We start from the raw sequence: 230,686 nt of genomic DNA, 5'->3' as shown, positions 1-230,686 counted from the left end.
GATAGTTCAGCTAGAGCACAAGAAGATAAATCAGGATTTGAAGCTCAAAGAATTAGAGCTGAAACTGGTATCGGAGCTGACGGAGCTGTTGATCACTAAAACTTTTACTAAAGAGATTTCTCTCTTTAGTAAATATTATAAAATTTAACTTAAAAAATATAATTAAATTTAATAATTAAAATATTATTTTTCTGTTACTATTCTACAATTTATCCACAATTTACAACCATTTTTGTCAACTAAATATCTCGATTACTTTAATAAACTAGTATAATTATTCATCTTTTGTTAACTATTTATATAGTTTCAAAAAATCAAAAAGAGGTCGGAGAATGAACGAAAAATTAGTTGATAGGATTGAATCAAATCCTAAGTATCAAGAGTTGGTTTCAAAAAGAAATAGCTTTTCATTGAAACTTGGAATTTTCATTTTAGTTATGTTTTATACATACATAACTGTTATTGCTTTTAACAAAGAGCTATTTTCTGCAAAAGTTGCTGAAGGTTACATAACAACAATTGGTTTTCCTATTGCATTAGCTATTTTGGTTATTAGTTTTATTACAACTTTGATTTACGTAAGAAGAGCAAATACAGAGTTTGAAGATTTAACTAACCAAATAAAAAGAGATGTAAAGGATCTATTATAATGTTAAGAATTTTTGCACTATTATCTATTTTTGCACTTTGGGCATTTGCTGCTGGAGATGCAACTTTTGAAGGGAAAAGAGATTTAAATATTCCTGCAATTATAATGTTTTTTGTATTTATTGCTGGTACTTTAGGTATTACTTTTTGGGCAGCTAGAAAAACAAAATCTGCAAATGATTTCTATACAGCTGGTGGAGGAATTACTGGATTCCAAAATGGTTTAGCAATTGCTGGAGATTATATGTCTGCTGCTGCTTTCTTAGGGGTTTCTGGTTTAATTTATATGAATGGTTATGACGGTGTTATCTATGCTGTTTCATTTTTAGTTGGTTGGCCTGTAATTCTATTCTTTATGGCTGAAAAATTAAGAAACTTAGGTAAATTTACTTTTGCTGATATTGCTGCATATAGACTTGGACAAAAAGAAATAAGAACTTTAGCTGCATTTGGTTCAATTTCTGTTGTTGTTTTATATCTAATTGCTCAAATGGTTGGAGCTGGTAAATTAATCCAAATTCTTTTTGGAATGGAGTATGAATACGCTGTATTCTTGGTTGGAGCATTAATGATTATTTACGTAACATTTGGAGGGATGCTTGCAACTACTTGGGTACAAATTATAAAAGCTGTATTGCTACTTTCTGGGGTTTCTTTTATGGCTATAATGGTTTTATGGCACTTTAACTTCAACTTTGAAACATTAGCTACTCAAGCTGTTGAACACCATAAAAAAGGTGAAGAAATATTAAAACCAGGTGGATTCTTATCTGATCCAATATCTGCAATTTCTTTAGGTATGGCTTTAATGCTAGGAACAGCTGGATTACCTCACGTTTTAATGAGATTCTTTACAGTTGGAAATGCAAAAGAAGCTAGAAAATCTGTTGTTTATGCGACTGGATTTGTAGCATATTTTTGGGTTATTATTACTATTGTTGGTTTTGGAGCAATTGCTTTCTTAAATACAGATAATGGTGCACAATACTTTACTAATGGTCTTGCTTATTTACAAGGTGGAGCTCTATTTGGTGGAAGTAATATGGCATCAGTTCATTTATCACATATGCTAGGGGGAAATGCTTTCTTAGGATTTATCTCTGCTGTTGCATTTGCTACTATTTTAGCAGTTGTATCAGGATTAACTCTTGCTGGAGCTTCTGCAATATCTCATGATATATATGCAAATGTTATTAATCCAAATGCAACTGATGAGAAAGTTGTTAAAATATCAAAAATTACTGTTGTTATAACAGGAGTTATTGGTGTTGTTTTAGGAATTGCTTTCGAATCTCAAAATATCGCATACATGGTTGGATTAGCATTTGGTATTGCAGCATCTGCAAACTTCCCAATTTTATTTTTATCAATCTATTGGTCAAATCTTACAACTAGAGGTGCATTTATAGGTGGTTTCTTAGGATTAATTACTGCTGTTGCACTTGTAATTTTGGGGCCAAATGTTTGGGTACAAATTTTAGGAAATAAAGAAGCTATTTTCCCTTATGCTCACCCTGCTCTATTCTCAGTAGCAGTTGCATTTATTGGAATTTGGTTCTTTAGTATTACTGATAATTCTCAAAGAGCAAAAGAAGATAAAGCTAAATTTAGAGCTCAAAATATTAGAGCTAATACAGGAATTGGTTCTGCAGGAGCAGTTTCACACTAAAAATAAAGGACTTTTGTCCTTTGTTTTTTAATCTTTTTAGGAGAAAATATGAGCTTACAAGAACAGAAAAAATTTATCTCTTCAATTCATCCTTTTGAAAATCTTACCCTAAATGAACTAGATGATATTGCCGAAGCTTTTGATGTTGTCTATTTTAAAGAAGGTACTACTGTTCAATCAAGTCAAAGTGAGCCTAAATTTTTATATTTTATTCTAAAAGGATTAATTCAAGAAAAACAAGAAGATGAAGTTTTAGCAGTTTATTCAAAAAATGAAATTTTTGATTCAGCTTCACTTATTAAAAACTTCTCAAAAAATAGTTTTGTTACAGCGCAGGAGAGTATTTGTTATACTTTACCAAGAGAACTGTTCATGTCTATACTAAGCCAAAATCAACAACTTGAAAATTACTTCTTCCAATCTATTTCTGAAAAATTAAACAATAATATTCTTCATGAAAAAAATAAAGATATGGCAAATATTATGATTGCAAAAGTAAAAGATGCAAAAGTTCATAAAGCCGTAATAGTAAATAGTAAAACTTCAATTTATGAAGCTGCAAGAGTTATAAAACAAGAAAAAATACCTACTCTTCTTTTAAAAGATGATGAAGGTGAAATGTACATAGTTACTGACTCTGATTTTAGACAAAAAGTAATCTTAAATAGAATGAGTTTTGATGAAGAAGTTGTAAAAATAGCTTCTAAAGGTTTAGTATATATAAATGAAGATGATTTTTTATTCAATGCTCAACTTCAAATGGCAAAATATGGGTTAAAAAGAGTTGTAGTAAAAAATGATGAAGGAACTATTGTAGGGATATTAGATCAAATATCTTTATCATCATTTTTTGCAACAAACACTTTTGCTGTATCAAACCAAATCGTAAAAGCAGAAACATTAGAAGAGTTAAAAGAAGCTTCAATATCATTTATAAAAATTATAAAATCTCTAAATGCAAAAGGAGTGAAAATTGAATTTATATCAAAATTAATAAATCAATTAAACAAAAAACTTCTTGACAAACTTTATAGATTAATGGCTCCCGAAGAACTACTTGATAAATCATGCTTAATAGTTATGGGAAGTGAAGGAAGAGCTGAACAAATTTTACGTACAGATCAAGACAATGCTTTAATAATATCTGATGATTGTACAATTAGTGATGAAAAATTAAAAGAATTTACACTTAATTTTACTGAGACTTTAGTTGACTTTGGATTTCCTAGATGTGAAGGGAATATAATGGTTTCAAACCCTTATTGGTGTAGAAAACAGAGTGATTTTAAAGATTTAATCTATAAATGGATAAATGAGCCAAGTGGTGATCACTTTATGAATATTGCAATATTTTATGATGCTTTATGTGTTTCAGGTGATATAAATATGATAAAAGAGTTAAAAACATATTTATTTAAAATCTCTTCAAATTCTCAAAGTTTCTATTCTAATTTTGCAAAAATTATAAATAGCTTTGATGTTCCACTAGGATTTTTTGACGGCTTTGTATTTAATAGTAAAGATGAAAATCACAAAGATGAAATAGACATAAAAAGAGGTGGAATTTTTATCTTAGTACAAGGAATTAGAGCTCTAAGTCTACAAAATAGAATCTATAATACAAATACAATAAAAAGAATCAATGCTTTATATGAATTAGGACTATTTGAAAAAGAGACAGCAAAAGAACTTGTTATGGCATTTAATTTTTTAACTAGTTTAAAATTAAAATCAAATCTTGAGAAATTAGATTTGAATCAAAAAATAGACAACTACATAAATCCAAATAAATTAAATACTATGGAAAAAGATTTATTAAAAGACTCTTTTAAAATTGTAAATAGACTTAAAAAACATTTAGAATTCCATTTTAAGCTTAACTATGTTTAGAAGTATTAAAAACTATTTTAATAAAAAAAATTTAAAAGATGAAAAATATTCTTTTTTATTTGATGAACCAATAAAAAATGAATATATATGTTTTGATTGCGAAACAACAGGATTAGATCCTGAAATTGATGATATAGTATCTATTGGCGCTGTATTGATTAAAGACAACACAATTATTTCAAGTAAAAGATTTATAAGATATGTAAAACCAAAATCTTGTAATCTTAGTGAAAAATCAATCAAAGTTCATCATATTAGAGAGTGTGATTTAGAAGATGCTTTTGAAATTGAAGAGGTTATTCTTGAATTTCTAAATTTTATAGGAAATAGAACTTTAGTTGGATATTTTTTAGATTTCGATTTAAAAATGGTAAATAAATATATAAAACCTCAAATAGGAATTACTCTACCAAATAAAACTATCGAAGTTTCAGAACTTTACCATGATTTTAAAATAGAGTTAATTCCCCAAGGTTTTATAGACTTGAGGTTTAATACAATTTTGCAAGAGTTGGAATTACCGTCTTTTAGTACTCATGATGCTTTCAATGATGCACTAATGACGGCAATGATTTTTATAAAATTGAAAAATATAGTTAAATAAAGGGAGATAAATTATTATGTTAGTTTTTGTTTTAAATGCTGGATCATCCTCATTAAAATACCAGTTAATTGATGCTAAGACTAGTGAAGTAAAAGCTAGTGGAATCGTAGAAAGAATTGGTATTGATGGTGTTTTAAAGCATGAAATCGGTAATAATAGAAAATTAACTTTTGAAGCACATATTCAAACACATAAAGAAGCTATCGAATTAATTTTACAAACACTAACTCATGATGATACAAAGATAATTGATTCAATAGATGAGATTGATGCTATTGGACATAGAGTTGCTCATGGTGGAGAATATTTTAAAAATTCTGTTGTTGTAGATGATGAAGTTATTAAAAAAATTGAAGAGTTAATTCCACTTGCTCCATTACATAATCCTGCAAATATTCTAGGAATGAAAATATGTAGAGAACTGATACCAAATACTCCAAATGTAGCTGTTTTTGATACTGCATTTCATCAAACTATGCCAGAAGTTCATTTCTTATTTCCTGTTCCACACGAAGATTATACAGAGCATCACTTAAGAAAATATGGTTTTCATGGAACAAGCCACTACTATGTTTCAAATGAAGCTATTAAGTTATTAGAGAATAAAAAAGATTTAAGAATAATAGTTTGTCATTTAGGAAATGGTTCTTCAGTTTGTGCTGTAAGAGATGGAAAATCGTTAAATACAACAATGGGATTAACTCCTCTTGGTGGATTAATGATGGGAACAAGAAGTGGAGATATTGACCCAGGAATTATTCCATATTTAATGGAAAAGAAAAATATTGACACTCATCAAATTATCGATTACTTAAATAAAAAATCTGGAATTCTAGGTGTATCTGGTATAAGTTCTGATTTAAGAGATATTATAAGTGCTGCAAAAGATGGTGATCAAAGAGCACAAGTTACAATTGATATGATGTGCAATAGAGTTAAAAAATACATCTGCTCTTATGCTGGATTACTAGGTGGTGTTGATGCTCTTTGTTTCACAGCAGGAATCGGTGAAAATTCAGATTTAATTAGAGAAAAAGTTTGTTATAATTTAGAATTTATGGGAATAGAAATAGATAAAGATAAAAATAGTTCAAAAGAATCAAAAGTAAAAGAGATTAGTAAAGACTCATCAAAAACTAAAATATTTGTTATACCTACAAATGAAGAATTAGTTATAGCGCAAGACACATATAAACTTGTAGGTTAATTTTATCTATTTATTCACTTGAGTAAATCTTTAAGTTTTAATTTGATATTATTATAAAAAATTAATTATATTTTTTAATATTAAATTAAGCTAAAGGATTTAAATGTTAGTTTTCGTTTTAAATGCTGGTTCATCTTCACTTAAATATCAATTAATAGACACAAAATCAAAAGATTTAAAAGCTAGTGGTTTAGTTGAAAGAATTGGGATAGATGGAATTTTAAAACATGAAATTGGTGAGAATAAAAAACTTACTTATGAACTTCCTATTCCTACACACAAAGAGGCGATAGAATTAGTTCTTAGAATTCTTACAAATGATGAAACAAAAGTTATAAACTCTATTGATGAAATACAAGCTATTGGTCACAGAGTTGTTCACGGTGGAGAGTATTTTAAAGAGTCTGTATTAGTAGATAATGAAGTTATTAGAAAAATTGAAGATCTAATACCTCTTGCACCTTTACATAATCCTGCGAATATAATGGGTGTAAAAATATGTAAAGAACTAATGCCAAAAGTTCCAAATGTTGTAACTTTCGATACAGCATTCCATCAAACAATGCCTATTGAAAATTTCTTATATGCTGTTCCTTACGCAGATTATACAGAGCACCACTTAAGAAAATATGGATTCCATGGAACTAGTCATTATTATGTTTCTAATGAAGCTATAAAACTTTTAAACAAAAAAGATAGCAAAATAATAGTATGTCACCTTGGAAATGGATCATCTGTATGTGCGGTTAGAGATGGTAAATCTATTAGTACTTCTATGGGATTAACTCCTCTTGAAGGATTAATCATGGGTACAAGAAGTGGAGATATTGATGCTGGTGTTATTCCTTATTTAATGGAGAAAAAAGGATTAACTCCTAATCAAATTCTTGACTATTTAAATAAAAAGTCTGGTATTTTAGGTATCTCTGGAGTTAGTTCAGATTTAAGAGAAGTTATAAAAGCTGCTAATGATGGAGATAAAAGATCTAAAGTGGCAATTACTATGCTGTGCGATAGAATTAAAAAATATTTATGTTCATATGCTGGTTTAATGCATGGTGTTGACGCTATTTGTTTTACAGCCGGAATTGGTGAAAATTCAGATTTAATCAGAGAAAAAGTTTGTGAAGGTCTTGAATTTATGGGAATTGAGTTAGACGTTGAAAAAAATTCTAAAAGAGAAAAAGGTAATAGAGAAATCAATTCTAAGAATTCTAAAACTAAAATATTTGTAATTCCAACAAATGAAGAGTTAGTTATTGCCATGGATACAGATAAACTTGTGAGAAAATAAGGAAACTGTTACAAAAAATAAATTTTTTAAAAATTGGACATTATGTATAATTTTTGTACATAATGTCTAATACCTTTAATTTTTACTATTAATAATTTAATAAATCTTATAAACTCTGCTTTTTAATAAAATAACTACAAATAAAATTATTTATAAACAAATTAACAGATTTTTTTGCTATTTTGTTGCTACTGTTCTCAATTATAATCCTTATCGAAAAGTTTAATTTTAGAAAGGAAAATTTACCAAAATGGGTTTAATTGATAGTATAAAAGCTAAAGCTAAAGAAAACTTAAGAACAATCGTTCTTCCAGAATCTGAAGATGAGAGAGTTCTTAAGGCTTGCGAACAAGTTTTAAATGACAAAACTGCTAAAGTTGTTCTTATTGGAAATGAAGAAACTATAAAAGCAGATGCTCAAAAATGTGGAGCAAAAATTGAAGGTGCAACTATTGTAGACCCTAAGAAATTTGCTAATATAGATAAATACATTAATGAGTTAGTTGAACTTAGAAAAAGTAAAAATCTTTCAAGAGAAGAAGCAACAAGTTTAATGTTAAATGAACCAAGATTTTTTGGTTGTATGATGGTTAGGCTTGGAGATGCTGATGGTCTAGTTGCTGGTTCTAACTCTCCGACTGCTGATGTTTTAAGAGCAGCTATTCAAGTTGTTAAAACAGCTCCTGGAATAAATACTGTATCTTCTGCTTTTGTTATGGAAACAGCTGATAAAAAATTTGGAGATAATGGTTTAATTCTATTTGCAGACTGTGCTGTAAATCCTGAACCAAATGCAGAACAATTAGCTGATATTGCAAGTGCAACTGCTGCAACTGCTGCAAGTGTTGTTGGTCTTGAACCAAGAGTTGCATTGCTATCTTTCTCTACAAAAGGTAGTGCGTCTCATCCATTAGTTGATAAAGTTACAACTGCTTGTAAAATTCTAACTGAAAGAAATGTAAATTTCGAATTTGATGGAGAACTTCAAGCTGATGCTGCTATTGTTGAATCAATTGGAGTTAAAAAAGCACCTGGTTCTAAAGTTGCAGGAAAAGCTAATATTTTAGTATTCCCTGATTTACAAGCTGGAAACATTGGTTATAAACTTGTACAAAGATTCGCAAATGCTGAAGCTCACGGTCCAATTATTCAAGGTTTAAATAAACCTGTAAATGACCTATCAAGAGGTTGTTCAGTAGAAGATATATCAAATTTAGTTGCAATTACTGCAACACAAATCAAATAATTAAATCTAAAATAAAAGGTAAAGTAATATGTTAGTTTTCGTATTAAATGCAGGAAGTTCATCTCTAAAATATCAATTAATGAACCCAGTTATTAAAAAAGTTTTTGCTTCAGGAATTTGTGAAAGAATTGGAATAGATGGTGTTTTAAAACATGAGTATGGTGATGGTAAAAAACTTGTAATTAATGTTCCAATGCCTACACATAAAGAAGCTATTAGTGCTGTATTATCTACATTAACAGCTGGTGAAGGAAAAGTTATTGATTCAATTAATGATATTGAAGCGATAGGTCACAGAACAGTTCATGGCGGAGAAGAGTTTGCAAGTTCAGTTTTAATCACTCCTGATGTAATTGAAACTATGAAAAGATTATCTCCTCTAGCTCCTTTACATAATCCTGCAAACATCTTGGGAATAGAAATTTGTCAAGAATTAATGCCAGGTAAACCAAATGTTGGAGTATTTGATACAGCATTCCACCAAACAATGCCAGATTATGCTTATATGTATGCTCTTCCATATGAAATGTATACTAAACATGGAATTAGAAAATATGGTTTCCATGGAACAAGCCACTATTTCGTTTCAAATGAAGCAAGAGCTATGTTAGAGAAAAAACAAAATACTAGAATTGTTGTTTGCCACTTAGGAAATGGTTCTTCAGTTAGTGCTGTATTAAATGGAAAATGTATTGATACATCTATGGGATTAACTCCTATTCAAGGTTTAATGATGGGAACAAGATCTGGAGATGTTGGTGCTGGTGCTTTACAATACATGATGGCTAAAGAAAATCTTACAATTGATCAAGCTTTAGATATTATGAATAAAAAATCTGGAATCTTAGGAGTATCTGGTAAATCTTCAGACTTAAGAGAAGTTTTAGAAGGTATGCAAAATGGTGATGACAGATGTAGATTAGCTGTTGATATGGTTGCATATATTATTAAAAAATATGTTGGTTCTTATGTTGCTGCGTTAGATGGTATTGATGCTCTTTGTTTTACAGGTGGAATTGGAGAAAATGCTGCACTTATTAGAGAAAAAGTTTGTGCTGGTCTAGATTCTATGGGACTTGTAATAGATCCTGTAAAAAATGATAGAAGATCAAGTGCTGCAAGAGATATTTCTACAAATGGTTCTACTGCTAGAATCTTTGTTATTCCTACTCAAGAAGAGTATGTTATTGCAAATGATACATACAATATTGTATCAGGAACTGGTAGATAAACATAAATCAATTTTAAAAGGTGAGATTCACCTTTTAAAGTTCTGCTTTTAACTGATTTGAAAATAAAATAGATATTTTTGAAATAGCTTGACTCATTAATTTGTCCATAAATTTCTCAAATTTATCTTCTTTCTTCCAGATAGCTTTTTCAACTTTTGATAACTCTACTAAATTATCTTGAGCGAAACTAAGAGTTGCAACTTCATCAACAAGCCCCACTTCTTTTGCTTGTCGTGATGTGAAAATCTTTGCATCAGCAAAGTTTATATGATTATTGACATCTAATTTTCTAGCATTTGCAACATCTGAAACAAACATATTATATGTATCATTAATTACACTTTGAAGTTGTTTCTCTTCAAAATCAGTCCATTTTCTTGCTACTGTTCCAGATTCTTTATATTTTCCAGCTTTTACTGTTTGTGCTGTAAGTCCTATTTTTTGAAGAAATTCACCTGCTTCAAAACCTTGCATAATTACTCCAATAGAACCAACAATGCTACCTGGATTTGCAATAATTTTATTTGACCAAATAGAAGCATAATAACTTCCACTTGCAATTACACCACTTGCATATGTAACAACAGGTTTTTTCAAAGTCAATTCTTTAATTGCATAAGCTATTTCAACTGAAGGTGCAACTGCTCCTCCTGGACTATCAACAACAAATAAAACACCTTTTATATTATCATCTTTTTTTGCTTTATCTATATTTTCCAAAACTTTACTAACATCAATTATAGGTCCTGTTAATTCAATTTTTTGTAAATTTGCATACTCTTTTTTTATACCTTCTTCATTTGGTGCACTAAAAAATATGAAATATACAATTGTCAAAAAAACTATCGTCTTAAAATATTTAGTAATAAAATCTAATATAGCAGTAATTGGAAAAAATATTTTTTTAATCAAATCAAACAAATTCTCCTCCTATAACAACTTTATCAACATATTTTGTATGTAAAATAATTTGCATATAAATATCCTCTAAATCTTCTATTGTATCAGGTAAGCAAAAAGATATTATATCAGCATCAAAATCTTTTTGAATTCTTCCTTTATTTAATCCTAATGCCCTACTTCCACCATTTGTAGCTGCATTTAATAAAGTCTTTGCAAACTTTATAATATTTTTTTCATAATGTATATTTAAACAAGCTCTTAATTCATCAAACATACTTAATGAGTTATTTGAACTAAGACCATCTGTACCTATACTAAAATTTATATCATCAATTCTTTCTAAATTAAGTCTTGAATTATTTAAAAATCTATTTGAAATAGCACAATGATTTATGGAAGCATTCAACTCTTTTATCTTTTCTACTTCCTCTTCATTTGCTTCTACACAGTGAGTAAAAGATAGATTTTTAACTCCTTTAAAAAGATTTAAAAATTCTGTAGGTTTACTTGTTGCTTTTGTTTGATTTAAAAAATTGCTAAAAAACTCTAAGAAACTTCCTTCATCTTTGTTTAACCACTCTTTTTCTTCTACAGACTCCATAAAATGTGAAGTAACCGGAAGATTTTCATTTTTAGCTAAATTCAAAACTTCTCTTGTCAAAAAAGGGTGTACTGAATATGGAGAATGAATTGCAATTCCTGCTTTAAAATTTTTACTATTATATTCTTGAGCTTGTTGTAATCTAGATTTAAAGTCGGTAAATAAAGTGTCAATCATTTCAGCTTTTGAACCTATTGCTTCACAAAAAAATACTTTATTTATGGGAGAACTTAAAACTGCTTCCAAATCAAAAGAGTAAGAAGATATTGCACCTATAGTAGTCGTACCTGTTTTTAAAATTTTTTTGAGTTCTTGCTTAATTAAAGAAGTTTTGGCATTTTCTATAAGCTTTTCTCTATTTTTAATTACAGAATTTAACCAAGAATAAAAATTTGCATATTTTAAAGAGGTTTTATTTGCACTGAATTCTAAATGAATATGAGAGTTTATAAGTCCTGGCATTAATACTGAATTACCTTCAATATAAATTATCTCAATGTTTGGATATTTTTCTTTTATATATTCTAAAGAAGCAACTTCAACTATTTTTTCGTCAAAAACAATAGCACCATCAGTAATGATGCTAAAATTATCATCAAATGTTAAAACATATGATGCACTTAATATTTTCATTTTATTTATTCAGCAGATTGAGCATTTCTTGCTTCGTTTAAAGCTCTTAGCTCACCAATCATTTGCATTAATGCAATTAATCCCATGTGATAACCAAATCCACCAAATCCTGTAATTACTCCTGTACTAGCACCTGCAGTAACTGATTTTTGTCTAAACTCTTCTCTTCTATAAATATTTGAAATATGAACCTCAATAACAGGCATATTAACAGCTGCAATTGCATCTCTAATTGCTATTGAAGTATGTGAATAAGCTGCTGGATTTATCATAATTCCATCAACTGTTCCTAAACACTCTTGAACTCTATCAACTATCTCACCTTCAAAATTTGATTGAAAAAACTCTAATTCAATTCCATTTTGATCAGCTGCATTTTGAAGTTGTGCATGAATTTGCTCTAATGTTATTCCTCCATAAATATGTTGTTCTCTAATTCCTAACATATTTAAGTTTGGTCCTTGGATAACTGCTATTTTCATATTATTTTCCTTTTAATAAATTTTGGTAAGATTATAATTAAACTTTTGTTAAATCATCTGAAAAAAGGGCAGTTTTGATGGAAAACTTTATATTAAAAAATGAGAATGCAATATATTATGAAACAAATTTCTCTTGTGATAATGTTATTTTTTTAAGTTTAGGGAAAGAAAATTTCTTTATAACTGATGCAAGATATACAATAGAAGCTAAAGAGTATGCAAAAAACTGTGAAGTAATAGAATCTTCTGATTTAATCGAAACAACAAAAGATATTTTAAAGAAAAATAATATAAAAAAATTATTTTTTGACTCAAATGATTTTTCTTATGCATCATACTCAAATCTAAGAAAAGATATGGATACTATTTTTGAAGAAAAACCAAATTTCTCAAAAATGAAAAGATTAATAAAAAATGAATCTGAAATAAAATTATTAAAAAAAGCTGCAATACTTGGAAGAGAAGGTTTTGATAATTTTGCAAATTTTATACAAGAAAATGGTAAAAACAAAAGTGAAAAAGAACTTTTTTTCCAAGCTTTTAAATATATGACAAAAAAAGCAAAATATGATGTATCGTTTAATCCGATAGTTGCTATAAATCAAAATGCAGCAAAACCTCATGCTCTTCCAACTAAAAAGAAACTAAAAAAAGATGATTTAATTTTAGTAGATGCTGGTATAAAATATAAAAGATATTGTTCAGATAGAACTTGTACAAGTAGTGTAAATTTTAAAAATTTTAATTTTACAAGAGAACAAAAATTTAAAAACAAGAGATACCAAAAAATTTATGATATTGTTTTAAACGCTCAAGAAAAAGCTATAAATGAAGCAAGAACTGGAATGAAAGCAAGCAATATTGATAAAATTGCTAGGGATTATATAGAAAAATCTGGTTTTGGTAAATATTTTGTACATAGTACAGGTCATGGAGTTGGTCTTGATATTCACGAATATCCAAATATAAATAACAAAAACGATTTAATTATTGAAGACAATATGGTATTTACGATTGAACCTGGAATTTATTTGCCAAATGAGTTTGGTGTTAGAATTGAAGATACAGTTTTTATGCAAAATGGTAAAGCAGTTATCCTTTAAAAAATTAAAAATCAAAAAAATTAACTTTACTTATTAAATAAGTATTATTTTTTATAGAAAAAAGAGAAAAATTTGAAAAAAAAATTATCACATGACTTAACACTTTTTCATTACCCAAATTTTCCAAAAAATTTTAATATAACTTCAAATAAAAAATATAAGGTAACTATTGGAATTGGGGGAAATATTGGAGATACAAAAAAAATATTTGATAAATTAATCTTATGTTTAAAAAAAGATGCGAGATTTACTTTACTTATGAGTTCACCACTTTTACAAAACCCTCCATTTGGTTTTTTAGAACAAAGTGATTTTTTAAATGGTATAATTTTACTTAAAACAGATCTTTGTCCAAATAGCTTTTTAAAAGCAATGCAAAGATATGAAAAAAAATTCGGAAGAAAGCGATCCTTTCAAGATGCGCCTAGAACCTTGGATATTGATATAATATTTTTTGATAATAAGAAAATAGATACAAAAAATCTTATTATCCCTCACAAAAATTGGGCAAATAGAGAGTCAGTGATTATTCCTTTAAAATATATAAAAAACAAATAAATTGTTATAAATACAGTTCTAAAAAAAGAACTTTTTAAAGGTAAAAAATGAGCAAAAATAAAAAAATAGTTGTAGGAATGTCAGGTGGAGTTGATTCATCTGTTACTGCGTTATTGTTAAAACAACAAGGTTATGATGTTGTTGGACTATTCATGCGTAACTGGGAGTATGGAATCAAGGGTAGCCAGTGTCCTAACCGCATAGAATTTGAAGATGCAAAAAAAGTTGGTGCATTAATAGGAATAGATGTAATAGGGAAAGACTTCGTTAAAGAATACAGAGATAGAGTTTTTGATGTATTCTTAGAAGGTTTAAAACAAGGACTAACACCAAATCCAGATATTTTATGTAACAAAGAGATAAAATTTAATGTATTTTTAAATGAAGCAAAAAGTATGGGCGCAGATATGATCGCAACTGGTCATTATGCGAAAATTGCAAAATACAAAGATCATTTTGTACTAGATACTCCAAAAGATAATTCAAAAGACCAAACTTATTTTTTACATGCATTATCAAGTGAACAATTATCACACGCTATGTTTCCACTTGGAGATTTAACAAAAAAAGAAGTTAGAGAAATAGCAAGAATTAATAATTTACCAGTTAGTGACAAAAAAGATAGTACAGGAATTTGTTTTATTGGTAATCAAAAATTTGATGAATTTATTACACAACATTTAAAAGCTATTCCTGGAGACATTCTAGACGAAAATGGAAAGATTTTAGGAAAACATAAAGGTCTAGTATGTTACACACTAGGACAAAGAAAAGGTATTGGTATTGGTGGTATCAAAGAAAATGAAGGTGATAACAATACACACAAACCTTGGTATGTTGCTAAAAAAGATGTTGTAAACAATACATTAACGATAGTTCAAGATACAAATCATCCTTTACTTATGAGCAAAAATGTAGAAGCAAGTCATATGCATTGGGTAATAGAAGAAACTCCTAAAGTTGGAGATAAATTAATGGCACAAGTTAGATATAGACAACAAAAACAAGCTTGTACTGTAGTTGAAGCAACTAATGAAAAAGTTGTAGTTGAATTTGATAATCCTCAAAGAGCTGTAACACTAGGACAAAGTCTTGTTTTATATTCTAGTAATTATTGTCTTGGTGGTGGCTTTATCAGTTACTACAAATAAAAAGGTAAAAGATGAGCAAAAATAAAAAAGTAATGGTTGGAATGAGTGGTGGAATTGATTCATCCGTTACAGCTTATATGCTACAAAAAGAAGGTTATGAAGTTGAAGGAATTTATTTAAAACTTCACAATCGAACTGATGATTATCACGAATCAAATTTAGGCTACATAGATGATGTTGCTAAATTTTTAGGTATTAAATATCATATTCTAGATTTATCAGAAAAATTTAATAAAGATGTGTATGAATATTTTGTTAACTCTTATCTAGAAGGAACTACTCCAAATCCTTGTGTACAATGTAATAGAAATATAAAATTTGGTGCTATGCTTGATTTTGCAAAAGAGCATGGGGCATCATTTCTTGCAACAGGTCACTACGCAACAACTGATGGTAAATTCTTTTATGAGGCTGAAGACAAAACAAAAGATCAAAGCTATTTTCTATCTCAAATAAAAAAAGAGGCTCTACCTTTTATGATGTTTCCATTAAGTAACTACAAAAAAGAAGATATCATAAAACTTGGGGCAAACCTCGATGTAGCTTATAAAAAGATTACAGAAAAAAATGAATCTCAAGAGATTTGTTTTGTTGAAACTGTTTATACAGATGTTATAAAAAGACACGCAAATATTGATCAAGAGGGAGATGTTCTTGATGAAAATGGTAATGTTGTAGGAAAACATAAAGGTTATGCTCACTATACAATTGGAAAAAGAAAAGGTTTTACTGTAAAAGGTGCACAAGTTCCACATTTTGTTACAAAACTAAATCCAAAAGATAACACAATTGTTGTAGGAAAAAGAGAATCTCTAGAAGTAAATGAAGTTTTAGGTGATAATCTAAATATGTTTGTAGATGATAAAAAATTCTCTTGTGGAGTTAAATTAAGATATAGAACAACAACAACTCCCTGTGATGTTGAAATAGTAGCTGATAAAGCTCTAATTTACCTAAAAGAACCTGCTTTTGGAGTTGCTAGTGGACAATTAGCTGTTTTTTATGATGGAAATAAAGTTATTGGAAGTGCATTCATTCAAAGTGCAAAGTAATTAAAAGTGGTTAACCACTTTTAATTAAAATTTATATTCTACACTAGCTAAATATTTATTATAGTTTGGATAATTATTAGCATCATTTTTGTCAGTATCAACATTTACCCACATAACAGAAGCATTTAACTCTTCTGTAAAGTTATATCCAGCACTTATATTTAACTCTTTTTCTTTTTGATTCTCTTCACCATATTTAGTAATTCCATATAATGCACTTAAATCGATATCTAATATACTATAAGAAACACCTGCATAATAAGTTCTAGCATCTATATCATAAACATAAAAACCATCTTCAAAAGGAGAAATATTATCTCCATAAGCTGTCATTAATCCAGCACCACCTTTTTTATCTGTTTTGATATATCCAATATTTGTATTTAAATTTTCAATAATTTCAAGACTTGCTTCTGTATGAAGAATTGAATTATCTTCAACATTACCATCTTCAAATTTATCACTTACATTACTTGTTGCATAATGTAAAACTAAATCAAGATTTTCAACTTCGAAATTTCCTTTTAAACCATAAAATGTAATTGCTTCAGGAGCTGTATAAACATAAGGTTTTAATGTAATATTTTCTAAACTAGAATTTTCAACTTCTAAAAAATAGATTCCTTTTTCTGTAGGTTTATAAAAATGTTCACTTAAATCAATTCCTGTTTCTGCTTTTTTTCTAGAGTATCCTACACTTATTAATGTATCTTTTAAAGCACTAACATCTAAAATTGCAGCCTCTTGATTATCCCCTAACCACTCTTTATCTACCTCTTGTCTACCTATTCTTAAGTTTACAATATCACTAACACTATAATTTATGAAACCTTGAGATAAAAGTGCTTCATTTTGAAAAGGTGCTCCATAGATATAATCACCATCATTTTTTTCACCAAGTTTTACATTTCCTTTAAATTCAGCCCCTATATTAAATCCATAAAGAGGATTTGTTTCATAACCTAAAGTTAAATGAGCATTTCCATAAGCATAATTTTTATTATCATTATCTTGTTTTTTCAAATCTACACTTTGACCATATAAAGCTAAACCTCCATTAATTTTTCCTTGAGTTATTGCATCACTTATATTAGTAGCCTTATGGTGATGTTCTTGATTTTCATTTGCAAAAACTAAAGTTTGACTTAAAATTAATGCACTTAATACTAAACTTCTCTTTCTCATTTATATTTCCTTTTTTGATAAAATTGTTGTTACTTAAACATTTTATTACACTTTCATTAAGTAGTTATTTCTTAATAAAACTACAAAATGCAACCTGGTTGCAAAGTCGAATACTATTTTTTTTTTACTTAGTAATTTATTAAGAGCTATTTGTAAAAAAAACTATTAAGTGCTTTTTGGCTAGTATTCTAAAATAAAAAATCAATAAATTAGAGGAATATTTATGTCTACTTTTAAACTCTTTAGTGGAACTGCAAACCCTGAATTTGCAAAAAAAGTTGGTGATTATTTAGGAATGAGTGTATCTGACGCAACATTAAATAAATTTAGTGATGGTGAAATATCTGTTCAAATTACAGAAAGTGTAAGAGGACAAGATGTTTATATAATTCAACCAACATGTGCTCCAACAAATGACAATTTAATGGAACTTTTAATTATGATTGATGCTCTTAAAAGATCTAGTGCAAAAACTATAAATGCAGTTATTCCATATTATGGATATGCTAGACAAGATAGAAAAGCAGCTCCTAGAGTTCCAATTAGCGCAAAATTAGTTGCTGATTTATTAGAAGCAGCTGGAATTAATAGAATTGTAACAATAGATTTACATGCTGCACAAATTCAAGGATTTTTTAATATTCCTGCAGATAATCTTTTTGGTTCTATTTTATTTGTAAATTATATTAAAAGTAAAAATTTAAAAAATCCAATTATTGCAAGTCCAGATATAGGTGGAGTTGCTAGAGCTAGACAATATGCTGACAAATTAGGATACGATTTAGTAATAGTTGATAAAAAAAGAGAAAAAGCTAATGAATCACAAGTTATGAATATAATTGGGGATGTAAAAGGTAAAGATGTAATTTTAGTAGATGATATGGTAGATACTGCTGGAACTTTAGTAAAAGCTGCTGAAGTATTAAAAGAAAAAGGTGCAACTTCAGTAATGGCATGTTGTACTCATGGTGTTTTAAGTGGTCCAGCTTATGATAGAGTAGCAAATGGAGTATTAGATGAACTTGTAATTTCTGATACTATACCAACAAAAAAAGATGCAAAAAAAGTTACAGTTTTAACGGCTTCATCTATTATTGGTGAGGCTATTAGAAGAATTCATAATAATGAATCTGTAAATTCTATATTTAATAGTTAATACATTAATAAAAAATTAATAAAAACTTGATATAATTTTGGTAATTATATTTCTAAAAAGGAAAAAAATGAAAAAAATTTTATTATCAACATTAGCTTGTGCTTCATTAGTACTAGCTGCAAATAGTGACTACAAATATGAAATTACTCCATTAATTGGTGGTGGTTTAGGTGAAGGTAACCATAATTTAGATAGAAATTATGCTAATGCTGGTTTAGCTTTAGGTTTCAATCAAGAAGAAGGTTCTATAATTGATCAATTTGAATTAGGTTTCTTAAGAACTATTCAAGATGTTGATGGAAAAAATGCTTTAAAAGGTCAAGATACTGCAATTACAAGAGTTTTTGGAAACTTAGTTAAAAACTATGGTTTAACAAATGACTTCTCTTTATATGCATTAGCAGGTCTTGGTGTTGAATTTTTTGATCATGAATTAAGTCATCACCAAGAAGATGGTTTATTCGGTAACTATGGTTTAGGAATGAAATATCAATTAATGGACAGCTTAGCACTTAAATTTGATGTAAGACATTTAATTAACTTCAACCATGGAGATAATACAATGTTATATACATTAGGTCTTGCTGTTCCATTTGGAGAAAGAACAAAAGCTGCACCAGTTGCTGCACCAGTTGCACCAGTTGCACCAGTTGCTCCAGTTGCTCCAGTTGAAGTAGAAAAAGATACTGATGGTGATGGTGTTTTAGATAGATTAGACAAATGTCCAAGTACTCCAAAAGGTGCAAAAGTTGATACAGTAGGATGTATTACATTAATTAACTTAAATGTTAATTTCGATACAGATAAATCTGATATTAAAGACATTTATAGCACAAGAATTCATGAATTTGCAAAAGTTATGAATACTGATAAAAAATTAAAAGCTGACATTGAAGGTCACACAGATTCTGTTGGAAGTGTTGCTTACAACCAAAAATTATCAGAAAGAAGAGCAGCATCTGTTGTTAAAGCTTTAAATGGTTTAGGTGTTGAAAAAGATAGATTAAGAGCTGTTGGTTATGGAAAAAGTAAACCTATCGCATCTAACCAAACTGCAGAAGGTAGAGCAGAGAACAGAAGAGTTCAAGCTGTAATGGTAAAATAATCTAAATTTTAATAATTTTACATTATTTTAAAAGGTTTGGAGTTTTTCCAAACCTTTTTTTATTTATTTAATAATATTTATATATATTTTAAGTTATAATCTTATAAATTATTTTATACGAGGAATATATATGAAAAAGATATTATTAGCATCTACAATATGTGCTGCATCTATTTTTGCTGCGCATGATCCTAGTAAAACTTATAGTTATGAGGTTACACCATTTGCTTCAGGAATTTTAACTGACAGTAAAGCAGGAGTAAAAAATGATCATTATGCAAATCTTGGTATTTCTTTAGCAAAGAATTTTGATACAGAATTCATTAATCAAATTGAATTGATGTATATAAGAAGTGATATTCTTAAATACATGGATTCTAATAAAACTACACATGTTAATAAAATTCTTTTAAATGCAATAAAAAGATATGATATAACTGATAGTTTTGCAGCATATGGATTTATTGGAGCTGGTTATCAAGATGTTACAAACCCTATTTTAAAACATAAAGATTCAGCTTTACTAAATTATGGTATTGGATTGAGATATGATATACCAAATTATGGAATGGCAATTAAAAGTGATATAAGACATATTTATGCAACAAGAGAAGGTCAAAATGACTTTATGTATACTTTAGGTCTTGGTATGCCTTTAGGAAAAAAATCTCAAGAACCAATAAACGCAAAAGTTCCAGTAGTAAATAACTACTCTCCTTCATCTGAACCTGTTGTTGAAAAACAAATTAAAGAAGATTGGTCAAATGATGATGATAGAGATGGCGTAAAAAACAATTTAGATAAATGTCCAAATACTAGTCCTGGAGTTAAAGTAAATAAAGATGGTTGTGTTGAAACAATAAATTTGAAAATAAATTTTGACTACAATAAATCAGATGTTAAATCTCAATATGATTCAATAATAACAAATTTTGCTAATATTATGAAACAAAACAGAGCTTTTGAAGCAAGAATTGAAGCTCATACAGATTCAAAAGGTAGTGAATCTTATAACAAAAAATTATCTGAAAAAAGAGCTACTTCTGTTGTGAATGCCCTTATTTCTAAAGGTGTAGATAAATATTCTTTAGAAGCTATTGGATTTGGAGAATCTCAACCAATTGCTAACAATGATACTGAAGCAGGAAGAGCTGAAAATAGAAGAGTTGTTGGTTACATAAACCAATAAACATAAGAAGGAATATAAAATTCCTTCTTGACTAAAATAATCTTAACAAGAAACTTACTATTTTTTAGATATAATCTACAACTTTTTTAAATAAAATACTCAAACTTAATAGGAATAAAATTGCAAAAAAATATTAGAAACTTTAGTATTATTGCACATATTGACCATGGGAAATCAACTCTTGCAGATAGAATCATTCAAGAGTGTGGAGCAATTAGCGACCGTGAAATGACTTCTCAAGTTATGGACAATATGGATATAGAAAAAGAGCGTGGAATTACTATAAAAGCTCAAAGTGTAAGATTAAACTATACATTAAATGGTGAAAAATATATATTAAATCTTATAGATACTCCAGGTCACGTAGATTTTTCTTATGAAGTAAGTCGTTCATTAGCATCATCAGAAGGTGCTTTACTTATTGTTGATTCTACTCAAGGAGTTGAAGCTCAAACTATTGCAAACGTATATATTGCGATGGATAATGATCTTGAACTTCTACCGGTTGTAAATAAAATAGATTTACCAAGTGCTGATCCAATGAGAGTTTTAGCTGAAGTAGAAGAAGCTATTGGACTTGATTGCACTGAACATAATTTGATTAGTGCAAAAACAGGTTTAGGAGTAAAAGATTTAATAGAATCTATTATTAAGAGAGTCCCAGCACCTGTAGGGGATGAAAATGCTCCAACTAAAGCACTTATTTATGATTCTTGGTTTGATAATTATTTAGGAGCTCTAGCTCTTGTACGAGTTTATGATGGAAGTATAAAAAAAGGTCAAACTTTAAAAATGATGAATACAAAAGTTGAACATCAGGTTTTAAGCTTAATGTACCCACATCCAATAAAACGACAAGATACAACTGAAATAAAAACAGGTGAAATTGGAATAGTTGTTCTTGGACTTAAAACATTAGATGGAATTGCAGTTGGTGATACAATGACTGATGCAAAAAATCCAACAAAAGAGCCAATTGATGGATTTGAACCTGCAAAACCTTTTGTTTTTGCGGGAATTTATCCAATAGAAACTGACAAATTTGAAGATTTAAGAGAAGCTTTAAACAAATTAAAACTAAATGATTCTTCAATATCTTTTGAACCAGAAAGCTCTATGGCTCTTGGAAGTGGATTTAGAACAGGTTTTCTAGGAATGCTTCACATGGAAGTTATAAAAGAAAGACTTGAGAGAGAATTTGACTTAGATTTAATAGCAACTGCACCTACTGTTGTTTATGAAGTTTTAAAAAGGGATGGAGAAAGAATAATAATTCAAAATCCTTCAGAATTACCTGAACCAAATTATATTGACACAATATTTGAACCTTATGTAAAAGCTACTATCCTAGTTCCTGATGAATTTTTAGGAAATGTAATAAAACTTTTAAATGATAAAAGAGGTGTTCAGCTTAAAATGGATTACATAGGTAAAAGAGTACTTTTAGAATATGATATTCCTATGAATGAAATTGTTATGGATTTCTATGACAAATTAAAATCTACAACAAAAGGTTATGCTTCTTTTGATTATGAACCAGTTGGATTTAGACCAGGTAATTTGAAAAAACTTGATGTTAGAGTTGCAGGAGAAGTTGTTGATGCATTATCAATTATTGTTCCTGAGGATAAAGCAGTTAGTCGAGGTAGAGAGTTTGTAAAAGCTTTAAAAGAACTAATTCCTAGACAACTTTTTGAAGTAGCAGTTCAAGCTAGTATCGGTAGTACAATTATTGCTAGAGAAACAGTTAAATCTATGGGAAAAAATGTAACTGCAAAATGTTATGGTGGAGACATCACAAGAAAAAGAAAGCTTCTTGAAAAACAAAAAGCTGGTAAAAAAAGAATGAAAGCTATTGGAAAGGTAAATGTACCTCAAGAAGCATTTATGGCTGTTCTAAAAATCTAAAGTTTTAATATGAAATGTACAAGTTGCGATAAAATATCTTTTTATATTTTATGTAAAACTTGTCAAGATACTATTCTTAAACCAAATTTTTATAAAAAAGAGTTAGAGAAAGATTTCTTTGTCTACTCCTTTTATGACTACAAAGATTTAGAAGATTTAATTCAAAGTAAATACTATTTTCATGGAGATAGAGTTTTTAATACTTTAGCAAAACTTAGTTTTAAAAAATTTGCTGATAATTTTAAATTTACATACCCTATTTTAGCAATTCCTATAGATGATCATACTAGACATGATTTTTCACAAACTGCAATTTTAACAAGACATCTAAAAAATCCTTATATAAAACCTATTTACAACACTTTAAAATCAACAAATACAGTAAAATATGCTGGTAAAGATTTAGACTTTAGACAAAAGAATTCAAGAAAATTCAAATATACTGGTCCAAAAATTGTGATGTTATAATAATAGATGATGTTATAACTACTGGAACAACAATTTTGGAAGCTAAAAATACTTTAAAAAAAGAGAATGTAAATGTACTCTTTGCCCTTACTCTATGCTCTTTTTTAAATTAAAAAAGATATAATCTCCCCTTTAAAAGGATGTTAATGCTAGGAATAATAGACTATAATATGGGAAATTTAGCAAGTGTTTATAATGCTTGTTTAAAATTTACAAAAGATGTAAAAATAGTAAAAGAACCCGATGAAATAAAAAATTTAGATAAGCTAATTCTTCCAGGTGTTGGAGCATACAAAGATGCTATGGAACATTTAGAAAGTAGTGGATTAAAAGATGAAATTATAAATTTTGCAAATAGTAAAAAACCTCTTCTGGGAATTTGCTTAGGAATGCAACTACTTTTTGAAAGTAGTGAGGAATTTGGATATACAAAAGGTCTAAATTTAATAGAAGGTCAAGTTGTAAAATTTGATAAAAATAGAATGGAAGAAGATTTAAAAATTCCACATATGGGATGGAATAGAATAATCAATAAACAGAACCCACTTTTTAAAGATTTAGAAAATCCTTATTTATATTTTGTACACTCATACCATGCCAAAACAAAAGATGAGTATGTTATTGGAGAGACAACATACGGTTATACTTTTGTAAGTGCTGTAAACAAAAATAATATTTTTGGTTTTCAACCACATCCAGAAAAATCACATAACAATGGACTTAAAATTTTAGAGAATTTTATAAATTTATAATATATTAAAAGGAATAACTAATGGACATACTACCAGCAATTGATTTAAAAGATGGAAAAGCTGTAAGGCTCAGCAAAGGTCTTATGGATAGTGCAAAAATATACTCTGATGAGCCTTGGCAAGTTGCAAAAAGATTTGAAGAATTAGGAAGTAAGTGGGTTCATATCGTAGACTTAAATGGAGCATTTGAAGGAAAACCTGCAAATTTAGAACAAATAAAAAAGATTAGAGAAAATTGTAACTTAAAAATTGAGCTTGGTGGTGGAATTAGAGATGAAAAAACTATTCAAATGTATCTTGAATTAGGTGTTGATAGATTAATTCTTGGTTCAATAGCCGTAAAAAATCCAGAATTTGTAAAAGAAATGGCAAAAAAATATCCAATTGCTGTTGGAATTGATGCATTAAATGGAATGGTTGCTGTTGAAGGATGGGCAGAAGTTTCAACTATGAAAGCTACTGACTTAGCTCAAGAGTTTGCAAATGCTGGTGTTGAAGCAATAATTTGTACAGATATTAGTAAAGATGGTATGCTTTGTGGAGTTAATGTAGAATTTACTAAAGATATTGCTATTTCAAGTGGTATTTATACAATAGCAAGTGGCGGTGTAAAAGATATAAATGATATAAAGGCTTGTAAAGAGAATGGTCATGTTGGCGGAGTAATTGTCGGAAAAGCTTTTTATGAAGAAACTTTAGATTTAGAAGAGGCTTTTAAAATTTTATAATTTAATGAAAATCTAATCATAAATAAATAATTTTATGATATGATAATAACTAATGTAAGTTTAGGGGTGGAGTATGAGTTCTAATAAAAAGATAACTTTAATTATCTTCTCAATGATTACCATTTTAACAGTAATAATTGTTGTTTTAGTTGCTATTGGTTCAAGACAAACTGGATATGAAGGAGTTAAGAAAAAAGCCTATTTAACTGCTGATATTGTAAAAAAATCTCTTACAAGCCACATGGTAAATGGCAATATGGATCAAAGAGATGTTTTCTTGAATAGTATAAGCCAACTAGATAATGTAAAAGATTTATGGGTTATTAGAGCAAAAAGTGTAAGTGAACAATTTGGAAAATCAACTCTATCAAATGAAAATCCTAAAGATAATGTAGATCTTGAAGTTCTTCAAACAGGAAAAGAAAAAACTGTAATTAATGAATCTTTTTTCAATGCAAATTTAAGAGTAACTATCCCCTACACTGCCTCGTCTATGGATAAGCCAAATTGTCTATCTTGTCATAATGCAAAAGAAGGTGAAGTTTTAGGAGCTATATCATTAAGTTTTGATATTAGAGAAGATAGAGTTTCAAACATTATTGTTCTTTTATATATTATTGGAACTATAGCAATATTCTTAGTTATTATTTTAATCTATATTAGAAATAAAATTGCCCCTTACACAAGCTCATTTGATCAAATAACAGATACTTTGAAAAAAGTTCACGAAGGAGATTACTCAGTTAGAGCAAAAAATGGTGTTCTAAAAGAAGATAAGGAAGCTTCTATTTGGTTAAATGAATTAATTGATAAACTAGAAACTGTATTAACAGGTATTGAAAAAAATCTAACATCTTTCGTTCATAATAGATCTGTAAATATGAATCATGATAAATTGATAACTGCAAAAGAGATTATAGAAGATATTAGTGAAATATATAACTACAAAAAAACTATTGAAAACGATTTAACGAAAGAAGATATTTATTATAGATTAACAATAGTTTTAAGGGATAAACTAGAAATAAAAAACTTTTTCATATTTGAAACTGATTTAATGAAAAATGAAAGAAAAACAATATTTGCTTCAAAAGAGAAAATACCTTGCTGTAATTTAACAAAGGGTATAAAAGAGTATTGTAGAGCTGAAAGAACAAACAGTATTATTGCTTCTGAGAATTTTCCAGAAATTTGTAGAATTGCTTCATGTAAAGATGATGACAAGCACATTTGTATACCATTTTTTGTAAACGAACAAGCAAATATTGTAATACATATAGTAAGCAACAATGAAGAAGAATTAAACCACGTAAAATCTCAAATTGGTATAATCAAAAAGTATCTAGAAGAAACGAAACCTATTTTAGAAAGTAAAATTTTAATGGATGCACTAAAACATAAAAATCTTACTGATGCTTTAACAGGTCTTTATAATAGAAAATATTTAGATGAATTCATAGATAAAAAACTTCCTCTTGAATTAAAAGAGGGAACTACTTTCGCAATAATGTTTTTAGATATTGATTACTTCAAAATGGTGAATGATACATATGGTCATGATGTTGGAGATGATATTTTAAGAAAACTTTCAATTGTTATGAAGAAATGTATTAGTGAAAATGAATTCATAATAAGATATGGTGGAGAAGAGTTCTTAATTCTAATGAGAAATCCAACAGAAGAAAGTGCTCATGAATTAGCCCTCAAAATAAATAAAGAATTCTCTAAAATAGTATTTAATTATAATGGAGATTCATTTACAAAAACAGTAAGTATTGGTTACTCTTTCTATACAAAAGATACAGACCAGTTCTATAAATGTATTAAATATGCTGATATTTCATTATATGAAGCAAAATCAACTGGTAGAAATAAAGTTGTAAGATTTACAAAAGATATACTAAAAAATGGTGATAAATTAGACTATTAATTTGTAGAGGAAAATCTCTACAAATTTTTATAATCCTAAAAATCCTTTTATTCCATCAAACATTATTTGAGCTGATAGCGCTGCTAAAAAAAGACCAGTGATTTTTGAAATTATTAATAATCCATTTTTCCCTATAAATTTCTCTATTATACTCGATAAGTAAAGCATAGTACCTATTAAAAAAATCGCACAAAGAATAGCCAAACTTCCTATTAGCAATTTAGAAAAACTATTAAATTCAGCTCCCATTACAAGTAATACCCCAATACTTCCGGGTCCTATAGTTATAGGTAAAGCCAAAGGAACAACAGCTAAATCAGATAAATTTGTATCTGTTGGCTTTTGTCCATCTTTGTTTCCATAAATAAGACCAACTGCTGTCAAAAATAGTAGTGCCCCTGCTCCAATTTTAAAAGCATCAAGAGTTATACCAAATATTTTAAAAATGTGTTGCCCAAAAAAAAGTAAAACTAAAGCTATAACCATAACAGAAAAAGTAACTTTAATAGCTAATTTTCTTTTATCATGTAAAGTTGCTTCATTAGTTATAGTTAAAAATACACTAAGAACAAAAAATGGCGTCATAATAAAAAACATTTTTATAAATGTTGAAATAAAGAAATCCATATGAATCCTAAATAAATTATTTTTCAATCATAGTATAGTGTAATTCTAAGCCTTTTGAAGTGGTTACAAAACCATTAATATTTATAGAACCATCATGAACCATTTTATGATGAAGTTTGCAAAGAGGAATAAGATTATATTTATGATTTGCATTTATATGCCCAATAAACCCATCTGAATTTGCTTTTGATTGTTCAACTATATGATGAACCTCATCACAAGCTCTACCACAAATTATACAAGTCGAAGTATAAAGATTACTATTATATTTTGAACTATTTTTATGAGTTAATCTTTCAATTTTTGTATAATCATCACTCAATCTTTTTCTAATCTCATTTGCAACATTTAAGAATTCTCTATCCATATGCAAAGATTTTGCAAATTCTAAACCATAAATAGATGAGCCGCTACCATAGTCTAATTTTCTATTAAAAACTAGTTTATCTTCATCGTCAACATACATGACTGCAAGATGTAAACAAATTATATTTTTTAATTTTTCTATCTCTGGAATTTGTGGTAATTGATGTAAATGAGTTGCAAAAACAAAAAGTGCTTCAAGACGAGCCAATTTTAAAATAGCACTTGCAACAATACTAAGTCCACTTAGAGTCTCTGTACTATGGCTTATTTCATCACCTAAAATAAGTGATTTTTTAGTTGCTCTATTAAAAATATTTTTTAGATCCATCATTTCAACAGCAAAACTCGATAAACCTTTTGCAATATTATCAGCCCCACTAATTCGTGTGAAAATTGAATCAAAAATAGAAAATCTCATACTCTTACAAGGTACAAAAAATCCAGCTTGTGCCATAATAACACTTATACCAATAGCTTTCATTAAAGAAGATTTGCCTGAAGAATTAATTCCAAACAATAAAACTCCATGCATTTTATTATTCTGCAAATTTATAGAATTTGAGTTTTTAATAATAATATTATCCTGATACTCTTTTGATGCTAGATTAAGCTCTCCTAAAATAATATCATTTGGTACATAAATACCACTTTCTTCATTACTTTCTATTATTGGATGTCTAAGTTCTATTAACTCTATAAAATTCTCATCATCTTTTGTTTTTACAATTTTAGGACATGTGTAATTGTACTTTTTACTAGTTTTTATATTTGAAACAGTAAGATCAATTTCAGCTATGAACATTACTAGTTCAGAAAGTAAAGTTGCAAATTTCTTTTCAAACTCACAAAGTTTCTCTTTGAATACAATTTTATTAATTTCCACAATTTTTTTTAGATTATGAACATACTTATCAGATATATCTTCCATCAACCTACAAGATATTTTTACACTGTTTGTTTGAGTTTTAATTGTAAAATCTTTGAATAATAATAAATCATTATCTATAATTAAATGCGATTTTAGAAGTTCATCTTTTATTAAATTAAATCTGTTTTTCGTCAGAGTTAAGAAAAACCCCTCTTTATCTAATCTATTTATTCCAACATATGATTCATCATCACTTTTTAAGAAACCTAAAATATGTTCTTTTATAATTTCTAATTTAGAAAACAATAAATCATTTTGTTTATTTAATTCATCTATTTGGATATTTATACCACTTGTTATCATATTTGTATCAACATCTTTAAGCATAAATTTTCCACTTACGCTTAAGTCAAAAGTACTATTTATAGATTTTATAAAACTTTCACACTCCTCACTGCTACATGGAGGAGTCACAAACTTATAACTTTCCATAAACTTAACAATCTCTTTTATACTTATTAAAGAATCGTATAAATAGTTCAATTCAAATGGATGAAGTCTAACTAGTTTTATTCTTCTAGTTAACCTTTCAATATCATATATATTTGCTAATTCATTCTCTATTGGAGCATGATAATCATAAAGTTCTTTTGAAAGATTGTATCTTCGTAAAAGTTCTTTTGCATCTTTTATAGGATTTGTAAGTCTCTCTTTTAAAAGTCTTTTCCCCATAGCTGTTGATGTGTTATTTATTAATTTTATTAAACTTAAATTATGAGTTGTATCTATTATATTTAACTGTTCTAATGCATTGTTACCAAGATAAATATACCTGCTAATATCAAGTTTTATTGGATTAGATAATTTTTGAATTATTGCACTATCGTGAGCTATTACAAAATCTATTAAAATTGCTAAAGATTCAGTTGATAATGGACTTCTTTCCATATCCAAATGTTCTATTGGAGTAAGTAAAGATTCTATGTTAAAAACATTTTTAAATAGCTCATTTTGATAAGATATTTTTGGTCTGAAATTTCTTAAATGATAACTCTTTAAATTTAATTCTAAATAATCTATTATCTCTTTTTGATTTATATTTTTATCAGCTATTGTAAGAATTACTTCACTTGTTTTATGCATATTCATATAATTAAATACTTCATCTAAAGCAAAAAACTTATCTTCAGAACTTCCAAAAACTTCATTGTAATAACATTTTGCAGTTGTTACATCAATTGCACTATATCCTATTAAATAGTTACCTCTTATTTGATCAACAACTATTGAAGTTACAAAATTATCATCTTGATCAACAACAAAATCAAAATTTGTTCCTGGACTTACAACAACATCTAAATATCTACTTACATTTGGTGGCGTACCTTTTTGTCTGATTATTGCAATTGTATACTTTTGCTCAGCAATAATTCTTGCAAGATGTTTTTCAAATGAAATTGCAGGGACACCCGCCATAATAGGATTTTCTTTTGAATTTTCTAAAATAGATTTATTTTTTCTTGTTAGCTGGATATTTAAAAGTTCAGCTATCTCTTTTGCTTTTCCTATTTGCTCTTTATCATTATTTACTTCGTATACTTCAAAAAAAGTTCCAATTTCCATAAGAACTAAAGCATTTTGACCATACTTTTGTTCAAATAACTTTTGAAGTTTAAAATATGTAATAGTTAGAAGTTCACTTCTATTTTCTAAAAGTTCAGCAACCTCTTCTCTCACTATTTTCTAACTCCAGTCCAATCTCTAATTAATTCTCTTTCTTGTTTCGTAAGTTCAGCATCTTTATGAAGTAATGTATATGCAGGAAGCGGCATTGATGAATAAACCGTTCTATAAATAGCTTTTAATTTCTCATTTTTTTGAACATAATTATATTTTTCCCAATTTGAGAAATTCAAGGCTCTAGTTCCTTCATTAGTATGGTTTGTAACAACCCAAGAAAATGGTGCAACATATGAGTACCAAGGATAATCAATCTTATTTGAATGACAATCATAACAAGCTCTTACAAATATTTCTTTAATCTCAGCTGGAGCAATTATTTCATTTGAAATATCATCTTTATACACAACTTTTTCAGGTCTTATAAACTGCATAGCAGCAAAAATCAAAACTACAACAATCAAAGCTCTTATCATTAAAACACCATCTCATATAATCTATTTATTTCATCATTAAAAATATTTAAACTAATATTTCTTCCATATCTTTTAAACTCTTTTTTTTCAAAAAAAACTAAAATTGTAGGCGCAGTAAATATATTAAAATAGCTTGCTAGCTCAAAGTTCTTAGTACTATTTATGTAAATTTGTTTAATTTTTGAAAAATTTTTAGAAACTTCATGTTCAATTTTTGGTTTTAAAACTTCACAAACTCCACAATTTGTTGCTCCAAAATATAACAATACAGATTTATTTTTTTCTAAAATCTCTAAAATTTCTTCTTTTGTATTTAACTCTATCATATATTTATAAAAGATAGGAGTAAACCTATCTTTTCATACCTGATGACCACAATTTTTTGTAAGTCTATTTTTTTGAGATAAATATGAATTTAATGCACCAATATAAGCATTTGCAGTAGCAAGCATAGTATCTATACTTAAACCATGTCCTACAAATGCAGGAGTCGTATCATCAAAACTAACTCTTGTTGTTACTTTTGCAAGAGCATCTTTACCTTCACTTACAGATATAACTTTATAATCCTTTAACTCTCCAGAGTACCCTGTTAATCTATCAATAGTTTTAAAGATAGCATCCATTGTACCATCTCCTAAACCAGCATCTTTGATTATTTCACCCTCAAATTTAATTGAAACAGCAGCTGTAGGCATACCACTAGAACAATCACTTATTTGTAATCCAACTAACTCATAAATTTTATCATGATTTAATGCTTCATCCGTAATTAACATTCTAACATCATCATCAGTAATATCTTTTTTCTTATCAGCTAATACTTTAAATCTTTCAAATGCACTATTTAACTGTTCATCACTAACTTTATCAAATCCTAATTGAGCAATTTTATCTTTAAATGCTGCTCTACCACTATGTTTTCCTAAAATTAAAGTACTATCTTTTATAACTCCAACATCACTAGGTTTCATAATTTCATATGTTTCTTGATGTTTTAAAACACCATCTTGGTGTATTCCACTTTCATGAGAAAATGCATTTTTACCAACAATCGCTTTATTTTGTTGTGGTTCAACTCCAGTAATTGTTGCAACTAATCTAGAAGTTGCATAAATCTCAGGTGTATTTATTGAAGTATATAAATCTCTAAATACATCTTTTCTCACTTTAATAGCCATAACAGCTTCTTCTAAAGCAGAATTTCCAGCTCTTTCACCTAAACCATTTATTGTAACTTCAATTTGTCTTGCACCATTTAAAACAGCTGCTAAAGTGTTTGCCGTTGCTAATCCTAAATCGTTGTGATTATGAACTGAAATTATTGCTCTATCTCCCGCATATGCACTTAATTCTTTTACCATTGCACCTAATTCAGTCGGTAATCTATACCCAACAGTGTCTGGTAAGTTTATAGTTTTCGCACCTGCATTAATAACAGCATCCATAACCTCTTTCATAAATGAAATTTCACTTCTCCCAGCATCTTCTAAAGAAAATTCAACATCATCTACAAAAGTTCTTGCATACTCTACAGCATGAATCGCTCTTTTTATAACTTCCTCTTCACTCATTTTTAATTTATATTTCATATGAATTGGTGAAGTTGCTATAAATGTATGAATTCTATGTTTTGGTGCATGAGAAACTGCTAGACCTGCTTGCTTGATATCATTTTCAACAGCTCTACTTAATGAACAAATTCTTGAATTTTTAACTATCTTTGCTATTTGGCTAACTGCATCAAAATCACCAGGACTTGCAGCTGCAAAACCAGCTTCAATAACATCAACACCTAATTTTTCTAACTGTAAAGCAACTCTAATTTTTTCTTCAGTGTTCATAGAACACCCTGGACTTTGCTCTCCATCTCTTAAAGTAGTATCAAATACTATAATTTTATTTTTATCCATAATATTTACCTTTTAGTTTCTTAATTGATTATATCTTTTTTTAAATAAAAAAAGAAAAACAGATTTTAAAAATACGATTTTATTTTAGTTGTAAAATATACGATTAGAGTGAGAAATTGAGGAGCAAAGAAGAGCTTGAACTTTCAATGAAATTGCTTTTAGAAATAAATATTTTCATATTACTCTCCTTTTTTTAAAATTAATTATTGAAGTATATTTTATTTTTTTCAATTTGTCAAGGATAATTTTTATCTTCTTCTAAAATTTAGACTTTTTAATAAATCATTTTTTGTAATAAGTTCATTTCCATTTATATCTGCAATAGTTCGTGCAACTTTCAGAATTTTATTAATGCTTCTAAAAGATAATTCTAATGAATCATCTAGTGTGATAGTTTCATTATCAAATAAAGTACAAATTGTAATTCCCTTTTTAGTTTTAACTAACATTTAAACTCCTTATATTTTTTGTTAGTTAATTCTATAATTAAAAAAAGATACTACTAAAGAAAATTCACAAAATGAGATGAAATTTATTATTATTTTTATATTTCATAGTTAATATAACTTAGAATAGTTTTTTAGTTTATGATTAGAAATATTTTATATTTTAGATGTATGATTTATAGGGAAATAGTATTTAGTAAGTTAATTGGTTAATATTACTTAGAATTCATTTATACTTGTATTAACCATACCTACAATCGTAAAACTAGGCATCCCTTTTGTAAAACTTGCTTCAACTTCGACAACTGTTGCATCAATTAAATCTTGAACTGCTGATTTTATAATTCTCATAAATTTTACATAAATAATTTTTTTTATTATATATAATTATTAATAAAATATAAAATAATATGATTCGTTTAAAACATTAGGTGATATAATAAACCAAAAAATTAGGATTTTATATGTCATCAACTATGAACTGTCCCGATTGTGAAGCAGAAATTCTATCAAGAATGGGAACAATTTGTCCAAATTGTGGTTTTACAGTAGGCTACTTTAATGGGACAACAAAAAGAAAAAAATATGGAAAATTCTTTGCTCTTACTGTATTTGCTCCATTTTTCTCATTTTTAACTATACTTTTTGGACAAGTAAATATTTACAGTTTTTTAATTGCTATAGCAATCTTTTTTTATTTAGCAATAAAAGCTTGTCCTTATAATTTTAAAGATATTTTTGTATCAAAATTTGAAAAAATATTTTTTTGGATAGTTTGGGGATTTACAAACGGATTTTTGTTAGTTTTAATAATAAATATACTAAAAAAAGGGATTTAAAAGAGAAATTATTTTTTCTCTTTTAATTTCTTTTTCCACTCTTTTTCAAACTTTTGTCTTTTTGTAAAAGATAAGTTTTCTATAAAAACGTGACCTTCTAAATGTTCCATTTCATGTTGCCAAGCAACAGCTAAAAAATCTTCACATTCCATAGTCTGTTTTTCTCCAAATCTATTATAATATTCAACAATAATATGTTTTGCTCTTGTTACATCTTCACTAAATCCAGGAACACTAAGACAACCTTCAGTAAAAACTTGAACACCATCTTTATGTGTAATCTTTGGATTTATAGCTTCAATAAGATCATTCTTATCTTGAATATCTTCTTCATTTGGGATATTAATAATAAGTATATTTTTAGGAATTGCAACTTGAATAGCAGCTAATCCAACTCCAGATGCTGCTATCATAGTTTCATACATATCATCCAAAAGAGTATGAAGTTCTTCATCAAACTTTTCAACATCTTGAGACTTTGTTCGAAGTAATTTATTTGGATATGTAATAATTTCTCTAATCATATTAATTTCTTATTTGTGTTTTTCTATAACTTCGTCAATTAGACCATAAGCACAAGCTTCTGCAGCACTCATAAAGTTGTCTCTATCAGTATCTTTTTCAATCGTTGCAAAATCTTGCCCTGTTTGACTAGCTAAAATAGAGTTTAAAGTATCTTTTAATCTTTGAATCTCTTTTGCTTGAATTTGAATATCCGTAGCTTGTCCTCTAGCACCACCTAATGGTTGGTGAATCATAATTCTAGAGTTTGGAAGAGAATATCTTTTACCTTTAGTACCACTAGAAAGTAAAAATGCTCCCATAGACGCTGCTTGACCTATACAAATAGTACAAACATCAGGTTTAATATAATTCATTGTATCAAAAATAGACATTCCAGAAGTTACTACTCCACCTGGAGAATTTATATATAAATAGATATCTTTTTCAGGGTCTTCAGCTTCTAAAAAAAGAAGCTGTGCAACCACAGTTGAAGCAACTGCATCATTTATTTCACCACTTAACATGATAATTCTATCTTTAAGAAGTCTTGAATAAATATCATAACTTCTCTCACCTCGACCAGTTTTTTCAACTACATATGGTATGTAACTCATATTTCTTCCTAAAATTATTTTGCTAATTTCTCATCAAATAGTTTAGAGATAACTTTCTCTTCAATAATTGACATTTTAATTGCAGGTAAATATCCAGCTTCTTGATATTGCTTAATAACATTTTGTGGATTTTGACCCATTTGTAATGCTTCAAAATATAATAATTGAGTAACTTCTTGATCACTTACATCAACTTTTTCTGCTTTTGCTAAAGCATCAATAATAAACGTAGCTTTTACAGAGTTTGTAGCATCTACTTTTAACTCTTCTCTTATAGCTTCAACTTTATTTGCATCTTCTTTAAGCTCATTTATTTCAGCTTCACTCATATTTCTAATTTTGTTATTTAAAGCAAAGTTAACTTCTTGATCAACAACTATTTTTGGTAATGCAAAGTTGATTTTTTCAACTAATGTTTCTAAGAAAGTTGGTTTTAACTCTTCTCTGTAATAAGTAGCTTTTTCAGTTGCAACAATTTGCTCTTTAATTTTTTCTCTTAAAGTATCGATTGTTACATCTTTTTCATTTGGTAACATTTTTTGTGCAAATTCATCATTTAACTCAGGAGTTACTCTTTCTTGAATTTCATGTAAAGTTACTTTAAATACAGCTTCTTTTCCAGCTAAATCTTTTGCTTGATACTCTTTTGGGAAAGTTACAACAATATCTTTTTGCTCATCATATTTCATACCAATTACTTGCTCTTCAAATCCTGGAATAAAAGAATTAGAACCTAATAAAAGAGGATATTTCTCAGCTTTTCCACCTTCGAAAGCTACACCATCAACAAAACCTTCAAAATCAATCACTGCATAATCACCATCTTTAGCAGCTCTTTTTCTAGAAATTTTTTCTAAAGGTGCAGATTGACTTGCAATTTCTGTAAGTCTTGCATCAATTTTTTCAATTCCAACTTCTACAGCTTTAACTTCAGGAACTAAAGTTTTATAATCACCTAAATCAATTTTTGGTTTACAAGCTACAGATATTTCTAACTCTACGCTTCCATCTTCTTTTTTATCAAATTTAGAGATATTTGGTTCTCCTATTAAATCATCATTTTTAAGTTCAAGAAGTTTTAATCCCTCATTTAAAACTTTTCTAATAGCCTCACCTTGTGCATCTTCTAATAGTTTGTCTGCATATCTTTGTTTTACAACAGCAACAGGAACTTTACCTTTTCTAAAACCTTGAACATTCATAGTTTTAGCAGCAGCTTTTGCTACATTGTCTAAGTTTTTTTCAATTAATTCTTTTGAAAGTGTCGCAGTTATTTCAACATTTGCTTCATCAACTCTATTTACTTTAAATTCCATCAAATTTACTCCGATTTTTAATTTTAGCAATTATTCTATCTAAATTTAAATAAGGCTTTTCTTTAAGTGAGTATTTATAATATTTTGAAAAACAAAAGAGTTAATAATCTTTTGTTTTTCTCATTTGAAGTAGTTCTCTTTGAACAGATATATTTATATCTTCATTCGCTTCAAAATTTAGTGAGTAGTTTCTTCCATCATAATCAACAGAATTTAGAATAATTTTTAAAGCTTCTAATCTAGCTAAATGCTTGTTATCACTTCTAATTATGTGCCAAGGAGCGCTTCTTGAAGTAGTTCTTCTTAACATTTCATATTTTTTTTCAGAAAATTCATCCCATAAATCTTGGGCTTGCATATCAACCTCTGAGAATTTCCATTGTCTCAAAGGATCATGAATTCTTCTATCAAATCTTCTTTTTTGCTCCTCTTTTGAAACAGAAAAATAAAGTTTAATTAAAATCATTCCTTGTCTTACTAAATCTTGCTCAAAATTTACTATATCTTCCATAAAAATTTCATGCTCTTCAGGTGTACAAAATCCAAAAATTGGCTCAACCATTGCTCTATTGTACCAGCTTCTATCAAATAAAACTACTTCTCCACCTGTTGGAAAATGTTCTATATATCTTTGTAAAAACCATTGATTTCTTTGAGTTTCAGTAGGTTTTCCAAGAGCAACAACTCTATAATGTTTATTATTCATATATCTAGTTATTCTTCTAATTGCTCCACCTTTTCCTGATGCATCTCTTCCTTCAAAAAGAATAATCATTCTTTTATTCTCTTTTTCAAGCCAATCTTGAAGCTTAATTAACTCAATTTGATAAGGTTTCAAATCTTGTAAATCATAAATTTTTTGTATTCCTTCTTCTAATACATCTAATTTTAGTTTCTTGTAGTCTTTTAATAATGATTTTAAAAATTTATTTTCATCTTTTAAAGCTTGAATTTCATCATTTGTTTTAGGATTATTTTTTAAAGAATTATTACTTTCAATATTTTTTTTCTCATTCTTTAAAGAATTTGGGTTTTCATTTTCTTCAACAACTTTTAATTTAAAATCTTCAAACAATATTATAGCTTTTTGCAAAGTTAATCCATCTTTCTTTGAATATCCTAATACTTTTACATATCTTTTTTTATCATGTTGGAATCTTGCTATATACTTTTTCCCAAAAGTAGGATGTTCTTCTTTTGATATATAAAGTCCAACTTGAGATGTTTTATCGAAATCATTTAAATTCATTTATCTTCCTTTTTCATCTTTGAAGCTTCATGTTTTTGTTCCATATTTTCAAGTTCACAAGAACCATCTATTATAATTTTTTTATCTATTTTATATAAAGTTTTTTCTTCTAATTTTTTACTATAATCTACACTGTTTAAAATATGTTTTATACAATTTAATCTAGCTTTTTTCTTATTATCACTTTTTACAACAATCCAAGGAGATATAGGAGTATGTGATGCCATAAGCATTGAATACTTTGTAGCACTGTATTTATCCCATAATTTTTGTGCTTCTTGATCTATTGGTGATATTTTGTACTGTTTCAATAAATCAGTTTCTCTTTTTTTTAATCTTTTTTCTTGTTCTTTTTTCGAAACAGAAAAATAAAATTTAAATAGAATAATCCCCGATTCTACAAGCATTTTCTCGAAATCTGGTACATCTCTTAAAAATTGCATATGCTCTTCTTTTGTACAAAATCCCATAACAGGCTCAACTCCTGCTCTATTGTACCAGCTTCTATCAAATAACACTATCTCACCTGCACTTGGAAGATGTTGTACGTATCTTTGAAAATACCATTGAGTTTTTTCAACATCACTTGGTTTTTCTAAAGCAACAATTCTTGCGCCTCTTGGATTTAGATGTTCTGTTACTCTTTTTATAGTACCACCTTTTCCAGCAGCATCTCTTCCTTCAAAGATAATTAAAACTTTAAGACCTTTTTCTTTAACAAAGTTTTGTAACTTTAAAAGTTCAATTTGAAGCAAAGTTAACTCTTTTTGGTATTCTAAAGTTGCTTTTTTAACCCAAATCTGAACTTTTTTTTCTCCATCTTCAACTTTCTCAGCAAGCTCTTTTCTTTTTCTCTTTTTATCTTTTCCATATTCGATGTCTTCAATAGTATCAATTACATCTTTATCTTCAAAAGTATGTTTCAATAAGCTTCTATCATGCCCCATTTTTATATCTCCTAAAATTCCTAAGAAAGTCTCATTTTATAATCTTCATAACCAAAATTTTTTACAATTTTATATGAACCTTCTTTAGTTTTTATAACAATTGATGGTAATTTTATACCATTAAAAGTAGTTGTTTTTACCATTGTATAATGAATCATATCTTCTAGAATTATTCTATCTCCTACATTTAAAGGCTTATCAAAAGAGTAATCACCTACAATGTCCCCTGCTAAACAAGTATTTCCACCTAGTCTATACGTATATTTTTTTTCAAGTGGTAATGCACTATCTCTTATCATCGCACGATATGGCATTGCTAAAGTATCAGGCATATGAGCTTCTGCACTAGTATCTAGTATTGCTAAATTCATTCCATTATTAATTACATCCAGTACTGTAGCAACTAAATAACCAGTTTGCCAACCAACAGCTTCACCAGGTTCCATATAAACTTCAAGATGTGGATACCTAGCTTTAAAATCTTTTAAAAGTTTAATCAATCCTTCTACATCATAATCAGCTCTTGTAATATGATGTCCTCCTCCAAAATTTACCCATTTTAATCGAGAAAAATATTGAGAAAAGTTTTTTTCAAAATTTGCTAAAGCACCTTCAAGAGCATCTACATTTTGTTCACAAAGTGCATGAAAATGGAAACCTTCTAAAAACTGTAATTGAGATTCATCAAAATTTGCTTTTGTAATACCAAGTCTTGAATTTGGAGCACAAGGATTGTATAAATCTACTTCTACACTTGAATATTCTGGATTTAATCTAACTCCTAAAGATACTTTTCCAAAAGCTTTATCTTTGTATCTTTTTAATTGATTAAAAGAGTTAAAAACTAGATGGTTAGAGATAGATATTATTTCATCTATCTCTTCATCTTTAAACGCTGGACTATAAGTATGAACTTCACCACCAAACTCTTCTTTTGCTAAAAGAGCTTCATGAAGTCCTGAAGCACAACAACCTCTTAAATATTTTTTACATAAATCAAAAGTTGAATGCATAGCAAAACCTTTTAGAGCTAAAAGAATTTTAACTCCAGTTTCATCTTGAACCTTTTTTAAAAGTTTTAAATTCTTTTCTAAAAGTTCTTCTTCACAAACATAAGCAGGGCTTGGAAGTTTTTCAAAACTATCCACTATTTCATAGTTTTTAAACATATTATTTAGCATCTAACTCTAAAATTTTCCAAGGAAGACCTTGAGTCATTAACTCATCCATAAATGGTTTAGCATCAAACTCTTCTATATTAAATACTCCTGTATTTTTCCAAATACCTTTATATAATAATTTAGAACCAATCATTGCTGGAACTCCAGTTGTATAACTTACTGCTTGTGCTCCAGTTTCTCTATAACACTCTTGGTGGTCACAAACATTGTAGATATAAACTTTTCTTGGTTTTCCATCTTTAATACCTTCAATAATACAACCAATATTTGTTTGTCCAACAGTTCTAGGACCTAAAGATGCTGGATCTGGTAATAATGTTTTTAAGAACTCAATTGGAATAATTTTTTGTCCTTGGTGTTCTACTGGCTCTATACCTAACATTCCAACATTTTGTAAGCAATTCATATGTTGAATATAAGAATCTCCAAAAGTCATAAAAAATCTAATTCTTTTTAAACCTTTAATATTTTTTGCTAATGATTCCAACTCTTCATGATATAGTAAATATGAAGCTTTTACTCCAATTTCAGGATAATCATGATCTACTCTAATCTCTAATGGTTTTGTTTCAATCCATTGTCCATTTTCCCAGTATCTTCCATTTGCAGAAACTTCTCTTAGGTTAATCTCTGGATTAAAATTTGTTGCAAATTTGTATCCATGATCACCCGCATTACAATCCATAATATCTATATAATGAATTTCATCAAATAAATTTTGTTGAGCATATGCACAAAATACTCCAGTAACACCTGGGTCAAATCCTGAACCTAAAAGTGCCATGATTCCAGCATCTTTAAATTGTTTATCTCTAGCCCATTGCTCTTTATATTCAAATTTTGCTTCGTCTGGATGTTCATAATTTGCTGTATCTACATAATCTACTCCACATTTTGCACAAGCATCCATAATTGTTAGGTCTTGATAAGGTAATGCTACGTTTAATACTAATTTTGGATTTACTTTTTCTATTAATTTTACTAATTCATCTACGTTATCAGCATCTACTGAAGCTACATCGATTTTTACACCTTGATTTTTTAAAATATCAGCAGCAATTGCTTCACATTTTGAAATAGTTCTTGAAGCTAAAGTAATTTTTTCAAATGTATCAATATTCATTGCACATTTAACAGTAGCAACTCTACTTACACCACCTGCTCCAATAATTAAAATACCTTTTTTACTCATTTATTGACTCCATTATATTTTTATATAAATATTATACAATTTTAAACTAAAATAAAAAGTGAAGTAATTAATAATTTATAATTGAATAACATTTTGATTACAATTAACAAACTTTTAATAATTACTTATGTAGACTTCAACTTTAAGTTATGGGGATGACTTGGTATCGATTAGAGCAGTGAGTATTAGTTGCATGTCGGCCTGAACATGCCGTTACGCGGTTCATTTTTTTTAGACGCAAACAATACAAATTACGCTCCAGCTTACGCTAAAGCTGCGTAAGTTTAACAACTTATTGACTCGCCTAACGGCTTGAGTCTTCGGAGGCTGGCACTACAGATTCTATCTATGTAGATTATTGCTGGTTCACCCTAGATAGATTATCTTTGAGGGAGTGATTGAACTTTAAAGAGAAATTTTAGATCTTAGCTTTATGATTGCTTTTGGAAGTTGAGTTGTCGTAGAGCGAAATTATTCAACTTTGCTAAGCATGTAGACGCTAATATAAGCTGTTTTAAGACTGCGGTTCGATCCCGCACATCTCCACCAATTCTTTTTTTAAAACCACAATTACACTTTATAACATCTCTTTACAATCAGGTTTTATTTAATTTCTCATAAACAAGTGTTTTAAAATCAATTTATATTTTAATACTTAAATAAATTCAATTTATCAATCTATATTATCGCTAGGCATACCTATATAATACCCTTGTGAATAGGAAATTCCAAGTTCAATCACTTTTGCCTGTAATTTTTCATCTGATATAAATTCTGCTACTACTTTGATATCCATTTTTCTACAAAAATTTAATATTGATTTTATTATTTCAACTGAATTTTCATCATCTAAAATTCTTTTTACAATACTTCCATCTATTTTTACATAATCTGCATCTATTTTTACCAGATACTCAAAATTGCTATATCCACTTCCAAAATCATCAATAGCTACCTTACAACCTTTCTTCTTTATTTTATTTATAAATTCATATACAGGATCATATGTAGTTATTTTTTCAGATTCAACTAACTCTATAACAAGCTTATTAGAAACCTTATATTCATCAATTTTTCTAAATAAGAACTCATTTAGTTCTTCATTTAAAATATCTTCTACTGTAAGATTAATAGAAAATTCATAGCTTGAATCTGCAAATTTACTAAATGACTTTTCAATCACAACTTTTGTGATATCGATATATTGCTTTGATTTTTTTGAAATCTCTAAAAATTTATATGGAGATATAATTTCTCCATCTTTATCTTTCAATCTAACCAGTGATTCATATTTTTCTATTTTTTTTAGTTCATTGTTATAAATTGGTTGATAATAAACTATGATTCTATCTTGTTTTAATGCCAATCTAATATTTTCAGACCAATATATATTCTCTTCAAACTCTTTTTCAATATTTAAATCTTTAGAATATACTAATATATTTTTTAAATTTTTTTGAGCATATTTATTAACTATCTCTGCAGTGTTTATAAGTCTTTCATTATTTTCAGAAGAAATACCACAAGTTAAAACTATACTAAATTTTTTTATATCTAAATCAATCAAAGTATCTTTTAATTGTTCTATGTAATTTTTAAAAATATTATAAAATTCTGTAGTAGTTAGATTGGGATCTAAAATAGCGAAAGTACCTTCAGCAATTCTATATATACTAAATTTATTTTCTAAATAAACACTAAAAATCTTAGAAAATTTCAAAATATATTGATCTGCAATTGCATGACCATAGAAATCATTTATTTGTGAAAAATCATCTAGATTTATTATTGCTAAGTTGTTTTGATTATTTAAAGGAATATCTAAAATAAGTTTTTCTTTATTAAAAAATCCTGTTAAAGAATCTTTTTGCATTATTTCTAATTGCGTTATATCTTGTGTAAAATTAACTATTTTTATTGTTTTTTTATCAATATCAAATATAGGTGTATAAATAGCTTGAACCCAAACTTTTTTTCCATTTTTTCCAAGTCTAAGATATTTTCCACTTTCATGAATACCTGAACGTAATTTATTCCAAAACTCTTTATATTCATTTGATTTAACATAATCCTCTTCACAAAACATACTTTGATGTTTTCCAATAATTTCATCCAAAGAGTATCCTAATGAATTTAATAAGTTCTCGTTTGCATTTAAAACAAATCCATTCATATCAAATTCAATTACAGATTGAGTACTATTTATAGCTTTTATTTTTGCAGAATAATCTAAGCTTTCTAATTTTTTAGAAGTTATATCTTGTGCAAATTTTAGTATTTCAAATATTTGGCCATCTTCATTTATAAGTGGTTTATAAGAGGCTTGAATAAAAATAGATGTACCATCTTTTTTTATACGTTTAAACTCTTCAGTCTGAACATACCCATTTGTTAAATCATTCCAAAATTGTATATATTCAGATGAATTTGCATAATCAGAATCGCAAAATATTCTATGTTTTTTACCTACAATTTCTTCCAGTTCATAGCCAAAAAGTTTTAAAAATTTTTCATTTGCATCTCTTATTGTTCCATCTGTTTTAAATGAAACAACTGCGTAATGTTGATTAATGGCCTTCTCTATAGCATCTTGTCTTAATTTTTCTAAATTCATGCTTCTACTTTATTTTGTAAAATATTATTAATTTCACTACTTATGCTATTTTATTGATAAGTTTAGTTATTTTCACCATTTCTAACACTATATTTTAGCAAATTATTACGCTATATCGTATAAAAAAAGATAAATTTAATTAAATAAATCTATCAAATTTTTATTATTTTTGTATAGAAAGTGCGTACTCTTTTTCTAGTTGTTCAGGATTATTTTTTAACATTAAAATTATATTTTTTGAAAAGTCATCAGGGAAAATTTCAAAAGTTTTATTATTTACACCATTAAAAACTTCTTTAACAATTTCATAAGGTGTAGCTTTATTTGCTTTTAAATTTTGTGACATTCTAGTATCTATTGGTCCTGGAAAAACTTCAAAAACATTTATAGATTTTGTTCCTAGTTCAGCTCGAATAGCTTGCATAATAGAGTGTAAAGCACTTTTTGAAGCACAATATTGTGCCATTATTGGAAGATTCATAAATGCAAGCACAGAATTTATAGTTATTATTGAACCATTTTCTTTTATTTTTGGATAAAGTGCTTTACAAATATTTAATGTACCAAATGTATTAACCTCAAAATCATTATTTAAGACTTCAAAAATTCTTTTTTCATTATTAACACCTGCATTATTTACAAGTATGTCAATAGAATCTATTGAACTTTCTAAATTATTAATATCTGTTAAATTTGTTAAATCCAATTTTATTGGTTCGATTCGTTTATCAATAGCATCTATATTTTTTATATCTCTTGCACAACAATAAATTTTTTGAACATTGTTTTCTAAACAATATTTTATAAATGCTTGCCCTAATCCTCCATTTGCACCAGTGATTAGTACTATTTTATTTTCTAAATTCATTTATTCCTCTTTTTGTAAATTTTCGTAAACTCTATTTAATAATTTTATTAATTCTTCTTTTTCCTCTATAGTGAAATTTTTAGTTAAAAGATTGTTAAATTCTGATGAGATTGGAACTATCATATTTACCAGATCAATTGCTTTATTTGTTGGATAAATATTAATTATTCTTCTATCATTGTGATTATGAACTCTTCTTAGTAAATCTTTTTTTTCAAGTCTATCTATACTTCTAGTTGTATTTGCCTGATCTTTATATGTAGAGTCAGAAAGTTCTTTTTGAGTCAACCCTTCAGATTCAACAACTCTAAAAACTAAAGACCATTGTTCAGGAGATATATCAAACTCTTTTATTTTTTGTGAAAATAAAGCTTTTGATTGTATAGATGTCTTATTTAAAATAAACCCTAAAGATAAATTCATATCAAATTGCATAAAAACTCCATATTGAAAATCAAATTATAATCTAAATTTAAGTACTTGTCAAAACAACTATTATTTACTATAAAATAGAAAATAAACAAATCAACTTTAGACTTAAAATCTCAATTATGTTATATTTACACGATAAATTAATTAGAAGGTTAAAACTGTGACAAATAAACAGTTAGAGAAAAAAGATATAACTATAATTCCTATGAAAGAATCAATGATAAATGAAGTTGCACAGATAGCTTCTATGACACTTGGTAGTTCATTTGTAAACGAAGATATTTTGAATAATGATATTAATTTATGTGCAAAAATAGATGAAAAAATAGTTGCTTATGCTACAAGTAAATTTATTGACTTAGATTATTTAAAAAAGATTACAAAAGATAAAAAAATAATTATAAATGATGAATATAAAAAAATTGGATATATTGATTCAATAGCTGTTCATGAAAATTATTCAGGTCATGGGATTGGAACTTTATTACTCAAAAGCACAATTTCCAAATTAAAAGAAAATAATATAAAGTTTGCAATAATGGCTGGTTGGAAAAATAAAGAACAAGTTAATATCAGAGGATTAGCTCTAAAAGAAGGTTTCAAAGAAGAGTTTATAATCGAAAATTTTTGGAAAGAAGATAGCATAAAATTTAATTTTGACTGTACAGCCTGTGGCAAACCTCCTTGCTTATGTTCAGCAATAATTTATACGAAAGAGTTAGAATGAAAAATATAATAAATGACCAAATATATATAATTGGAGATGTGCATGGTTGCTATAAATCTCTCTTAGCTTTAATTGGGCAATTACCAAATAAACAAAACTCTAAAATTGTTTTTGTTGGAGATTTAGTTGATAGAGGAAATGACTCATACAATGTTATTAAATTTATAATTGAGAATAAATATGATTGTGTTAAAGGAAATCATGAAGATATGCTTTTAGAATTTGGTCCAACAAAAGAAGAACCGCTTGTAAATGATGAATCTAGAGACTGGTTGTATAGATGTGGGGGAAATGAAACTTTAAAATCATATAAAACACGAGAAGAATATTTTGAACATTATGATTTTTTAAACTCTTTGCCTTTATATCTTGAATATAAAGATTATAAAACGCATGACAGTAGATATTTAGTTGTTAGTCACTCAAGTATTGGAAGAGTGTGGGAATTAAGAGATAGCCAAGATAAAATTGATAAAGAAATATTTGAAAAACATATAATGTGGAGCAGAAAATCAAGCATTGATATAAAAGAGATATTTAATGTTTATGGACATACTATTTATGCTGAACCAAATATAACAAATTATAGTATGGGAATAGACTTAGGATGCTTTCATAAAAAAGATATTTCAAAAGTTCCAAATCCAAGACTTTGTGCCTTAGAATTTCCAAGTATGAGAATATTTACTCAAGAAAGTTTAGAAAATCCAAAATAATTTTTTTATGGTCAAAAACTAATTTATCAAGAGGTATCTCATCTAATTTATACACGAATACCTCTTTTGCATCATCTTGTGCAATAGGATTTCCATAAGCTTTACAAACATAAACAACCGATGCAGTATGAAATCTCTCATCTCTTTTTGGATCTGAATAAACTCCTAATAATGATTCAATAGAAATATCTAATGCAGTCTCTTCTTTCATTTCTCTTACAACTGCATCTTCAACAGTTTCTCCAATATCAACAAATCCACCAGGAATAGCAATCCCAAAAGGCTTATTTAATCTTTCGATTAAAACAATTCCTTTAAAATTTTCATTCTCATCATATAGCTTTATTATTCCATCTACTGCTAAAAAAGGTGTTTTTATCACTTATTCTCCAATTCTTTATATAAATTCTTTTTTTAAGACTTTTTTTGTTTTCTTTCTATTGTACATTTGCTTATCTGTCTCTTTAAAAAAGAACTCTATATTTTCTCCTCTATACTCTTTATACCCAATACTCATCCCTATTTTATAGTTTATAGCAATACTTGAATTATTAAATAATTCTTCAAGTTTTGAAGATATTTTTGAAGCATTATTTTTATTTGGTTCATAAAGTAAAATTATAAACTCATCCCCACCAAATCTAAAAATCTCATCACTTTTTCTAAGATTATCCCTTAAAAAATTAGCAACTTCTTTTAAAGCTTCATCTCCTTTATCATGCCCCATATTGTCATTAACTTGTTTAAAATTATCTAAATCTATAAACATCATACTAAAAGCTTTTTTATTTAAAAAATAATCCTCTACAGCCGTATTAAATTTTTTATCAAAAGCTCTTTTATTATAAAGTTTTGTAAGCTCATCAGTAAACAAATCTTCTTCTAACTGCTCTTTATGTTCTTGTTCTTTATCATAATTTTTACCAATAATAACAAACCCTATAATCTGATTTTGTTCTATTATAGGTGTTATAGTTTGTTTTTCATAATATAACTCACCATAAGCATTCTTATTACAAAAAATTCTACTAAATGGACTTTTATTTAAAAGATTTTCCCATAATTTTTTATAAAAGTTTTCTGTATGATAACCTGATTTTAATATTCTTGGATTATTTCCTATAAGTTCTTGTATACTGTAACCTGTTCTTTGAGCATAGGCTTTATTAACATAAATATAATCTCCACTAGTATTAAAAAGAGCTATAGAAACATTATTTTGGTCTATTGCTGTTTGAAATAATTTAATTTCATTTAAAATAGATATATCTTTTTGGATAGAAAGAAATGCTATAAGTTTTTTATCATTATCATATACAGGCGATATATTCCATTCTACCCAATACTCTTTTCCATCTTTTCTGTAGTTTATCGCTTTACCTTCAAAATGTTCTTCTTTAATTAAACACTCTTTTAACCTTTGAAGTACCTTTCTGTCAGTTTTTTCACCTTGTAATATTCTTGGAGTTTTATTTATAATTTCTTCAATTGAATAACCAGTCATCTTTAAAAAAGCCTGATTAGCATATAAGATTTTAGGATGCTCATCATCTAAATAAGGAGTTGTTATAATAATAGCATTATATGAATGTTCAAATATTGTAAGTTCATATGAGTCAAGTTCTAAAGTATCGTTAATTATTTTCATATAATGCTCGTTTTAAAAAAGAAGAAGAATAGTATCTTCTAAATAATTTTAAAAATCTCCTTCACCATCTTCATTTATAAATATTTCGTCCATTTGTTTTACTGGGAAATTTGGTAATTTAAATTTATCATCTTTTATATCAATATTGAAATTTGCTATTTTTGCTTCTTCCATTTGCATACCACTAGATGATTTACTAATTTGTCTTAAAGGAACACCATTATATGACCAGATTCTATCATCACCAAGTTGCCAAACATCACATTTATAACCTAAAACAACCTCTGTTCCAATAAAAGTAGCTCCCATTTTTTGAAGATTTTCTTTATTTAAAAGAAGTCTACTAGAACCATTTTCATCTGCAGCAACTTTTGATGAGTATATCATTTGATCATCAAAATTAACAATAAACATTGTATCTTTTGATATTTTTACTATTTCTCTCTCTTTTTCTTCTTCTTCAAAAACTTTCTGAATCATAGTTGTATCAGTTATCTCTAAATCACCAAAATCTTTAAAATATAATTTACTGCTTCCTTTTATATAATCTTTTTTATTTTGACTTTCTGCAACTATTGCATATTCTATAATTCCTGATTTTACATCATAAGCTTTACTTTGAGCTGCAAACATAGAGGATGCAAAAAGAATTGAACTAAAAATAAATTTCTTATACATATCTTTTCCTTGAAATTTTATACAATTATACAATATTAAAAATAATTGCCAATATATTTACCACCAAATGAACACCACTTTTTAATAATATAAATAAAAAATTTGGAGGTTTAAAATGTCTTATTCAAAGAAAAGATATTTAATTTATTTTTTTATTACAATATTTGTAATGATTACACCATTTATTACCATAAATGACAATCATCTTTTATTGCTATCATTTGAAAGGTTACAGTTTCATTTTTTAGGAGTTGCATATAACGTAAATGAACTTTATGTAATGCCATTTTTACTAATGTTTTTATTTATAGGAATATTTGCAATGACTTCAATTTGGGGTAGAGTTTGGTGTGGATGGGCATGTCCACAAACTATATTTAGAGTAATTTATAGAGACCTAATCGAAAGTACTATTTTAGATTTAAGAAGAATTAAAAATAAACAAAAAGATATAGATTACAAGAAAAAATCAAATCAAATTAAAAAATATGTATCTATATTTTTATGGATTGTTATCTCTTTAATTATATCTTCAAACTTTATGCTTTATTTTGTACCACCTGAAGATTTCTTCAAATACTTACAAGACCCTTTAAATCATAGTTTTATGATTATATTTATACTTAGTATAGCTTTCTTTCTAGTGTATGATATTGTTTTTATGAAAGAAAATTTTTGTGTATATATTTGTCCTTATTCAAGAATACAATCTGTTTTATATGATGATAATACAAAACAAGTAACTTATGATTTCAATCGTGGTGGAAAAGTTTATGAAAATGGTGTTCAATCTATTTTTAAAATTAATCAATGGAAAAATAGTGAAGAGTGTACAACTTGTGATGCTTGTGTAAAAATTTGTCCTACACATATTGATATTAGAAAAGGACTTCAAGTTGAATGTATAAATTGTCTTGAATGTAGTGATGCTTGTAGCACAGTTATGGGAAAACTTGGAAAATCTAGTTTAATAAATTGGGGAAGTACAAATAAAGTTTTAACTAATAAAAATATCTCAATATTTACTAAAAAAAATATAACTTATTTTGCTTCACTATTTTTATCTATTTTTCTAGCATTTTTCTTTTCGCTTGAAAAAGAGCAATTTTTAGTAAATGTAAATAAAACAACAGAACTTTACAAAATTAACGAAGATAAAAAAATTGTAAATAATTACATTTTAACTATTCATAATACTCAAGATACACCTTTGACTTTTGACATTAAATTAAAAGATGAAAATAATTTTAGAATAAAAAGATTCGAAGAAATTTCACTTGAAGGTGGTAAAAAAGCCAAAAAGGTTCTTATAATAGAGAGTTTAAATGATTTAAAAGATATTCAAAATAAAAATATTCCTATTTTTATAGAAGTTTACACAAAAGAGAAGGATTTTAAAGTTATTAAAAAATTAAATTTCTCAAAATCTTAAAATCTCAATTTTCTAAATAGCTTTTTCAATAAAGATGGAGAATTTAACTCCATCTTTTATATTTAAAACTTGTATTTTCCCACTAAAACTCTCTTCAACTATAATTTTTGATAAATAAAGACCTATTCCGGTTCCTTCTTCTTTAGTTGAGAAATATGGTTCAAATATTTTTTTTAGATTCTTTTGTTTTATTCCTCCACCATTATCTATAATTTCAATTATAACCTCAGCACTTGAAGCAAAAACATTTATAGATATTTTTGGTTTATACCTATTTTTTAAAACATCAATCGAATTTGAAATAAGAGATAATATAACTTGAGAAAGTTCATTTTTTACACCAAAAACTTTTATATCCTCATAAGTTTGAAAATTTAAATCCAAATCAATATTGTGCTTTTTTAAATCTGCACTTAAAATTGTAATAGCATTTTGTATAGATTCTTTTACAGAAAAATTATCTTTTTCTTTTTCTTGTAGATAAAATTCTTTAAAATCATCTATTGTTTTTGATAAAAAAGTTAGCTGTTCGTTTGCTTGATTTATCTTCTTATCAAAAAAAAATTTGTCTAACTTTTCACTTTCAAATCTCTTTTTTAAATTTATTAGAATATATGAAATATTGTTTAAAGGTTGTCTAAATTGATGAGTTATATTTGCTATCATTTCACCTGATTTTGCAAACTTAGATTGTTGTAAAATCATTTTTTCAAACTCTTTATTTTGTTTTTTCAAATCATTATATTTATATGCTATTGAAATTGTAAAAAGCATAGCTTCAATTGCAAATACAACTAAAACTAAATCAAAATACCCCTGCTTTATATAAAAATCTTTAAAATCAAATATAAAAAGAAGTATGCAAAATACTGACCAACCAATAACATAAATTAGTGTCGGTTTAAATCCTTGTTTCAAATTAAAAATAATAGATATAAATAATATTGCATAAATTATTGTATATGGTAAATATTCAAATAAAATATAGTGATAAAAGGCTGTCAAAATAACTACATTTAATAAAAAAGTATTAAAAAATAGCTCTTTATAATTTGAAATTTTCGGTAAAAATTTACCTTCATAATAATTTATTGCAAAAATTAAAGCAAAAATCGAAGCAAAAACCAAAGATAGTTCTTGAATTAAAGAGTTTGTAATATAAATTTTACTGTATAAAATTATGTAAGCTAAAGAGAAAATTTGCATAAAGCAGTAGCTAATATAAAAAATCTCTTTTGAATAAAGATATCTTACAAATGTATAAACTATTGTCATAATCAAAATTCCAAATGTAATTCCATAAAATAGAATTGAAGTTATATCAAATTGCAATTTTATAACCTACATTTGTAAGATTATCAATAATATCTTTTGAGATTTTTATCTTTATATTTTTAACTAATGTCTTTAAAGCATCTTTTGTCATAACACTATCAAACCAAACAAAAGACTCTATCTCTTCATAAGTTACATATCGATTTTTGTTTTTGATTAAAAGCTCTAAAAATAAAACTTCTTTTGCTCTTAATTTTATAATTTCATTTTTTACAACAAAAGTCTTATTAAAAATATCAAAATATGAGTCTTCATCAAATTTTATAATATTTGAACTATCTTCTTTTAAAGAGTTTAAACAAAGCATCAAAGCTTCTTCAAAATCTTTTTCATTTACTGGTTTTATTAGATATTTCACAAGTTGTAGTTCAATAGCTTTTAAAAGATACTCTTGATTACAAAAAGCAGTTATTACTATAACTTGTGTTTTTTTATCTTTTTGTCGAATCTGCTTTATAAATTCTAAACCATTAATTTTTGGCATTTGAATATCAGTTATTATAATTTGTGGTTTATATTGTTCATATAATTGTAGAGCTTTTACGGCATTACTAGCTTCAAAAACTTTATCAAAAAAGTTTTCTAAATACTCAACACCATTTTCTCTTGCAACATCGTCATCTTCAACATATAAAACTTTTATATCTTTGTAATCTTTTAACATAAAGATATTATATCTTATATATGGTTATGCTAAAATTCGCACCTCAAAAAATAATAAAAAAGGAAAAATATGAATCTAATATCTTTACAAATAAAAACTTCAAACGATTTTGAAAAAAATCTTGAAAATCTAAAGAATTTAATAATGTCTTGTAAAGATAATTCAATAATACTAGCTCCAGAACTTGCTATTATAGGATTTGCATATGATAGAATGGATGAAGCTGCAGCTTTTTCAGAAAAAATAATAGAAGAGTTAAAAAAACTATCTGAAAATAAAGCTATTGCACTTACAACAATAATAAAAGAAAATAATAAATTTTATAATAGACTATTTATTTTTTACAAAAATAAGATTTTACATACTCAAGATAAAATAAAACTATTCCCTCTTGGAGAAGAAGATAAATATTTCACTGCTTCAAAAGAAAATAGTATAAAAATCATAGATATAAATGGTTTAAAAATTGCAACATTAATTTGTTTTGAACTTAGATTTCCAACTCTTTGGGAACAAATAAAAGGTGCTGATGTTATTTTAAATCCTGCTATGTGGGGAATAAAAAGAAAAGATCATTATGAAACTATTAGTAAATCATTAGCTTTAATTAATCAAGCTTTCGTAATTGCATCAAATAGTGCAAATTCTAATATGGGAAAAGGAAGTGCCATTATAAGTCCATTTGGAGAACTTTTAAGAAATGATAGCAAAACTATTTTAGAAGCAAAGTTTAGTAAAGAAGAGATAGAAAAAGTAAGAAGATATATCAATATTGGTTTATCATAATTTATAAGAAATACAATTATTACACAATTTTAAAATACACTCTTTGTCCATAAAATAAATAAACAGGAGAAAAAACGTGAAAATAAGGCTATTTTTACTAGTTTTACTATTTGTTTCAAATATTTTTGCAAATGAAATAGATATTAAGAACTTAACACCTGAGCAAAAAGAGAGATTAAAAGAGATTAAAAAAGAGGGAGATGCTCACGGTCTTGGATATACTTTAATGGCAATAGCTATCAAAGAATCAAAGCTTGGTGAATATATGATAAATTTAGATACAAAAGACTTTGGTTTGTATCAAATAAATATAAAATCTGCTCTAAATAGAAGTAATATGAAAGATACTGCTTGGAATAGAAATATTTTGGCTTCAAAACTTGTTTCTGATTTCAATTTTGCTACGAAAAATGCAATTGATGAATTAGCTTATTGGCAAAAATTCCATAAAAATGATTGGTCAAAAATTTGGGGAAGCTATAATGCTGGATTTAAATTTAATAGTAAAGAGGCTAGAGCTTATTCAAAAGAAATTGCTTTAATTATAGAAAAGTTAAGAAAAATTGACGTATAAATCTGAATATATATATACAACAAAGTTATAAGTAGTATTTTATACTACTTACTTATTGACAAACTTCACAAAGACCATATAATTGCATCGAATGATCAGTTATTTTAAATTTATTTGCTTTCGCAATTTTTTCTTGTCTTTTTTCAATCTCTTCATCAACAAACTCAACTATTTTTCCACATTCTGTACAAATTAAGTGATCATGATGAGATTTTATGTTACTTTCGTACTTTTTACCATCTGTTCCAAAATTTATTGAAGCAATTAAAGCTACTTCTTCTAAGAAACTCAAAGCTCTATAAACTGTAGCAATTCCAACATTTGTATCAGGATAATCTTTTTTTATTTGATTATAAATCTCTTCAGCTGTTAGATGTCCATTTGCTTGAAGTAAAATACTCAAAACAATCTCTCTTTGTTCTGTATATTTTAGACCTTTTTGCTTAACTATTTTTTTTAATTCTTCTATTATCTCATTGTAATTATCTATCATTAAATACGCCTTTAAAAAAATAAACATTTAAGTATAGCTAAAGTTTGTAAAAATTCAAATTATCGTAAAATTCTTGATATTAATTAAGTAAAATTAAATAATATTGTATTATAATAATCATTATTAATTATAAGGTCGTGCTTATGAGTGTAAACGATTTAAAAGTAAATAGAAGAGCTGAAATTACAGATATTATTTGTGATGAAATACTTAAAAACAGACTTTACTCTTTTGGAATAATAAAAGGTTCAACTATTTGTGTAACAGCTAAATCAATGGCTAAAAAAACTGTAGAAATAAAAATAAATCAATCAAAGGTAGCTCTTAGATCTTCTGAAGCATCAAAGATAAAAGTATCTTATGAAGACTAATATTATAAAAATTGCTCTTGTTGGACAACCCAATGTTGGGAAGTCAATGCTTATTAACTCTATTTCTAATTCTAAATTAAAAGTTGGAAATTTTTCAGGTGTTACGGTTGAAAAAAAAGAGGTAAGATTTAAATATAAAAATTATCAAATTCAAATCATAGATTTACCAGGAACTTATTCTTTAACAAACTATTCGATAGAAGAAAAAGTTGTAAAAAAATTCTTAGATAATGAAAAATATGACATCATATTAAATGTTCTTGATTCAACAAATTTACAAAGAAACTTATTGCTAACAAGTGAACTTCTAAATTTGAATAAAAAGATGATTTTAGCTTTAAATATGAGTGATGAAGCAGAAAAAGAGAATATATTTATAGATGAGAAAAAACTCTCAAATTATCTAAAAAAACCTTGTATAAAAGTGAGTGCAGCAAGAAAACAAGGTCTACACAAACTTTTAGATGAAATTATAAACACTTTTTCAAAAGAACAGGAATCTTTTAACCAATTTTCTGCAATTAAAACTACAACTCAAGATGAAATTTTAACTTTAAAATTTAACTTTGTAAAAAATATAACAAAAGATTGTATGAGTATAATTGAACAAAAACAGAAAACAAAAACAGAAAAAATTGATTCAATTTTAATGCATAAGTTTTTTGGCCTACCAATATTTTTGTTGTTAATGTGGAGTTTATTCCAGCTAACTTTTACACTTGGTGAAATTCCAATGGGATTTATCGAAAATATTTCAAATAGCTTAATAGAATATATAAAGAATCTTCTAGGAGAATCTCAGTTATCAAGTCTAATTGGTGATGGAGTTATTGCTGGAGTTAGTTCTGTAATACTATTTTTACCAAATATCATAATATTATTTCTTGGAATTGCTTTACTTGAAAGTACAGGGTATATGAGTAGAGTATCTTTTCTATTAGATGGAATTCTCCATAAATTTGGTCTTCATGGTAAATCTTTTATTCCTTTAGTTACTGGTTTTGGTTGTTCTGTTCCTGCATATATGGCGGCAAGAACTCTAAAAAATGAAAAAGATAGACTTCTTACACTATTTATAGTAGGATTTATGTCTTGTGGAGCTAGACTTCCTATATATGTTCTTTTTGTTGGGGCATTCTTTGAAAAAGAAAATGCTGGAAATATTTTGTTTTTAATTTATATAAGTGGAGCAATTTTAGGTCTATTTGCTGCAAAATTTTTAAGAGTTGTTGTATTTAAAGGTGCAGATGAGCCATTTGTTATGGAAATGCCAAAATATAGACTGCCTTCAACAAAATTAATATATCACGCAGTTACGAACAAAGCTTTAATGTATTTAAAGAAAGCAGGAACATTTATTCTTGCAGCATCTATTTTAATTTGGTTTATGAGTAACTATCCAAAACATTATGATATTGAAAGTAATTTTGAACAAAAAATAGAACTTACAACTTCAGAAGAAGAAAAAATAACTCTTCAAAATGAATTAAGTCTATATAATTTAGAAAATTCATATTTAGGAAAACTTGGTAAATTTAGTGAACCATTTTTTGCTCCATTAGGATTTGATTGGAGAATGGCTGTAGCACTTGAAACAGGATTAGCAGCAAAAGAGATAGTGGTTTCTACTCTAGCTATTTTATATGGTTTAGGAGAGAATAATGATGAAAACTCTACTACTTTAATAGAAAACATAAAAAACAATATTCCAAAAGAAGCTGCAATTTCATTTATAGTTTTTGTAATGATTTATATACCTTGTATAGCTGCATCAATGGTTTTTGTTAGAGAAGCTGGTGGATGGAAATATTTAGCTTATTTATTTGTTTTTACAACAACAACTGCTTGGATTATGTCTTTTATAGTTTATAATATTTCTAAAGTAGTTCTATCTCTATAGAGAACTACTTTATTTCAAAGTTATTTGAATATTCTTTATCTTTATAAATTATTTTAAAATTCCAAATACCTTTCTCTCTACCATCTAAGTATCTAAAATCATAAGCTGAACTAGATCCAGCAGGAATTACAATATCTCTTGTTCTTGTTATCTCTTGATTTGGATTTATCCATTTTAATGAAATTGTTTGATCTTCAATAGGATCAATAATTACTTCAAATTTACATAAAATAGAGTTTTCATCTTCTAAAACTAAACATTCAACTTTTGGACTATAGCTATTGTCTTCTTGTTGAATTTGCGTTTCTAAAGAGAAAAGAGTTGTTGTAAAAAAAAGAAAAACTATATATTTTAACATTTCATCTCCTTCATTGTTTTTTAATTTTATAAACTATATTCTATAAAAAAATATAAGTATTTAAAATAGATTTTAATCAAGATTTGTACTCTTCCCAAATAGGTTCTTCATCCATATTAGCTCTATTTTTTAATATTTCAAAAGGTTTATATTCCTCTTTATATCCCATAGAATGATGTTTATTTATCCAGTATCCCAAATAGATATAAGGAATATTCAAATCTTTTGCTATTTTTATTTGAGATAAAATAGAATATTTTCCTATAGATAAATAGTCATAATCATGGTCATAAAAGCAATATATAGCAGAGATAGATTTAGGAAGAACATCAACTAATGCTACGCCTATTAATTTATTATCTCTAACATACAAAAACTCTTTTGCAAACTCTGTATTGCCTTCTACATAAGATTTTATATAATCATCAACATCAATTGGATTATAAGGCCACAACTTTTTATCATGCATAAAACTATGATATTTATCATAAAGTTCCATATGATCTTTTGTTACAGTGGGGGGTCTTATATAAAGTTTAGTTTCTTTATTTTTTGATATTACTCTTTTAGCAGATTTTGAAAATTTAAAATTTTTTACATCAATTCTCATAGAAACACATTTTGTACAATTTTTACATTCTGGTACAAAATGGATTTTTCCAAATCTTCTCCAACCCCGTTCAAGTTTTTTTTGATAATCTTTGATACTACAATTATTTATAAATCTATATCTTATATCCGAAACTTCATTGTTAAAATATGAACATATACGATTTTCTTCAAAAAATTCTAAATCTTGATTTAATATATGCATTTATTCATTTATCTTGTTTTTAATCTCTAAAGCCAAGCTTGATATTTTATTTATTTTTTCATGATTACTTAAACTATCATCTAATAGATGTTTAACAAAAGCACTTCCTACAATTACACCATCAACATCTTTTGATTTCTCTTTACATGTTTTCTCATCAACACCAAAACCAATGTACAATGGTGTATTTGTAAATTCTTTAATATTCTTTATAATCTCTGATAAATCTTCACTTTTTCCACTACCTGTTATTCCAGCATAAGCAACCATATAAATAAATTTTTGTGAATTTTCAACAAGCATTTTAATTCTATCTTTAGGCGTTGTTGGCGCTACAAAAGTAATATTTGCTTTTCCATATTCTTCATATAAATCACTATACTTTTTAGCCATTTCAAATGGAAGATCTGGAATTATAGTTCCTGAAATATTATATTCTTGTGCTTTTTTTAAAAAATTTTCTATTCCATAATGATGAAAAGGATTGGCATACCCCATCCATAAAGTATCAATATCTTTTCCGATTTTAGAAGATACTTCAAATAAATCTTGAAGTTTAAAACCACTTTCTAATGCTTTTAAATTTGCTTTTTCTATAACTGGACCATCTGCAACTGGATCTGAAAATGGTACTCCCAATTCTAATATATCAACCCCACTCTCTTTTAGCTTATAAGCTAAATCTACTGTAAAATTGTTATTTGGGAATGATGACGTAATGTAAGCAACAAGTTTTTTCAAAATAAAATCCTATAATAAAATTTATTCATTCTATCCAATTCTAGTTTAAAATTTATATTTAGATATAATCTAAAATATTTTAATAATTTTTAGGATTTTAAAAATGAGTATAATTGTAAATAATTTAGAAAAAATGAATATTACAAAAATTAAACAAGCAAAAAATAAATATAAACTTACAGTAATTACTGCTTATGATGCGCTTTTTGCAAATTTATTTTCAAAAAGTGCTGATATGATTTTAGTTGGGGATAGCCTAAATATGAGCTTTGCTGGTAAAAAAGATACATTAAGTGCATCTTTGGAGCAAATGATTTATCACACAAATGCAGTTTGTAATGGAGCAAAAGATTCCTTTGTAATAACAGATATGCCATTTGGAACTTACATAAATAAAGATGAAGCTTTAAGAAACTGTGCAAAAATTTATCAAGAAACAAATGCCAGTGCTGTAAAAATTGAAGGTGGAGAAGATAGAGCTGATATTATAAAACACCTAACATCTAACTCTATTGCTGTTATGGGACATATTGGTCTTATGCCACAGTATGTAAGAAGTGAAGGCGGATATAAAGTAAGAGGAAAAACTTTAGAAGATGAAGAACAACTAATTCGTGATGCAATTGCTGTTGAAAAAGCTGGTGCATTTGCTATTGTGGTTGAAGGTGTTATGAGTGAAGTTGCAAAAAAAATAACACAAGCGGTAAATATTCCAACAATTGGAATTGGAGCAGGAAATCAAACAAATGGTCAAGTTTTAGTTTGGTCTGATATGTTAGGATTTTTTGAAGAGTTTAAACCAAAATTTGTAAGACACTACTTAAATGGTGCTTCTTTAGTAAAAAATGCAGTTGAGCAATACAGAATTGATGTTCAAACACAAAATTTCCCAAATAAAGAAGAAGAGTATTAATGCAAAGATTAGTGGAAGTTGAACAAATCTCTTTTGAAGAAGAGAGTAATGAACAAAGTCTAAGACCTTCTTCTTGGGAAGATTATATAGGTCAAGAAAAAATCAAAAAAAATTTAAGAGTGTTTATAGATGCTTCGAAAAAAAGAGGTGAAGCCCTAGATCATATTCTATTTTATGGACCTCCAGGACTTGGTAAAACTACCCTTTCATATTTAATTTCAAATGAAATGAAAACAAATATAAAAGTAACAGCTGGTCCAATGATAGAAAAAAGCGGTGACTTAGCAGCAATTTTGACAAATCTTGAAGAAGGCGATATCTTATTTATTGATGAAATTCATCGTCTTTCAGCAGCCGTAGAAGAGATACTTTATCCTGCTATGGAAGATTATAGATTAGATATTATAATAGGCTCTGGACCTGCTGCTCAAACTGTAAAAATAGATCTTCCAAGATTTACTTTAATTGGAGCAACAACTAGAGCTGGAATGCTTTCAAATCCTTTAAGAGAAAGATTTGGAATGCATTTTAGAATGCAATTTTATACAGAAGAAGAGTTAGCAAAAATCATCCAAAAAGCATCTTTAAAATTAGGTATTAAAAGTCTAGATGATGCTGCATTAGAAATGTCAAGAAGAAGCAGAGGAACGCCTAGAGTTGCATTAAGGCTTTTAAGAAGAGTTAGAGATTTCTCACAAGTTGCAAATGACAAAGAGATAAATTTAACAAGATGTAAATATGCTTTAGATGAATTAGGTATAAATGAAAATGGTTTTGATGAGATGGATATAAATCTTCTAGAACTACTTATATCAAATAGAGGAAAACCTATGGGATTATCAACTATTGCAGCAGCACTAAGTGAAGATGAAGGAACTATTGAAGATGCAATAGAGCCTTATTTACTTGCTAATGGTTACATAGAAAGAACAGCTAGAGGAAGAGTTGCTAGTATTAAATCCTATGAAATGTTTAGACTAACTCCACCAAAACAAAAATTTGATGATGAACAAGGAAGCCTATTTTGAAACCTACATATTTTTTAATTGCACTCGCTTTAGTTTTGCTATTCTTCATAGTTGAACTATTTAATCCTTTTTTAAAAGCATTAATTGTTTCTGTTTTACTTACAATTTCAACTAGTTCTTTGACTACAAAACTTGAAAAAAATATAAAAAATAGAATCTTATCAACAACTATAATAACTTTAGGAATGACTGCACTATTTTTCATTCCTATTTTGTATTGTATTTTTTCATTTGCAACATTTTTCAATCAGTTTGATCAAAACCTTCTAATTTCAAATTTAAACCAAATAAAAAATACAGCTCATGGAATAATTATTGAATTTCCATTCTTAAATGATTTTTTCAAAAATTTTATTTCAAAAATTGATATAGGAAAAGGTGTTCAAGAAGCTGTAGCAATTAGCACATTTTTAGGTAAAAATTCTGCAAAATTTGTTATTGATATGATTATGATTTTAGTATTTTTCTTCTTTTTTACATTGTATTCAACACAAATTGCAAAATTCTCAAAAGAGCTATTGCCTATGAAAAATGAAGATTCTACAATACTTTTTAATGAATCTTCAAGTGTAATGAGTGTTGTCTTTTACTCTATTTTAGTAACTGCAATTTTTCAAGGTTTCTTATTTGGATTCTTTTTGAAATTTTTTGGTTATGATTCACTTTTATTTGGAGTTTTATATGGTTTTGCTTCTTTAATTCCTGTAATTGGTGGAGCAATTATGTGGCTTCCTATAGCGATTTATGAAGCAACTACTGGTTCTGTTACAAATGCATTGGTTATTGCTATTTATTCTATTGTAGTAATCTCTTTAATAGCAGATACTTTCATAAAACCACTTATAATAAATTATATAAATAAAAAAGTAATAAAAAGCCCTACAAAAATAAACTCTTTATTAATTTTCTTCTCAATAGTAGCTGGACTTTCAACATTTGGTTTTTGGGGAATGATTATAGGACCTGCATTAGTAAGTTTATTTATTTCTATTATGTATTTATTAAAAAAATATTCTGTCGATTTAAACTAAATTATAATTTTGAGTAAATTAAATATTTTAGAAGCAATTAATTGCTTCTAAAATTTAATTATTTGGATTGTTATCACTATTTTCTGTAACATCTTCTTTAGAATCCTCTAAAGAGTCTACATCTGTTTTATCTTTTGCTTTTTCTTCTACATCTTTACTCAAAGCTTCTGTATGTAAATCTTCATCTTCAAAAATAGTTCCACCATTCTCTTTGATAATTTCTCTTACTCTTTCACCAGTTATTACTTCTATTTCAAGAAGTTCAGCTGTCATTTGCTCAATTGCACTTCTATTTTCTTTTAATGAATTAAGTACGATACTATATCTTTCATTTAAAGTATTCTTAACATGATCATCTAAATCTTTAGCCATTGCATCAGAAAAATCTTTTTGTGTTTGTCCACCTAAAAATTGGTTAGTTCGTCTTTCTAGAACCATTAGTCCAGCTATATCACTCATTCCATAAACAGTTGCCATAGATTTTATAATATTTGTCGCTCTTTCTAAGTCGTTTCCAGCTCCTGTACTAATCTCTCCAATAAATACCTCTTCTGCAGCACGACCACCAAGAAGTACATCAACTTCTGCTAATAACTCATGTTTTTGCATTAAGTATTTATTCTCTTCAGGTGTGTTAAGTGTATATCCAAGAGCAGCTAATCCTCTTGGAACAATAGATACTTTATTTACTTTTTTAGCACCTTTTGTAATTTCTGCCATAACAGCATGCCCACTTTCGTGATATGCAACAATTTTTCTCTCTTTTGGAGATATTCTTCTAGATTTTTTCTCTAAACCTGCTATTTGTCTCTCTACCGCTTCTTTAAAATCACTTGCTTCAACTTGATTTTTATTTGCTCTTCCAGCAAGAAGTGCTGCTTCATTTATAATATTTGCTAAATCAGCTCCAGCAAGACCTGCTGTCATTTTAGCAACTTCTTTTAAATCTACATCTTTTGCTATTTTTACATCTTTAATATGAACATTTAAAATTTCAATTCTACCTTCATAATCAGGTTTATCAACTAAAACTTGTCTGTCAAATCTTCCTGGTCTTAAAAGTGCAGGATCTAAAACTTCTGGTCTATTCGTAGCCGCTAGGACTATTACAGGTGCAGTTTCAGTAGAAAAACCATCCATTTCTGCTAAAAGTTGATTTAGAGTTTGTTCTCTTTCGTCATTTCCACCCATTGGTCCACCACTAGCTCTACTTTTACCAATTGCATCAATTTCGTCTATAAAAATGATAGCGGGAGCTACTTTTTTAGCTTGTTCAAATAAATCTCTAACTCTAGATGCTCCAACTCCAACAAACATTTCAATAAATGCTGAACCTGAAACAGATAAAAATTGAACATCTGCTTCACCTGCTACTGCTTTTGCAAGTAAAGTTTTACCTGTACCTGGAGGTCCTACTAGTAATACACCTTTTGGAATCTGAGCTCCTAATCTAACATATCTATCTGGAGCTTTTAAGAAATCAACAACTTCTTGAACTTCTTCTTTTGCCTCCTTATTTCCGGCCATATCATCAAATTTTACATTTGGTTTCTCAGAATTTATCATTTTTTTAGACGAACCAATTCCAAGAATTCCTCCTGAACCACCACCCATAGATTTTTGCATTCTTTTAACCAAAAACATCCAAATAGCAAAAAATAAAAATATTGGTAAAACCCATCCAAAAAGAATATCAGATAAAAGATTTTCTTCGTTTATTCCTCCATATCCAATACCATTTTTCTCTAACTCAGGAATTAGTGTATCATCAGGAATAACTCTTCTTGCTGTATAAGTTATATTCTGTCCTGCTTCACCTTTACTCAAAGCTCTAACTTGAGTGCTACCAATACCTACATACTCAACTTTTCCACTAGATATTAATTTTTTTAATTCAGAATAAGGAATTGTTCTATTTGAACTTGTACCTGATATTGTTTGTCCATTAGCACCCATATTAGTAACTTGTTCTTCAGGGAAGATTGCTTTAAAAGCAAAAATCGTTACCATTGAGAATAAAACAAATACTAATAGTGGATTGTTATTAAAAAAATTGTTACCATTATTATTTGAATTTTTATTATCATTTTGTTGTGGTTTATTTATCAATTTGACCCCTTAATATTTTTAAATATCATAGTTACCCACTCATTTTTGTGAATAATCTTTAACTCTTCTAAATCACTAAATTTATTTAACACTCTCTTCTCATGTTTCTCTAAAATACCAGAAAGTATTAAAATACCTCCCTCTTTAGTAGCATTTTTCAAATCATTAGCAATCATTACTAAAACATCAGCAATAATATTTGCAACAACTACATCATATTTTTTTTCTGCTTTATTTACAGAACCAACCCATGAATAATGAATTTTTTCGCTATTTAAGTTAAAATTTGACATTGTACTTTCAATACAAATTTCATCTGTATCGCAAACATCAACAATCGCACCTTTTTTTGCTGCAGCTATTGCTAAAATACCACTTCCAGTTCCTACATCTAGTAAATTGTCATTTTTATTTACGAACTCATCAATAGCAAGCAAGCAAGATGATGTTGTTTCATGATGTCCAGACCCAAAAGCAAGTGCTGGATCTATTAAAAGATTTATTTTTTCTTTTTTTTCTTCTATCCAAGATGGTCTTACATAAAAGTTACCAACTTCAACTGCTTGAATTGAGTCTTGATATTTTTTAATCCAATCAATACTCTCTTTTTTTTCATAATTTATTTTGCATTTTGCATTTAAAGCTTTTGAAAATTTATTTAAAGGTTCAAGAAAATCTTCAAGTTCATCTTCACTTCTGATAGTTATTACACCTTCATTTTCTTCGATTGCATCCTCAGTTAAAGATTCAAGCAAATCTAAAAAAAGTTCGTAATGATTTTCTGGTTTGACAGATAATTCAAAATAGTATTCAGACAAATATTACCTTCTTTATTTAATAATTTTTATTTACTTATAAAAAGTGTAATATTTTATCCAAATAACTTTTGAGTTTAATTAAAAGAAGCTTTCTATTAAGTCTCTCATAATTTTTGTATCACTAATGCCATTTACTAAATCTCTAAATTCATTTGCACCAGTATAGCCTTTTGAGTAGGCATGAAGAAGTTTTCTAAAGATTACTGCACCATAATCTCCATGAAATTCAAGCATTTTGTCATAGTGTTCAAGAATAATCTCTTTTTTAATAGAATTATCTATGTCTTCTAATTCATGTTTTAATTGATAAAAAACCCAAGGTTTTCCAATAGCACCTCGTCCTATCATAACACCATCAGCATTAGTGTACTGTAAAACCTCTTTTGCTTTTTTGTAATCCTTAATATCACCATTTGCAATAACTGGAATAGAAACAGCTTCTTTCATCTGTTTTATAGCATCATAATCAACAGGAGCCTTATATTTTCCTGCTCTTGTTCTTCCATGAACAGATACAAAATCAACTCCACAAGCTTCTACTACTTTTCCAATTTCAACTGGGATTTTTTCATTTACACCAAGTCTTACTTTAGCACTTGTATAATCTTTTTTTGAATATTTTTTGATAGTACTTAATATCTCTTCAAGTTTTTTTAAATCACCAAGTAAGTTAGAACCGCTACCGTGATTAAAAACTTTTGGAGCTGGACAACCACAGTTTAAATCTATTCCATCAATACCTTCAACATCGTTTAGTATCTCAACAGCAGCTTTTACTAAATCAACACTATTTCCAGCTATTTGCACAAAATATGGATCTTCTGTTGGAGATTTTTCTATCATTTTAAGTGTTCTTTCACTTTTATAAACTAAAGCATTTGAACTAATCATTTCTGATATTGTAAGATCTGCTCCAAATTTTTTAACAACACTTCTAAATGGTAAATCTGTGTATCCTGCTAGTGGTGCAAGCACTACTAAGGGCTTGCTAAAATCTAATTTTTTTTTCATTATTTATACGACAAACTTTCTAAATTATAATGTTTTCCACAATCTTTTAAATCTACTAAAGCCTTAAATGAAACATACTCGTTTTCATTTGTATTAGCTAAAAATTCTCTTAACTTATCTATCATCTCAAATTCACTTAATACAAATAAATAAGCTGTTGTTGCCTCTTCATTTTGATTTGAAAGTTTTTCAAAAAGATCAATTATCTTATCTGGATTTAGTGTTGATTTATAATTTTTTGCCATCTCTAGATAATCATCTTTTGTTAATTTAACATTTTTAACAATATCTATAATCTCACTATTTTCAAAACCAAATTCACTATTTTCTCTATCTTTTTCAAACAATTTAGAAACTAGTTCTTTATCAAAATTTACATTTTTATAAACTTTTTTAATTGTAGTCATACTTTTTTCAGATAGTACTTTCAAAAATGCTTGTTTCACTGTATCAAAATCATAATTTTCAGATTTTTTTACAACATCAAGTGCAAAATCAACTTGTTCATTTATTTTATTAAGTAAATTTTGTTTACCTAAAGTAGAACTTTCTTGAACTTTTATACTCTTTTCACTTACATATTTTCCATCTTTTATACTTTGAATAGAACTTACAATTTTATTTAATTCTTCATTTGATGAACTAAAAATTTCCCTTGAAGGTTTAATTTCTAACTGATTTAAAACATTTGACAATTCTTTAAATCTTTTCGTTCTAAAATTACTTTTGTTTTCTTTTTCTAAAAGTTTTGATTCAATCAAAGAAAAAAGTGCGTCCATATCATAATCAAGTGCTTTTAATTTAAAATATTTTACAAGTCCATAAAAAATTATGTGTAAATATGTAACAAAAGCCAATAAAGCCAAAGGCATTACAACCCAAATAGCAATAGGAAGAGTTAAAGAGTAATCAAACATAGAAAAAGTGTACTCTCCAAACTCTAGACTATGTGTAAATCCAAACACCAAAATTATTAAAAGTATTGATGTGATAATATAATTCTTAAGACCCATTCTCTTTCCTTTGTTAAAAAGTTATTTTTACAGTTTTCGATTATACAAAAATGTTCATAAATTATTTATGATATGGATGATTGTTTATAATAGCTAATGACCTAAATATCTGTTCACTCAAAACCAAAGTAGCAACTTTATGTGCAAAAGTTAAATTACTTAATGAAATAGTAGTATCACATTTGTCTAAAAACTCTCTTTGAAAACCATATGCACCACCAATAAAAAAATTTACCTCATTTTTATCTTCTAATAACTTAGAAAAAGCAAAACTATCTACACTTTTACCTAACACATCAAGAGCTATATTATAACCTTTTAAATATGGTAAATAAGTTTTTGTATAAATCTCTTTTGATTCGTTTTCACCAATAGTTTGAGCTTTTGCTATATCTTTATTAAATATATAAAAAACTTCAACTTTTGCGTATTTACTTGACATTTTAATAAACTCTTTTATAAGTTTATCAAAGCTATCAGTTGAAGGCTTTACAATAGAATATATGTTAATCTTCATTTAAAATTGCACTTCCAACTGTATTAAAATGAACATTTTCTATAACATCATCAACTCTTACACCACCAATAGCGCAAACTGGATGTTTAGATATTTTTGCAAGATAAGGTAACTTGTCTTCTAAGATATTTGATATATCTTTTGTATTTGTAGGTCTGTAAGCTCCTAAACCTATCATATCTATTTCCAAGCTATTTGCTTCTAATATTTCTATTTCATTATGTGTAGAAAGACCTAAAAGTTTATCTTTTATTTTTGCTCTTAAAAGCTTTACAGCAATTTTTTTATCAGTGTGAACTTTTGAAAAATCTTCTTGCCCTAAATGCAGTCCATCTGCATAATCTATCAGCTCGATTTTATCATTTATTATTATTGGGATATTTAAATTTTTTCTTAAAAAATCTAAATTTTGTTTTTGAATATCTAAATCTGAAATCTTATCTCTATATTGTAAAATTTTTACATCATATTTCTTTAAAATTTCTAAAAATTTATTAAGAGATATATCTCTTTTCAAAAGAGATTCATAGTCGCATAAAACATATAAGTAATTAAAAGCTTTTAGGTTAAACCCTAAAGCTTTTTCTAAATTTGAAGACATCTTAAGATATTTTTTCTTCATTTTTAAATATAGTAAGTAAATCTGTAAGAGTTTTTTTCATTTCTCTTCTATTTACAACCATATCAATAGAACCTTTTTCTAATAAAAATTCCGCTCTTTGAAATCCTTCAGGTAAATCAGCACCTATAGTTTGTTTAATTACTCTCTGACCAGCAAATCCAATTAAAGCTCCTGGTTCAGCCATGATAATATCACCTAAAAATGCAAAAGAAGCAGAAACTCCACCCATAGTAGGATCTGTTAAAATAGAGATATATGGTAATTTGTGACTATCTAGTTTTTTTAATGCTGCACTAGTTTTTGCCATTTGCATCAAAGAAAAAGTTGACTCTTGCATTCTAGCTCCACCAGAAGCAGATACAATAATAAGAGGTTCTCTTTTAGCAATAGCCCTATTTACAGCTCGTACAATTTTTTCACCTTCAACACTACCTAGACTTCCACCCATAAAAGCAAAATCAAAAACAACCAATTGAACAGGAATAGAATTAATAGTACACTCACCACTAATTACACTAGATACTCTTCCCGTTTTCTCATAACCCTCTTCCACTCTTTTTTTGTATGAAAGTTTATCAACAAATTTTAAAGGATCATTAGGTTTTAAATTTGCATCAAACTCAACAAAACTTCCTTCATCACTTAGAATTTCTATTCTTCTTTTTGCCCCAACTCTCATATGAAAACTACATTTGGGGCAAACATTATCTTGATTTTCAACCTCTTTAAAAAACATTAAAGCATTACAATCAGGACATTTAACCCAGTGACTTGGTGCATCTTTTTTTGTTGCTTGTTCTTTATTTTTATTATCAAATGAAATTTTGCTAAATAGGTTTCTTAAATCCATACTATTCTCCTTTTAAATTAGTTCCCAAACAGAGAAAGGGAACATAAAGTTATATTTTTAAAGATTTAAAATCCTTAAAAATAATAAAACTTAGATATTTTTAAATTTATCCAATTCATCTAATTTTTCCCATGGATAGTCAGGTTGACCAACTTGTCCACGTGCTGCAACATCAGCATATAAAAATGTAGTTGAACTTGGTTTATCTAAATTAAATTTATTAGTAATCCATTTTGGTGTTAATGGGAAATTTTCCATTACAAATTGAGATAGCACATCATCATTATGTTTAGTAAATGTTCCCATAGTATCAACTGCAACTGAAGTCGGTCTAGCTACTCCAATAGCATAAGATATTTGAACAATAGCTTTTTTAGCAAGTCCAGATGCAACGATATGTTTTGCAATCCATCTTGCTGCATAAAGGCCACTTCTATCAACTTTAGTATAATCTTTACTGCTTTGAGCTCCACCACCAATTGGTGCATATCCTCCAAAGCTATCAACAATTAGCTTTCTTCCCGTTAACCCACTGTCATGAAGTGATGAATGGTTTACATATCTTCCTGTTGGATTAATATGAATAATTGTACTATTTTTATCATACAATTTACTTGGAAGTCCTGCATTATCAATTAAATCTTGAATAATAGCTCTTACTTCATCTATTTTTAAACCTTCTACTGATGGAGCTGAAACTACAATTGTATGAATCTTTCTAGGAAGACAATTTTCAAAGTTTTCTTTTGTTTCATAATCAATTGTAACTTGAGTTTTAATATCAACCCCAAATTTATCTTTATTATTTAAAGCATATTGATAAACTTTATCACAAAGTCTTCTTGCATATACAATTGCTGCAGGCATAAATTCAGCTGCTTCATTTGAAGCAAATCCAAACATAATTCCTTGATCTCCTGCTCCAATTTCTCCAGTTTCTTGATCAACTCCTTGAGAAATATCTGGACTTTGTTGATTTAATAAAACTTGAACTTGTACATCATCAGGATGAAGTGCTTGCTCTTTTGTAAAAGCACTTTTACCATCATATCCAATTTTTGCTAGTGCATCTTTTACTAAATTTTCATAATCATGAAAACTTAATTTTGCATTTGATTTTACTTCACCACCAATAACAACATGCTTTCCAGCTACAAAAACTTCACTAGCTACTCTACTATTACTATCTTCAATTATTAATTTATCAACTATACTATCAGCAATAATATCAGCACATTTATCAGGGTGACCAGGGCTTACAACTTCACTTGTAAACAGATATTGAGTTTTTTTCATTTTGTTTTCCATCCTTTGTTTTCCACAAGCTATTGCTTGAGTTGTTTTCCATTCTTTGTTTTCCATTTTTCTTTTTTAAAAAATATAAGAAATTAAAATAAGATATAAAGAAATCAATTTTCCCAAGTAGGGAAAAAAGTTTTTTATTTTAACTAAATTTTACTTTAGAATTATAAGATTATTCAACAGTTACAGATTTTGCAAGATTTCTTGGCATATCTACATCATTTTTAAGTCTAATTGATATTTCCATAGATAATAATTGAAGAGCAATTAGCATTTCAAAAAATTCTAGCATATAGTGGTTTGCATCATTTATTTTTATAAAATCATCTGCCAATTCAAAATCTAGTGATGATATTGCACAAATTGTACTATCTCTTGCACTTAATTCTTCTACATTTGATTTGATTTTATCATAAAGCATATTTTTTGGCATTAATGCAATTGTAAATAGTTCTGGATCAGCTAAGGCTATTGGTCCATGTTTCATCTCACCTGCAGGATAACCTTCTGCATGTAAGTATGAAATCTCTTTTAACTTTAATGCTCCTTCTAAAGCTAATGGATAAAATACATCTCTTCCTATAAAGAAGAATCCATGTCCATGAAGATATCTTTTTGATAATCTTTTTGCTTTTTCATGAATATTCTCATAAACTTTTAGAGCAAGTGGAACTTCTCTTAAAGTATTTATCTCTTCTTGAAGTTTTGAAGAAGATATTGTACTTCTTTGTTTTGCAAAATATAAACTTAACATCCAAAGAACTACTGTTTGAGTTGAAAATGCTTTAGTTGAAGCAACACCTTTTTCTATTCCTGCACGCGTTAAAATTGTATAATCAGCTACTCTTGTCATTGAAGAGTTATCAACATTACAAATTACTAAAGTCTTAAGTCCAGCACTTTTCGCCATTTTTAAAGCTTCTAGGGTATCTGCTGTTTCTCCACTTTGAGATATTACAATAAATAAAGTATCTGTAGTTAAAAGTGGTTCTTTATATCTAAATTCACTTGCAACTTCAATACTACATTTTATTTTAGATAATCTTTCAAATAGATATGAAGATGTAAGTCCTGCATGATAAGATGTTCCACAAGCACAAATTTTAATTTCATTAATTCCATCTAAAATAGAAGGATCAATTTCATCGAAATTTATTTCGCTATCTTTTATTCTTCCTAGCATACTATCACTAACAACAACACTTTGCTCATAAATCTCTTTTTCCATAAAGAATCTATATCCCTCTTTTTGAGCATACTGTTTTGAAGTTGGAAGTTTTGACCAAGTTACATCATCAGAGAAAAATTCAATATTCTCTTTACTTGCAACTCCACCTACTCTATCATCAAGGTAAACAACATCACTAGATAATCCTATTAGTGCTGAATCTGAAGATGCAAAAAGAACCTCATCTGGTTCAATACCCTTTCCTACAATCATAGGACTTCCAAGTTTATAAAAATATATTTTTTCTGGTTCATCTTTTGTGATTAATAGTATTGCAAAAGCACCTTCAAGTCTTTTAATAGTTTCTTTAAAAGATTTTTTTGCATCTTTTAATTTATTATTATAGTGTTCAAACAGGTGAACTATAACTTCAGTATCAGTTTGAGAAACAAATTTATGTCCAAGAGATATTAATTCATCTTTTAATTCTTTATAATTTTCAATTATTCCATTATGAACAACATATGAATATTCTCCTAAGTGTGGGTGAGCATTTACTTCTGTTGGTTTACCATGAGTTGCCCATCTTGTATGACCAATTCCTAGATTGTAGTTCTCTTTTTTAGATTTATTTACTTTTTCTTCAAGGTTTACAAGTTTTCCAACTGCTTTAAAAACATCTATTCCATTTTTTTGATTTAAAACAGCAATTCCAGCACTATCATAACCTCTATATTCAAGCTCTTTTAATCCATCTAATAAAATTTTACAAGTATCATACTTACCTATATATCCAACAATTCCACACATAAAAAATTCCTTGTTCTTTAAAAAGTATATTATTCTAACAAAAAATGACTAAATATCTAATTTAGCTAAAAGCTCATCATGTATTTTACCGTTTGTAGCAGCAAGATATTTATCATTAAACATATCAAACTCCTCTTTAGATAAATTTGATATTTTACCACCAGCTTCACTCAAAATTATAATTCCAGCTGCAACATCCCAAGGTTTTAAATTCATCTCATAATATCCATCAAAAACACCTCGTGCAACCATACATAAATCAATTGAAGCTGATCCTAATCTTCGCAAGTCTTGACATGAAGGCAAAATATTTTCAACTTTTTTTATAACGTCTTTTAAATCTTCTTTATTTTCACTACTACTATATGGAAATCCAGTAGCTAATAAAGATTTTTGTAAATCATTTTCTAAACTTACAAATATTCTATTTCCATTCAAATAAGAGCCTTTGCCTTTTTTTGCAAAATATAACTCATCTAAAATTGGATTATAAACTATACCTATATATGGTTTTTTATCTTTATAAATACCAACTGAAATTGCAGTATGAGGAACACCATTTACAAAATTTGTTGTCCCATCAATTGGATCTATAATAATTGAATTACCAAACTCTACTTTACTATTATCAGACTCTTCTGCGATAATATTAAAATCTTTAAAATGTTTTGTAAATGCTTTTTTAAGATATTCTTCAACAGCAATATCATATTTTGTTACTAAATCTTTTTTCGCTTTAAAAGTCACATCTTTATTTGAATAAAAACCTTTTCTTAGAATTTTTCCAGCTTTTTTAATAATCTTTATTAATTTCTTTTTCACCACATATCCTATATTTTTTTCTAATTGTATCTAAAATGATTTTTTTTGGCTATAAAATAAAAAAAGCACCCCAAAAAATGAGATGCTTTAAAATTAAGTAAAATAAATCCGTTCCCTAATAACCTCAAGTAATAGATAACTCTGTTCCTGTGATATGAAATTATATAAAATAAATGTAATAAAAATGTAATATTTTTTTATTTTTTTCAGATTTTAAATATATATTTAAAAATGTTTTGTTTATTTTCATATAAAATTTCATATTTAATATCATACTTAATACAAATATTACTAACCATATAAAGTCCTAAACCAAGACCTCTTTTAGCATCATCTTCTCTATAGTTTTTGCTAAAAATCATATCTCTATTTTTTATTTTATTACTAAAAGTTCTAAATTCTAAAATAGCTTCATTTTTATTTTTTATTAAAAACACATCTATTGTTTTATCTTTAAATCCATATTTTATTGCATTTGAAAGATTATTATCTATTATTCTTTCTAATTCTATTTCATTCATATTTACATATATTTCATCTTCAATCTTAGCTTCTATTTTTTTAAAATTAACCTTACTTATAGTAGCAAAAAATTTTATTCTATCTTTTATTGTTTGAGATAAATTTATATTTTTTGGTTTATAAGAAATAGAATTAGAAGTAATTAGATATGCCAAATCTTCATATGAATTTGAAAGCATATTAATAGATGCATCAATTTGCTCTATAAAAACATTCATACTTTCATCTTTTTGAAATTTTTTTATCATTTCTCCATTCATCATAATGTTTGTAAGTGGAGTTCTTATTTGATGTACAGTATCCGCAATAAATCTCTTATTTTCTTCTAAAAGATTACTATTTAATACTAATTCATTTGTAAAATTATCATATAAAATATTATACTTTGTAGCAATTCTTGATAATTCATTATTATAATTTATAAGTTCTTTATCTACTTTTTTTGACTCTTTTATACTTTTCAAAATACTTTCAATTGGTCTTGTAAATCTATTTTGAATAAATGTAAAAACCAATAAAAGTATGAAAAAAATTACAAATAAAGAACCAATAAATAAATTCTTTATTCCTTCCATAAACTCTATTCTATCACTCAAATCTATTTCTAGTTCAATTACAACATTTTCAAATCCCAAGATTTCTAACATATTTTTATCAAAAATTGGTGTTGTTATTGTCAAAATGTTATTATTTAATTTTTCAGATTGTATGAAATTTATTCCAGAATTCATAATGTCATTTTTTGCAAGTTCTCCTCTTTTTATTATTTCCAATGACTTATAATATTCTTCTTTATTAATATTTTCTAATTTTCTCAACATATCATAATAAGAAAACCCATCTTTATTTTTAAATACTCTATAAACTTTTACATTACTATTTGATTGGAGATTTTGAACTAAAAAAGACATTGAGGTACTACTTAACTGAGTATTTATAAATGATAATTCTAAGAAATTCTTTTGTGCAATAGAAGCATAAGCATACAATCTGTATTCTAAACTAACAGGATCGCTATTTATAAAATTTGAAAAATATATATTACCATCTAAACTTTTTTCTAAAAGAAGTTTTGCATCACTTATATTTTTTAAATCTAAATTTAAATCTTTGATATAAGTAGTTTTATAAATTGTATAAGAATCATCTATTAAATATAAATCAAAATCATAATTTTTTAAATCATATTTTACTTTTAAAACATTTTTTAAAGCAGATAAATTTAGATTTTTATCTTTCTTCAATAATTCTAAAGCATCTTTAGAAATATTATAAAATAACTCTTTTCCTTCTTGAAATTCTAAATTTTTATTTTGAATAGAATTTGAAATTGCTTTTTTATGAAGCCTTACTTCACTATTTACAAAATTTTTCAAGTCTTTCTCATATTGTTTCTTATAAGAAATATAATTTAAACTTAAAACAAAAAATAAAATTGTAGATAAAAAAAGTAAAAAAAGATATAGCTGGTACCTTAGCTTCATTGTTTAAATCTTTTTTGTTTCGAACCTATAACCAATTCCCGCATCGGAGAATATGAATTTTTCACCATTTTCAAAATATTTTCGTAAACCATTTACAAGTTGCCTTAGTGGGTAAGACTCTTTTATCTCATTTTCCCAAACATAATTCTCTAAAGTTTGTGTTGAAACCGTCTTATTTACATTTTCTAACAAGATTGATAAAAGCCTTTTCTCTTTTTTTCTAAGCCTTTTTACTTCACCATCAATAAAAAGTTCTTCGGAACTTGTATCATAAGATATATTCTCTGAAATTATAATAATCTTCTGATTATTATAACTTTGACAAATTTTATCAATTTTTATTTCTAGCTCTTCTAAATAAAATGGTTTTTTAATATATTCATCACAGCCATCTTTATATGCTACTTTTAAATTTTCTAACTCTAAAGAAGCAGTTATTATTATAACAGGTGTTTTTAAATCTCTTTGTCTAATATATTTTAAAATTTCTAAACCAGATATTTTAGGAATATTTATATCTATAATAAACAAATTATAAAAGTTTTTATCTATATATTCCAAAGCATCTTCGCCATCTTCAACAGATGTCGTCTCATGCCCTTTATATTTTAAAAAATTTGTAATAGTGGTATTTAATTGAATATCATCTTCTATAATTAAAATTTTCATGTTATATTATACTCAATGGATGTAAAAAAAATGTAAATTTTTATTTACCATTTTACATTTTTATTTTTCTATTTTATATAAACTATATACTTTAAGCCTAAACTGCTAATATTTGTTTAATGAAAAATTTTGTAAAACTTGAAAATAGCCAAATTAGTTTTGGTGATTGTAGTAATTGTGAAGCTCATTGTTGTAAGGGTTCTTTTGGTTCTATATTTTCTCAGATTCTAAAAGATGAATTTGAAAATGTCTATGAAAACTTTCCTATTTTATTTATTTTTGGTAACTTAGGATTTATAAAACCTGTCATATTACTTTCAAATGGCTTTGATTCTTGTCCATATTTAAAAAATAATCTTTGCTCCATTTATAATAATCGTCCAAATGTTTGTAAAATTTATCCTCTAAGCCCAAATATTGATAATAAAATATATTTAGATATCTCTTGTCCTGAGATTTCTAAAGGTAAAAATAATCTAAATTTAGAGAGTAATATATTTAAAAACTATCAAAATAAATATATAAAAACTCATCTTGAATTTGAAAAACTTGAATTAAAAGATTTTGAGAAGATTTTATCTATAAAAAATATGAATTTTTACAAATATATAGGAGATAAAAAATCCAAATATTTAGATTTTCATAGACTTTCACTTTTAAAGCTAAAAGATTTCATAAACTAGCTAAATAAAAAAGTGCTCAAAAGATTTCTAAATATACGTAAAAAATTCAATTTAAAAGAATTTTATTAATACTATCTTTTTCAAATATAATCAATTCGTTTGATAGTTTCAAAATAATTTTATTATAAAAAAATTCTGTGTTTCTTAAAAAATTAAATACTAGCCTAGTTACTAATTCTGTATTTGTTGAAGAATAACTCTCTGAATCAATTAGAAGAATATTTTCATCAAATTTTTTATATGATTCAAACTTATCTATCTTCTTATTAATTGATTTTATTATCTGAGAAGAAACTATTTCTTCAAAATTTGTATAAAGAGGTCCAAAATCTATCTTGTGAGAAAAAATTGTTTTATCATTTTCATTTAAAGATCTAGTTATTTCAACACCTACTTTTTTTGAACTAGTTGATAAAATAAAATCTGGACCTTCTATCTTTTCTACTTTTATATCAACATTATCACCAAAAAGTATTTTTTTATAGTACTTTAAAAGTAATCTGATTAAATCATACTCTATTTCAATATTTTTAGACTGTCCCAATATATAACCTAATAATGATTAATTCTAAATTTTAACAGAATAAGTAATCAAATTAAAATTTCATTAATCACTATGTACACCTTTCAATATCATTTAAAAGATTGTAACCATTATTTACACAAAAATATATTAATACATCTTTTAATTTTTTAAACTCTTGGCTTAATTAGAAAAATAGGTTTGGTTAAAAATAAATTAAGAAATTTTTATAAAAGTAGTAAACTCCCAAGAAATGGGAGTTTTAGAGAAAAGTGGTAATGATTACATCATTCCTGGCATACCACCCATACCACTCATATCTGGCATTGCAGGTTTGTCTTCTTTAATTTCTGTAACAGTCGCTTCTGTTGTAAGAAGTAAAGATGCTACTGAAACAGCATTTTGCATTGCAACTCTTTCAACTTTTGCAGGGTCAACTATTCCAGCTTCAAACATATCTACATATTCACCAGTTGCTGCATTGAATCCAATGTTTTCATTCTGAGATTTTTCAACTTCATTTGCAACAACACCAGCATCAAATCCAGCATTTAAAGCAATTTGTTTTAATGGTGCTTTAATAGCTCTTAAAACAATATTTGCTCCAATTTGCTCATCACCACAAAGATCTAGTTTTACTTTAGCAGCAGCTCTAATTAATGCAGCTCCACCACCAATTACAATTCCCTCTTCAACAGCAGCTCTTGTTGCACTTAAAGCATCATCAACTCTATCTTTTTTCTCTTTCATTTCAGTCTCTGTTGCAGCTCCAACTTTAATAACAGCAACTCCACCACTTAATTTTGCAAGTCTTTCTTGTAATTTTTCTCTATCATAATCACTTGTTGTATTTGCAATTTCTGCTTTAATTTGATTTACTCTAGCAATTACACTATCTTTGCTTCCATTTCCATCAACAATTGTTGTGTTATCTTTATCAATTACAACTTTTGAAGCTACTCCCAGAGCACTTAAATCAGTAGTTTCTAGTTTCATTCCCATCTCTTCAGATACAACTGTAGCACCTGTTAATACAGCGATATCTTCAAGCATTGCTTTTCTTCTATCACCAAATCCTGGAGCTTTAACTGCAGCAATTTGTAAAGCACCTCTTAATCTATTCACAACTAATGTAGCTAATGCTTCACCATCAACATCTTCAGCAATAATTAATAGAGGTCTTCCTGATTTATTAACACCTTCTAAAATTGGTAAAAGCTCTTTTAATGAAGAGATTTTTTTATCATAAAGTAAAATAAATGGATTATTAAACTCTGTTGTCATTTTCTCAGGATTTGTAACAAAATATGGACTTAAATATCCTCTATCAAACTGCATTCCTTCTACAACATCTAGTTCATCAGAGATACCTTTTGCCTCTTCTACAGTTATAACTCCATCTTTTCCAACTTTTTCCATAGCTTCAGCAATCATTTTTCCAATTGCACTATCAGAGTTTGCAGAAATAGTAGCAACTTGCTCAATTTCAGTTTTATTAGCTACAACTTTTGATGCTTTTTTAAGCTCAACTAAAATAGCTTCAGTTGCTTTATCCATACCTCTTTTTAAAGATATAGGATTTGCACCAGCTGTTACGTTTCTTAATCCTTCTTTAAAAATTGAATGAGCTAAAACTGTTGCAGTTGTTGTCCCATCTCCTGCTTCATCAGCAGTTTTGCTAGCTACCTCTTTTACAAGTTGAGCTCCCATATTTTCTAAAGTATCAGCAAGCTCAATCTCTCTAGCAACACTAACACCATCTTTTGTAATTGTAGGTGCTCCAAAAGATTTTTGTAAAAGTACATTTCTTCCTCTTGGTCCCATTGTAACTTTTACAGCGTCTGCTAATTTTTCAACACCTGAATATAATTTATTTCTTGCATTATCACTAAATATAATCTCTTTTGCCATAGTATTTTTCCTTTTTTTATATTAATTTAAATTTATTACATTTGTAAAAAAATTTACTTACGCAAACTTTTAATTACATAACTCCAATTACATTCTCAATATTTAAAACAAGATAATCTTTACCATCAAGTTTAATTTCAGTACCTCTATATTGTTCAAAAACAACTATATCTCCAAGATTTACGTCTTCAATTTTGCTTCCAACAGCTACAACTTTTGCAGTTTGAGGTTTTTCTTTTGCATTATCTGGAATATAAATTCCACTTGCTGTTTTGTTCTCAACTTCTGTTCTTTCAACAAGAACTCTTTCACCTAGTGGTTTGAAATTCATATTTATTCCTTTTATTGTATTTAATTTTCTTTTATAGCTTAGAATTTAGCACTTGTAAATTCCAAGTGCTAAATTCTAATAAATTTTTTCTTTTTTGTCAATAAACCTTTAGTCAAATTAACTAAGATTTGTATTTTTTATGTCTATTTATGTAATTAATTAAGAGTTCTTCGAGTGAATTTTTAAGATTAGTATCAAAATTATTTAAACTTTCCAAACATTTTTCAGCCAAATTATCTGCACTTTTTATAGATTCTGAAAGTCCCAATAAATTTACAAAAGAGTTTTTAAAACCATCATTTTGCGTTGTTTTACCAGCAGTTTCACTACTTTCAAGTTCATCAATAATATCATCTTGTATTTGGAATAAAAGTCCTAAGTCAAGTCCAAATTTATATAACTCTTCTTGAATATTTTCTTTATAATTTGCTATTAAAGCTCCCATTTTAAGACTAGTAGCAATTAATTTTGCAGTTTTATTTGTATGCAAGAATTCTAATTTTTCAAGATTTATTTTTTGTTTTTCAAAGTGACAATCTATTGCTTGTCCAATTATCATTCCATCAATTCCACCATTTGAAGATAGAAGTTTAATTAATTCAATTTTTACATCATTGTGTAAAGGTGAATTTGCTATCAAATTAAAACTTTCACTATTTAGTGCATCACCTACTAAAATAGCTGTAACTTCATCATACTTTGTATGAAGTGTTGGAAATCCTCTTCTTAAAGATGCATTATCCATCGCAGGTAAATCATCATGAATTAAAGAGTATGTATGTAAAAACTCAACAGCAAGAGCAACTTTCATACTATTATCTAAAAGTAAAGGTTTTTTTGATTGAACAACACTTAAAAGTAGCATCGGACGAAATCTTTTCCCTCCAGCTTTCAACATATCTTGTAATGCATTTTCAAAATGTGGGTGAAATGATTCTATTTTTGGAAGATTATTTAACAAATAATCTTCAAATTTATTAAGAAGTGTATTCATCTATTTTTGACCAAAATTTCCTAAATTTCCCATAAGACTCATAGCCATTCTTTTTTTATTTTCTTCACTTTGCTTTATAATATCATTCATGCAAGAGATTAATAAAATTTGTAAAGAATCTTTATCTTCTAAAAGAGAATCCTCTATTTTTAAATCAACTACTTCCGAATTACCATTAATTGAGATTTCAACCATTCCTCCACCAGCTTTTGCTGTAAAGAGTGTTGAAGCATTTTTCTCCTCTTGTTCTTTTGCCATATCTTGGAATTTATTTATCATATCACCAAGATTTAAATTTTTTAAATCGATCCCATCAAACATAATCACTCCCTACAAGCTCATTTGTAATAAGCTCTACATTATTTTTTTCATCAACTAATACAACTGTTGGCTTATAATTTTTTAATTCTTCTTCACTATAAGTTGCATAAGCAATTACTATAATTTTGTCACCAATAGCTACTTTTCTAGCTGCGGCTCCATTTAAACACATATCTCTTTTTCCGAACTCACCTTTTATTACGTAAGTTTGAAATCTTTCACCATTATTTATATTTACAATATCAACTTTTTGACCAACTCGTAAATTTGATGCTTTCATTAACTCTTCATCAATAGTTATTGATCCAACATAGTTCAAATTCGCGTCACTTACAGTGGCTCTGTGAATTTTGCTGTATAACATTTCAAAAGTCATTTAGAAAATCCTTTATTATTTTTTCAAAGCTATTATACTATACTAATTTATTATAAAACTAAATTAAAGGTAGAGATTATGCGAAAAATATTATTTTTATTTTTTTCTTTAGCTGCAACTATTTTATTTGCAAGCCAAAATACAGAAAAAAATCCAATTGCCGTTTTTGATACAAACAAAGGAATCATTAAAGTAGAACTAAGACCAAAAATGGCTCCAAAAGCTGTTGAAAATTTTATAACTCATTCAAAAAATGGTTATTACAATGGTTTAATTTTTCATAGAGTTATGAAAAATTTTATGATTCAAGGTGGAGATCCTACAGGAACTGGAGCTGGTGGAGAATCTATTTGGGGAAAACCTTTCGAAGATGAATTTTCTGCTAATGCTGTTTTTGATAAACCATTTATTTTAGCAATGGCAAACAGAGGAAAAAATACAAATGGAAGTCAATTTTTTATAACAACAGTACCAACATATTGGTTAAATGGAGCTCATACTATTTTTGGATACGTAATTGAGGGTACAAATGTAGTAAAAGATATAGAGAGCGTGGAGACAACAGGAAGATACGGTGGAGATAAACCAATAAAAGATGTAATTATAAATAAGATTACAATCGAAGAGTAAATCTTATTTAATTAAAAATCTTTTCAATAATTGCAGGTTCTACATTTGCAATTATTGATTTTTCTAAAAGTTCAAGCTTTTGACTTTCTTGAGCTGAACGCTCTTTCCAGTAATCTAACTTTTCTTTTAAGACTTCATTTGTTTCACTATTATTTAAAGTCTCATTTAGTTTTTCAATTTCAAATTTAAGAGATCTTATTTGCTGATTTAAAAAATTATTTTCTTCTTCCAATTTTTTTAATATTTTTTCATTCGTTTTGTCATTGTTGTTAAGCTTAAAAATATTTAACTCTTTTTTTGTCTCTTCAAGTTCATCTTTTATTTTTATTAAAAGAGTCTCCTGCTCTAAATTTTGTTCTTTTGTTTTTTGTAAATTTTCACTTTTTTCTTTAATCAAAGCAAGTTGCATCTGTCTTTTTAACTCTTGCTCTTTTGTAGTATCATAAGCTACAAAAATAACTCCCAGCATCTCTAAAAAATCATCTAGATCTGGAAAAATATTACTTTTTGTATCTAAAGTAGTATCATCTTTTCTCTTTATTTTTAGATTTCCTTCCCAAGAATTCTTATTTAAAAGTTTTTCATATATATCATCAAAGATTTTTTTTGCATTATTGTTATGTCTAAAAGTAACTAACTCTTTTCCTAGTAAAGTTTCTTTTTTATATCCTGTAGCTTTACAAAATAATTTATTTGCGTAAGTTATTCTAAACTCTTTATCAAGTTTTAAAAGTAAATTATTTGAATCTAGTATATTTCTAAATTTTATTAACTCATCTTTTTGTTGTTTCAAAAGTTTTTCAAGTTCTAAACTTTTTGCTATATCCTCAATATAAATCAAAAGTTTTCTTATATCAAGCGGCTTAACAACATATTCTTTTACTCTTAGTTTAATAGCTTCAATTAAAAAATCACTATCAGAGTGAGCTGTTGCAAAAATAATAGGAACATCATCTTTTATATCTCTTATTTTTTTAACCATATCAATACCATTTAACTCTGGCATATTAATATCGCTAACAATAATATCTATATTATTTTGATTTGTAAGATAAGTTCTAAGCCCTTCTTTACCATTTGAAGCGACTATAACAGAATGAAAAAAATTTTCTAAAAGAGAAGACAATTCTGTTCTTATTACATCATCATCTTCTATATATAAAATAGTATATTTTTTAAGAAGTTCCCTATTTAAATTCATAGTAAGTCTTAATCTTCAAGCTCACTTTTTGCAACAACTTTTTCTATATCCATAATTACTAACATTTGATTATTATCTAATCTAATAAACCCTTTTAGATATTTTGCAGGAATACCTGAACCCATTTCTGAAACTGTAGCTAAAAGACTCGTGTCAAGTTTTTGAACATCATCAACTTTATCTACAACAATTCCTATCATTCTTTTATCTTCTGTTATAACAGTGATAATTGTTGTACTTTCGTTATAAACTATCTCACCTGTATGAAATTTTATTCTTATATCTAAAATAGGAACAACTTCTCCTCTTGAATTTATCAACCCTTTTACCCAATCTTCCGTGTTTGGTAAGGTTGTAATATTATCAGGGTAAGTTAATATCTCTTTGATTTTTGGAAGTTCTATTGCATACTTCATTGCTCCAAGTTCAAATGTCATAAATTCAGTTATATTTGATGAATTTGCAACTTTAGTATCTTTATTTTCCATGAAATTCCTTTTATGCAACTTTATTTTGGACTATTTTATCCATTGTAAACTTAAACTCTATTTTTGTTTTTTTAAACTTATTATTTTACAGCTAGCAATAGTTTTAGCTGATTGAATCTCTAAAATATCATCTACTTCTAAACTTTCTAATGAAATTATTTTATTTTCTTTAGAAATTTGAACAAATCCTGTTTTATCTTTATTTTCTGGATTATTTAGAATGTAGTTCTGTTTTAAATTATTAATACTACTTTGAAATAAGTCAATTTTTTGATAAAAAGTTCTATTAAAACCATCTTTTAAAAGTTTTATTTGAGCATCAATAAAATTAAATTTTGCTTCAATAGAATTTTGCATAAATAATTTTTTCATAGAATTTAAATCATTCTCTTTTGTTTGAAATATATTTTTTAATCTATTCTCAAATTCATTTATAAATGAATCAACATATAAAAGATGTTCTGTTTTATCAGGTAAAGCCATCTCCATAGCATTTGATGGTGTCGCTGCACGAGCATCTGCTACAAAATCACTTATTAAATAATCTATTTCATGACCAACTGCTGATATTATTGGTGTTTTTGCTTCATAAATAGCATCTGCAACAAGTTCACTATTAAAAGACCACAAATCTTCAATACTTCCTCCACCTCGACCAACTATCATAATATCACAATTTAATCTATCAGCAAATTTGATACTTTTTACTATATCTTCAACACTACCTTCACCTTGAACTAAAGTAGGAATTAAAATTAATTCAACTAAATTCCATCTATTAGTTGCAACTTTTTTCATATCTTCAATAGCTGCTCCAGTAGCAGATGTAACTATTGCTATTTTTTTAGGATATTTAGGAAAAGATTTTTTTATACTTTGCTCAAAATAACCTTTTGCTTGAAGCTTAGTTTTTAATTGTTCAAAAGCTAAAGCTAAGCTACCTATTCCATCTGGTTCAATTTTTGTACAAAGTAGCTGATAATTTCCTCTTGGAACATAAACTGTTATATTTCCAGTAACTTGAACTTTTTGACCATTTTCTAATTGGAATTTTAAATATTTTGTATTTCCTTTAAACATAACACAAGATATTGTTGAATTTTCATCTTTTATAGAAAAATATATATGTCCAGAACTATGATTTGTGAGATTAGAAATCTCTCCAGAAACTAAAACTTGCATAAAAGTAGTTTCTAAGAGAGATTTAATTTGAGTATTTAAAGTAGTTACACTAATTGGATTCATTAAACTTTTTTTGCAATTATAAGTGTTGATATTTTCATAGAAAATGATTTTACATATACTGGTTCAAGTCCAGCATTTTTTAACTCTTTACATAAGTTTTCTGTTGTTAAAAACTCGTCAATTGAATCAGGCAGATATCTATAAGCCTCTTTATTACTTGAAATAATTCCACCAACTACAGGTAAAATTTTATCCATATAAAACGATGTTAAATAATCAATTGGTGTCTCTTTTTTATTTTTTGTAAACTCACTAATTACTACTAATCCACCTTGTTTTAAAACTCTAGCAAATTCAACAAAAGCCTCTTGTCTTTGAACAACATTTCTTATTCCATAAGATATTGAAACTATATCTGCACTTTCGTTTTCTAAAGGCATAGATGTAGCAAAAGCCTCAATAAAATCAACCTCTGGAAGTTTCCTTTTACCAACTTCCATCATACCAACGCTAGGATCAATTCCTACAATACTTTTTAACTCAATACCTTTATTTTTAGCATTTTGTTTCCAAAATATAATCATATCACCTGTTCCACAAGCTACATCTACGATTTTTTGAATTTCTTTTTTACCATATAATTCAAAAGTTTTACTACAAGCTTTATCTCTCCAACTTTTATCTATTCCCATTGATAAAACTCTATTTGCTTTATCATAAGTTGGAGCAATATTATTAAACATTGATACTATTTTTTCTTGTTTTTCCATATACATTTTTCCATTTAATATTTTTTATAAAAGATACTTACCTACTAAAATTCCAATAATTAATCCAATATTTAAAGCTACTGCTATATTCATAATTGAAAGTTTTTTATCAGAATAAGGTAATTTATTTAATATTTTTTCTTGTTCTGCTAAAGTTTTTTCAAAATTACTTGAAGCACTTTCTAAATTAACTAAAGCTTTATTTATAGCAATTTCAGAAAATTCCATTCTTTCAACAAGCTCTTTAGCTTGTTTAAAGCTCATATCACTCATTTTTTTATATCAATCCATCTATCTAAATCACAAAAGATTCTATTTAAAGTATTTAAAACATAATCTTTTGCTTCTGTTTGAATTCTTCTAAAGAAAAGATACTTTCTTGCAGCTTCAATATCACCTAGCTCTTTAGCTTCAATAGCTTTTTTTGCAAAATCAGTATTATTATATGCCATTTCCCATACTGTACTTCCCAAATATCTACTCATTGTAATTATTTTGTCATTTTTTACAGGAAAATACTTTGGACTTTTTAAAAAATCACAAATAACTGAATTAGAATCAAGATATTTGTGTCCAAAAAAGTTTATAAACTGTTCATTATAATAATCTTCATCCATTGAAATAGATCGCGTCAAAGCAAAAATCATATTATCTTCTGGATTTTTTTCAATTTTTCTAATTTTTTTCATAGTTGCGATAGCATTTTTTCCATCAAGTTCACCATCACCTAAAGGAATAATCCATTTGACATTTCCAAAACTACCAACTTTTTTTATTTCATCAAGAACCAATGATGATGTTTTATTTCCACCAACATCTACTATGACTTCATGATTATCATCCATTAAGATAAGCTCATCAAGATCTGTTATTTTATTTGTTCCTAACATTCGTTTATCAACAATCTCTGTTCTTGTAAAAGATCTTGAATCGTTGTTCTCATCATCGATTTCTATATAAGTAATTTTTTTGCCATGTTTTTTATACAAATATGGTGCAATAACCTGCATAGCAACAGTAGATTTTCCAACACCACCTTTTGTTTGAGGAATTATAATCATATAATTAAACCTTTGATATATAAGCTATAAAAGGAATCATTCTATCAAAACTATTATTAATGTTTCACTCTAATTCAAATTATTATAATCATAAAATAAAAAAAGAATCAATCTTTCCCACTGATCATTTCACCCCTGAAACTCATAATTCCATAATCAAGATTTATAACTTTTTTAAAACCCATACTAAGCATTATTCTTTGACAATATGCACTTCTACTTCCACTATGACAATAAACAATAGTTGGTAATTCTTTTTGATTATTTAAAGGCTCAATAGAACTATAAAAACTAGTTGTAGGCACTAGATAATCAACTCCTTTAATTCTAGCTTGAACCCATTCCATCCATTCTCTTGTATCAACAAGATTGAAATTTACATAACCAATTTCTCTAGCTTCAAGTAAAGCTTCTAATTCTATAGAATTGATCTCATCTTTATTTAAGAGTTCTTTACATTCATCTTTTGTTAAACCTCTACTATGTGTTGCTATTGCATCTTTTGTATCAATATTTAAAAGAATCTCTTGGGCTTTTACTTTTGTACAATAAATACCACAATGGCAAGTACCATTTTGTGGTATTTCAATATTTAAAGCTGGTTCACAAGGACATAATCTATTTTTTTCACTTTCTGTCTCTTCAATAACCATAAAACATGGACAATATCTTTTTCCGTATATAAGTTTATTTCTAGCAAGTCCCATTTGAATTGATTCATTAACCTCATTATCTGGATTGAATACAAGATTATGTTCTTCTAAAACTTTTAAAGTAAAATGCTTTGTAAGTTCTAATTCAATTTGAAATTCTTCACTATTAAGATCAATTTTTTTTATCATATATATTCCTATAATTTATTTAATTAGAAAATGTATTTAAATATAGTTTTTCTACTTTTTCTCTTGCCCAAGGAGTCTTTCTTAAAAATTTAAGACTTGAACTTATAGATGGATCAAAATTAAAACATCTAATATTAATTTTATTTCCTAATTCATTCCAACCATAAAACTCTACTAATTTTAGTAAAATAGTTTCTAATTTTAAACAATGAAAAGGGTTATTTGGATTGTTATTCAAGAGATTTTCCTAATGTGAAATAAGTAATACAGAAGAAGGCGTAAAAAAAAAGCTTACCACTTTACACCGTGAAGATGTAAAAAGGTAAGCTTTTGTGTAAATAAAAACTCAAAGAGCTGGCAGCGACCTACGTTTCCACAAGGGGACCCTGCAGTATTATCGGCGATGAAGTGCTTGACTACCAGGTTCGGAATGGGACTGGGTATTTCCACTTCTCTTTAACCACCAGCAAATTCGAGTGTTAAAAGCTTGAATAAACTCTTAACACTCAAATTGTGATTTTGAGAATCTAATGTTAAAGTCTTTTGGCTTCTTAAAAAAACTAAAGTTTTTTCAAGGTAACAGCCTTGTATTTCATATTTGTATCTATATTAATAAACACTAATTAAACATAATAAATATGCTTAATAAGATAGTAAACCAAAGAAAATTGTTTAAAATAAGCCAAACGTTCTATTAGTACTGGTCAGCTAAAGGGCTTACACCCATTACACATCCAGCCTATCAACCAGCTAGTCTTGCTGGGAACTTCAGGGAAAGTTCATCTTAGAGTTGGCTTCGAGCTTAGATGCTTTCAGCTCTTATCACATCCCAACGTGGCTACCCAACGATGCTCTTGGCAGAACAATTGGTACACCAGTGGTTGGTTCATCCCGGTCCTCTCGTACTAGGGACAAATCTCTTCAACTTTCCTACGCCCACGGAAGATAGGGACCGAACTGTCTCACGACGTTCTGAACCCAGCTCGCGTACCGCTTTAAATGGCGAACAGCCATACCCTTGGGACCGACTACAGCCCCAGGATGCGATGAGCCGACATCGAGGTGCCAAACCTCCCCGTCGATGTGAGCTCTTGGGGGAGATCAGCCTGTTATCCCCGGCGTACCTTTTATCCTTTGAGCGATGGCCCTTCCACGCAGAACCACCGGATCACTATGACCGACTTTCGTCTCTGTTCGACTTGTTGGTCTCACAGTCAAGCTAGTTTATGCCATTATACTCAACGATGGATTTCCAACCCATCTGAACTAACCTTTGTAAGCCTCCGTTACTATTTAGGAGGCGACCGCCCCAGTCAAACTACCCACCAGACATTGTCCTGAATGAGGTTAACTCATCGCAGTTAGTAACTCAAATATTCAAGGGTGGTATCTCAAGGATGGCTCCGACTCTACTGGCGTCTAGTCATCATAGCCTCCCACCTATCCTGCACATGAATATCCAAGCTACAGTGTCAAGCTGTAGTAAAGGTGCACGGGGTCTTTCCGTCTTTCCGCGGGTAGGAGGAATTTTCACCTCCACTACAATTTCACTGGATCCCTCTTTGAGACAGCTCCCATCTCGTTACGCCATTCATGCAGGTCAGTATTTAACTGACAAGGAATTTCGCTACCTTAGGACCGTTATAGTTACGGCCGCCGTTTACTCGGGCTTCGATCAAATGCTTCGCTTGCGCTGACATCATCAATTAACCTTCGAGCACCGGGCAGGCGTCACACCTTATACATCCACTTACGTGTTAGCAAAGTGCTGTGTTTTTGGTAAACAGTCGGGAGGGACTCTTTGTTGCAACCTCTTTAGCTTTTTGGAGCAAGTCCATATACCAAAGTAGGCACACCTTATACCGAAGATACGGTGCTAGTTTGCAGAGTTCCTTAAAGAGGGTTCTTCCACGCGCCTTAGAATACTCATCCCACCCACCTGTGTCGGTTTACGGTACGGGCAACATATAATATACTTAGTGGCTTTTCTTGGCACGACAGTATCATCGATTCTCCATCTCCTCCGAAGAGTGTCAAGAGCCTGTAAGATCTCGGTCTAACGTTAAGCGGATTTGCCTACTTAACAACCTACATCCTTCGAGCCACACTTCCATCCGTGACCTCGATTAACTCTATGCGTCCCCACATCGCGCTTATATGTTGGTATTGGAATATTAACCAATTTGCCATCGTCTACCCCTTTCGGACTCGACTTAGGACCCGACTAACCCTACGATGACGAGCATCGCGTAGGAAACCTTGGGTTTTCGGCGAACAGGATTCTCACCTGTTTTAACGCTACTCATGCCTGCATGCTCACTTCTATCCGCTCCAGCACTCCTTACCGGTATACCTTCAACGCTGAATAGAACGCTCTCCTACCACTCAATTAAAAATTGAATCTAAAGCTTCGGTGTACATCTTAGCCCCGTTATATTTTCCGCGCAGAATCACTAGACCAGTGAGCTGTTACGCTTTCTTTAAAGGATGGCTGCTTCTAAGCCAACCTCCTGGTTGTCACAGTAACTCCACATCGTTTTCCACTTAGATGTAACTTAGGGACCTTAGCTGTTAGTCTGGGTTGTTCCCCTCTTGACGACGGATTTTATCACCCACCGCCTGACTCCTGTGATTCCACATATAGTATTCATAGTTTGATAGGGTTTGGTACCGCGGTAAGCAGCCCTAGCCCATTCAGTGCTCTACCCCTATATGCTACAACACAAGGCTATACCTAAATATATTTCGGAGAGAACCAGCTATCACGAAGTTTGATTGGCCTTTCACCCCTATCCACAAGTCATCCCAAGACTTTTCAACGTCAGCGGGTTCGGTCCTCCACTGGCTCTTACACCAGCTTCAACCTGCTCATGGATAGATCACTTCGTTTCGGGTCTGCAGCATCTGACTATGTCGCCCTATTAAGACTCGCTTTCGCTACGGCTTCGCACTTGGCTTAACCTTGCCAGACACCACAACTCGCAGGCTCATTATGCAAAAGGCAGTCCATCACCCTGATAAATCATAGGGCTCTGAATGATTGTAAGCTAATGGTTTCAGGTTCTATTTCACTCTGCTCGCTGCAGTACTTTTCACCTTTCCCTCACGGTACTTGTTCACTATCGATCTGTAAGTAGTATTTAGGATTGGAGGGTGGTCCCCCCAGCTTCAGTCAAAATATCACGTGTTCCGACCTACTCAGGATACTATTAGCGTTATTGAGAATTTTAATTACAGGAGTATCACCTTCTATGCTCTAGCTTTCCAACTAATTCATCTATTCTCTTTAACTACACATTATAGTCCTACAACCCCCAATGCAAGCATTGGGTTTGTCCTAATCCGCGTTCGCTCGCCGCTACTGACGGAATCTCAATTGATTTCTCTTCCTCTGGCTACTGAGATGTTTCACTTCACCAGGTTCGCTCCCCGTAGGGTAATATAATTCTCATTATATTGGGTTGCCCCATTCAGAAATCCCCGGATCAAAGCTCTTTGGCAGCTCCCCGAGGCTTATCGCAGCCTAATACGTCTTTCATCGCCTCTTACAGTCAAGGCATCCACCATTAGCCCTTAATAGCTTATAAACGGAGCCTAAAAAAATCTTACGATTTTATTCAGGTTCCTTTTTTCTTGCCTAAAAATTCTAGTTTAACTAAAACTTCTAAATTTGATAATATTCTTTGGCTACTATCTTATTAAACATATTGTTCAATAATATAGTTGTGTTATCTATAGTTATATTTAATATCTCTATTAAATTTTTTAGATATGAAATTTTTTTATTTAAATTTAAATATCGCTATTCAAATTTACGAAAAAATTTTAAAGACTTTAACATTATATTTTTAAATATCATTTAGAAACCTATTTTATTAAGTTCTAATATAAATCTTATAATCATATTATAAAACTTATATTAAAACTTTAAAAGCTCTTACACTCTTAAGTTTAATAGATGGTGGAGAATAGCGGGATCGAACCGCTGACCTCCTGCGTGCAAAGCAGGCGCTCTCCCAGCTGAGCTAATTCCCCAGATTATTTATGGTGGGCCTATCAGGACTTGAACCTGAGACCTCACGATTATCAGTCGAGCGCTCTAGCCAGCTGAGCTATAGGCCCCTTCACCTATTTTTTCAAATAATCTTTATAAACCGAACATATTATCTTAAATCTTCTTTGTTCTTCTGAATAGTTAAGAAACAAATCTTAACTTATTTCTCTGAAAGGAGGTGATCCAACCGCAGGTTCTCCTACGGTTACCTTGTTACGACTTCACCCCAGTCGCTGAATCCACTGTGGAAGGTAGCTACTTTAGCATCCCCGCTTCGAATGAGTTCAACTCCCATGGTGTGACGGGCGGTGAGTACAAGACCCGGGAACGTATTCACCGTAGCATAGCTGATCTACGATTACTAGCGATTCCAACTTCATGTAGTCGAGTTGCAGACTACAATCCGAACTGGGAGATATTTTATAAGATTTGCTCCACGTCACCGTATTGCGGCTCATTGTATATCCCATTGTAGCACGTGTGTAGCCCTGGACGTAAGGGCCATGATGACTTGACGTCGTCCTCACCTTCCTCCTACTTGCGTAGGCAGTCTCCTTAGAGTTCTCAGCCGAACTGTTAGCAACTAAGGACGAGGGTTGCGCTCGTTGCGGGACTTAACCCAACATCTCACGACACGAGCTGACGACAGCCGTGCAGCACCTGTATATAAGTTTCTGCAAGCAGACACCAATCTATCTCTAGAAAGTTCTTACTATGTCAAGTCCAGGTAAGGTTCTTCGTGTATCGTCGAATTAAACCACATGCTCCACCGCTTGTGCGGGTCCCCGTCTATTCCTTTGAGTTTTAATCTTGCGACCGTACTCCCCAGGCGGTACACTTAATGTGTTAACTGCATTACTGCAAGATCAAGTCTCACAACAACTAGTGTACATCGTTTAGGGCGTGGACTACCAGGGTATCTAATCCTGTTTGCTCCCCACGCTTTCGCATCTCAGCGTCAATAATGTTCCAGTAGATCGCCTTCGCAATCGGTATTCCTTCTGATCTCTACGGATTTTACCCCTACACCAGAAATTCCATCTACCTCTCCCACATTCTAGACTAACAGTTTTCAAAGCAGTTCTATAGTTAAGCTATAGGATTTCACTTCAAACTTATTAATCCGCCTACATGCTCTTTACGCCCAGTGATTCCGAGTAACGCTTGCACCCCCCGTATTACCGCGGCTGCTGGCACGGAGTTAGCCGGTGCTTATTCATATAATACCGTCATTATCTTCTTATATAAAAGGAGTTTACGCACCGAAATGTGTCATCCTCCACGCGGCGTTGCTGCATCAGACTTTCGTCCATTGTGCAATATTCCCCACTGCTGCCTCCCGTAGGAGTCTGGACCGTGTCTCAGTTCCAGTGTGACTGATCATCCTCTCAAACCAGTTATGCGTCATTGTCTTGGTAGGCCATTACCCCACCAACTAACTGATACAATACAGGCTAATCTCTTACCAATAAATCTTTCCCTTACTAACTTTAGTTAGTAAGGAGTATAAGGTATTAGCAAACGTTTCCATTTGTTATCCCTTAGTAAGAGGCATATTACCTATACATTACTCACCCGTGCGCCACTTAGCTGACAATTATAGCAAGCTATAACCCGTTCTCGTTCGACTTGCATGTGTTAAGCACGCCGCCAGCGTTCACTCTGAGCCAGGATCAAACTCTCCATAAATTATTGATTAATCTAATTAATCATTATGTAGTGCATGAAACTGACATTTTTGTTTTTTATTACTAAATTACAAAATTATCACTCAAATTTATAGACAAGAATTTGACTTCTTGTTCATTATTTTTTTGTATTGAATATTTAAGATTAACATATTCGGTTTACAAAGATTATTATCTTTACAAACTTACTTGATTTTTTAAAGATCTTAACTTAACCACTCTTGGTCAAATTGGACGGGAATTATAATAGGATTTTTCTTAGTTGTCAAGAGCTATACGCTTAAATATCGCTTAAATTTTGGAAGTTTGTTTTATCGCTATTTTTGAAGGAAAAAATTACTTTAGATTAGGGCTTTTATACCAATTCGATTAACATACCAATCTAATGCTATTAAAATTTAAAATGATTCAGAAGTTTTGTTGATTTATTTTAAAGTGGCTCCGGCACCTGGGATCGAACCAGGGACCAAATGATTAACAGTCATCTACTCTACCGCTGAGCTATGCCGGAATATTATTGTAATTTATTAAAGACGTGTGGCTCCGGCACCTGGGATCGAACCAGGGACCAAATGATTAACAGTCATCTACTCTACCGCTGAGCTATGCCGGAATATAGTTTCCGTCTTTAATGGGATGGAATTATAGTAAAAATTCAATTTAATGTCAAGAGTTTTTTTAGTAAATTTATAAAATTATAAAATTTAGTCAAAAGTAAAAGCTTTTTGCCTTCTACTTTTTACTAATTCTTTTACATTCATTTACAAAATGAATAGCGTTTTCAACAGGAACATCAGGTAAAATTCCATGCCCTAAGTTAAATATATGACCTTCACCTTGCATAAGATTTTGTATTGCTTCAACACAGGCTGTTGTTGCTTCTTTAGAATAAAGTCTACATGGTTCCATATTACCTTGAAGAACATATTTACTTCCCAACTTCTCTTTTGCTAGTGACATAGGAGTACCCCAGTCTACCCCAAATACATCAAAGTTTCCATAAACAAGTCCTCTTTCAATAAAAGAAGGAATTCCTTTGGGAAACATAATTACCGGTATATGAGGATATTTATTTTTGATATACTCTGCAATTTCAACCATATATTTCCATGAAAATTCATCATAACGTGCAGGTTCAATTGCTGCTGCCCAAGAATCGAAAATTTGTACAACATCAGCACCAGCTAAAATTTGTTTTTCTAAATATAATTTTATAACATCTGTTAATTTTCTTAAAATTTTATGTAAAAATTCAGGATTTGCATACATAATTTTTTTAGATAAGTTATAAGTTTTTGTACCTTCACCTTCAATCATATATGTAGCTAATGTCCAAGGTGCGCCTGTAAATCCAATTAGAGCTTTATCTTCAGGAAGACGTTGTTTTAATATTTTTATAGTTTCATAAACATAAGTTAATTTCGAAGCAGCTTCTTCTCCACCAATTAATGAATCTAAATCAGCTTCAGATTCAATAGGTTTACTAAATTTAGGACCCTCGCCTTTTACAAAATCTAAATCCATTCCCATTTCATTTGGAATAACCAAAATATCACTAAATAAAATAGCTGCATCAACTCCAACAATATCTAATGGCTGTATTGTAACTTCTGCAGCAAGCTCAGGATTATGACAAAGATTTAAAAAATTACCAGCTTTCGCTCTTACTTCCATATATTCTTTTAAATATCTTCCTGCTTGTCTCATCATCCAAACTGGCGTATATGGAGTTGGTCTTCTAAAACATGCATCCACAAAAATTTTTGACATAATTAATTCCTTTTATTTTTTTCCAACTTTACCTGTAAAGTAAAGTCCAACAGCTAATGCAACAATAGCTAACGCAAAATACAACAATTCTAATGGCGTTTCATACTTTGTATGTAAAACTCTTTGAAAATAATTTACCACCAACACCATTATAATTACTTTTGCTATTTTATCTTTTAATTGATCTAGTGAACTAATATTTAAGATTGAATTACACTCTTCTGGAGTACAAGCAGCATCAATTTTTGATATAAATAACTCATAAACTCCAAAAGAAAATATTAATAAAACAACTGCTATTAAATATAAATCAACTGCCCCAATAATTCCTGCAACTATATCTTCATGAAAATGTTCTGGATGAGTTCCTTCAATAAATGTTGTAAAAATAAATTTTGCTACATTAATTACATCAACACTTGCAACAATAAATAAAATCACAGATCCCAAAAAGCCAAAAATTACTGCAAGAATTACAATAAATCTGCTTTTCCAAAGGGCATTTTCAAAAAGTTTTTCGAACATTTAAATATCGCTTTCTAACTCAATCCATTTTAAACCAATTCTAACTGCATTTGTAGCAGCTCCAACTCTTACTTGATCAGCAACATTGAAGTAATGAACTACATTTGATGCATAAACATCTTTTCTAATTCTTCCAACATATGTATAATCAGTATCTGTTGAAATTATTGGCATTGGGTACTTTTTATTTGGTAAATCATCAATTACTTTTACGTTCTCAAAGTTTTCTAAAACATTTCTAACTTCATCGACATCAACGTCAACACAATCATTAAATGTAACAGTTAGTGATTCACTATGAGATCTTAATACAGGTACTCTTACACAAGTTGCTGCAACTTCAAAATTTTTGTGCATAATTTTTTGAGTTTCATTTACCATTTTCATTTCTTCTTTAGTAAATCCATTCTCCATCGCAACATCAATTTGAGGAATTACATTTAAAGCTATTTGGTGTGCAAACGCTTTTATTTCTGTTTCATCTAATCTAAATGCAAAGAAATCTTGCATTTGTTTAACTAACTCTTCCATACCAGATTTTCCAGCACCTGAAACAGCTTGATATGTTGATACATCAACTCTTTTTATTCCATATAACTCATCTAGTGGTTTTAAACTTTGAACCATTTGAATTGTAGAACAATTTGGATTTGCAATAATTCCAGTTTCTCTCCAAAGTTTTATATCTTGAGGATTAACTTCAGGAACAACTAGTGGAACTTTTGGATCCATTCTAAAGTGACTTGTATTATCAATTACAACAGCCCCTGCTTCAACTGCGTATTTTGCAAACTCAGCAGATACACTTCCTCCAGCACAGAAGAATGCTATTTCTACTTCTTGCTCTTCAAAAACTTTAGGTGTTAATTCTAAAACTACAACATCTTTATTTCTAAATTCTATTGTACTTCCAGCACTTCTAGCACTTGCCAGTGGTACTACTTTATTAACTGGAAAATTTAACTCTTCCATAACTCTAAATACTTCTTCTCCAACAGCACCTGTAGCACCAACAACAGCAACATTAAATTTTCTCATAATTATTCTTCCTCATTATTTTCTAAATTTTCATTATTATCTAATAAACTTAAAAGATTTGAATCTTTTTCTTCATGTTCAATTATTTCACCATCTTCGTTATATCTAATCACATTTCCATTTTCATCAAGTTCTATCTCTTCATCTTCTTTTGGACATTTTGCAATCGATACAACTTTATCATCTTTATCTACATTTACAATAATTACTCCAGAAGTATTTCTTCCAGCTTTTCTAATTGTTTGCATATCAACTCTAATCATTTTTCCAATCGAAGTTAAAAGCATTAAATCTTGAGTATCATCAACCAGAACTTCACCAACAATATTTCCAGTTTTTGGAGATAATTTCATAGCAATTACCCCAGAACCTGCTCTATTTGTTAATCTATATTCTTCAACAGTTGTTCTTTTTCCAATCCCTTTTTCAGAAACTGTTAAAATCTCTTGTTCTTCACTATTAATAACATCTGCATCTACAACAAAATCTGTATCAATTTTAAATTTAATACCTCTAACACCTCTTGTACTTCTTCCTTGGTCTCTTGTTTTATCAAGTTCAAATCTAATACATTGACCAAGACTTGTAAATATCATTATATATTGAGTTTGTATATCAGCAATTTTTGCAGTAACAATTTCATCTGCATCATCAAGAACAATTGCTCTTACACCATTACTTCTAATATTTGAGAACTCATTTAATGATGTTCTTTTTATAATACCATTTCTTGTAAAGAATACTAAAGATTTAGATTCATCAAAGTCAGGTGTTGGAATAATTTCCATAATTTTTTCATCAGGTCTTAAATTGATTAAATTTACAACAGCTTTTCCTTTAGCAATTCTACTTCCTTCTGGAATTTTATAAACTTTTAACCAATATAATTGCCCCATATTTGTAACAAACATTAAGGTATCATGAGTATTACTTACAAAGAATCTTTCAATAAAGTCATCATCATGAGTTGTTACGGCAACTTTACCTTTTCCACCTCTTTTTTGTTTTTCATAAGCTTTTATAGGTACTCTTTTTACATAACCATTATGAGTAATTGTAACAACCATAGGCTCATTTGGTATTAAATCTTCAACATCTATCTCATCATAAGAATCTTCAATCTCTGTACGTCTTGGATTTGAAAACTTCTCTTTTATTTCAGTTAATTCTTCTTTTATAATTTCATTTAATTTTTCTTCACTTCTTAAAATTGCTTCTAGTTCAGCTATTAAAATCATTAATTCATTATATTCAGCATCAAGCTTATCTCTTTGAAGACCTGTTAATCTTCCAAGTCTCATATCTAAAATAGCTTGTGATTGAATATGACTTAAATTAAATCTTACTTCTAATCTCTCTTTTGCATCGGCATCATTTGAACTAGATCTTATTATTTTTACAACTTCATCAATATTGTCAACAGCAATTTTTAGACCCTCTAAAATATGTGCTCTTGCTTTTGCTTTCTCTAAATCAAAAATTGTTCTTCTAATAATTACAGTTTTTCTGTGAGATAAAAAAATATTTAAAATTTCTGGAAGATTAAATACTTTTGGTTCTTTATTATAAACAGCAAGTAATATAATTCCAAATGTTGTTTCCATAGGAGTTGATTTATAAAGATTATTTAGAACTATTTCTGCCATAGCTTCTTTTTTAAGCTCAATTACAACTCTAATACCTTCTCTATCTGATTCATCTCTAACTTCAGAAATTCCTTCTATTTGTTTATCTTTTGCTAAGTTTGCAATAAGCTCAATTAATCTAGCTTTATTTACTTGATAAGGAAGTTCATCAATTACAATTATTTCTTTTTTTGCTTTAGTTTCTATGTGATGTTTTGCTCTGATTCTTACACGCCCTCTTCCAGTTGTATAAGCATCAATAATACCTCTTCTACCAAAGATTGTCCCACCAGTTGGGAAATCTGGACCTTGAATAAATTCCATCAAATCAAGGGCTTCAGCACTAGGATTATCAATTAAATGCAAAATTGCATCTAAAAGTTCCCCTAGATTGTGCGGAGGAATTTTTGTTGCCATACCAACTGCAATTCCTTCACTACCATTTAATAAAAGCGTAGGAACTCTTGTAGGAAGAACGGCTGGTTCTTTCATTGTATCATCATAGTTTGGAACAAAGTTTACAGTATCTTTATCTAAATCCCTTAAAACTTCTTCAGCAATTCTAGTCATTCTTGCTTCTGTATATCTCATAGCAGCAGCATTATCACCATCAACTGATCCAAAGTTACCTTGACCATCTACAAGAGGTGCTCTCATTGAAAAACTTTGAGCCATTCTAACTAAAGCATCATAAACAGAACTATCACCATGTGGATGGTACTTTCCAATAACATCTCCAACTATCCTTGCTGACTTCTTATAAGCAGCCTTACTAGTAACGTTTAAATCATGCATCGCATATAAGATTCTTCGGTGTACTGGTTTTAGTCCATCTTTAGCATCTGGTAATGCTCTACCAATAATAACACTCATTGAGTAATCTAAATATGAAGCTTTTACACTATCTTCAATATTTACATTTATAATGTCTTGATTTTCGAAAAGGTTTTCCATAAAAAAAGGCCTTTGTTAAATAAAATTAGAGAGATTTTATCCAAAGTTGGCTTAGTAATAGTTGTTATTATAATTTTAAATTGTATATTAACAAAAAAAGGGCTAGAAGTTATACTTCTAGCCCTTTAATTTGAAAGCTTTTGAGATTATTTTTCAGCTTTATATTTTACTATCATAGAGTAAATTTCATCTTTTAATTTTAATTTCTCTTTTTTCTTAGTTTCAATCGTAAATTGATCAGCATGAGCATTTTCTAAGTTAGTGATTTCGTGATCTAAGTCATTGTGTCTATCAAAAACTCTAGCAAAATGAGCATCTTTTTGTCTTAATTCAGCGATTGCATCTCTATGTTCGTGAAGCATTATCTATCCTTGGTTAAAATTTAAATTTTCAAGATTATATATAAAAAGTTCTTAAAATTAACTTCTATAATCCGCGTTTATTTCTACATACTTATACCCTAAATCACATCCATAAGCCGTAAAACTTTCTTCTCCTAGACCGATATCACAAATAATTTTATATTTATCTTTTTTCAAAACATCTGCTGCTTTTGCTTCAATATTTGCATCAAAACAAATTTCACCTTTATTAAAAACTACAACATCATTATAAGAAATTACTAATTTTTCGTCATCACAAGCTATTTGAGATGCTCCAATTGTAGATGCTATTCTTCCAAAATTTGGATCTTCACCAAAAAGAGCTGTTTTTACTAAAAGAGAGTTTGATAAAGCTTTTGCAGCTTTTATAGCATCTTCTTTTGTTAAAGCATTTTTTACTTCAAAAGCGGCAACTTTTTTCGCACCTTCACCATCTGCAACCATTAACATAGCCATATCAAACATTACAAGTCTTAAAGCTTCAATAAAAGCTTCTTTATTATAAGCATTTGATTTCCCATTTGCTAAAACCATAACTGTATCATTTGTTGATGTATCCCCATCAACTGAAATAGCATTAAAAGTAGTCTCTTTATTTGTATTTAAAGCTTCTTTTATATCTGAATAAGGCGCAGCAGCATCTGTACAAATAAAGCATAACATAGTTGCTAAATTAGGATTTATCATCCCAGCACCTTTTGCAACAGCCCCAATTTTAAAGGAACTACCATCTTCAAGTTTTACTTCGTACATGCAAGTTTTAGGATATGCATCTGTTGTCATAATAGCACGAGATAAATTTTCTCCATTTTTAGCTGTTAAATCAAATCTTTTAGCTCCTACAACTAATTTTTCAATTGGTAAAGGATTCCCAATAACTCCTGTACTACTCATAACTGGATTTATTAAATCAAAATCAAGTTGTGAAAATAATGTATTTATCGACTCTATACCTTTTCTACCAGTTAATGCATTTGCATTTTTTGAGTTTATCAAAACAAAATTTGTTTTAAATCCTTCTTCATATGCTAAAAAATGTCTTAAAGGAGCTGCTTGAAATTTATTTTCAGTAAAAATTGCTGCAACTGTACATGCTTCTTTAGTATAAATAAATCCTAAGTCATTATTCCCATTTGGTTTAAGACCAGCATGAATTCCATCACAATAAAATCCATCTATTTGATCTATAAAACCTTTTATTGGTAAAATTGTAAACATTATTTATATCTCCTTTGGTTGATTAATTAAATTTAGAACTCTTTTTGCTCTAATTAGCCCTTTTTCTGAACCAACTATTAAAAGTTTTGAGTTTTTATTTATTACTTTATCCCCTTTTGGCAACTGAGTAAAAAAACCATTCTCCTCAGTAACCCCAATAACTGAAATTTTTAAAGTTTCTCTTAAATCCAAATCTCTTAAACTTTTACCAATAATCCATGCACCATCTTTTATAAAAATGTCTTCCATGGCAATTGGACTATCTTTTTTATATAAGAATTCATCTAAAATATTTTCCATATCAGGTCTAATAGCCATAGCGCTTACTCTTTTTGCCATCAAAGAAGGAGTAGCAACAACTTTATCCGCACCTAATTTTTTTAATCTTATTTTCTCATTTAAAGTTTCAGCATTAGATATTATCAAAAAAGGTGCTCTTTCAAGTTCTTTTTCGTAAAGCCTTACAGATGCTATTAAAGTAATATTATCTGAAATATTTTTTGATAATGATATTGCACCTTTTGCAGAACTTAAGTGTGATTTTAAAAATGCAACCTCTTTATATGGTTCTTCTTTTACAAAATATGGATAACCATTCTCTTTTGCAATTTCATCAATATTATCACTAGGATCAACAACAACAAATGGTATATGATTTTCTCTAAATTGTCTAGCAACTTGTGCTGTATATTCGTTGTGATAAAACAAAACAAAGTGCTTTCTTAACCTTGCTATTTTGAAAAGCATTCTTCTCTCCCTTAAAAGTTCTCTTAAATTACCATTAGTAAATACGTCAATTACAATACCCACTGCAAAAATTAGACCTGAGAAGCCAGCGATCATCAAAAATACAGTAAAAATAATTGTTTCATTTTTAAAATTTGATTCGTTTAATGCTCCAAAACCTGTATTGGTTAAAGTATAAGCAGCCTGGAAAATTCCTTGCATAATTGTATAATTTTCAAGATATACATATCCTAATGTTCCAATCATCATTAGTAGTTGTAAAAGAATTAAAGGTAATCGTAAAGGTTTTAATTTTGAATAAATTAATGGGTCTAAATCATATTGAGGTTTGGCTGTTCTAATCTCCCAGCCGAAAGTTTTTTTAAAGCCCGTAAAGAAGCTCATATAAGCACTTTATGTGCTTAATTATGAGTGTTTTTTAAGAGTTCTTAACTCTTTTGCAGAAATTCTTAATTTAGTTGTTGTTCCATCTTCTAGTGTAACTCTTACCGTTCTAATATTTGGTAAAAATCTTCTTCTTGTTCTGTTTTTAGCGTGACTTACGTTGTTTCCAACCATTGGTCCTTTTCCAGAAATTGCACATTTTCTTGACATTTGTCTTCCTTTTTTATAGTGAAAAATATTCGGGTATTGTATCTAAAATATCTTAAGTTATATTTAAATATTTAACAAAATATCATTAAATTTTTCAATATTTTTATCTAAGCTCATTTCAATTGCTATTTCTCTATTTTGTTTTTTTATACTATTCATCTCTTTTTCATCAAATAATATAGCATCTATTTTAAACGGAGTGCTAGGATCACTAGGTTGTTCCATTGTTGCATATACATCTATTATCTCTTTTGCATCATTATTCATTGTTGTGAAAACAACACATTCACAAAACATCGCTTTAATAACAGATGAAGCAATGTTTTTATTATGTGTAGGAAGTAAAAATATATCACTTATTAAATATAATTCATCAACATTATGTTTTGCTACATCTATTTTTATAATTTTATTTTCTAACTTTTGATATTTAGTCAAAGTAAAATCTAAAGCTGCTAATTGCTGTTTACTTCCAGCAATGATTACACTAAAATCCATAAAACTCAAATTTGAAACAATATCTAGAAACTCTTTTATTCCACTATTTTTAAAATTATTTGCTGTAAAAAATATCAATTTCGTATTTATAGGAAGAGAAAATCTTTCGAGAAAATCTTTTTTTAGTAATTTAGGTTCCTTATAAACCATATTTACACTAGGATAAATAACTTTAACTTTTTTATGGTCAATATTTGTTTTTTTTAAAATTAAATTCATAAATGAAAAAGAATTTGCTATAGTAATTTTTGAATTTTTAATTTCTTCTATAGAATCTTCATCTAAATTTCCAGTATGAAAATATATGTCAGCATAATTTTTTTTAGAAAAAAGCTTAAATAAACCGGTTGGTTTCTTTAAAATTTTTATATCTTCACTTTTTTTTATACTATTTATTAAACTATTTTCTGTTTTAAAATATATCGTTTTTTGCTTCATATAATCTCTTTATTTCATTTTTTCAAGAACATTATTATAGTTAAAAGAGCTTTATGTTAATATATAACTGAACAAATAAAGGATTTTTAGAATGCAAAAGAAGATAATCTATCTTGATAGAGATGGAGTTATAAATGAAGATTTTGGTTATGTTTATAAAAGCGATAATTTTAGATTTGTGAATGGTGTTTTTGAAGCTTGTAAAACATTTTTAAATCTGGGTTATGAAATAGTTATTGTTACAAATCAATCTGGTATCGGAAGAGGATATTACACAAAAGAAGAATTCAATACTTTAACAAGCTACATGCTAAATGAGTTTAAGAAACAAGGTATTGATATTTTAAAAGTTTATTTTTGTCCTCATAGTCCAGATGAAAATTGCTTTTGCAGAAAGCCAAAAGAAGGAATGATTTTACAATCTTTAAACGATTTTTCAATAGATTTAGAAAATTCTTGGCTTATTGGTGATAAACCAAGTGACATAGAATGTGCAAAAAATGGTAAAATAAAGAATAAAATTTTAATAAGTAATGAAGAACAGGAAAGTGATGAGTTTTTTACGGCAAAAAACTTAAAAGATAGTTTAAAATATTTAATAAAAGTAGGAAAATATGAAATATAGCAATATAAATTTTAATAAAAAAACGATTTTAATAACTGGTGGTGCTGGATTTATAGGTTCAAATTTGGCTTTTTATTTTCAAAAAAATTACCCTGAATCAAAAGTGGTGGTTTTAGATTGTTTTAGAAGTGGTGAAACTTTTTCAAATGGAAACTTAAAAAGTTTTGGTCATTTCAAAAACTTAATAGGATTTAATGGAGTTGTTATTAGCGGAGATATAAATGATAAGAAATTGTTAAAATCTTTAGAAAATAATTATAGATTTGACTATATTTTTCATCAAGCAGCAATTTCTGATACAACTGCAATAGAACAAGACATTATGATTAAAACAAATGTTAATGCTTATGAAGATTTATTAAAAATTGCGATTAAACATAGAGCAAATATGATTTACGCTTCAAGTGCTGCAACATATGGAGATAGTGATAGGTTTGAAGTTGGTTTTGAAAAACCAAATAATGTTTATGGTTTTTCAAAAGTTATGATGGATAATATTACTTACGAATATTTAAAAAAAGATTTACCAATTTCTATAGTTGGATTAAAATATTTTAATGTTTATGGTCCAAAAGAATATTTTAAAAATAAAACAGCATCAATGGTAGTTCAATTTGGTCATCAAATTTTAAAAGGACTTACTCCAAAACTTTTTGAAGGAAGTGATAAGATATTAAGAGATTTCATATATATTGAAGATATCATTCAAGCAAATATCAAAGCTTGCAAACCTAAAAAATCAGGTGTATATAATGTAGGAACAGGATGTGCTAGAAGTTTTGAAGATATTGTAAGTATATTGCAAAAAGAGCTTGAAATAAACAATGGTAAAGATTATATACCAAATCCTTATATTGGCTCTTACCAATTTTTCACTGAAGCAAATATTTTAACAACTAAAAAATTCTTAGATTATGAACCTCAATTTAGTTTAGAAGATGGGATAAAAGCTTATATCCCAGAAATTAAAAGATTATTTACTGAAGAGGTAAAATGAAATTAAATAAAGAAACAAATATTCTTGTTATTGGCGATCTTATGATAGATCACTATTTATGGGGAAGTTGCGATAGAATCTCACCTGAAGCTCCTGTCCAAGTTGTAAATGTAAAAAAAGAAAGCTCTGTTTTAGGTGGAGCTGGGAATGTAATAAATAATTTAGTTGCACTTGGAAGTAATGTTGATGTAATAAGTGTAATTGGAAATGACAATGTTGCAAATGAATTAAAAAGTTTATTAAAAAATATAAATGTTTCAACTTCAAATTTAATAGTTGAAAACGACAGAAAAACTTCTAAAAAAAGCCGTCTTATAGCATCTCAACAACAAGTTCTAAGATATGACATGGAAAGTATCGATGACATAAATGAAAATAGCTATAAACAAATTATTCAAACTTTAGAAAAAAATATAAATAAATATAGTTCAATAATTTTATCTGATTACGGAAAAGGTGTTTTAACTACAAATTTAACAAAAGATATTATAAAAATTGCAAATAAAAACAATGTAAAAGTTTTAGTTGACCCAAAAGGAAAAGATTATAGTAAATATAAAGGTTCATATACTCTAACTCCAAACAAAAAAGAGGCTATGGAAGCTACAAATATTGATATAAAAGATGAAAGTTCTTTAATTGAAGCTTTAAAAAGTTTAAAAATGCAATGTAACTTAGAAGTTTCTCTAATAACTTTGAGTGAACAAGGTATTGCAATTTTTGATGATGAACTAATTATTAAACCAACAGTTGCAAGAGAAGTTTATGATGTAACTGGTGCTGGAGATACAGTAATTGCTTCAATTGCATTTGCTTTAGGAAATGATTTAGATATAAAAGATGCTATATATTTTGCAAACTTAGCAGCAGGAGTTGTTGTAGGAAAAATTGGAAGTGCAACTGCAACACTTGATGAAATTTATGAATATGAATACAGTTTACATAAGTCAAACTCTACTTCACACATAAAAACTTTTGAAGAAATTAAAGCTTTAGCTTCAAAACTTCATATTCAAGGTAAAAAAATAGTATTTACAAATGGTTGTTTTGACATACTACATGTTGGGCATGTTAAATATTTAGAAGTTGCAAAAAGTTATGGAGATGTTTTAATTTTAGGACTAAATGCAGATAGTAGTGTAAGAAAGTTGAAAGGGCCTTCAAGACCAATAAATACGCAAGATGATAGAGCATATATTTTAGCTTCACTTGAAAGTGTTGATTATGTAGTTATTTTTGAAGAAGAAACTCCATATGAATTAATAAAACTAATCAAACCTCATGTTTTAGTAAAAGGTGGAGATTATGAAGGAAAAGAAGTTGTTGGGCAAGATATAGCAGATGAATTAAAACTTGTTCAATTTGTAGATGGTAAAAGTACAACAAATACAATAAAAAGGATTCAAGAAAATGAAAAATGCAATAATTAAAGAATTTTTAGCTCATCAAGAAACAATAGCAACTGTAATAGAAACTATGCAAGAACCTCTTTTAGAAGCTTCAAAACTTGCAGTTGAAACTTTAAGAGCTGGAAATAAAATTTTACTTTGTGGAAATGGTGGAAGTGCTGCCGATGCACAGCATATTGCAGCAGAATTAACTGGAAGATATAAAACTGAAAGAAGAGGTCTTCCTGGAATTGCTCTTACAACAGATACAAGTGCATTAACAGCTATTGGAAATGATTATGGATATGATAGAGTTTTTGATAGACAAGTTGAAGCATTAGCAAATAAAGGTGATTTATTAATAGGAATTTCTACTTCTGGAAACTCTAAGAATGTAATAAATGCTTTAAAAGTTGCGAAAGAAATTGGATGTAAAACTTTGGGATTAACAGGAAGAGATGGTGGAGCTATGAATGAACTTTGTGATATAAACTTAGTTGTTCCTTCAAATGATACACCAAGAATTCAAGAGATGCATATTCTTTTTGCTCATACTATTTGTCAAATTATTGATAATGAATTAAGTAACTAAATTAAAATTCATTTCTTCAAAGTATCAAATAATATAATCTTATTTGATACTTATCATTTTAAATAAGAGGTTTTATGAAACTTATTAAAGAACTTATAAAAGTTTATTTTGTTTTTGTTGCAGTTTTTTTTGTTGGTAGATTATTTTTCTACTTATTACATATGGAAAGATTTAACGATATATCATTTTCTGAATCGATGTTAACATTCATTTATGGTTTAAGAATGGATACTATTATTATATCAATTATGTTAGCCATCCCTACATTAGCTTTATGCTTATCACCTAAGATATTTTCTAAATTTATTTCAAAATTATTAAATATTTATATTTTATCTTTTTTAATTTTGGCTGTTTTCATAGAGTGTGCCTCTTTTCCTTTTTTTGCGCAGTATGATTTAAGACCAAACTATTTGTTTATAGAGTATTTGGAATATCCCCAAGAAGTAAGCTCTTTACTTTTTAAAGATTATAAATTCCAATTTATTGGAGCATTTCTAATAATCTCTTTAGTAGTAACTTTATATATAAAATCTAAATTTATAAATTTTGAAAATGTTTTTCAACAAAGTTATCTATCAAGAATTTTAATGCTTTTACCAATTTTACTAGTTTTATTTATAGGAATTCGTTCATCACTTGGGCATAGACCAGTAAATATATCTGATGCTCTTTATAGTACAAATCGAGTTATAAACGAAATAACAAAAAACTCTTTACACTCTCTTGGCTATGCTTATTATTCAAATAAAAAAACTGAAAACAATATTGCAAAATATGGAAAAATTGATATTAAAGAAGCATATAAACTTGTTTCATCAGCTATTGGAGTTGAATACAAAGATGAAAAAAGACCTTTTTATAGAGAAGTTAAATCCAAACTAGATTCAAAAAAACAAAAAAATCTTGTAATATTTATACAAGAAAGTATGGGTGCACAATTCACAGGTTTTATAGGAAATAATACTCTTACTCCAAATTTAGATAAATTGGCTAAAGATTATATATCTTTTACTAATCTATATTCAAATGGTACAAGAAGTGTAAGAGGATTAGCTGCACTTACTAGTGGAACATTACCTATTCATGGTGTTGAAGTAATTAAAAGAAATAAATCACAACAAGACTATTTTACAATAGCTAGTTTACTAAAACCTTATGGCTATAAATCAAGTTTCATATATGGTGGAGAAGCTAGATTTGACAATATGAAAAGTTGGTACTTAGGAAATGGTTTTGATGAAGTAATAGAACAAAAAGATTATGAAAACCCAATTTTTACTAGTACTTGGGGAGTTAGTGATGAAGATTTAGTTATAAAAGCAAATGAGAAATTTAGATCTCACTATGCAAATAAAGAAAATTTTGTAAGTGTAATGTTTAGTTCTTCAAATCATATGCCATTTGAACTTCCTGAAGGAAAAATTGAGTTTGAAAAAAATTTTCCTAAAGCTAGTGTTGAAAATGCTATAAAATATGCTGATTTTGCAATAGGAAAATTCTTTGAACTTGCTAAAAAAGAGGCTTATTTTAAAAATACTGTTTTTGTAGTTATTTCTGACCATAATGTAAGAGTATATGGAGATCAAATAGTTCCAATTGATATGTTTCAAATTCCAGCTGTAATAATAAGTGATAACATTCCACCTCAAATATTTAGTAGATTAACTTCTCAACCTGATGTTTTAGCTACTGCATTAGATTTAATAGGTATTGATTTATCTTATCCTATTCTTGGAAATTCAATATTTAAAGACAATAAGAAAGATATAAACCTAATGTTATTTGATGAAATTTATGCTTATAGGAAAGAAGATAAAGTAGCCATTTTAGTACCAAATATGCCAATAAAAACTTATTTATACAAAGAGAAAAAACTAATAGAAATAGAAGAAAATCCTATCTTAGAAAAAGAAGCTTTGGCTTTGATTTATGTTTTAGATGATATGTATAAAAATAAAACTTTTAAGTAGACTAGAAGATCTATTCTTCTAGTTTTGAAATTGAACTCATCACATCATTAGCTGTAACTAACTTCATACAATTGTGATGCTTAAGCGGACACTCTCTTTTCATACAAGGTGCACAATCTAAATTTTTTGTTACAATCAAACCATTTTTATCATTTTTCCATTGATTTGTCTCTGTAAACTTTGTTGGTCCAAAAATTGCTACAGTTTTTACTTTATAAGCAGCTGCAACATGCATAGGACCACTATCATTTGTAATAAATAAACTTAAACCTGCAATTTTTTCTATAAGTTCAGGAATAGTTGTAAGACCAGCCAAATTTTTATAGTTTAAAATATTGTTTTTTATTAATTCATTTTCTATATCTTTTGCTATATCAGTTTCTGAAGGTCCTCCAAAAATTACAATGTCATACTTTGAGGCTAAAGTTATTGCAACCTTTGCAAACTCTTCTGGATACCATCTTTTTGCACTTCCATATGTAGCTCCAGGATTTATTCCTAAAGTTGGTTTTGAATACAAAAATGGTTTAAAATATAATTTCAGATCCCCTACTTCATTTTTAAGTTTTAAAACTTTATTTATGAAATCATTGTATCTTATACATAAATGTATCTCTTCTTTTGTAAGTCTTTTATAGTTAAATTTATTTTTTGCTTTTATAAAGAACATCATAAATTTTGAAGAGAAACTTCTTCTAAATGATATTGCCAAATCAACTTTTCCAATCGATTTTGCCAAAGAAATTAAATTTTTATATCTATTACCACTTTTTTTAGTATTATCCACTATAATTTTTTCAATATTTGGATAACCTTGAAAAGCTTGCGTTGAAACAAAAGAGCCTAAAAGAGTAATTTTTGCTTCTGGATATGTTTTTATTATATTTTGTATAGCTGGAGTTGCCATTATTGCATCTCCAAGCCATGAAGGGATTTCAATAAATATTTTCTTAATCATTCTTAATCATTTCCTTAAAAGCATAAAATTGAGGATATTTTAAAATTTTTCCATCTCTATTATCAACCAATCCATATCCAGGAGAAATTAATTGATGCCAATAGACTCTTTTTATTTTTTTTGATTCATATGCAATTTTAAAATATTCCAACATATATTTTGTATAGTCATCACAATTAACACACTCTTTTTCACTTGTAGGTGCGTATGGAGCTGTATTTGAAATTGGCCAATTAACTTCAGTTATATAAATATCTTCGCTTTTTACTTTAGGACTTAGCTTTACTAAAGAGAAAAGCATATCTATTTTATTTTTTAAATCAAATATTCCATATTGAGTATTTTGTGGGCCACCCCTTCTATCAACATAAAGAAGTGCCGAAGTTATATCATATTTTAGTTTTTTTAGATTAAACATAGCTCTTGCATTATAATAATATTCAAAGTCTATAACGCTAGGTCCTAAAAGTTTTATATTTGGGTATTTCTCTTCTTTTAAATTTTGAGCTACCATATAAAAATTTATAAATTCTACTGTACTAAAGAAACCCCATTTTAATCTATTTATTGTAGTTCCTATTTGAAATTCATTTGATATACCTTCAAACTTTTGAAAAATTAAATCAATATTTTTTTTAAATAGTTCTTTGTTTTCAATATTTAATCTATCTTGAATTACATTAATTAAAATATTTTTTTTCTCATTTTTATTAAAACTTTGAGCAAATTTAACATATAAGTCAAGATTTTTAATATCATTTAAAGGAACTCGAATAATTAGATTTTTAACACCTAACTCATCAACTAATTCTTGCTGAACATTTTTACCATCATCTTTATCAAGATTTACACCAATTCCAATAAAATCTTTTTTTGAAGGTTTAGCTTTTCCTTGAAAAAATTTCATAAAAATAATTGAAATTGGTAAAATAAAGAGAGATGTTAAAAGAAGTTTTAAATTATCTTTTAACTCCTTTTTTCTCATAGCTTTTTTATAAGCTTTATCTCTAATTACATGAGGCTGGTCAGAGTAATTATCCCAAATAAAATGACTATTGGACATCCAAAATCTCTTTTAATCTTTTCTCTATTTGTAAATATTGTTCTTTTGAATAATCTTTATTTATCATAAAATTATTTTGACATTTTTCATCACTTATAGTTGCCCATCTTTTACTACTTGCAAACAGTGTATCTCCAAAAAAAGATAAAGTTTTTGTATTTGTTGCACCAGCTAAATGCATAGGTCCTGTTGAAGTACTAACAAATAAATTACTACTTGCAATAAATTCTGTAAACTTCCATAAAGAAATTTTTGAATCAAAAATAGTAGCTTCAAAATCTAATTTATCTTTTATATACTCTTTTGATTTTTCATCATCAGGTCCGAAACTAAATATTATTTCATAATCACTATCTTTAATACTTCTAGCCAGATTTATATAATCATCTAAACTTAAATTACCATCGCTACTTCCACCAAATCCAGCATGAAAAATCACTTTTTTCTCTTTTTCAACATTAACATTTAAAAGAGGTCTTGTAAAATCTAGCTTTATATCTGGAAAAAGTTTTTTTCCTAAATCAAGATTATATTGCCATTCTGTTTTTTCTACCCTGCTTCTTTTTTGTTTTACTCTTTTATTAAAAAAAAGTTGAGCTATTTTAGTTGCTGGAGCTACTCTTTTTTTTATTTTACTTTTAAAAAGTAATTTTCCAAGAGCAATATCAATGTAAGCACTAATACTTGCATCAAACTTCTTACTTTTTATCTCTTTTTGTGTCTTAGATAAATCATTTTTATCAAATAAAATAACCTCATCTATAAACCCTATCTCTTTTGCAAATTCAAAATTTACTTTACTTACAAGTGCTGTTAATTTAGTTTTTGGATATTGTTCTTTTATTGCTTTAAATAATGGTAAAGTTACTACAAAATCACCTATTTTATCATGCCTTGTGATCAATAAGTTCACTATTTTCTACCTCTAATTTTTCTTTTCATTTCTACAAAATCTTTTAATTTTTTATCACAAGATTTCAATATGCTTATTGCATTATTCTCATCTACATTAGCTAACAAAGAATACTCTTTTGCAATTATTTGTAAATTATCAGAGTCTAACCATAATTTTGCAAAATTATCTAAACCCAATTCTAAATTTATTGGTTTAAACTCCATTCTATTAATATCCACCAAACTAAAATCATACTCATTTTTTTCATTTTTAAATACAAGAATATTACCAGCTGAATAATCTTTATGATAAACACAATTTTTATGAAGATTATAAGTAAATGCTACAAATTTTTTAATAATCTCTTCTCTATCTTTTAAATCAACATTTCTTAGTGGTTCTCTAATAGTAAATAGATAATCTACTTTTTCACTAATAAAAAAACTTTCTTTAAATAAAAAATTTCTATAAAATTCAATGTACCCTATAGGATTAGGTGTATTTATATTTAGCTCTTTAAGTTTTATAGCATTTTGATAAGATTTCTTTGCTTTAGAATCTCTAAAATAGGCATAAACAACTTGATTTACAATGTTTGGTACCTTAAAAGCTTTTACAACTGTTTCTACACCTTTATATTCAATAACTTTTAATTCATTTCTAGCTTTATGTATAGTGTTTGAATTATTTTTAAAATAATCTTTAATATTTAGTAAAAAATCTTTAATATTTTCATAATTCTTATTTAGTTGATACTTTATACTCAATTTCTTCCTTTTCATTAAAAAACATATCTTATCAAAATTTATATTTAATCTATCTAGTCATACAAGTTCATAAACTATATGCCCTAATAATTAAAATAATATTTTTAATTTTATAAACTAGAAGTTTTATACTTTTCTAAATATTTTTTAACAAATTTATCCCATCTTCTATTTATTCTTCTTCTTGCTAAATATTTAATTTTATTTAAAAAAGTAAAATAAGTAACATCACCTAATCCATCAATTAATACTAAATCGAAATCTGTTTCACTATTTTTTCTAAGAAGAATATTTTTAGGCATCATTCCATAATTAAATATTATATAGTTATCTAAAAAATATTGTTTGTAAGTCTCTAACTCTTTTTGATATTTAAAAACTCCGTTCTGTTTTAAATAAAACTCAAATGTTTTAGAAACTTCTCCATTATAGTCTCTTACTAACTCAACTACAAATCCTCTTCCTTTATCCGTTTCTACTTCACCAAAATATTTTGGAAGATGTTTAAAATTTATCATTTTTCTTTTTTCTAATTCTTTATAATACTTTACTTCTAATTTTGTTTGTTTACTCTCTTTTCTATTATTATTTTCATAAGTAATTTTTATTGCTTTATTACAATCTTCAGGATGAACATAACAAGCTCGTTCATTTCCTTTTCCAATAAAATTTTCATCTTTTAATACTATCAATTACTTCTCCCTTCTTAAACTATTAAACATATCATATTTTATGTGAAATTTAGAATTTAATTATATCTTTTCCACTATTCATTTGAACTTTATAATCTCTAAAATAAATTATATCTTTTGAATCCATTTTCTTTTATTTAAGGAAATATTATATATATATTTATAATAATTCTTGCTTTTATTTGTAGAAGGGATTATCAATGAAAAATAATTTTATAAAGTTTACTTACAATATCTTATTAGCATTTATTATAACTTTACTATTTGTAAGTTTTGACCAAATATTTAGACTCTATAATAATATTTTAGTTTTTAATTTAGATTTTAAATCTTTCTTAGAACAATTTTTTATAAATTTATTAATCGTTTCCATTGTTAAAAGTAGAGCTATTTTTGTAGTTTATATAATATTAGCAACATTTGTATGGTTTCAACTTTTACACTTCTCATATTTTGGAACTTGGATTTTTCCTTTAGAATATATGTTATTCTTTACAAAATTCAAAGAAGTATTTGATACATTTAAATCTGTTACAAATATAACTATTATCCCAACAATTATGTTCTTTATATTATTGATTTCTATTTACTATTTACTAAAAAAGTATGAAGAAAAAAGATTAAAAATTCGTTATTTATCTTACATCTTGATTATTGCAATTTTCATAAATCCAATTAATTTATATCTAAAAGACAATACAAGAAAAGGTCATCGTCCATCAGTAGAATATTATCAAATAAAAAATTCATATTTATCAATTAGTCATCTTTTTGCAATTATTTTACCTAAAAAATTTTTATCAAATTACAGTGGATTAGAACAACCTGTTGTTCCTACTCCAAATATTATTTTAAATAATCCAGACATAAATGTAGTTGTAATAATGGGAGAAAGTGCAAATAGAAATTTCATGTCTTTATATGGTTATCATATAAAATCTACACCCTATTTAGAAAGTTTAAAAAATGATAAAAATTTTATTTATAAAGATGCTATATCTTCAGGAGTAGTAACAGATGTAGGAATTCCTAATTTTTTTAATATGATAAAACAACCAGATGGAGTTCCTCAAGCTATATCTCAAAATACTTGTATGTTTAAAATGGCAAAAGAAAATGGTTTCCAAACATATTTCTACTCTGCACAAGCACAAGATCAATTAGCTCAGCTAAAAAGCTATTTATGTACTAATTTTATTGATGATTATTTTGATGGTACTAATTTAACTAAAGATACAGGAACTCCAGCATTTGATGAGTATTTAATCACAAAAATAGATGATATTGATTTTTCAAAACCTAGTTTTATAGCACTGCATCAAAGAGCTTCTCATAGTCCATTTTATGATACATATCCTAAAGAATTTGAAATTTATAACAAAGATAATATTGAAGATAAAACATTAAATCAAAATCTTATTAATTATTTAAATTCTGTTCGTTATACAGACTATGTTATAGAAAATATAATTAAAAAAATTAGTGAAAAAACAAATCGTCCAACATATTTTATATTTACTTCAGATCATAGTACAAGTATGGAGAAAAATCGAAATGGGCATGGAAGATTAGATTTTGATTCTGTTTGGCAAATTCCATTTTTTGTTTATGGAATAAATAATCCAGAAAATTTAAGTAATTATTTTCAAGATTTTCCATACATTTCACATTATCAAATTGGGAATTTAATAAGTTATCTTTTAGGATATCAAAAACAATATGAATATTTTAATACAAAAGAGGATTATTATGTTTGTGGTGCGGATATATCAGGATTTGATGGAATTCTAAAAATTTCTTTTGATAAAGAAAATAATCTAACTAAAGATTTTAATTTTATAAAGTAGTAAATTTTTGCTACTTTATAACTCTTTATTTAAACTTCTTTTATAACTTCAATTAATTTTTTAAACTGTTTTTGGCTATCAAACTCTAAATCAACTTTTCTCTTTGCTTCTAAAACTAAAGTATCTTTTAATTTTTTATCATGGTAAAGTTTTTCTATTTTCATACAAAGATCTTCCACATTCTCATTTCCAAATAACAAACCATTTAAACCATCATCAATTATTTCTAAAAAACCACCACTTTTTGAAGCAATAACAGCCGTTTGATTCTTCATGGCCTCAATTACAACTAAACCAAAAGTTTCATTTTTTGAAGCAGCAACAATAACATCACAAATTTGCATAAATTTACTAGGTTCATTTACAAAACCTAAAAAATTAACTTCTTTCTCAAGATTATAACTTTTTACTTTTTGCTTTAAAAAGTTTAAATATTCTTCATTCATTGCATGTCCAACAAAATAAACTTTTATATCTAAGTTTTTTATTTTTAATCTTTTTAAAGCTTCAATCAAAAGATATTGCCCTTTTGCTTCATTTATTCTACCTACAAAACCTACTATAAAAGAATTTTCTGTATTTAATTTCTCTTTATAAACCTTTAATTCATCTTCTGCAAATTCTTTTACATTCTTAGCACCTAAATATAGTACTTTTACTTCAGGTCTAATATTTTCTGGAATAAACTTATTTATCTGATTTCCTAAAGCCTTTGTAACGCAAATTATCATATCTATATTTTTATACAAAAACTTATGGTAAAAATCATTCTTAAATCTTGTCATTGTCATATGTCTAGTTTGAACAATTTTTGGTTTTCTTTTTGATAGAAGTTTTGCAAATACCACAATTGGAATATCTTTTGTCCAGTGAATATGAATTAGATCAATTTTGTTTTCATCAATAATACTAGCTAAGTTTCTTGAAGAAAAAAAAGAAAAACCAGTTTTCCTTTTTATCTCTACAACTTTTAAATCATCTAAAAAAGGTTTCAACTTAGATTTATTTGAAATAGTACAAAGAACATTGAACTCTTTTGAAAGTTCTCTTGAACAATTTTGCATATAAAGTTCTAATCCACCTAAATCAGGAGACAAACAAACTTCTAAAATATTTTTATTTTCCATTTCTCTGCATATCCAACATAATAGCATACTTCATATATGAACTATATGCTGAAATTACAGCTACATTCCAACCATTAATACCATGAAATGCACCACCTTTTAATACTAAAGCTTTAAATAAAGCACCTAAGCCATGAATTATTGGATCAAAAACTGATGCTTTTTTGCCTTCTTCATGAGCTAAAATTGCCCCTCTTTTTATAAATTTTTCAGTTGTTCTTATCATGTGTATATAATCATCATAAGAGTAATGTAACATATCAGCTTTTAAATTACAAACATTTTTTGTTTCAACTCTAGCATGACCCTTTGCAGTTGAGAAACCACATTTTTTACGATTATAAAGTCTTACAACTCTATCTGGATACCAAAGCTTTATATAATTTTTCCCAACAAACGTTTTCCTAGCAAATGAGTATCCATCATAAGAACTGTTTTCTAAATCTAATTTTTTTATCTCTTCTATAGCATTTAAATCTAATCTTTCATCAGCATCTATACTTAAGATCCAGTCATTTGAAGCATAAGGTGCTCCAAATGCTTTTTGTGGCCCATCTCCAAGATAAGCTTGCTTTATAACTTTTGCACCTAAACTTTCTGCAATTTCACAAGTTCTATCACTACTTAAAGAATCAACAACTAAAACTTCATCACATACAGTTTGAACTGATTTTATAACGGCTTCAATATTTTTTTCTTCATTGAGTGTAATAATATTTGCTGTAATTTTCAAAAATAACCTTTGTACTATTAATATAGTTTATATTATATAGAAAATTTAATTTAATTAAGATACAATCCCTATTTTATGAGGTGATTATGAAACAAAAAACAGCTATTATTTGTCTATCAAGAGTGAATGGAGGAATGGAACTTGCATCAGTAAAATTAGCAAGACTTCTAAGCCAAGATTTAGAAGTAGAATTTATCGCCAGAGATAATAGCTATATAGTTAATAGAAAAGAGCATTTTGAAAACTACAATGTAAAAGTTCATATTGTAGAATTTTCATCTAATTTTAGTTTTAAACTTATTTTTAAAATACGAAAAATCCTAAAAGAAAATAATATTAAAAATGTAATTTTTCTAGGTGCCTCAGAAATGAAATCAATATATTTTGCTACTTTAGGTCTAAATATTAATTTCATAATTAGACAAGGTTCAAAAAAAACAACTTCAAAAAAAGATTTTTTTCATAAACTTCTTTATAGCAATGTAAACTATTTTGTAGGAAATTGTGAATATATGAGAAAAAATATTATTAATATTCTTCCAATCCCTAAGAATGCAACTGTTACAAGGATATATTCATCTTTAAAATTGCAAGAAAATGTAAATTTTAAAGCTTTAAACAATACAATAGATTTAGTTCATGTAGGAAGAATAAATAAGGGAAAAGGTCAGTTTGAAGTAATAAAAGCATGTGAAATTTTAAAAGAAAACAATGTACCTTTTACAATAAAATTTTTAGGAGACATTCAAGATAAAAATTATTTTGAAACTATGAAAAATTATCTAGAAAATTCTTCTTTAAAAAATCATGTTGAATTTATTGGTTATACTTCAGAGGTAAAAGAGTATTTACAAAAAAGTGATATTTTCATCTTTCCAAGCTTAGGAGAAGGAATGAGTAATGCAATAATTGAAAGTTTAGGCTTTGGTCTTATTCCTATAATTTATGACGATACTTCTTCGAGTGAATTTAAAGACTTAGGATTTCATATTCATTTAACAAAAGAAAATAATGTTGAAAACTTAAAAGAAATTCTATTAAAAGTTGTAATAAATTTTGAGGAAGAAAAACTCAAAGCAAAAGATAATCATGAAAAAGCATTAAATATTTTTGCTCCAGAAAGAGAAAAAAAAGAGTATATGAATTTATTAGTATAAAATTGAAAGAGAGTAAAAAATGTCAAATAAAGAAATTTTTATAAGTGTGGTAATTCCTGTCTATAATTCTGAATTATACATAGATGAATGTTTACAAAGTATCTTAAAACAAACTATAGTTGAAAATATAGAGTTAATTTGTGTAAATGATGGTAGCAGTGATAGTTCATTAGATATCTTAAATATGTACAAAACAAAATTTCCAAATATGATAATAATTGATCAAAAAAATGCTGGTTCAGCAATAGCAAGAAATAATGGACTGCAAATAGCAAATGGAGAATATGTATACTTTGTAGACAATGATGACTATTTAGCAAATGATAATTGTTTAAATGAGTTATACAGAATTGCAAAAAAAGCATCTTTAGATATCCTTAACTTTAATCATTTAATTTTAAAAAATAACTCTTTAAAAAAATTCTCTATAAATAGAGAAAATAACAAAATCTATACAGGAAAAGAATATCTTTCAACTGCGGAAAAAGGAAATATTACTAATACTCCTTGGGATAAACTTTTAAAAAAAAGTTATTTAAAAGAAATTAACTTTGGTTACACTTCTGGGGTTATTTCTGATGATGCAGAATCTTTATTAAGACTTTTTTATGATGCTAAAAAAGTATCATTCATAGATAATTATGCTTATGTTTATAGGATTAGACCAAATTCTGTTATGACTGGTGAAAAAACAGAAAAATATATTATCAGTACAAAAAAAATATTAGAAACTTATACTTATTATTATGATTTAGAAGAAGATAAAGGTATTAAAAGATTTATAAAAAGTTTAATTTTCAATAGATTAGTATCATATTACGAACTTATATTAGCAAATAAAGAGTTCACAAATAAATATATAGATGATTATAATATGTATAAAACAAAATACTTAAATAAATTAGAGAAGTTTTTTATTCAAAATGAAGAGAATTATTTAAATAAATTCAAAAATTCAAAATCTAAACTTGCAAAGAAAATAAACTTAAATTATTTAATTAGAAGATTTAGAAAAAGATATTTGAAAAATTGATAATTTAAACTAGTTTTTTAAAGTTGAAGCTTTTGATTTTTCACAGTTTTTGATAAAAAGCTTCCACTGTTTTTTTATCTTATACTTGGTATATAATTTACTTTTCATATAAAGAGATAGTTTTATACTATCTCTTCTAGCTCCTAATCCATCATAAATTATTAATGTATATTTATCTTCACTAACTTTTTTGCAAAATAAATTTTGGGTATTACAGTCAATAAATAATATTTGATTATTTTCTAAAAAATTCTTTAAATTGTTTAATAATTTTTTTTCTTGATCTTCTGAAAAAAAATGTTTTTTTAAATAATATTTAAAATATTTTGAATCTTTTCCATCATAATCAATTACTCTTTCAAATACTAAACCCTTTCCTAAATTTGTATCTATATATCCAAAACATTTTGTTATATTGGAAAAATCTCTATTTTTTTTAGTTAAGAAATCATAATACTTAAATTCTAATTCATTTTGGAAGTTATGCTTACTTAATCCTGGTTTCAAAATTTTTATAACTTTATTATCATCATGTGGATGTATATAAACTAGTCTTTCTCCACCTTCACCCAACAAAAAATCTTCTTTTAACTCAATAATCATTATATAAAATTCCTATAAACTAATTTTTCTTTTTAAAAATATTTTTATATTAGTAAATATTCTCTTTGAAATAGGCATTTTAAATTTATCATATAAGTTATAGCTATCAAAAACGTTTTTTAAATATTTATCATTAGAATATTTATTTTTACTATATAAAGTTTCATTCTGAGTATCTTCAATTGTTTCTAATCTTGTAAATTCTTTTTTATTTTGAAAAAGTATTTTAGACTTTTTATTGTTCATTAAAGTCATAGCTTTAAACCATATATCATCTGCATTTGGTGCTAATCTAGAAAATAAACTTTCATCTAATATATCTTTATAAAAGCAATTAGGTGGATATAAAACACCTCCTGCACCTGTAGGAAGAATATCATAATCTTCTGAGAAATCTTGTGTTCTTCTATCCCATTTACTATACTTCTTTAAACTATTGTTAATATTAAAACGTATTTTATGCCCTCTTCCACAAATAACTGTATTTGGAAATTTTAAATGCTCAGCATATAATTTTTCTATTAAATCATCCTTATATAAAATATCATCATCAAATGTAATAATTATCTCTTCAGAATATAATTTTAGAGTTGGAATTAATTTTTTATAAGATTTCAAATCTTTACAAAACTTAATTTCTATTAAGTTATTAGTATGTAAAGCTAATAAGTCTTTAGGTATATTATCGAAATTAAACTCATCTTCAGCCAACCACAAAATTATTTTATCTGCTTTCTTTGTCTGATTAAGAATTGTTTTTAAAGTTAGGTCAACACTATTTATTCTGCTACCATATGTTGTTAAAGATGCAATTATTTTTTTCATTTTGATTCCTAATTATTTCTCTCTATAAAATCTAATACTTTTCTAGATCTAGCTTCATAAGTGAAATTTTCCAAGCAATATTGATAAGCATTTTCAATTAATCTTTTCGTAAATTCTAAATCATTATGTAGTTTTTCTAAAGCGTTTATCCAAGAATTTATATCATTATTATCTACCAAAATAGCACAATTTTCATTTATAGTTTCTCTTATAATTTTTGAATCTGAACAAATCATTGGAGTTTTAGAAGCCATATATTCAAAAGCTTTTATAGGAGACATATAATCAAAGAGTTCATCAGCATTTATATAGGGAGCCAATAGAACATCACATAAATTTCTATATTTGTATGTATTTCTTGGATTTATAAATCCATGAAAAATTATATTATTAAGATCTCTAGCTTCATTTTTCCAATATTTTATATCTCTTTCATCACCACCCACTATATGAAAATACATATTTGGAAGACTTTTAGCTAACTTTATAATTATCTCGAGTCCTCTCATTTTAGCTAGCTTACCTATATATCCTACATTAAAAGTATTTTTAAATTTCTCACAATCATCAGGTATTGTATCAAAGTCATTTGGCACATCTGTAGCACTTGATGCTACATGAACATGATCACATTTTAAATTGTACTCTTTACAATAATACTCTTTTAATTTTTGTGTGTTAGTTACCAACTTATATTCATTAGTATTATTATCAATAAATTTTTTAAATAACTTTTCATCTACACTATTTTTATTGAAACTATCATGTCTTTCAAATAGAGTTTTATATCCAAATTTTTGCGCCAAATAAAAAGACAAAATATCATCTCTACCATAAACTAAATCTGGATTTATTTTTTTAACCTGACTTAAACATCTAAAAGAATATATTCTTTTTTTTAAAAATTTTATATTTGGAGAAAATAACTTTTTTATTTCAAAATTCTTTTCAACTCCATAAAATTCAAAAATATTCTCTACATTCTTTTCCTCAAGCTTTTTTGTAATAGGAGCAAAAAGAATTACTTGATGACCTAAAGAAGCAAAAGCTGCACACATTTTCATTACATTTACACTATTCGCAGTTCGTGAAGGTATTATTGAACGGCAAATATATACTATTTTTAATGACTTCATTTTGTAATTCCTATTATTAAGAAAATAATAATAACTAAAATATATTTTAATATAGATTCTTTATCTATTTCTTTAACATGAACATCAAATTTTTGAACACATATCATAGCACTAATTAATGTAACAAAAGTTGCTAGATGTGACCAAAAAGATGCTGTTAATACATATATCAAAAAAGCAACAGTAATAATTTTAGCTATATCACTTCTTTTCCTATCTTCTGCTTCATAACATAAAATTTTATAAAACATTAGTAACATCATAGAAAAACCAATTATTCCTAACTGTGCTAATATTTCCAAATAAAGATTATGAGGATGAGAAATAAGTTTGATATAAGAATGTTTTTGATTTGCTAATTCATCAACTTCCTGCATTACATCACCTGTACCTACACCTATTAGAAAATTATCTTTTATAATTTCTAATACATAATATCCAGTAATAATTCTAAGTCCTATAGAACTATTATAATTTTTTTCAGTAATAATTTTCTCTAAATCATTTTTTCCATCTTCTATTCTCTTATCAAACTGATCTGAGAAATTATATAGATATGTAAACATTATAAAAAAAATTGATAGTAAAATAAAAATTCCTTTTAATATCTCTTTTTTATAAATCAAAAATATTAGAAAGAAGATCAAACAAAATAATACAACATATCCTACCCTTCCACCTATCAAACTAATATTTAAAAAGGCCGTTGTTATAAAAATAAGAGATAATATTTTAAATTTATAATTCTTTATATCTTTAACTAATATTCTATATATAAGAATTGTTATTACTATACATAAAAACATATTATGTATTCCATGAGTAAAAAATGGACTTGGATCTTCTAGAATACTTTTATAAATTTTATATTCTCCTATAAATAATTCAGGAGGAATCATCTGAAAATGTATTAAATAAGATACTATTTCAGATAATAAAACCCCGAAAATAAAAGCATTCAAAATTCTAAAAGAGAATCTTTCATCTAAAAAACTTAAAAATATTAAAGGATATAATAGCAATTTTGCTTTATCCATAAAAGAAAAACCTGATTCCAAATCACTTGTATATAACATACCAACTACAAATAACAAATATAATAATAAAAAGTATTTTAATAAATAATTTTTAAAAGCAATTTTTAAATAATATATAAAATTTCTTCTATATAAAAATAGAAGTAGAATACAAAAAAAAACCGAAGTCTTAGCCTTATTATGAATAGGAATTAAAAAAGCATAAACTACTAATAAATGATTCATCCAAAGAGTGACTTTATCTTGACTATCTTTAGAAATATTATAAATTTTATTAAAAATGCTTAATCTATTTTCTATCATCTAAATACTACTCTTTAATATTTCAATAATTTTTTTCTGGTTATCAAAATCTAATTCAACATAAACTGGTAAACAAAGAATTCTTTTACTAATGTCTCTTGATATTTTACACTCTTGCTTTGGTTCTATATATTTTAAAGTATCAAGGGATGGATAAAAATATCTTCTTGGAAATATATTTTCATCATTTAAAGCTTTTTGTACTTTTAAAAGTTGTTCTTCACTTTTTAAAACAATTGGAAAATAACTATAGTTCTCAGATGCATTTATATTTTGTTCTTGAAATTGAACTAAATCTTTTAGTTTTTCTCTATAATTTTCTACTACAACTTTTCTCTTTTCTTTTATATTTTCTATATCATCAAGTACACAAAGTCCCATTGCTGCTTCGAATTCATTCATCTTTGCATTTGTACCTAGATGTGGTATTTCTTCAGTGTTTTTAATACCAAAGTTTATAAGATATCGTGCTTTTTGTACTAATTCATCATCATTTATTATTAAGGCTCCGCCTTCAATTGTATGAAAAAGTTTAGTAGCATGAAAGCTAAGAGTGGAAATATCACCATAATTTAATACACTTTGATTTTTATATTTTACATCAAAAGCGTGAGCTGCATCATATATAACTTTTAAATTACTCTTTTTTGCTATTTTTTCTATTTCTTCTACTTCACAAGCATTTCCAAATACATGAACAGGAACTATAGCACTTGTATTTGGAGTGATAATTTTTTCTATACTTTTAGGGTCAAGATTAAATGTGTTTTTATCTATATCAGCAAATATTGGTAAAATATTATTTGTTACAAGAGAACTTGTAGTTGCTACAAAGCTAAAAGGAGTAGTTATAGCAAAACTCTTTATATCAAGTGTACGATAAGCTATCTCAAGAGCAACTGTACCATTTGATACAAGAACTATATTTTTTACTCCTAAATACTCAGCAAGTCTTTTCTCAAGTTTTTGTACCAATGGACCATTATTCGTAAGCCATCCATTTGCGTATATTTCATCTACATATTCTTTATATTTTTCTTTATTTGGTAAGTAAGTTTTTGTTACATTTATCATTTATTTATTCCATATTTATTCAAATACCACTTAATAGTTTTAACTATTCCACTATCAAAATTCTCATCTGCCTTCCAACCAAGTTCTTCTTCTAACTTTGTTGCATCTATTGCGTATCTTCTATCATGTCCAGCTCTATCTTCTACGAAAGTTATTAAACTTTTATATGAAAAGTTAGGAAGTGAAACTTGTTCATCTAAAATAGTTGTAATTCTATCAACTATTTGAAGATTTGTTCTTTCATTTCTTCCACCAATATTATATGTTTCTCCAGTTTTTCCATTATGATAAACTAAGTCTATACCTCTACAGTGATCAAGTACATACAACCAATCTCTTATATTTTTTCCATCACCATATATTGGAATTGGATTTTGTTTAAGAGCATTTCTAATAATTGTAGGGATTAGTTTTTCATCATGTTGTTTTGGACCATAATTATTTGAGCAGTTTGTAATAACTGTATTTAATCCATATGTTTCATTATATGCTCTAATTATCATATCACTTGAAGCTTTGCTTGCACTGTATGGAGAATTTGGAGCGTAAGGTGTTTTTTCAGTGAACAGATCATTTGGATCTTCACTTAATGTTCCATATACTTCATCAGTAGATATATGATGGAATCTTGAGTTTTTATATTTATCTTTATAACTAAATGGTTTAGTCATCCAATATTTATAAGCTACATCAATTAAAGTGAATGTTCCATTTACATTTGTTTGAACAAACACACCTGGATTTTTAATAGAGTTATCTACATGAGATTCTGCTGCAAAGTGAATAACACCAGAGATATCATATTCATTAAATATAAACTCTATTAATTCTCTATTACAGATATCACCTTTAATAAATTTATAGTTAGGATTTGTTTCACACTCTTTAAGATTTTCTAGATTACCTGCATAAGTTAAAAGGTCTAGGTTTACTAGATTATAGTTTTTATATTTATTTAGGAAGTATGGTACGAAGTTTGAACCAATAAATCCAGCACATCCAGTTACTAGTATTGTTTTATTTTTGTTATTGAACATATATATCCTTTACTAAATCATACTGAAAGTGGATAATATATCGTAGGTTTATCATATGTAAGAAGCAGTTGCTTACTTATAATACTTCTTGTTACTGGATAAAGTCTTGTTCCAATCCTTCCTGCTAATATTATGTCTTTCATTTTCACAATCTTCCATCTGAATTTGGTAATATAGATTTAATATCAAATATCACTTTATTCTCATTTGATATTTTTAATTTCTTATATTCATCATGACTAACTGCTAATATTACTGCTTGGTAATCATCAAAATTATATTTATCAATTAAAGATAATCCATATTCATGTTTTACCTCATTTTTATCTGCCCAATAATCTGATACATCAACAAAACATCCATATTCTTTCATTTCATTAATTATATCTATTACTTTTGTATTTCTTACATCTGGACAATTTTCTTTAAAAGTTATTCCTAAAACTAATACTTTTGAGTCTTTAATTTGAATACCTTTTTTTATCATAAGTTTTATAGTTCGCTCTGCAATATATTTAGCCATTCCATTATTTATTTGTCTTGCACCTAAAATTAAGTTTGGTTTATAACCTAATTCCTCTGCTTTATATGTCAGATAATAAGGATCTACTCCTATACAATGTCCACCAACCAATCCTGGCATCAATTTTATAAAGTTCCATTTAGTAGCCGCTGCTGCTATAACTTCACTTGTATTAATATTCATTGTATTAAAAATTAAAGACAACTCATTAATTAAAGCAATATTTACATCTCTTTGAGTATTTTCAATAACTTTAGAAGCTTCTGCTACTTTTATAGAACTTGCCTTATGTGTTCCTGCCAATATTATAGATTTATAAAGGTTATCTACTTTATCTGCAATTTCTGGAGTGCTTCCTGATGTTACTTTTAATATTTTGGTTACAGTATGCTCTTTATCCCCTGGATTAATTCTCTCTGGGCTATATCCAGCAAAAAAATCCACATTGAATTTTAATCCACTTACTTTTTCTAATTCAGGAACACATACATCTTCTGTAACACCTGGATAAACAGTAGACTCATATATAACTATGTCATTTTTTTTCAGTACTTTTCCAACTGTTTGAGATGATTTTATAAGTGGAGTTAAATCTGGTTTATTATTTCTATCAATTGGAGTTGGTACAGTCACTATAAATATATTACAATCTTTAATATCATTTATATCTAAAGAAAATTTCATACCATTTTTTATTGTTTCTTTAACTTGAGTTTCACTCAATTCCTCAGTTCTATCATAGCCATTATTTAGTTCTTCAATTCTTTTTTCATTAATATCAAACCCAACTACAGGATATTTAGAAGAAAAAGCATGAGCTAATGGAAGCCCTACATACCCTAATCCTATTATACATATCTTATCTTTCAAATTTTCCTCCAACTATTATTTTCCATAAAAATCTTTATACCACTTAACAAACTCTTTAATTCCATCAGGTAACTTTGTATCTGGTTTATAATCAAAATCCTTTATTAAATCACTTACATCAGCGTAAGTGCTTACCACATCTCCTGCTTGCATTGGAAGAAAGTTTTTCTTTGCATCAATTCCAATTGCTTTTTCTAATGTTTCTATAAAATCTAGTAATTGTACAGGTGCATTATTTCCTATATTATATATTCTATATGCAGCTGTTGAAATATCTGGTTTTGGATTTTCTGGATTGAAATCTTTAGATGATATTGCTGGATTATCTATTACTTTTATTATTCCATCTACTATGTCATCTACATATGTAAAGTCTCTACTCATATTTCCATAATTAAATACTTTTATCTCTCTATCATTTAAGATAGCATCTGCAAAAAGAATAGGAGCCATATCAGGTCTTCCATATGGTCCATAAACAGTAAAGAATCTAAGTCCTGTAGTTGATATATTATACAAGTGAGAGTATGTATGTGCCATCATCTCATTTGATTTTTTTGTAGCAGCATAAAGACTTATTGGATGATCTGTATGATCACTTGTTTTAAATGGCTGAGATTTATTTAGTCCGTACACTGAACTAGAACTTGCATAACATAAATTTTTTACATTATTATGTCTACAAGCTTCAAGTATATTCATAAATCCTTTAACATTAGAGTCTATATATGCATGAGGATTTTCTATAGAGTATCTAACACCTGCTTGAGCTGCAAGATTACAAACAGCATCAAACTTCTCAGATTCAAAAAGTTTATACATCTCATTTGTATTAGACAAATCCATTTTTACAAATCTATGTTTTGGGTAAGTTTTTGAAGAGATTAATTTATTTTCTATTATTTCTGCTTTTGAAATACCAAGTTCATTTAATCTTGCATATTTCAGATTTACATCATAGTAGTCATTTATATTATCTAATCCTACTACTTCATCTCCTCGATTAAGTAGTTTTTTTGCTAAATGATAACCTATAAAACCAGCTGTTCCTGTTACTAATATCTTCATATACTTTTTATTCCCTATTTAATCATTACCAAAAATATCTCTAGTATAAACTTTTGATTCTACATCTTTTAGTTTATCACTTTGTCTATTTGCTACTATTACATCTGACATCTTTTTAAATTCATCTAAATCTTTTATAACTTTAGAGTTAAAAAAAGTTTCTTCATTTAGTACTGGTTCATATATTACTACTTCAATACCTTTTGCTTTTATTCTTTTCATTATACCTTGAATTGCAGAGCTTCTAAAGTTATCACTTCCACTTTTCATTACAAGTCTATATACACCAACTACTTTTGGGTTTCTTTTTATAATACTATCTGCAATAAAATCTTTTCTTGTAGAGTTAGATTTTACAATAGCTTCTATTAAATTACTTGGTACTTCACTATAGTTTGCCAAAAGTTGTTTTGTATCTTTAGGTAAGCAGTAACCTCCATACCCAAAGCTTGGATTATTATAATGAGTTCCAATTCGAGGATCTAATCCTACACCATCAATAATTTGTTTAGTATCAAGGTTATGAGTTTGAGCGTAAGAGTCTAATTCATTAAAGTATGCAACTCTCATAGCAAGGTATGTATTTGAAAATAGTTTTATAGCTTCAGCTTCAGTTGAATCTGTAAAAAGAATGGGAATATCTTTTTTAATAGCACCAGCAGCTAGCAGTGAAGCAAAAAGTTCTGCTTTTTTACTTTGTTCACCTACAATTATTCTACTTGGGTATAAATTATCATATAGAGCTTTTCCTTCCCTCAAGAATTCTGGGGAGAAAATTATATTTTGCGTATTAAACTTTTCTTTTAAGCTTTTTGTATATCCAACAGGAACTGTTGATTTAATTATCATAGTTGTATTTGGATTTATTTCTAATACATCTTTAATTACTGCTTCAACACTTTTTGTATTAAAGTAATTAGTTTGTGGATCATAATCAGTAGGAGTAGCAATAATTACAAAAGTAGCATCTTTATAGGCTTCATTTTTATCTAAAGTAGCTTTAAAATTTATATTATCTTTTTTTAAATACTCTTCTATCTCCTTATCTTCAATAGGAGATATTTTATTGTTAATCATTTCTACTTTTTCTGGAATTATATCTAGAGCAACTACTTCATTATTTTGAGCTAAGAGTAATCCATTTGATAAACCTACATATCCTGTTCCTGCGATGGCAATTTTACATTTAATTGTTTGCTTACTTTGTTTATCCATAATTTATTACTCCTCATTTTTATAATTTTTTATTAAATATTCTGTCACTGCTAAACTAGCTTTGTAATAATTTATAATTTCATCACTACTTTTATCTTTTAAACTATTTAATTTTCTAACTTTACTTCCATTATTTACAATCATAGATCCATTAAATCCATAATGTTGAACTGTTTTATCAAAAAGATTATTTCCTATTGATAAATATTTCACACCATTTAAAGTCAAATTATATAAAGTAGGAAAAATATCTTTTTGGCTTCCAGCAACTGTAGTATCAATCTGTAACTTTTCTTTTAAGTTTTTTGGTAAATAAAAATATATTGGAATGTTTTTTGCTGTAAAAATTGGATTATTATCATACTTCATAATTCCTTCAATTGTATTGTTATCTGCAGTTATAACTACAATTGTATTATCTTTAAATTTACTTTGTTTAAATTTATCTAAAAAAGTTCCTACACTATCTAAGGCATAACCATAAGATTTTAATCTTTGCTCTGCTAAAGCAAAATCTCCCGTTATATGATTTCTCAAATCTTCACTATAACTTAAAATCTTGCTCTTATATCCATTTGGAATATTGTAAGGTGGATGATTATTTGTACTAAGTGCTACAATCATCTCTTTACCATTTGATTTTTCAAGTTTATTTAAAATATGATCATATAAATACTCATCATAAATTCCCCATGGATGAAAATATTCACTCTCTTCTTTAGTAACTTTTATTGAAGAAAAAATATCTTGTTTCCCATCTACCGCTTTATAATCCTGATATTTAATAAATTTTCCTAAATCTCTCCATGTAGAATCTCCTCCATAAATAAAGCTTGTATTGTAGCCTTCATTATTATATAAGAATGCAGGAGTAAAAGAAAAACTTGTTTGTGCATAATCTGATTGAGAAAATGGAAAACTATTTGGCCTATATGGAATATTTAATAAAAGTGCTTCTAAACTAGAAATTGTTCCATCACCTTCACTAATAATATTTGTAAACAAAATATCTTCTTCAAAATGTTTTTTCAAATTTCCCATAATATCAAACTCTTCACTTTGATATTTTAATATTGGCATTCCAAAACTTTCAACCATAATTACAACAACATTATAATCTTGATTGTCTATTTTTTTTGTTGTATAAGTTATATTATTTAAAAGATTTTGTTCATCAATATTAGAAGATTTTTTGTGTATTTTAAATGCTTCTGCTATATTGTTTTCAAATCCAGTTTCTTTAATATAATCAATTTTACTTTTTTTAAATTTATTTCTCACATCATACGCAGTTATAAATGCTCTAACACCATTTTGACTCATTTTATTAATATATTCATTTGTTGAAACATTTGGAATCATTTTCCCTAAAGGATACATTCCAAAAGTTCCACGAATTATAAAAAAATTAAATACTATTAAAAAAAGAAAAAAGAAAAATGGAATTTTTATTAAAAAAATCAACTTTAAATTTTCACTGTTATTTTTAAATATTTTTTTTAAGATAAAAAAAAGAAAAATTAAATAAAAAGTAAATATTGATAAAATTGGAACAACACTATAATTTTCCCAAAAAGTTTTTAATAAAGCTACAGTATCATCTTCAAAAAGTCCAAAAAACAATATATTCAAATGATCTTTAAAATAAGAGTAAAAACCAAAATCAGCAAATAAAAGTATAGTTACAATAAAATAGAATAGAAAAATATAATAAACCAAGAAATTCTGAAAAATTCTGAAAAGTTTATCATTATTTAAATAGTATAAGGTAATTATTCCAAAAGTTGGTATAGCTTGGATATATCCAATCACAGTTAAATCAATTCTAAAACCTAAAAATAACATTTTTAGTATATCAAAACTAAAATTGCTGAAATTATCTAATTCACTGTAATATGTAAAAAAAACTACTCTAAAAATAGTCATAAAAAGTAAAAATACTATATATACGAAAAATAGTTTTTTTACAATATCCAAAACCCAGATTTTATTAAAGCTCATCTAAATACCTTAAAATAAGAGTATTAAAACCCAACAAACTGTATGTAATCCTATTGTAAACATAACAGCAGTTGAACCTATATCTTTTGCATTTTTAGCTAAAGGATGTATCTCTTTTGTACATAAATCAACTACATTTTCAACTGCAGAATTTAATAACTCTACAATCAAAACCAAAATCCCAGTTATAAGTAATATTAGTTTGTTCGTTAAACTAGTATCAATGTATATTATCCCAGCAATTATAAAAATTGCACAAAATAACTCTAGCTTAAAAGAGCTTTCCGTTTTTATTGCTGTTATTAATCCATCTAATGCATATTTTGTATTTTTAAAAAGATGATATTTCGGTTTATTTTGCATTTTTTCTCATTTTATTTAAAATTTCTATTAATTCAAAAAAATATTTTACGTCACTTCCAACTCTTTTTTTTATAAAATCTTTTTCATATAACCACGAAAAAAATCTGAGTCTTTTACTAAAAATTATTAATTTATTTTTAAACTCAAAATTAGAGGAAAGTTCTAAATATTTATTAATTATTCTTTCATAATCTATCTTAAAATTAAGCTTTTTTAATTTTAAAAATGATAATAGAAACAACAAAAAATCTCTATATTGTAGTTTTTTTATATCTACATTATCTTGAAAACTCTCTTCAAAATCAATAGCAAAAACTTTACCATCTTTAAAAGTAAAATTTCTCAATTGACTACCACCATGAAAGGAGTTACAATTGTGTATTTTTACAAGTTCAAATAAAGCTAAATCGATATAATAATAAAAATCTTTTTCTACAATATTCTTATTCTTTAAAATTCTATTTACACTTTTCCCACTATCTTCCAAAACAAAATAATCGTTATTTTTAACAACCACTTTTGGAACATTTATTCCTAAACTATAAAATTTTTCAAGCTTAGAAACTTCAAAATCTAAAGCCTCTTTTTTATTTTTTTTTAAAGGAGGAATTAATAGTTCAAAAGGTAAAAATTTATAAAAAAATTCCTGTATTCTATCTGGTTTTGTGGCTCTAGCTTTTTTTAACCAATAAGCTCTGTTTTCAAAAACAAAAGGGAATATATCACTTCGTGAAGAATCAAATTCTTTTTTAGCAATTATTTCTATACTACTCAAATTTCTACTTTTTATAAATATTTTTATGAAATTTTTTAAATCTTTTATGTTGCCATAACCAAAAATCGGGTTTATCAAAAATTTGTTTAGAAACAATATCATTTTGAATTTGAGTTAACTCTTTAACTTTATCATCTGTTTTAAAATCAAAAGTTTTAACATCAATTGGCTCACAAACTTTAATTGTCCAATCTCTAAAACCATTATTTACTGTAAAAATTGGAATAATAATAGCACCAAATTTTAAAGCCAACCGAGAAGTTGAATCTGTCGCATAAGCTTTTTGAGCCAAAAATTCAACTTCTATTCCGCTACCTATATGTTGATCTATAACAATTGCAACACTTTTATTTTCTTTAAAAGCTTTTAGCATCCCCTTAGCAGCAGTCTCTTTTTCAAGCATAGTAATTCTATTTTTACTTCTAGCTATTTCATATTTTTTTTGAATATGAGGATTATCCATTCTTCTATTTACAACCGCAATATCTCCAAACATTAGTGCAATATAAGGTAAAGTTATCTCCCAACCGCCATAATGCGCAGTCATATAAATAATTTTTCTATTATCTTGAAAAGCTTTTTCTATTATCTCTTTATTTAAAATATTTGCTTTACTTAAAAGTTCTTCTTTTGAAATAGTTTGATTTTCAATAAATTCATACATATTAAAAACTAAAGATTTATAAGAGTTATAAATTATCTCTTCTTTTCTATCTTTACTTATAGAATCTTTATAAACTAAATCAAGGTTCGCTCTTGCTACTTTTAAATGTTTTTTATTTAATTTATAAGCTAAAAATGCTAAAAATCTTAAAAACTTTTCCATAATAAATTTAGGAGTAATTAAAAATAAGAAGATAAAAGTGTTATATAAAAAAAGTCTAAAATAATCTTTTATCACTCTATACATAAAAGCTCCTTCGCTATTTTTATAATCTCTTGCTCATTTATTTCATTTATAGAAAAATCCTCTTTATTTAACTTAAATGGATTAACAAAAGATTTAGATTTTACTGTTCTATTTATATTTGTAAGATATGTATTTCTATAATCTGGGGTATTTCCAAATATTGTAATACTTGGAGTGTTTAAAGCCCAAGCCATATGAGTTGGTCCAGTATCATTTCCTATTACTAAATCAACTTTTGATACTAATGCTTTTAAACTATTTAAATCTATTTTTGGTAAAACTTTAGCACTTGAATTATCTGATATAAAAGAAGCTATAGATTTTTCTTCTTCATTTCCCCAAGCTATTATAAAATTTTCATCAATATTTGACACTATTTTAGCAAACTTCTCTTTAGAATACATTTTACTCTTCCAACTAGCCCCAACTATTAATAATATATTCTTTTTATCTTTAGATAAAAAATCATAGACTACTTTATTCTCACTCTTGAAAAATAAAAATGGTTTTTTATTTAAAATATCCTCTGTTGATATATCAAAGTTTAAAGCTTTAGAGATTAAAAAACAGTTTCTTTCTATTACATTTTTATCGTAAGCTATACTTACTTTTTTTGTATAAAAAAAACTTGCAAATCCTTCTCTTGTAGAATTTTTACAAAATCCAACAATATTTTTTCCCAAAATTCTAGCAACAAGTGCAGATTTAATAAGTCCTTGAGCATCTATTATAAGATCGTAATTCTCTTCTTTAAAAGCTTTAATAAAAGATATTTGAGAAAAAATATTTTTTTTTAATTTTTTTATAGATTTAAGGTTTAATTTTATTATCTTATTTATGTTTGGATTATATTCCAAAACTTGAGAAAAAGCATCTTCTACAAACCAATCAATTTTAATGCTTGGATAGTACTTTTTTATAAATTCTAAAGCTACCATAGAGTGAATAATATCACCCATTGCAGATAGCTTTATAATAGCTATCTTTTCCACTATAAAATCTCTAAAAATAGTTTTTGTGGAAGTTCTAATTTTTCAATATATGATTCAACCAAAAATGATTTATTAGGTAATTCTAAATGCAATGTATTATTGAGCAAAACATATTTCACTTTAGGTCTACTAAAATCAATATTTACAGCTAAATTAAGTGCTATCATAAACGAAAGCCATTGCATAGTATCCAAAGATGGTAAAAGTTCTTCATATTCTTCTAAATCTCTCTGTCTTGGTAGAGATTTCTTTGAGAATTTCAATATATAAGCTACTATAACTCTTGAAGAGTGAAAAAAATCATAACTTAGCCCATTTAAAATAAACTCAAAAGCATTATCATTTGATTTATAAAAATTCAAAGTAGTTCCAATTGAATGTAGCTTTGAAGCAACAACTAAAAGTGTTTTATACTTTTCATCTAAATTATGAATTGGCTTTAATACATCAAATATTTTACTTGCATTAGTACCCACATAAGCACTTTGTTTTGCATCAATTTGAAATCTATCAAGTAAACTTCTAACACTTACATTAAAATTCTCTGGAAATTTATGATTTGAATTTCTAAGAAGATCTGTTAAATAAACTCCCTCTCGAACACCTACTCCAGAAGTTACAACAGTTTTTGTGTCTAACTCATCAAGAATCGTTTTAAAAATAAAAGTTCCTTCTTTTATAGTATCAAACCTATCTTTTTTAACTCCTAGTCTTTCTAAATCTTCAACTGTTTTTGTTTTTAATATATCAACAAAAAGTTTTTCTTCCTTTTTTACACTATAAGTAAACCCATGAATTGCATCTAAAGGATAACAGTTTTTTTGCATAATTAATTTTGATAGAAATCTAATACTTCCACCAATTCCTACAACTTTAGAAGGAATTTCTTCATTTAAATCATAAACTTTTTTTAAGCTATCTAAAATATATTTTTTAGCACCATCTAAATTGTTTTTATTAAAATATAACTCTTTTAATCTTACTGTACCAACATCTAATGATATAGATTTTTTTATTTTTCCATCTTTTACAAAACAAAACTCAGTAGAACCACCGCCAATATCAACAGTTACAAAATTATCATCTGGTAGGAGATTTGAAGTAGCAACTCCACCAAAATATGCCTCTTTTTCTCCATTTATGATTTTGATATTTAAATCTAAATCTTTTTTAACTCTATTTAAAAATATCTTAGAATTTGGAGCATCTCTTAAAGCTGATGTTGCAACACATAAAATTTTTCTTGATTTTAAAGCATTTGAAATATTTAAAAATGATTTTAAAGCTTCATAGGCTCTTTGCATTGGAACTTCCTGAAGATTACCGCCATTTTCATAGCAACCTTCAGAAATTTTAACCTTACTTTTTGTCTCATTTATAAGACTAAAGGCAAACCTACTACTCTTTTCTAGAACAACCATTCTCATTGAGTTTGACCCAATATCAATGATTGTTGTGATTTTTGACATATTAGTTTTCTTCTTCCATTAACTGTTCATATTTAAATTTTAGTTCTTCTAATGTCTCTTCATTATCCGGATCTAAAATAATACAGTCTACTGGACAAACCTCAACACACTGCGGTTCTTCATAGTGTCCAACACACTCAGTACATCTATCTGGATCAATTACATAAATTGGATCTCCCTCTTCTATCGCATAGTTAGGACACTCCTCTCTACAAGCGTCACATGCAATACATTCATCCATAATTATTAAAGCCATATATTTTCCTAGTATAATTTATTGTTTTGGAGTTATACCCAAAAATCTTTAATATTTTCTTTAAAATAATGAAATTTATCTTTATATTTTGATATAAAAACAAGATTTTCATCTTTATAAATATATAAACCACTACTTATAAATAAGGCTGCTTCTAAATCAAAAACTCTTAAATCTCCAGCAAATAAAACAAAATCATAATCTTTTGCATTTGCTAAACTTAGAGCTGTAGCTCCTAAAATTCTAAACTTAATATTTTTATCATTTAATACTTTACAAATATTAGGATATTTGTATCCTCTTTCAAATACTGCAACTTTTGAATTACTATTTAGATTTTGTTTTAATTCTTTTTTACTATTTAAACAAAAATATTTTATATCTTCATTAAAAATTTTATAAATTAAAACTCCTGAAGCTAAGTTTGCTACAAAACCAGCAATTGTTTCTTCCCCTTTTTTTACTCCAACAGATGTTCCATAATATGGAAGATTTGAGAAAAAATTATTACTTCCATCAAGCGGATCAATTACAAATGTAAATTCTTTTTGAAAATCTAAAAATCCACACTCTTCACTGAAAATATTTCCAAATTCTTTTAGATTTTTTATAAATATATTTTCAAATATAATGTCAATTTTAAGAGAATTATCTCCTCCAAAACCAATCTGATTAGTATATAAATAATCCTCTTTTTTTAAATTATTTCTTATATATTCAAATATTTCCATATTTGATTTTATTATTGCATTTTCTATATTTTTCAAAATTACAAACTCTCTTTATAATCTATTTGTCTAAGATTGTTATCTTTTTCATTTGTATTAATTTCTACTTTTTGGATTTTTTCAAGTTCCATAAAATAAGCATGAGATAAATAAATTACGTAAAATATTGCTATAAAAAGTGTAAAAAATGGAACCGTAGATATAAAATAAAGAAAAAATGTTCTAATTCTAAATGAGTTAGAATTTTTTGAATAAATTATTTTATATTCTTCGTTACTTAAAATTGTAGATGATACATCATAATTTAAAAGTTTATGGAAAAAATAATACAAAGGTAAATAAAGAGCTATCAAATTTACCAAAGGAATAAAGTATAAAGGAACTAACAATATATATAAAAGTATCATTATAAATAATGACTTAGTAAGGACCCAAAAAGCACCTAAAACAGTTCCATATGGCTTTAAATTCAAACTATTATAATGTGTTTTCTTAAGATAATTTACAACAAAAGGTGTTAAAAAACCAATTATTATTAAAGTTAAAATAACACTAAGATGAAATATAAAAACGACACCCACAGTATACAATAAAAACCCTGCCAACCATGAAGTAATAGAGTATTTAAATAAAAATACAATCAAGTATGTGAGCCAAACAAAATAAAATGGTGCATTTTCATCAATTATAACTTCTCCTCCATTTTGAGAAGTTTCAGCAACTGTTTTTAAAGCATCTATTCCAAAACTAGCAAAACCAAAAAATAGCGCATATAAAACTATCATTGTAACAATTAAAGGTACCAATGCAATTTTTAGCATTGAAGAACTAAAAAAATCTCTTATACTTCTTTTTAAAATTTCTATTTCATTCATATTACATCTTTATATTAAATTCCAATTATTCTACTATTTATATATTTAAAAATCGAATCTTTTTCTATAATCACATTTTTGACAAAGTTCCTCAATTAAAATATTGTTTTTAAATCCCTGTATCATTTGTTTAGCTTTAGGACTCTCTAAAATTTTTTCTATTGAAAATTCATGTATATTTCCAAGATTTATATTTGCATCTAAATCCAAACAACAAGGAACTACTGTTCCATTTGCTAAAATACCAAAATGTGAACTCAATCCATAACAAAAACCTTTTAAACTAACAACTTCATTTTTCAAACTTGGCCAACTGAAATATTCATCAAAATTTATAAATATTTTTCTATCTACTCTTATATTTTTTGGTTTTGTCTCATAAATCTCATTAATATTTAATTTTGAATCAAAAAAACTATTTAATTTATCAAAAGTTTTACTATTAAAATCAAATGCTGTTTTTTCATTATCTAAATTCCAAATTCTAAAATTTATAAAATATTCATGTTTATTTTCTTGTGCAAACTTTACAAAATCTAAAATTGGATTTAAATACTCTTCAAAACTTTTTTTATGTGAATTAGCATTGTAGGAATTTAAAGAAAAATTAATTTGCTTAATTGCTGGATTTAACAAAGCCTTATAGTGTTTGACATTTATATTATTTGCTGTAGTCGTAATATTTACTTTTAATCCATGTTTTAAACTAATATTTAGATACTCTTCCAAATTTGTAAGAACTAAAGGATCTCCTACAATATGATATGCTAGCTCATTTGTAAAATTTTTTAACTCAAAATTTAATCTATCAAAAGTATCCAAATCCATAATTTTATTTGGCATCAATTTAGGTGGACAAAAGGTACATTTTAAATTACAAATATTTGTAAGTTCTATATGAACTTTCTTAAATTTTTTTATATCTATTCCTTATTTTTTCAGAATTGTAACCAACTATAGCAAAATAATCGATTACTAAAAATAGTTTAAATATAATTGCCAAAAAATTAAAGGTTAGACATATGGAGATGATTTTAAACGAAGATGATATGGTAGTTGGAGCTAGATTTGAAAATGGAACAATTCAAGATTATATAGATAAAGATAAGACTTATGGTTTATTAAGAGTTGAAGATACTACTTGTAATTGGTTTTTATTTAACAAAGACGAAAGTGAAGAAGAACTCCAAAAATTATACAATGAAGTTATAAAAAAAGAACATTTTATTCAAAATAATTTTGGTGAAGAAATTGTAGTATTTAATAGACAAGGTGAAAAATCATTTGAAGATTTAGTAAAAAAAATTGATGAATACCTAGGTGATGAATTAGGAAGTTTCATTTAATTAATAAATAGTTTTTTATAAATATTATCAAAATTTTGAATAGGTTTTGGATTAAACTCCTCTTCCTTTTCTAAACTCCAGAAAAGATGTTTGTTTCTAAAACTCTCCTTACTTAGCTTAAAATTTATTTTAAAAGCTGTTGCTATAACGATATTATTAAGTTTGTCTCTAAATAAAAACTCTTCTTTAGAATAAATTGTATCAAAAAATGATGTTGTAAACTTTTTCGTAATTTCATATCTAGGTTTTTCATCTAAAGTTTTACTATTACCATTTAAGTAAACTCTTTCAATACCATAAACATATCTATTAAAACGTGTTGAATATGTACCTATATCTATAAACTTATCAATATATTTTTGGTGAGTTATTGAGATATTATACCTATCTTTTAAATTAAAATTTGATGAATTCATCAAAGGGTATGAATAAACTTCAGTTATATCTAGACTATCTATTTTTCCACTTAAATTTTTTTGAGCACTAATTAGAATTTTGCTATCCATTTTAAACAAAATATAGTAAGTTCTGACTGTATGCTTAAGTATAATATCACCATAAAAAAATGAAAAAAGTAGAAATAAAGTTAAAAAAAATACAAAAAAACTTTTGAATAATTTAGAAAAGATAAAACTAATAAAAAAACAAAAAGATATTAAAGAAATATTAGAAAATATAAATAGCAATTTTTCAGGTAAAACTAACTCTATAGAAGGCATAAAACCACTTTAATGATAAATTATTTTTATTTGTTAAACTTATTTATTCTAGCGTAAAAAAGATTATTTTTAAATTTTAAAAATGGAACATAAGAATTTCAATTTTCAAGTAATGGAATCAAAATATTATCTTACAACTTTGAATAAGAATGAGTCCAAAAATGAATTAATTGTATTTATTATAAATTGATAAATATTAAAATTGGTTGCGGAAATAGGATTTGAACCTATGACCTTCGGGTTATGAGCCCGACGAGCTACCTAGCTGCTCTATTCCGCGATAATAAACAAAAAAATATATTCATAAAGTAAATTTAAAAAATCAACAAAAGGAAATAATTTAAGACTTTGTGGATGGGGTAGAAGGATTCGAACCTTCGAGTGACGGTACCAAAAACCGTTGCCTTACCGCTTGGCGATACCCCAGAAGGATTTTAAAGTAAAAGTGGAGCTGGTGAAGGGAGTCGAACCCCCGACCTGCTGATTACAAATCAGCTGCTCTAGCCAACTGAGCTACACCAGCACTTTTATCTTATTTATATGGTGTCAAAAGAGAGACTTGAACTCTCGACCTCCGGCTTATGAGACCAGCGCTCTAGCCAGCTGAGCTACTTTGACATAAGAATTAAGTTGGTTGCGGAAATAGGATTTGAACCTATGACCTTCGGGTTATGAGCCCGACGAGCTACCTAGCTGCTCTATTCCGCGATAAAATAAAAGAACGTCACTAAAAAGTGGAGCGGGAGACGAGACTCGAACTCGCGACAGTCTGCTTGGAAGGCAGAAGCTCTAGCCAACTGAGCTACTCCCGCATAAAACCTTTAAATAAAAAGGATTGAAATAATATCTAAAAAAATATTAAATAAAACTTAATATTTTTTAGCTGGTGGGTCGTGAAGGACTCGAACCTTCGACCACTCGGTTATGAGCCGAGTGCTCTAACCAGCTGAGCTAACGACCCAGTGGCGGACAGTGAGGGATTTGAACCCTCGGTACCGTTGCCAGTACGTCTCCTTAGCAGGGAGGTGGTTTCAGCCACTCACCCAACTGTCCGTTCTAATTTTAAATTCATAAAATCAGGACGGGAATTATAAGAGGAAATGTCTTAAATTTACCTTAATTATTCTAATTATTTTATAGATTATTTAAAATTTTTTGAACTACTGCTCTAGGATTTTCACTTTTATATATAGGTCTTCCTACAACTATAAAATTCACTAAATTTTCTTTTGAAAAAGATATATCAGCAACTCTTTTTTGATCTCCACTATCTTCACCAAAAGGACGAATACCAGGACATAATGTTATAAAATCATTAGATGTATTTTCTTTTATATCTAAACTTTCAAAAGCTGAACAAACAACACCATCAAGTCCTGCTTCAAAAGTATTTTTTGCAAATTCTCTTGCTTTTTTATCTATATTCTCTCCATAAATCTCTTTAAAACTATCATTATCAAAAGAAGTAAGAGCTGTAACAGCAAGAACCAAAGGTCGATTTGGAATATCTTTGATTCTATTCATTACAGTTTGCATAGCAAATTTTCCTGCACTTGCATGAACATTAAACATATCAACTAAACCAAATTTTGATATATCTTCAGCCGCATCAGCCATAGTATTTGGAATATCATATAGTTTTAAATCTAAAAAAATTTTAAAGTTTGGGTTTATATTTTTTATATCTTCTAAAAACTTTTTTCCATCTCTTAAATATGTTCTAAAACCTACTTTTAACCAAACATCAAAATCTTTTATTTTTTCTACAAGTTCTAAATTTTCACTTGAACTTTCAAGGTCTAAAGATACACAAAGCTTCATATCTTTTTTCATATCTATACCTTTTTTATTTGGTCTAAAATTGCATTTATAAATTTTGGAGCACCATCACTTGCTAATCTTTTTGCTAATTCTATCGCTTCATTTATTACAATAGCTTTTGATAAATTTTCAAACAATATTTCATAAATAGCTAATCTTAAAATAGATTTCTCAACACTACCTACATCATCAATAGTTCCTTGTGTTATAAAAGCGATAATTTGCTCATCTATTACTTCAACGTTTTTTATTGTTCCATTGAATAAATTTAATGCAAATTCTTTTTGACTATTTCTAATTTTCTTTTCTTCTAATATCTCATCAACAAATTTCGCAATTTCTTCATTTCCTAAATCATATGCATACAGAAGTCCAATTACAGACTCTCTTGCTTGTGTTCTTGTTGCCAAATTATTTTTCCATTTCGCTATATAAATCTAGCATTTCAATTATTGTAACCATAGCTTCAGCACCTTTGTTCCCTACTTTTGAACCAGCTCTTTCAATTGCTTGCTCAATTGTATCAGTTGTTAAAACACCATTTGAAACAGGTTTTCCATACTTTAAAGCCACTGTTGCAATACCTTTTGTTGCTTCTGCACTTATATAATCAAAATGAGGTGTTGCTCCTCTTATAACTGCACCAACACAACATACAGCATCATATTTTTTACTTGCAAGAGCTTTTTCAAGAGCAAAAGGTATTTCAAAAGCACCAGGAACTAATATTAAATCTAAATTATCTTCATTTCCTCCATGTCTTTTAAATGCATCTTTTGCACCTTCAACCAATCTATCAGTAATAATATGGTTAAATCTTCCATTTATTATTGCAACTTTTTCGTGTCCTTTTAATCGTAAAACACCTTCTATTATTCTCATTTTATACTCCAAATCTTTTTATATAAGTATCGATTATACTCAAAATTATCTTAAAAAATTAGTTACCTAAAGCCTCTTTAATAGCAAAAATTTCATTCATAGTTTTATACAAATCATCAATATGAAGCATATTAGGCCCATCACTTTTTGCATTTTTTGGGTCAATATGTGTCTCAAAGAAAAATCCATCAACTCCTACACTAGCTGCAGCTCTTGCCATATAAGGAACAAAAGTACTATTTCCCCCTGTTGTTCCTCCAGTACTTGGAATTTGAACACTATGTGTTGCATCAAAAATAACAGGTGCGTACTGTCTTAAAAGTATTAAATTTCTCATATCAACAACTAAAGCACCGTATCCAAAAGTATTCCCTCTTTCACAAAGCCAAACACCAGCTTTTTCACTATTTTCATAATTTACTTCAGTTATTCCTCTAGTATTTAAAACTTTTTCAACAGGATGTTTCATAGCATCCGCTGCTAAAAACTGCCCTTTTTTAATATTTATTTTAGCTTTTGTTTCAGCTGCAGCAACAAGTAAATCTGTTTGTCTACATAAAAATGCAGGAATTTGAAGTATATCCATAACCTCTCCCGCAGGTGCTGCTTGATATGATTCATGAATATCAGTTACTACTTTATATCCAAACTCTTTTTTTATTTTCTCAAATATTTTTAATCCCTCATCAAGTCCAGGTCCTCTAAAAGAGCTTAAACTTGTTCTATTTGCTTTATCAAAACTAGCTTTAAAATAAAAATCAACTCTTTTATCTTCACTTAACGGCTTCAATTTCTCCGCTATTTTTAAAATTGTATCCATATCTTCTAAAACACAAGGTCCTGTCATAACTGTTAACATATATTATATTTTCCTTTATTTTTTACTTACTAAAATTCCACTAAATACGATTAAGATTATACCTAAAACTATTATAAATGAAGGAAAAGCATCACCCATAAAAAGACCTAAAATAATTGAAAAAACAATATTACTATAAGATACTGTTCCTATAATTCCAGCTTTTGCAAATGAATAAGCTTTTGTCATAAATATTTGAGCATAAGTTGAAAAAATTCCTAATAAAACTATAAAAATCCAATCTTTAGACTGTGGTAACACAAAAGTTCCCAACATAAAATCTAAATTTGGATTTGTATAAAACTCACTAATAATCATTAAAATCAAAGGTAAAATTGTTCCAACAGTCATAAATGATAAAACAATTGCTCTACTATCGTAATATTTTCTAAGTTCTCTAATAGAAGTATAGGCCAAAGCTGCTCCAACACCTGAAAGTATTCCTAAATAATCAGTTTTTTCTAAACTTGAGCCATCAAATTCTGTTATAAATAAAATTCCAATAAATCCAATAAATACTCCAATCCAACCTTTAAATCCAATTTGTTCCTTTAGAAAAAAATACGCTAAAAGAGCCGTAAATATTGTAGAAGTTTTAGAAAAAGTCATAGCTTCTCCTAAAGGAATATTTGCAATATTATAAAAAAAGAAAAGCAAAGCTATAAATCCAGCTGTTCCTCTAAAAACAAGAAGCCAAAATTTACCACCTAACTGTTTAAGAGGTGACTTATAAATAGAAAATAAAATAAATAATACACCAAAAACATTCCTAAAAAATACAACTTCTATTGAACTTAAAGTATTACTTAACTCTTTAGCTGCAACTCCCATAAGCGCAAATAAAAATGAAGCAATAAGCATATATTTTATACCTTTGTTTACATTTTCTTCCAAATACACTCCTTTTAAAAAAGAAAATAGTATAGTAAGATTGATAAAATAAAGCAATTTTTAGGTATTATAAAAACTATTTTAAAATATTATTTAGGAAATTTATGGATTATTTAAGAATTGTTGGAAACAAAAAATTAAGCGGTGAAATATCTATCTCTGGAGCAAAAAATGCAGCTCTTCCTTTAATAGCTTGTACTATTTTGGCAAAGAATGAGACTACAATTAATAATCTTCCAAATGTAGCTGATATAAACACTTTTCTAAAACTTATAAAAATGCTTGGTGGTAGTTTCACTAAAGATAAAAATAGTGCAACAATTGATACTAAAACAATAGATAATACAACAGCAACTTATGATATTGTAAAAACGATGAGAGCTTCTATTTTAGTACTTGGCCCTCTTCTTGCTAGATTTGGACATTGTGAAGTATCACTTCCAGGAGGTTGTGCAATAGGACAAAGACCTGTTGATTTACACCTAAAAGCAATGGAAGCAATGGGTGCAAAAATAGAAATTTTACAAGGATATATAAAAGCAACTGCTCCAAATGGACTAAAAGGTGCAAAAATAGTATTTGATAAAGTAACTGTTGGAGGAACTGAAAATACAGTTATGGCAGCTGCTTTAGCTTCTGGAATAACGACAATTATTAATGCAGCAAAAGAGCCAGAAATTGTTCAACTTTGTGAAGTTATTGCAAGTGCTGGAGTAAAAATAGATGGAATTGGTACATCTAAAATTATAATAGAAGGAACTGGTGGAAAACTACTTGATATTAAATCATTTAGTGTAATTCCTGATAGAATTGAAGCAGGAACTTACATGTGTGCTGCAGCAATTACAAACCAAAAACTAACTATTAAAAATATTGTTCCTGCTCATCTTGAAGCTGTTACATCAAAACTTGAAGAGATGAATTTTGAAATTGATGTAAAAGAAGATGAACTTACAATATTTCCAACATCGAAAATTTTACCTGTAAATATTATAACAACAGAATATCCTGGATTTCCAACAGATATGCAAGCTCAATTTATGGCACTTGCAACTCAAGCTGAAGGAACTAGCACAATAGATGAAAGACTTTTTGAAAATAGATTCATGCATGTTAGTGAACTTTTAAGAATGGGTGCTGATATTCAGTTAAATGGAAATATTGCAACAATTAATGGGAAAAAAGGTTCATTAACTGGAACTGATGTTATGGCAACAGATTTAAGAGCTTCTTCTGCTCTTGTTCTTGCAGCTTTAGTAGCTTCTGGAGAGACAAATATTCATAGAATTTACCATCTAGATAGAGGATATGAAGATTTAGAAGGAAAGCTTCTAAATATTGGAGCTGATGTTAAAAGATTAAAAGAAAATTGATGAAATTAGAAATATCTTTATTTAGATTTGATAAAGATAGTGACTATCTTCCATACTATACAAAACACTTTTTAACTCTAAAAGATGAAAAAAATCTTCTAGATATTTTAAAGAGAATTCATGAAAATGAAGAATTCTCTTTTTTAGACTCAAAAGATTCTATTTTTGTAGTAAATAAAAAGTTTTTATTTGGTTTAACTGCATTAGAAGATATCATAAAAATATTTGGAAAAGATTTGATAATAGAACCAATATCTATAAAAAGAGCGTATAAAGATTTTCTAATAAATGAAGATGATTTTTATTCAAAATTTGAAATATTAGAAAGATTTTGTAGTTCTGAAGATAACACATTTTATAACAATCAAAAAATATATTATTATGCTTCAAATACTTTAAGCTATAAAGAAAAATATATTGGAGATGCTTTACTCCTTTTGGCTTCAAAACTTATAGATGAAAATTCTGATAAAAGAAGTGATATTTTAAAAATTTTAAAAGAACAAAAATATGGTGCATCTTTTCATACAAATCTAAAGAATAGAGTTCTAAATTTTGATACAAATATAGAAGACAATATAAAATCCATTCAAGAAGAGTTAAATTTTTTAAAAGATTTTAATGAAAAAACCATAAAATTTGAAGATATTCAAATAGATTTTAATTTAAAAAATAGTTTTAAGAATTTTAATATTACCCTTTATAATAAAGATAGTAAATTTGATACATTTTTAGAAAAATTTGAAGCAAATTTTATAAATTTAGAAAATTTAGATTTAGCAATAAAGAGTTTTTTTATAAATCCAAAATTAACATATTTTGTAGCTTCTCAGATCTTACTAAGTGCTTTTGATGAAGGAGCCGATTTTTTAGTAGTTTTTAATAATGATGATTTTTTTATTTTTAATAACAAATTAAAAGAAATAGAAAGAATATCAAATAGAGAAATTCCTCTTCCAATAATTCATATAAGTGAATTACAAATGTTGGCATCTGGAGATTTTGATAAAGCCAAAAAAAGTTTTAAAAATCACAAAATAAATCCAAGGATTATTTAGATGCAAATCTTATTGTACGTATTTCTTTTTTTAGTTGTAATAGCTTTAATATTTTTTACAGTAAAACTATTAAATGTTTTTGAAAAAAAAAATACTAAATTTGATTTTTTTATAAAAAATATAGAAATTTATATGAAAAGAGTTCATCCAAATATTGGTATAAATTACAGTATTGTTGAACTAGTAAAAAATGAGAAAAATGAGAAAATTAAAGAAACTTTAGTAATTCAAGATATTGTTTCTCAATTTTATAACTTCAATTTTACTAAAAAAACTCAAAAAATAATCCCTAAAGAAAAACTATGGGCCACATACATAGATAATCCTCTTTCTTCATCATATCCTAATGATTGGCTTCAAAGAAAAGAGTTTGCATACGTAAGGGATAATAAATCTTGTAAAAGATGTGGTCAAAACTTAGAAAGTTTAAATGAAGTATATACATCCTTTGTACGTCCAGTGAAAGAAGGTGGAGGATATAATTTTGAAAATATTTTAACTCTTTGTGCAGATTGTAGTAAAATTATGGATTCAAATTTAGAAAAATCTTCTATCATAAGCTCCTTAAAATTATATGATAATTTATTAAAATTTATTGAGGATTGATATTATCAAAAATCATCACATAGAATAGATTTAAAAGGTGACTCCTTAAGACCAAAATATGAAAAAATAAATGAGAATTATGAGTAATTTTTTATAACACTTGAACACTATGTGTTATAATTAAAGTTCAGAAAATATTATTATCAAAAGTGTTCAAGTATTTCTTGAAACACTGTTCAAATAATCTGTTATACGCACTAGAATCACTCTATCATTTTTATCTTATAATCTTACAAGCTATATAAATCGTATCAATAATGAACCACAAACATTAGGAGAACTTTTTAGAGATTTAGAATGTCAACTAGAAACACTTGCAATTTCGATGGAACTATTTATAAAAATATTAGAACAACTAGTTCAAGTCCAAGAAATTGTCAAGAGAAATAAAGATTTGGAACAGATTATCCTAATGCTCAGGCTTTACACTAAAAAACAGTTAGGTTTTATCTGCGAAAGTTGAGTTAAATAATTCATCTTTTGATAACTTTTTATTTGAAGAAAAATTTATTGTTCCATCAAGTGGCTCATTTATAAGAATATTTTTATCTAAAACTTTTGAAACAATCACCACAAACTCATTTAATTTTAAATTTTCAAAATTTATATCTATTAGTTCTTTTGAAAAAAGAGTTGACACTAAAACAAGGGATAAAAGTATAAAAGTAATTGTTTTCATAAAAGATCTTATTAATAATTTTTAAAATTATTATAATATCTTAATATCCCTTGAAAGTAAAGATTTTAAAGTTTCAAATTCTTCTATAGATGCTTTTATTTCTAATTTAATATTTATAGAAAATTCTTTATTCGAAATTTCTATTTTTTGTTCTTTTAAAAGATATTCTAACTGAGATAAACTACTATATTCACACTCTAAAATATAACTATCTAACTTTTTGTAAGTTATAAATTCAGCAATTTTAATGACCTCATTTACACTATTTGAATAAGTTTTTACTAAACCTCCTGTTCCAAGCTTTATGCCTCCAAAATAACGAACAATTATTACAGCACTATTAATAATTTCAGCACCAGCTAAAACAGCTAAGGATGGTTTACCACTAGTTCCTTTAGGTTCACCATCATCACTTGAATTTTCTACAATTTGCTCAAATTCATTTAAATATCGATACGCATAAACATGATGTACAGCTTTTGGATGTTCTTCTTTTAGTCTTTGCATAGTTTTTAAAAAATCATTATATGGAACTAAATAAGATATAAATTTTGATTTTTTTTCTTCTAAAACAGCACTAAACTCTTTTTGAACAAATTTCAAATATAATTCCTCCCATGAGATTAGATTTATACCTTACAAAAAACTTTAACATTCAAAGTAGAAATAAAGCAAATGAATTAATAAAAGCCTCAAAAGTAAAAGTAGATAACAAGATTATATCAAAAGCTTCATTTATAGTTGAAGAAAATATGAATATAGAACTACTTGAAGAGGATTTTTATGTATCAAGAGCAGCTTATAAATTAAAATATTTCTTAGATGAAATTAAAATTGATTTACAAGATAAAATAGCACTTGATATTGGTTCAAGTACTGGCGGTTTCACTCAAATTTTGCTCGAGCACCAGATAAAAAAGGTAATTTGTGTAGATGTTGGTTCAAATCAACTTCACGAAAGAATAAAAAATGATGAGAGAATTGAATTTTTTGAAAATTGTGACATTAGAGATTTCAAAAGTGAAATCTGCTTCGATATTGTAACATGTGATGTTTCATTTATCTCTATTTTAAATATTATTAATTCAATAGACTCTTTAGATTTTAAAAAATTAATAATTTTGTTTAAACCACAATTTGAAGTTGGTATAAATGTAAAAAGAGATAAAAAAGGTGTTGTAAAAGACAAAGATGCAATAGAAAAAGCAAGAAGTAACTTTTTAGCAAAAACTTTAGAATTAAAGTGGAAATTAGAAAAAAATAATATTAGTAAGCTTCAAGGGAAAGATGGAAATTATGAAGAGTTCTTCTACTTTAGTAAATAAAAACACAATTGATACAATAGCAATAGGTGGTTTTGATGGAATGCATATTGCTCATCAGGAATTATTTAAAAATTTAGGTAAAAATGGTGCTATTGTATGTATTGAAACAGGTTATGCAAACCTTACTCCAAAAAGTTATAGACAAGAATATACAAATTATCCAATCTATTATTATGTTTTGGAAAATATTAAAAAATTAGAAGGAATAGAGTTTGTTAAACTATTAAAAGAAGAGTTCACATCTTTGAAAAAAATAGTTATTGGATTTGATTTTTGTTTCGGAAAAAATAGAAAATACTGTATAGATGAACTTAAAAAAATTTTTGATGGAGAAGTTGTAGTTATTTCAGAAATAAAATTTGACAATTATCCAATTCATTCAAGACATATAAGAGAATTTATAAAAGATGGAGATATACAAAAAGCAAATAAATTTTTAGGCAAAGAGTATAAAATTTATGGAGTAGCTATAAAAGGACAAGGTTTAGGAAAAAGTGATTTTGTACCAACCATAAATTTAAGAATAGATGATTTTTTACTTCCAAAAGATGGTGTATATATAACAAAAACTTACATTGATAATATTGAACACAATTCAGTAACTTTTATTGGTAATAGAAAAACAACAGATAACTCTTTTGCAATTGAAACTCATATTTTAAATAAAGATATTCATTTTGAAAATATTAATATATCTATTAAATTTATAGAAAAAATAAGAGATAATAAAAAATTTAATGATTTTATTGAGCTAAAGAATCAAATATTAGAAGATATAAACTATGCAAAAAAATACTTTTATTAATTTTTAGATAAAATAAAGAATGACAGATAAAGTATTTAATAAAACTATTTCCAAACAATTTGAATTTGATGAAGAGGTTGCTAGCGTATTTGACGATATGCTAGATCGCTCTGTTCCTTTTTATAAAGAGATGCAAAGACTCAGTATAGTTTTTGCAAACAATTTTTTAGAAAATGGCTCAAGAGTTTATGATTTAGGTTGCTCAACAGCTACAACTTTAATTGAATTATCAAAAAATTGTAACAAAGATTTAAAGTTAATTGGTATCGATAACTCAAAAGCTATGCTAGAGAGAGCTAATAATAAATCAAAAGCTTTTGGAGTAGATATAAAATTTATTTGTAATGACATTTTTGATGTTGATTTAAAAGATGCAAAAGTTATATTTTCTAACTATACTTTACAATTTATAAGACCACTTCAAAGAGAAAAATTAGTAAAAAAAATTTATGATGGTTTAACAGAGGGTGGAGTTTTTATATTTAGTGAAAAACTTGTTTCTCAAAATAGTATTTTAAATAAACAGCTTATAGATGAATACTATAGTTTTAAAAAAGCGCAAGGTTATAGTGAATTCGAGATATCTCAGAAAAGAGAAGCTTTAGAAAATGTACTAATTCCTTATACAGAAGATGAAAATAACAAAATGATAAAAGATGCTGGATTTTCACACTGTGAAATGATTTTCAAGTGGGTTAATTTTGCTACATTTATAGCAATTAAATAAAGGAGAGAGATGTTAAAAATAGGTGATATGGCTCCAAGTTTTTGTGCCTTTAATCAAGATGATACAGAGATATGTTTAAGAGATATTGTCGGTAATTGGATAGTTCTATATTTTTACCCTAAAGACATGACACCAGGTTGTACAACAGAAGCTTGTGATTTCACAAGTAATCAATTTTTATTTGACAATTTAAATGCAACGATTATTGGTGTAAGTCCTGATGATAGTGAAAAACATAGAAAATTTATTGAAAAATATGATTTAGGAATCACACTTTTAGCAGATACAAATAAACAAATGTGTCAAGATTTCGGTGTTTGGCAACTAAAAAAGTTTATGGGTAAAGAATTTATGGGAGTTGTTAGGACTACTTTTATTATTAATCCAAAAGGAGAAATTGCTTATATTTGGGATAAAGTAAATGTAAGAAAAACAAAAACTGTAAAAGGTGAAAAAGTAGAAATTTTACATGTTGATGAAGTAAGAGAAAAATTAGAAGAGTTACAATCAAAGGAAAAATAATGAGAAAGTTTTTAAATAAGGTTTTACTAGTTGGTGCTATTTCTCTATTTGCAAATAATCTATTTGCACAAGAGACAATTTGTTATAAAAATGGTGTTACATCACCTTCTGAAATAGAAACAACTCCTTTAAATGGTATAGTTTGTAAAAATCAGCTATCAGTTAATGATATGAAAAAAGATGGATGGAATGTTTTAGATATTCAAATTAAAACAGTTGATGGAAAATTAAATTATTCATACTATTTTTATAAAATAGATAGTTTGAAGGCCGCTCCAAAAATTAATTCTGTAAATGAAAAAGCTGAATTTTCTGTAAGACCTATTGGTACAAAAATAATGAATTTAGAAAACAATAAAAGTACAATCAATGTTGGAAATTTAATTGTTGGTCAAACAGGAATTGTTGTTCATATTTATGACAATGATAAAAGATCTATTGTTGCAAATGCAAAAGTTATTAGCTCAAACCCAAACTCTTCTGTAGTTGAATTTTTCAGTTTTGATGACTTAAAACAAGATGCTCTTCCAATCACAAATAGAAATGTATCTATAAATGATGTTTTAGTTTTAAATTATATGTATAATTCATCTTTATTAATTGCTCCAAACTTCGATAGTTTTCAAGCAGTTAGAAATGAATTTAAAGAGAATAATTTTATTCATTCAGATATATTTGCAGCTAAATTAAAATACAACAATAGACCTTATCCGACAAAAGAAGATATTCAACAATTTGCAATGGAACAAAATTTAGGAACAGTATTTTTTGTATTAGATGGAAAGATTTTTGTAGTTGACTCAAAAACATTTACAATTTTAGATTCTTACAGATTTACATTTGATCAAAAAGAACAACAAATTCCTTTCTATACAAGAGTTGAAGATATAGAAAGTCCTTTTTACCAAATTGCATTTATATTTGGTGATGAAAAATTAACTTATAATGATTACTATAAAAAGATTTTAGGAATAAAATAATGATTGATAAAAAACATTTAGATTATATAACTTCAATAGTTGGTGAAGAAAATATAAAAAGTGATAAAGCTCACCTAATAGCTTTTTGTTACGATGCAACAAGAACGAGATTCGAGCCAGATGCAGTTGTATTTCCAAGACATGAACAAGATATTAGTGATATTTTAAAATATTGTAATGAACATAAAATAATTATTGTACCTCGTGGTGCTGGTTCTGGATTTACAGGTGGTGCATTGCCAGCAAATGGTGGAATTATTCTTTCTCTTGAAAGACACATGAATAAACTACTTGAAATTGATATGGAAAATATGGTTGGAGTTGTTCAACCTGGTCTTGTAAATATGGAATTTCAAAAAGCTGTTGAAGCAGTAGGTTTATTTTATCCACCAGATCCAGCAAGTGAAGAGTATTCAACACTTGGTGGAAACGTAAGTGAAAATGCTGGTGGTATGAGAGCTGCAAAATATGGTATTACAAAAGATTATGTTATGGCCCTAAGAGCTGTTTTACCAAATGGAGACATAATAGTTGCAGGTAAAAAAACTATAAAGGACGTTGCAGGTTACAACACAGCTGGTATTTTAATAGCAAGTGAAGGAACTTTAGCAGTTATTACAGAAATCACTTTAAAATTAATTCCAAAACCAAAATTCAAACAAACATATATGGGAGTTTTCCCAAGCGTTGATAGTGCAATGACTGCAGTATTTAAATCTCTTGCTGCTGGTGCGAATCCTGTTGCTATGGAATTTTTAGATTCTCTTGTAATTAAAGCATTAAGACAAAAATTTCCTCATGTTAGCCTACCAGAAAATGCTGGTGGAATTTTAGTTGGTGATGTTGATGCAAGTAGCCAAGCAGAAATTGATTCTCAACTAAAAACTCTAAAAGAATCTTTTGCTGCAAATGGTTCTATTGATTTTATAGTTGCAAAAGATGAAGATGAAGGTAAAAAACTTTGGTTCGCTAGAAGAAATGCTAGCCCTGCAACTATGATTTATGGAACAAAAAAATTAAATGAAGATATATCTGTTCCAAGAAGTAAACTACCTGTTGCACTTGATGGAATTTATAAAATTGGTGAAAAATATGGTTTCCAAGTTCCATGCTTTGGTCATGCAGGAGATGGAAATATCCATGTTAATGTTATGGTAAAAGATAAAACAAATGAAAAAGAGATGGAAGATGGACACAAGGCTATTGAAGAAATTTTCCAATATGTTGTAGATTTAGGTGGTACTTTAAGTGGTGAACATGGAATTGGAACATCTAAAGCTCCATTTATGCATATTGCATTTACTGAAGCAGAGATGAATCTATTTAGAAGTATCAAAAAAGCATTTGACCCTAATAACATTTTAAATCCTTTTAAAATGGGATTATAATTTTGACTAATGCTAAAATTGGAATTTTAAAAAAAATTATAGTAAGTATAGATTCATTTTTTAATGATGATACTACTTACTATGCAGCTTCTCTAAGCTTTTTTACAATATTCTCAATTTTACCAATAATAGCTCTTGGAATTGCAATTATTTCTAGCTTTCCAGAATTTAACTCTTATATAGAAATATTCACAAATTTTCTATTTGATTTTCTTAATCCAACACACTCAACAGAAATTGTTGAAAGCCTTAGAAATTATATTTCTAACTCAAATAAACTAGGTTTTATAGGTATTTTATATATGCTTTTTGTCTTTATAATGTTTTTTAAAGATTATGACTACATTGTAAACAAAATTCATAATACTGAGCGTAGAGCCATATATAAATCATTTTTTATATATTTAATACTTTTTATTGTTTTTCCAATTATTTTTGTCATAATTACCTACGCAAATTCACTACATGAAAATGATATTTTCAAATTTATATCTACATTCTTATTTACTTGGTTTATGTTTTTTTCTATATTTAAATTAAGTATTAACAAAAAACTATATTTCAAAGCTATACTAATTTCATCATTTTTAACACTATTGGTACTAACAATCACACAAAATCTTTTTGTATATTATGTTATATATAATAAAACATATACAACAATATATGGTTCATTAGCAACTTTATTATTTACTTTTCTATGGATTTATATATCTTGGATAATTTATCTATATGGAATAAAAATATGTTATAAATTAAATTTAAAAGAATTAGAAAATTAATTTTTATACAGATGAGATTATATCTATAGAGATATTAGAGAGAAAGTAGAAAACTACATTAGGGCTTTTTATGCCCTAATACCTAATTAAAATAATATAAATATTTGATAGTATAACTAAAATCAAATAGTAATCATTTTTAAAATATATTCCTAAAATAAATCATAACTGCAAAAATCGGAAACTTCTAATACTTGATGACTTTGGTATTTCACCAATATCTGTTGATGATGCAACAAATCTATTTGAAATAATTGAAACAAGAAATCAATTATCTTCAACAATTATAACTTCACAACTTCCAGTTAAAGATTGGTATGGATATTTGCAAAATAATACTGTTGCAGATGCAATACTTGATAGAATAGTAAACTCATCACATAGGATTCATTTAAAAGGAGATTCATTAAGACCAAAATATGAAAAAGTTAATGATAATTATGAATGATTTTTTATAACACTTGAACACTTTGTGTTATAATTAAAACTCAGAAAATATTCTTACAAAAAGTGTTCAAGTAATTCTGGAAACACTGTTCAAGTATTCCGATATATGCACATAACTTCATAGATTAAAAAATATATAGTAATAATATGAATATAGATATATGTAGTATATAGTTGACCTGATTGAAACTAATATTTATGTATAACATTGATACATAACAAACAGAAACAAGTGATATAAAGACAATCTTGTATATAGAGTAATAAAAAAGTGAAATAAAGGAAAGTAATAAGATAAAAAAAAGAGATATTTAGGTGCGAAGTAAGATGCATAGGGATAAATAAATATTAGATAAAAAAAAAGCTTACCACTTTACACCGTGAAGATGTAAAAAGGTAAGCTTTTGTGTAAATAAAAACTCAAAGAGCTGGCAGCGACCTACGTTTCCACAAGGGGACCCTGCAGTATTATCGGCGATGAAGTGCTTGACTACCAGGTTCGGAATGGGACTGGGTATTTCCACTTCTCTTTAACCACCAGCAAATTCGAGTGTTAAAAGCTTGAATAAACTCTTAACACTCAAATTGTGATTTTGAGAATCTAATGTTAAAGTCTTTTGGCTTCTTAAAAAAACTAAAGTTTTTTCAAGGTAACAGCCTTGTATTTCATATTTGTATCTATATTAATAAACACTAATTAAACATAATAAATATGCTTAATAAGATAGTAAACCAAAGAAAATTGTTTAAAATAAGCCAAACGTTCTATTAGTACTGGTCAGCTAAAGGGCTTACACCCATTACACATCCAGCCTATCAACCAGCTAGTCTTGCTGGGAACTTCAGGGAAAGTTCATCTTAGAGTTGGCTTCGAGCTTAGATGCTTTCAGCTCTTATCACATCCCAACGTGGCTACCCAACGATGCTCTTGGCAGAACAATTGGTACACCAGTGGTTGGTTCATCCCGGTCCTCTCGTACTAGGGACAAATCTCTTCAACTTTCCTACGCCCACGGAAGATAGGGACCGAACTGTCTCACGACGTTCTGAACCCAGCTCGCGTACCGCTTTAAATGGCGAACAGCCATACCCTTGGGACCGACTACAGCCCCAGGATGCGATGAGCCGACATCGAGGTGCCAAACCTCCCCGTCGATGTGAGCTCTTGGGGGAGATCAGCCTGTTATCCCCGGCGTACCTTTTATCCTTTGAGCGATGGCCCTTCCACGCAGAACCACCGGATCACTATGACCGACTTTCGTCTCTGTTCGACTTGTTGGTCTCACAGTCAAGCTAGTTTATGCCATTATACTCAACGATGGATTTCCAACCCATCTGAACTAACCTTTGTAAGCCTCCGTTACTATTTAGGAGGCGACCGCCCCAGTCAAACTACCCACCAGACATTGTCCTGAATGAGGTTAACTCATCGCAGTTAGTAACTCAAATATTCAAGGGTGGTATCTCAAGGATGGCTCCGACTCTACTGGCGTCTAGTCATCATAGCCTCCCACCTATCCTGCACATGAATATCCAAGCTACAGTGTCAAGCTGTAGTAAAGGTGCACGGGGTCTTTCCGTCTTTCCGCGGGTAGGAGGAATTTTCACCTCCACTACAATTTCACTGGATCCCTCTTTGAGACAGCTCCCATCTCGTTACGCCATTCATGCAGGTCAGTATTTAACTGACAAGGAATTTCGCTACCTTAGGACCGTTATAGTTACGGCCGCCGTTTACTCGGGCTTCGATCAAATGCTTCGCTTGCGCTGACATCATCAATTAACCTTCGAGCACCGGGCAGGCGTCACACCTTATACATCCACTTACGTGTTAGCAAAGTGCTGTGTTTTTGGTAAACAGTCGGGAGGGACTCTTTGTTGCAACCTCTTTAGCTTTTTGGAGCAAGTCCATATACCAAAGTAGGCACACCTTATACCGAAGATACGGTGCTAGTTTGCAGAGTTCCTTAAAGAGGGTTCTTCCACGCGCCTTAGAATACTCATCCCACCCACCTGTGTCGGTTTACGGTACGGGCAACATATAATATACTTAGTGGCTTTTCTTGGCACGACAGTATCATCGATTCTCCATCTCCTCCGAAGAGTGTCAAGAGCCTGTAAGATCTCGGTCTAACGTTAAGCGGATTTGCCTACTTAACAACCTACATCCTTCGAGCCACACTTCCATCCGTGACCTCGATTAACTCTATGCGTCCCCACATCGCGCTTATATGTTGGTATTGGAATATTAACCAATTTGCCATCGTCTACCCCTTTCGGACTCGACTTAGGACCCGACTAACCCTACGATGACGAGCATCGCGTAGGAAACCTTGGGTTTTCGGCGAACAGGATTCTCACCTGTTTTAACGCTACTCATGCCTGCATGCTCACTTCTATCCGCTCCAGCACTCCTTACCGGTATACCTTCAACGCTGAATAGAACGCTCTCCTACCACTCAATTAAAAATTGAATCTAAAGCTTCGGTGTACATCTTAGCCCCGTTATATTTTCCGCGCAGAATCACTAGACCAGTGAGCTGTTACGCTTTCTTTAAAGGATGGCTGCTTCTAAGCCAACCTCCTGGTTGTCACAGTAACTCCACATCGTTTTCCACTTAGATGTAACTTAGGGACCTTAGCTGTTAGTCTGGGTTGTTCCCCTCTTGACGACGGATTTTATCACCCACCGCCTGACTCCTGTGATTCCACATATAGTATTCATAGTTTGATAGGGTTTGGTACCGCGGTAAGCAGCCCTAGCCCATTCAGTGCTCTACCCCTATATGCTACAACACAAGGCTATACCTAAATATATTTCGGAGAGAACCAGCTATCACGAAGTTTGATTGGCCTTTCACCCCTATCCACAAGTCATCCCAAGACTTTTCAACGTCAGCGGGTTCGGTCCTCCACTGGCTCTTACACCAGCTTCAACCTGCTCATGGATAGATCACTTCGTTTCGGGTCTGCAGCATCTGACTATGTCGCCCTATTAAGACTCGCTTTCGCTACGGCTTCGCACTTGGCTTAACCTTGCCAGACACCACAACTCGCAGGCTCATTATGCAAAAGGCAGTCCATCACCCTGATAAATCATAGGGCTCTGAATGATTGTAAGCTAATGGTTTCAGGTTCTATTTCACTCTGCTCGCTGCAGTACTTTTCACCTTTCCCTCACGGTACTTGTTCACTATCGATCTGTAAGTAGTATTTAGGATTGGAGGGTGGTCCCCCCAGCTTCAGTCAAAATATCACGTGTTCCGACCTACTCAGGATACTATTAGCGTTATTGAGAATTTTAATTACAGGAGTATCACCTTCTATGCTCTAGCTTTCCAACTAATTCATCTATTCTCTTTAACTACACATTATAGTCCTACAACCCCCAATGCAAGCATTGGGTTTGTCCTAATCCGCGTTCGCTCGCCGCTACTGACGGAATCTCAATTGATTTCTCTTCCTCTGGCTACTGAGATGTTTCACTTCACCAGGTTCGCTCCCCGTAGGGTAATATAATTCTCATTATATTGGGTTGCCCCATTCAGAAATCCCCGGATCAAAGCTCTTTGGCAGCTCCCCGAGGCTTATCGCAGCCTAATACGTCTTTCATCGCCTCTTACAGTCAAGGCATCCACCATTAGCCCTTAATAGCTTATAAACGGAGCCTAAAAAAATCTTACGATTTTATTCAGGTTCCTTTTTTCTTGCCTAAAAATTCTAGTTTAACTAAAACTTCTAAATTTGATAATATTCTTTGGCTACTATCTTATTAAACATATTGTTCAATAATATAGTTGTGTTATCTATAGTTATATTTAATATCTCTATTAAATTTTTTAGATATGAAATTTTTTTATTTAAATTTAAATATCGCTATTCAAATTTACGAAAAAATTTTAAAGACTTTAACATTATATTTTTAAATATCATTTAGAAACCTATTTTATTAAGTTCTAATATAAATCTTATAATCATATTATAAAACTTATATTAAAACTTTAAAAGCTCTTACACTCTTAAGTTTAATAGATGGTGGAGAATAGCGGGATCGAACCGCTGACCTCCTGCGTGCAAAGCAGGCGCTCTCCCAGCTGAGCTAATTCCCCAGATTATTTATGGTGGGCCTATCAGGACTTGAACCTGAGACCTCACGATTATCAGTCGAGCGCTCTAGCCAGCTGAGCTATAGGCCCCTTCACCTATTTTTTCAAATAATCTTTATAAACCGAACATATTATCTTAAATCTTCTTTGTTCTTCTGAATAGTTAAGAAACAAATCTTAACTTATTTCTCTGAAAGGAGGTGATCCAACCGCAGGTTCTCCTACGGTTACCTTGTTACGACTTCACCCCAGTCGCTGAATCCACTGTGGAAGGTAGCTACTTTAGCATCCCCGCTTCGAATGAGTTCAACTCCCATGGTGTGACGGGCGGTGAGTACAAGACCCGGGAACGTATTCACCGTAGCATAGCTGATCTACGATTACTAGCGATTCCAACTTCATGTAGTCGAGTTGCAGACTACAATCCGAACTGGGAGATATTTTATAAGATTTGCTCCACGTCACCGTATTGCGGCTCATTGTATATCCCATTGTAGCACGTGTGTAGCCCTGGACGTAAGGGCCATGATGACTTGACGTCGTCCTCACCTTCCTCCTACTTGCGTAGGCAGTCTCCTTAGAGTTCTCAGCCGAACTGTTAGCAACTAAGGACGAGGGTTGCGCTCGTTGCGGGACTTAACCCAACATCTCACGACACGAGCTGACGACAGCCGTGCAGCACCTGTATATAAGTTTCTGCAAGCAGACACCAATCTATCTCTAGAAAGTTCTTACTATGTCAAGTCCAGGTAAGGTTCTTCGTGTATCGTCGAATTAAACCACATGCTCCACCGCTTGTGCGGGTCCCCGTCTATTCCTTTGAGTTTTAATCTTGCGACCGTACTCCCCAGGCGGTACACTTAATGTGTTAACTGCATTACTGCAAGATCAAGTCTCACAACAACTAGTGTACATCGTTTAGGGCGTGGACTACCAGGGTATCTAATCCTGTTTGCTCCCCACGCTTTCGCATCTCAGCGTCAATAATGTTCCAGTAGATCGCCTTCGCAATCGGTATTCCTTCTGATCTCTACGGATTTTACCCCTACACCAGAAATTCCATCTACCTCTCCCACATTCTAGACTAACAGTTTTCAAAGCAGTTCTATAGTTAAGCTATAGGATTTCACTTCAAACTTATTAATCCGCCTACATGCTCTTTACGCCCAGTGATTCCGAGTAACGCTTGCACCCCCCGTATTACCGCGGCTGCTGGCACGGAGTTAGCCGGTGCTTATTCATATAATACCGTCATTATCTTCTTATATAAAAGGAGTTTACGCACCGAAATGTGTCATCCTCCACGCGGCGTTGCTGCATCAGACTTTCGTCCATTGTGCAATATTCCCCACTGCTGCCTCCCGTAGGAGTCTGGACCGTGTCTCAGTTCCAGTGTGACTGATCATCCTCTCAAACCAGTTATGCGTCATAGTCTTGGTAGGCCATTACCCCACCAACTAACTGATACAATACAGGCTAATCTCTTACCAATAAATCTTTCCCTTATTAACTTAAGTTAATAAGGAGTATAAGGTATTAGCAACCGTTTCCAATTGTTATCCCTTAGTAAGAGGCATATTACCTATACATTACTCACCCGTGCGCCACTTAGCTGACAATTATAGCAAGCTATAACCCGTTCTCGTTCGACTTGCATGTGTTAAGCACGCCGCCAGCGTTCACTCTGAGCCAGGATCAAACTCTCCATAAATTATTGATTAATCTAATTAATCATTATGTAGTGTATGAAACTGACATTTTTGTTTTTTATTACTAAATTACAAAATTATCACTCAAATTTATAGACAAGAATTTGACTTCTTGTTCATTATTTTTTTGTATTGAATATTTAAGATTAACATATTCGGTTTACAAAGATTATTATCTTTACAAACTTACTTGATTTTTTAAAGATCTTAACTTAACCACTCTTGGTCAAATTGGACGGGAATTATAATAGGATTTTTCTTAGTTGTCAAGAGCTATACGCTTAAATACCGCTTAAATTTTGGAAGTTTGTTTTATCGCTATTTTTGAAGGAAAAAATTACTTTAGATTAGGGCTTTGACTCAAATAGAACAATAAAGTTCTATTTGAAATTATAATTTATAGCTTAGATATGTAATTAGCTAATATCTCTATTTGCTCTGGAGTTTTTGTTTCTACATGTGGTTTCATAATACCTTTCATAACTCCTCCATAAGTTCCATCTTTATAACCATTCAATGCTTTTACTACTCTATCTTTATCCCAACCAGCAATTACTTGTGATTTTCCTAAAGCTTCTTTTTCACCTTTTGTTCCATGACATGATGTACATGTTTTAAATAAAGTTTCTCCATCATTCGATGCTACAACTACTTCAGATTTAGCTTCTTCAACTTTTTTTCCTTCAGTTTTTGTTTCAACAACTTTTAATTCAGCTTTTACTTCTTGTACTTTAGCTTCTTCAACTTTAGGCTGATTAGTTTGAACAACTTCTTGTTTTGCAGCTTCTACTTTTGTTTCTTTTTTCTCTTCTGTACATCCAGCAAATAATAAAATTGTTGCAGCCGTAATAATTAAACTTTTTTTCATCTTTTCCCTTTATATCTTATATTTATTTCAAAATTGTATCAAATTGATTGTAAAATAATTGTGTTTTATTATTGAATATAATCAAAAATAAAGTCTTCTTTAAAATCTATTTTCACAATTCCACCTTTTTTGAGTTTACCAAATAAAATTTCATCTGTTAATGGATTTCTTATTTTATGAGAAATAACTCTATTTAAAGGTCTTGCACCCATTGCTTTATCATAACCTAATTTTGCAAGCTCATCTTTTGCTTTTTTACTTATCTCTATTTTTATTTTTTTATTTTCTAACTGTTTTTCTAAATCTTCAATAAACTTTCCAGCAACTTTTGAAACTATATCTAAAGTTAAACTATCAAAACTCACAACAGCATCTAATCTATTTCTAAATTCAGGTGCAAAAAACTTATTTATAGCTTTGCTTTCGTTAAGTTTCTCATTTTTTGCAAATCCCATAACATTTGCTTCACTTACACCTAAATTTGAAGTCATTATTAATATTACATTTTGAAAATCTGCTTTATTACCGCTATTATCTGTTAGTTCTGCATTATCCATAACTTGAAGTAAAATTGACATTAAATCAGGATGTGCTTTTTCAATTTCATCTAATAATAATACAGTATGAGGATGTTTTCTAATTGATTCAGTTAAAAGTCCACCCTGTTCAAATCCAATATATCCAGCAGGAGCACCAATCAACCTTGAAACTGCATGAGCTTCCATATATTCACTCATATCAAATCTTTCAAAATGTATTCCCATTTGAAGTGCTAGCTCTTTTGCAACTTCTGTTTTTCCAACTCCAGTAGGTCCAGTAAATAAAAAACTTCCAATTGGTTTTTTATCTAATCCTAGCCCTGCTTTGTTTATCTTAATAGCTTGAATAATTGAGGATATAGCTTTATCTTGACCAAAAACTCTTTTTTGCATATTTTTTTCTAAATTTTTCAAAAGTGTCAAATCTGATTTTGTCGCACTTCTTGCAGGAATATGTGCCATTTTTGAAATAATTTCTTCTACATCTTTTGATAAGATAGTTATATTCGAATCAGTTTTTGTTTTTAGAGTTTTAGACAACTCTATTTTTTTAGCTGCACCTACCTCATCTATTACATCTATTGCACAATCAGGTAAAAATCTATCTGTTATATATTTTTTACTAAGTTCTACTGCACTTACAATAGCACTTTTTGAATACTTAACTTGATGAAACTCTTCATATTTTGATTTTAAACCTTCTAAAATTGTAATTGAATCTTCAATACTTGGCTCATTTACATCAACCTTTGCAAAACGCCGACTTAATGCTTTATCTTTTGCAAAATCATTTCTATATTCAGCAAAAGTTGTAGCACCTATACATCTTAATTTTCCATTTGCTAAAAGAGGTTTCAAAATATTAGAAGCATCCATGGCACTTCCACCAACACTTCCAGCTCCAACAATTGTATGTATTTCATCTATAAATAAAATTGCATTGGGTATTTTTGAAATCTCATTTAAAAGAGATTTTAATTTTTTTTCAAAATCACCTCTATATTTAGTACCAGCTAACATAGAACCCATATCCAATGAAAAGATTTTTGAATCTTCTAAAGTCACAGGAACTTGTTTTTGTGCTATTTTTAAAGCTAAACCTTCTGCAATAGCTGTTTTACCAACTCCTGGTTCTCCAACTAAGAGTGGATTATTTTTCTTTCTTCTTGAAAGTATCTCTATTACTCTTGCTATTTCATTCTCTCTTCCAATAACTGGATCTATCTCATTTTTTTTAGCAACAGCTACAAGTTCACTTGAATTTTGCTCTAACACTTTCTCATTTTTACCATCTTGTTCATCTTTTTCATCATCAGGTCTATGAGAAATCTCTTCAAGAATATCCACTCTTTGAATTCCCAATTTTTTTAATAGATATGCAGCATACGTTTTTTCATCTTTTAATATTGCTACAAACATATCTTCAACATTAGCTTTTGTTTTTCCACTACTTTGAGTATGTGCAACCATATACTCAATTGTAGAAGAGAGAGCCAAAGTTTCAATTGGTTCATCATTTATTCCTTCAGGAAGCTTTGGAGTGTTTGATTCAATATATGTTTTTAAATCTTGAAATAAAATATTCGTATCAACTCCTAAATCAAAAAACATCTCTTCTATTGTTGCATCATTTATTAACATTAAAAAAATATGTTCCAATGTCAAATATTCATGATGATTACTTTTTGCATAACTAATTGCTTGTGCAAAGATATGCCTTAACTCTTTACTTATCATTATTTACTCTTCTTCCATTGTAGCTTTTAAAGGAAAGCCCTTCTCTCTAGCCATAGTTTTTACTTGAGCAACTTTAGTAGTTGCTATTTCAAAACTATAAACACCACAAAGACCTTTACCATTATTATGAACATTCAACATAATTGCTTCAGCTTCACTTACTGTCTTTCTAAATATTTTTACTAATACATCTATTACAAATTCCATTGTTGAATAATCATCATTTAATAAAAAAACATTATATTTTTTTGGTTCTTGTACTTCTAAATCTTCACTTAATTCTATTTCTATTTCATTACTCACATAAAACCCTTATTATTGCTATGATAAAATCATATTTTTAAAAAGCTACAAATTATAACAAAAAAGAGATTATTATGAAAATCAATCCAGAAGAGTATATAGGTAAAAGTATCTTTATTACTGCAACAAATACAAATGTCGGAAAAACTTATGCTTGTGAAAAATTCTTAAATCATTTTGCAAAAGCTGGACTTAGAGTTGGTTATTTTAAACCTATTGAAACAGGAGTTGAAAACAATACTCCTCTTGATGGTTCAAAAATGCTTAATTTAGTAAAAAAATTAAATCCTGATTTCAAGAATATTTCTGTTAATGATTGTGTTCCCTATCAATTCTTACTTCCCGCTTCACCATATGTTGCAAAAGGAAACACTTATATAGATATTGAATTTTTAAAAGAAAAAAAAGAGTATTTAAAAAATTTTTGTGATGTTCTTATTATTGAGGGAGCTGGTGGGTTAATGGTTCCTATTAAAAAAGATTTTTTTATAATTGATTTAATAAAAGAATTCAAAACAAAAACTTTTTTAATAACTCCTTCAAAATTGGGCTCTATAAATGATACTCTTCTTTCAATAGAAGCTTTAAAAAATAGAAATATTAATTTTTCATTTTTTATAAACCTATATGAAGATGTAGATAGCTTTGAAAAAGTATCAAAACCTTTTTTAATTGACTACTTTGAAACACTAAATTTTTTACAAGATTTATAAAAAAGAGTATTTTTAACTCTTTTTTATAGAAAATCTTCATAAGAAATTCTAATTTACTCCTCAATTTTTTAAATAATTATCATTTTTTATAATAATTTTTAAGTTTTATTTCCCTAAAATTGGTAATTGTACGGCATTTATTATAATAAACTTAAATTTATTTACTATATTAAAAGATATAAAATTTATTCATTTTAATTTGTGTATAAATTCCTTGTTAGTTTTTATGTGTAATAAAATCTTTGTACATAAAACAAGTAAAAAATATGAAAGGTTTAAATATGATGACTTCTGCGATAGATTTATCTAAATTAACAGCAAATGACGATTTAACACCAGTTCTTGGTGGTTATTGGCCAGGTATCCAAATTTATTATCCACCAATTAAATATAATCCACTAGATGGTTCTTATGAAACAATGGAACAAGCAAAATTAAGATTACAAAAACATGCTTATAAAACAAAAGCTCACACTGTTTTATTTGACTTAGAAGATGGTTGTAGACAAAAAGCTATGAGTAGAGAACTTTTAATTCAAGAATTACCAAAATTCCCTGAAAGAGATTTTCAAATAGCTGTAAGAATAAATCCATTTAGAACTGAAGAGTATGAAGAAGATTTAAAAATGTTAAAACAAATTCATCAATATATAGATGTTATTGTTTTAGCAAAAGCAGGAGAAGTTTATGGAAGTGCTGAAATCAGAGATTTGTCTTCATGGTTAATTTCAATTGGAAGTAAACTAACAATTCAGCCAATCGTTGAGCATCCAAAATCTCTTCAAATTGCCGATAGATTAATGGAATATTCAACTGTTAAACACATTGTATTTGGAATTCACGATTTTTCAAAAGCAATGGCTTATAAAATAACTCCAAAAGGTTGGATTGATGAATTAGAAACATTCTTTAATATTCTTACAATGGAAGCTAGAATTAAAGGTAAAGGAGTAATTGGGGGAGTAGAAGTACTTTTAACACCACATTCATTACCAGATTCTTGTGTTGAGAAAAAAGATATTAGAAGATGGTTAGATTTACATGGTGATGAAGCTAGTAAACATGTTTATTCTCATGCATTAAGAGAGAATGCAATGGGATTAACAGGTAAACAAGTTATTACACCAAATCATATAAATATTTGTAAAGTTGCATTTACACCGTCTCCTCTAGAAATAGAAAAAGATGTATCAATTTTAAAAGCTGCTATTGAAGCTGATGCTTTACTAAGTGGTGCAATTAGATATGAAGGTGAAATGTTAGATCCGCCAATGTTTGGAAAATCTTTACAAAACATTTTAAGAGCTTATGCATTAAATAGTTTATCAAAAGAGGATGAGTTATTTGCACTTTCTGTGTTAAACAAAATGCCTATCCACACATTTAAAGAAAACTGGCCATACGGTCAACTGTAATATTATAAGGAGTTTTAATATGAGTCAAACAATAAAATTAGATGTACCTGAGTTTTTAAATATAGGTATCGCTTGTACAACAAAACATGTTGGTACAAATAAAGAAAATAATGTTGCTATGGTAATTGAAGATGATAAATTAGGGACAGATTCTATAACTTATAAAGAGTTAGCAACAAAATCTGATCAAGTATCTAACTTCTTTGCAGGAATTGGTTTAGAGCCAAGAGATAGAGTTTTAGTTTGTCTAAAAAACTCTTTAGCTTACCCTATTTCATTTTTTGGAGTAATGAAAGGTGGAATGATTGCTGTTCCTACTTCAACTTTATTAAGTGGTAGTGAAGTTAAATATTTAGCTGAAGATTCTCAAGCGAAAGCAATTGTTTTATCAGCTTCTATGTATGAAAATTTAGTTCCATATTTAGAAAATCTTGATAATTTGAGAACAATAGTTGTTGCTGGAATTGATAGTGTTGAAGATTTAAAAAAACCAAAAGATATAAATGTATATGCATTAAATCAAATTTTTAAAGAGACTAGTACAACTCCAAATCATTACAATTCAAAATCAGGTGAACCTGCATATTTAGTTTATACATCTGGAACTACTGGTTATCCAAAAGGTGTACTACACTCTCATAGATCATTAGTAGGTAGAAAACCAGCAACTGATTACTGGTTTGATTTTAAAGAAAATGATAGAATCATGCACTCTGGTAAATTTAACTGGACTTATGTTTTAGGTTCTGCTTTAATGGATCCATTATACAATGGTCATACAGTTATTGCTTATGAAGGTGCAAATGATGCTTCTACATGGATTAATTTAATTAAAAAACATCAATGTACTATTTTCATTGGAGTTCCAACAATTTATAGACAAATAATTCAAAAAACTGACTTCACTTTAGATGATTGTCCAACTTTAAGATATTGTATGTCTGCTGGAGAACACTTATCTGATGAAATGTTAGGACTTTGGAGAGAAAGATTTAAACAAGATATTTTTGAAGCAATTGGTATGAGTGAATGTTCATACTATATTTCACACTCAAAATATAATCCAATAAGACCAGGAAGTGCAGGATTCCCTCAACCAGGACACATTGTAAAACTTTTAAACCCAGAAACTTTAGAAGAAGTTGGTGTTGAAGAAGAAGGAATGATTTGTATAGGTGAAGACGATCCAGGATTATTCTTAGAGTACTGGCAATTAGAAGAAGAGACTCAAAAAGCTAAACATGATGGATACTTCTTCACAGGAGATTATGCTAGAAAAGATAAAGATGGATATATTTGGTTCATTGGAAGAAAAGATGACATTATCAATACTTTTGGATTTAGAGTATCTCCACATGAAATTGAAAGAGTTGTAAAAACTCATCCAGATGTTGCAGATTGTGTTGCTTTTGGTCTAGATATTGAAAAAGATAAAACTATCGTAGCAATCATTGTTATTGGTCATACTACTTTAACTAAAGAACAAGAAGAAGAAATTTTAAAATTCTCTCAAGCAAATTTAGCTAAATATAAAGCACCAAAAAGAATCTATACAATGACTGACTATCCAAGAACAAAAAATGGAAAAGTTTTAAGAAAACAATTAGTAAAAGATTTAAATGAGCTTGAAAGAGCAAAATCAAAAGGTGAAGAAGTAGTTGAATATAAAGCTAGAAGATCTATGCTTTTAGTTCCTTCATACAACAAACACAATGTAGAAAAAGCAAAAACTGTTTTAGCTGACACTGTTATTTTTGATTTTGAAGCAATTTTAGAAGATCAAAGAGAATTAGGAAGAACTACTTTAAAAGAAGTTTACGCAGAACAAGGTCCAAGCTTTGGAGATAGCGAAAGAGTTTTAAGAATTAATAATCTTGGAAGTGAAGATTTGAAAAAAGATTTACAATTAGCAAGAGAAATTGAAATTGATGGTTTACTATTCTCTAAAATAGATTCAAAAGAAGATGTTTTAGAAGCTGTTAAATTAATAGAAGAAGTAAATCCAAAATTAACTCTTATGATTATGATTGAAACTCCTTTAGCTGTTTTAAATATTCACGAAATTTGTGCAGCTAGTCCAAAAGTTGAAGTTGTTGTAGTTGGTTCAAACAAATTAGCAAATAGACTTCAAATAGATATAAAAAGAGGTTCAAAAGCTATCGTTACATATTTAGCTCAAATTGCACTTGCTGCAAAAGCTTATGGTAAAACTGTAATTGATGGTCCACACTTCGATGTGTTAGACGAGTTTGCTTGTGAAGATTCAACAAAAGATGCATTTAATTTAGGATTTGATGGTAAATCTCTTATTCATCCAATTCAAATTGAATACATTAATGACATTTTCACTCCAAAACAAAGTGAAGTTGAAGATTATGAACAAATGATTGCAAAATATGAAGAAGCAGCAAAAGAAGGTAAAGAGGTAATTTTACATAACAATAAACTTGTTGATTCTTCAAGAATTAAATGGGCAAGAAAAATGATAAAACTTTATGAAACATATAAATCATTAGGTCAAAACCTATTTAACAAATAAGGAGATTAGTTTGTCAAAAATAAATTACGGTAACTATTTTGAAGATTTTAGCATTGGACAAAAAATTGTTCATCCACTTCCTAGAACTGTAAGCGAAGGTGATGTATCTTTATACATAGCCTTCACAGGTTCTAGATTTTCTCTTCATTCAAGTGATATTGTAGCAAGAGAGATTGGTTACAAAAAAAGACCAATTGATGATATATTAATGTTCCACCTAACATTTGGAAAATCAGTTCAAGATATATCTTTAAATGCTATTGCAAATTTAGGTTATGCTGAAATCTCTTTTCCAAATCCAGTTTTTGTTGGAGATACAGTTAGTATGACTTCAACTGTAATTGGTTTAAAAGAAAACTCAAATGGAAAAAGTGGAGTTGTTTATGTTCACTCTATTGGGGTAAATCAAGACGGAAATGAAGTTTTAAACTTCAAAAGATGGGTAATGGTTCACAAAAAAGACCATAGTGTAAAAAGTGAAATAAATATTGTTCCAACTTTTGAAGCTTCAACTCCAATAGTTGATAAAATAAATATTCCAACAATTGGTGCAATTGATACAGATGCTAGTGGTGGAGAGTACTTCTTTGAAGATTATGTTGCAGGAGAGAGACTTAATCATCCTGAAGGAATTACTATTGATAATAGTGATCACACACTTGCAACAAAACTATACCAAAACAATGCGAAGGTACATTTTAATGACCATATGATGAAATCAACTCCTATGGGTCAAAGATTAATGTATGGTGGAATTGTTATTTCAATGGCAAGAGCAATCTCTTTTAATGGGCTACAAAATGCTCAATGGGTATATGCTATAAATAGTGGAAATCACTGTAATCCTACTTATGCAGGAGATACAATTTATGCATATACTGAAATTTTAGAGACTATAGATCATAAAAGAGAGGATATTGGTCTTTTAAGATTAAGAACGATTGCTGTTAAAAATCAAAATCCAACAGAGATTTCAAGCCCTAAAGGTGAAGATGGTAAATATCTTCCAAACATTGTATTAGATTTAGATTACACTGTTGTAATTCCAAAAAAATCTACAAAAAAATAAAAATTTAATTTAACAAAAAGGAAAAAATATGACACATCCAAAAGAAGCTTTATTTGAATCAGGTAAATCTTTACCAATTATTCCAACTTGTGAGCACTTTGCAGGAAGCGAAAAGCTAATCCTAAAAGGTTTTGAAATGCAAAAAAAATTAGGACCAGTTTTTGATATTACTTGTGATTGTGAAGATGGTGCAGAAACAGGAAAAGAAGTTGAACATGCTCAAATGATCGTAAGAGTTGTTAATTCTTCTGAAAATCCATACAAAATGGCTGGAACAAGAATTCATGACCACTCTCATCCAGATTGGAGACAAGATGTTGATATTTTAGTACCAGGTGCTGGAGAAAATTTAGCATACATTACTTTACCAAAATCAACATGTTATGAAGATGCAAAAACTCAAATTGAATATATTCAAAAAGTAGCAAAAGAAGCTGGAATAAAAAGAGAAATTCCAATTCACGTTTTAATTGAAACTCATGGTGCATTACAAGATGTTGAAAAGATTGCAACTTTACCTTGGTTACAAGTTTTAGATTTTGGATTAATGGATTTCGTTTCAGGATACCAAGGAGCAATTCCAGCGATTAATATGAGAAGCCCTGGTCAATTTGATCACAGATTAATTGGAGCTGCAAAAGCAAGAGTTGCTCAAGCTGCAATCCAAAACTGTGTAATTCCAGCACATAACGTAACTTTAGATTTAAAAAACCCATACCAAACTTATAAAGATGCTGAAAGAGCAAGAAATGAGTTCGGATTCATGAGAATGTGGTCAATTTACCCAACACAAGTTCAAGCAATTGTTGATGCTATGAAACCTGATTTTACAGAACTTGAAGCTGCACAAAATATTTTAATTAAAGCTCAAGATGCTGAGTGGGGACCAATCCAATATGATGGTGAATTACATGATAGAGCAACTTATAGATACTTCTGGGAATTAGTTCAAAGAGCTAAATATTCTGGTGTTAAATTACAAGATGAGGCAGAAAAAAGATTTTTTGCTTAATATTTAAGTATGTATAGAAAAGCTACTCTTTTTTAAGAGTAGCTTTTTTTATGTCTAGCTATTTCTAAACTAAACATTTTTTGGAAATATCTTATTTTTTAGTTTATAAAAAGGCTAATTTTAAAACTGCGTTGATATAATTTAAAAATTTCTAAAATAAACAAAGGAAAAATTTATGAGTAAAAAAATCACAGAACAAGATATTATAGATTCAGTTGCAAGTGCATGTCAATTTATATCTTTTTATCATCCAGAAGATTTTGTAAAAGGTATGGTTGAAGCTTATGAAAAAGAGCAAAGTGACTCTGCAAAAAATGCAATTGGACAAATATTAATCAACTCAAAAATGTGTGCAATGGGACATAGACCTCTATGTCAAGATACAGGAAGTGTTAATATTTTTGTAAAAGTTGGATTAAAAGCTAACTTAGACATTACAAAAAATTTAGAAGATTTATTAAATGAAGGTGTTGCAAAAGGTTATACAGATCCTGATAATACTCTTAGATTTTCAGTTGTAAGTGATCCTGCAGGAAAAAGAACAAATACAAAAAACAATACTCCAGCAGTTATTCATGTAAGCGTTGATAACTCTGATAAATTAGATATCACAGTTGCAGCTAAAGGTGGAGGAAGTGAAAATAAATCTAAATTCGCTGTTTTAAATCCAAGTGATAGTATTTATGACTGGGTTATGGCAAATGTAAAAGATATGGGTGCGGGATGGTGTCCTCCTGGAATTTTAGGAATTGGAATTGGTGGAAATCCTGAAAAATCTATGCTTTTAGCAAAAGAATCATTAATGGGTCACGTTGACATTCATGAATTAAAAGCAAGAGGTCCTCAAAATCCACTTGAAGAATTAAGATTAAAATTATATGAAGATATCAATAAACTTGGAATTGGAGCACAAGGTCTTGGTGGTTTAACAACTGTTTTAGATGTTAAAATTTTAGATTACCCATGTCATGCTGCTTCTTTACCAGTTGCTATGATTCCAAACTGTGCAGCAACAAGACATATTCACTTTGAATTAGATGGAAATGGTCCTGCTAAATTTGAAAAACCTGATTTAGATTTATGGCCAGATGTTACTCTTCCAATGGATACAATTAAAAGAGTAAATATTGAAGATTTAACAAAAGAAAATTTATCTCAATTTAAATCTGGAGATACTTTATTATTATCTGGAAAGATTTTAACAGCAAGAGATGCTGCTCATAAAAAAATAGTTGAGTACAAAAATGCTGGAAAACCACTTCCAAATGGTGTTGATTTAAAAGATAGATTCATCTACTACGTTGGACCAGTTGATCCAGTTAGAGATGAAGTTGTAGGACCTGCAGGACCAACAACATCTACAAGAATGGATAAATTTACAAAAGATATGATGGAAATTGGAATTATGGGAATGATTGGAAAAGGTGAAAGAAAACAACCAACAATCGACTTAATTAAAGAGTACAAATCTATTTATTTAATTGCAACTGGTGGAGCTGCTTATTTAATTGCTCAATCAATCAAAGGTGCAAAAACTTTAGCATTTGAAGAGCTTGGAATGGAAGCAATTTATGAATTTGAAGTAAAAGATATGCCTGTAACTGTTGCCGTTGATACAGAAGGAAACTCTATTCATACTACTGGTCCTGCTAAATGGAGAACTATTAATAAGTAAATCTAATTTTACAAAGAGCCCTGCTCTTTGTAAATATTTTTCTTAAATTACCCTTACATACACAAACTATATTCCTTTTTTGACTTTTATAATAACTTTTTCTGATAATATTTGACTTGAAAATATATTAGGAAAATTAATATGAATTTAATAGAAGATTTAAAAGATTATTTAGGTTTTGCTGTTGCTGGAAACTTTGCAAATCATTTAGGTGAAGCTGGAGAAGCTGACGAGTTTTCTGTTATAAAAACGACAGAAAAAGATGCTCCAAAAGGTATGTTTCCATTTTATATAAAAAATCACAATAGCTTTTTAGGAACTTATCCTATTTGTGATGAAATCATTTTAACTCATGGAAGAGAAAATGATAATTTACAAGTTGAGGCCGAAGTCGCATTAATTTGTGATTTTGTATATGAAAATGATCAAGTTATAGATATTATTCCAAAATATTTTAGTGCCTTTAATGACTGTTCAATTAGAGTTCAAGATGGAAATAAATTAAGTACAAAAAAAAATTGGGGAGAAAAAACTAAAGGAATCTCTCAAGATATAATTGCTATTGATAATTTTACAGATAAAGGCGTTTTAAGTAAATACCACATATCTTCTTTCATAAAAAGAGATGGTATTGTATATGACTATGGAACAACTAGTGCTGTAAAATCTTATAGTTATTTTTTTGATAAACTAAAATATTGGATGATTGATATACTAAATTGTCAAGAAGATTGTGGACCACTTGAAGAGCTTGGACAATTTCTAAAAGTTGCAGCAAAAGATGCAAAAGGTATTTTAATTGCTGCTGGAGCAACAGCTTATACAGATTTTGGAAAGAAAAACTTTTTGAAAAAAGATGATGAAATTTTTGTATATGTTTACAATGCTCACGCGCATAGTTTTCAAGATATTATGAATGATATGTGTGGAATGGATACTTATTTAGGACAATGTTCAAAACTTCATCAAATAGTTCAATAAAAAGTAGTTTTCTACTTTTTATTTGAATCTGACTCTAAAAATAAAATATCATTTAAACTATCAAAAACTTTTACAGTTGAATTTTCTATTTCATTAGCTATTTGTCTTAGATGCTGATTTTCTATTCTATTTGCATTTTTTTTAACATATTCTTGTATTCTATCATGAACATCTTGGTGATTTTGTTTTAACTCTTCCCATTTTATATTTCCAGTAAAATGAGTATTCTTATCTTCACAAATAGATATCCATCTACCTAAATTACAAGTTTTACAGTTATCAACTTTACAATCTTCATAATTATCTAAAATTTTATAATATCTTTTTTTGAAATTTATATGATCATTTTTATATTTAGATAACTCTTTTATTAAGTCTACATTTTCAACCATTTCATAAAATTTTTCATCTATTTTTGAAGCTGATGTAATTTGAAGAAGTTTATTTGATAAATTAGATACTTCATTTGATAATTTATCTATATTTGAAGCTGTTTTGGCATTTTTTTGTGTTTCAAAATCAAGTTTTGAAACAGTTTCATTTATTTGAACTATTCCTAACTCTTGTTCTTTACTAAAAATAGTTACATTGTGAATTATATCTTTAGTTTCAGAAATTTTTGAAGTTAAATTATCATAACCTTGAATCATAGTATCTGCTATATTTTTGCCTTCTATTGCCTCTTTATTAGCACTTTCAACTAAATTTTTTATCTCTCTTGCTGCTTCTGCACTTCTATTTGCAAGATTTATAACTTCTTGTGCAACTACTGCAAATCCTTTTCCTGCCTCACCTGCAGTTGCAGCCTCAACAGCTGCATTTAATGATAATATATTTGTTTGAAATGCTATTTGATCAATTACAGTTATTGCTTCATTTATAGCTTTAACTTTTTTACTAATTTCGTCCATAGATGAAAAAGTTTGAGTAGCTGAATTACTTCCAGAAATTGCTGAATTATTTAGTTCATCAGCTATATTTAGCATTTGATTCATATTTGAATTATTATTTTTAAGATTTTGTGTTATCTGCTCTAGAGCTACAGAAGATTGTTTCAAAGATAAAGCTTGATTTGAAGATGAAATTGATAATTCATTTGAAGAGTTAGTTAATATTTTAGTATTTTCTTCTAATTTTTTACCTGCATTTGTAATCATAGCAATTAATGATGAAGATGACTGTCCTAAAAGTAATGTTGAATTTGAAAGTATTCCAAAATCACCATACATTCCTTTACTATGAATTTCATCTAATTTAAATTTATAATCACCTTGTGCATAACTATTTAATAACATATTTAAACTATCTATTTTCAATCTAGTTCTATCTATCATTTTATTTATAATATCTACTAATGTTTGTAGCTCTTTTGTAGAAGATTTAGTTTTTATTGTATATTCAAAGAATCCATTGTTAACTTTTTCCATAACATCTGTTATTTCAAGAATAACATTTTTATCATTTTCTATAATTATTTCTATTTTTTCAACTTGAGTATTCATATTTTTTGTCATTAAAGCAAATTCATCTCTACCTTCAAGCTGATTTAATTTTATGCTATCTTTTTCTTTCATAGAATAAGAGAAGAATTGATTTAAATTATCTTCAAATTTTTTAATAGCTTCAGTAACTTTGCTTGTCATTACAAATATAACGGCAATTATCAATAATATTAACAAAATTAGAAATATAAAAAATACAATAATTTGAGAATCCAACTCTTCTATATTTATATCAATATATAAAAGTGTATCTTTTACTATTTTTTCTTTAATATCTTCATATATTTTAATCTTTTGTTCATATAAATCTTCCCAATTATTACTATTTGCACCATAAATATTTTTTGATAAACTCTCTAAAGATTTAAAGGTTTTAGTATCTAAATTTTGAATTTCAGTTGAATAATCATTGTTATATGCTCTTGACATATATGTATCAATTGCATTTTGAATATTATTTAATAACTCAGCCTCTTCATTTGAATGGTCTAATTTCTTATAATCCCTAATTGCTCTTTGAATTTTTGTATGACTTTTTTGAATACTATTTAAAATTGATTCATTACTTGTTAGTATAAAGTTATTATAAAAATAAATTAATCCTCCATATCCAAAAGATTCTTCTATGCTATTTATCAAATTCTCTTTATCCCAGATTATGCAATAGAAGAAGCAATAAAATATTTATTTATAACTAAAAGTTATAGATTTTCTCTGTAATTTTTAAGTATTTTTATTGAAAATTATCTATGTATACTTAAAGGGAATTTGACTTTGTTTTACGTTTTCAAATAAACCATTCATCCAAGTTCTTCTTTTTTGTGGAAGTGATATTTTTAGTACTTTTTGATTTGAATGTTCTGTTATCCAAGATCCTAATGCAAAGCAATAGGATCGTAGTGTTGAAAGCATCATATTTGAATTTACTACTTCATGTTTAAAAAGTGCCATAATATTGTATGCCATCATAATAAATCTAAAAGAGGCTTCTGTGGCATAAAAATCTTTTAAGCAGAAGTTATCAGCTCCAAAATCATATTTAAGTTCTTTTATTCTATTTTCACAATCAGCTCTTGTGTTATATATATTATAAATTTGATCAACTGGCAGTTCAATATTAGTAACATAAGCACTATATCTATATATAGGTTCATCGAATAGAAGTTTACCACCTGATTTTGGGTATTCTTCACTTAATTTTCTAACAATTATATATCTTCTTTCACTTCCGTTATCAGGTTTAAATCTTAGGCTTGCTACATCAAGTCCTTTTGTGATTTTAATCCACTTAGTTATATTTCCAATGGTGTATTTTATATTTTCATAAAATTTTACAGCCACAATATAATTAATACCTCTTTTTTCAAACCATTCTAAGAATTCTTGTGAATAAAATCCACTATCTGCTCTTACAAGTCCAACTTTTTTATCTTTTAAGCATATATCAAATGTCTCATTTAAAAATGCGTCATAATTATTAAGTGAACTAGTATTACCACTTCTCATCCATGTATTTGCTATCATTTTTGTTTGATCTATAAATGCAATAATTGGATGATGTGAGTTTCTACCAGGTTTTTTAGGGTTATAACCTTTCTTAGCTCCTTCTTGTTCACCATATCTTGTTATTACTGTTGAATCTAAATCAATTGTTAGTGGTCCTACATCTAGTTGTGAAAGGAATTTTTGTTGTAATATTGGAAATATTTCAGAATTCTTTTCAATATTAAATTTATGAAAAAATCTGCTATATGTTGATTGACTTGGCAATTTATCTATTTCAAATATTGTTTGTAATGTTGTATCATATCTTAACCAATCGGCATGGATATATCTACTTGCTCCTGTAAATATAGCTAACCAAAATCCTTGAATAATATTTATTGGATCATATGCTCTATTTGAAAATCCAATAGGTAAATTTACACTTTTTAAATCTTCAATTACTCTTGTTTTATCTATAAAATTTTTTAATAATTTCATCCCACCAAATGGTGTAACTTTTTTATCAGAATACTCAATTTTTAATTCACCCATTTGGTGTTCCTTATGAATGCTTATGAAGTGTTATTTTATGGTACTTTATTTTAGATTCTTATTTAGCTATTGCATAATGCGGGTTTATCTATTTTTAGGAAAATCAATCCTCTATAATCTTCAAGTTTTTTAAATACTTCATTGTTTAATTGATTATTTACATATTCAAGTTCTTCTACTGATATATTTTTTTTTAAATCATATATATGAGAATCTTGAAATATGATTAGTGAAATAAAATTGTTATAATTTGAATTTGAAACAGCATTGTAATCAAAAATATTTTTAACTAAATCTTTCTCTTTATATGATTTTTCTATTGTATTTATAATTGCAACATATGCTTGAGAAGCTTTTGTAAGCTCTTTACTATTTGAGTATATTAATAAATCATCAAAAAAAGATATTAAATTAGCCACACTAACATTGTAAATATTTTCAGCAAATTTCAAATCTACTCTAAGCTCTTTTACACTAGTTCTAAGCTCTTTTATTTTTATTAAACTATCTTTTTGAATATTTATTTTCTCTAAAAGGTTGTTCTCTTTTTTAATTAAATCAAAATTACTTATAAAATCTTCAAATTTTCTTTCAGATTCATCAGTTATTTTTATTTGTTTTTCTAACTCATCATTTTTAATTTTTCCATAACTATTTAAATATAGTATGGACAATTCTCTCTCTTTTTGAATATTTGATAATAATTCAGAAACCTTGAATGTAAAATTCATATAACTAGAAGTTTTATTCATATTTTTAACTTCTTCTATTTTTTGAGAAATTAAAATAGATGAAAGCAAAAAAACTGCTAATATTGGTAAAACTAATATTAAAAGAATTTTATCTCTTAGTTTCAAATTATTCATATTTTTTCCTAAAAAATTATTTTTTGAAAATATATTCTTTATAATTTAAAGTAAAGTTATATTTAAACTACTGTAATCAAAATGTAATCAAGTTGAAACTAATTTGTAATTTAAGAATTATTTTTTAGTTATTTAATCTAAAATAAGTTAGTTTATTATCTATAAAGATAAATTAACTATAATGTCAAAAAAAGTCAAAGGAAAAATTATGTTAAAAGAATTTAAAAAATTCCTAATTTCAGGAAATGTTGTTGATATGGCTATTGGTTTTATATTTGGTGCTGCGTTCGCTACATTTGTAAAATCTCTTGTAGAAAATGTTATTATGCCTCCTATTGGATTATTACTTGGAAGAGTTGATTTCTCACAATTATTTTTACCTTTAGATGGAAATAGTTACGCTACTTTGGCAGATTTAGAAAAAGCTGGGGCACCTGCAATTAAACTTGGTGTATTTATGAATGATACGATTTCATTTATAATATTAGGGTTTGTTGTATTTATGTTTATTAAATCTTACAATAAACTAAAAGGTTCAGAAGCTCCCAGCTCCTAAAACAAAAGTATGTTCTGATTGTGCAATGGAAATTCCAGTAGCTGCAAAAAAATGTGGACACTGCGGAAACAGTGCAGTTTAACAAAATAAGAAGTAAATAATTTTTACTTCTTATAAATCAATCATAGCTTTAAAAGTCACTCCAACTCTTCCAACACTATCAATTTTTGTATGATTTCTTTCGTTTATTCTATCATCTTCGATATACTGAAAATTTATCTTTAATATTACTGGTGTTGTATCACCTTCAACGTTATAAGTATCATAATATTCACAAAATAAGGCAGTTTGAGTAGATGAGATAATTGGTGGATAACTTTGCATCTCTTTTCTAACATCTATTTCAAACTTTTCAATTTCACTTGCATCTTTTGGAAGTTGAGCAGCACATTTTTGTACAAGTTCAACATTATCTTTATTTGGAAAACAAATTGTAGCTTTTTTTGTTTTTAATATATTTGCTAAAGTATCTTTTTGTGTTCCATCATCTTTTTTACCAATAGCAACAATTACTAATGCAGGATTTGTAGAAATAGGAATAAAATATGAAAATGGAGCAGCATTTAAAACACCATTATCATCAGTAACAATCCAAGCAATTGGTCTTGGAACTATACTTCCTGACATTATTTTATATCTATCTAAATCATTTATATCTTTATAATCTAAAATCAAAACCTATCCTTTATTTTTTTATAAGATTTTAGTCAATTAATCCTTTTATCCTTGTATAGTAATATGCAAAAAGTAGAAAAGCAACACCTAAACATATTGTAATTATAGTTGTAGTTGTGAAATTCGCCATTGTTCCAATAAATAAAGTAGTCAAAACATTTGTAAGCATAAAAAACATATCGTTATAAGATATAACTCTTCCTATATATCTTTTTTCACATCTATTTTGTAAAAGTGCATAAGTATATGACCATAAAAATGCTGTGCTAAATCCTACAAAAAATAGAGCAATCAAAGAAGTATAAAAATCTTTTTGAGCAAAAGCCCAAACAATTATTGTTAATCCTTGAAAAGTTAAAAGATATTGAAGATTATCTTTGTTTATTATCTTATTTAGAAGCATAGGACCAATAAAAAGTGCAATTGCTCTAACAGAATTTGATAATCCAATAGCAAGTGGTACTGCAATTAACTCTTTGTACTCATTTTTCGCCAAAATGGTAATTAAAGCATCATAGCTAGTAAGCCCTACGCTCGCATGCAAAAATATTAAATGTAAAATTATCTTGTTGTTTTTAATATATCTTAATCCATCAAGCATAAGTTCAAAAATTTTCTCTTCAACTTTTTTGTATTCAAGATTTATTTTTATTTGAATAAAAACTAAAAATGCTATTATAAAAATAATAACATCAATTAAAATTGCTGTTTTTGCTCCATATAAATTTACAATAAATCCACTAACAGCCATACCAATGGCATAAGTAAATGACCAAATAATTGATTGAATCTCATTTGCTGTTTGAAGTTCTTTACCACTTGAAAGTTTTGCTAAAAGAGACATTTCACTAGAAAAAAACATTGAAGCTGCACTCATTCTAATAAAAATAAAAAGTAAAAGCATCCACATATCATCAGCACTAGAAATCATTAAAAATGAAGCTGTCATAAGTAATTCAGTAAATAACAAAGATACCATCAAAGGTTTTATCTTCATTCTATCAATTATTGCTCCACTAAAAGGTGCTATTATTATTGCGGGAATAAAATGCATAGCAGTAACAATTGCAATAGCTAATTCACTTGAACCAAAATCAACAACCATAGTATAAATTGCAACTGTAGAAAACCATGCACCAAATGATGCAATAAAATTAACTAAAGACAAACCTCTAATAGTAGGATTATCTCTTAAAAAAGAGTAATAATATTTCAAAAAATATCCTTATAAAATATCTTGATAAATTAATAACTTAACTTTCGCACGTTAAGTTGATTAAAATTGTAGCTAAATCTCCCTAAAATATTACTGCTATAGGTAATAATATTATCCTTGTTGACATAAAAATAATTTAGTTGTTTTTCTATGATATTTTTCTATTTTGAACTCTCAATAAAGCCCTTAAATAGGAACTTTTAGATATAATATCTATTATATTAAAGGGTAAGAATGCAGATAGAATCTAAGATAATAAGCATCATAAACGACAAACTAAAGAATCCAATTTATGAAACATTGCGACTATTAAATATGAAAACGATTTTAACAAAGAGCAATTTTTCTAAAAAAGAGGGAGTTGCTGTTCATATGGTTGTATTACACTTTGTATATATGCTAGTTATGAATAAAAAAATATCAACTTTTATGGATCAGAGTAATGATAGCTTTAAAAAAGATGTCTATTACAGACTACTTGCTAATGCTCACTACAACTGGAGAAAACTATTATCACTTAGTTCTTTAAAGATTTTATCACTGCTTCATAAAGTACAAGATGCAAAGCTAGTAAGAGTTCTTATACTTGATGATACTGTTGAAGATAAAGTTGGTAAAAATATAGAGGGAAGTTGTGACAACCTTTGGAGCAATAAAGCAAAGAGAAAAATCAGAGGTGTAAATGTTGTATCACTAAACTATAGTGATGGTTATTCAAATTTTATGTTGGACTTTGCAATTGCTATGAATAATTATGCAAGGGTAAAGATAGAAGAGTTTACAAATATTATTGATCATCGAACCAATGCACATAAGCGAAGATTGGAAAGCTTAAAAGGGAAATCACAAATTGCTATAGAGATGATTAAAAGAGCAGTAGCTAGTGGTATATATGCAGATTATCTGCTTGTGGATAGTTGGTATTCTAAACCTGTGTTTATAGAAACAATGAATGAGCTAGGATTGCAAGTTATTTCAAGAATGGTAAACAATGATAGAATCTGGAACTTCACAGGGGAGAAAAAAACTCTTGATGGTATCTATAACAAGTTTAAAAAGCTTAAAACTATTAAGATGGGTCAATATGGCAAAAAGATAAAGTTTGAATACTTCGGGGTCATAGTTGAACATAAAAAAGCAGGAAAATTAAAAATTGTTTTTATAAAAACCAAAGAGAATCTCATCCCTATTGTATCTACAAACTTAGACTTGAGTGATGAAGAAATTATCGATATTTACAAACGACGATGGGATATAGAACAAGGGTATAAAGAACTTCGTGAACACTTTGGGTTTGGTAAAGAAGAAAATCGAATTTATGAAGCACTTATTGCTCGCATAACACTCTCATTTTTTACATACAATGTTGTTAGCTATATAAATCGTATCAGTAATGAACCAAAAACTATTGGTGGATTGTTTAAAGATCTAGAATGTGAACTTCACACCTTGGCAATTGCTATGCAAGCATTTTTAGCTATTTTAGATGAGATTGCAAAAATTGAAGAAGTTGTCAATAGAAATGAGGATTTTACAGCAATAATCGATCTATTAAGAGATGTGACTGGAAAACTACTTGGTTTTAGGTGCGAAAGTTAAGTTAATAAAATAGTTTTTAATCAAATAAAAACTATTAAAAATTAGAATTCTAAAGTACCTTCAATAGCAAAGTTAGCTTTAGAATCAAGTTCTGCATGAGATAAAACTGGAATAGAAAGACCAAATTTTTCATATATTTCTGAAATTCGTTTTCTTAAAACTGGATCAACAACCATAGATATTTTTGTAAATCCTTTTTTCTCAACATCATCTAAAAGTTGTTTTGTTTTTGTTACAAGATTATTTATTTCAGAAATAGACAACATCAGCTGAGAAACCCCATGGTGTTCTTGAAGTTTACTAATAAACTGCTGTTCTAATTCTGGTTTTATTGTTATAATATGTAAAATACCATCTGTATCTTTAAATTTTTGTGTAATTAGTCTATATAATTTTGATCTTACATGTTCTAATAATATTTCAGGAGCTTTCGTAAATTGTGCAATATCTGCAACTGCTTCGACAATTGTTAACATATCTACGATTGGTATTTTTTCATGTAACAAGTCTTTACAAACTTTTAATAAGCTTCCATAAGAAGTAACTTTCATAGCCTCTTCTACAACAATTGGGAAATCCTTTTTCAATCTATCTATAATATCTACTATATCTTGTCTAGTTATGATATCTTCAGCATGTCTTCTAATAATCTCAGAAATATGTGTTGATATAATCGAAGGAACATCTACAACCGTAAAGCCTTTCATTAAAGCATCATCTTTTTGATCAGGATTTATCCAAATAGCATCAATATTAAATACTGGCTCTTTCACCTTTTGTCCTGCTAAACTTTCACCAAAGCCTCCCATAGCAAGTAACTTATCAACTTCTACTTTACCTTTTGCAATCGGTATTCTTTTTAAATTAAACACATATTCGTTTGCACCTAAAGTTGAATCATCAGAAATTCTAATTTGAGGAATAATAAATCCTAATTCCGCTGCAATTGTCTTTCTAATAGCTTTAATTTTATCTAGAAGCTCTGAATTACCCTGAACAAGTTGTAAAAGTCTAATTCCAAGTTTTAATTCAAGAACTTCTAATCTCATAATATTCTCAATATTTTGAGTTTCATCAGGAATAGCAGCAGCTTTTTTCTTCTCTCTTAGTTCTTCAGGTTTTGCAGGAACTTTAACTTTTGCATCTTTTGATCTAAAGAACCTTGTAACAGCGTTATCTTCTCCTTTTTCAATCATAACTATTGTATATCCCATAGCCATCATCATAACACCCATAGTAGTTAAGATTCCTGTTGGGAACCCTGGAACAAAACCAAATAGTATCAATCCTATACCAACTAAAATTAAAGATTTACTATCTTTAATAAGCTGATTAACAGCTTTAGAAGCAAATTTTTCCTCGTCTGTATTTGACCTAGTGATTATAATTGCTGTTGCTGTTGAAGTTAATAAAGCAGGAATTTGTGCAACTAATCCATCCCCAATAGTAAGAATTGTATAAATTTCTCCAGCTTCTGCTATATCTAAATCATGTTGAAAAATTCCAACTAAAAGCCCTCCAACAATATTTACAATCGTAATAATAATACCAGCAATAGCATCACCTTTAACAAACTTTGAAGATCCATCCATAGCTCCATAAAAGTTTGCTTCTGTAATTAATGCTTTTCTTCTTTCTTGTGCTTCTTTATCGTCAATAAATCCGGCATTTAAATCTGCATCAATAGCCATTTGTTTACCAGGCATAGAGTCAAGTGTAAATCTTGCAGTAACTTCAGCTACCCTTGTTGCACCTTTTGTGATAACCATAAAATTTATAAGTACTAATATTATAAAAATAATAACACCTATAACCATATTTCCACCAACAACAAACTCCCCAAATGCAGAAATAATAGTACTTACTGCATCTGGTCCATTATGTCCTTCAGATAAGATAGACCTGGTTGTTGCAATACTTAAAGCAAGTCTAAATATAACCAATATTAAAAGTAAAGTTGGAAATGTGGTTAAATCCGCAGGTTTTTGGATATATAAAGAAATTAAAAGTATAAGAAATGAGATTGCTAGTGAAAGTGATATAAAAAAGTCAATTGCAGTTTGATTTAAAGGAACAATAATAATAGCAAGTATTGCTAAAAACAATCCTACAGCTATTAAGTCTCTAGAGAAAATGCTCCTAAAATCAAACTTCATAAATTACTTAAATCTTTTTTTATTTCATAAAATTAACTAATGATAACTCATTAGTTCTTGCAACTGTTGAATACATTGCTGTATATGTTAGTTCTAAAGCTTTTATCTGGATTGCAACTTCAGTTAAATCTGCAGAACTGAGTGCTTCTTCAAGTTTTTTATATTGAACTAATTTAGAATCAATTGATTCTAAAGCTGTTTCAAAAACTTTGTTTTTTGCTCCTAAATCAGCATGAGTAATATTCATATCATCAAAAGATTGATCAATAGCATCTATTTGTTTTGCTAAATTATCCCTTACTATATCTCTTGATATTGGATTACCAACCTCATCAACCATATTTAAAGTATTAATAACACTATTCATTAAATCAAAAATACTAGTTTTAGCCTCAAACTTTGTACCTACATCACTTGGTGTTGTAATAGTATAAGTATTTGTTGTCCCATCAAATGTTACAGGAGTTATCGTATTAATTGTTGAATTACCATCCAAATCATATTTTCTAAGAGTTAAAGGTAAAGCTGGACTTGGGGGAGTAGCTGAATTCATATCTAATTTCCACTCATTTCCATCTTGGTCTAAGATTCTATCAGTTTCAGTAAATATCAAATCATTACCTTTATATGCAACAGAAGAACTATACATCATAGCATCAAAACCATTTACACCTCTATCTCTATAAGAGCCCTCTTCTACTGCTACTCTTCTTAATTTATTATCTCCCACATAAGAAATTTTTCCATTTACTTCCACAAAAGGTTTTTTTGAAGAATCACTTCCAGAAAAAAGATATTCTCCTTCAACTTGAGTATTAGCAAGAGTTAATAAATTCTCTCTAGTTCCAGCTAGTACAACAGCTATAGACTTAAGACCATCATCACCTGTTGTATCAGTATTTGCTTTCATAAGCTCTGATTTTATAAATGTCAGAAGATTTTTTGCTTCTTTTAAACTCGAATCTGACATATCATTTTGAACTTTTGTTCTTTCAACTATTGTTTTAATACCTTCAAAAGTTCTAACTTTATCTTGTGCTGAAGTTATTCTTCCAAATAAAACAGAATCATCACTTCCATTTTCAAGCTGTTGCTTTGTACTAAGTTGATAATTTAGTTTTTGCTGAGTCTTATCAAGGTTATTTAATCTGTATATTGTTTGTTCAACTTGACTAATCATTCTAAAGCCTTTTTAAATCTAGTCAGCATATCTTCATAAGGTACTACTTCTTGAGAGTCTTGTGTTAAGAACTCTCTAATTTTCTCTTTTTTGGACATTGCTGCATCTAATTCTAAATCCATACCCGGTTTGTATGCACCAACTCTTACTAAAACTTCATTCTCTTTTATCAATGATAATACTCTTTTTAACTTTAAAAAGTCATTATATTGATCTTTTGTAACAACCTTGTCCATAACCCTAGAAGCTGATTTTAATATGTTTACAGGAGGATAAAATCCTTGTTCTGTTAAATCTCTTGTAAGAACAATATGTCCATCTAAAATGGACCTACTTTGATCTGCAATAGGATCATTTAAATCATCTCCATCAACTAAAACGGTAAAAAATGCTGTAATTGAGCCTAATTGATTGTTTCCAGCTCTTTCCATTAATTGAGGTAAAAGAGCAAAAACTGAAGGAGGATATCCCCTACTTACAGGCGGTTCTCCAGTACTTAATCCTATTTCTCTTTGAGCCATAGCAAATCTTGTAACACTATCCATCATCAAAAGAACATCATGTCCTTTATCTCTAAAATACTCGGCAATACTCATAGCAGTAAAAGCTCCATATTTTCTCATCAAAGCAGATTCATCAGAAGTTGCAGTTACAAGTACAGTATTATCTAAATTTCCACCAAGATTGTAATGAATAAATTCTGGAATTTCTCTTCCCCTTTCTCCAATTAGTGCAACAACTTTTATTTGAGCTTCACAACCTTTTACAATCATCCCCATTAAAGTTGACTTTCCTACTCCACTTCCTGCAAAGATACCTACTTTTTGACCTTTTCCACATGTAAGCATTGCATCAATGGGTTTTACTCCCGTTGCAAATTTTTTATCAATAATTCCTCTTTCTAAGGGTGGCATGGATAATTTGTTTATAGAAGTATATCCCTCAATATCTCTTATCTTGCCTTTGTCATCAATTGGCTCTCCTAAAGCATTTACAACTCTTCCTAAAAGTCCATATCCACACTTTACAGTAAGTCCGTCTCTTTGTAAGAAGATTTTATCATTTATCTTAAATCCGTCAATAAATGAAAAAGGTACTATTGTAAAAAAAGCTCCATCAATTGTTGTTACCATTCCTAAAACGGTATAAATTTTTTGAACAGATTCAATTCTCACAATATCTCCAACAGCAACTTCTAATCCTGTACCTGTCAAAGTTATTGCTGATATATTTGTAATCTTTCCAAAAGCAATTGTAAGATTTGTAGGATCTATTTTATTTAAAATATCATCTATATTCATTTCATCTCATCACACATTTTTTTATATAAACTATCTGTTGTATTTTCTACAGCTTTACATTTATTCAAATATTCAGTTTTTTTATTTTTATTTCCCAAGTTATCATATAAAATCAACACATCATAATAAATCTTAACTTCATCATTTGGAGCCATTTTTCTAGCATTACTTAAACCGCTCAACAATAAATCTAGAGCTTTTTGTTTATTGTTATTATCTTTTGCTATTTTTGCTAACTCTATTTCAACAAAAGGAGAATAAACAAATGCTTTATAATCTTTTTGCTTTAAATACAGTTTTTCTAACATTTCATTAGCTTTTTTTTCTTGACCTTTAGATATCAAATATAAATAATAATCATGATAAAAATCTATAATTGAAGGATTTATTTCACTTTGCTTAATAAAATCTGGATTATAGTCTGCATATATAAAAAACTTCTCCATTGAATTTGGATTATTGTTTGCTTTATTTATCTGATATCTAACTATAAATTCACTTGCCAAAACTTTTTTATCATTTGTCATTTCAACTTTTGCTGAAAAATCTAATGCCTCATCTAATTTATTAAGGGCTAAAGCCATTCTTTCTAAATATAAATATATATTTGCATCTTTATTTGTATTAAATATCTCTTTTAACTGATAATAAGCTTTTTCATTTGAAGTCTCTACCATACATTCAAAAAAGCTATATTTTAAAGCTTCATCCTCTACTATTTTAGAATATGTTTCATTGCTAGCATTTTGTAAAATTTGACTTAATTCTGAACACTCAGAATCTTTAATTTTGTCTTTAATTATCTCTAAATCAATTTCACTAAATACTTCATCCATATTTTTATAACCAAATCTTTTTGCAACATCATTTGAGATCTTTCTATAAACACCTTGCATTTTTAAAATGTTTTCATATTTTTTATCTCTTTTATCAATCATTAATTCTTGCATTAAAGCTTTTTGCTGCATCTCTTCGCTATCTTGATATTTTTCTGCAATCACTGATGGTGCAATAGAACCTTGTCTCATTAAAATTTCATCTAAATAAATAGAAGAACTTTTTGAATATAATCCATTTTCATAATCATTTATAATTTCTTTGTAAAGCTCTTTTGCTTTCTCTAAATAGTAATTTGTTTTATCATACATTCGCATATAAGTATTTGCTAATTTATACTTATAACTTTCTATTTGCTCTTCTTTTGTAGTTGTATTTAATAATTCAATTAATATTTCAGCAGCATATTCAGGCATATTTGCTTTTAAAAGTTTATTTATTTTTTTATTTGCTAAGTAAGTATCAACAGCATAAAATTCAACATTAGTTTTTAAAACTTGACTTATTAAATTACTTGCTTTTGCAACATCACCTTCTAATATATAAACATCAAAAAGTTCATCGGCCACAAGTGTAGCAATAGTTTTATCTTTTGTTGTAGATAAGATTTCATATAAAGAGGAAGCTGATCTTTTATAATCTTTTTGATGTTTATAAACTTTAGCTAAAGCTATTTTTCCATAAGTTTTAGTAAGAGGATTATCAAAATTGTCAATTATTATTTGCGCAAAATATTTTGCATCACTTGTTTTATTTATTGCTAATTTTAAATCAACTAAAAGCATATATGCATTTGATAAATCTTCTTCATTTATTTGTGAAGAATTTATTGCTTTTTCTAAATCATCAGAAGCTTCTAGAAGAAGTCGTTTATTGTCTTTTTTTAAGACTAATTCAGAATATAAAATAATAATATCAGAAGTTAAGATTTTAAGTTTATTTTTCTCTTTTAACTCTTTAATTTGTGTAAATGCTTCATCTATTTTGTCATTTCTTGCAAGGTATTTTATATTTTCTATAATATCAAATCCATCTTTTATTGTCTGCTTCGTCTCTTCTGAAATTTGTTTCCCGTTAGAATCAATAAAACTATAATAAAAATCTTTTTGAGCATTTAATATATTTAAAAAAATAAACAAAACTAATAATATTTTCAAACTTTACCTTTTTCTTTTTAATTCATAAACATAAGAGAAAATCTCTGCCATAGCTTTATAAAAATCATTTGGAATTTCTCTATCTAAATCAATTTGTTCAAATAAACTTCTTGCAAGTGCTGGGTTTTCAATTATAGGAATATCATTTTCTCTCGCAACTTCTTTTATTCTAATAGCTATAAAATCTATTCCTTTTGCAACAACAACAGGAGCTTTATTCTTTTCATTATCATAACTCAAAGCAACAGCATAGTGTGTTGGATTTGTAATAATAACATCTGCACTAGGAACATTACTCATCATTCTCTTTTGCGCCATTTGCATCTGAATTCTTCGTATTCTTCCCTTTACTTGAGGATCTCCCTCCATATTTTTATACTCATCTTTAATCTCTTGTTTACTCATTTTTAAAGACTTCATATAATAAAACTTAGTAAAGTAGAAATCCATTATAGCAAAAATAATAATAATAAAAAGAATTGTTAAAATGAAGTAAATACTCAAATCAACTATACTTTTTAAAGTTGAATTAGTATCCTGATTCATCATATATAAAATATCTTTGTAGGTTAAAGAAAAAAGTAAAAACATAACAGCAACAATAATTGTTAATTTTGCAGTTAATTTTAAAGCTTCTAAAAGTTTTTTAAAACTAAAAATATTTTGTAAACCTTTTATTGGATTTAATTTTTGTAAATCAAATTTTAAAGGGACAGAAATAAAACCAAATTGCATCCAATTACCTGCAAGCACCAAAATAAAAACTAATATAAACAGTGGGGCTAAAGATTTTAAAAGTGTAATACCAACAGAATAAACTATTGTATAATAAACATTATCATTCATCTCTTCACCAATAAAACTATAAGAATATAGCATTAATTTCTTTATTTCCATTAATGAAAATGTTGAAAAAAACAGTATATAAACTGAGCCAAAAAGAAGTACAGCTGCACCGACAACTTCTGTAGATTTACCTACATTTCCTTCCTTTTTTGCATCTTCTATCTTTTTGGATGTGGGTTCTTCAGTTTTTTCTTCATCATCAGCCATGACTTAAGTTCCTATTGAAATTTATCTATAAAATATTGTGTAAAAGCATCTGCAAAAATTTCCATTCCTAAAATCAAAAAAATAAAAATCAATGCAAATTTAAGCTGAAAAGTTATAATGAAAGGTGAGAAAGCTGGCATGGATTTTGTACCATATCCATAATATACATCCATTATAAAACCTATAAAAAATAGAGGTAAAGCAAAAGCAAAAGCAAAAGTAAACATTCTTTTTACTTCATCAATAGCCAACTGGATTCCATTATATGAAAAGATATCAAAAGTTCCTAGATGTATAACTGAAAAACTTTTTACCAGTATAACCAAAGTCATTTCATACATTCCTGTTTGAAAAAACAGTACTATTGCTATCCAAAACAACATTTTTGCGACTAAACCCTCTTGCGAACCGGTTGTTGGATCAAACATAGATGCCATCGATAAAGCAGTTGAATATTCAACAAACTCTCCAATAACTCTTACTGCTGAAAAAATTATATTTACAAACATCGAAGCAACTAAACCTAAAGTAATCTCTGAAAAAAGAGCCAGTATAAAATTATCCTGATTTATATTACTTTGAATATCAACTAAAGGATATATAAAAAATGTAAAAAATAGAGCTAAAGAGACTCTTATTCTTGGACTTACAGCAGCATGCCCAAAAACTGGCATGAAAGCCATAAAAGAGACAACTCTAGCAAATAGAAGTAAAAACTGAAATAAAACAGTTTCGTTTAATAAAGATAATAAAGCTTCCATTTACATATAGTCGAATTTATCATCAATTTCTTTATTCTCTTCTTGTAACTTTAAAATAGTTGTTGTATCTATATATTCATCCTGATTTTTATGGTCTTCTTGTTTTTGCTGATCTTGATTATTTTGATTTCTCTCTTGTGAACTAAAATCAAGATTAAATTTTGTATTTTCTTCAAAAGTTTTAACTAAAGAGTTTCTTAGTAAATTTTGATTTTCAACTAATGCATCCAAAGTAGCCTGACTTGAAACACTCATACTAATAGAAACATCACTATTTTTCTCACTCTTCATCATAATTGCAATACTTCCTAAGTTTTCAGGATTAAGATTAATTCTAAATACTGTAACGGGAGGTCTATAATTTTCATACATCTGTTTTGCAATATCAGACATCATATTTGACATTTGTTGTCTAGCACCAATTATTTTCGTTTGAATATTAAATGACAAAGGAGAGTTAACATTTAAAACACTATCTTCAACAAAATTTAATTTATTCTCAAGTAAAGCTGAACTTGCCTCTACTGACTTTGTTATCAAATTTTTTACATCAACACTTCTAATATTTTTTTCATTTAATAAAGTATCTAAAATTTGTTTTCTATCATTTAAATCTCTTAAACTATTTTTCTTAATAACATCATCTAAACTCAAAGCTTTTTCAACATCTACTTCTTCTAAACCTAAATCTAAAATAGATGCACTTTTTTTAATATCATCTAAACTTGCACCATCCTTTAAAAGATTCAAAGCTTCTGATTTATTAAAATTAAGTTGGGTATTTAATTGATTTTTTTGTTCACTTAAATATATACTTGAAACTATTTCTTTTTGTTTTACATCAACGTTAGTTAAATCAGAATTTTTAGCCAAAAACTCTTCTTGTTTTTTCACACTATTCTGAATCAAAGCATCCATAAGAGATTTTGGTTTATCAACTGCTTTTTCAATAAGGGTCGCTTCTAAATCGTTATTTTCTGGATTTTTATTTTCTAAACCTCCGATGATTTCTTTTGAAAGATTATTTATAAATACATTCTCTATATCAGAATTTTCACTTTTAATAATATTATTAGATTCATCTAGAGTTATATTACTTTCACTAATATTAGTTACAACTAATTCTTCTGTCAAATTTTTCACTACAGAAGTTTCTACATTTTTAATATTTTGTTCTTTTAAATTATTTTTATCTTCAATAATTTTATTTTTTGCATCACTTATTAATTTATCTAAAAGAGATGTAGGCGTACTCTCTTCTACTAATTTTACTTCTGATTCTATTTTTAAACTACTAGATAGCTCTTCCATAGGTATAGTTGAATTTATTTTAACAGTATCACTATCTAAAATATCTTTTTTTACATCACTTACTAATCTATCTAGAAGAGATATTGATGTCCCCGTTTCTACTACTTTTACATCTGATTCTACATTTTGATTACTTGTAGTTTCAATTGAATTTGTTTTAACAACATCACTATCAAAAATATCTTTTTTTGCATCACTTACTAATTTATCTAAAAGAGAAGTTGATGTCTCAGCTTCTACTACATTTACTTCTGATTCTATTACTGATTCATCTACAGATACAGTTGAATTTGTTTGTATAATATTTTTTAATGTATCAACAAATTTAGTTTTATCTTTTAAATCTACATTATCTAATTGATCACTTGAGATTTCATTACTTATAGTTTCTGCGCCATTTTGACTTATGGTCTCCTTTGCACTGATTATTAATTTATCTAAAAGTGAACCCATACCTGATGTCGTAGTAAGATTATTTTCCATTGTATTTGCTACTTTTAATGAATCTGAGATGACTTCTTCACCTGTTGAATTTAAGTTTTTTGAATCTATACTACTTTTTAATATAGAATCAAAAAGAGAAGGACCATTTTTCTCTTCTTTTTGTCCACCTAAAAGAGAAGTTCCACTCTCAAGAGAAGATCCTTCTGGTGTAAAAATATCTATTGCTTGCATTTCACACTCTTTTACGCATTTAAGATGTCTAATGTTTTAGAATCAATTGCTTTATGAGTGTTAAATGCACTAACATTTGCCTCATAAGATCTCATAGCTTCTATTAAATCAACCATTTCTATAACTGGATTAATATCAGGATAAGCAACATATCCTTCGGGATTTGCATCTGGATGAGTTGGGTCATATCTTAAAACTGGTTTTGCATCACTTTGGATTATAGATTTAACACCAACTCCTCTTAATGCAATATCAGAATTTTTATCATTTGTAGCTTCAACATCATTTGAGTTTGCTTTTTGATTAGAATTAGCAAGTAAGATATCCTGAAAAACAACCTGTTGCTTTTTATATGGACCACCTTCAGCCGTATGAGTAGTTTTTGCATTTGCAATATTTGCACTTACAACATTTATTCTTGTTCTTTGAGCTGACATTCCTGAACTTGAGACATTATAACCATCAAAAAAACCCATAATATGCCCCTTTTATTAGATTTGCATTCTTGTAATTTCTTTATAAGCATTTATTGCTTTATTTTTAACTTCTAACGCTAATTTCAAAGAAAGTTCTGCTTCTTCAATTCTTTGAACTGCTTCTTGAAGATTAGTAACTTTACCTGTTGCAATTCCTTGCATTGCATTGTATCCTTCTATTTGTTCATCATTTAATTCATTTAACGAATTATTTAATAACTCTTGGAAAGATTTTGTATTACCTGATAAAGGCTGTGCTATTTTATTTGATTGATCTAACTTAACATCATTTAAAGAATTTATAATCGATGATACATTCATTTTATATCCTATTGTTGTTTACTATCTTTACTATTTGAATCAATAATATCTTTTACTACAAGCTCATTTAGCATTGCATTTATCTTATCTTCATTATATTTGAAATCAAACTCTTTTCTTTTATTTTCTAAACTAAATAAACTTATTATTAATGATATCATAATATTACTCAAACCTTTTAAAAGAAGAGTTATAAAAATAATACCCACTAACATCTCTATTGGCGTAAATAGCTCTGAATTAAATAGAAAAAAAAGTAATGTTGCAAAAAATCCAGTAGCAATATATGTTTTAAATAAGCCACTATTCATCAAATTTTGTGAAAATCGTTCTATTACCATTTTTTACCAACAATGCAAAGATAATAATAAATATTTTTTAGCAAAACTAACCTTCATCCTATATTTAGTAATAAACTTCTAAGCACCAATTCCATTTGTAGAGTAACCTCATCATTTGCAAACTCATTTGCAAAAATTTTTCTAAGCCGACTCGTAGTTGCAACATTTGTACAACTTGAAATATTTCCTAAATATTTTACCATAAAATCTGCTTTTAGACTATTCTTTTTACCTAAAGTTATTAAAGAGTTACTAATAGTCTCTCCAATTTGATAACTTTTTGTATGATTAAAACATAACATCAACTTTGATTTATTTAATGAAAGCATCTTTATTAAAGCATAAACATCAGTTAAAGCACTAGGATCAGTTGAAGTAATAGCAACTATATTATCAGAAATTGCAAGAAACTCTTTTACATAATCATTTAATCCAGCACCTGTATCAACTAATAAAAAATCAAAACTATCCAAAGCTAAAATATCTTTTATAAAATTTGAAAAGACAAAACTATTTTTAAATGAACTATATTCAAAAGAGCTAATTCCAGCAAATAAATAGATATTTTCATATGAAGTTTTTGTTATAGTATCTTCTAATCTACTTTTTCCTTCTATATAATCAAAAAAGCTATTTCGAGGTTTTACATCAAATAAAACTTGCAAATTTGCCAAACCAATATCTGCATCTAACACGGCAACTTTATAACCTTTTTTACTCAACAAAAATGCTAAATTTGATGTAATTGTAGATTTCCCAACACCACCTTTTCCAGATGTTATTGTTATAAGTTTGGTTCTATAAGAGTTTTTTTTTACTCCATTTGCAAGTTCTACAAGCTTACTTGCTTGTAAAGAAACATTATTATACAACTTTTATCTTCTCACGCACTTATTATTCATAAAACAATCTATTAAAAAATTTGAATCAGATACAATCAAATCATCAGGAACATTTTGTCCTATTGAAAAATATGTAATTGATTTCTTTGTTTTATATGCAAATGATATTAAATTACCAAAACTTTTAGTTTCATCTAATTTTGTAAATGTTAAATAATCTATATCCAATCTAGAATAAGTTTTATAAATTTCTAATAAATCACTATATTTTACATTTGCTGGAAGTACCAATATTTTTTCAATATTTAATTCTTCAACTCTCTTTTGATATTCATTTATAAGCTCTATTTTATCAATATCATATTGACTAGAACCAGCTGTATCTATAAAAATATAGTTACAATCTTTTAATCTTAAAAGAGCCTCTGCAAAATCCTCAGGATTTCTAACTATTTCCAAAGGAAGTCTCATAATATTTGTATATGCTTGAAGTTGTTCAATAGCACCAACTCTATAAGAATCTAATGTTATTACACCAACTTTATAATTTTGTCCTAGTTTATATGCATATCTAGCAGCTAATTTTGAAATTGTTGTCGTTTTTCCAACTCCTGTTGGCCCAACCATCATGATAACTTTTCTTTGAAATCTTCTTAATGGAACTTCATGTTTTATAGGAATAACTCTTCTTAGAATCAATCTAAAAAAATCATCAATTTTCTTTGGATTTGATTTAAATGCTAAAGGTAGTTGCTTTATAGTTTTTTTCATAATAGTATAAGTCATTTCGGCATCAAATTCATTTTGCTCAAAAATATTATACATAGATGCAAATTCAGGAGGAATTGTCAAATCATATAATTGGCTTTTTGGATTCCAAAGAGATTTTTGTACTTGTTCTAAAGCAGATTGCATTTTTAAAATCTCTTCTTTAAAATCATATGTTTTTGCACCACCATAAGTTTCAACACTTTTTTTGATAACTATTGGTTTTTCTTTTGTCTCTTTTTTCTTAAAATTGTCCTCAATTGCTACAACAATTTCATACATATCTTGCCCATTTTCAAGTGCATTTGATACTTTTTTAGTTGATAAAACTATTGCATCCTCTCCACACTCTTTTTGTGCAAGTGCTAAAGCAATAGTAGGAGTTTCACCTAAAAAAGAGAGCATATTCATTTTAATCTTCCATCTTTGTATATTTGCTCAACTGTTCCATCAAGATTTTTAAATCTAATAAACTCATTGTTTTCATAGATTATTTTACCTTTTTTTTCTATTTGAAGTCCACCAAAACTAAAAATTATTGTTTCATCTTGAAATCTTTTTATATCTTTTTTACAGATTATAGTATTTTTGTTTATATAATGAGTTGCTACATAAATTTCATTTTTTATGTCATTCAGCCCTATAGGTTCACAAGCCTTATTAACGCTAGGTACATTTTGAACTTTTAATTTTGAAGCAACTATTTGCTCGTCTAACTTAATAGGTTCCTTTGTCATCACAACACTAACAGCAAACAGCGAAATATTTAATAATATAGTTAGAAAACTAAGCTTTAATATCAAATATTCTTCCTCCATTTACACTACTGAACTCATTTACTAACTCTTTATACATATTTTGTATAGGTAAAACAATAGCTGATAATTTTCTATTTAGCTCATATAAACTTTTAATATTATTTTCTAATTCATCAACTTTTGCTCTATAAATATTTACATCTACACCTTTTTGAATTTCTAATACTAACTCTTTATTTAACTCTGATTTACAAAAAATAATATCATCAATTAAAGTTTGTTTTAATTCATTTCTTTTTAAAAGAGTTTCGTGATTTGCCTCTTTTATATCAGAAATATCCTCATTAATAAGCTTTTTTAAGTTATCTATTTTTAAATTCATTTTTGCAACAACATCATTTATCATAGACATCCTTACTTATTATTTTTACTTAAAAAGTCAAAAAGCATATCACTAATTCCAAAAGTTCCAGATGATTTATCTGCAATTGCTTGAATATACATGCTTTTTACAATATCAGAACCTACTTCTTCTCCAGCAATATTACTACTTCTTAAAGACACATCCATAATTTGATTTATAAAAAAAGATTCAAAATCATTGCTAATTTCTCTTAACTTCTCTTCATCTTTTATTTCATCAACATTTAAATTATCAAACTTCTTAGTATTTAAAATATCTTTGTTTACTAAATTGCTACTATTTATTTCCATTTTATAATCCTATTTGAGCAAATTTTAATTCTTCATTACCAATTTTTTTAATTTTTAATCCAAATTTTCCTTCAACAATAACTGCTTCACCTTCACCAATCTTTACACCATTAACCAAGACTTCTAATGGTTCATTTACCATTTGTTCAAGCTCTATAATTTCTCCAACATCCCATCTTAAGATATCTTTTAGTAAAACTACTTTTGTTCCAAGTCGTACACTTAATTTTAATTTTACACTTTGTAAAAGTTCTAAATTCTTTGGTACAAATTGTACTGAACTATGAGCTGTTGGTGCTAAAGTTTGTGCTTTTATTTTAGGTTCTTCTTCAACTATAGTTTTTTTAGTAGCTCCAGTGATTTGTGAAAAATATGAAGCAATCTCTGGAGAAAAAGATATTACTAATGGATTACTTTCCCCATCCAACATAACATTCAATTCAAAGCTATTTGTCGTTGGTATTAAGCTTATTTCAGTAATTTCTTTATTTTTTATATCAAATTTTACTTTTCCTATATCAGAAAAACCTTGAGCATTAGTAACTGTACAAAAGCTTCCACAAATATTTGACACTATCTCATTTAATGCGTCTAAGGTTTCATCATCTAAATTTTCTTTTAAATCTCCCATTCCACCTAACATCAAAAATTCAAAATTTGCAGCTGTTTTAGTAGGTATGAAAAATTTAATTGAAGATGAATCATTTTTAAAATCAAATTTCACTTCACATAATATTGCTTGTTGCCCTTGAAACTTTAAAGAATCAAAAGAGTTTACACTATCAACTTTTGCTTTCTTACCAAGTAGCTGTTCTAAAGTGTTTGCTAATTCATCTTTTAAAATATTTGATAAATCTGATGCCAATTTCTTACCTTATATACTATTATTTTTTTCAAGTTCTTCTAACAAATAAGCTTTTAATCTCATCATATCTTCTGTTGGGAATTTTAGCTCTACATCCCCTCTAGTTACTTTTACAAAAAAATCTTTTGATTCTTTGTTATATCCAAATGTAATATTATCAATAATAACTTCACTTTTATTAGCTACATTAGTAGATAAAGCTTTTTTATATTCATCTTTATCTATTAATTTTGATTCTTCTTTAGTTTCCGATAATTTCTGATTTTTTTGTATCACATTCTCTTTTGCATTATCAATATCAGGTATTTTTCCAATTTGCATGATAAACCTCCAAGTAACGATTGTAAATTATTATATCCAAAAATTATTAAATAAATTAGTTATTTTATAAAGATTCTAAGTACTCATCAAAACCAACTAATCTAAAATCTATTAAAGAATCTAAATATGGTTTATTTAAAAATTGTTTAGCACTAAAAATTTTCAAATCTTGAATTAATTGAATTGCAGTTAAAAAGTCTGCATCTTGATCATTCAATAAAGATTTTATAAGAGTTATTTGAATTGAAGCATCATTATATCTTCCAGCCTCTAATAGTGCAGCTACAATTAAATACATAGTATACTTATCTTCTAAATTATACTCATTTTGTAAATATTCTAATGTTTTAATTGTTTCATTTGGAAGGTTATAATGAAGATCTCTAATAGCTTTTGTTCTTAAATATGATGGAGATTTTCCACCAACTATTTTCATATCAGCTTTATTAAATATCCCTAAAGATTTTAAGATATCTACATAATATTTTGTAACAACTAATGGTCCTTCTAAAAAATAATTATTCAAAGTAAGTGGTATCGTATCTTGAAGCCTAGCATAATAATCAAAATCATTCTCTTTAGGTTTTCTTTGTACTAATCTTATTAAAAGAGTAAATGGATCTTTTATATATTCATTCAAAAGAGGATGTGATAATAAATTTTTTTTCTCATCCATAGCTTTTAAGAAATCTAAAGCTTGAAAAAATATAGTATTTTCAAAATTTTCTGCTTTATTTGTAAATACAAATTCTGAATTAACAAATTGCTTATAAATTTCTTTACCAAAATAATTATACATTCCACTATCAGATTTCATAGAATTTTCTATATATTCTCTGTCTTTTATAGTTGCATTTATCTTATTTGCTGAAACTAGATATAATGCTAAATACAATTTATTCCCAGGATTTAATTTATAAGCTTTTTCAAAATATTTGTAAGCATTATTATAATCATTTATTTGTGCATAAGAAAGTGCTAAATTATAATAAATATAAGATTTTGTATCATCTTTTAACATCTCTTTTAATTTTACAACTCTTAAAATAGGATCACCTTTTACTAGAGCTAAAAATTTTGCATTGTATTCAACCATTCCTTCTAAATTTAAGATATTATCTTTATCATTATAGATAAAACCTTTTATACTATCATAAATAATTTCTTGAGAATCGGAAAAAACAAAAGGAGCAAAATAAAAAAGAAAATCAACTTTTCTATTGCTATCAAAAGATAATACAGAATTTAGATATTCAGCTGATGTAAACTTGTTTTTATTAAAATACATCTCTAAAGGTAATTCTATATTTGCTTTAAACGTCAGTTTTCTATTATTAATTAAATCTAAAGTTTCTTTTAATTTATCCAGCCTATTTAACTTCAAATCAACAAAAGCACTTATCCATAAAATTTTATCAATAGTATTTGGATTTTGCGTTTTTTCTTTTGCTTGATTTAATAATAAAGATGCTTTTTCATAGTTCTTTAGTTTAATATTTAAAAGTGCTTTTTTAAGATCAACATTAAAATCTATTGTGCCTAGAACTTCCAATGCAGCTTCATAATCTTTCAAAATCACATAAGTATCTGCAAGCATTCTTTTTGAATTACTAGATAAATTTTTATCTTTTCTTGCAACTCTTACTATAGTATCTAGGTATTTATTATCTTTAGAAATAGAATAAAGATAATAACAAGCCGATAAATAAGAATAACTTTGATTTTTTGCGATACTCTCATTTTCATGGATTTTATTTAAATACAAAATTGCTTTATCTACTTGATTTAATTTAAAATAAGCAATTCCCATATTAAGATAAGAAGGAACTTCTAGAATTTTTGCCGTTTTTAAAAAAAGTCTTATAGCTTCTTCATACTCTTTTCTATTTAAATGAAGTACTGCTTTATTAAAATCAACTTGTAATGCTAAATTTTCTTGAGATTTTTTTAGTTTTTCGAATTGAAATAAAATCTCAGGCTGAGACTCTATTAAATCATTATTTGCATATAAAATATTTATTAATAAGAAAAAACTTAAAACTATTTTATATACAAATTTCATGATTATCTCAATTTAAACCATAACATTTACTTGAGCATATAACTCTTCATTTCTTTTTTCTAGTTCATCAACTCTATTTTTTAAATTTATATTTTCTATTCTTAATTCTTGAAGGTCATTTCTTGCAACTTCAAGATTTCCCTGACTGTTTTTTAAAGTATTTGCACTAATTTTTACTTGCTTTTCATATCTATCAATGATACTTTCTAATCTTGCCATATCTTCTTGAATTATATTTTTTTCTTCATTTACTTTTTTATACAAAGATTTATAAATACTTGCTGTTGAAAAAAAGTATAGTAACAATATACCCAATACTGATATTAATAAAAAATTCTCCAAAAATCTTTTCCTAAAATAATTTTTTAATAGAGGAATTTTTTCCTCTATTAATTTTTTAACTATCTTTTTAAGTTAATAAGTGTGTTTAATAACTCATCAGAAGTTGTAATAGATTTTGCATTTGCTTCAAATGCTCTTTGGAAAATCATAAGATTTACCAAGCTCTCACTTAAATCAGCATTTGATAGTTCTAAGGCTTTCCCTCTTACTTCTGCTGTTTTATTATTATTTATATTATAAATTGGATCTCCTGATTGAGTTGTTTTTCCATATAGATTATTACCTTCAGGATTTAATCCTCTATTATTATTAAATCTTGCAATTGCAACTTGTCCTATAGCAAATTCAGCTCCATCTTGTTTCATAGTTATAAGACCTGTATTATCTACTGAAAATTCACCAAAAGGAGAATCAGAGATATTTAAAGTATCAAGTCTTAATTGAATACTTCCTTTTGAAGCCATCTGATCTACTTTTGTAACTATTTCTAGAAACTCAGCACCAGCTCCCTCTCTTCCTGAGTAGTCTTTGTTTGCTTCAACTACTTTAGGAGTTGGTGCTGTAATTTCAAGGTTACCAGTAAATTCAACATCATAGTTATCATTTTTTGTTTGAATTACTAAATTCCCATTTACATTTCTAGCTTCAACATATTTATTCAATGTTGCATCAGCATTAAGCTTAGTAATAATATCTTCTAGAGTTAAAGTTGTTGCTGGTGCAGTTGGAACAACCTCTACGGGAGCAGCTACAGGTGGGTTTGCTCCAGTATTTGGAATTGGTAGATTTATTCCTAATTCTTTATCATAAATTGTTATTGAATATTCTAACTTTTCACTTGTCCCAATACCTAATTCACTTTGAGTATAAACATCTTGTTGTTTACCTGAAATTAGTTTTGATAATGCATCCTTTGATGTTTGAACTGCAGCTATACCTGAACCTTTTGTTGCTATTGCTGTTGATTGATAATTACCTTGTGCTATCTTTGTCCCACTTTGTTCTGCAACTTCTGTTATTTTAAACTCTTGTCCTGGAATCAAAGATTTTATTTGGATTATCCCTTTTAACATATCTTTATAATTTGTTGAGCTTTTATAGGCTGTATTTGTATTAAATGTTCCTATTTCTGCAGCATCTATTGCCATTGTAGCTTCTACAGGTAATCTATTTGATATTAAATCAGCTAATGCTTTATAAGTTTCTATTTTTCCTGCAGCTCTATCATAAGCTGCTATTTCTGCTGGAGTTAAATTTGAACCTGCTGGTGTTCCAGTTGTTGGGTCAACTAAACCTTCAGCAATTGCTGGAGCAGTACTAGTTCCATTATTAGTTAGTTGTTTCCAAAGATCTTCTCTAAATTGTTGTGTTGCATTTGTTACTATAAAATTTGTTGATATTGTTTGTCCATCTATTACTGCATAAATCCTATCTCCATCTTTTCCTATTATTGAATCCGTACCTGATTTAAAATCTATTTGTGATACTTGTGCCAATGAGTTTGCTGAGCTTGCATCTGGTTCTTCTTTTAATTTTTGCAGCCAATTATTATAATCTTTTATTGCATTCTCTATATCTGCAACTTTTGAAGATTTACTTTTTGCTCCATCTCCACTAAACACTGTTGTGGAATCAGATTTTGCTGTAAGGTTATAATCTGTTGCTTTTGCTGTTACAGTTTCTACATAAGTTCCATGTCTTATTATTTTTGAGCCAAGCATTTTATTATATATATTTGTAAAAACACTTGTATTTGGATTTGTACTAGTTACATCAGTAGAAGTATCTATTGGAGCCATTATCCAACCTTGTACTTCATTTCCCCCTGCATCTTGCAAAGTTCCATTATCACCCATTCTAAAGTTCCCAGCTCTTGTATAAAATGACTCTGCTGTTCCCAATGTATTTTTATTTACTACTGTAAAAAATCCATCCCCTTCTAGCATCATATCATACTCTACACCAGTTATTTTTGTATTCCCTTGAACATACAACTTCTCTGCATCTTGTACAATAGACCCTTTCCCTATTTTACTTTGATACATTTGATCTGCAAAAGAAATTCTTGACGATTTATAACCTACTGTATTTACGTTTGCTATATTATTAGATTCATTATCCAATGCTTTTTGATGTGAAGACAATCCTGAGATCCCTGTCCATAGTGCACCGATCATGGTATATCCTTTGTTTTAAGGTAAATGAACTTAAAGTTCATATCTTTATATTAAATTTTTAATACAAAAATATAAACTTACTTAATCATATTCATTGCTGTTTGTAAAAATTCATCTGATGTTGTAATTGATTTTGAATTTGCTTCAAAAGCTTTTTGATAAATCATTAACATACTTAAAGTATCACCCATATTCACATTTGCATTTTCCAAAAAATTTGATATAAGTTTATTTGTATTATCAGCATTTGTTGCTGGTCCAGATTCTTTTGTAGCTGAATAAAGATTATTCCCTTCAGCCTTTAAACCATCTTCATTTTTAAAATTTGCTGTTCCTATTTTCCCAACTAAAAATTTATTTCCTTCTATTCCAACAAAAACGAATCCATCATCACTTATAGTTATATCTCCCTTTGCATCTTTCACCAAAGTTTGTGCATCCAATCTTGTATTTATTCCACTAGCAGTAAATCCTAAATTTGCACCATATGATAAAATATTTGTAACTTCTAAAAATTTTGCATCAGCCCTTTCTAAAGCTTTTTTTAAAGCATCTCTTGATGACTCAATCATAGCTAAACCACTTCCTTGTTTTGCATCTTGAGCTTTTGTAGTGTTAACTTGACTTAGAGTATTATTATTATTTACTATTGCATCATAAACTTTAAACTCTTTTCCTGGAACTAATTTTTCTATTGTAAAAACACCTGTTGTGGCATCAACTATAGAAGAAAAACCCTCTAAATTTGAAACTTTATCAGAAAGTTTTTTTAGTGTTGTGGCTAAATCTGTATCAAAATTTTGTCTAACCACATTATTATCAATAGTAACACTTATAAAATCATTCTCGTTATTTAAATCGCTTAAAACATTTGAATAATCTATTTTAGATATTTGATTTGTTGAAGGAGTTGATGTTGCATTAGGGCTTGTTTGAAAAAGCTTTAGTTTTTGATTATAATCAGATAAAGTCGCTTCAACATCACTTATTTTTGTTCCAGATGTTTTATAGTTATCTCCACTTTGTGCCATTAAATCACTTTGTGCACTATTGATATAATTTGTCGCTCTAGCATTGATATTATAAGCCGTAGTATTAGAATTAACAGTTATTGAGCTAAGATTTTTAATATAATCATCTGTAAAAATATTTTCAGCTGGGTTAGAAGAAATTACTCTTTTTTGTTGAGGAATAAGCCCCATAACATTTAAATTATCCTGAGTTTTTAAAAAACCATCTTCTGCCTGAATAAAATTTCCCGCTCTTGTGTAAAAATTTTGTCCAGATTTATCTTGTACAATAAAAAAACCTTTTCCGTCTATTGCAACATCAATATTTGAATTCGTAGGTCGAATATTTCCTTGTTCAAAATCTTTTGATATACTTTGTGTGTTTACACCTTTTCCATAATCATAAGAGTATAAAATATCTTCAAAAGTTATAGAGTCTCTTTTATGCCCAACAGTACTTATATTTGCAGCATTATTAGATTCAACGGATATACCCTTATCGTAAGCAATAATTCCAGACATTCCATTCCAAAGAGCACCTATCATTTAAATTCCTAAAAAATCTTAGTAATTGAAGAAAATGGAATTTGCTCTGTAGCATCAGAATAAACTGGCATAGATTGTCCACTTAATTTAAAATCATGAGTTGAAACTTCATTACCATCTTCATCTAATATCACAAGTTTTCCTTCTTTTACAAGAGGTGTTCCTGGATCAGATAAAGCTACTTTTTGACCTGTTTTCTTACCTTCGTCATTATAAATATATCCAGATGCATCATAATTCACCATCTTAGTTTTTGATGAATCAGATGGATCTGGAATTGTTACAACTTGTTCTAAATATAACATTCTTTGAACAGTAGCTTTTATATCACCCTCAATATTTTCAATACTTCTTACAATAAATGCCTTATTTGTAACTCCATCTTCTGCTACAGTTCCATTTTCAACATGCTTTCCTATAACTCCAGTTGCCGTTGATATTGAAGATTGAGTAAAAGCTTTTTGAATTGATTCAAGAGTTTTCACCATACTCATATTCGAATTTAATGTTGACATTTGCATTTGAGTTTCAAGCATTCTTGCAGAATCCATAGGTTTTGTTGGATCTTGAAGCTTAAGTTCTTGAATCATCAATTTTAAAAAATCATTTGTAGAAAGAGAGTCATTGCTTACACTTGACGTATATGTACTACCATCAATTCCAGTATTTGTGCTTACACCACTAATTTCAGCCATTTTAATCCTCCTTAAATCATATGTTCTTCAAAGAAATATCGAACAACATTATCTGAATCCATAGCATCTTGAACTCTAACTGCTAATTTGTCATCCATTACTATAATGTCACCAGTTCCAATAATTCTTGAATTAACATAAATCTCACCACCTGAACCACCTGGCTTATGTAGTGAAACTATATCACCTTCTGTTAGCTTAATAAATTCTCCAATACTTATATTTGTACTTCCTAGCATAACATCTACAACTATTTCGGTATCTACAAGTAAATCATAATCTCTTTCACTAATTTCCATTTAAACTCTTTTTAACATTTGTTAAATTATATCATAATTTTCGTTATTAAGTAATATTTATATTACTAAATCTAAGGTTTCAAGCATTGAAGAAACTTTAGATTCTATGCTTCCATCAAAATTACCTAAATCACTTGCAATTACCACTCCACCTGCAACAACATTTGGATCTTTTAACAATTCAATAAACGATTCTAAATTTAATTCATTTTTTAAAATTTCATAATCTTTCGGATTTAAATGTATTTGTACTTTAGACGCTGCTTTTATTTTTTCTAATAAAAATATTATTGTCTGCTTTGCTATTTTTGCTGAATTTTCTCCAACTTCTATAGAAATTATCTTCTGTGCTAATGCGATAGAAGTCTTTAATAATTTAGTTTCCATTTGAAAAGTTGCTTGTTCAAAAAAAGCAGCATACTGTTTTAAATCTTTTATTGCTTGGACAACCTGGGCATCTATATCTTTACCTTTTATACCATCATTTTCAATACTTATAACTTTTTCTGAAATTTGATTTAACTTTTCATTTATATTTCTTATTTCTAATAAAACTGGATCAACTCTTCCATTTATATTTTTATCATTTAAAATTGTATTTGAATTTTCTACAATACTTGATTCAATACCATTACTTACAAATGTTCCCAACTCAAATTTTTGTATATTTTCTTCATTATTTATAACTTTTGCATTTGAGTAAACATTATCAGCCATTAGTTGCTCTCTCTTTCAATAATACCTTCTTCTATCATCTTTTGTGCAATATCAAGCATTTTTCTTTGAGCAGCTTCTATGTCCTTAATTTTCACTTTTGTTAACATCTCACTTTCTTCTAAAAATCTCTCTTTTACTCTTTGACTCATAGCACTTGTAACTTTTTCTATTTGTTCTTCTGTTGTATTTTTCATTGCAATTGCAACTTCAGTAGATTCAACACCTTGTAATATTTTCATAATATATTCAGCATCTAAATTCAATAAATCTTCAAATACAAACATATTATCTTTAATCTTTGTTGCAAGTACAGTATCAATACCATTTATATTTTTTAGTATATCTTGTGCTTTTGGTCCCATCTTATTTAACATATCAGCAACAACTCTTACACCACCAACATCAACAATTGAAGATAATAAAGACTCTAGTTTCTTTTCTAAAACAGATGAAATTGTTCTTACAACATCAGGTGAAACGTCCTTTATTGTAGCAACTTGAATTGTAACTTTTACTCTTACTTCTTCATCTAATTGCATTAAAACTTCAGATGCTTTTGAAGGATCCATATGAGCTAAAATAACAGCTATTGTATGTGGAGATTCATCTTTTATAAAATCACTAAGCTGTTTTGGATTTATTCCATCAAGATATGCAAAAGCTTGAGAAGCTAATTTCATTCTTGAAAGTTTTGCTAGGACCTCATCCGCTTCTTCTTTTCCTAAAGATTTATATAAAATATCTTTTGCAAAATCATATCCACCAGAACTAATAAAACTTTTACTTCTAGTATAAAGATGAAACTCTTCTAAAACAGCTAATGAAACATCTTTATTTATAGATGAAATTTGAGTAATTGCTGTTGATATAGCTTCAACTAACTCTTTTGGTAGATGTTGAAAAATTTTTACAGTTGAATCTTCACCTATTAAAACAAAGAATCTTGCAACTTTTTCCATCATTGACATTCCTCTTAGAATGTCATCTTCAAGTACTCTCGTCATTTTCTACCTTTTTCTGAAGTTATTGTTTCCTTCAGTTAATAGCAACTCTATCATTCTTGCTACTTCTGCTGGATTATTATTTATTTCTTTGTCTAATTCTTCGATAAATACTTCATACTTAGCTGCAGATTCTTCATCAAGACCATCAATATTATTTAATATTTGACTTTTTACTTTTGATTTAAGTCTACCTTGAGCACTACTTATTTCAAATTCCTGTTCTAAATTTGAAAGCATATCATCAATAAGTCCATCATCATTACCTGATTGCTTTTTAGAACCTTTTCCTTTAGAATTTGTAACTCCATCTCCCAAAACAACTATTTCATTTGAAGCTATAAATTTTTTGTAGAATATAAATAGCAATATTGCTGCTATTAGATATTGAATATAATCTCCAAACTCTTGCAAAAATGCTTTTATTTGACTTAAAGTATCAACAGATTCACTGTCTTTAACAACAACATTACCATTTTCATCAATTACTTGTTCAACTTGTTCTAAAGGTTTAACTCCAATAAATTTGAAATCTTTAACAGTAACTTGATCTCCTCTAGCTTGATCGTATCCAATTGTATTTTGAACTATTGATTCAAGAGAAGCTATAAATTCATCTTTATTTGGGATATCTTTTAAAACACTAGAATCAAATGTAACAGCAGCAGTAATTCTTTTTATATTTGTATAATTGTAATCTTTTTGAGATACAAATTTTCTAGATATCTCATAGTTCGTTACAGTATTTGTACCTTCTGTATTTGAAGCAATATTTGAACCACCATTTGCATTTGCTGGTTCTTGAATATTATTATCAACTCCAGCTACTCCACCTGAATTATTTGGCATTCCTTGTGCTGAACTATTATTCTCTATTACTTGTTGAGATCTTATAGTTCCCTCTGGATTATAAATCTCTTCTTCAATATCTTTTTTAATAAAATCTAAAGATAAAGTAACTTTAGCAACAACTCTTCCAACACCTACAAATGGTTCAAGTAATGCTACTATTTTTTTAGAGTAATCCTCTTCTAATGTATCTTTATATTTTGTTTGAGTTATTGATTTTTGGTTATTTTCATCTTCATTAGAAAGTTCAAGTAAACTTCCATCTTGATCTATTAACTGAATATTTTCTTGCTTTAAATCAGGAACTGCTGATGCTATAAAATTTTTAATACCATCTATTTGTTTTTGTGTTAAAAAAATACCTGGTTTAATTGATAAAATAGCAGAAGCTGTAGTTAAACCTTTTTTTTCTGTAAATATAGTATCTTTTGGTATGGCTATCTTAACACTTGCTTTTAATACACCATTTAAAGCTTCTAATGAACGACTAAGTTCGCCTTCTAAAGCTCTTAAATATTTTACTTTATTTTCAAAATTAGTAGTTCCCAATGATGATTTTTCAAAGATTTCCCAGCCTACATGTTTACTTGTTGCTGCTTCACTTGTAACTAATTTTATTTTTGCAATATTTACAAATTCTTTTGAAGTTTTAAGAGTTAAATTATTTCCTGTTCCTATAACAGAAAATTGTATCCCTGCTGCTTCAAGTTCTTCACTTGCCAACATAACTTGAGATTTTGTAAGATTAGAAGCTATTGTATAATTTAGCTTTTTATCCTCAGCTTTAATATTTGAATATACTAAGAAACCAACTAATACTATAAATAATAAAGAGACTCCTCCAATTATTACTGCTCTTTGAGCTGTATTTAAATTATTTACAAACTTTAAAAGTTGATCCATAAATACCCTATATTAAATTAAATTTTTGAAGATGAATCAATCATATTTCTAAATAATCTTGAATCTCTTTTGATTGCTGTTTGAATTGCATCAAGTATAACTTTATTTTTAGATTGCTCACTTATTTGTGAGTCTAAATTTACATTATTTCCATCATTCTGTTCTTGTAAACCTTTTACTTCAACTAATCTTGGATTCGATAATCTTGAATTAATATCAATATTATTCATATGCATTCTATTTGTTTGATTCATTTGTAAAGAGTTTTTCATAGCTAAATTTAATTCATCATCAAAAACCAACTCTTTTGTTTTATAATCAGGAGTATTTACATTCGCAATATTACTAGATATTACTTTTTGTCTTTCAGCTCTAAAATTTAATTGCTCAAAAAGAGTACCCGATATTTTACTTGCGTTCATTATCTAGTATTTCCTCCAATTTTATCTATAAGTCCAGCATTTATCTCGTCTATACTTTTCATAGCTCTTTGTGATTGATCAAATCTTCTATGAGCATCTATTAATTCAACCATAGCTGAAACAGAATTAACATTTGAACTCTCAACTGCTCCTTGAACAATCATATTATCATTATTTTCAATTACTTCCAACTCATTTTGATTTTTTGGCATATAAGTATTATTACCTATTTTATCAAGATTTGTATATGGTGTTCTTGTAACACCTATTTGAGCAACAAAACCATCTTCAATTACAATTGGTTCATTATCTTGGTTTAACACGTTATTTCCATTACTATCAACCAAAAATCCATCTAAATTTTTAAATGCACCATCTCTTGTATATACTATATCACCTTTTTCATTTTGAATTTTAAAAAATGTATCAGGATCGTTTAATGCAAAATCCAAATTGTTTCCAGTCATTATAATAGGTCCCATTTCACCATTTATATATCTGGAATCAATTTTTGGAATATTATTTGTTACAACATTTACCTTTGTTGGGTTTTCATTTGACTCTTGTGCTCTTTTTAAATAATAATTAAAAGTTGTTTCTGTAGTCCCCTCTTGTTTAAAACCGTAAGTATTCGTATTAGCTAAATTATTACTTATTTGATCTAATCTATTTATTTGATTAATCATTGAAGCTGCTAATGGATAAACCCCTTGATTCATAAACCTCTCCTAACTATTTTTTGAAAATTCTTCTATTAATTTATCTAAATCATCTCCAGCTAAATCATCATTATTATCACCATGGATATGTTTAGCAACAGGTGTAAACTTTGTATTTTCTCCATCTTCAAAAAGATTGTTTAAATATAGAGATAATTTTCTGATTACAAACATAACTCTCTCTATTTTTTGTCTGTTTATATCATTAAACTGCATTAACTCCATAGCTTGGAATATAGAGTTATCTTCATCATTTAATACATTTTTTAAATTTCCAATTGATTCATTTATCTTATTCATATTTTCTAAATGTTCAGAAAAGACTTTAATATTAGGAAACTTTTTACTCAAACTATTTAATAAAGATGCCTGTGATTCTAAATAATTTTCGCACTCTTTAAAATTATTTCTAACTACATTATTGTTATCTAAAGCTAAACTTAATACATCGAATATCTTTGAAACTTTTTCTTCAGAATCATTTGCTACTTGAGTTAACTGACTCACTACTTTAGTATCACTATGCGCAGGAGTTGGAATAATTCCTTCTTTTATCTTAGATGATGTCCAATTTTTCACAATATCATCCTCGCTTATTTGATTCTTTTGCTCAGAAAAATCTTCATATTTTATATTTTCTTGAAAATCTTCTTTTACATCTTCTTCATTTTCAAAAACAGACGATGACTCAATATCTTTTAAAAGATTCTCTATTTCATCTGTATTAGTTAATACTCTATTATCTTCATTAGCAGCATCAATATCTTTTGTCTGAGAAATTAATTCTTCAATCTCTTTTGTGTCAACTTTTATAGGTTCTTCAATCTCTACTGCCTCAGGTTCAGATTTATCTTCAACGATATCTAAACCATTCATTAAAGCTTCGATTTCTTCTTGACTCATACTCATAATAAAACCTTATTTATTTTTTTAAAACTCCATCAAGCTTTTCTTTTAGAACTTCTGCACTAAACGGTTTAACTATATAGTTATTAACTCCCGATTTTAAAGCAGTTATAACCTCATTTTTTCCACCTTCAGTTGTAATCATAATAATCGGAGTTTTCTGATGTGTTCCCTCACTTCTTATTTTTTTTACAAGCTCAAGTCCATTCATATTTGGCATATTCCAATCTGTTAAAATAACATCATAATGAGCTTCAGTAAGAAGTTTCCAAGCTTTTACACCATCTTCAGCTTCATCAAAATTATCTTTTCCAAATCCTAATTGCATAACTACATTTCCGATAATTCTTCTCATTGTAGAGCTATCATCAACTATTAGAATCTTCATTCTTTTTTTCCTCTATTTTGTAAGTGTATAATTTTCAATAATTATGCATTATATAGAATTTGTTTTAAATTTTTACTTAATATTATTTAAAATAATTTATCACTTTATCAACTTTTAAACATTGCTGAAATATAATTAAAGATACGTAATTAAAAGGATTTTCTATGATTAGAGGATTATACACAGCAGCAACGGGAATGAACTCTATGCAACATCAAATTGATGTTACATCTAACAATATTGCAAATGTTAATACAACAGGCTTTAAACAAGATAGAGCAGAGTTTCAAGACTTGATGTATGAGAGTTTGAACTATACAGCAGGACAAACTACTCAAACTACATTAAATCCTACTGGAATCGATGTTGGTCTGGGAGTAAGAATTTCAAATATCCAGAAAAACTTTACTGAAGGGGATATGAAACTTACTTCAAATCCACTTGATGTTGCTATACAAGGAAAAGGATTTTTTCAAATAACTCTTCCTAGTGGTGAGGTTGCTTATTCAAGAAATGGTAATTTTAAACTAAATGCTGATGGATCTATTGTAAATGGAAATGGTTACACTTTATCTCCTGAAATTGTTGTTCCAGATAATACTAGAGATTTAACAATAGGAAAAGACGGTCTTGTAACAGCAACTGATGCACAAACTGGTGATACAGTTGAGTTGGGTCAAATTACTTTAGCAGATTTTATAAATCCAGCAGGTTTAATTCCTCTTGGAGAATCACTTTTTATGCAAAGTGATGCATCTGGAGAGGTACTTGAAGGAGATCCAACAACAGAACAATTTGGAAGCCTTCAACAAGGTATGATAGAATTATCAAATGTTAAACTAGTAAATGAAATGGTTGATTTAATTACTGCTCAAAGAGCTTATGAAGCAAATTCTAAAGCAATTACTACAGCTGATAATATGCTAGATATTGTAAATAGACTTAAAAATTAATTTTAATTTATTAAAATGAATTTAGAAGAGTTAAAAAAAAGACGAGAACAAAACTTTCTAGCTCATAAGCAAAAAAAGAAGGCTTATTATCAAAAGAGTAAAATAAAAAAGCAAGTATATGATTATCAAGCAGAATTTGAAAATGGTGATTTTTTAATTAAAATTAAAGAAATAGCTCATAAACAAAAAGAGTATGTTGATAAAAGAAAAGAATCAATAGTACAAAAAATCGAAAAGTACAAAGAAGATAAAAAAGAGTATTACGAGCAAAACAAAGAAAAAAGATTAAGATATGATAAAGAATATAGAGAGAAAAAAAAAGAAGAGTTAAAAGCTTATAGACAAGAATATTATCAGAGAATAAAAAAAATAAAGCAAACAAAGTGAGTAGAATATGGCACAAGAAAATGAAGAGATAAAGGTAGCTGAACAAGAGATTATATCTCCAAATAAGAAATTTAAAAAACCTTCTTTAAAAGTTATTCTTATTTCAGTAATTGCTTTATTAGTTTTACTACTAGTTATAGGTATTTCTTTAATAATTTTAACACCAAAAGAAGAAGTTGTAGTTGAGGCTCCTATTCAAGAAACAAATTTAGCTACAAAAGAAGAAACAATTCCAGAACAGAGTGAGCCAGAAGTTAAATTTGATTTAAGTAGTATAAATTCTCAAAAATTAAATGAACAACTAGAAGCTTTAACAAATAAGCATATTGTAAATGAAAGTTATAATATAGTTGAAAATGAAGAAACAAGGAGAATTCTTGAAGAACAAAAAAGAATAGAAGAAGAGTCACTTAAAATTGAAGAAGCAATGGTTTTAAAGCAAAAAGAATCTTTAGAAGAAAAGAAAATTGAATTAGAAATAGAAATGAAGAAACTTGAAGCATTGAAAGAAGAAGCACTACTTGCAAAAGAAGAATTGTTAAAAGCTCAAAATACAAATCTTACTCCTGATAAAATTTTTAAAGAAGAAGATAATAGAATAGAAAATAAGCAAGATGAAAAACAAATTGAAAATATAACTCAAAACAAAGAAGTTATAGAAGATGAAACAAAAGCTACAAATAGCAGTGATACAGCATTTTTAAAATTGATAAATGTAGCTAAAATAAAAGGGACTTTGTATAAAAAATATTTAGACAAAGCTACGAATATTAATCCTAATATTCATCTTTGTAGAGATGATTTAAATAGAATTGAATTATATTACGGTCCATTTGAAAATAATGAAACAAGAGAAGAATTATTAAATAAACTTATTAAAAATGGTTTTTCACAAGCATATGAACTTGAAATGACTAAAGAAGAGTTTAATAAACGATGTAATTACTAAATAGAAAATATTAAGAATTTTCTAAAATATCAAAAGAATTTTTTACAAATATTTTCTTATTTTCAATATCAACTTTATCTATAAAATCACCAAATATATGCGGTATTAAGAAGTTTTTTGGGAGTTTTCTTTCTACAAGATTAAAATCTGTCTCAACTTCAAGATAATCATTTAGTGGATACCTATGAATATCTTTTACTTTTCCTAATTTTAAATCATCTTCAAAAACTTCACAAGAAATTAAATCAAACCAAAAAAATTCATTCTCTTTTAATTTACAATATTCTTTAGTAGCTTCTTCAGTTGTAAAAAGTTCACTATTTGTAAGTTTTTTTGCTAAATCTACATCTTCATAATCCTCGAACTTTATTAAATCTTTATTTAAATTACACTCAAGAACTTTTAAAATCAAATTTCTATTTGTAGTAAAAATAGCACCTTTTTTAAATTGCTCAGGAAAATCAGAGTCAATAAAAAGTCTTAAATGACCTTGAAGACCTACTGCTTTTCCTAGCTTTGCAACATAAACTTTATTCATCTACTTTGTAACTACTTGTATTTTATAAGATATTCCATCTTTAGCTTTACATCCATTTGCTATTGTCTTAAGAGCATTTATCATATTTCCATTTTTTCCAATAAGTTTTCCAATATCAACACTATTTACACTTATTGTAATTTCAACAAAATTTTCATCTATTTGCTCTTTTGTAACAACAACATCTTCTGGTACTGCAACAATTAGTTTTGCATAGTTTTGTATAAAATTTATTATCATATTTAATCTAAAATATTATCTTGAAGCTAATTTTTTAACTTTTTCTGATGGTTTAGCACCAACACTTAACCAATAGTTATATCTATCTTCATCAATTTTTAGAACTTGTGGCTCAACAACTGGGTTAAAGTAACCAATTGATTCAATCCATCCTGAATCTCTTCTTTTTCTTGAATCTGTTACAACTATTCTATAAAATGGTTTTTTATTTCTTCCCATTCTTGTTAATCTAATCACTGTCATGTTTTCTTTCCTTTTTTTAATTTATAGTATTGAATTCTAAACTCCAATAAGTTTACAGCTCAATACTATTTTTATTGTTATCTTGGAATTTTTGGCATTCCATTTGGTCCCATTTGAGACAACATATTTTGTAAACCTTTCATTCCACCTTTACTTGAAAGTTGTTTAGCCATTTTCGAAGCATTTTTAAACTGCTTTAATATTTTATTTACTTGAACTTCACTAAGCCCTGACCCCATAGATATTCTTTTTTTTCTACTAGGATTTAGTAAATCTGGATTTTCTCTTTCTTTTGGTGTCATAGAACTAATAAGTGCTTTTATTCTAATAATTTCCTTTGAGTTCTCGAAATCCATATCTTTTAAAGCTGGTGCCATAGCAGACATACCAGGTATCATTCCAATAATTGATTTTAAGCTTCCTAATTTACTCATCATTGATAGTTGTTCTAAGAAGTCATTAAAATTAAACTCACCTTTTTTAATCTTTTTACTAACTTCTTTTGCTTTTTTCTCATCAATTATATTTGCAGTTTTTTCAGCAAGGCCTGCAATATCTCCAAGACCCAAAAGTCTAGAAACAATTCTATCAGGAATAAAAACTTCTAGATCAGGCATTTTTTCACCAATACCTATAAATCTAAGAGGAACATTTACTTGATCTGCGATACTTAAAGCAACTCCACCTTTTGTATCACCATCATATTTTGATAGAATAACTCCATCTATTCCAATTTTTTCTTTAAATGTTGTCGCAGTTTTTGTAGCATCATGACCTGTTAAAGCATCTGCAACATAAAAAATTTCATTTGGATTAATAGCATTTTTTATATCTTTTAATTGAAGCATTAACTCTTCATCAATTGCAAGTCTTCCAGCAGTATCTACTAAAAGTACATCATATAACTCTCTTGTAGCTTTTTGTTTAGCAGCAAGAGCAATTTTAATAGGATCTTTTTCATTATCATCAAAATAGATATCAACATCAATTTGTTTAGCAATCTGTTTTAACTGTTCAACTGCTGCAAGTCTTTGTAAATCACAAGCTGCAACTAAAACTTTTTTCTTTCTTGTTTTTAAATAGTTTGCCAATTTTCCAGTTGTTGTTGTTTTACCACTTCCTTGAAGTCCTGTCATTAAAACAACTGTAGGAGGAGTAGAAGAAAATACAAATCCTTGATTTCCATTAGCAGTTAAAACTTTTTCTAGTTCTTGTTTTAACACTTTTATGAAATTATCTTGACCAATTCCAATTTTTTTAGTTTCTAATTCAATAGCATTTAATAGGTCTTTAGTAGTTTTATGATGAACATCTGCTTTTAAGAAAGCTTTTTTTAGTTCACTTATAGCTCTGCTAAGTGATGCAACATCATCTTGATGTCTAATTTTTCCTATTATTCCTCTAAGCGAGCCCGTTATTGAATCAAACAAGATACTTCTCCATATTTTTTATTTTTGGATTTTATTTAAATTATACTTTAAAATAGATTAATCAATATCATCATTTTAAGTTTTGTTTTAGCTTATTTTTTTCTCGAAAGCCCTTTAAAATGAGCTTTTGCTTTCTAAACAACTTAATATTAGCTAAAATCATATACTTTAAATTCTTTTGGTTCTTTTGCTTCAAAAGTATAATCAAAGATTTTTGTAATTTTAGAATGTAATAAAACTCTATTTACATTTGAAGCTGTTCTTCCATAAATAGCATCTCCAATTATAGGTAAACCTACAGAATTCAAATGAACTCTAATTTGATGAGTTCTTCCACTTTCTATCACAAGTTTTATTTTTGATTTATTTCCCTCTACTAAAAGTGGATAAACAGTTGTTTTTGCACTTTTCCCATTTTTATCAATTTTTGATTTTGCTACACCTTTATCTTTTATAGTAATAATAGGTTTATCAATAACTATTTCTTCAATAACTTTACCTTCAACAATTGCTACATATTCTTTATAAACTCTATTTTGTGCAAATTCTTTAATAGCTTTTTTCTGAAAATCTTCATTTTTTGCAAACATCATAACACCACTTGTTTCTTTATCAAGTCTATTTAAAAGTATTGCATTTTTAAAAGTTTTTGCAACTTCATCAGCAGTAATAAATGCTGGTTTATCAACAACTAAAATATTATCATCTTCAAAAATAACTTTTGTTTTTGCTAGTTCTTTTACGTTAAATTTTGTATCTGTTCTAATTTCTCCCCTAGCAATCATAACTTTTTTATCACCAACTTTTACTAATCCTCTATCAATCAAATCTTTTGCTTTAGCATTAGAAATTTTTTCCTGAATTGCTAAAAGTTTATAAGCTTTATCATATTCTACAGCCATTTTTTCATCTCCTTAATTATAGGTTCAAATGAACCTTCTTTTGTTAATTCTGGTTTTAAAAGAGTACCCGCTTTTTTTAAATACTCTTTTAATTCATAATTTTCTATTAAATAATAATTTTTTATACACTCAAAAAGTGATTTTTGATTAAAAATATTTTTTCCACTAATTATCACATTTCCAAAATAAGCAGGTTCAATTGGATTATGTCCCCCTACTTTAGCAAATGCTCCACCTAAAATAGTAATATCACTTATTGCATAAATATCATTTAAAATCCCCATTTTATCAATTAAAACAATATCACTGCTAAAATCTTCTTTAATACTATATTTGTGATAGGAAATATTCTTACCTTTGATATAATTTTTAATTAACTCATCAACTTTTAAAAATCTTTCAGGATGCCTAGGAACAATTATTAGTTTCCCAAACTCTTTATTAAAAGCAGACAATATTAATTCTTCTTCACCTTCATGGGTACTTGCAGCAGTTATTACTATACCATCAGGTTTTTCAAAGTTCTGCTTTTTTTGTGGAAGTTGAGCTAATTTTATATTTCCAATAACCTCAACATCCTTTGCACCTAATTGTAAAAGTCTTATTTTATCAATTTCACTTTGTGCAAAAACCTTATCTATATTTGAAAATATCTTTTTATAAAAAAATCTAAATCTTAAATATGATTTATAAGATTTATCAGAAATTCTTGCATTTATAAGTAAGGTTTTTGCACCTTTTTTCTTAGCAACTAAAAATAGCATATACCAAAGTTCAGCTTCCATAACTACTAAAACTTTTTGTTTAGTTATCCAAAATGGTAGGAAGAATTCAAAAGGCAAAAATCTCACATTTGAACTAATACTTTTTGCTTCATCAAAACCAGTATTTGTAATTACACTAATATTGGCTTCATCTTCAAACTCTTTTATTAATGGTTTAATTGCTCTTACTTCACCCATAGAACAAGAATGAAACCAAACACCATTTAAATCAAATTTTGGGTTATTTCTTAAAAAAAACTTTGCAGGAATAGCTAGCTTATATTTTTTAGTTCTTGACTTATATAATAAATATGGAATAAAAAGTATATAAATTAGAATTAAAATAAAATTATAAAAAAGAGCAAAGAGGCTCAAATTAAGCCTCTGTTGTAACTGTTTCTTCTTCACCTTTATAAAGAATTCTTCCACAGTGAAGACAATTTACAATTTCTTCTCCTCTTAAAACTTCAGCATAAGTTTTATCATTTATTTTCATAAAACATCCGTAACACGCTTGTTTTTTTACAGGAACTACCGCAGTATCTTTTGCCCATCTTTTTATTTTTTCATAGAAAGTTAAAATTTTGTTATCAAATTGACTTAATAATTCGCTTCTTTTTGCATAAACTTCATTTCTTTCATTATTAATTTGAGCAATTGTATCTTCAACAACAACTCTAATCTCTTTAATATCTTCTTCTTCTACTTTTAATTTTTCTTGAAATTCTTTTAATTTTTCTTCTTTAGCAGCAGTTAATTTATCAAGTCTTTCAATCTCTTCATTTGCAAAGCTAACTTGCTCTTTAGCAATCTCTTCTTCTAATTGTAAAGCTTTTAACTCTTTTTCATTTGTTACATCTTTATTTTTTTTAGCAATTGAGTCTAATTTTGTTTTTAATTCACTCAAGTGAATATTATTTTTTGTTCTTTTTGATTTTAAATCATCAATTTCTAAATATGTTGAGTTAATACCTACTTTTATAGCTTCAGCTGTCTCAACAAAAGTTGCTAACTTTGCTTTTTGATTTTCAATTTTTGGTTCAAATTGACTAATACTTGTATCATACTTTGATAACTTTATTAAATCCTCTAAATACTTATTCAATGTTTTCTCCTTCTATAAAAAACTCAAATGGATTTTTTGAAGCTGTTATTATAGCTTTTAATTTATTTTTTTTCAAATACTCTTTTAATAGTTCTTCTAAAAGTATATTAAAGTAGTTTTCACTCTCATAATGTCTAATATCAATTAAAGACAAACCTCTAGCTTTTGCTTCCATAGCATCATGATATTTTATATCACCTGTTATAAAACAATCTGTATCAACTGCATCAATTAAACTCATTGCAGAACCTGTACAAATCGATAAAGTTTTAATATACTCTTTTATTTTTACAAACTTTATATGTTTTAAATTTAATCTTTTGTTTAAATGCTTTAAAAGATCATCAAAACTCATATCAACACTGCAATTTGCAATAAACTCATTTTGATTTTCTATTTTAAATCCTAGAATTTCTTCTGTTACAAATCTATTTAAATGTGTTTTATCTATATTTGTATGCATAGAAATTAAAGAGATATCTTTTTTTATAAGCTCTTTTAAAATTTTTGAAGAGTATGTATCATAGTTTACTTTTTTTAATCCACTAAAAATCAATGGATGATGAGTAATTACTAAAGAATTTTCTTTTAAATTTTTTACTAACTCTAAATCTAAATCCATACTCAAATACAAGTTTTCAAAAGTATCATTCATATTTCCTACAATAAGTCCTGAATTATCCCATTTTTCTTGAAGTTCAAATGGGCTAAAAGAATTCAAAAACTCGTAGATATCTCTTATTTTCAAATTATAATCTTCCTACTCTTTTAAGTCTTGATTCTTCCTGTTCTTTATACATAACAGCACAAGCTTGTGCAAGTTCACGTACTTTTAAAATGTAATTTTGTCTTTCAGTTACACTTATTGCTTTTCTAGCATCTAATGTATTAAAAGCATGACTTGCTACCATACATTGATCATATGCAGGAAGCGGAAGATTTGCTTCTAAACAAGCTTTACATTCATTAAACGCTTCTTCAAAATCTCTAAATAATTTAGTTGTATTTGCTACTTCAAAATTATACTTAGAAAATTGATATTCTCCTTCTTTATGAACATCTGCATATGTTGTTTTTCCAAATTTATTTTCATTCCAAACTATATCAAAAACAGTATCAACACCTTGTAGATACATAGCAAGTCTTTCTGTTCCATAAGTTATCTCTACAGCAACAGGATCACAAGCCAAACCTCCAACTTGTTGGAAATATGTAAATTGTGTAACTTCCATGCCATCAAGCCAAACTTCCCATCCTAATCCCCAAGCTCCTAAAGTTGGTGATTCCCAGTTGTCTTCTACAAATCTAATATCATGCTTTTTTAAATCCAAACCTAAATATTCTAAAGATTGTAAATATAAATCTTGAATATTTTCTAAACTTGGTTTTATTAATACTTGAAACTGATAATAGCTTCCTAATCTATTTGGGTTTTCACCATATCTTCCATCTGTTGGTCTTCTTGAAGGTGCAACATAAGCAACACTCCAAGGAGTGCTATCTAAACTTCTTAAAAGTGTAGCTGGATGAAAAGTTCCAGCCCCTGCTGGAATATCATATGGTTGAACAATATTACACCCTTCTTTTGCCCAAAACTCTTGAAGTTTTAATAACATTTGTGAAAAAGTAAGCATTTTATTTTATTCCTAACTCTTTATTTATTTTTTCTTTGTCAAAACCACAAATCCAACTATTTCCAATTAGAATAACTGGAGCACCGGAACATCTTTTTTGACAATCTTTTAAAGCACTAGCATTTTTTGTTAAATCAATTTGATTAAATTTTAGTTTTTTACTTTTTAAGTAGATAATGGCCTCTTTGCACCATTTACAATTAGGTAGTGTAAATAGTGCAATTGGCTTCATTATAGAATTACTTCAATATCTTTAGAATCACTCTCAACAGCTTTAGCTTTAACCATTCTATCTTCTTTTAATTTAACAGCTAAATCTTTATCACTAATTGCTAAGATTTGCATTGCTAAATAAGCAGCATTTATAGCTCCAGCTTTTCCAAGTGCTACAGTAGCAACAGGCATACCTGCAGGCATTTGAACAGTTGAAAGCATAGCATCCATACCATCCATTGCACCACCTTTCATAGGTACTCCAATGATTGGTTTAGTTGTAGTTGCTGCTAATGCTCCTGCTAAGTGTGCTGCCATTCCAGCTGCTGCTATGAAAGCAATTGCACCTTTTTCTTCAGCTTCTTTTACATACTCTTTAGTTCTTTCAGGACTTCTGTGAGCAGAAGATATAATTAACTCATATTTAACATTGAATTGTTCAAAAGTATCAGCACAATTTTTCATAATTTCATAATCAGATTTACTACCCATTATTATCGAAACGAATTTCATTTTTTTACCTTTATAATTTTTTAAATTCGCAGATTATATCAAATTTTTTCTAATAACTTTATAATCTTCGAAACTTTCAAACTTCTCCAGGCTTCTAACTTGTAGATTGTTAATACTTCATTTTCATAAATAAATTTTGATAAATTTTTTGATTGATCTTTTAAATAAATAGAATTATTATATTTATAATATTTACTTATCTCTTCAAAATTATCTTCAACAAAAAAAGTAATCGTTGGAATCATAAAAGCATCACATATATGAAAAGCTGATGTATTTGTAGTTATTACTTTATCCATACAAGAGATAATATATATAAAATCATTTATTGTTCTAGAATCTTTTGATAAGTCTAATAGATTATCAGCTTTAATTTTTAAATCAATTTGAAGAGTAGTTACAACAGTATAATCTTCCAATTTTAAAAGAAGTTCTTTTAATAAATCAATAGCTATTATTTGTGGAATTGATTTATTTATATTTGCACTGTAAGGATGGAAAAGTAAAAGTTTTCCTCTACTTTTTGCTTCAGAAATTTTATTCTTTAAGCCTGAATCTATATTAAAATGTTTTGTTTCCAAAGAGTTATATTTTTCTTCTGGACTAATTTTTTTGTAATTAATTCCAAATTTATAAAGCCAAGCATCAACATAATTTAAATCTAAAAGTTTAGTAAAATCAACACTATTATCAATAAAATAATCATATTCACAAAGCTGTTTTGTAGTTATACTTAAAGGTAAAATATCATTCAAATAATCTTGTGTTTTATATATATCTTTATCCCTAGTAAAATAACTATTATTTGAAGCATTAATATATATATCAATTTTTACACTTTTAAATATTTCACTTAGTTTTTGATGCAAAATTCTTAAAGCAGTACAAGACGCAATAGTTTTACCAATACCCGTAGACATTCCACCAATTATTGCAACTTTTATATTATCTTTATTTGTATATTTTACTTGTTTATATAAATCAACAGCATCTAAATTAATAAACTCTTCTGCTCTTTGATTTTTATCTCTGTTAAATTCATTTTTTGTTGAAATCCCAAGCTCAATTGGGAAATCTTTATTTGATCTTACATTATCTTCATTTAAGATTTTTGTGAAATATTTGCTTTTATCTATTCTTCCAAAAACTGCATTTAAATCACAATAATCATCATAAGTAGAAATATAAACTGTTTCATTAGGTAAACTAGCCGGTGCTTTAAATCTGAAATACTTCACTAAAGAACCATCTGTTGTTTTTATATTTATATTATTTGTAACTCTAAAGAAAATCATTTTACTGTAACTTAATCAATATTTGTCTCTGTATTTTCTATCCTAAACATTGTTAAATATGGCAATTTACAAGGAAGTTTTATTTTATTCACATTTCCACTGTGAACGCTTTCTAACTCTTTATTTGTATCTGTTAAAATCTTTTTAAAGTTTATATAATAAAGTCCATCTTCTTTTTTGAACACTTTTCCTATTTCATTATCACACTCTTGTAAAACTGTATTATGGGGAGTAAAAATTTCTATATCTTCATTTGGATAAACTTTGTATTTACAATAAAAATGTTCTTCATCTTCTGTTACAAGACCAGTTACTTCGTAACTTCCTTTACTTAAAGCATAATCATGATTTTGAGAATCTACTTTTTCAAATGGTCTATGAATTAAATAAGCATCAGTAAAGCCTCTATTTTTTGTAGTATGTAACTCTCTTTGGTATTTCTCAGGTTCAAATTTTCCATCATAATAATCATCAATAGCTTCTCTATAAGCTTTTGCTGTAACTGCAGCATAATATGGAGATTTTGTTCTTCCTTCTATTTTTAAACTATCAACTGCACCACTATCTAAAATTTCTTTTATGTGAGAAGCTAAATTCATATCTTTTGAATTAAAAATATATGTTCCAACTCCTGGCTCTTCTTCAAGTCTAAATAGTGTTCCATGATCATCATTTCCTGCATAAAGAGTATACTCAAATCTGCAATCATTTGCACAACTTCCTCTATTTGGAACTCTTCCCATTTGAACAGCACTAATTAAACATCTTCCTGAATAAGCAAAACACATAGAACCATGAACAAAAATCTCTATTTCCATATCTGGAAGATATTTTTTTATTTCAACTACATCTTTTAATGATATCTCTCTTGCTACAACTATTCTTCTAACTCCCATATCCCAATAAACTTTTGCATCAAGATAATTTAAAACGTTTGCTTGAGTTGATAAATGAATATCAATTTCTGGTGCTATTTCTCTACATAATTGTACTACACCTGGTGCAGCAACTATGAAAGCATCTGGTTTTAAAGCCGCCATTGTTGCTATATGTTTTTTTAATAATTCTATCTGAGAGTTAAAAGGAAAACCATTTATTGTTGCATATACCTTTTTACCTCTAGCATGTGCATATTCTATTCCTTCTTTAAAAGTTTCAAATGTAAACTCTTTTGATGCTCTTATTCTTAAACTAAAATGGCTAACACCTGCATAAACAGCATCTGCTCCATAATTTATAGCTATTTTCAATTTTTCTAAATTTCCAGCTGGGCTAAGCAACTCAACTTTTTGCTTACTCATAAAATTCCTTTGATTATTTTTATATATTTTTATTTAAATTAAGTGTAGATTATATCTATTTTTTAATAAATGTTTTGTTTGTGAATATTTTGTAGAATAAGTGTAGAGCTTAAAAGCTCTCCCACTCATCATCATTTGTTTTTGAAGCTATAACTTTAGTAGTTTTTTCTTGAGGTTTCAACTCTATTTTAGAAGATTTTATCTCAATATTTTGTTTGTTTTCTATAGTTGGTTTTGAAAAATTATTTTGTTCAAGTATATTATCTTTTTTTAATTGATCTAAAGATTTAAATACTTCAAAAGTTGCTTGATCAAGCTCTTTAGATAAAGTATTTAATAATTCATTATCTACATTGTCTTTACAATCTTCATTTATATATTTTTGAACACTGTTATGAACTATTTCATGATTTACTTTTAGATCTTTCCAGTTTTGAGTTTTTGTAAATGGATTATTTAAGCTCTCTTGCTCTGCTATCCATTTTCCTAAATCACAATCAGTTGGTTTAGTAACAGTCCATGCAGTTTTTGTTTGCCCTACTTTATCAAAATTTACAAGTTTAAATCTAATATGATCATTTTTTAATTTTGAAACTTTAAATACTAAATCTATATCTTCTATCTCTTTATGACTAAATTCTTTAAATTTTGCTCTATCAGCAATTTTTAGAAGATTTGTAGATAAATTCGCAACTTCACTTGCTAAATCACTAATTACTGTAGCTTGATTTGCATTTACTTGAGTAGCTTTATCCAAAATATTTATAGTATCATTTATTTGAATAATTCCTTTTTCTTCTTCTTTGCTACCTTGAGATACATCTTCAATTAGATTTATTGTTTCATTAATTTTTGCATTTAATGTTGAATAACCATTTATCATCTCATTTGCAATATCTTTACCTTCATTTGCTTTTGAAGTTGCAATCTCAACAATATTTTTAATATCTTTTGCAGCTTCCGCACTTCTAGCTGCTAGATTTCTTACCTCTTGTGCAACTACTGCAAATCCTTTTCCAGCTTCTCCTGCAGTTGCAGCTTCAACAGCTGCATTTAATGAAAGAATATTTGTTTGGAAAGCAATTTGGTCAATTATGCTTATTGCTTCATTTATTGATCTTACTTGCTTATCAATCTCTTCCATTGCATAATTTGTCTTAGTAGCAAGAGACTCCCCTTCCATCGAAGATTGTTGTAAATGCTTAGCTAAAGTTGACATCTGAGTTGTTTTTTGAACACTTGATTTTACAATAGACGTAATCTCTTCTATTGCAGCCGCTGTCTCTTCTAACGAAGCAGCTTGCTCATTTGCTGAAGCAGATAATCTATTTGCTGCTTGAGATAGAGTATTTGTATCTTCATTTAACTGTCTACCACTTCCAACAATCATAGATAAGAATTCTGAAACTGTAACTCCAATTAACTGCGTACTAGCAGCTAAAGAAGAAATAATTCCATTAACTTTTGATGTATCAATTTTTGAATCACCAATAGAAAAGTTTGAATTACCATATTCAATCAATATGTTATTTAATCCAACTAAGTTTTGGTTTGTTCTTTCAATCATCGTATTTATAGAATCTCTTAATTTTCTAATTTGAGGATTTGAAGAATTTTGTTCAACTTTATAAACATAGAAACCATTTATTACTTTTTCAATTACTTCTTCAACATTAGCAATAACTTTAGAATCCTCTATATATCCTTCTTTTAATGATGCAATATAACTATTGAAACTATCAACAACTTTACCTATCTCATCATTTGATTTTTTTTCAATATGATCAGTTTCACCATCAGCATTTTTGATTTTTATAATCGCTTCATCTAAATCTTCTAAAGGTCTAATCAAAGTTTGTTTTATAAAAATATTATAAACTATTGAAGCAATAATTATTGATATTAAAGTAAAAATAGCAATACTAAAGATTATTGTATTTATCTCTTTTGCAGTATTATCTTCCATTGAAGCTATTTGAGTTTCAATGTCATCAACATAGGCACCTGTTCCAATTATCCAATCCCATGGTCCAAATTTTTGTACATATGAAAATTTAGCTTTTGGATCATTTGGTTTATTTGGTTTATCCCAATAATATTTTACAAGTCCACCCTCAGATTTTGCATTTGCAACTTTTACCATTTCAACAAAAAGTTTTGTACCATACGGATCTACATAAGAACTCAAGTCTGAACCATTTAATTTTTGATTCATTGGATGCATTATCATTTTTGGATTAGAATCATTTATCCAGAAATAGTCATTATTAGCATATCTCATTTCTGAAATTGTCTTTAGTGCTTCTTCTTGAATTTTTGCTGTCAAGTTATCAACATACTCTCCAGTACCGATAACCCAATTATATGGTTTAAAAAGCTTTACAAAAGATACTTTTTCTTGTGGTTTATCAAATCCTGGTTTTGGCCATACATAGTCAACAAATCCTTCTTTACTTTTCTTTGCTAAATCAGCAAATTCTTTAAAAATTTGTTTTCCATTTGGGTCTTTATAATCATGCATATTTTGATTGTTAAGTTTTTGATTTATTGGATGCACTAAAACAACAGCATCAAAATCATTTATCCAGAAATATCCTGTTTTACCATATCTTGTAGCGTTTACAATAGATTTTAATCTATCTTTTAAAGCTTCTTCAGAAAGAGAATTCTTATTTCTTTCATACTCTGCCTCTAATATAGAAAACAAAAAATTAGTCTGTTTTACAAGTTCTTCTTGAACTTCTAGTTTAAGTTTATCAGTAGATGTTCTAGAATGATAAGCTTCAACAGTTTTTATCGCCAAAGATACATAATTTTGTAACTCTTGCTCTTTTTTTGCGTAAGCCTCTTTTTTATAACTTTCAATACTCTCATTTGAAAAACTCTTAATTGAGTATATTGCATCAACTGCTATTGCAAATGATATAGCAATTATGGTAACAAATGATAGGATTAAAACTTTCGATTTTAATGACAAGTTTTTAAACATCGTTTCTCCAGATTTTTTGGTCGTTTCTCATTATAGCGAAAAATAGGAGAAAGATATATTTGATTATTATTTCAGAAGATTTTTTGCAAATTCTATAGCCTCATTTGTTACACTTTCACCACTAATCATTCTTGCAATTTCAATTATTTTTTCACTACTATTTAATAATTTTACAGTCGAAACTCCATCTTTTTTATCAACTAAAAAATGCTGATTTGCACTTGATGTTAATTGAGGTTGATGTGAAATTGCAAAAATTTGATAATTTTTACTAAGAGATATTAATACTTTTGATATTGCATCACTCTCTTTTCCACTTAAATTTGCATCAATTTCATCTAAAAACAGAACTCCATTTTCTCCAATATCAAACTCTGAAATAGCACTTAAAAGAGCAAGCCTAAGTCTATTATACTCACCAGAACTAATAGTATCAAGAGAAACTTCATTTAACTCAAATAATATTTCATCCATTCCTGTAAAATCTAACTCTTTGTTAATTAAATCTATTTTTGCATTATTTAAATATAAAAACTTTAAATAATAATTAATCTTATCTTCTAATAAAAGCAAGCTACTTTTTCTAAACTCGCTGATTTGTTGAGCTATATTTTGAATTTCAATTTCTAATGAAGAGAACTCTTTTTCTAAACGAGTTTTAGAAAAAGATATATTCATATAAGATTCTAACTCTAATTTCTTTTCTTCTTTATATTCTAAAGCTTCTTTAATCGAACCAAATCTCTTTTGTAAACTAGATATTTTTTCAATTCTATTTAAAACTTCCTCAATATTTATATCGTCAAGCTCATTTAAACTATCACTTGATTTTTCAAAAATATTATTTAGTTCATTCATAGCTTCATCAAAAAATGTAGAATCTATTTCTAAAAGCTGTAATAAATCAGTAACGCTATTATTTAATTCAAAAATTGTACTTGCTCTATTCATAGCTTTTTCTATTTTTTCTTTTTTTGCTAAAGATTTTTTTATAGAATTTAGTTTTTCATATTCATCCTCTTTTGGATCAATATCCTCTATTTTTTTTATCTCAAATTTTACAAAATCTTTTAAATCTTCTATTTTTTTTTCATCTTCGTATAGTTTATTTAACTCTTTTTTTATACTAGAAAACTCTTTAAATTTATCATCAAATAATTTTTTTATATTTTTGAATTCTATACTGTTTTTTGAAGATAACCTATCTAAAAACTCTATTATTCTTTGACTTTCAAAATCACTAGTATCTTTTAAATTTAATTGTTTTATCAACTTCGAAGAGATGTTTTGTAAATTCTTTTTTGATATTGATTGATTATTTAAAAAATATCTTACTTTCTCTTTTTTGATGTTTTTTATGATTAAATCATCACCAATTTCAATTCCATATGTAAAATCTTCTAAACTATTATTTGTAAATTCAAGTTCACTTAATTCACTTTTTACATCATTAAAAGCAAATAATGCTAAAATCTCTTGCATTAAAACAGATTTTCCTGCTCCACTAGGACCACTGAAAATATTCAAACCTTTTTGAAACTCTAGATTTACTTCTTTAAAACTAAGACAATTTTTAATATAAATTCTATTAATCAAACTAATTTCCCCATCTTAATTTTTCACTTAAAACTTCAAAAAAATCTCTACTACTTCTATGTAGCATTTTTGATTTTTTTGTAGCTATTTTTATTTTTATAATTTCATCTTTATTTAAATCATATAATTCTTGTCCATCAATAATTACAACTGCTCCTGTATTTTTTGTAACTTTAAATTCAATTTCAAAATCAGCAGGTACAACTATTGGTCTTTGAGTTAGTGAATGCGGTGCTATTGGAGTTATTATAAAAGCATTTGTTAGTGGATAGACTATTGGTCCACCAACAGATAAATTATAGGCAGTTGAACCACTAGGTGTTGAAACAATAAGTCCATCTCCAAAATATGTATTAAAAGCTTTTTTATCAATTTTTGCTCTAACTTCAAGCATAGTTGAAAGATTTTTTCTAGATATTACAATATCATTAAAAGCTATAAATTTTTTATCTTTTATTTGCCCTTCAATTATCATTCTAGGATTAATTTTATAATCATCTTTTACTAAGTCATCGATAAATTTTGGAAGTTGTTCCATACTTAAATCTGTTAAAAAACCTAATGTTCCTAGATTTATTCCTAAAACTGGCAAATCATACTTAAAAGCTTTTCTTGCTAATCCTAAAAGAGTTCCATCTCCTCCAATACTTATTAAGAAATCTACTTTTTTACACAAAGTATCAAAATCAATTCCTTGTTTTTCTATCATATTAGCAGAGTTTTCTTCAAGTATTAAATTTATATTTTTTTCTAAAAACATAGCTTCAATTTTAAAATATACATTTTTCAACTCTGGACTTTGTGGTCTAAGAATCACTCCAATATTTTCGATTTTATCTAAGTGTTTACAACTTCTTTCTAATCTCAATACTTCCTCTTTATTAATAAACTTATATAAAAAATCATTTTAGTAGATTAATTATATAAATCTAATAAAAAAAGGGACATGCACTAGCACATCCCTTTCTAATAAAAATCTAAAATGGATTAACCATTTCTTTTTTTCATAATCTCTTCAGATACATTTCTAGGAACTTCTTGGTAAGAGTCAAATATCATAGAATATGTTGCTCTTCCTTGAGACATAGATCTTAAATCTGTTGAATATCCGAACATTTCAGATAATGGAATCATTGCAGTAACAAGTTTGATACCTGCTCTGTCATCCATAGATTGAACTTGTCCTCTTCTTTTGTTACAGTCACCAATAACATCTCCCATATAATCTTCAGGAGTTTCAATTTCAACTTTCATCATTGGCTCAAGTAAAACTGCACCTGCAGCTGCACTTCTACACCCTTGTTTGAATCCCATTGAAGCAGCTAATTTAAATGCCATCTCAGATGAATCCACTTCATGGTAGCTTCCATCATAAAGAGTAACTTCGATATCAACCATTGGATAACCTGCAAGAATACCACCTTGCATAGCTTCAAATGCACCTTTTTCAACAGCTGGAATATACTCTTTTGGTACAACCCCACCTTTAATATCATTATTGAATTTAAATGTTGGCTCACTACCTGCTGGTAATGGTTTAATCTCTAAGTAAACATGTCCATATTGACCTTTACCTCCAGATTGTTTTGCATATTTATACTCTTGCTTAACAGCATTTCTGATAGTTTCTCTATATGCAACTTGTGGAGCACCTACTTCAGCCTCAACTTTAAATTCTCTTTTCATTCTATCTACAAGAATTTCAAGGTGTAATTCACCCATTCCTGCAATAATAGTTTGTCCAGTTTCTTCATCAGTCCATACTTTAAATGATGGATCCTCTTCAGCAAGTTTACCTAATGCAATACCCATTTTCTCTTGATCAGCTTTTGTTTTTGGCTCAACCGCAACAGAGATAACTGGTTCTGGGAAATCCATTCTTTCTAGAATAACTGGATCTTTTTCACTTGCTAATGTATCACCTGTAATTGTATCTTTAAGACCAACAACTGCACCAATTTCTCCAGCATAAAGTTCTTTAACTTCTTCTCTAGAGTTAGCATGCATTTTTAATAATCTTCCTATTCTCTCTTTTTTCATTTTTGTAGAGTTTAATACGTAAGTTCCAGACTCTAGAACTCCTCTATAAATTCTTGTAAATGTTAATTGTCCAACGAATGGGTCAGTCATAATTTTGAATGCTAAAGCAGCTACTTCACCTTTATCAGTTGAAGGAACGATTACAGCTTCACCATCTTGAGTTTCACCTTTAATATCAGCAACTTCAGTTGGTGATGGTAAATACATAGCAACAGCATCAAGTAATGGTTGGATACCTTTGTTTTTAAATGAAGTTCCACAAACCATTGGAGTTACTTCCATAGCTAAACATCTTTTTTTGATTCCAGCTGTGATTTCTTCCTCAGTTAATTCTTCTCCACCTAAATATTTATCCATTAATTCATCACTTGATTCAGCAGCAGCTTCTACAAGCTTTTCTCTGTATTCATTAGCTAATTCAACTAAATCAGCAGGAATTTCTTCTATTTTATACATTTCACCAGCTTGTGCATCTAGGTTATATGTATAAGCTTTCATTTTTACTAAATCTACCATTCCTCTAAATTGATCTTCTGCACCAATTGGAATTTGAAGTGGAACCGGATTTGCTTTTAATCTATCTCTTACTTGGTTCATAACATTAAAGAAGTTAGCTCCAGTTCTATCCATTTTATTTACATAAATAATTCTTGGAACTCCATACTTATTTGCTTGTCTCCAAACAGTTTCAGATTGTGGTTGAACTCCACCAACTGAACAGAATACAGCAACAGCACCATCAAGAACCCTCATAGATCTCTCAACTTCAATTGTAAAGTCAACGTGACCCGGAGTGTCAATGATATTTATTTGTAATTGCTCATTTGTTTTTGGATGTGTCCAGAAACAAGTTGTAGCAGCAGAAGTAATTGTAATACCTCTTTCTTGCTCTTGTTCCATCCAGTCCATTGTTGCAGCACCTTCATGAACTTCTCCAATTTTATGAGAAACTCCTGTATAGAATAAAATTCTTTCAGTACTTGTTGTTTTTCCTGCATCAATATGTGCAGCAATACCAATATTTCTAACTCTATTTAAAGGTACTTTTCTTGCCATAACTATATCCTACCATCTGTAGTGTGCAAATGCTTTATTAGCTTCTGCCATTCTATGTACATCTTCTTTTTTCTTAAAAGAAGCTCCTCTTTCGTTTGCAGCTTCGAATAGCTCATTTGCTAATCTTTCTACCATTGTTCTTTCATTTCTTTTTCTTGAAGCATCAATTAGCCATCTTAATGCTAGAGTTTGTCTTCTTACAGCTCTAACTTCAACAGGAACTTGGTATGTAGCTCCTCCAACTCTTCTACTTCTAACTTCTAAAAGAGGTTTAACATTTTCAATTGCTTTTTCAAAAAGATCAAAACCTTTTTCTTCACCTCTTTTATCAAGGTTATCAATTGCACCATAAAGGATTTTTTCTGCAACAGATTTTTTACCATCTAACATAATTGCGTTTACAAATTTTGTGATCACTTTACTATTGTAGATAGGATCAGCCATTATTTCTCTAACTGGAGCTTTTCTTCTTCTCATTTTCTATCCTTCTACTTATTTTTTAGCTTTTGGTCTTTTTGTACCATATTTAGATCTAGATACAGTTCTGTTATTTACACCAGCTGAATCTAACGCACCTCTTACAATGTGGTATTTAACCCCAGGTAAATCTTTTACTCTTCCCCCTCTTACTAGCACGATTGAGTGCTCTTGAAGGTTATGTCCTTCTCCACCGATGTATGAAATTACTTCAAATCCTGTAGTTAATCTAACTTTTGCAACTTTTCTTAAAGCCGAGTTAGGTTTTTTAGGAGTTGTTGTATATACTCTTGTACATACTCCTCTTCTTTGTGGACATTTTTTTAATGCTGGTGATTTTGATTTTTCAATCACTTTTTTTCGCTCATTTCTTACAAGCTGATTAATTGTAGGCATTTCTTTCCTTTATAAAATTTGGTTTGAGTAGCTATAGCCCTACTCATGCTTCTCGTAAACTTCAAAACATATTTGAAACGATACTACCATTCTAGGAAACCTGTTGTAGTGTTTTCTAAAAAAGTTTTGCATTATACCTAGTTTTTTTTAAAATATCCTTTATTATAATCTTCTTAGTTCTTTTTCAATAAAATCTAAAAAATGTTAAGGAATTAAATGGAAATTTTAACTTACAAGAAATTTGGAAATGGGAAAAAAAATATTATATTTTTACATGAGTTAATGGGTGATTCTTCAAATTATGAAGCTTGTATAAATTATTTTGACAAAGAAATTTTTAGTTGTTTTATGGTTGATTTAAGAGGATATGGAAACTCAAAAAGTATTTTAGGAAAATATAATTTAGAAGAATCTATAAGTGATATTATTAATTTAGCATCTTTTTTACAATTAAAAAAATATATATTAGTTGCTCACTCTATGTCTACAATGATAGCTCAACATATAGCAAGTAAAGATGTTAGAGTAAATAAACTAATTTTAATTACTCCAATTAGCTATTTGGGTTTAAAAAGTACTACAAAAGCTAAAGAAAATCTACTTTTACAAATGAAAAAAAATAGTGGAAAGATTGAAGAAATTGTAGAACAATCAAGTCAAAGATATAATAATTCATGGAAAAAATACCGTATAAATTTAGCATATAATTGCTCTTTACTAGAAGCTAGAGTGTCTTATATGAATATGTATTTAAATATAAATTTTAATTTAAATAATGATAACAAACTTAAAATTGATATTCCAATAAAAATAATTACAGGTAAATATGATTTTCCTGTTTTTTCAAAGTCTGAAGTTTCAAAATGTTTCGAAATCTTTAATGATGTTGAAATTATAGAGTGTCAAGAAGCTGGACACTATCCAATGATAGAATGTCCTATTTTTTTCGCATCTAAAA

At 27.9% G+C, this 230,686-nt stretch carries 223 protein-coding genes, 14 tRNA genes, 6 rRNA genes, 1 other RNA gene and 2 pseudogenes (2 of these 246 only partly in view); 69 read left to right on the top strand and 177 right to left on the bottom strand.

Features of this window, described 5'->3' with window-relative positions:
- The 9 genes from ACBT_RS04255 to ACBT_RS04215 form a co-directional block, all read left to right on the top strand.
- Positions 1–99, top strand: the final stretch of a protein-coding gene (locus ACBT_RS04255) for a cation acetate symporter (RefSeq protein ID WP_024774883.1). Its footprint begins 1,551 nt before the window's first position; 99 of the gene's 1,650 nt are visible here — the last part of the coding sequence; its start codon lies beyond the left edge, outside the window; its stop codon occupies positions 97–99.
- A 233-nt stretch (positions 100–332) separates the two neighbouring features.
- Complete coding sequence (locus ACBT_RS04250; protein WP_024774882.1) at positions 333–650, top strand: DUF485 domain-containing protein; 318 nt, start codon at positions 333–335, stop codon at positions 648–650.
- Positions 650–2,317: a cation acetate symporter gene (locus ACBT_RS04245; protein ID WP_024774881.1), complete on the top strand. Its 1,668-nt coding sequence runs from the start codon at positions 650–652 to the stop codon at positions 2,315–2,317. The genes ACBT_RS04250 and ACBT_RS04245 overlap by 1 nt, the downstream gene beginning before the upstream one ends.
- Positions 2,318–2,365: 48 nt before the next feature.
- Positions 2,366–4,207: a putative nucleotidyltransferase substrate binding domain-containing protein gene (locus ACBT_RS04240; protein ID WP_024774880.1), complete on the top strand. Its 1,842-nt coding sequence runs from the start codon at positions 2,366–2,368 to the stop codon at positions 4,205–4,207.
- Entirely contained in the window at positions 4,200–4,811 is a 612-nt protein-coding gene (locus tag ACBT_RS04235) for a 3'-5' exonuclease (protein ID WP_024774879.1), read from the top strand. The genes ACBT_RS04240 and ACBT_RS04235 overlap by 8 nt, the downstream gene beginning before the upstream one ends.
- A gap of 16 nt (positions 4,812–4,827) precedes the next feature.
- The gene (locus ACBT_RS04230) at positions 4,828–6,018 is read left to right on the top strand and encodes an acetate/propionate family kinase (protein ID WP_024774878.1); all 1,191 of its coding nucleotides are present in this window, start codon (positions 4,828–4,830) and stop codon (positions 6,016–6,018) included.
- Between the two features lie 103 nt (positions 6,019–6,121).
- Positions 6,122–7,312 (top strand): acetate/propionate family kinase, encoded by a 1,191-nt coding sequence (locus ACBT_RS04225; protein ID WP_024774877.1) that lies wholly within the window; start codon positions 6,122–6,124, stop codon positions 7,310–7,312.
- 250 nt (positions 7,313–7,562) lie between these two features.
- Entirely contained in the window at positions 7,563–8,558 is a 996-nt protein-coding gene (gene pta, locus ACBT_RS04220; protein WP_024774876.1) for a phosphate acetyltransferase, read from the top strand.
- 28 nt (positions 8,559–8,586) lie between these two features.
- Complete coding sequence (locus ACBT_RS04215; protein WP_024774875.1) at positions 8,587–9,789, top strand: acetate/propionate family kinase; 1,203 nt, start codon at positions 8,587–8,589, stop codon at positions 9,787–9,789.
- Positions 9,790–9,823: 34 nt separating this feature from the next.
- Here ACBT_RS04215 and sppA read toward each other — a convergent pair whose 3' ends face one another.
- The 3 genes from sppA to aroQ are packed head-to-tail and all read right to left on the bottom strand — an operon-like array spanning position 9,824 to position 12,409.
- On the bottom strand, positions 9,824–10,711 hold the full coding sequence (gene sppA, locus ACBT_RS04210) for a signal peptide peptidase SppA (RefSeq protein ID WP_024774874.1): 888 nt from the start codon (positions 10,709–10,711) through the stop codon (positions 9,824–9,826).
- Complete coding sequence (mqnF, locus tag ACBT_RS04205) at positions 10,704–11,927, bottom strand: aminofutalosine deaminase family hydrolase (RefSeq protein WP_024774873.1); 1,224 nt, start codon at positions 11,925–11,927, stop codon at positions 10,704–10,706. Before mqnF ends, sppA begins: the two co-directional genes overlap by 8 nt.
- Before the next feature lie 5 nt (positions 11,928–11,932).
- Positions 11,933–12,409 (bottom strand): type II 3-dehydroquinate dehydratase, encoded by a 477-nt coding sequence (gene aroQ / locus ACBT_RS04200; RefSeq protein WP_024774872.1) that lies wholly within the window; start codon positions 12,407–12,409, stop codon positions 11,933–11,935.
- 77 nt (positions 12,410–12,486) lie between these two features.
- Between aroQ and ACBT_RS04195 the strand changes: the two genes are divergently transcribed.
- The 4 genes from ACBT_RS04195 to mnmA (ACBT_RS04180) all read left to right on the top strand — a co-directional run bounded on the left by ACBT_RS04195 (position 12,487) and on the right by mnmA (ACBT_RS04180) (position 16,273).
- Positions 12,487–13,512 carry a M24 family metallopeptidase gene (locus ACBT_RS04195; RefSeq protein ID WP_024774871.1) on the top strand — a complete coding sequence of 342 codons (1,026 nt, stop codon included), beginning with the start codon at positions 12,487–12,489 and terminating at the stop codon, positions 13,510–13,512.
- A gap of 72 nt (positions 13,513–13,584) precedes the next feature.
- Positions 13,585–14,070 (top strand): 2-amino-4-hydroxy-6-hydroxymethyldihydropteridine diphosphokinase, encoded by a 486-nt coding sequence (folK, locus tag ACBT_RS04190; RefSeq protein WP_024774870.1) that lies wholly within the window; start codon positions 13,585–13,587, stop codon positions 14,068–14,070.
- A gap of 47 nt (positions 14,071–14,117) precedes the next feature.
- The gene (mnmA, locus tag ACBT_RS04185) at positions 14,118–15,221 is read left to right on the top strand and encodes a tRNA 2-thiouridine(34) synthase MnmA (protein ID WP_024774869.1); all 1,104 of its coding nucleotides are present in this window, start codon (positions 14,118–14,120) and stop codon (positions 15,219–15,221) included.
- 11 nt (positions 15,222–15,232) lie between these two features.
- Positions 15,233–16,273, top strand: coding sequence for a tRNA 2-thiouridine(34) synthase MnmA (gene mnmA / locus ACBT_RS04180; protein ID WP_024774868.1), 1,041 nt, complete (start codon positions 15,233–15,235; stop codon positions 16,271–16,273).
- A gap of 24 nt (positions 16,274–16,297) precedes the next feature.
- Here the strand turns inward: mnmA (ACBT_RS04180) and ACBT_RS04175 are convergent, their stop codons facing one another.
- The gene (locus ACBT_RS04175; protein WP_024774867.1) at positions 16,298–17,458 is read right to left on the bottom strand and encodes an Opr family porin; all 1,161 of its coding nucleotides are present in this window, start codon (positions 17,456–17,458) and stop codon (positions 16,298–16,300) included.
- Between the two features lie 223 nt (positions 17,459–17,681).
- Between ACBT_RS04175 and ACBT_RS04170 the strand changes: the two genes are divergently transcribed.
- The 9 genes from ACBT_RS04170 to ACBT_RS04135 all read left to right on the top strand — a co-directional run bounded on the left by ACBT_RS04170 (position 17,682) and on the right by ACBT_RS04135 (position 26,694).
- Entirely contained in the window at positions 17,682–18,614 is a 933-nt protein-coding gene (locus ACBT_RS04170) for a ribose-phosphate pyrophosphokinase (RefSeq protein ID WP_024774866.1), read from the top strand.
- A gap of 67 nt (positions 18,615–18,681) precedes the next feature.
- Complete coding sequence (locus ACBT_RS04165) at positions 18,682–19,719, top strand: OmpA family protein (protein ID WP_024774865.1); 1,038 nt, start codon at positions 18,682–18,684, stop codon at positions 19,717–19,719.
- A gap of 130 nt (positions 19,720–19,849) precedes the next feature.
- Complete coding sequence (locus ACBT_RS04160; protein WP_024774864.1) at positions 19,850–20,908, top strand: OmpA family protein; 1,059 nt, start codon at positions 19,850–19,852, stop codon at positions 20,906–20,908.
- Positions 20,909–21,028: 120 nt separating this feature from the next.
- Positions 21,029–22,816 (top strand): translation elongation factor 4, encoded by a 1,788-nt coding sequence (gene lepA / locus ACBT_RS04155; protein ID WP_024774863.1) that lies wholly within the window; start codon positions 21,029–21,031, stop codon positions 22,814–22,816.
- A 9-nt stretch (positions 22,817–22,825) separates the two neighbouring features.
- A complete protein-coding gene (locus tag ACBT_RS04150; protein ID WP_228130289.1) occupies positions 22,826–23,284 on the top strand; it encodes a ComF family protein in 459 nt (152 codons plus the stop codon).
- A gap of 35 nt (positions 23,285–23,319) precedes the next feature.
- Complete coding sequence (locus tag ACBT_RS11880; RefSeq protein WP_407647542.1) at positions 23,320–23,397, top strand: hypothetical protein; 78 nt, start codon at positions 23,320–23,322, stop codon at positions 23,395–23,397.
- A gap of 33 nt (positions 23,398–23,430) precedes the next feature.
- Positions 23,431–24,036, top strand: a complete 606-nt coding sequence (gene hisH, locus ACBT_RS04145) for an imidazole glycerol phosphate synthase subunit HisH (RefSeq protein ID WP_024774862.1) — start codon at positions 23,431–23,433, stop codon at positions 24,034–24,036.
- A 20-nt stretch (positions 24,037–24,056) separates the two neighbouring features.
- Complete coding sequence (hisA, locus tag ACBT_RS04140; protein WP_024774861.1) at positions 24,057–24,764, top strand: 1-(5-phosphoribosyl)-5-[(5-phosphoribosylamino)methylideneamino]imidazole-4-carboxamide isomerase; 708 nt, start codon at positions 24,057–24,059, stop codon at positions 24,762–24,764.
- Between the two features lie 73 nt (positions 24,765–24,837).
- The gene (locus ACBT_RS04135; RefSeq protein ID WP_024774860.1) at positions 24,838–26,694 is read left to right on the top strand and encodes a GGDEF domain-containing protein; all 1,857 of its coding nucleotides are present in this window, start codon (positions 24,838–24,840) and stop codon (positions 26,692–26,694) included.
- Between the two features lie 27 nt (positions 26,695–26,721).
- Here ACBT_RS04135 and ACBT_RS04130 read toward each other — a convergent pair whose 3' ends face one another.
- From ACBT_RS04130 to ACBT_RS11770, 7 genes and pseudogenes are all read right to left on the bottom strand, one after another.
- On the bottom strand, positions 26,722–27,321 hold the full coding sequence (locus ACBT_RS04130) for a MarC family protein (protein ID WP_024774859.1): 600 nt from the start codon (positions 27,319–27,321) through the stop codon (positions 26,722–26,724).
- 16 nt (positions 27,322–27,337) lie between these two features.
- Positions 27,338–30,292 carry a MutS-related protein gene (locus ACBT_RS04125; RefSeq protein ID WP_024774858.1) on the bottom strand — a complete coding sequence of 985 codons (2,955 nt, stop codon included), beginning with the start codon at positions 30,290–30,292 and terminating at the stop codon, positions 27,338–27,340.
- Positions 30,292–30,711 (bottom strand): heme-binding domain-containing protein, encoded by a 420-nt coding sequence (locus ACBT_RS04120; protein WP_024774857.1) that lies wholly within the window; start codon positions 30,709–30,711, stop codon positions 30,292–30,294. The genes ACBT_RS04125 and ACBT_RS04120 overlap by 1 nt, the downstream gene beginning before the upstream one ends.
- Positions 30,711–31,037, bottom strand: coding sequence for a thioredoxin family protein (locus ACBT_RS04115; protein WP_024774856.1), 327 nt, complete (start codon positions 31,035–31,037; stop codon positions 30,711–30,713). The genes ACBT_RS04120 and ACBT_RS04115 overlap by 1 nt, the downstream gene beginning before the upstream one ends.
- 33 nt (positions 31,038–31,070) lie before the next feature.
- The gene (locus ACBT_RS04110; RefSeq protein ID WP_024774855.1) at positions 31,071–32,624 is read right to left on the bottom strand and encodes a 2-isopropylmalate synthase; all 1,554 of its coding nucleotides are present in this window, start codon (positions 32,622–32,624) and stop codon (positions 31,071–31,073) included.
- A 248-nt stretch (positions 32,625–32,872) separates the two neighbouring features.
- Positions 32,873–32,992: pseudogene (locus tag ACBT_RS11875) on the bottom strand (magnesium chelatase subunit ChlI family protein); the annotation flags it as partial.
- Positions 32,993–33,289: 297 nt separating this feature from the next.
- Complete coding sequence (locus ACBT_RS11770; protein WP_266095957.1) at positions 33,290–33,421, bottom strand: hypothetical protein; 132 nt, start codon at positions 33,419–33,421, stop codon at positions 33,290–33,292.
- Between the two features lie 113 nt (positions 33,422–33,534).
- On the opposite strand from ACBT_RS11770, the gene ACBT_RS04100 reads away from it, so the two are divergent.
- Positions 33,535–33,909, top strand: coding sequence for a hypothetical protein (locus ACBT_RS04100; protein ID WP_024774853.1), 375 nt, complete (start codon positions 33,535–33,537; stop codon positions 33,907–33,909).
- Between the two features lie 8 nt (positions 33,910–33,917).
- Here the strand turns inward: ACBT_RS04100 and def are convergent, their stop codons facing one another.
- The 7 genes from def to ACBT_RS04065 all read right to left on the bottom strand — a co-directional run bounded on the left by def (position 33,918) and on the right by ACBT_RS04065 (position 40,912).
- The gene (gene def / locus ACBT_RS04095; RefSeq protein WP_024774852.1) at positions 33,918–34,433 is read right to left on the bottom strand and encodes a peptide deformylase; all 516 of its coding nucleotides are present in this window, start codon (positions 34,431–34,433) and stop codon (positions 33,918–33,920) included.
- Between the two features lie 9 nt (positions 34,434–34,442).
- Positions 34,443–35,027 (bottom strand): ATP-dependent Clp endopeptidase proteolytic subunit ClpP, encoded by a 585-nt coding sequence (gene clpP, locus ACBT_RS04090; RefSeq protein WP_024774851.1) that lies wholly within the window; start codon positions 35,025–35,027, stop codon positions 34,443–34,445.
- 14 nt (positions 35,028–35,041) lie between these two features.
- The gene (gene tig, locus ACBT_RS04085) at positions 35,042–36,343 is read right to left on the bottom strand and encodes a trigger factor (RefSeq protein WP_024774850.1); all 1,302 of its coding nucleotides are present in this window, start codon (positions 36,341–36,343) and stop codon (positions 35,042–35,044) included.
- Positions 36,344–36,443: 100 nt separating this feature from the next.
- The gene (ppk2, locus tag ACBT_RS04080) at positions 36,444–37,592 is read right to left on the bottom strand and encodes a polyphosphate kinase 2 (RefSeq protein WP_024774849.1); all 1,149 of its coding nucleotides are present in this window, start codon (positions 37,590–37,592) and stop codon (positions 36,444–36,446) included.
- Positions 37,589–38,539 (bottom strand): polyphosphate kinase 2, encoded by a 951-nt coding sequence (gene ppk2 / locus ACBT_RS04075; RefSeq protein ID WP_024774848.1) that lies wholly within the window; start codon positions 38,537–38,539, stop codon positions 37,589–37,591. Before ppk2 (ACBT_RS04075) ends, ppk2 (ACBT_RS04080) begins: the two co-directional genes overlap by 4 nt.
- Positions 38,540–38,559: 20 nt before the next feature.
- Positions 38,560–39,708: a carboxynorspermidine decarboxylase gene (gene nspC, locus ACBT_RS04070; RefSeq protein ID WP_024774847.1), complete on the bottom strand. Its 1,149-nt coding sequence runs from the start codon at positions 39,706–39,708 to the stop codon at positions 38,560–38,562.
- Position 39,709: 1 nt separating this feature from the next.
- Positions 39,710–40,912, bottom strand: coding sequence for a saccharopine dehydrogenase family protein (locus ACBT_RS04065; protein WP_024774846.1), 1,203 nt, complete (start codon positions 40,910–40,912; stop codon positions 39,710–39,712).
- Between the two features lie 151 nt (positions 40,913–41,063).
- On the opposite strand from ACBT_RS04065, the gene ssrA reads away from it, so the two are divergent.
- Positions 41,064–41,461: a transfer-messenger RNA gene (gene ssrA, locus ACBT_RS04060) on the top strand.
- Between the two features lie 124 nt (positions 41,462–41,585).
- On the opposite strand, the gene ACBT_RS04055 is transcribed toward ssrA, so the two are convergent.
- The 3 genes from ACBT_RS04055 to ACBT_RS04045 form a co-directional block, all read right to left on the bottom strand.
- Entirely contained in the window at positions 41,586–43,526 is a 1,941-nt protein-coding gene (locus ACBT_RS04055; RefSeq protein ID WP_024774845.1) for a bifunctional diguanylate cyclase/phosphodiesterase, read from the bottom strand.
- A 163-nt stretch (positions 43,527–43,689) separates the two neighbouring features.
- Positions 43,690–44,394: an SDR family NAD(P)-dependent oxidoreductase gene (locus ACBT_RS04050; RefSeq protein WP_024774844.1), complete on the bottom strand. Its 705-nt coding sequence runs from the start codon at positions 44,392–44,394 to the stop codon at positions 43,690–43,692.
- Positions 44,395–44,829 (bottom strand): MarR family winged helix-turn-helix transcriptional regulator, encoded by a 435-nt coding sequence (locus ACBT_RS04045; RefSeq protein ID WP_024774843.1) that lies wholly within the window; start codon positions 44,827–44,829, stop codon positions 44,395–44,397.
- Between the two features lie 157 nt (positions 44,830–44,986).
- Here ACBT_RS04045 and ACBT_RS04040 point away from each other — a divergent pair, with 157 nt between their 5' ends.
- Positions 44,987–45,553: a GNAT family N-acetyltransferase gene (locus ACBT_RS04040; protein ID WP_024774842.1), complete on the top strand. Its 567-nt coding sequence runs from the start codon at positions 44,987–44,989 to the stop codon at positions 45,551–45,553.
- Positions 45,550–46,269 carry a metallophosphoesterase family protein gene (locus ACBT_RS04035; protein ID WP_024774841.1) on the top strand — a complete coding sequence of 240 codons (720 nt, stop codon included), beginning with the start codon at positions 45,550–45,552 and terminating at the stop codon, positions 46,267–46,269. The genes ACBT_RS04040 and ACBT_RS04035 overlap by 4 nt, the downstream gene beginning before the upstream one ends.
- On the opposite strand, the gene ACBT_RS04030 is transcribed toward ACBT_RS04035, so the two are convergent.
- From ACBT_RS04030 to ACBT_RS04020, 3 genes are read right to left on the bottom strand one after another with little or no spacing between them, the layout of a single operon-like run.
- Positions 46,238–46,651, bottom strand: a complete 414-nt coding sequence (locus ACBT_RS04030) for an NUDIX domain-containing protein (protein ID WP_024774840.1) — start codon at positions 46,649–46,651, stop codon at positions 46,238–46,240. The genes ACBT_RS04035 and ACBT_RS04030 overlap by 32 nt on opposite strands.
- A 15-nt stretch (positions 46,652–46,666) precedes the next feature.
- Positions 46,667–47,917, bottom strand: a complete 1,251-nt coding sequence (locus ACBT_RS04025; protein ID WP_024774839.1) for a sensor domain-containing diguanylate cyclase — start codon at positions 47,915–47,917, stop codon at positions 46,667–46,669.
- Between the two features lie 48 nt (positions 47,918–47,965).
- Positions 47,966–48,595, bottom strand: coding sequence for a LolA-like protein (locus tag ACBT_RS04020; RefSeq protein ID WP_034218488.1), 630 nt, complete (start codon positions 48,593–48,595; stop codon positions 47,966–47,968).
- 115 nt (positions 48,596–48,710) lie between these two features.
- Here ACBT_RS04020 and ccoG point away from each other — a divergent pair, with 115 nt between their 5' ends.
- Positions 48,711–50,027, top strand: coding sequence for a cytochrome c oxidase accessory protein CcoG (ccoG, locus tag ACBT_RS04015; protein WP_024774838.1), 1,317 nt, complete (start codon positions 48,711–48,713; stop codon positions 50,025–50,027).
- Between the two features lie 12 nt (positions 50,028–50,039).
- Here ccoG and ACBT_RS04010 read toward each other — a convergent pair whose 3' ends face one another.
- Entirely contained in the window at positions 50,040–51,359 is a 1,320-nt protein-coding gene (locus ACBT_RS04010) for a sensor histidine kinase (RefSeq protein WP_024774837.1), read from the bottom strand.
- Positions 51,349–52,026: a response regulator transcription factor gene (locus tag ACBT_RS04005; protein ID WP_024774836.1), complete on the bottom strand. Its 678-nt coding sequence runs from the start codon at positions 52,024–52,026 to the stop codon at positions 51,349–51,351. Before ACBT_RS04005 ends, ACBT_RS04010 begins: the two co-directional genes overlap by 11 nt.
- A 69-nt stretch (positions 52,027–52,095) precedes the next feature.
- Here ACBT_RS04005 and ACBT_RS04000 point away from each other — a divergent pair, with 69 nt between their 5' ends.
- On the top strand, positions 52,096–52,812 hold the full coding sequence (locus ACBT_RS04000) for a carbon-nitrogen hydrolase family protein (RefSeq protein WP_024774835.1): 717 nt from the start codon (positions 52,096–52,098) through the stop codon (positions 52,810–52,812).
- A 76-nt stretch (positions 52,813–52,888) separates the two neighbouring features.
- Positions 52,889–53,386, top strand: a complete 498-nt coding sequence (locus ACBT_RS03995; protein ID WP_024774834.1) for a transglycosylase SLT domain-containing protein — start codon at positions 52,889–52,891, stop codon at positions 53,384–53,386.
- Positions 53,387–53,438: 52 nt separating this feature from the next.
- On the opposite strand, the gene ACBT_RS03990 is transcribed toward ACBT_RS03995, so the two are convergent.
- The gene (locus tag ACBT_RS03990; RefSeq protein WP_024774833.1) at positions 53,439–53,879 is read right to left on the bottom strand and encodes a Fur family transcriptional regulator; all 441 of its coding nucleotides are present in this window, start codon (positions 53,877–53,879) and stop codon (positions 53,439–53,441) included.
- Between the two features lie 143 nt (positions 53,880–54,022).
- Between ACBT_RS03990 and ACBT_RS03985 the strand changes: the two genes are divergently transcribed.
- Both ACBT_RS03985 and feoB read left to right on the top strand, forming a co-directional pair.
- Positions 54,023–54,250, top strand: a complete 228-nt coding sequence (locus ACBT_RS03985) for a FeoA family protein (RefSeq protein WP_024774832.1) — start codon at positions 54,023–54,025, stop codon at positions 54,248–54,250.
- Positions 54,240–56,150 (top strand): ferrous iron transport protein B, encoded by a 1,911-nt coding sequence (gene feoB, locus ACBT_RS03980; protein ID WP_024774831.1) that lies wholly within the window; start codon positions 54,240–54,242, stop codon positions 56,148–56,150. Before ACBT_RS03985 ends, feoB begins: the two co-directional genes overlap by 11 nt.
- A gap of 4 nt (positions 56,151–56,154) precedes the next feature.
- Here feoB and ACBT_RS03975 read toward each other — a convergent pair whose 3' ends face one another.
- From ACBT_RS03975 to trpA, 3 genes are all read right to left on the bottom strand, one after another.
- Positions 56,155–56,508, bottom strand: a complete 354-nt coding sequence (locus ACBT_RS03975) for a hypothetical protein (RefSeq protein WP_024774830.1) — start codon at positions 56,506–56,508, stop codon at positions 56,155–56,157.
- Between the two features lie 76 nt (positions 56,509–56,584).
- Positions 56,585–57,322, bottom strand: a complete 738-nt coding sequence (locus ACBT_RS03970) for an arginyltransferase (protein ID WP_024774829.1) — start codon at positions 57,320–57,322, stop codon at positions 56,585–56,587.
- Positions 57,323–58,063, bottom strand: a complete 741-nt coding sequence (trpA, locus tag ACBT_RS03965; RefSeq protein WP_024774828.1) for a tryptophan synthase subunit alpha — start codon at positions 58,061–58,063, stop codon at positions 57,323–57,325.
- Positions 58,064–58,166: 103 nt separating this feature from the next.
- Here trpA and panB point away from each other — a divergent pair, with 103 nt between their 5' ends.
- Genes panB through ACBT_RS03950 form a run of 3 tightly spaced genes read left to right on the top strand, consistent with a single transcriptional unit; the run spans position 58,167 to position 61,035 of the window.
- The gene (panB, locus tag ACBT_RS03960; RefSeq protein WP_024774827.1) at positions 58,167–58,976 is read left to right on the top strand and encodes a 3-methyl-2-oxobutanoate hydroxymethyltransferase; all 810 of its coding nucleotides are present in this window, start codon (positions 58,167–58,169) and stop codon (positions 58,974–58,976) included.
- On the top strand, positions 58,976–60,004 hold the full coding sequence (ruvB, locus tag ACBT_RS03955) for a Holliday junction branch migration DNA helicase RuvB (protein WP_024774826.1): 1,029 nt from the start codon (positions 58,976–58,978) through the stop codon (positions 60,002–60,004). Before panB ends, ruvB begins: the two co-directional genes overlap by 1 nt.
- A complete protein-coding gene (locus ACBT_RS03950; RefSeq protein ID WP_051429940.1) occupies positions 60,001–61,035 on the top strand; it encodes an AI-2E family transporter in 1,035 nt (344 codons plus the stop codon). The genes ruvB and ACBT_RS03950 overlap by 4 nt, the downstream gene beginning before the upstream one ends.
- Before the next feature lie 54 nt (positions 61,036–61,089).
- On the opposite strand, the gene ftsH is transcribed toward ACBT_RS03950, so the two are convergent.
- The 12 genes from ftsH to ACBT_RS03890 form a co-directional block, all read right to left on the bottom strand.
- Positions 61,090–63,144, bottom strand: a complete 2,055-nt coding sequence (ftsH, locus tag ACBT_RS03945) for an ATP-dependent zinc metalloprotease FtsH (protein WP_024774824.1) — start codon at positions 63,142–63,144, stop codon at positions 61,090–61,092.
- The gene (locus ACBT_RS03940; protein WP_024774823.1) at positions 63,141–63,962 is read right to left on the bottom strand and encodes a 50S ribosomal protein L11 methyltransferase; all 822 of its coding nucleotides are present in this window, start codon (positions 63,960–63,962) and stop codon (positions 63,141–63,143) included. The genes ftsH and ACBT_RS03940 overlap by 4 nt, the downstream gene beginning before the upstream one ends.
- Positions 63,963–64,040: 78 nt before the next feature.
- Complete coding sequence (locus ACBT_RS03935; RefSeq protein ID WP_024774822.1) at positions 64,041–64,973, bottom strand: tRNA dihydrouridine synthase; 933 nt, start codon at positions 64,971–64,973, stop codon at positions 64,041–64,043.
- Positions 64,973–65,986: a hypothetical protein gene (locus ACBT_RS03930; protein WP_024774821.1), complete on the bottom strand. Its 1,014-nt coding sequence runs from the start codon at positions 65,984–65,986 to the stop codon at positions 64,973–64,975. Before ACBT_RS03930 ends, ACBT_RS03935 begins: the two co-directional genes overlap by 1 nt.
- Before the next feature lie 61 nt (positions 65,987–66,047).
- Positions 66,048–66,503 carry a 23S rRNA (pseudouridine(1915)-N(3))-methyltransferase RlmH gene (locus ACBT_RS03925; RefSeq protein WP_024774820.1) on the bottom strand — a complete coding sequence of 152 codons (456 nt, stop codon included), beginning with the start codon at positions 66,501–66,503 and terminating at the stop codon, positions 66,048–66,050.
- Entirely contained in the window at positions 66,493–67,104 is a 612-nt protein-coding gene (locus ACBT_RS03920; protein ID WP_024774819.1) for a thiamine phosphate synthase, read from the bottom strand. Before ACBT_RS03920 ends, ACBT_RS03925 begins: the two co-directional genes overlap by 11 nt.
- A 1-nt stretch (position 67,105) precedes the next feature.
- Entirely contained in the window at positions 67,106–67,975 is an 870-nt protein-coding gene (gene accD / locus ACBT_RS03915; RefSeq protein ID WP_024774818.1) for an acetyl-CoA carboxylase, carboxyltransferase subunit beta, read from the bottom strand.
- 90 nt (positions 67,976–68,065) lie between these two features.
- Entirely contained in the window at positions 68,066–69,271 is a 1,206-nt protein-coding gene (metK, locus tag ACBT_RS03910) for a methionine adenosyltransferase (RefSeq protein ID WP_034218496.1), read from the bottom strand.
- Between the two features lie 178 nt (positions 69,272–69,449).
- On the bottom strand, positions 69,450–71,255 hold the full coding sequence (gene glmS, locus ACBT_RS03905; RefSeq protein ID WP_024774816.1) for a glutamine--fructose-6-phosphate transaminase (isomerizing): 1,806 nt from the start codon (positions 71,253–71,255) through the stop codon (positions 69,450–69,452).
- Positions 71,256–71,303: 48 nt separating this feature from the next.
- Positions 71,304–72,077 (bottom strand): inositol monophosphatase family protein, encoded by a 774-nt coding sequence (locus tag ACBT_RS03900; RefSeq protein ID WP_024774815.1) that lies wholly within the window; start codon positions 72,075–72,077, stop codon positions 71,304–71,306.
- 206 nt (positions 72,078–72,283) lie between these two features.
- Positions 72,284–74,083: a sensor histidine kinase gene (locus ACBT_RS03895; protein ID WP_024774814.1), complete on the bottom strand. Its 1,800-nt coding sequence runs from the start codon at positions 74,081–74,083 to the stop codon at positions 72,284–72,286.
- A 3-nt stretch (positions 74,084–74,086) separates the two neighbouring features.
- Positions 74,087–74,752, bottom strand: a complete 666-nt coding sequence (locus tag ACBT_RS03890) for a response regulator transcription factor (protein ID WP_024774813.1) — start codon at positions 74,750–74,752, stop codon at positions 74,087–74,089.
- A 119-nt stretch (positions 74,753–74,871) separates the two neighbouring features.
- Between ACBT_RS03890 and ACBT_RS03885 the strand changes: the two genes are divergently transcribed.
- On the top strand, positions 74,872–75,435 hold the full coding sequence (locus ACBT_RS03885; protein ID WP_024774812.1) for a YkgJ family cysteine cluster protein: 564 nt from the start codon (positions 74,872–74,874) through the stop codon (positions 75,433–75,435).
- A 46-nt stretch (positions 75,436–75,481) separates the two neighbouring features.
- On the opposite strand, the gene ACBT_RS03880 is transcribed toward ACBT_RS03885, so the two are convergent.
- From ACBT_RS03880 to panD, 6 genes are all read right to left on the bottom strand, one after another.
- Complete coding sequence (locus ACBT_RS03880; protein WP_024774811.1) at positions 75,482–75,979, bottom strand: hypothetical protein; 498 nt, start codon at positions 75,977–75,979, stop codon at positions 75,482–75,484.
- Between the two features lie 261 nt (positions 75,980–76,240).
- Positions 76,241–77,869: a chaperonin GroEL gene (gene groL, locus ACBT_RS03875; protein ID WP_024774810.1), complete on the bottom strand. Its 1,629-nt coding sequence runs from the start codon at positions 77,867–77,869 to the stop codon at positions 76,241–76,243.
- Between the two features lie 73 nt (positions 77,870–77,942).
- Positions 77,943–78,200: a co-chaperone GroES gene (groES, locus tag ACBT_RS03870; RefSeq protein ID WP_024774809.1), complete on the bottom strand. Its 258-nt coding sequence runs from the start codon at positions 78,198–78,200 to the stop codon at positions 77,943–77,945.
- Positions 78,201–78,321: 121 nt separating this feature from the next.
- Positions 78,322–79,194, bottom strand: coding sequence for a polyprenyl synthetase family protein (locus ACBT_RS03865; protein WP_024774808.1), 873 nt, complete (start codon positions 79,192–79,194; stop codon positions 78,322–78,324).
- The gene (locus tag ACBT_RS03860) at positions 79,195–79,515 is read right to left on the bottom strand and encodes a YbaB/EbfC family nucleoid-associated protein (RefSeq protein WP_024774807.1); all 321 of its coding nucleotides are present in this window, start codon (positions 79,513–79,515) and stop codon (positions 79,195–79,197) included. It abuts the gene before it with no gap.
- Positions 79,508–79,891: an aspartate 1-decarboxylase gene (gene panD / locus ACBT_RS03855; RefSeq protein WP_024774806.1), complete on the bottom strand. Its 384-nt coding sequence runs from the start codon at positions 79,889–79,891 to the stop codon at positions 79,508–79,510. Before panD ends, ACBT_RS03860 begins: the two co-directional genes overlap by 8 nt.
- Before the next feature lie 78 nt (positions 79,892–79,969).
- Between panD and ACBT_RS03850 the strand changes: the two genes are divergently transcribed.
- Positions 79,970–80,521 carry a peptidylprolyl isomerase gene (locus ACBT_RS03850; RefSeq protein ID WP_024774805.1) on the top strand — a complete coding sequence of 184 codons (552 nt, stop codon included), beginning with the start codon at positions 79,970–79,972 and terminating at the stop codon, positions 80,519–80,521.
- Between the two features lie 7 nt (positions 80,522–80,528).
- On the opposite strand, the gene ACBT_RS03845 is transcribed toward ACBT_RS03850, so the two are convergent.
- The 24 genes from ACBT_RS03845 to ACBT_RS03730 all read right to left on the bottom strand — a co-directional run bounded on the left by ACBT_RS03845 (position 80,529) and on the right by ACBT_RS03730 (position 101,600).
- Positions 80,529–81,722 carry a response regulator gene (locus ACBT_RS03845; RefSeq protein WP_024774804.1) on the bottom strand — a complete coding sequence of 398 codons (1,194 nt, stop codon included), beginning with the start codon at positions 81,720–81,722 and terminating at the stop codon, positions 80,529–80,531.
- Positions 81,723–81,730: 8 nt separating this feature from the next.
- Entirely contained in the window at positions 81,731–82,210 is a 480-nt protein-coding gene (locus ACBT_RS03840) for a chemotaxis protein CheW (RefSeq protein WP_024774803.1), read from the bottom strand.
- A 57-nt stretch (positions 82,211–82,267) separates the two neighbouring features.
- Positions 82,268–83,455, bottom strand: coding sequence for an exodeoxyribonuclease VII large subunit (xseA, locus tag ACBT_RS03835; protein ID WP_024774802.1), 1,188 nt, complete (start codon positions 83,453–83,455; stop codon positions 82,268–82,270).
- Positions 83,455–84,165, bottom strand: coding sequence for a bifunctional demethylmenaquinone methyltransferase/2-methoxy-6-polyprenyl-1,4-benzoquinol methylase UbiE (ubiE, locus tag ACBT_RS03830; protein ID WP_024774801.1), 711 nt, complete (start codon positions 84,163–84,165; stop codon positions 83,455–83,457). The genes xseA and ubiE overlap by 1 nt, the downstream gene beginning before the upstream one ends.
- A 24-nt stretch (positions 84,166–84,189) precedes the next feature.
- The gene (locus tag ACBT_RS03825) at positions 84,190–84,429 is read right to left on the bottom strand and encodes a hypothetical protein (RefSeq protein WP_228130288.1); all 240 of its coding nucleotides are present in this window, start codon (positions 84,427–84,429) and stop codon (positions 84,190–84,192) included.
- Between the two features lie 5 nt (positions 84,430–84,434).
- Complete coding sequence (locus ACBT_RS03820; protein ID WP_024774799.1) at positions 84,435–85,226, bottom strand: P-loop NTPase family protein; 792 nt, start codon at positions 85,224–85,226, stop codon at positions 84,435–84,437.
- A gap of 107 nt (positions 85,227–85,333) precedes the next feature.
- Complete coding sequence (locus tag ACBT_RS03815) at positions 85,334–86,068, bottom strand: ferredoxin-thioredoxin reductase catalytic domain-containing protein (protein ID WP_024774798.1); 735 nt, start codon at positions 86,066–86,068, stop codon at positions 85,334–85,336.
- Positions 86,069–86,087: 19 nt separating this feature from the next.
- Positions 86,088–86,306 carry a VF530 family protein gene (locus ACBT_RS03810; RefSeq protein ID WP_024774797.1) on the bottom strand — a complete coding sequence of 73 codons (219 nt, stop codon included), beginning with the start codon at positions 86,304–86,306 and terminating at the stop codon, positions 86,088–86,090.
- Positions 86,307–86,420: 114 nt separating this feature from the next.
- Positions 86,421–86,536: ribosomal RNA gene (gene rrf / locus ACBT_RS03805) — 5S ribosomal RNA — on the bottom strand.
- 205 nt (positions 86,537–86,741) lie between these two features.
- Positions 86,742–89,655 (bottom strand): 23S ribosomal RNA (locus ACBT_RS03800).
- A gap of 372 nt (positions 89,656–90,027) precedes the next feature.
- Positions 90,028–90,103: transfer RNA gene (locus tag ACBT_RS03795), tRNA-Ala, on the bottom strand.
- Positions 90,104–90,113: 10 nt separating this feature from the next.
- Positions 90,114–90,190 (bottom strand) — tRNA-Ile (locus tag ACBT_RS03790).
- 103 nt (positions 90,191–90,293) lie between these two features.
- A 16S ribosomal RNA gene (locus tag ACBT_RS03785) occupies positions 90,294–91,811 on the bottom strand.
- Together the 16S, 23S and 5S rRNA genes with 4 tRNA genes alongside form the textbook arrangement of a ribosomal RNA operon.
- 435 nt (positions 91,812–92,246) lie before the next feature.
- Positions 92,247–92,321, bottom strand: a tRNA-Asn gene (locus ACBT_RS03780).
- Positions 92,322–92,348: 27 nt separating this feature from the next.
- Positions 92,349–92,423: transfer RNA gene (locus ACBT_RS03775), tRNA-Asn, on the bottom strand.
- Between the two features lie 119 nt (positions 92,424–92,542).
- A complete protein-coding gene (gene hemE / locus ACBT_RS03770; RefSeq protein WP_024775418.1) occupies positions 92,543–93,580 on the bottom strand; it encodes a uroporphyrinogen decarboxylase in 1,038 nt (345 codons plus the stop codon).
- Positions 93,581–93,592: 12 nt separating this feature from the next.
- Positions 93,593–94,105, bottom strand: a complete 513-nt coding sequence (locus tag ACBT_RS03765) for a YqhA family protein (RefSeq protein WP_024775419.1) — start codon at positions 94,103–94,105, stop codon at positions 93,593–93,595.
- Positions 94,106–95,143, bottom strand: a complete 1,038-nt coding sequence (locus ACBT_RS03760; protein ID WP_024775420.1) for an aspartate-semialdehyde dehydrogenase — start codon at positions 95,141–95,143, stop codon at positions 94,106–94,108.
- Between the two features lie 2 nt (positions 95,144–95,145).
- Positions 95,146–97,722, bottom strand: a complete 2,577-nt coding sequence (gene gyrA / locus ACBT_RS03755) for a DNA gyrase subunit A (RefSeq protein WP_024775421.1) — start codon at positions 97,720–97,722, stop codon at positions 95,146–95,148.
- Between the two features lie 146 nt (positions 97,723–97,868).
- A complete protein-coding gene (locus tag ACBT_RS03750) occupies positions 97,869–98,084 on the bottom strand; it encodes a YdcH family protein (RefSeq protein WP_024775422.1) in 216 nt (71 codons plus the stop codon).
- A gap of 57 nt (positions 98,085–98,141) precedes the next feature.
- The gene (gene argJ, locus ACBT_RS03745; protein ID WP_024775423.1) at positions 98,142–99,323 is read right to left on the bottom strand and encodes a bifunctional glutamate N-acetyltransferase/amino-acid acetyltransferase ArgJ; all 1,182 of its coding nucleotides are present in this window, start codon (positions 99,321–99,323) and stop codon (positions 98,142–98,144) included.
- 3 nt (positions 99,324–99,326) lie between these two features.
- Positions 99,327–100,454 (bottom strand): potassium channel family protein, encoded by a 1,128-nt coding sequence (locus tag ACBT_RS03740; protein ID WP_024775424.1) that lies wholly within the window; start codon positions 100,452–100,454, stop codon positions 99,327–99,329.
- Between the two features lie 21 nt (positions 100,455–100,475).
- On the bottom strand, positions 100,476–100,664 hold the full coding sequence (gene rpmB, locus ACBT_RS03735) for a 50S ribosomal protein L28 (protein ID WP_004511166.1): 189 nt from the start codon (positions 100,662–100,664) through the stop codon (positions 100,476–100,478).
- 63 nt (positions 100,665–100,727) lie between these two features.
- Entirely contained in the window at positions 100,728–101,600 is an 873-nt protein-coding gene (locus tag ACBT_RS03730) for a glycosyltransferase (RefSeq protein WP_024775425.1), read from the bottom strand.
- Between the two features lie 82 nt (positions 101,601–101,682).
- Here ACBT_RS03730 and gmhB point away from each other — a divergent pair, with 82 nt between their 5' ends.
- The 5 genes from gmhB (at position 101,683) to ACBT_RS03705 (ending at position 107,175) form a co-directional block, all read left to right on the top strand.
- The gene (gene gmhB / locus ACBT_RS03725) at positions 101,683–102,225 is read left to right on the top strand and encodes a D-glycero-beta-D-manno-heptose 1,7-bisphosphate 7-phosphatase (RefSeq protein WP_201768307.1); all 543 of its coding nucleotides are present in this window, start codon (positions 101,683–101,685) and stop codon (positions 102,223–102,225) included.
- The gene (gene rfaD, locus ACBT_RS03720; RefSeq protein WP_024775427.1) at positions 102,215–103,222 is read left to right on the top strand and encodes an ADP-glyceromanno-heptose 6-epimerase; all 1,008 of its coding nucleotides are present in this window, start codon (positions 102,215–102,217) and stop codon (positions 103,220–103,222) included. Before gmhB ends, rfaD begins: the two co-directional genes overlap by 11 nt.
- Positions 103,219–104,652, top strand: coding sequence for a D-glycero-beta-D-manno-heptose-7-phosphate kinase (gene rfaE1, locus ACBT_RS03715; RefSeq protein WP_024775428.1), 1,434 nt, complete (start codon positions 103,219–103,221; stop codon positions 104,650–104,652). Before rfaD ends, rfaE1 begins: the two co-directional genes overlap by 4 nt.
- Positions 104,633–105,202 (top strand): D-sedoheptulose 7-phosphate isomerase, encoded by a 570-nt coding sequence (gene gmhA, locus ACBT_RS03710; protein WP_024775429.1) that lies wholly within the window; start codon positions 104,633–104,635, stop codon positions 105,200–105,202. The genes rfaE1 and gmhA overlap by 20 nt, the downstream gene beginning before the upstream one ends.
- 74 nt (positions 105,203–105,276) lie before the next feature.
- Positions 105,277–107,175: an LTA synthase family protein gene (locus ACBT_RS03705; RefSeq protein ID WP_024775430.1), complete on the top strand. Its 1,899-nt coding sequence runs from the start codon at positions 105,277–105,279 to the stop codon at positions 107,173–107,175.
- A 10-nt stretch (positions 107,176–107,185) separates the two neighbouring features.
- Here the strand turns inward: ACBT_RS03705 and ACBT_RS03700 are convergent, their stop codons facing one another.
- The 5 genes from ACBT_RS03700 to ACBT_RS03680 form a co-directional block, all read right to left on the bottom strand.
- Complete coding sequence (locus ACBT_RS03700; protein ID WP_024775431.1) at positions 107,186–108,133, bottom strand: glycosyltransferase family 9 protein; 948 nt, start codon at positions 108,131–108,133, stop codon at positions 107,186–107,188.
- Complete coding sequence (locus ACBT_RS03695; protein ID WP_024775432.1) at positions 108,126–109,196, bottom strand: hypothetical protein; 1,071 nt, start codon at positions 109,194–109,196, stop codon at positions 108,126–108,128. Before ACBT_RS03695 ends, ACBT_RS03700 begins: the two co-directional genes overlap by 8 nt.
- A complete protein-coding gene (locus ACBT_RS03690; protein WP_024775433.1) occupies positions 109,186–110,109 on the bottom strand; it encodes a glycosyltransferase family 9 protein in 924 nt (307 codons plus the stop codon). Before ACBT_RS03690 ends, ACBT_RS03695 begins: the two co-directional genes overlap by 11 nt.
- Positions 110,109–110,858: a lipopolysaccharide kinase InaA family protein gene (locus ACBT_RS03685; protein ID WP_024775434.1), complete on the bottom strand. Its 750-nt coding sequence runs from the start codon at positions 110,856–110,858 to the stop codon at positions 110,109–110,111. Before ACBT_RS03685 ends, ACBT_RS03690 begins: the two co-directional genes overlap by 1 nt.
- A gap of 110 nt (positions 110,859–110,968) precedes the next feature.
- Positions 110,969–111,550: a YrbL family protein gene (locus tag ACBT_RS03680; RefSeq protein WP_024775435.1), complete on the bottom strand. Its 582-nt coding sequence runs from the start codon at positions 111,548–111,550 to the stop codon at positions 110,969–110,971.
- Between the two features lie 200 nt (positions 111,551–111,750).
- Between ACBT_RS03680 and ACBT_RS03675 the strand changes: the two genes are divergently transcribed.
- Positions 111,751–113,397: a phosphoethanolamine transferase gene (locus tag ACBT_RS03675; RefSeq protein ID WP_024775436.1), complete on the top strand. Its 1,647-nt coding sequence runs from the start codon at positions 111,751–111,753 to the stop codon at positions 113,395–113,397.
- A gap of 29 nt (positions 113,398–113,426) precedes the next feature.
- Here ACBT_RS03675 and ACBT_RS03670 read toward each other — a convergent pair whose 3' ends face one another.
- Positions 113,427–114,524 (bottom strand): glycosyltransferase family 4 protein, encoded by a 1,098-nt coding sequence (locus tag ACBT_RS03670; RefSeq protein WP_024775437.1) that lies wholly within the window; start codon positions 114,522–114,524, stop codon positions 113,427–113,429.
- Complete coding sequence (locus ACBT_RS03665; protein ID WP_024775438.1) at positions 114,514–115,257, bottom strand: glycosyltransferase family 2 protein; 744 nt, start codon at positions 115,255–115,257, stop codon at positions 114,514–114,516. Before ACBT_RS03665 ends, ACBT_RS03670 begins: the two co-directional genes overlap by 11 nt.
- Positions 115,258–115,343: 86 nt before the next feature.
- On the opposite strand from ACBT_RS03665, the gene ACBT_RS03660 reads away from it, so the two are divergent.
- Together ACBT_RS03660 and ACBT_RS03655 are read left to right on the top strand one after the other, a co-directional pair.
- The gene (locus tag ACBT_RS03660) at positions 115,344–116,414 is read left to right on the top strand and encodes a glycosyltransferase (RefSeq protein ID WP_024775439.1); all 1,071 of its coding nucleotides are present in this window, start codon (positions 115,344–115,346) and stop codon (positions 116,412–116,414) included.
- A gap of 19 nt (positions 116,415–116,433) precedes the next feature.
- Entirely contained in the window at positions 116,434–117,447 is a 1,014-nt protein-coding gene (locus ACBT_RS03655; protein ID WP_024775440.1) for a glycosyltransferase, read from the top strand.
- A gap of 9 nt (positions 117,448–117,456) precedes the next feature.
- Here ACBT_RS03655 and ACBT_RS03650 read toward each other — a convergent pair whose 3' ends face one another.
- The 20 genes and pseudogenes from ACBT_RS03650 to ACBT_RS03555 all read right to left on the bottom strand — a co-directional run bounded on the left by ACBT_RS03650 (position 117,457) and on the right by ACBT_RS03555 (position 136,404).
- Positions 117,457–118,050 carry a YrbL family protein gene (locus tag ACBT_RS03650; RefSeq protein ID WP_169729047.1) on the bottom strand — a complete coding sequence of 198 codons (594 nt, stop codon included), beginning with the start codon at positions 118,048–118,050 and terminating at the stop codon, positions 117,457–117,459.
- A gap of 12 nt (positions 118,051–118,062) precedes the next feature.
- A complete protein-coding gene (locus ACBT_RS03645; protein WP_024775442.1) occupies positions 118,063–118,875 on the bottom strand; it encodes a glycosyltransferase family A protein in 813 nt (270 codons plus the stop codon).
- Between the two features lie 8 nt (positions 118,876–118,883).
- Positions 118,884–120,011 (bottom strand): glycosyltransferase family 4 protein, encoded by a 1,128-nt coding sequence (locus ACBT_RS03640; RefSeq protein ID WP_024775443.1) that lies wholly within the window; start codon positions 120,009–120,011, stop codon positions 118,884–118,886.
- Entirely contained in the window at positions 120,008–121,351 is a 1,344-nt protein-coding gene (locus ACBT_RS03635; RefSeq protein ID WP_024775444.1) for an O-antigen ligase family protein, read from the bottom strand. Before ACBT_RS03635 ends, ACBT_RS03640 begins: the two co-directional genes overlap by 4 nt.
- Positions 121,352–122,425 carry a DegT/DnrJ/EryC1/StrS family aminotransferase gene (locus ACBT_RS03630; protein WP_024775445.1) on the bottom strand — a complete coding sequence of 358 codons (1,074 nt, stop codon included), beginning with the start codon at positions 122,423–122,425 and terminating at the stop codon, positions 121,352–121,354. It lies immediately after the preceding gene.
- Positions 122,422–123,462, bottom strand: coding sequence for a dTDP-glucose 4,6-dehydratase (rfbB, locus tag ACBT_RS03625; protein ID WP_024775446.1), 1,041 nt, complete (start codon positions 123,460–123,462; stop codon positions 122,422–122,424). The genes ACBT_RS03630 and rfbB overlap by 4 nt, the downstream gene beginning before the upstream one ends.
- A 20-nt stretch (positions 123,463–123,482) precedes the next feature.
- Positions 123,483–123,605: pseudogene (locus ACBT_RS03620) on the bottom strand (sugar phosphate nucleotidyltransferase); the annotation flags it as partial.
- A gap of 2 nt (positions 123,606–123,607) precedes the next feature.
- Entirely contained in the window at positions 123,608–124,855 is a 1,248-nt protein-coding gene (locus tag ACBT_RS03615) for a nucleotide sugar dehydrogenase (protein ID WP_024775447.1), read from the bottom strand.
- Positions 124,856–124,870: 15 nt separating this feature from the next.
- Entirely contained in the window at positions 124,871–125,923 is a 1,053-nt protein-coding gene (locus ACBT_RS03610; RefSeq protein ID WP_024775448.1) for an NAD-dependent epimerase, read from the bottom strand.
- A gap of 18 nt (positions 125,924–125,941) precedes the next feature.
- Complete coding sequence (locus ACBT_RS03605) at positions 125,942–127,138, bottom strand: nucleotide sugar dehydrogenase (protein ID WP_024775449.1); 1,197 nt, start codon at positions 127,136–127,138, stop codon at positions 125,942–125,944.
- A 6-nt stretch (positions 127,139–127,144) separates the two neighbouring features.
- The gene (locus tag ACBT_RS03600; protein ID WP_024775450.1) at positions 127,145–129,139 is read right to left on the bottom strand and encodes an LTA synthase family protein; all 1,995 of its coding nucleotides are present in this window, start codon (positions 129,137–129,139) and stop codon (positions 127,145–127,147) included.
- Positions 129,140–129,148: 9 nt separating this feature from the next.
- On the bottom strand, positions 129,149–129,502 hold the full coding sequence (locus tag ACBT_RS03595; protein ID WP_024775451.1) for a diacylglycerol kinase: 354 nt from the start codon (positions 129,500–129,502) through the stop codon (positions 129,149–129,151).
- Positions 129,492–130,277, bottom strand: a complete 786-nt coding sequence (locus tag ACBT_RS03590) for a BUD32 family EKC/KEOPS complex subunit (protein WP_024775452.1) — start codon at positions 130,275–130,277, stop codon at positions 129,492–129,494. Before ACBT_RS03590 ends, ACBT_RS03595 begins: the two co-directional genes overlap by 11 nt.
- 4 nt (positions 130,278–130,281) lie before the next feature.
- Entirely contained in the window at positions 130,282–131,187 is a 906-nt protein-coding gene (locus ACBT_RS03585; protein WP_034218648.1) for an LpxL/LpxP family acyltransferase, read from the bottom strand.
- The gene (gene waaC / locus ACBT_RS03580) at positions 131,175–132,179 is read right to left on the bottom strand and encodes a lipopolysaccharide heptosyltransferase I (RefSeq protein ID WP_024775453.1); all 1,005 of its coding nucleotides are present in this window, start codon (positions 132,177–132,179) and stop codon (positions 131,175–131,177) included. Before waaC ends, ACBT_RS03585 begins: the two co-directional genes overlap by 13 nt.
- On the bottom strand, positions 132,179–133,648 hold the full coding sequence (locus ACBT_RS03575; RefSeq protein ID WP_024775454.1) for a Ppx/GppA phosphatase family protein: 1,470 nt from the start codon (positions 133,646–133,648) through the stop codon (positions 132,179–132,181). Before ACBT_RS03575 ends, waaC begins: the two co-directional genes overlap by 1 nt.
- 1 nt (position 133,649) lies before the next feature.
- Positions 133,650–133,904 carry a YfhL family 4Fe-4S dicluster ferredoxin gene (locus tag ACBT_RS03570; RefSeq protein WP_024775455.1) on the bottom strand — a complete coding sequence of 85 codons (255 nt, stop codon included), beginning with the start codon at positions 133,902–133,904 and terminating at the stop codon, positions 133,650–133,652.
- 32 nt (positions 133,905–133,936) lie between these two features.
- Positions 133,937–134,671, bottom strand: coding sequence for an inositol monophosphatase family protein (locus ACBT_RS03565; protein ID WP_024775456.1), 735 nt, complete (start codon positions 134,669–134,671; stop codon positions 133,937–133,939).
- 2 nt (positions 134,672–134,673) lie between these two features.
- Positions 134,674–135,507, bottom strand: coding sequence for an EI24 domain-containing protein (locus ACBT_RS03560; RefSeq protein ID WP_024775457.1), 834 nt, complete (start codon positions 135,505–135,507; stop codon positions 134,674–134,676).
- Between the two features lie 45 nt (positions 135,508–135,552).
- Positions 135,553–136,404, bottom strand: coding sequence for a radical SAM/SPASM domain-containing protein (locus ACBT_RS03555; RefSeq protein ID WP_266095959.1), 852 nt, complete (start codon positions 136,402–136,404; stop codon positions 135,553–135,555).
- Positions 136,405–136,529: 125 nt separating this feature from the next.
- Between ACBT_RS03555 and ACBT_RS03550 the strand changes: the two genes are divergently transcribed.
- Positions 136,530–136,853 carry a hypothetical protein gene (locus ACBT_RS03550; protein WP_024775459.1) on the top strand — a complete coding sequence of 108 codons (324 nt, stop codon included), beginning with the start codon at positions 136,530–136,532 and terminating at the stop codon, positions 136,851–136,853.
- Here ACBT_RS03550 and ACBT_RS03545 read toward each other — a convergent pair.
- The 14 genes from ACBT_RS03545 to ACBT_RS03480 all read right to left on the bottom strand — a co-directional run bounded on the left by ACBT_RS03545 (position 136,850) and on the right by ACBT_RS03480 (position 142,028).
- Positions 136,850–137,359, bottom strand: coding sequence for a hypothetical protein (locus ACBT_RS03545; protein ID WP_157833405.1), 510 nt, complete (start codon positions 137,357–137,359; stop codon positions 136,850–136,852). The genes ACBT_RS03550 and ACBT_RS03545 overlap by 4 nt on opposite strands.
- A 416-nt stretch (positions 137,360–137,775) precedes the next feature.
- Positions 137,776–137,852 (bottom strand) — tRNA-Met (locus tag ACBT_RS03540).
- Between the two features lie 71 nt (positions 137,853–137,923).
- Positions 137,924–137,998: transfer RNA gene (locus ACBT_RS03535), tRNA-Gln, on the bottom strand.
- A 20-nt stretch (positions 137,999–138,018) separates the two neighbouring features.
- Positions 138,019–138,095: transfer RNA gene (locus tag ACBT_RS03530), tRNA-Thr, on the bottom strand.
- An 18-nt stretch (positions 138,096–138,113) separates the two neighbouring features.
- Positions 138,114–138,190: transfer RNA gene (locus tag ACBT_RS03525), tRNA-Met, on the bottom strand.
- Between the two features lie 13 nt (positions 138,191–138,203).
- Positions 138,204–138,280: transfer RNA gene (locus ACBT_RS03520), tRNA-Met, on the bottom strand.
- Between the two features lie 27 nt (positions 138,281–138,307).
- A tRNA-Gly gene (locus ACBT_RS03515) sits at positions 138,308–138,384 on the bottom strand.
- Positions 138,385–138,456: 72 nt separating this feature from the next.
- A tRNA-Ile gene (locus ACBT_RS03510) sits at positions 138,457–138,533 on the bottom strand.
- Between the two features lie 2 nt (positions 138,534–138,535).
- Positions 138,536–138,625: transfer RNA gene (locus ACBT_RS03505), tRNA-Ser, on the bottom strand.
- A gap of 81 nt (positions 138,626–138,706) precedes the next feature.
- Positions 138,707–139,405: an orotidine-5'-phosphate decarboxylase gene (gene pyrF, locus ACBT_RS03500; protein ID WP_084031354.1), complete on the bottom strand. Its 699-nt coding sequence runs from the start codon at positions 139,403–139,405 to the stop codon at positions 138,707–138,709.
- Positions 139,406–139,407: 2 nt separating this feature from the next.
- Positions 139,408–139,803, bottom strand: a complete 396-nt coding sequence (nusB, locus tag ACBT_RS03495) for a transcription antitermination factor NusB (RefSeq protein ID WP_024775462.1) — start codon at positions 139,801–139,803, stop codon at positions 139,408–139,410.
- Position 139,804: 1 nt separating this feature from the next.
- Entirely contained in the window at positions 139,805–140,275 is a 471-nt protein-coding gene (gene ribH, locus ACBT_RS03490) for a 6,7-dimethyl-8-ribityllumazine synthase (RefSeq protein ID WP_024775463.1), read from the bottom strand.
- A gap of 58 nt (positions 140,276–140,333) precedes the next feature.
- Positions 140,334–141,134 carry a 3-deoxy-8-phosphooctulonate synthase gene (gene kdsA / locus ACBT_RS03485; RefSeq protein WP_024775464.1) on the bottom strand — a complete coding sequence of 267 codons (801 nt, stop codon included), beginning with the start codon at positions 141,132–141,134 and terminating at the stop codon, positions 140,334–140,336.
- Between the two features lie 15 nt (positions 141,135–141,149).
- Positions 141,150–142,028: a DMT family transporter gene (locus tag ACBT_RS03480; RefSeq protein ID WP_024775465.1), complete on the bottom strand. Its 879-nt coding sequence runs from the start codon at positions 142,026–142,028 to the stop codon at positions 141,150–141,152.
- 101 nt (positions 142,029–142,129) lie between these two features.
- Here ACBT_RS03480 and murA point away from each other — a divergent pair, with 101 nt between their 5' ends.
- From murA to ACBT_RS03465, 3 genes are read left to right on the top strand one after another with little or no spacing between them, the layout of a single operon-like run.
- Entirely contained in the window at positions 142,130–143,398 is a 1,269-nt protein-coding gene (murA, locus tag ACBT_RS03475; RefSeq protein WP_024775466.1) for a UDP-N-acetylglucosamine 1-carboxyvinyltransferase, read from the top strand.
- Positions 143,398–144,456: an HdrB C-terminal domain-containing protein gene (locus tag ACBT_RS03470; RefSeq protein WP_024775467.1), complete on the top strand. Its 1,059-nt coding sequence runs from the start codon at positions 143,398–143,400 to the stop codon at positions 144,454–144,456. Before murA ends, ACBT_RS03470 begins: the two co-directional genes overlap by 1 nt.
- Positions 144,457–145,062, top strand: coding sequence for an HNH endonuclease (locus tag ACBT_RS03465; protein ID WP_024775468.1), 606 nt, complete (start codon positions 144,457–144,459; stop codon positions 145,060–145,062). It begins immediately after the preceding gene.
- A gap of 439 nt (positions 145,063–145,501) precedes the next feature.
- On the opposite strand, the gene ACBT_RS03460 is transcribed toward ACBT_RS03465, so the two are convergent.
- On the bottom strand, positions 145,502–145,741 hold the full coding sequence (locus ACBT_RS03460) for a hypothetical protein (RefSeq protein ID WP_024775469.1): 240 nt from the start codon (positions 145,739–145,741) through the stop codon (positions 145,502–145,504).
- Between the two features lie 30 nt (positions 145,742–145,771).
- On the bottom strand, positions 145,772–146,344 hold the full coding sequence (locus tag ACBT_RS03455) for a YigZ family protein (protein ID WP_024775470.1): 573 nt from the start codon (positions 146,342–146,344) through the stop codon (positions 145,772–145,774).
- A gap of 14 nt (positions 146,345–146,358) precedes the next feature.
- On the opposite strand from ACBT_RS03455, the gene tlyA reads away from it, so the two are divergent.
- From tlyA to ACBT_RS03415, 8 genes are all read left to right on the top strand, one after another.
- The gene (gene tlyA, locus ACBT_RS03450; protein WP_024775471.1) at positions 146,359–147,066 is read left to right on the top strand and encodes a 23S rRNA (cytidine-2'-O)-methyltransferase TlyA; all 708 of its coding nucleotides are present in this window, start codon (positions 146,359–146,361) and stop codon (positions 147,064–147,066) included.
- Entirely contained in the window at positions 147,029–147,871 is an 843-nt protein-coding gene (locus tag ACBT_RS03445; RefSeq protein WP_228130310.1) for a bifunctional riboflavin kinase/FAD synthetase, read from the top strand. Before tlyA ends, ACBT_RS03445 begins: the two co-directional genes overlap by 38 nt.
- Positions 147,872–147,890: 19 nt before the next feature.
- Positions 147,891–148,598, top strand: coding sequence for a carboxy-S-adenosyl-L-methionine synthase CmoA (gene cmoA, locus ACBT_RS03440; RefSeq protein WP_024775473.1), 708 nt, complete (start codon positions 147,891–147,893; stop codon positions 148,596–148,598).
- Positions 148,599–148,607: 9 nt separating this feature from the next.
- Positions 148,608–149,120: a thioredoxin-dependent thiol peroxidase gene (bcp, locus tag ACBT_RS03435; protein WP_024775474.1), complete on the top strand. Its 513-nt coding sequence runs from the start codon at positions 148,608–148,610 to the stop codon at positions 149,118–149,120.
- The gene (locus ACBT_RS03430) at positions 149,120–150,100 is read left to right on the top strand and encodes a plasminogen-binding N-terminal domain-containing protein (protein WP_024775475.1); all 981 of its coding nucleotides are present in this window, start codon (positions 149,120–149,122) and stop codon (positions 150,098–150,100) included. Before bcp ends, ACBT_RS03430 begins: the two co-directional genes overlap by 1 nt.
- A complete protein-coding gene (locus ACBT_RS03425) occupies positions 150,100–151,488 on the top strand; it encodes an FAD-binding oxidoreductase (RefSeq protein ID WP_024775476.1) in 1,389 nt (462 codons plus the stop codon). Before ACBT_RS03430 ends, ACBT_RS03425 begins: the two co-directional genes overlap by 1 nt.
- A 2-nt stretch (positions 151,489–151,490) precedes the next feature.
- Entirely contained in the window at positions 151,491–152,270 is a 780-nt protein-coding gene (locus ACBT_RS03420) for a YihY/virulence factor BrkB family protein (protein WP_024775477.1), read from the top strand.
- Positions 152,271–152,418: 148 nt separating this feature from the next.
- Positions 152,419–152,718: an ATP-binding protein gene (locus ACBT_RS03415; protein WP_323126733.1), complete on the top strand. Its 300-nt coding sequence runs from the start codon at positions 152,419–152,421 to the stop codon at positions 152,716–152,718.
- Positions 152,719–153,143: 425 nt separating this feature from the next.
- Here the strand turns inward: ACBT_RS03415 and rrf (ACBT_RS03410) are convergent.
- The 8 genes from rrf (ACBT_RS03410) to ACBT_RS03375 form a co-directional block, all read right to left on the bottom strand.
- Positions 153,144–153,259, bottom strand: a 5S ribosomal RNA gene (rrf, locus tag ACBT_RS03410).
- 205 nt (positions 153,260–153,464) lie between these two features.
- Positions 153,465–156,378 (bottom strand): 23S ribosomal RNA (locus ACBT_RS03405).
- A gap of 372 nt (positions 156,379–156,750) precedes the next feature.
- Positions 156,751–156,826 (bottom strand) — tRNA-Ala (locus ACBT_RS03400).
- Positions 156,827–156,836: 10 nt separating this feature from the next.
- A tRNA-Ile gene (locus tag ACBT_RS03395) sits at positions 156,837–156,913 on the bottom strand.
- A 103-nt stretch (positions 156,914–157,016) separates the two neighbouring features.
- Positions 157,017–158,534 (bottom strand): 16S ribosomal RNA (locus ACBT_RS03390).
- Between the two features lie 395 nt (positions 158,535–158,929).
- Positions 158,930–159,400 carry a c-type cytochrome gene (locus tag ACBT_RS03385; RefSeq protein ID WP_024775478.1) on the bottom strand — a complete coding sequence of 157 codons (471 nt, stop codon included), beginning with the start codon at positions 159,398–159,400 and terminating at the stop codon, positions 158,930–158,932.
- 68 nt (positions 159,401–159,468) lie between these two features.
- On the bottom strand, positions 159,469–161,676 hold the full coding sequence (gene clpA / locus ACBT_RS03380; protein ID WP_024775479.1) for an ATP-dependent Clp protease ATP-binding subunit ClpA: 2,208 nt from the start codon (positions 161,674–161,676) through the stop codon (positions 159,469–159,471).
- A 3-nt stretch (positions 161,677–161,679) separates the two neighbouring features.
- Positions 161,680–161,979, bottom strand: a complete 300-nt coding sequence (locus ACBT_RS03375) for an ATP-dependent Clp protease adaptor ClpS (protein WP_024775480.1) — start codon at positions 161,977–161,979, stop codon at positions 161,680–161,682.
- 74 nt (positions 161,980–162,053) lie between these two features.
- Here ACBT_RS03375 and bioD point away from each other — a divergent pair, with 74 nt between their 5' ends.
- From bioD to ACBT_RS03340, 7 genes are all read left to right on the top strand, one after another.
- Complete coding sequence (gene bioD, locus ACBT_RS03370) at positions 162,054–162,692, top strand: dethiobiotin synthase (protein ID WP_024775481.1); 639 nt, start codon at positions 162,054–162,056, stop codon at positions 162,690–162,692.
- A 266-nt stretch (positions 162,693–162,958) separates the two neighbouring features.
- Positions 162,959–164,107, top strand: coding sequence for an HpcH/HpaI aldolase/citrate lyase family protein (locus ACBT_RS03365; protein ID WP_228130312.1), 1,149 nt, complete (start codon positions 162,959–162,961; stop codon positions 164,105–164,107).
- 19 nt (positions 164,108–164,126) lie between these two features.
- Entirely contained in the window at positions 164,127–166,646 is a 2,520-nt protein-coding gene (locus ACBT_RS03360; RefSeq protein WP_024775483.1) for an aldolase/citrate lyase family protein, read from the top strand.
- 10 nt (positions 166,647–166,656) lie between these two features.
- Positions 166,657–167,715, top strand: coding sequence for a MaoC family dehydratase (locus ACBT_RS03355; protein ID WP_024775484.1), 1,059 nt, complete (start codon positions 166,657–166,659; stop codon positions 167,713–167,715).
- A 28-nt stretch (positions 167,716–167,743) separates the two neighbouring features.
- On the top strand, positions 167,744–168,727 hold the full coding sequence (locus ACBT_RS03350) for an HpcH/HpaI aldolase/citrate lyase family protein (protein WP_024775485.1): 984 nt from the start codon (positions 167,744–167,746) through the stop codon (positions 168,725–168,727).
- Between the two features lie 175 nt (positions 168,728–168,902).
- Complete coding sequence (locus ACBT_RS03345) at positions 168,903–170,402, top strand: fumarate hydratase (RefSeq protein WP_024775486.1); 1,500 nt, start codon at positions 168,903–168,905, stop codon at positions 170,400–170,402.
- A 141-nt stretch (positions 170,403–170,543) separates the two neighbouring features.
- The gene (locus ACBT_RS03340; RefSeq protein WP_034218671.1) at positions 170,544–171,383 is read left to right on the top strand and encodes a DUF5718 family protein; all 840 of its coding nucleotides are present in this window, start codon (positions 170,544–170,546) and stop codon (positions 171,381–171,383) included.
- 11 nt (positions 171,384–171,394) lie between these two features.
- On the opposite strand, the gene ACBT_RS03335 is transcribed toward ACBT_RS03340, so the two are convergent.
- From ACBT_RS03335 to ACBT_RS03325, 3 genes are all read right to left on the bottom strand, one after another.
- Positions 171,395–173,524: a methyl-accepting chemotaxis protein gene (locus ACBT_RS03335; protein ID WP_024775488.1), complete on the bottom strand. Its 2,130-nt coding sequence runs from the start codon at positions 173,522–173,524 to the stop codon at positions 171,395–171,397.
- A 108-nt stretch (positions 173,525–173,632) separates the two neighbouring features.
- Positions 173,633–174,922 (bottom strand): IS1380 family transposase, encoded by a 1,290-nt coding sequence (locus ACBT_RS03330; RefSeq protein ID WP_024774781.1) that lies wholly within the window; start codon positions 174,920–174,922, stop codon positions 173,633–173,635.
- 62 nt (positions 174,923–174,984) lie between these two features.
- Positions 174,985–175,788, bottom strand: a complete 804-nt coding sequence (locus tag ACBT_RS03325; protein ID WP_024775489.1) for a nitrate- and nitrite sensing domain-containing protein — start codon at positions 175,786–175,788, stop codon at positions 174,985–174,987.
- A 208-nt stretch (positions 175,789–175,996) separates the two neighbouring features.
- On the opposite strand from ACBT_RS03325, the gene mscL reads away from it, so the two are divergent.
- Positions 175,997–176,344, top strand: coding sequence for a large conductance mechanosensitive channel protein MscL (gene mscL / locus ACBT_RS03320; RefSeq protein ID WP_228130313.1), 348 nt, complete (start codon positions 175,997–175,999; stop codon positions 176,342–176,344).
- Between the two features lie 111 nt (positions 176,345–176,455).
- On the opposite strand, the gene ACBT_RS03315 is transcribed toward mscL, so the two are convergent.
- Together ACBT_RS03315 and ACBT_RS03310 are read right to left on the bottom strand one after the other, a co-directional pair.
- Entirely contained in the window at positions 176,456–177,019 is a 564-nt protein-coding gene (locus ACBT_RS03315) for a flavin reductase family protein (RefSeq protein ID WP_024775490.1), read from the bottom strand.
- Positions 177,020–177,047: 28 nt separating this feature from the next.
- A complete protein-coding gene (locus ACBT_RS03310) occupies positions 177,048–178,235 on the bottom strand; it encodes an MFS transporter (RefSeq protein ID WP_024775491.1) in 1,188 nt (395 codons plus the stop codon).
- Positions 178,236–178,469: 234 nt separating this feature from the next.
- Here ACBT_RS03310 and ACBT_RS03305 point away from each other — a divergent pair, with 234 nt between their 5' ends.
- A complete protein-coding gene (locus ACBT_RS03305; protein WP_024774758.1) occupies positions 178,470–179,834 on the top strand; it encodes an IS4 family transposase in 1,365 nt (454 codons plus the stop codon).
- A gap of 41 nt (positions 179,835–179,875) precedes the next feature.
- Here ACBT_RS03305 and flhA read toward each other — a convergent pair whose 3' ends face one another.
- The 30 genes from flhA to ACBT_RS03155 all read right to left on the bottom strand — a co-directional run bounded on the left by flhA (position 179,876) and on the right by ACBT_RS03155 (position 208,707).
- A complete protein-coding gene (flhA, locus tag ACBT_RS03300; RefSeq protein WP_024775492.1) occupies positions 179,876–181,990 on the bottom strand; it encodes a flagellar biosynthesis protein FlhA in 2,115 nt (704 codons plus the stop codon).
- 19 nt (positions 181,991–182,009) lie between these two features.
- On the bottom strand, positions 182,010–183,170 hold the full coding sequence (flgL, locus tag ACBT_RS03295; RefSeq protein ID WP_024775493.1) for a flagellar hook-associated protein FlgL: 1,161 nt from the start codon (positions 183,168–183,170) through the stop codon (positions 182,010–182,012).
- Complete coding sequence (fliI, locus tag ACBT_RS03290; RefSeq protein WP_024775494.1) at positions 183,167–184,471, bottom strand: flagellar protein export ATPase FliI; 1,305 nt, start codon at positions 184,469–184,471, stop codon at positions 183,167–183,169. The genes flgL and fliI overlap by 4 nt, the downstream gene beginning before the upstream one ends.
- Entirely contained in the window at positions 184,468–186,465 is a 1,998-nt protein-coding gene (locus ACBT_RS03285) for a tetratricopeptide repeat protein (protein WP_024775495.1), read from the bottom strand. The genes fliI and ACBT_RS03285 overlap by 4 nt, the downstream gene beginning before the upstream one ends.
- Before the next feature lie 3 nt (positions 186,466–186,468).
- The gene (gene flhB / locus ACBT_RS03280) at positions 186,469–187,518 is read right to left on the bottom strand and encodes a flagellar biosynthesis protein FlhB (protein ID WP_024775496.1); all 1,050 of its coding nucleotides are present in this window, start codon (positions 187,516–187,518) and stop codon (positions 186,469–186,471) included.
- Positions 187,519–187,529: 11 nt separating this feature from the next.
- On the bottom strand, positions 187,530–188,279 hold the full coding sequence (locus tag ACBT_RS03275; protein ID WP_024775497.1) for a flagellar biosynthetic protein FliR: 750 nt from the start codon (positions 188,277–188,279) through the stop codon (positions 187,530–187,532).
- Positions 188,280–190,265, bottom strand: a complete 1,986-nt coding sequence (gene fliK, locus ACBT_RS03270; RefSeq protein ID WP_024775498.1) for a flagellar hook-length control protein FliK — start codon at positions 190,263–190,265, stop codon at positions 188,280–188,282. It lies immediately after the preceding gene.
- 11 nt (positions 190,266–190,276) lie between these two features.
- Positions 190,277–190,741, bottom strand: coding sequence for a flagellar basal body rod protein FlgC (gene flgC, locus ACBT_RS03265; protein ID WP_024775499.1), 465 nt, complete (start codon positions 190,739–190,741; stop codon positions 190,277–190,279).
- A gap of 15 nt (positions 190,742–190,756) precedes the next feature.
- Positions 190,757–191,062, bottom strand: a complete 306-nt coding sequence (gene fliE / locus ACBT_RS03260) for a flagellar hook-basal body complex protein FliE (RefSeq protein ID WP_034218681.1) — start codon at positions 191,060–191,062, stop codon at positions 190,757–190,759.
- Between the two features lie 8 nt (positions 191,063–191,070).
- On the bottom strand, positions 191,071–191,403 hold the full coding sequence (locus ACBT_RS03255; RefSeq protein ID WP_024775501.1) for a hypothetical protein: 333 nt from the start codon (positions 191,401–191,403) through the stop codon (positions 191,071–191,073).
- Between the two features lie 53 nt (positions 191,404–191,456).
- Entirely contained in the window at positions 191,457–192,275 is an 819-nt protein-coding gene (locus ACBT_RS03250; RefSeq protein ID WP_024775502.1) for a P-loop NTPase, read from the bottom strand.
- 3 nt (positions 192,276–192,278) lie between these two features.
- Positions 192,279–193,424, bottom strand: a complete 1,146-nt coding sequence (gene flhF, locus ACBT_RS03245; RefSeq protein WP_024775503.1) for a flagellar biosynthesis protein FlhF — start codon at positions 193,422–193,424, stop codon at positions 192,279–192,281.
- Positions 193,421–193,816: a hypothetical protein gene (locus ACBT_RS03240; protein ID WP_024775504.1), complete on the bottom strand. Its 396-nt coding sequence runs from the start codon at positions 193,814–193,816 to the stop codon at positions 193,421–193,423. Before ACBT_RS03240 ends, flhF begins: the two co-directional genes overlap by 4 nt.
- Positions 193,800–194,177 carry a hypothetical protein gene (locus tag ACBT_RS03235; RefSeq protein WP_024775505.1) on the bottom strand — a complete coding sequence of 126 codons (378 nt, stop codon included), beginning with the start codon at positions 194,175–194,177 and terminating at the stop codon, positions 193,800–193,802. The genes ACBT_RS03240 and ACBT_RS03235 overlap by 17 nt, the downstream gene beginning before the upstream one ends.
- An 8-nt stretch (positions 194,178–194,185) precedes the next feature.
- The gene (locus ACBT_RS03230; RefSeq protein WP_024775506.1) at positions 194,186–194,485 is read right to left on the bottom strand and encodes a hypothetical protein; all 300 of its coding nucleotides are present in this window, start codon (positions 194,483–194,485) and stop codon (positions 194,186–194,188) included.
- Between the two features lies 1 nt (position 194,486).
- Complete coding sequence (locus ACBT_RS03225) at positions 194,487–195,350, bottom strand: FliM/FliN family flagellar motor switch protein (RefSeq protein WP_024775507.1); 864 nt, start codon at positions 195,348–195,350, stop codon at positions 194,487–194,489.
- 9 nt (positions 195,351–195,359) lie between these two features.
- Positions 195,360–195,671: a hypothetical protein gene (locus ACBT_RS03220; protein WP_024775508.1), complete on the bottom strand. Its 312-nt coding sequence runs from the start codon at positions 195,669–195,671 to the stop codon at positions 195,360–195,362.
- A gap of 64 nt (positions 195,672–195,735) precedes the next feature.
- Positions 195,736–197,733 (bottom strand): tetratricopeptide repeat protein, encoded by a 1,998-nt coding sequence (locus tag ACBT_RS03215; protein WP_024775509.1) that lies wholly within the window; start codon positions 197,731–197,733, stop codon positions 195,736–195,738.
- Positions 197,734–197,745: 12 nt separating this feature from the next.
- A complete protein-coding gene (locus ACBT_RS03210) occupies positions 197,746–198,075 on the bottom strand; it encodes a hypothetical protein (RefSeq protein ID WP_024775510.1) in 330 nt (109 codons plus the stop codon).
- A gap of 59 nt (positions 198,076–198,134) precedes the next feature.
- On the bottom strand, positions 198,135–200,252 hold the full coding sequence (locus ACBT_RS03205) for a flagellar hook-basal body complex protein (RefSeq protein WP_024775511.1): 2,118 nt from the start codon (positions 200,250–200,252) through the stop codon (positions 198,135–198,137).
- Positions 200,253–200,329: 77 nt separating this feature from the next.
- Complete coding sequence (locus ACBT_RS03200; RefSeq protein ID WP_024775512.1) at positions 200,330–201,808, bottom strand: flagellar hook-basal body complex protein; 1,479 nt, start codon at positions 201,806–201,808, stop codon at positions 200,330–200,332.
- Between the two features lie 8 nt (positions 201,809–201,816).
- A complete protein-coding gene (locus ACBT_RS03195) occupies positions 201,817–202,503 on the bottom strand; it encodes a flagellar hook assembly protein FlgD (protein ID WP_024775513.1) in 687 nt (228 codons plus the stop codon).
- An 11-nt stretch (positions 202,504–202,514) separates the two neighbouring features.
- Positions 202,515–202,802, bottom strand: a complete 288-nt coding sequence (locus tag ACBT_RS03190; protein WP_024775514.1) for a FliM/FliN family flagellar motor switch protein — start codon at positions 202,800–202,802, stop codon at positions 202,515–202,517.
- A gap of 57 nt (positions 202,803–202,859) precedes the next feature.
- Positions 202,860–203,519, bottom strand: coding sequence for a FliH/SctL family protein (locus ACBT_RS03185; RefSeq protein WP_024775515.1), 660 nt, complete (start codon positions 203,517–203,519; stop codon positions 202,860–202,862).
- A complete protein-coding gene (gene fliG / locus ACBT_RS03180; RefSeq protein ID WP_024775516.1) occupies positions 203,519–204,523 on the bottom strand; it encodes a flagellar motor switch protein FliG in 1,005 nt (334 codons plus the stop codon). Before fliG ends, ACBT_RS03185 begins: the two co-directional genes overlap by 1 nt.
- 3 nt (positions 204,524–204,526) lie before the next feature.
- Entirely contained in the window at positions 204,527–206,272 is a 1,746-nt protein-coding gene (gene fliF / locus ACBT_RS03175; protein ID WP_024775517.1) for a flagellar basal-body MS-ring/collar protein FliF, read from the bottom strand.
- Positions 206,273–206,289: 17 nt separating this feature from the next.
- The gene (flgB, locus tag ACBT_RS03170; protein ID WP_024775518.1) at positions 206,290–206,694 is read right to left on the bottom strand and encodes a flagellar basal body rod protein FlgB; all 405 of its coding nucleotides are present in this window, start codon (positions 206,692–206,694) and stop codon (positions 206,290–206,292) included.
- Positions 206,694–207,413: a flagellar hook-basal body protein gene (locus ACBT_RS03165; protein WP_024775519.1), complete on the bottom strand. Its 720-nt coding sequence runs from the start codon at positions 207,411–207,413 to the stop codon at positions 206,694–206,696. Before ACBT_RS03165 ends, flgB begins: the two co-directional genes overlap by 1 nt.
- Before the next feature lie 9 nt (positions 207,414–207,422).
- Positions 207,423–208,322 (bottom strand): hypothetical protein, encoded by a 900-nt coding sequence (locus ACBT_RS03160; protein ID WP_024775520.1) that lies wholly within the window; start codon positions 208,320–208,322, stop codon positions 207,423–207,425.
- Between the two features lie 13 nt (positions 208,323–208,335).
- Entirely contained in the window at positions 208,336–208,707 is a 372-nt protein-coding gene (locus ACBT_RS03155; RefSeq protein ID WP_024775521.1) for a response regulator, read from the bottom strand.
- Between the two features lie 164 nt (positions 208,708–208,871).
- Between ACBT_RS03155 and flgG the strand changes: the two genes are divergently transcribed.
- The 3 genes from flgG to ACBT_RS03140 are packed head-to-tail and all read left to right on the top strand — an operon-like array spanning position 208,872 to position 210,996.
- Positions 208,872–209,660, top strand: a complete 789-nt coding sequence (flgG, locus tag ACBT_RS03150; RefSeq protein WP_024775522.1) for a flagellar basal-body rod protein FlgG — start codon at positions 208,872–208,874, stop codon at positions 209,658–209,660.
- A 15-nt stretch (positions 209,661–209,675) separates the two neighbouring features.
- Complete coding sequence (locus tag ACBT_RS03145; protein ID WP_024775523.1) at positions 209,676–210,047, top strand: hypothetical protein; 372 nt, start codon at positions 209,676–209,678, stop codon at positions 210,045–210,047.
- Between the two features lie 7 nt (positions 210,048–210,054).
- A complete protein-coding gene (locus tag ACBT_RS03140; protein ID WP_024775524.1) occupies positions 210,055–210,996 on the top strand; it encodes a hypothetical protein in 942 nt (313 codons plus the stop codon).
- A 10-nt stretch (positions 210,997–211,006) separates the two neighbouring features.
- On the opposite strand, the gene rimM is transcribed toward ACBT_RS03140, so the two are convergent.
- From rimM to rpsL, 19 genes are all read right to left on the bottom strand, one after another.
- Positions 211,007–211,534 carry a ribosome maturation factor RimM gene (rimM, locus tag ACBT_RS03135; protein WP_024775525.1) on the bottom strand — a complete coding sequence of 176 codons (528 nt, stop codon included), beginning with the start codon at positions 211,532–211,534 and terminating at the stop codon, positions 211,007–211,009.
- Positions 211,535–211,774: a KH domain-containing protein gene (locus ACBT_RS03130; protein WP_024775526.1), complete on the bottom strand. Its 240-nt coding sequence runs from the start codon at positions 211,772–211,774 to the stop codon at positions 211,535–211,537. It abuts the gene before it with no gap.
- A gap of 15 nt (positions 211,775–211,789) precedes the next feature.
- Positions 211,790–212,017: a 30S ribosomal protein S16 gene (gene rpsP, locus ACBT_RS03125; RefSeq protein ID WP_024775527.1), complete on the bottom strand. Its 228-nt coding sequence runs from the start codon at positions 212,015–212,017 to the stop codon at positions 211,790–211,792.
- 77 nt (positions 212,018–212,094) lie between these two features.
- On the bottom strand, positions 212,095–213,447 hold the full coding sequence (gene ffh / locus ACBT_RS03120; RefSeq protein WP_024775528.1) for a signal recognition particle protein: 1,353 nt from the start codon (positions 213,445–213,447) through the stop codon (positions 212,095–212,097).
- A 149-nt stretch (positions 213,448–213,596) separates the two neighbouring features.
- Positions 213,597–214,349 (bottom strand): pseudouridine synthase family protein, encoded by a 753-nt coding sequence (locus ACBT_RS03115; protein ID WP_024775529.1) that lies wholly within the window; start codon positions 214,347–214,349, stop codon positions 213,597–213,599.
- Positions 214,340–215,488, bottom strand: coding sequence for a lipid IV(A) 3-deoxy-D-manno-octulosonic acid transferase (waaA, locus tag ACBT_RS03110; RefSeq protein ID WP_024775530.1), 1,149 nt, complete (start codon positions 215,486–215,488; stop codon positions 214,340–214,342). Before waaA ends, ACBT_RS03115 begins: the two co-directional genes overlap by 10 nt.
- 1 nt (position 215,489) lies before the next feature.
- Complete coding sequence (locus ACBT_RS03105; RefSeq protein ID WP_024775531.1) at positions 215,490–216,218, bottom strand: zinc ribbon domain-containing protein; 729 nt, start codon at positions 216,216–216,218, stop codon at positions 215,490–215,492.
- Positions 216,211–216,966, bottom strand: coding sequence for a Nif3-like dinuclear metal center hexameric protein (locus ACBT_RS03100; RefSeq protein ID WP_024775532.1), 756 nt, complete (start codon positions 216,964–216,966; stop codon positions 216,211–216,213). Before ACBT_RS03100 ends, ACBT_RS03105 begins: the two co-directional genes overlap by 8 nt.
- Before the next feature lies 1 nt (position 216,967).
- A complete protein-coding gene (gene glyQ, locus ACBT_RS03095; protein WP_024775533.1) occupies positions 216,968–217,852 on the bottom strand; it encodes a glycine--tRNA ligase subunit alpha in 885 nt (294 codons plus the stop codon).
- A gap of 1 nt (position 217,853) precedes the next feature.
- Positions 217,854–218,084: a glutaredoxin domain-containing protein gene (locus tag ACBT_RS03090; protein ID WP_024775534.1), complete on the bottom strand. Its 231-nt coding sequence runs from the start codon at positions 218,082–218,084 to the stop codon at positions 217,854–217,856.
- Positions 218,084–218,578, bottom strand: coding sequence for a 5-(carboxyamino)imidazole ribonucleotide mutase (purE, locus tag ACBT_RS03085; RefSeq protein ID WP_024775535.1), 495 nt, complete (start codon positions 218,576–218,578; stop codon positions 218,084–218,086). Before purE ends, ACBT_RS03090 begins: the two co-directional genes overlap by 1 nt.
- A 38-nt stretch (positions 218,579–218,616) precedes the next feature.
- A complete protein-coding gene (locus tag ACBT_RS03080) occupies positions 218,617–219,873 on the bottom strand; it encodes a hypothetical protein (RefSeq protein WP_024775536.1) in 1,257 nt (418 codons plus the stop codon).
- 11 nt (positions 219,874–219,884) lie between these two features.
- Entirely contained in the window at positions 219,885–221,174 is a 1,290-nt protein-coding gene (locus tag ACBT_RS03075; RefSeq protein WP_024775537.1) for a peptidase U32 family protein, read from the bottom strand.
- A gap of 109 nt (positions 221,175–221,283) precedes the next feature.
- The gene (locus tag ACBT_RS03070; protein ID WP_024775538.1) at positions 221,284–224,163 is read right to left on the bottom strand and encodes a methyl-accepting chemotaxis protein; all 2,880 of its coding nucleotides are present in this window, start codon (positions 224,161–224,163) and stop codon (positions 221,284–221,286) included.
- A gap of 66 nt (positions 224,164–224,229) precedes the next feature.
- The gene (locus tag ACBT_RS03065; RefSeq protein ID WP_024775539.1) at positions 224,230–225,759 is read right to left on the bottom strand and encodes an AAA family ATPase; all 1,530 of its coding nucleotides are present in this window, start codon (positions 225,757–225,759) and stop codon (positions 224,230–224,232) included.
- Between the two features lies 1 nt (position 225,760).
- Positions 225,761–226,627, bottom strand: coding sequence for an NAD(+)/NADH kinase (locus tag ACBT_RS03060; RefSeq protein ID WP_024775540.1), 867 nt, complete (start codon positions 226,625–226,627; stop codon positions 225,761–225,763).
- 119 nt (positions 226,628–226,746) lie between these two features.
- The gene (gene fusA, locus ACBT_RS03055; protein WP_024775541.1) at positions 226,747–228,855 is read right to left on the bottom strand and encodes an elongation factor G; all 2,109 of its coding nucleotides are present in this window, start codon (positions 228,853–228,855) and stop codon (positions 226,747–226,749) included.
- 9 nt (positions 228,856–228,864) lie between these two features.
- Entirely contained in the window at positions 228,865–229,332 is a 468-nt protein-coding gene (gene rpsG / locus ACBT_RS03050) for a 30S ribosomal protein S7 (RefSeq protein WP_024775542.1), read from the bottom strand.
- A 15-nt stretch (positions 229,333–229,347) separates the two neighbouring features.
- A complete protein-coding gene (gene rpsL, locus ACBT_RS03045; RefSeq protein ID WP_024775543.1) occupies positions 229,348–229,728 on the bottom strand; it encodes a 30S ribosomal protein S12 in 381 nt (126 codons plus the stop codon).
- A 216-nt stretch (positions 229,729–229,944) separates the two neighbouring features.
- Between rpsL and ACBT_RS03040 the strand changes: the two genes are divergently transcribed.
- Positions 229,945–230,686, top strand: the 5' portion of a protein-coding gene (locus tag ACBT_RS03040) for an alpha/beta fold hydrolase (RefSeq protein ID WP_024775544.1). Its footprint extends 20 nt past the window's final position; 742 of the gene's 762 nt are visible here — the first part of the coding sequence; its start codon is at positions 229,945–229,947; the stop codon falls past the right edge of the window.

This window comes from Aliarcobacter cibarius, assembly GCF_013372265.1.
Classification (GTDB): Bacteria; Campylobacterota; Campylobacteria; order Campylobacterales; family Arcobacteraceae; genus Aliarcobacter; species Aliarcobacter cibarius.
The sequence above is the reverse complement of the archived record's forward strand: the minus strand, read 5'-3'. Positions and strand labels throughout refer to the sequence as shown.

Excerpts from the sequence above, each read along its gene's own strand:
- ACBT_RS03630 (WP_024775445.1), bottom strand. The coding sequence starts at position 122,425 with ATGATAAATGTAACAAAAACTTACTTACCAAATAAAGAAAAATATAAA.
- ACBT_RS04050 (WP_024774844.1), bottom strand. The coding sequence starts at position 44,394 with ATGAATTTAGAAAATAAAATAGTACTAATCACTGGTGCAAATGGAGGA.
- mnmA (WP_024774868.1), top strand. The coding sequence starts at position 15,233 with ATGAGCAAAAATAAAAAAGTAATGGTTGGAATGAGTGGTGGAATTGAT.
- glmS (WP_024774816.1), bottom strand. The coding sequence starts at position 71,255 with ATGTGTGGAATTGTTGGATATATAGGTAAGTATGATACTTGTAAAATT.
- ACBT_RS03575 (WP_024775454.1), bottom strand. The coding sequence starts at position 133,648 with ATGTCAAAAATCACAACAATCATTGATATTGGGTCAAACTCAATGAGA.
- ACBT_RS04005 (WP_024774836.1), bottom strand. The coding sequence starts at position 52,026 with ATGTTAAAAGATTACAAAGATATAAAAGTTTTATATGTTGAAGATGAC.
- metK (WP_034218496.1), bottom strand. The coding sequence starts at position 69,271 with ATGAAAAAAACTCAATATCTGTTTACAAGTGAAGTTGTAAGCCCTGGT.
- rfaD (WP_024775427.1), top strand. The coding sequence starts at position 102,215 with ATGAAATATAGCAATATAAATTTTAATAAAAAAACGATTTTAATAACT.
- ACBT_RS03650 (WP_169729047.1), bottom strand. The coding sequence starts at position 118,050 with ATGATTATTGAGTTAAAAGAAGATTTTTTGTTGGGTGAAGGTGGAGAA.
- ACBT_RS03820 (WP_024774799.1), bottom strand. The coding sequence starts at position 85,226 with ATGATTATAATTCCTCAAACAAAAGGTGGTGTTGGAAAATCTACTGTT.
- ACBT_RS03325 (WP_024775489.1), bottom strand. The coding sequence starts at position 175,788 with ATGAATAATTTGAAACTAAGAGATAAAATTCTTTTAATATTAGTTTTA.
- rpsP (WP_024775527.1), bottom strand. The coding sequence starts at position 212,017 with ATGACAGTGATTAGATTAACAAGAATGGGAAGAAATAAAAAACCATTT.
- ACBT_RS04170 (WP_024774866.1), top strand. The coding sequence starts at position 17,682 with ATGTCTACTTTTAAACTCTTTAGTGGAACTGCAAACCCTGAATTTGCA.
- ACBT_RS03655 (WP_024775440.1), top strand. The coding sequence starts at position 116,434 with ATGTCAAATAAAGAAATTTTTATAAGTGTGGTAATTCCTGTCTATAAT.
- flhA (WP_024775492.1), bottom strand. The coding sequence starts at position 181,990 with ATGAAGTTTGATTTTAGGAGCATTTTCTCTAGAGACTTAATAGCTGTA.
- ACBT_RS03985 (WP_024774832.1), top strand. The coding sequence starts at position 54,023 with ATGAGTGTAAACGATTTAAAAGTAAATAGAAGAGCTGAAATTACAGAT.
- ACBT_RS03080 (WP_024775536.1), bottom strand. The coding sequence starts at position 219,873 with ATGATTTTCTTTAGAGTTACAAATAATATAAATATAAAAACAACAGAT.
- rpmB (WP_004511166.1), bottom strand. The coding sequence starts at position 100,664 with ATGTCAAGAAAATGTGCAATTTCTGGAAAAGGACCAATGGTTGGAAAC.
- ACBT_RS03750 (WP_024775422.1), bottom strand. The coding sequence starts at position 98,084 with ATGCTTCACGAACATAGAGATGCAATCGCTGAATTAAGACAAAAAGAT.
- ACBT_RS04245 (WP_024774881.1), top strand. The coding sequence starts at position 650 with ATGTTAAGAATTTTTGCACTATTATCTATTTTTGCACTTTGGGCATTT.
- mnmA (WP_024774869.1), top strand. The coding sequence starts at position 14,118 with ATGAGCAAAAATAAAAAAATAGTTGTAGGAATGTCAGGTGGAGTTGAT.
- ccoG (WP_024774838.1), top strand. The coding sequence starts at position 48,711 with ATGTCTTATTCAAAGAAAAGATATTTAATTTATTTTTTTATTACAATA.
- flhF (WP_024775503.1), bottom strand. The coding sequence starts at position 193,424 with ATGAATATGCTCTCTTTTTTAGGTGAAACTCCTACTATTGCTTTAGCA.
- ACBT_RS04120 (WP_024774857.1), bottom strand. The coding sequence starts at position 30,711 with ATGATAAGAGCTTTGATTGTTGTAGTTTTGATTTTTGCTGCTATGCAG.
- ACBT_RS03865 (WP_024774808.1), bottom strand. The coding sequence starts at position 79,194 with ATGAATACACTTCTTAATAAATTTGAAGATTATTTGTTAAATAATCTT.
- hisH (WP_024774862.1), top strand. The coding sequence starts at position 23,431 with ATGCTAGGAATAATAGACTATAATATGGGAAATTTAGCAAGTGTTTAT.
- ACBT_RS03585 (WP_034218648.1), bottom strand. The coding sequence starts at position 131,187 with ATGTATAGAGTGATAAAAGATTATTTTAGACTTTTTTTATATAACACT.
- ACBT_RS03140 (WP_024775524.1), top strand. The coding sequence starts at position 210,055 with ATGGCACAAGAAAATGAAGAGATAAAGGTAGCTGAACAAGAGATTATA.
- ACBT_RS03205 (WP_024775511.1), bottom strand. The coding sequence starts at position 200,252 with ATGATCGGTGCACTATGGACAGGGATCTCAGGATTGTCTTCACATCAA.
- ACBT_RS03920 (WP_024774819.1), bottom strand. The coding sequence starts at position 67,104 with ATGTCTTCAAATTTAGAAAAAGCTTTAGGGTTTAACCTAAAAGCTTTT.
- ACBT_RS03430 (WP_024775475.1), top strand. The coding sequence starts at position 149,120 with ATGAGAAAGTTTTTAAATAAGGTTTTACTAGTTGGTGCTATTTCTCTA.
- fliI (WP_024775494.1), bottom strand. The coding sequence starts at position 184,471 with ATGAATATAGATGATATTTTAAATAAAATAGATCCTACAAATCTTACA.
- fliG (WP_024775516.1), bottom strand. The coding sequence starts at position 204,523 with ATGACGAGAGTACTTGAAGATGACATTCTAAGAGGAATGTCAATGATG.
- ACBT_RS04240 (WP_024774880.1), top strand. The coding sequence starts at position 2,366 with ATGAGCTTACAAGAACAGAAAAAATTTATCTCTTCAATTCATCCTTTT.
- ACBT_RS03595 (WP_024775451.1), bottom strand. The coding sequence starts at position 129,502 with ATGCAAAATAAACCGAAATATCATCTTTTTAAAAATACAAAATATGCA.
- flgG (WP_024775522.1), top strand. The coding sequence starts at position 208,872 with ATGATTAGAGGATTATACACAGCAGCAACGGGAATGAACTCTATGCAA.
- ACBT_RS03160 (WP_024775520.1), bottom strand. The coding sequence starts at position 208,322 with ATGAGTATGAGTCAAGAAGAAATCGAAGCTTTAATGAATGGTTTAGAT.
- flgB (WP_024775518.1), bottom strand. The coding sequence starts at position 206,694 with ATGAACGCAAGTAAAATATCGGGTACTCTTTTTGAGCAATTAAATTTT.
- ACBT_RS03425 (WP_024775476.1), top strand. The coding sequence starts at position 150,100 with ATGATTGATAAAAAACATTTAGATTATATAACTTCAATAGTTGGTGAA.
- cmoA (WP_024775473.1), top strand. The coding sequence starts at position 147,891 with ATGACAGATAAAGTATTTAATAAAACTATTTCCAAACAATTTGAATTT.
- ACBT_RS03705 (WP_024775430.1), top strand. The coding sequence starts at position 105,277 with ATGAAACTTATTAAAGAACTTATAAAAGTTTATTTTGTTTTTGTTGCA.
- panB (WP_024774827.1), top strand. The coding sequence starts at position 58,167 with ATGAGTATAATTGTAAATAATTTAGAAAAAATGAATATTACAAAAATT.
- ACBT_RS03765 (WP_024775419.1), bottom strand. The coding sequence starts at position 94,105 with ATGTTCGAAAAACTTTTTGAAAATGCCCTTTGGAAAAGCAGATTTATT.
- ACBT_RS03990 (WP_024774833.1), bottom strand. The coding sequence starts at position 53,879 with ATGATAGATAATTACAATGAGATAATAGAAGAATTAAAAAAAATAGTT.
- ACBT_RS03935 (WP_024774822.1), bottom strand. The coding sequence starts at position 64,973 with ATGAAAAAAAAATTAGATTTTAGCAAGCCCTTAGTAGTGCTTGCACCA.
- pyrF (WP_084031354.1), bottom strand. The coding sequence starts at position 139,405 with ATGAAAAAAGATATGAAGCTTTGTGTATCTTTAGACCTTGAAAGTTCA.
- ACBT_RS03090 (WP_024775534.1), bottom strand. The coding sequence starts at position 218,084 with ATGAAGCCAATTGCACTATTTACACTACCTAATTGTAAATGGTGCAAA.
- kdsA (WP_024775464.1), bottom strand. The coding sequence starts at position 141,134 with ATGTTAACAGTTATGACAGGACCTTGTGTTTTAGAAGATATGGATACA.
- rfaE1 (WP_024775428.1), top strand. The coding sequence starts at position 103,219 with ATGAAATTAAATAAAGAAACAAATATTCTTGTTATTGGCGATCTTATG.
- tlyA (WP_024775471.1), top strand. The coding sequence starts at position 146,359 with ATGAGATTAGATTTATACCTTACAAAAAACTTTAACATTCAAAGTAGA.
- ACBT_RS11770 (WP_266095957.1), bottom strand. The coding sequence starts at position 33,421 with ATGAGAATTATAAAATCAGCAGTTCAAGATTTAATTGATGCAACAGTT.
- ACBT_RS03890 (WP_024774813.1), bottom strand. The coding sequence starts at position 74,752 with ATGAAAATTTTAATTATAGAAGATGATATTCAATTAAATACCACTATT.
- ACBT_RS03695 (WP_024775432.1), bottom strand. The coding sequence starts at position 109,196 with ATGTCCAATAGTCATTTTATTTGGGATAATTACTCTGACCAGCCTCAT.
- ACBT_RS04020 (WP_034218488.1), bottom strand. The coding sequence starts at position 48,595 with ATGTATAAGAAATTTATTTTTAGTTCAATTCTTTTTGCATCCTCTATG.
- ACBT_RS03825 (WP_228130288.1), bottom strand. The coding sequence starts at position 84,429 with ATGAGCTTTAAACAAGCTAAAGAGCTTGTTGAAAGAATGGAATTTTCT.
- ACBT_RS03115 (WP_024775529.1), bottom strand. The coding sequence starts at position 214,349 with ATGGCTGTAGAATATGATAAAGCTTATAAACTTTTAGCAATTCAGGAA.
- gyrA (WP_024775421.1), bottom strand. The coding sequence starts at position 97,722 with ATGGAAAACCTTTTCGAAAATCAAGACATTATAAATGTAAATATTGAA.
- ACBT_RS03645 (WP_024775442.1), bottom strand. The coding sequence starts at position 118,875 with ATGAAAAAAATAATTGCATCTTTAACAACATATGGTAGCAGAATAAAT.
- ACBT_RS03460 (WP_024775469.1), bottom strand. The coding sequence starts at position 145,741 with ATGAAAACAATTACTTTTATACTTTTATCCCTTGTTTTAGTGTCAACT.
- ACBT_RS04230 (WP_024774878.1), top strand. The coding sequence starts at position 4,828 with ATGTTAGTTTTTGTTTTAAATGCTGGATCATCCTCATTAAAATACCAG.
- ACBT_RS04045 (WP_024774843.1), bottom strand. The coding sequence starts at position 44,829 with ATGCAATTTGATATGAATTTATCTTTAGGGTTTATTTTAAATAAGACA.
- ACBT_RS03925 (WP_024774820.1), bottom strand. The coding sequence starts at position 66,503 with ATGAAGATTAACATATATTCTATTGTAAAGCCTTCAACTGATAGCTTT.
- clpP (WP_024774851.1), bottom strand. The coding sequence starts at position 35,027 with ATGAGTTACATACCATATGTAGTTGAAAAAACTGGTCGAGGTGAGAGA.
- ACBT_RS03275 (WP_024775497.1), bottom strand. The coding sequence starts at position 188,279 with ATGGAAGCTTTATTATCTTTATTAAACGAAACTGTTTTATTTCAGTTT.
- ACBT_RS04055 (WP_024774845.1), bottom strand. The coding sequence starts at position 43,526 with ATGAATTTAGAAAAATTAAGACAAGATGCTATAGAGAAGGCCATTAAT.
- ACBT_RS03660 (WP_024775439.1), top strand. The coding sequence starts at position 115,344 with ATGAAACAAAAAACAGCTATTATTTGTCTATCAAGAGTGAATGGAGGA.
- nspC (WP_024774847.1), bottom strand. The coding sequence starts at position 39,708 with ATGTTTAAAAACTATGAAATAGTGGATAGTTTTGAAAAACTTCCAAGC.
- gmhA (WP_024775429.1), top strand. The coding sequence starts at position 104,633 with ATGAAAAATGCAATAATTAAAGAATTTTTAGCTCATCAAGAAACAATA.
- ACBT_RS03330 (WP_024774781.1), bottom strand. The coding sequence starts at position 174,922 with ATGGGTGAATTAAAAATTGAGTATTCTGATAAAAAAGTTACACCATTT.
- ACBT_RS04175 (WP_024774867.1), bottom strand. The coding sequence starts at position 17,458 with ATGAGAAAGAGAAGTTTAGTATTAAGTGCATTAATTTTAAGTCAAACT.
- ACBT_RS03675 (WP_024775436.1), top strand. The coding sequence starts at position 111,751 with ATGAAAAATAATTTTATAAAGTTTACTTACAATATCTTATTAGCATTT.
- tig (WP_024774850.1), bottom strand. The coding sequence starts at position 36,343 with ATGGAATTTAAAGTAAATAGAGTTGATGAAGCAAATGTTGAAATAACT.
- ACBT_RS04110 (WP_024774855.1), bottom strand. The coding sequence starts at position 32,624 with ATGGATAAAAATAAAATTATAGTATTTGATACTACTTTAAGAGATGGA.
- ACBT_RS04025 (WP_024774839.1), bottom strand. The coding sequence starts at position 47,917 with ATGAAAATAATTAACGATACTTTAGAACTTGACTCATATGAACTTACA.
- ACBT_RS03635 (WP_024775444.1), bottom strand. The coding sequence starts at position 121,351 with ATGATAGAAAATAGATTAAGCATTTTTAATAAAATTTATAATATTTCT.
- ACBT_RS03220 (WP_024775508.1), bottom strand. The coding sequence starts at position 195,671 with ATGCAAATTGGAAAAATACCTGATATTGATAATGCAAAAGAGAATGTG.
- ACBT_RS04115 (WP_024774856.1), bottom strand. The coding sequence starts at position 31,037 with ATGATAGAGTTAAATACAAAAGAAGAAATTTTAGAGATTTTAGAAAAA.
- murA (WP_024775466.1), top strand. The coding sequence starts at position 142,130 with ATGGATTATTTAAGAATTGTTGGAAACAAAAAATTAAGCGGTGAAATA.
- ACBT_RS03200 (WP_024775512.1), bottom strand. The coding sequence starts at position 201,808 with ATGATAGGTGCTCTTTGGAATGGAATGTCTGGAATTATTGCTTACGAT.
- ACBT_RS03255 (WP_024775501.1), bottom strand. The coding sequence starts at position 191,403 with ATGGTAATAGAACGATTTTCACAAAATTTGATGAATAGTGGCTTATTT.
- purE (WP_024775535.1), bottom strand. The coding sequence starts at position 218,578 with ATGAAATTCGTTTCGATAATAATGGGTAGTAAATCTGATTATGAAATT.
- ACBT_RS04130 (WP_024774859.1), bottom strand. The coding sequence starts at position 27,321 with ATGGATTTCTTTATTTCAACATTTATAAAAATGTTTTTTATTATGACG.
- ACBT_RS03860 (WP_024774807.1), bottom strand. The coding sequence starts at position 79,515 with ATGTTTGATGGGATCGATTTAAAAAATTTAAATCTTGGTGATATGATA.
- ACBT_RS03305 (WP_024774758.1), top strand. The coding sequence starts at position 178,470 with ATGCAGATAGAATCTAAGATAATAAGCATCATAAACGACAAACTAAAG.
- argJ (WP_024775423.1), bottom strand. The coding sequence starts at position 99,323 with ATGTTTACAATTTTACCAATAAAAGGTTTTATAGATCAAATAGATGGA.
- ACBT_RS03230 (WP_024775506.1), bottom strand. The coding sequence starts at position 194,485 with ATGGAAATAAATAGTAGCAATTTAGTAAACAAAGATATTTTAAATACT.
- ACBT_RS03550 (WP_024775459.1), top strand. The coding sequence starts at position 136,530 with ATGGAGATGATTTTAAACGAAGATGATATGGTAGTTGGAGCTAGATTT.
- ACBT_RS03730 (WP_024775425.1), bottom strand. The coding sequence starts at position 101,600 with ATGAAGCAAAAAACGATATATTTTAAAACAGAAAATAGTTTAATAAAT.
- ACBT_RS03345 (WP_024775486.1), top strand. The coding sequence starts at position 168,903 with ATGAGTAAAAAAATCACAGAACAAGATATTATAGATTCAGTTGCAAGT.
- ACBT_RS03975 (WP_024774830.1), bottom strand. The coding sequence starts at position 56,508 with ATGTTAAAATATATAGTTTTTCTTTTTTTTACAACAACTCTTTTCTCT.
- ACBT_RS04000 (WP_024774835.1), top strand. The coding sequence starts at position 52,096 with ATGAATCTAATATCTTTACAAATAAAAACTTCAAACGATTTTGAAAAA.
- ACBT_RS03195 (WP_024775513.1), bottom strand. The coding sequence starts at position 202,503 with ATGGCTGAAATTAGTGGTGTAAGCACAAATACTGGAATTGATGGTAGT.
- ACBT_RS03465 (WP_024775468.1), top strand. The coding sequence starts at position 144,457 with ATGCAAATCTTATTGTACGTATTTCTTTTTTTAGTTGTAATAGCTTTA.
- bcp (WP_024775474.1), top strand. The coding sequence starts at position 148,608 with ATGTTAAAAATAGGTGATATGGCTCCAAGTTTTTGTGCCTTTAATCAA.
- ACBT_RS03165 (WP_024775519.1), bottom strand. The coding sequence starts at position 207,413 with ATGAATCAAGGGGTTTATCCATTAGCAGCTTCAATGATTAATCAAATA.
- ACBT_RS03930 (WP_024774821.1), bottom strand. The coding sequence starts at position 65,986 with ATGGGTCTTAAGAATTATATTATCACATCAATACTTTTAATAATTTTG.
- ACBT_RS04135 (WP_024774860.1), top strand. The coding sequence starts at position 24,838 with ATGAGTTCTAATAAAAAGATAACTTTAATTATCTTCTCAATGATTACC.
- fusA (WP_024775541.1), bottom strand. The coding sequence starts at position 228,855 with ATGGCAAGAAAAGTACCTTTAAATAGAGTTAGAAATATTGGTATTGCT.
- ACBT_RS03130 (WP_024775526.1), bottom strand. The coding sequence starts at position 211,774 with ATGATAATAAATTTTATACAAAACTATGCAAAACTAATTGTTGCAGTA.
- flgC (WP_024775499.1), bottom strand. The coding sequence starts at position 190,741 with ATGGGTTTTTTTGATGGTTATAATGTCTCAAGTTCAGGAATGTCAGCT.
- clpA (WP_024775479.1), bottom strand. The coding sequence starts at position 161,676 with ATGATAAGTAAAGAGTTAAGGCATATCTTTGCACAAGCAATTAGTTAT.
- xseA (WP_024774802.1), bottom strand. The coding sequence starts at position 83,455 with ATGAATCCAATTAGTGTAACTACTTTAAATACTCAAATTAAATCTCTC.
- ACBT_RS04035 (WP_024774841.1), top strand. The coding sequence starts at position 45,550 with ATGAAAAATATAATAAATGACCAAATATATATAATTGGAGATGTGCAT.
- fliK (WP_024775498.1), bottom strand. The coding sequence starts at position 190,265 with ATGCAAGCAATAGATATTTTTACACCAGAAGGATCTTCTCTTGAGAGT.
- groL (WP_024774810.1), bottom strand. The coding sequence starts at position 77,869 with ATGGCAAAAGAGATTATATTTAGTGATAATGCAAGAAATAAATTATAT.
- ACBT_RS04235 (WP_024774879.1), top strand. The coding sequence starts at position 4,200 with ATGTTTAGAAGTATTAAAAACTATTTTAATAAAAAAAATTTAAAAGAT.
- ACBT_RS03850 (WP_024774805.1), top strand. The coding sequence starts at position 79,970 with ATGCGAAAAATATTATTTTTATTTTTTTCTTTAGCTGCAACTATTTTA.
- ACBT_RS03845 (WP_024774804.1), bottom strand. The coding sequence starts at position 81,722 with ATGAATTTAAATAGGGAACTTCTTAAAAAATATACTATTTTATATATA.
- bioD (WP_024775481.1), top strand. The coding sequence starts at position 162,054 with ATGAAAATCAATCCAGAAGAGTATATAGGTAAAAGTATCTTTATTACT.
- ruvB (WP_024774826.1), top strand. The coding sequence starts at position 58,976 with ATGCAAAGATTAGTGGAAGTTGAACAAATCTCTTTTGAAGAAGAGAGT.
- fliE (WP_034218681.1), bottom strand. The coding sequence starts at position 191,062 with ATGAATGTATCATCGATTATAAATTCTTTAAATGATGTTAAGTTAGAT.
- ACBT_RS04100 (WP_024774853.1), top strand. The coding sequence starts at position 33,535 with ATGTCATCAACTATGAACTGTCCCGATTGTGAAGCAGAAATTCTATCA.
- ACBT_RS03600 (WP_024775450.1), bottom strand. The coding sequence starts at position 129,139 with ATGAGCTTTAATAAAATCTGGGTTTTGGATATTGTAAAAAAACTATTT.
- hisA (WP_024774861.1), top strand. The coding sequence starts at position 24,057 with ATGGACATACTACCAGCAATTGATTTAAAAGATGGAAAAGCTGTAAGG.
- pta (WP_024774876.1), top strand. The coding sequence starts at position 7,563 with ATGGGTTTAATTGATAGTATAAAAGCTAAAGCTAAAGAAAACTTAAGA.
- ACBT_RS04065 (WP_024774846.1), bottom strand. The coding sequence starts at position 40,912 with ATGAGTAAAAAAGGTATTTTAATTATTGGAGCAGGTGGTGTAAGTAGA.
- ppk2 (WP_024774849.1), bottom strand. The coding sequence starts at position 37,592 with ATGAATTTAAATGATTTCGATAAAACATCTCAAGTTGGACTTTATATA.
- ACBT_RS03445 (WP_228130310.1), top strand. The coding sequence starts at position 147,029 with ATGGAAATTATGAAGAGTTCTTCTACTTTAGTAAATAAAAACACAATT.
- rfbB (WP_024775446.1), bottom strand. The coding sequence starts at position 123,462 with ATGTTCAATAACAAAAATAAAACAATACTAGTAACTGGATGTGCTGGA.
- rimM (WP_024775525.1), bottom strand. The coding sequence starts at position 211,534 with ATGAATAAAGTTTATGTTGCAAAGCTAGGAAAAGCAGTAGGTCTTCAA.
- ACBT_RS03350 (WP_024775485.1), top strand. The coding sequence starts at position 167,744 with ATGACACATCCAAAAGAAGCTTTATTTGAATCAGGTAAATCTTTACCA.
- ACBT_RS04165 (WP_024774865.1), top strand. The coding sequence starts at position 18,682 with ATGAAAAAAATTTTATTATCAACATTAGCTTGTGCTTCATTAGTACTA.
- ACBT_RS04150 (WP_228130289.1), top strand. The coding sequence starts at position 22,826 with ATGAAATGTACAAGTTGCGATAAAATATCTTTTTATATTTTATGTAAA.
- aroQ (WP_024774872.1), bottom strand. The coding sequence starts at position 12,409 with ATGAAAATAGCAGTTATCCAAGGACCAAACTTAAATATGTTAGGAATT.
- ACBT_RS03570 (WP_024775455.1), bottom strand. The coding sequence starts at position 133,904 with ATGGCTTTAATAATTATGGATGAATGTATTGCATGTGACGCTTGTAGA.
- ACBT_RS04160 (WP_024774864.1), top strand. The coding sequence starts at position 19,850 with ATGAAAAAGATATTATTAGCATCTACAATATGTGCTGCATCTATTTTT.
- ACBT_RS03190 (WP_024775514.1), bottom strand. The coding sequence starts at position 202,802 with ATGGAAATTAGTGAAAGAGATTATGATTTACTTGTAGATACCGAAATA.
- ACBT_RS03470 (WP_024775467.1), top strand. The coding sequence starts at position 143,398 with ATGAAATTAGAAATATCTTTATTTAGATTTGATAAAGATAGTGACTAT.
- rpsG (WP_024775542.1), bottom strand. The coding sequence starts at position 229,332 with ATGAGAAGAAGAAAAGCTCCAGTTAGAGAAATAATGGCTGATCCTATC.
- accD (WP_024774818.1), bottom strand. The coding sequence starts at position 67,975 with ATGGATTTAAGAAACCTATTTAGCAAAATTTCATTTGATAATAAAAAT.
- mqnF (WP_024774873.1), bottom strand. The coding sequence starts at position 11,927 with ATGAAAATATTAAGTGCATCATATGTTTTAACATTTGATGATAATTTT.
- ACBT_RS03360 (WP_024775483.1), top strand. The coding sequence starts at position 164,127 with ATGAGTCAAACAATAAAATTAGATGTACCTGAGTTTTTAAATATAGGT.
- ACBT_RS03075 (WP_024775537.1), bottom strand. The coding sequence starts at position 221,174 with ATGAGTAAGCAAAAAGTTGAGTTGCTTAGCCCAGCTGGAAATTTAGAA.
- ACBT_RS03155 (WP_024775521.1), bottom strand. The coding sequence starts at position 208,707 with ATGAAGATTCTAATAGTTGATGATAGCTCTACAATGAGAAGAATTATC.
- ACBT_RS04225 (WP_024774877.1), top strand. The coding sequence starts at position 6,122 with ATGTTAGTTTTCGTTTTAAATGCTGGTTCATCTTCACTTAAATATCAA.
- ACBT_RS03700 (WP_024775431.1), bottom strand. The coding sequence starts at position 108,133 with ATGATTAAGAAAATATTTATTGAAATCCCTTCATGGCTTGGAGATGCA.
- ppk2 (WP_024774848.1), bottom strand. The coding sequence starts at position 38,539 with ATGGGGCATGATAGAAGCTTATTGAAACATACTTTTGAAGATAAAGAT.
- hemE (WP_024775418.1), bottom strand. The coding sequence starts at position 93,580 with ATGTCAAAAATTTTTGTGGATGCATGTTTTAGAAGACCAACTCCATAT.
- flgL (WP_024775493.1), bottom strand. The coding sequence starts at position 183,170 with ATGATTAGTCAAGTTGAACAAACAATATACAGATTAAATAACCTTGAT.
- def (WP_024774852.1), bottom strand. The coding sequence starts at position 34,433 with ATGATTAGAGAAATTATTACATATCCAAATAAATTACTTCGAACAAAG.
- ACBT_RS03605 (WP_024775449.1), bottom strand. The coding sequence starts at position 127,138 with ATGGATAAACAAAGTAAGCAAACAATTAAATGTAAAATTGCCATCGCA.
- mscL (WP_228130313.1), top strand. The coding sequence starts at position 175,997 with ATGTTAAAAGAATTTAAAAAATTCCTAATTTCAGGAAATGTTGTTGAT.
- ribH (WP_024775463.1), bottom strand. The coding sequence starts at position 140,275 with ATGAGAATAATAGAAGGTGTTTTACGATTAAAAGGACACGAAAAAGTT.
- ACBT_RS03365 (WP_228130312.1), top strand. The coding sequence starts at position 162,959 with ATGAAAGGTTTAAATATGATGACTTCTGCGATAGATTTATCTAAATTA.
- glyQ (WP_024775533.1), bottom strand. The coding sequence starts at position 217,852 with ATGCTTACTTTTTCACAAATGTTATTAAAACTTCAAGAGTTTTGGGCA.
- ACBT_RS03815 (WP_024774798.1), bottom strand. The coding sequence starts at position 86,068 with ATGATAAAAAAAATTGATCTTAATAGTGAAGAATTTCAAATTGAATTA.
- ACBT_RS03340 (WP_034218671.1), top strand. The coding sequence starts at position 170,544 with ATGAATTTAATAGAAGATTTAAAAGATTATTTAGGTTTTGCTGTTGCT.
- ACBT_RS04250 (WP_024774882.1), top strand. The coding sequence starts at position 333 with ATGAACGAAAAATTAGTTGATAGGATTGAATCAAATCCTAAGTATCAA.
- ACBT_RS03545 (WP_157833405.1), bottom strand. The coding sequence starts at position 137,359 with ATGGATAGCAAAATTCTAATTAGTGCTCAAAAAAATTTAAGTGGAAAA.
- ACBT_RS03895 (WP_024774814.1), bottom strand. The coding sequence starts at position 74,083 with ATGAAGCTAAGGTACCAGCTATATCTTTTTTTACTTTTTTTATCTACA.
- ACBT_RS03670 (WP_024775437.1), bottom strand. The coding sequence starts at position 114,524 with ATGGAAAATAAAAATATTTTAGAAGTTTGTTTGTCTCCTGATTTAGGT.
- ACBT_RS03385 (WP_024775478.1), bottom strand. The coding sequence starts at position 159,400 with ATGAAAAAAAGTTTAATTATTACGGCTGCAACAATTTTATTATTTGCT.
- ACBT_RS03215 (WP_024775509.1), bottom strand. The coding sequence starts at position 197,733 with ATGAAATTTGTATATAAAATAGTTTTAAGTTTTTTCTTATTAATAAAT.
- ACBT_RS03640 (WP_024775443.1), bottom strand. The coding sequence starts at position 120,011 with ATGAAGTCATTAAAAATAGTATATATTTGCCGTTCAATAATACCTTCA.
- groES (WP_024774809.1), bottom strand. The coding sequence starts at position 78,200 with ATGAATTTCAAACCACTAGGTGAAAGAGTTCTTGTTGAAAGAACAGAA.
- ACBT_RS03885 (WP_024774812.1), top strand. The coding sequence starts at position 74,872 with ATGAAAAATTTTGTAAAACTTGAAAATAGCCAAATTAGTTTTGGTGAT.
- ACBT_RS03560 (WP_024775457.1), bottom strand. The coding sequence starts at position 135,507 with ATGAATGAAATAGAAATTTTAAAAAGAAGTATAAGAGATTTTTTTAGT.
- ACBT_RS03970 (WP_024774829.1), bottom strand. The coding sequence starts at position 57,322 with ATGCATATATTAAATCAAGATTTAGAATTTTTTGAAGAAAATCGTATA.
- ACBT_RS03840 (WP_024774803.1), bottom strand. The coding sequence starts at position 82,210 with ATGGAAAATAAAGATACTAAAGTTGCAAATTCATCAAATATAACTGAA.
- ubiE (WP_024774801.1), bottom strand. The coding sequence starts at position 84,165 with ATGGAAAAACAAGAAAAAATAGTATCAATGTTTAATAATATTGCTCCA.
- ACBT_RS03760 (WP_024775420.1), bottom strand. The coding sequence starts at position 95,143 with ATGAGAAAATTTAATGTTGCTGTTGTTGGTGCTACAGGTGCTGTTGGA.
- ACBT_RS03145 (WP_024775523.1), top strand. The coding sequence starts at position 209,676 with ATGAATTTAGAAGAGTTAAAAAAAAGACGAGAACAAAACTTTCTAGCT.
- ACBT_RS03610 (WP_024775448.1), bottom strand. The coding sequence starts at position 125,923 with ATGAAGATATTAGTAACAGGAACAGCTGGTTTTATAGGTTATCATTTA.
- rpsL (WP_024775543.1), bottom strand. The coding sequence starts at position 229,728 with ATGCCTACAATTAATCAGCTTGTAAGAAATGAGCGAAAAAAAGTGATT.
- ACBT_RS03740 (WP_024775424.1), bottom strand. The coding sequence starts at position 100,454 with ATGAGCTTCTTTACGGGCTTTAAAAAAACTTTCGGCTGGGAGATTAGA.
- feoB (WP_024774831.1), top strand. The coding sequence starts at position 54,240 with ATGAAGACTAATATTATAAAAATTGCTCTTGTTGGACAACCCAATGTT.
- fliF (WP_024775517.1), bottom strand. The coding sequence starts at position 206,272 with ATGGATCAACTTTTAAAGTTTGTAAATAATTTAAATACAGCTCAAAGA.
- flhB (WP_024775496.1), bottom strand. The coding sequence starts at position 187,518 with ATGGCTGATGATGAAGAAAAAACTGAAGAACCCACATCCAAAAAGATA.
- ACBT_RS04215 (WP_024774875.1), top strand. The coding sequence starts at position 8,587 with ATGTTAGTTTTCGTATTAAATGCAGGAAGTTCATCTCTAAAATATCAA.
- ACBT_RS03185 (WP_024775515.1), bottom strand. The coding sequence starts at position 203,519 with ATGGCTGATAATGTTTACTCAAATGCAAAAGTTATAAATAATGAAGAA.
- ACBT_RS03070 (WP_024775538.1), bottom strand. The coding sequence starts at position 224,163 with ATGTTTAAAAACTTGTCATTAAAATCGAAAGTTTTAATCCTATCATTT.
- ACBT_RS03235 (WP_024775505.1), bottom strand. The coding sequence starts at position 194,177 with ATGATAAATGATGTTGTTGCAAAAATGAATTTAAAAATAGATAACTTA.
- ACBT_RS04195 (WP_024774871.1), top strand. The coding sequence starts at position 12,487 with ATGGAAAACTTTATATTAAAAAATGAGAATGCAATATATTATGAAACA.
- panD (WP_024774806.1), bottom strand. The coding sequence starts at position 79,891 with ATGACTTTTGAAATGTTATACAGCAAAATTCACAGAGCCACTGTAAGT.